This window comes from Variovorax boronicumulans, from assembly GCF_029892485.1.
In the GTDB taxonomy this organism is placed as follows: domain Bacteria; phylum Pseudomonadota; class Gammaproteobacteria; order Burkholderiales; family Burkholderiaceae_C; genus Variovorax; species Variovorax boronicumulans_B.
Genome location: NZ_JARXVG010000013.1, coordinates 1 through 202,388 on the forward strand (window position 1 = coordinate 1; position 202,388 = coordinate 202,388).

The 202,388-nt window shown below is 66.3% G+C and carries 192 protein-coding genes and 3 pseudogenes; 89 read left to right on the forward strand and 106 right to left on the reverse strand.

The window, feature by feature from the left end:
- Positions 1-190: 190 nt before the first annotated feature.
- The 6 genes from M2282_RS25160 to M2282_RS25185 form a co-directional block, all read right to left on the reverse strand.
- Positions 191-967 (reverse strand): alpha/beta hydrolase family protein, encoded by a 777-nt coding sequence (locus M2282_RS25160; RefSeq protein ID WP_280811500.1) that lies wholly within the window; start codon positions 965-967, stop codon positions 191-193.
- Positions 951-2,117, reverse strand: coding sequence for a DUF3182 family protein (locus tag M2282_RS25165; protein WP_280811501.1), 1,167 nt, complete (start codon positions 2,115-2,117; stop codon positions 951-953). The genes M2282_RS25160 and M2282_RS25165 overlap by 17 nt, the downstream gene beginning before the upstream one ends.
- 29 nt (positions 2,118-2,146) lie before the next feature.
- Entirely contained in the window at positions 2,147-2,389 is a 243-nt protein-coding gene (locus M2282_RS25170; RefSeq protein WP_280811502.1) for a hypothetical protein, read from the reverse strand.
- Positions 2,390-2,528: 139 nt separating this feature from the next.
- The gene (locus tag M2282_RS25175) at positions 2,529-3,863 is read right to left on the reverse strand and encodes an NRAMP family divalent metal transporter (RefSeq protein ID WP_280811503.1); all 1,335 of its coding nucleotides are present in this window, start codon (positions 3,861-3,863) and stop codon (positions 2,529-2,531) included.
- A gap of 5 nt (positions 3,864-3,868) precedes the next feature.
- Positions 3,869-6,289 (reverse strand): catalase, encoded by a 2,421-nt coding sequence (locus M2282_RS25180; RefSeq protein WP_280811504.1) that lies wholly within the window; start codon positions 6,287-6,289, stop codon positions 3,869-3,871.
- Between the two features lie 52 nt (positions 6,290-6,341).
- On the reverse strand, positions 6,342-7,301 hold the full coding sequence (locus M2282_RS25185) for a DUF72 domain-containing protein (protein WP_280811505.1): 960 nt from the start codon (positions 7,299-7,301) through the stop codon (positions 6,342-6,344).
- Positions 7,302-7,367: 66 nt separating this feature from the next.
- On the opposite strand from M2282_RS25185, the gene M2282_RS25190 reads away from it, so the two are divergent.
- On the forward strand, positions 7,368-7,598 hold the full coding sequence (locus tag M2282_RS25190; RefSeq protein WP_280811506.1) for a hypothetical protein: 231 nt from the start codon (positions 7,368-7,370) through the stop codon (positions 7,596-7,598).
- Between the two features lie 18 nt (positions 7,599-7,616).
- On the opposite strand, the gene M2282_RS25195 is transcribed toward M2282_RS25190, so the two are convergent.
- Together M2282_RS25195 and M2282_RS25200 are read right to left on the reverse strand one after the other, a co-directional pair.
- Positions 7,617-8,000, reverse strand: a complete 384-nt coding sequence (locus M2282_RS25195) for a hypothetical protein (RefSeq protein ID WP_280811507.1) — start codon at positions 7,998-8,000, stop codon at positions 7,617-7,619.
- A gap of 32 nt (positions 8,001-8,032) precedes the next feature.
- The gene (locus M2282_RS25200; RefSeq protein WP_280811508.1) at positions 8,033-8,302 is read right to left on the reverse strand and encodes a hypothetical protein; all 270 of its coding nucleotides are present in this window, start codon (positions 8,300-8,302) and stop codon (positions 8,033-8,035) included.
- Between the two features lie 262 nt (positions 8,303-8,564).
- Between M2282_RS25200 and M2282_RS25205 the strand changes: the two genes are divergently transcribed.
- Both M2282_RS25205 and M2282_RS25210 read left to right on the forward strand, forming a co-directional pair.
- Complete coding sequence (locus tag M2282_RS25205) at positions 8,565-9,197, forward strand: response regulator transcription factor (protein WP_280811509.1); 633 nt, start codon at positions 8,565-8,567, stop codon at positions 9,195-9,197.
- Positions 9,198-9,225: 28 nt separating this feature from the next.
- A complete protein-coding gene (locus M2282_RS25210) occupies positions 9,226-10,506 on the forward strand; it encodes a phospholipase D-like domain-containing protein (protein ID WP_280811510.1) in 1,281 nt (426 codons plus the stop codon).
- A 67-nt stretch (positions 10,507-10,573) separates the two neighbouring features.
- On the opposite strand, the gene M2282_RS25215 is transcribed toward M2282_RS25210, so the two are convergent.
- Together M2282_RS25215 and M2282_RS25220 are read right to left on the reverse strand one after the other, a co-directional pair.
- On the reverse strand, positions 10,574-11,554 hold the full coding sequence (locus M2282_RS25215) for a ferritin-like domain-containing protein (RefSeq protein WP_280811511.1): 981 nt from the start codon (positions 11,552-11,554) through the stop codon (positions 10,574-10,576).
- Between the two features lie 118 nt (positions 11,555-11,672).
- On the reverse strand, positions 11,673-14,321 hold the full coding sequence (locus M2282_RS25220; RefSeq protein WP_280811512.1) for an excinuclease ABC subunit UvrA: 2,649 nt from the start codon (positions 14,319-14,321) through the stop codon (positions 11,673-11,675).
- Positions 14,322-14,441: 120 nt separating this feature from the next.
- On the opposite strand from M2282_RS25220, the gene M2282_RS25225 reads away from it, so the two are divergent.
- On the forward strand, positions 14,442-15,626 hold the full coding sequence (locus M2282_RS25225; protein WP_280811513.1) for an amylo-alpha-1,6-glucosidase: 1,185 nt from the start codon (positions 14,442-14,444) through the stop codon (positions 15,624-15,626).
- Positions 15,627-15,636: 10 nt separating this feature from the next.
- On the opposite strand, the gene M2282_RS25230 is transcribed toward M2282_RS25225, so the two are convergent.
- A complete protein-coding gene (locus M2282_RS25230; protein ID WP_280811514.1) occupies positions 15,637-16,998 on the reverse strand; it encodes a homoserine dehydrogenase in 1,362 nt (453 codons plus the stop codon).
- Between the two features lie 308 nt (positions 16,999-17,306).
- On the opposite strand from M2282_RS25230, the gene M2282_RS25235 reads away from it, so the two are divergent.
- The 3 genes from M2282_RS25235 to M2282_RS25245 all read left to right on the forward strand — a co-directional run bounded on the left by M2282_RS25235 (position 17,307) and on the right by M2282_RS25245 (position 21,495).
- Positions 17,307-20,006 (forward strand): bifunctional acetate--CoA ligase family protein/GNAT family N-acetyltransferase, encoded by a 2,700-nt coding sequence (locus M2282_RS25235; protein WP_280811515.1) that lies wholly within the window; start codon positions 17,307-17,309, stop codon positions 20,004-20,006.
- Positions 20,007-20,108: 102 nt separating this feature from the next.
- The gene (locus M2282_RS25240) at positions 20,109-21,149 is read left to right on the forward strand and encodes an Lnb N-terminal periplasmic domain-containing protein (protein ID WP_280811516.1); all 1,041 of its coding nucleotides are present in this window, start codon (positions 20,109-20,111) and stop codon (positions 21,147-21,149) included.
- A gap of 100 nt (positions 21,150-21,249) precedes the next feature.
- The gene (locus tag M2282_RS25245; RefSeq protein ID WP_280811517.1) at positions 21,250-21,495 is read left to right on the forward strand and encodes a hypothetical protein; all 246 of its coding nucleotides are present in this window, start codon (positions 21,250-21,252) and stop codon (positions 21,493-21,495) included.
- Between the two features lie 106 nt (positions 21,496-21,601).
- Here the strand turns inward: M2282_RS25245 and M2282_RS25250 are convergent, their stop codons facing one another.
- The 9 genes from M2282_RS25250 to M2282_RS25290 all read right to left on the reverse strand — a co-directional run bounded on the left by M2282_RS25250 (position 21,602) and on the right by M2282_RS25290 (position 30,211).
- A complete protein-coding gene (locus M2282_RS25250; protein ID WP_280811518.1) occupies positions 21,602-22,651 on the reverse strand; it encodes an LLM class flavin-dependent oxidoreductase in 1,050 nt (349 codons plus the stop codon).
- A 17-nt stretch (positions 22,652-22,668) separates the two neighbouring features.
- A complete protein-coding gene (locus tag M2282_RS25255; RefSeq protein ID WP_280811519.1) occupies positions 22,669-23,595 on the reverse strand; it encodes an ABC transporter substrate-binding protein in 927 nt (308 codons plus the stop codon).
- 9 nt (positions 23,596-23,604) lie between these two features.
- On the reverse strand, positions 23,605-24,528 hold the full coding sequence (locus M2282_RS25260) for an ABC transporter substrate-binding protein (protein ID WP_280811520.1): 924 nt from the start codon (positions 24,526-24,528) through the stop codon (positions 23,605-23,607).
- 29 nt (positions 24,529-24,557) lie between these two features.
- Complete coding sequence (locus M2282_RS25265) at positions 24,558-26,396, reverse strand: amino acid ABC transporter permease/ATP-binding protein (protein ID WP_280811521.1); 1,839 nt, start codon at positions 26,394-26,396, stop codon at positions 24,558-24,560.
- Positions 26,393-26,929, reverse strand: a complete 537-nt coding sequence (locus M2282_RS25270) for a GNAT family N-acetyltransferase (protein ID WP_280811522.1) — start codon at positions 26,927-26,929, stop codon at positions 26,393-26,395. Before M2282_RS25270 ends, M2282_RS25265 begins: the two co-directional genes overlap by 4 nt.
- A complete protein-coding gene (locus M2282_RS25275; RefSeq protein WP_280811523.1) occupies positions 26,929-28,266 on the reverse strand; it encodes an LLM class flavin-dependent oxidoreductase in 1,338 nt (445 codons plus the stop codon). The genes M2282_RS25270 and M2282_RS25275 overlap by 1 nt, the downstream gene beginning before the upstream one ends.
- A gap of 46 nt (positions 28,267-28,312) precedes the next feature.
- Positions 28,313-29,317: an LLM class flavin-dependent oxidoreductase gene (locus M2282_RS25280; protein WP_280811689.1), complete on the reverse strand. Its 1,005-nt coding sequence runs from the start codon at positions 29,315-29,317 to the stop codon at positions 28,313-28,315.
- A gap of 101 nt (positions 29,318-29,418) precedes the next feature.
- Positions 29,419-29,919, reverse strand: a complete 501-nt coding sequence (locus tag M2282_RS25285; RefSeq protein WP_280811524.1) for an AAA family ATPase — start codon at positions 29,917-29,919, stop codon at positions 29,419-29,421.
- A 1-nt stretch (position 29,920) separates the two neighbouring features.
- Entirely contained in the window at positions 29,921-30,211 is a 291-nt protein-coding gene (locus M2282_RS25290) for a hypothetical protein (protein WP_280811525.1), read from the reverse strand.
- A 58-nt stretch (positions 30,212-30,269) separates the two neighbouring features.
- On the opposite strand from M2282_RS25290, the gene M2282_RS25295 reads away from it, so the two are divergent.
- A complete protein-coding gene (locus tag M2282_RS25295) occupies positions 30,270-30,476 on the forward strand; it encodes a dodecin (RefSeq protein WP_013541395.1) in 207 nt (68 codons plus the stop codon).
- A 21-nt stretch (positions 30,477-30,497) separates the two neighbouring features.
- Here M2282_RS25295 and mgrA read toward each other — a convergent pair whose 3' ends face one another.
- On the reverse strand, positions 30,498-31,538 hold the full coding sequence (gene mgrA, locus M2282_RS25300; RefSeq protein ID WP_280811526.1) for an L-glyceraldehyde 3-phosphate reductase: 1,041 nt from the start codon (positions 31,536-31,538) through the stop codon (positions 30,498-30,500).
- A 152-nt stretch (positions 31,539-31,690) separates the two neighbouring features.
- On the opposite strand from mgrA, the gene M2282_RS25305 reads away from it, so the two are divergent.
- The 6 genes from M2282_RS25305 to M2282_RS25330 all read left to right on the forward strand — a co-directional run bounded on the left by M2282_RS25305 (position 31,691) and on the right by M2282_RS25330 (position 36,397).
- Complete coding sequence (locus M2282_RS25305; protein ID WP_280811527.1) at positions 31,691-32,746, forward strand: ABC transporter substrate-binding protein; 1,056 nt, start codon at positions 31,691-31,693, stop codon at positions 32,744-32,746.
- 13 nt (positions 32,747-32,759) lie between these two features.
- Entirely contained in the window at positions 32,760-33,569 is an 810-nt protein-coding gene (locus tag M2282_RS25310; protein ID WP_280811528.1) for an ABC transporter ATP-binding protein, read from the forward strand.
- Positions 33,570-33,741: 172 nt separating this feature from the next.
- A complete protein-coding gene (locus M2282_RS25315; protein WP_280811529.1) occupies positions 33,742-34,569 on the forward strand; it encodes an ABC transporter permease in 828 nt (275 codons plus the stop codon).
- Positions 34,562-35,425: a transporter substrate-binding domain-containing protein gene (locus M2282_RS25320; protein ID WP_280811530.1), complete on the forward strand. Its 864-nt coding sequence runs from the start codon at positions 34,562-34,564 to the stop codon at positions 35,423-35,425. The genes M2282_RS25315 and M2282_RS25320 overlap by 8 nt, the downstream gene beginning before the upstream one ends.
- A gap of 48 nt (positions 35,426-35,473) precedes the next feature.
- The gene (locus tag M2282_RS25325; RefSeq protein WP_280811531.1) at positions 35,474-35,947 is read left to right on the forward strand and encodes a hypothetical protein; all 474 of its coding nucleotides are present in this window, start codon (positions 35,474-35,476) and stop codon (positions 35,945-35,947) included.
- Positions 35,948-35,965: 18 nt separating this feature from the next.
- The gene (locus tag M2282_RS25330) at positions 35,966-36,397 is read left to right on the forward strand and encodes a GNAT family N-acetyltransferase (protein WP_280811532.1); all 432 of its coding nucleotides are present in this window, start codon (positions 35,966-35,968) and stop codon (positions 36,395-36,397) included.
- 12 nt (positions 36,398-36,409) lie between these two features.
- Here the strand turns inward: M2282_RS25330 and M2282_RS25335 are convergent, their stop codons facing one another.
- The 4 genes from M2282_RS25335 to M2282_RS25350 all read right to left on the reverse strand — a co-directional run bounded on the left by M2282_RS25335 (position 36,410) and on the right by M2282_RS25350 (position 41,395).
- On the reverse strand, positions 36,410-37,897 hold the full coding sequence (locus M2282_RS25335) for an MFS transporter (protein ID WP_280811533.1): 1,488 nt from the start codon (positions 37,895-37,897) through the stop codon (positions 36,410-36,412).
- Positions 37,898-38,095: 198 nt separating this feature from the next.
- Positions 38,096-39,328, reverse strand: a complete 1,233-nt coding sequence (locus tag M2282_RS25340; protein WP_280811534.1) for a cyclopropane-fatty-acyl-phospholipid synthase family protein — start codon at positions 39,326-39,328, stop codon at positions 38,096-38,098.
- A 124-nt stretch (positions 39,329-39,452) separates the two neighbouring features.
- Positions 39,453-40,394, reverse strand: coding sequence for a cation diffusion facilitator family transporter (locus M2282_RS25345; protein WP_280811535.1), 942 nt, complete (start codon positions 40,392-40,394; stop codon positions 39,453-39,455).
- A gap of 5 nt (positions 40,395-40,399) precedes the next feature.
- Positions 40,400-41,395, reverse strand: a complete 996-nt coding sequence (locus tag M2282_RS25350; RefSeq protein WP_280811536.1) for an AraC family transcriptional regulator — start codon at positions 41,393-41,395, stop codon at positions 40,400-40,402.
- A 214-nt stretch (positions 41,396-41,609) separates the two neighbouring features.
- On the opposite strand from M2282_RS25350, the gene M2282_RS25355 reads away from it, so the two are divergent.
- Positions 41,610-42,644 carry an aldo/keto reductase gene (locus M2282_RS25355; RefSeq protein ID WP_280811537.1) on the forward strand — a complete coding sequence of 345 codons (1,035 nt, stop codon included), beginning with the start codon at positions 41,610-41,612 and terminating at the stop codon, positions 42,642-42,644.
- A gap of 6 nt (positions 42,645-42,650) precedes the next feature.
- Here M2282_RS25355 and bioD read toward each other — a convergent pair whose 3' ends face one another.
- The 18 genes from bioD to M2282_RS25445 all read right to left on the reverse strand — a co-directional run bounded on the left by bioD (position 42,651) and on the right by M2282_RS25445 (position 61,288).
- A complete protein-coding gene (gene bioD / locus M2282_RS25360) occupies positions 42,651-43,379 on the reverse strand; it encodes a dethiobiotin synthase (RefSeq protein WP_280811538.1) in 729 nt (242 codons plus the stop codon).
- Positions 43,376-44,608, reverse strand: coding sequence for an 8-amino-7-oxononanoate synthase (gene bioF / locus M2282_RS25365; protein ID WP_280811539.1), 1,233 nt, complete (start codon positions 44,606-44,608; stop codon positions 43,376-43,378). The genes bioD and bioF overlap by 4 nt, the downstream gene beginning before the upstream one ends.
- Positions 44,592-45,986: an adenosylmethionine--8-amino-7-oxononanoate transaminase gene (bioA, locus tag M2282_RS25370; RefSeq protein WP_280811540.1), complete on the reverse strand. Its 1,395-nt coding sequence runs from the start codon at positions 45,984-45,986 to the stop codon at positions 44,592-44,594. The genes bioF and bioA overlap by 17 nt, the downstream gene beginning before the upstream one ends.
- Before the next feature lie 281 nt (positions 45,987-46,267).
- A complete protein-coding gene (locus M2282_RS25375) occupies positions 46,268-47,128 on the reverse strand; it encodes an NmrA family NAD(P)-binding protein (protein ID WP_280811541.1) in 861 nt (286 codons plus the stop codon).
- Between the two features lie 15 nt (positions 47,129-47,143).
- On the reverse strand, positions 47,144-47,455 hold the full coding sequence (locus M2282_RS25380; protein ID WP_280811542.1) for a plasmid stabilization protein: 312 nt from the start codon (positions 47,453-47,455) through the stop codon (positions 47,144-47,146).
- Positions 47,456-47,599: 144 nt separating this feature from the next.
- Complete coding sequence (locus M2282_RS25385; RefSeq protein WP_280811543.1) at positions 47,600-48,298, reverse strand: glycosyltransferase; 699 nt, start codon at positions 48,296-48,298, stop codon at positions 47,600-47,602.
- Positions 48,295-48,906 (reverse strand): class I SAM-dependent methyltransferase, encoded by a 612-nt coding sequence (locus tag M2282_RS25390; RefSeq protein WP_280811544.1) that lies wholly within the window; start codon positions 48,904-48,906, stop codon positions 48,295-48,297. Before M2282_RS25390 ends, M2282_RS25385 begins: the two co-directional genes overlap by 4 nt.
- Complete coding sequence (locus M2282_RS25395) at positions 48,903-49,661, reverse strand: PIG-L deacetylase family protein (protein WP_280811545.1); 759 nt, start codon at positions 49,659-49,661, stop codon at positions 48,903-48,905. Before M2282_RS25395 ends, M2282_RS25390 begins: the two co-directional genes overlap by 4 nt.
- Complete coding sequence (locus M2282_RS25400) at positions 49,649-50,659, reverse strand: acyl-CoA dehydrogenase (RefSeq protein WP_280811546.1); 1,011 nt, start codon at positions 50,657-50,659, stop codon at positions 49,649-49,651. Before M2282_RS25400 ends, M2282_RS25395 begins: the two co-directional genes overlap by 13 nt.
- Positions 50,660-50,839: 180 nt before the next feature.
- Positions 50,840-51,469: an ANTAR domain-containing response regulator gene (locus M2282_RS25405; protein ID WP_280811547.1), complete on the reverse strand. Its 630-nt coding sequence runs from the start codon at positions 51,467-51,469 to the stop codon at positions 50,840-50,842.
- 4 nt (positions 51,470-51,473) lie between these two features.
- Positions 51,474-52,622, reverse strand: coding sequence for a transporter substrate-binding domain-containing protein (locus M2282_RS25410; RefSeq protein ID WP_280811548.1), 1,149 nt, complete (start codon positions 52,620-52,622; stop codon positions 51,474-51,476).
- 60 nt (positions 52,623-52,682) lie between these two features.
- Positions 52,683-53,399, reverse strand: coding sequence for a branched-chain amino acid ABC transporter ATP-binding protein (locus M2282_RS25415; RefSeq protein WP_280811549.1), 717 nt, complete (start codon positions 53,397-53,399; stop codon positions 52,683-52,685).
- Complete coding sequence (locus M2282_RS25420) at positions 53,396-55,189, reverse strand: branched-chain amino acid ABC transporter ATP-binding protein/permease (RefSeq protein WP_280811690.1); 1,794 nt, start codon at positions 55,187-55,189, stop codon at positions 53,396-53,398. The genes M2282_RS25415 and M2282_RS25420 overlap by 4 nt, the downstream gene beginning before the upstream one ends.
- Before the next feature lie 10 nt (positions 55,190-55,199).
- Positions 55,200-56,033, reverse strand: coding sequence for a branched-chain amino acid ABC transporter permease (locus M2282_RS25425; protein ID WP_280811550.1), 834 nt, complete (start codon positions 56,031-56,033; stop codon positions 55,200-55,202).
- Between the two features lie 36 nt (positions 56,034-56,069).
- Positions 56,070-57,197, reverse strand: a complete 1,128-nt coding sequence (locus M2282_RS25430; protein WP_280811691.1) for a substrate-binding protein — start codon at positions 57,195-57,197, stop codon at positions 56,070-56,072.
- A gap of 99 nt (positions 57,198-57,296) precedes the next feature.
- A complete protein-coding gene (locus M2282_RS25435; protein WP_280811551.1) occupies positions 57,297-58,187 on the reverse strand; it encodes a nitrilase family protein in 891 nt (296 codons plus the stop codon).
- A gap of 154 nt (positions 58,188-58,341) precedes the next feature.
- A complete protein-coding gene (locus M2282_RS25440; RefSeq protein ID WP_280811552.1) occupies positions 58,342-58,971 on the reverse strand; it encodes an alpha-ketoglutarate-dependent dioxygenase AlkB in 630 nt (209 codons plus the stop codon).
- Positions 58,958-61,288, reverse strand: coding sequence for an ATP-dependent DNA helicase (locus M2282_RS25445; protein ID WP_280811553.1), 2,331 nt, complete (start codon positions 61,286-61,288; stop codon positions 58,958-58,960). Before M2282_RS25445 ends, M2282_RS25440 begins: the two co-directional genes overlap by 14 nt.
- Positions 61,289-61,432: 144 nt before the next feature.
- On the opposite strand from M2282_RS25445, the gene M2282_RS25450 reads away from it, so the two are divergent.
- The 6 genes from M2282_RS25450 (at position 61,433) to M2282_RS25475 (ending at position 68,575) form a co-directional block, all read left to right on the forward strand.
- Positions 61,433-64,927: a response regulator gene (locus M2282_RS25450; protein WP_280811554.1), complete on the forward strand. Its 3,495-nt coding sequence runs from the start codon at positions 61,433-61,435 to the stop codon at positions 64,925-64,927.
- A gap of 74 nt (positions 64,928-65,001) precedes the next feature.
- Positions 65,002-65,784 carry a CheR family methyltransferase gene (locus tag M2282_RS25455; RefSeq protein WP_432422941.1) on the forward strand — a complete coding sequence of 261 codons (783 nt, stop codon included), beginning with the start codon at positions 65,002-65,004 and terminating at the stop codon, positions 65,782-65,784.
- Entirely contained in the window at positions 65,781-66,386 is a 606-nt protein-coding gene (locus M2282_RS25460; protein ID WP_280811556.1) for a chemotaxis protein CheB, read from the forward strand. Before M2282_RS25455 ends, M2282_RS25460 begins: the two co-directional genes overlap by 4 nt.
- Positions 66,376-67,593: a hybrid sensor histidine kinase/response regulator gene (locus M2282_RS25465; protein ID WP_280811557.1), complete on the forward strand. Its 1,218-nt coding sequence runs from the start codon at positions 66,376-66,378 to the stop codon at positions 67,591-67,593. The genes M2282_RS25460 and M2282_RS25465 overlap by 11 nt, the downstream gene beginning before the upstream one ends.
- Before the next feature lie 73 nt (positions 67,594-67,666).
- Positions 67,667-68,029: a response regulator gene (locus tag M2282_RS25470; RefSeq protein WP_280811558.1), complete on the forward strand. Its 363-nt coding sequence runs from the start codon at positions 67,667-67,669 to the stop codon at positions 68,027-68,029.
- Between the two features lie 21 nt (positions 68,030-68,050).
- Complete coding sequence (locus M2282_RS25475; RefSeq protein WP_280811559.1) at positions 68,051-68,575, forward strand: hypothetical protein; 525 nt, start codon at positions 68,051-68,053, stop codon at positions 68,573-68,575.
- 18 nt (positions 68,576-68,593) lie between these two features.
- Here M2282_RS25475 and M2282_RS25480 read toward each other — a convergent pair whose 3' ends face one another.
- The 5 genes from M2282_RS25480 to M2282_RS25500 form a co-directional block, all read right to left on the reverse strand.
- The gene (locus M2282_RS25480) at positions 68,594-68,947 is read right to left on the reverse strand and encodes a hypothetical protein (RefSeq protein WP_280811560.1); all 354 of its coding nucleotides are present in this window, start codon (positions 68,945-68,947) and stop codon (positions 68,594-68,596) included.
- Positions 68,944-70,428 (reverse strand): DUF1501 domain-containing protein, encoded by a 1,485-nt coding sequence (locus M2282_RS25485; RefSeq protein ID WP_280811561.1) that lies wholly within the window; start codon positions 70,426-70,428, stop codon positions 68,944-68,946. Before M2282_RS25485 ends, M2282_RS25480 begins: the two co-directional genes overlap by 4 nt.
- A gap of 21 nt (positions 70,429-70,449) precedes the next feature.
- A complete protein-coding gene (locus M2282_RS25490) occupies positions 70,450-72,282 on the reverse strand; it encodes a DUF1800 domain-containing protein (RefSeq protein ID WP_280811562.1) in 1,833 nt (610 codons plus the stop codon).
- A gap of 211 nt (positions 72,283-72,493) precedes the next feature.
- The gene (locus M2282_RS25495; protein ID WP_280811563.1) at positions 72,494-72,847 is read right to left on the reverse strand and encodes a hypothetical protein; all 354 of its coding nucleotides are present in this window, start codon (positions 72,845-72,847) and stop codon (positions 72,494-72,496) included.
- A gap of 80 nt (positions 72,848-72,927) precedes the next feature.
- Complete coding sequence (locus tag M2282_RS25500; RefSeq protein ID WP_280811564.1) at positions 72,928-73,875, reverse strand: adenylate/guanylate cyclase domain-containing protein; 948 nt, start codon at positions 73,873-73,875, stop codon at positions 72,928-72,930.
- 268 nt (positions 73,876-74,143) lie between these two features.
- Between M2282_RS25500 and M2282_RS25505 the strand changes: the two genes are divergently transcribed.
- Positions 74,144-74,482: a hypothetical protein gene (locus tag M2282_RS25505; protein ID WP_280811565.1), complete on the forward strand. Its 339-nt coding sequence runs from the start codon at positions 74,144-74,146 to the stop codon at positions 74,480-74,482.
- A 42-nt stretch (positions 74,483-74,524) separates the two neighbouring features.
- On the opposite strand, the gene M2282_RS25510 is transcribed toward M2282_RS25505, so the two are convergent.
- The 8 genes from M2282_RS25510 to M2282_RS25545 form a co-directional block, all read right to left on the reverse strand.
- Positions 74,525-75,478 (reverse strand): LD-carboxypeptidase, encoded by a 954-nt coding sequence (locus M2282_RS25510; RefSeq protein ID WP_280811566.1) that lies wholly within the window; start codon positions 75,476-75,478, stop codon positions 74,525-74,527.
- Positions 75,475-76,575: a tRNA adenosine(34) deaminase TadA gene (tadA, locus tag M2282_RS25515; protein WP_280811567.1), complete on the reverse strand. Its 1,101-nt coding sequence runs from the start codon at positions 76,573-76,575 to the stop codon at positions 75,475-75,477. Before tadA ends, M2282_RS25510 begins: the two co-directional genes overlap by 4 nt.
- Entirely contained in the window at positions 76,565-76,801 is a 237-nt protein-coding gene (locus M2282_RS25520; RefSeq protein ID WP_280811568.1) for a hypothetical protein, read from the reverse strand. The genes tadA and M2282_RS25520 overlap by 11 nt, the downstream gene beginning before the upstream one ends.
- 1 nt (position 76,802) lies before the next feature.
- Positions 76,803-77,447 (reverse strand): FMN-binding negative transcriptional regulator, encoded by a 645-nt coding sequence (locus M2282_RS25525; protein WP_280811569.1) that lies wholly within the window; start codon positions 77,445-77,447, stop codon positions 76,803-76,805.
- A gap of 44 nt (positions 77,448-77,491) precedes the next feature.
- On the reverse strand, positions 77,492-78,187 hold the full coding sequence (locus M2282_RS25530; RefSeq protein WP_432422940.1) for an ankyrin repeat domain-containing protein: 696 nt from the start codon (positions 78,185-78,187) through the stop codon (positions 77,492-77,494).
- A 4-nt stretch (positions 78,188-78,191) separates the two neighbouring features.
- On the reverse strand, positions 78,192-78,686 hold the full coding sequence (locus M2282_RS25535) for a GlcG/HbpS family heme-binding protein (protein WP_280811571.1): 495 nt from the start codon (positions 78,684-78,686) through the stop codon (positions 78,192-78,194).
- A gap of 144 nt (positions 78,687-78,830) precedes the next feature.
- Positions 78,831-79,469 (reverse strand): response regulator transcription factor, encoded by a 639-nt coding sequence (locus M2282_RS25540; RefSeq protein WP_280811572.1) that lies wholly within the window; start codon positions 79,467-79,469, stop codon positions 78,831-78,833.
- Entirely contained in the window at positions 79,466-80,944 is a 1,479-nt protein-coding gene (locus M2282_RS25545) for a sensor histidine kinase (RefSeq protein WP_280811573.1), read from the reverse strand. The genes M2282_RS25540 and M2282_RS25545 overlap by 4 nt, the downstream gene beginning before the upstream one ends.
- 61 nt (positions 80,945-81,005) lie before the next feature.
- Here M2282_RS25545 and M2282_RS25550 point away from each other — a divergent pair, with 61 nt between their 5' ends.
- Positions 81,006-82,079: a DUF72 domain-containing protein gene (locus M2282_RS25550; protein ID WP_280811574.1), complete on the forward strand. Its 1,074-nt coding sequence runs from the start codon at positions 81,006-81,008 to the stop codon at positions 82,077-82,079.
- Positions 82,080-82,083: 4 nt separating this feature from the next.
- Here M2282_RS25550 and M2282_RS25555 read toward each other — a convergent pair whose 3' ends face one another.
- The 7 genes from M2282_RS25555 to M2282_RS25585 form a co-directional block, all read right to left on the reverse strand.
- Positions 82,084-82,569, reverse strand: a complete 486-nt coding sequence (locus tag M2282_RS25555; protein WP_280811575.1) for a RidA family protein — start codon at positions 82,567-82,569, stop codon at positions 82,084-82,086.
- A gap of 93 nt (positions 82,570-82,662) precedes the next feature.
- Positions 82,663-82,983: a non-heme iron oxygenase ferredoxin subunit gene (locus M2282_RS25560; protein ID WP_280811576.1), complete on the reverse strand. Its 321-nt coding sequence runs from the start codon at positions 82,981-82,983 to the stop codon at positions 82,663-82,665.
- Positions 82,984-82,999: 16 nt separating this feature from the next.
- Positions 83,000-83,959: a Bug family tripartite tricarboxylate transporter substrate binding protein gene (locus M2282_RS25565; RefSeq protein WP_280811577.1), complete on the reverse strand. Its 960-nt coding sequence runs from the start codon at positions 83,957-83,959 to the stop codon at positions 83,000-83,002.
- Positions 83,956-84,324 carry a chorismate mutase gene (locus M2282_RS25570; protein ID WP_280811578.1) on the reverse strand — a complete coding sequence of 123 codons (369 nt, stop codon included), beginning with the start codon at positions 84,322-84,324 and terminating at the stop codon, positions 83,956-83,958. The genes M2282_RS25565 and M2282_RS25570 overlap by 4 nt, the downstream gene beginning before the upstream one ends.
- Before the next feature lie 3 nt (positions 84,325-84,327).
- A complete protein-coding gene (locus tag M2282_RS25575; protein WP_280811579.1) occupies positions 84,328-84,813 on the reverse strand; it encodes an aromatic-ring-hydroxylating dioxygenase subunit beta in 486 nt (161 codons plus the stop codon).
- Entirely contained in the window at positions 84,810-86,069 is a 1,260-nt protein-coding gene (locus tag M2282_RS25580; protein ID WP_280811580.1) for an aromatic ring-hydroxylating dioxygenase subunit alpha, read from the reverse strand. Before M2282_RS25580 ends, M2282_RS25575 begins: the two co-directional genes overlap by 4 nt.
- A gap of 27 nt (positions 86,070-86,096) precedes the next feature.
- A complete protein-coding gene (locus M2282_RS25585; protein ID WP_280811581.1) occupies positions 86,097-87,086 on the reverse strand; it encodes a 2Fe-2S iron-sulfur cluster-binding protein in 990 nt (329 codons plus the stop codon).
- A 128-nt stretch (positions 87,087-87,214) separates the two neighbouring features.
- Between M2282_RS25585 and M2282_RS25590 the strand changes: the two genes are divergently transcribed.
- Positions 87,215-88,129: a LysR family transcriptional regulator gene (locus M2282_RS25590; protein ID WP_280811582.1), complete on the forward strand. Its 915-nt coding sequence runs from the start codon at positions 87,215-87,217 to the stop codon at positions 88,127-88,129.
- A 75-nt stretch (positions 88,130-88,204) separates the two neighbouring features.
- On the opposite strand, the gene M2282_RS25595 is transcribed toward M2282_RS25590, so the two are convergent.
- Positions 88,205-88,810, reverse strand: a complete 606-nt coding sequence (locus M2282_RS25595; RefSeq protein ID WP_280811583.1) for a 2'-5' RNA ligase family protein — start codon at positions 88,808-88,810, stop codon at positions 88,205-88,207.
- A gap of 88 nt (positions 88,811-88,898) precedes the next feature.
- Positions 88,899-89,483 (reverse strand): TetR/AcrR family transcriptional regulator, encoded by a 585-nt coding sequence (locus M2282_RS25600; RefSeq protein WP_280811692.1) that lies wholly within the window; start codon positions 89,481-89,483, stop codon positions 88,899-88,901.
- A 136-nt stretch (positions 89,484-89,619) separates the two neighbouring features.
- Between M2282_RS25600 and M2282_RS25605 the strand changes: the two genes are divergently transcribed.
- From M2282_RS25605 to M2282_RS25635, 7 genes are all read left to right on the forward strand, one after another.
- The gene (locus M2282_RS25605; protein ID WP_280811584.1) at positions 89,620-90,408 is read left to right on the forward strand and encodes an SDR family NAD(P)-dependent oxidoreductase; all 789 of its coding nucleotides are present in this window, start codon (positions 89,620-89,622) and stop codon (positions 90,406-90,408) included.
- Positions 90,409-90,483: 75 nt separating this feature from the next.
- The gene (locus M2282_RS25610; RefSeq protein WP_280811585.1) at positions 90,484-91,314 is read left to right on the forward strand and encodes an alpha/beta fold hydrolase; all 831 of its coding nucleotides are present in this window, start codon (positions 90,484-90,486) and stop codon (positions 91,312-91,314) included.
- A 32-nt stretch (positions 91,315-91,346) separates the two neighbouring features.
- The gene (locus tag M2282_RS25615; protein WP_280811586.1) at positions 91,347-92,348 is read left to right on the forward strand and encodes an NADP-dependent oxidoreductase; all 1,002 of its coding nucleotides are present in this window, start codon (positions 91,347-91,349) and stop codon (positions 92,346-92,348) included.
- Positions 92,349-92,444: 96 nt separating this feature from the next.
- On the forward strand, positions 92,445-93,227 hold the full coding sequence (locus tag M2282_RS25620) for an SDR family NAD(P)-dependent oxidoreductase (RefSeq protein ID WP_280811587.1): 783 nt from the start codon (positions 92,445-92,447) through the stop codon (positions 93,225-93,227).
- Positions 93,228-93,630: 403 nt separating this feature from the next.
- Positions 93,631-94,242, forward strand: coding sequence for a type IV toxin-antitoxin system AbiEi family antitoxin domain-containing protein (locus M2282_RS25625; RefSeq protein WP_280811588.1), 612 nt, complete (start codon positions 93,631-93,633; stop codon positions 94,240-94,242).
- Entirely contained in the window at positions 94,239-95,084 is an 846-nt protein-coding gene (locus M2282_RS25630; RefSeq protein ID WP_280811590.1) for a nucleotidyl transferase AbiEii/AbiGii toxin family protein, read from the forward strand. Before M2282_RS25625 ends, M2282_RS25630 begins: the two co-directional genes overlap by 4 nt.
- A gap of 185 nt (positions 95,085-95,269) precedes the next feature.
- The gene (locus M2282_RS25635; RefSeq protein ID WP_280811591.1) at positions 95,270-96,052 is read left to right on the forward strand and encodes a TatD family hydrolase; all 783 of its coding nucleotides are present in this window, start codon (positions 95,270-95,272) and stop codon (positions 96,050-96,052) included.
- Between the two features lie 1,012 nt (positions 96,053-97,064).
- On the opposite strand, the gene M2282_RS25640 is transcribed toward M2282_RS25635, so the two are convergent.
- Complete coding sequence (locus tag M2282_RS25640) at positions 97,065-97,445, reverse strand: winged helix-turn-helix transcriptional regulator (protein ID WP_280811592.1); 381 nt, start codon at positions 97,443-97,445, stop codon at positions 97,065-97,067.
- Positions 97,446-97,611: 166 nt separating this feature from the next.
- Between M2282_RS25640 and M2282_RS25645 the strand changes: the two genes are divergently transcribed.
- Together M2282_RS25645 and M2282_RS25650 are read left to right on the forward strand one after the other, a co-directional pair.
- Positions 97,612-98,634 carry an NAD(P)/FAD-dependent oxidoreductase gene (locus tag M2282_RS25645; RefSeq protein ID WP_280811593.1) on the forward strand — a complete coding sequence of 341 codons (1,023 nt, stop codon included), beginning with the start codon at positions 97,612-97,614 and terminating at the stop codon, positions 98,632-98,634.
- Position 98,635: 1 nt separating this feature from the next.
- Positions 98,636-99,301 carry a cupin domain-containing protein gene (locus M2282_RS25650; RefSeq protein WP_280811594.1) on the forward strand — a complete coding sequence of 222 codons (666 nt, stop codon included), beginning with the start codon at positions 98,636-98,638 and terminating at the stop codon, positions 99,299-99,301.
- 380 nt (positions 99,302-99,681) lie between these two features.
- On the opposite strand, the gene M2282_RS25655 is transcribed toward M2282_RS25650, so the two are convergent.
- On the reverse strand, positions 99,682-99,879 hold the full coding sequence (locus M2282_RS25655; RefSeq protein WP_280811595.1) for a hypothetical protein: 198 nt from the start codon (positions 99,877-99,879) through the stop codon (positions 99,682-99,684).
- Positions 99,880-100,111: 232 nt separating this feature from the next.
- Complete coding sequence (locus M2282_RS25660; RefSeq protein ID WP_280811596.1) at positions 100,112-101,038, reverse strand: LysR family transcriptional regulator; 927 nt, start codon at positions 101,036-101,038, stop codon at positions 100,112-100,114.
- A 112-nt stretch (positions 101,039-101,150) separates the two neighbouring features.
- Here M2282_RS25660 and M2282_RS25665 point away from each other — a divergent pair, with 112 nt between their 5' ends.
- The 9 genes from M2282_RS25665 to M2282_RS25705 all read left to right on the forward strand — a co-directional run bounded on the left by M2282_RS25665 (position 101,151) and on the right by M2282_RS25705 (position 110,378).
- Positions 101,151-102,176 carry a dipeptidase gene (locus M2282_RS25665; RefSeq protein ID WP_280811597.1) on the forward strand — a complete coding sequence of 342 codons (1,026 nt, stop codon included), beginning with the start codon at positions 101,151-101,153 and terminating at the stop codon, positions 102,174-102,176.
- Between the two features lie 2 nt (positions 102,177-102,178).
- Positions 102,179-102,940, forward strand: a complete 762-nt coding sequence (locus M2282_RS25670; protein WP_280811598.1) for an alpha/beta fold hydrolase — start codon at positions 102,179-102,181, stop codon at positions 102,938-102,940.
- A gap of 10 nt (positions 102,941-102,950) precedes the next feature.
- Complete coding sequence (locus tag M2282_RS25675) at positions 102,951-103,661, forward strand: transporter substrate-binding domain-containing protein (RefSeq protein WP_348541747.1); 711 nt, start codon at positions 102,951-102,953, stop codon at positions 103,659-103,661.
- 33 nt (positions 103,662-103,694) lie between these two features.
- Complete coding sequence (locus M2282_RS25680; protein ID WP_280811600.1) at positions 103,695-104,669, forward strand: Bug family tripartite tricarboxylate transporter substrate binding protein; 975 nt, start codon at positions 103,695-103,697, stop codon at positions 104,667-104,669.
- Positions 104,670-104,708: 39 nt separating this feature from the next.
- Entirely contained in the window at positions 104,709-106,334 is a 1,626-nt protein-coding gene (locus M2282_RS25685) for a GMC family oxidoreductase (RefSeq protein WP_280811601.1), read from the forward strand.
- Positions 106,335-106,382: 48 nt separating this feature from the next.
- Positions 106,383-107,816: an aldehyde dehydrogenase family protein gene (locus tag M2282_RS25690; protein WP_280811602.1), complete on the forward strand. Its 1,434-nt coding sequence runs from the start codon at positions 106,383-106,385 to the stop codon at positions 107,814-107,816.
- Between the two features lie 51 nt (positions 107,817-107,867).
- The gene (locus M2282_RS25695; RefSeq protein ID WP_280811603.1) at positions 107,868-108,677 is read left to right on the forward strand and encodes an alpha/beta fold hydrolase; all 810 of its coding nucleotides are present in this window, start codon (positions 107,868-107,870) and stop codon (positions 108,675-108,677) included.
- A 134-nt stretch (positions 108,678-108,811) separates the two neighbouring features.
- Entirely contained in the window at positions 108,812-109,555 is a 744-nt protein-coding gene (locus M2282_RS25700) for a DUF5623 domain-containing protein (protein ID WP_280811604.1), read from the forward strand.
- Positions 109,556-109,907: 352 nt separating this feature from the next.
- On the forward strand, positions 109,908-110,378 hold the full coding sequence (locus tag M2282_RS25705; RefSeq protein WP_280811605.1) for a thioesterase family protein: 471 nt from the start codon (positions 109,908-109,910) through the stop codon (positions 110,376-110,378).
- Positions 110,379-110,500: 122 nt separating this feature from the next.
- On the opposite strand, the gene M2282_RS25710 is transcribed toward M2282_RS25705, so the two are convergent.
- Positions 110,501-111,064: a TetR/AcrR family transcriptional regulator gene (locus M2282_RS25710; RefSeq protein WP_280811606.1), complete on the reverse strand. Its 564-nt coding sequence runs from the start codon at positions 111,062-111,064 to the stop codon at positions 110,501-110,503.
- A gap of 142 nt (positions 111,065-111,206) precedes the next feature.
- Between M2282_RS25710 and M2282_RS25715 the strand changes: the two genes are divergently transcribed.
- Complete coding sequence (locus M2282_RS25715; protein WP_280811607.1) at positions 111,207-112,277, forward strand: alpha/beta fold hydrolase; 1,071 nt, start codon at positions 111,207-111,209, stop codon at positions 112,275-112,277.
- A 602-nt stretch (positions 112,278-112,879) separates the two neighbouring features.
- On the opposite strand, the gene M2282_RS25720 is transcribed toward M2282_RS25715, so the two are convergent.
- The gene (locus M2282_RS25720; RefSeq protein ID WP_280811608.1) at positions 112,880-113,137 is read right to left on the reverse strand and encodes a helix-turn-helix transcriptional regulator; all 258 of its coding nucleotides are present in this window, start codon (positions 113,135-113,137) and stop codon (positions 112,880-112,882) included.
- A gap of 470 nt (positions 113,138-113,607) precedes the next feature.
- On the opposite strand from M2282_RS25720, the gene pabB reads away from it, so the two are divergent.
- From pabB to M2282_RS25735, 3 genes are all read left to right on the forward strand, one after another.
- Complete coding sequence (gene pabB, locus M2282_RS25725) at positions 113,608-115,791, forward strand: aminodeoxychorismate synthase component I (protein ID WP_280811609.1); 2,184 nt, start codon at positions 113,608-113,610, stop codon at positions 115,789-115,791.
- Positions 115,784-116,647, forward strand: a complete 864-nt coding sequence (locus tag M2282_RS25730; RefSeq protein ID WP_280811610.1) for a DMT family transporter — start codon at positions 115,784-115,786, stop codon at positions 116,645-116,647. The genes pabB and M2282_RS25730 overlap by 8 nt, the downstream gene beginning before the upstream one ends.
- 146 nt (positions 116,648-116,793) lie before the next feature.
- Positions 116,794-117,390 carry an acyl-homoserine-lactone synthase gene (locus M2282_RS25735; protein WP_280811611.1) on the forward strand — a complete coding sequence of 199 codons (597 nt, stop codon included), beginning with the start codon at positions 116,794-116,796 and terminating at the stop codon, positions 117,388-117,390.
- 42 nt (positions 117,391-117,432) lie between these two features.
- On the opposite strand, the gene M2282_RS25740 is transcribed toward M2282_RS25735, so the two are convergent.
- Entirely contained in the window at positions 117,433-118,143 is a 711-nt protein-coding gene (locus M2282_RS25740; protein ID WP_280811612.1) for an autoinducer binding domain-containing protein, read from the reverse strand.
- A gap of 316 nt (positions 118,144-118,459) precedes the next feature.
- Between M2282_RS25740 and M2282_RS25745 the strand changes: the two genes are divergently transcribed.
- Positions 118,460-119,449, forward strand: coding sequence for a GlxA family transcriptional regulator (locus M2282_RS25745; protein WP_280811613.1), 990 nt, complete (start codon positions 118,460-118,462; stop codon positions 119,447-119,449).
- Between the two features lie 98 nt (positions 119,450-119,547).
- On the opposite strand, the gene M2282_RS25750 is transcribed toward M2282_RS25745, so the two are convergent.
- Together M2282_RS25750 and M2282_RS25755 are read right to left on the reverse strand one after the other, a co-directional pair.
- Positions 119,548-120,447, reverse strand: coding sequence for a ParB/RepB/Spo0J family partition protein (locus M2282_RS25750; RefSeq protein ID WP_280811614.1), 900 nt, complete (start codon positions 120,445-120,447; stop codon positions 119,548-119,550).
- A complete protein-coding gene (locus M2282_RS25755) occupies positions 120,444-121,232 on the reverse strand; it encodes a ParA family protein (protein ID WP_280811615.1) in 789 nt (262 codons plus the stop codon). Before M2282_RS25755 ends, M2282_RS25750 begins: the two co-directional genes overlap by 4 nt.
- A 237-nt stretch (positions 121,233-121,469) precedes the next feature.
- Here M2282_RS25755 and M2282_RS25760 point away from each other — a divergent pair, with 237 nt between their 5' ends.
- The 13 genes from M2282_RS25760 (at position 121,470) to M2282_RS25820 (ending at position 135,415) form a co-directional block, all read left to right on the forward strand.
- Complete coding sequence (locus M2282_RS25760; protein ID WP_280811616.1) at positions 121,470-122,036, forward strand: hypothetical protein; 567 nt, start codon at positions 121,470-121,472, stop codon at positions 122,034-122,036.
- Positions 122,033-122,365 carry a TrbC/VirB2 family protein gene (locus M2282_RS25765; protein WP_280811617.1) on the forward strand — a complete coding sequence of 111 codons (333 nt, stop codon included), beginning with the start codon at positions 122,033-122,035 and terminating at the stop codon, positions 122,363-122,365. The genes M2282_RS25760 and M2282_RS25765 overlap by 4 nt, the downstream gene beginning before the upstream one ends.
- 13 nt (positions 122,366-122,378) lie before the next feature.
- Positions 122,379-122,747 (forward strand): type IV secretion system protein VirB3, encoded by a 369-nt coding sequence (locus M2282_RS25770; RefSeq protein WP_280811618.1) that lies wholly within the window; start codon positions 122,379-122,381, stop codon positions 122,745-122,747.
- Entirely contained in the window at positions 122,726-125,266 is a 2,541-nt protein-coding gene (locus M2282_RS25775) for a VirB4 family type IV secretion/conjugal transfer ATPase (protein WP_280811619.1), read from the forward strand. The genes M2282_RS25770 and M2282_RS25775 overlap by 22 nt, the downstream gene beginning before the upstream one ends.
- Positions 125,259-125,990 (forward strand): type IV secretion system protein, encoded by a 732-nt coding sequence (locus M2282_RS25780; RefSeq protein ID WP_280811620.1) that lies wholly within the window; start codon positions 125,259-125,261, stop codon positions 125,988-125,990. Before M2282_RS25775 ends, M2282_RS25780 begins: the two co-directional genes overlap by 8 nt.
- A gap of 234 nt (positions 125,991-126,224) precedes the next feature.
- Positions 126,225-127,274, forward strand: coding sequence for a type IV secretion system protein (locus M2282_RS25785; RefSeq protein ID WP_280811621.1), 1,050 nt, complete (start codon positions 126,225-126,227; stop codon positions 127,272-127,274).
- Positions 127,275-127,427: 153 nt separating this feature from the next.
- Positions 127,428-128,150, forward strand: coding sequence for a virB8 family protein (locus M2282_RS25790; protein ID WP_280811622.1), 723 nt, complete (start codon positions 127,428-127,430; stop codon positions 128,148-128,150).
- The gene (locus M2282_RS25795) at positions 128,147-128,989 is read left to right on the forward strand and encodes a TrbG/VirB9 family P-type conjugative transfer protein (RefSeq protein ID WP_280811623.1); all 843 of its coding nucleotides are present in this window, start codon (positions 128,147-128,149) and stop codon (positions 128,987-128,989) included. Before M2282_RS25790 ends, M2282_RS25795 begins: the two co-directional genes overlap by 4 nt.
- Positions 128,986-130,320 carry a type IV secretion system protein VirB10 gene (gene virB10, locus M2282_RS25800; RefSeq protein WP_280811624.1) on the forward strand — a complete coding sequence of 445 codons (1,335 nt, stop codon included), beginning with the start codon at positions 128,986-128,988 and terminating at the stop codon, positions 130,318-130,320. The genes M2282_RS25795 and virB10 overlap by 4 nt, the downstream gene beginning before the upstream one ends.
- Positions 130,289-131,437: a P-type DNA transfer ATPase VirB11 gene (gene virB11, locus M2282_RS25805; RefSeq protein WP_280811626.1), complete on the forward strand. Its 1,149-nt coding sequence runs from the start codon at positions 130,289-130,291 to the stop codon at positions 131,435-131,437. The genes virB10 and virB11 overlap by 32 nt, the downstream gene beginning before the upstream one ends.
- Positions 131,430-133,358: a type IV secretory system conjugative DNA transfer family protein gene (locus tag M2282_RS25810; protein WP_280811627.1), complete on the forward strand. Its 1,929-nt coding sequence runs from the start codon at positions 131,430-131,432 to the stop codon at positions 133,356-133,358. The genes virB11 and M2282_RS25810 overlap by 8 nt, the downstream gene beginning before the upstream one ends.
- A 62-nt stretch (positions 133,359-133,420) precedes the next feature.
- Positions 133,421-134,632 (forward strand): LPD7 domain-containing protein, encoded by a 1,212-nt coding sequence (locus M2282_RS25815; protein ID WP_280811628.1) that lies wholly within the window; start codon positions 133,421-133,423, stop codon positions 134,630-134,632.
- Positions 134,633-134,722: 90 nt separating this feature from the next.
- On the forward strand, positions 134,723-135,415 hold the full coding sequence (locus M2282_RS25820) for a TraX family protein (protein ID WP_280811630.1): 693 nt from the start codon (positions 134,723-134,725) through the stop codon (positions 135,413-135,415).
- A gap of 169 nt (positions 135,416-135,584) precedes the next feature.
- Here the strand turns inward: M2282_RS25820 and M2282_RS25825 are convergent, their stop codons facing one another.
- The 3 genes from M2282_RS25825 to M2282_RS25835 form a co-directional block, all read right to left on the reverse strand.
- A complete protein-coding gene (locus M2282_RS25825; RefSeq protein WP_280811631.1) occupies positions 135,585-136,007 on the reverse strand; it encodes a PaaI family thioesterase in 423 nt (140 codons plus the stop codon).
- A 154-nt stretch (positions 136,008-136,161) separates the two neighbouring features.
- Positions 136,162-137,493, reverse strand: coding sequence for a HipA domain-containing protein (locus M2282_RS25830; protein ID WP_280811632.1), 1,332 nt, complete (start codon positions 137,491-137,493; stop codon positions 136,162-136,164).
- On the reverse strand, positions 137,493-137,792 hold the full coding sequence (locus M2282_RS25835) for a helix-turn-helix domain-containing protein (RefSeq protein ID WP_280811633.1): 300 nt from the start codon (positions 137,790-137,792) through the stop codon (positions 137,493-137,495). Before M2282_RS25835 ends, M2282_RS25830 begins: the two co-directional genes overlap by 1 nt.
- Before the next feature lie 595 nt (positions 137,793-138,387).
- On the opposite strand from M2282_RS25835, the gene M2282_RS25840 reads away from it, so the two are divergent.
- The 7 genes and pseudogenes from M2282_RS25840 to M2282_RS25870 all read left to right on the forward strand — a co-directional run.
- A complete protein-coding gene (locus M2282_RS25840; protein ID WP_280811634.1) occupies positions 138,388-142,566 on the forward strand; it encodes a WGR and DUF4132 domain-containing protein in 4,179 nt (1,392 codons plus the stop codon).
- An 11-nt stretch (positions 142,567-142,577) separates the two neighbouring features.
- On the forward strand, positions 142,578-143,726 hold the full coding sequence (locus tag M2282_RS25845; RefSeq protein ID WP_280811635.1) for an ATP-binding protein: 1,149 nt from the start codon (positions 142,578-142,580) through the stop codon (positions 143,724-143,726).
- Positions 143,727-143,736: 10 nt separating this feature from the next.
- Positions 143,737-146,190 carry a DUF5682 family protein gene (locus M2282_RS25850; RefSeq protein WP_280811636.1) on the forward strand — a complete coding sequence of 818 codons (2,454 nt, stop codon included), beginning with the start codon at positions 143,737-143,739 and terminating at the stop codon, positions 146,188-146,190.
- Positions 146,187-147,311 carry a VWA domain-containing protein gene (locus tag M2282_RS25855; protein ID WP_280811637.1) on the forward strand — a complete coding sequence of 375 codons (1,125 nt, stop codon included), beginning with the start codon at positions 146,187-146,189 and terminating at the stop codon, positions 147,309-147,311. The genes M2282_RS25850 and M2282_RS25855 overlap by 4 nt, the downstream gene beginning before the upstream one ends.
- On the forward strand, positions 147,308-149,479 hold the full coding sequence (locus M2282_RS25860; RefSeq protein WP_280811638.1) for an SWIM zinc finger family protein: 2,172 nt from the start codon (positions 147,308-147,310) through the stop codon (positions 149,477-149,479). The genes M2282_RS25855 and M2282_RS25860 overlap by 4 nt, the downstream gene beginning before the upstream one ends.
- Complete coding sequence (locus M2282_RS25865) at positions 149,476-149,643, forward strand: hypothetical protein (RefSeq protein WP_280811639.1); 168 nt, start codon at positions 149,476-149,478, stop codon at positions 149,641-149,643. Before M2282_RS25860 ends, M2282_RS25865 begins: the two co-directional genes overlap by 4 nt.
- A gap of 286 nt (positions 149,644-149,929) precedes the next feature.
- Positions 149,930-150,112 (forward strand): annotated as a pseudogene (locus M2282_RS25870) (leucine zipper domain-containing protein); the annotation flags it as partial.
- A gap of 32 nt (positions 150,113-150,144) precedes the next feature.
- Here the strand turns inward: M2282_RS25870 and M2282_RS25875 are convergent.
- A complete protein-coding gene (locus tag M2282_RS25875) occupies positions 150,145-150,543 on the reverse strand; it encodes an autotransporter outer membrane beta-barrel domain-containing protein (RefSeq protein WP_280811640.1) in 399 nt (132 codons plus the stop codon).
- Positions 150,544-150,898: 355 nt separating this feature from the next.
- Between M2282_RS25875 and M2282_RS25880 the strand changes: the two genes are divergently transcribed.
- The 3 genes from M2282_RS25880 (at position 150,899) to M2282_RS25890 (ending at position 151,675) form a co-directional block, all read left to right on the forward strand.
- Positions 150,899-151,030: a DUF3606 domain-containing protein gene (locus tag M2282_RS25880; protein WP_280811641.1), complete on the forward strand. Its 132-nt coding sequence runs from the start codon at positions 150,899-150,901 to the stop codon at positions 151,028-151,030.
- Complete coding sequence (locus tag M2282_RS25885) at positions 151,030-151,293, forward strand: hypothetical protein (protein ID WP_280811642.1); 264 nt, start codon at positions 151,030-151,032, stop codon at positions 151,291-151,293. The genes M2282_RS25880 and M2282_RS25885 overlap by 1 nt, the downstream gene beginning before the upstream one ends.
- 148 nt (positions 151,294-151,441) lie before the next feature.
- Positions 151,442-151,675, forward strand: coding sequence for a hypothetical protein (locus M2282_RS25890; protein WP_280811643.1), 234 nt, complete (start codon positions 151,442-151,444; stop codon positions 151,673-151,675).
- Here the strand turns inward: M2282_RS25890 and M2282_RS25895 are convergent.
- The gene (locus M2282_RS25895) at positions 151,648-151,899 is read right to left on the reverse strand and encodes a hypothetical protein (RefSeq protein WP_280811644.1); all 252 of its coding nucleotides are present in this window, start codon (positions 151,897-151,899) and stop codon (positions 151,648-151,650) included. The two genes, M2282_RS25890 and M2282_RS25895, sit on opposite strands and share 28 nt — an antisense overlap.
- Before the next feature lie 840 nt (positions 151,900-152,739).
- On the opposite strand from M2282_RS25895, the gene M2282_RS25900 reads away from it, so the two are divergent.
- Entirely contained in the window at positions 152,740-153,117 is a 378-nt protein-coding gene (locus M2282_RS25900) for a response regulator transcription factor (protein ID WP_280811645.1), read from the forward strand.
- Here the strand turns inward: M2282_RS25900 and M2282_RS25905 are convergent.
- Positions 153,101-153,346: a hypothetical protein gene (locus tag M2282_RS25905; protein ID WP_280811646.1), complete on the reverse strand. Its 246-nt coding sequence runs from the start codon at positions 153,344-153,346 to the stop codon at positions 153,101-153,103. The two genes, M2282_RS25900 and M2282_RS25905, sit on opposite strands and share 17 nt — an antisense overlap.
- Before the next feature lie 116 nt (positions 153,347-153,462).
- Between M2282_RS25905 and M2282_RS25910 the strand changes: the two genes are divergently transcribed.
- The 3 genes from M2282_RS25910 (at position 153,463) to M2282_RS25920 (ending at position 156,445) form a co-directional block, all read left to right on the forward strand.
- The gene (locus tag M2282_RS25910) at positions 153,463-154,398 is read left to right on the forward strand and encodes a Ku protein (protein WP_280811647.1); all 936 of its coding nucleotides are present in this window, start codon (positions 153,463-153,465) and stop codon (positions 154,396-154,398) included.
- A gap of 38 nt (positions 154,399-154,436) precedes the next feature.
- The gene (locus tag M2282_RS25915; protein ID WP_280811648.1) at positions 154,437-155,237 is read left to right on the forward strand and encodes a tetratricopeptide repeat protein; all 801 of its coding nucleotides are present in this window, start codon (positions 154,437-154,439) and stop codon (positions 155,235-155,237) included.
- A 1,109-nt stretch (positions 155,238-156,346) separates the two neighbouring features.
- Entirely contained in the window at positions 156,347-156,445 is a 99-nt protein-coding gene (locus M2282_RS25920) for a DUF3606 domain-containing protein (RefSeq protein WP_280811649.1), read from the forward strand.
- Positions 156,446-156,846: 401 nt separating this feature from the next.
- On the opposite strand, the gene M2282_RS25925 is transcribed toward M2282_RS25920, so the two are convergent.
- Positions 156,847-157,275, reverse strand: a complete 429-nt coding sequence (locus M2282_RS25925) for a DUF1810 domain-containing protein (protein WP_280811650.1) — start codon at positions 157,273-157,275, stop codon at positions 156,847-156,849.
- Between the two features lie 183 nt (positions 157,276-157,458).
- Between M2282_RS25925 and M2282_RS25930 the strand changes: the two genes are divergently transcribed.
- Positions 157,459-157,827, forward strand: coding sequence for a hypothetical protein (locus tag M2282_RS25930; protein WP_280811651.1), 369 nt, complete (start codon positions 157,459-157,461; stop codon positions 157,825-157,827).
- Positions 157,828-157,972: 145 nt separating this feature from the next.
- Positions 157,973-158,902 carry a Ku protein gene (locus M2282_RS25935; RefSeq protein ID WP_280811652.1) on the forward strand — a complete coding sequence of 310 codons (930 nt, stop codon included), beginning with the start codon at positions 157,973-157,975 and terminating at the stop codon, positions 158,900-158,902.
- A 306-nt stretch (positions 158,903-159,208) separates the two neighbouring features.
- Here M2282_RS25935 and M2282_RS25940 read toward each other — a convergent pair whose 3' ends face one another.
- The 3 genes and pseudogenes from M2282_RS25940 to M2282_RS25950 form a co-directional block, all read right to left on the reverse strand.
- Positions 159,209-160,435 carry a YbdK family carboxylate-amine ligase gene (locus M2282_RS25940; protein WP_280811653.1) on the reverse strand — a complete coding sequence of 409 codons (1,227 nt, stop codon included), beginning with the start codon at positions 160,433-160,435 and terminating at the stop codon, positions 159,209-159,211.
- Between the two features lie 297 nt (positions 160,436-160,732).
- Positions 160,733-161,120, reverse strand: a pseudogene (locus tag M2282_RS25945) (response regulator).
- A 387-nt stretch (positions 161,121-161,507) separates the two neighbouring features.
- Positions 161,508-161,702 (reverse strand): hypothetical protein, encoded by a 195-nt coding sequence (locus M2282_RS25950; RefSeq protein ID WP_280811654.1) that lies wholly within the window; start codon positions 161,700-161,702, stop codon positions 161,508-161,510.
- Positions 161,703-161,890: 188 nt separating this feature from the next.
- Between M2282_RS25950 and gntA the strand changes: the two genes are divergently transcribed.
- From gntA to M2282_RS25965, 3 genes are read left to right on the forward strand one after another with little or no spacing between them, the layout of a single operon-like run.
- A complete protein-coding gene (gntA, locus tag M2282_RS25955) occupies positions 161,891-162,574 on the forward strand; it encodes a guanitoxin biosynthesis heme-dependent pre-guanitoxin N-hydroxylase GntA (protein WP_280811655.1) in 684 nt (227 codons plus the stop codon).
- Positions 162,575-162,579: 5 nt separating this feature from the next.
- Positions 162,580-163,197 (forward strand): urea carboxylase-associated family protein, encoded by a 618-nt coding sequence (locus M2282_RS25960; RefSeq protein ID WP_280811656.1) that lies wholly within the window; start codon positions 162,580-162,582, stop codon positions 163,195-163,197.
- Positions 163,198-163,238: 41 nt separating this feature from the next.
- Complete coding sequence (locus M2282_RS25965; protein ID WP_280811657.1) at positions 163,239-164,084, forward strand: alpha/beta fold hydrolase; 846 nt, start codon at positions 163,239-163,241, stop codon at positions 164,082-164,084.
- Positions 164,085-164,176: 92 nt separating this feature from the next.
- Here the strand turns inward: M2282_RS25965 and M2282_RS25970 are convergent, their stop codons facing one another.
- From M2282_RS25970 to M2282_RS25980, 3 genes are all read right to left on the reverse strand, one after another.
- Complete coding sequence (locus tag M2282_RS25970) at positions 164,177-164,416, reverse strand: hypothetical protein (protein WP_280811658.1); 240 nt, start codon at positions 164,414-164,416, stop codon at positions 164,177-164,179.
- Between the two features lie 70 nt (positions 164,417-164,486).
- Complete coding sequence (locus tag M2282_RS25975; RefSeq protein ID WP_280811659.1) at positions 164,487-164,942, reverse strand: DUF2934 domain-containing protein; 456 nt, start codon at positions 164,940-164,942, stop codon at positions 164,487-164,489.
- Positions 164,943-165,538: 596 nt separating this feature from the next.
- On the reverse strand, positions 165,539-168,358 hold the full coding sequence (locus M2282_RS25980) for a hybrid sensor histidine kinase/response regulator (RefSeq protein ID WP_280811660.1): 2,820 nt from the start codon (positions 168,356-168,358) through the stop codon (positions 165,539-165,541).
- Positions 168,359-169,179: 821 nt separating this feature from the next.
- Between M2282_RS25980 and M2282_RS31115 the strand changes: the two are divergent.
- Positions 169,180-169,529: pseudogene (locus M2282_RS31115) on the forward strand (response regulator).
- 356 nt (positions 169,530-169,885) lie between these two features.
- Here the strand turns inward: M2282_RS31115 and M2282_RS25990 are convergent.
- From M2282_RS25990 to M2282_RS26000, 3 genes are all read right to left on the reverse strand, one after another.
- A complete protein-coding gene (locus tag M2282_RS25990) occupies positions 169,886-172,243 on the reverse strand; it encodes a hybrid sensor histidine kinase/response regulator (RefSeq protein WP_280811661.1) in 2,358 nt (785 codons plus the stop codon).
- 231 nt (positions 172,244-172,474) lie between these two features.
- A complete protein-coding gene (locus tag M2282_RS25995) occupies positions 172,475-172,747 on the reverse strand; it encodes a hypothetical protein (RefSeq protein ID WP_280811662.1) in 273 nt (90 codons plus the stop codon).
- Between the two features lie 157 nt (positions 172,748-172,904).
- The gene (locus M2282_RS26000) at positions 172,905-173,324 is read right to left on the reverse strand and encodes a hypothetical protein (protein WP_280811663.1); all 420 of its coding nucleotides are present in this window, start codon (positions 173,322-173,324) and stop codon (positions 172,905-172,907) included.
- 542 nt (positions 173,325-173,866) lie between these two features.
- Here M2282_RS26000 and M2282_RS26005 point away from each other — a divergent pair.
- Positions 173,867-174,205 carry a PRC-barrel domain-containing protein gene (locus M2282_RS26005; RefSeq protein WP_280811664.1) on the forward strand — a complete coding sequence of 113 codons (339 nt, stop codon included), beginning with the start codon at positions 173,867-173,869 and terminating at the stop codon, positions 174,203-174,205.
- Positions 174,206-174,593: 388 nt separating this feature from the next.
- On the opposite strand, the gene M2282_RS26010 is transcribed toward M2282_RS26005, so the two are convergent.
- The 6 genes from M2282_RS26010 to M2282_RS26035 form a co-directional block, all read right to left on the reverse strand.
- Positions 174,594-174,902, reverse strand: a complete 309-nt coding sequence (locus M2282_RS26010) for a hypothetical protein (protein ID WP_280811665.1) — start codon at positions 174,900-174,902, stop codon at positions 174,594-174,596.
- An 8-nt stretch (positions 174,903-174,910) separates the two neighbouring features.
- Positions 174,911-175,390, reverse strand: coding sequence for a hypothetical protein (locus M2282_RS26015; protein ID WP_280811666.1), 480 nt, complete (start codon positions 175,388-175,390; stop codon positions 174,911-174,913).
- Complete coding sequence (locus M2282_RS26020) at positions 175,387-175,764, reverse strand: hypothetical protein (protein WP_280811667.1); 378 nt, start codon at positions 175,762-175,764, stop codon at positions 175,387-175,389. The genes M2282_RS26015 and M2282_RS26020 overlap by 4 nt, the downstream gene beginning before the upstream one ends.
- Positions 175,765-175,771: 7 nt before the next feature.
- The gene (locus M2282_RS26025) at positions 175,772-176,215 is read right to left on the reverse strand and encodes a hypothetical protein (protein ID WP_280811668.1); all 444 of its coding nucleotides are present in this window, start codon (positions 176,213-176,215) and stop codon (positions 175,772-175,774) included.
- A gap of 428 nt (positions 176,216-176,643) precedes the next feature.
- The gene (locus tag M2282_RS26030) at positions 176,644-177,687 is read right to left on the reverse strand and encodes a relaxase/mobilization nuclease domain-containing protein (RefSeq protein ID WP_280811669.1); all 1,044 of its coding nucleotides are present in this window, start codon (positions 177,685-177,687) and stop codon (positions 176,644-176,646) included.
- Between the two features lie 55 nt (positions 177,688-177,742).
- Positions 177,743-178,324, reverse strand: coding sequence for a hypothetical protein (locus M2282_RS26035; RefSeq protein WP_280811670.1), 582 nt, complete (start codon positions 178,322-178,324; stop codon positions 177,743-177,745).
- Positions 178,325-179,136: 812 nt separating this feature from the next.
- Here M2282_RS26035 and M2282_RS26040 point away from each other — a divergent pair.
- Positions 179,137-179,454: a transcriptional regulator gene (locus M2282_RS26040; protein WP_280811671.1), complete on the forward strand. Its 318-nt coding sequence runs from the start codon at positions 179,137-179,139 to the stop codon at positions 179,452-179,454.
- Positions 179,441-179,830 carry a BrnA antitoxin family protein gene (locus M2282_RS26045; RefSeq protein ID WP_280811672.1) on the forward strand — a complete coding sequence of 130 codons (390 nt, stop codon included), beginning with the start codon at positions 179,441-179,443 and terminating at the stop codon, positions 179,828-179,830. The genes M2282_RS26040 and M2282_RS26045 overlap by 14 nt, the downstream gene beginning before the upstream one ends.
- A gap of 376 nt (positions 179,831-180,206) precedes the next feature.
- Here the strand turns inward: M2282_RS26045 and M2282_RS26050 are convergent, their stop codons facing one another.
- Positions 180,207-182,303 carry a ParB/RepB/Spo0J family partition protein gene (locus M2282_RS26050; RefSeq protein ID WP_280811673.1) on the reverse strand — a complete coding sequence of 699 codons (2,097 nt, stop codon included), beginning with the start codon at positions 182,301-182,303 and terminating at the stop codon, positions 180,207-180,209.
- Positions 182,304-183,636: 1,333 nt separating this feature from the next.
- On the reverse strand, positions 183,637-184,098 hold the full coding sequence (locus tag M2282_RS26055; protein WP_280811674.1) for a hypothetical protein: 462 nt from the start codon (positions 184,096-184,098) through the stop codon (positions 183,637-183,639).
- A 399-nt stretch (positions 184,099-184,497) separates the two neighbouring features.
- Between M2282_RS26055 and M2282_RS26060 the strand changes: the two genes are divergently transcribed.
- The 6 genes from M2282_RS26060 (at position 184,498) to M2282_RS26085 (ending at position 189,529) form a co-directional block, all read left to right on the forward strand.
- Entirely contained in the window at positions 184,498-186,150 is a 1,653-nt protein-coding gene (locus tag M2282_RS26060; RefSeq protein ID WP_280811675.1) for a lactonase family protein, read from the forward strand.
- Between the two features lie 464 nt (positions 186,151-186,614).
- Entirely contained in the window at positions 186,615-186,875 is a 261-nt protein-coding gene (locus M2282_RS26065) for a hypothetical protein (protein ID WP_280811676.1), read from the forward strand.
- A gap of 319 nt (positions 186,876-187,194) precedes the next feature.
- Complete coding sequence (locus tag M2282_RS26070; RefSeq protein ID WP_280811677.1) at positions 187,195-187,776, forward strand: TetR/AcrR family transcriptional regulator; 582 nt, start codon at positions 187,195-187,197, stop codon at positions 187,774-187,776.
- Between the two features lie 41 nt (positions 187,777-187,817).
- Positions 187,818-188,213 carry an NAD(+)--rifampin ADP-ribosyltransferase gene (gene arr / locus M2282_RS26075; RefSeq protein ID WP_280811678.1) on the forward strand — a complete coding sequence of 132 codons (396 nt, stop codon included), beginning with the start codon at positions 187,818-187,820 and terminating at the stop codon, positions 188,211-188,213.
- Positions 188,214-188,425: 212 nt separating this feature from the next.
- Positions 188,426-189,016, forward strand: a complete 591-nt coding sequence (locus M2282_RS26080) for a Crp/Fnr family transcriptional regulator (RefSeq protein ID WP_280811679.1) — start codon at positions 188,426-188,428, stop codon at positions 189,014-189,016.
- Positions 189,017-189,118: 102 nt separating this feature from the next.
- Positions 189,119-189,529 carry a VOC family protein gene (locus M2282_RS26085; protein WP_280811680.1) on the forward strand — a complete coding sequence of 137 codons (411 nt, stop codon included), beginning with the start codon at positions 189,119-189,121 and terminating at the stop codon, positions 189,527-189,529.
- Positions 189,530-189,869: 340 nt separating this feature from the next.
- On the opposite strand, the gene M2282_RS26090 is transcribed toward M2282_RS26085, so the two are convergent.
- From M2282_RS26090 to M2282_RS26130, 9 genes are all read right to left on the reverse strand, one after another.
- Positions 189,870-190,946 (reverse strand): ArdC family protein, encoded by a 1,077-nt coding sequence (locus tag M2282_RS26090; RefSeq protein ID WP_280811681.1) that lies wholly within the window; start codon positions 190,944-190,946, stop codon positions 189,870-189,872.
- Positions 190,947-191,674: 728 nt separating this feature from the next.
- Positions 191,675-192,025, reverse strand: coding sequence for a DUF2958 domain-containing protein (locus M2282_RS26095; protein ID WP_280811693.1), 351 nt, complete (start codon positions 192,023-192,025; stop codon positions 191,675-191,677).
- A 737-nt stretch (positions 192,026-192,762) separates the two neighbouring features.
- Positions 192,763-192,942: a hypothetical protein gene (locus tag M2282_RS26100; protein WP_280811682.1), complete on the reverse strand. Its 180-nt coding sequence runs from the start codon at positions 192,940-192,942 to the stop codon at positions 192,763-192,765.
- A gap of 62 nt (positions 192,943-193,004) precedes the next feature.
- On the reverse strand, positions 193,005-193,466 hold the full coding sequence (locus M2282_RS26105; protein WP_280811683.1) for a hypothetical protein: 462 nt from the start codon (positions 193,464-193,466) through the stop codon (positions 193,005-193,007).
- 11 nt (positions 193,467-193,477) lie between these two features.
- Complete coding sequence (bamE, locus tag M2282_RS26110) at positions 193,478-193,921, reverse strand: outer membrane protein assembly factor BamE domain-containing protein (protein ID WP_280811684.1); 444 nt, start codon at positions 193,919-193,921, stop codon at positions 193,478-193,480.
- 55 nt (positions 193,922-193,976) lie between these two features.
- Positions 193,977-195,209, reverse strand: a complete 1,233-nt coding sequence (locus M2282_RS26115) for an HlyD family efflux transporter periplasmic adaptor subunit (RefSeq protein ID WP_280811685.1) — start codon at positions 195,207-195,209, stop codon at positions 193,977-193,979.
- Positions 195,206-197,398 (reverse strand): type I secretion system permease/ATPase, encoded by a 2,193-nt coding sequence (locus tag M2282_RS26120; protein ID WP_280811686.1) that lies wholly within the window; start codon positions 197,396-197,398, stop codon positions 195,206-195,208. The genes M2282_RS26115 and M2282_RS26120 overlap by 4 nt, the downstream gene beginning before the upstream one ends.
- Positions 197,395-198,729 carry a TolC family outer membrane protein gene (locus M2282_RS26125; protein ID WP_280811687.1) on the reverse strand — a complete coding sequence of 445 codons (1,335 nt, stop codon included), beginning with the start codon at positions 198,727-198,729 and terminating at the stop codon, positions 197,395-197,397. The genes M2282_RS26120 and M2282_RS26125 overlap by 4 nt, the downstream gene beginning before the upstream one ends.
- 74 nt (positions 198,730-198,803) lie before the next feature.
- Positions 198,804-202,388 (reverse strand): tandem-95 repeat protein (locus tag M2282_RS26130; protein WP_280811688.1); only part of this gene is annotated, 3,585 nt, incomplete at its 5' end.

Sequence of the window (202,388 nt, forward strand, 5' to 3'; positions counted from 1 at the left end):
TGATCATCCTGAACGCCATCGCTCGCACCAAGTCGCCTTGGAGCAATGAGCTCGCAGGGATAGTTTGAGTTAGTCATTCAAGATGGTTGCTGTCTGTGTGGCGCAGGGATTGAGCATGCGCAGCCGCCCGGCCGCCGATGGAATTGCGCGCATGTTCTCGTAGGACCCGGCCTACAGACGTGCGGCTTCGCTACGCTGGGCTTTTGGACACCGGCTTCGTGATCGTCGCGTTGGCCTTCGCGCCCAGCGTCATCTCGGTGATCCACGACACCAGCAGCGTGCCGTAGGCCTGGCGCGACTCCAGCTTGGAAAGCGCATGGTCCGCGCCCGACAGCACGCGGTAGGTGACCGAGCGCACGCGCTTGAATGCGGCCAGGTAGTTCTCGAGCACCGGGTGCGGCACCGTCTGGTCGTCTTCCGACTCGACGATCAGCACGTCGCCGGCGAAGGCCGCGCAGGCGGCGAGCGCGCGGTTGTCCTTGGGCCCGACCAGCGAGCGGCGGTAGGCGACGAGGTCGCTGCGGCTGAGCTTGCCCTTGGGGGTGTCCCACTCGCGGTCGCGGTAGAGCGCCGGCGCGCGCAGCGCCAGCCATCGCACCGGCCGCATCGCGGTCACCAGCGCCGCCAGATAGCCGCCGTAGCTGCTGCCGACGATGGCGATGGACGCCGGATCGACCGTCGGATGGCCGACCAGCGCATCGTAGGCGGCGAGCACGTCGCGCAGGTTGTCCTCGCGCGTCACATCCATCCGCTGCGCGGCATGCCGGGCATGGCCGCGCAGGTCGAAGGTCAGGCAGACGCAACCCAGCGCCGCGATCTCCTGCGCCCGCTTCAGGTATTGCTCCTGGCTGCCGTCCCAGCCGTGCACCAGAAGCACGCCGGGCATCATCGTCGAGGCGGCGAAAAGGGTCCCTTCGATGTGCTGCCCGTCCACGGGAATATCGATGGCGCTATGGCGAGTCGGCATGGGTGCTGAGCAAGGTGTATTTGGCGAGCGGCCCGACCTGCGGGTCGACGCCCTGGTAAGAAACGATGGCCTCCGCGGGCACCGGCGCGGGGCCGTACACCTCGAAGGTCGAGGCGCGGACGCGGTCGCGCGCGGGGTCCGCCTGGAACGATTCGAGCGCGGCGATTTCGGCACCGGTGGCACCGCCCACCCGCCACGACTGCTCCAGCACGCCCGAGCGCCATGCGCCGCCGCGGCCGGTACCTTGCGCCACATCGTAGTTCGTGCGCGAGGCGAAGAAGCCCGGGTAGCAGTCGATCACCGCGCGGTGGTAGCGCCGCGCCTGGTCGATGGCCTGGCGCAGCGGCGGCGCGAGGCCGGAACTGGCAAGCAGCGCCTCGAAGTCACCGCGCACCAGCGTGAGGTCGGAGCCGCCGTAGACCTCTTCGCCCGCGTTGTCGCGCGTCAGCCGCTGCTGGCCGTAGTAGCTCACGAGCATGCGCTCCACGATGACCTGCCCGACGCTGTAGGTGACGGGGCGCTCCAGGTTTTCTTCGAGCACGAGGCCGTGGCTGGCGATGTCGGATTCGTCCATCGCATCGATGCAGCGGTCGAGCGCATCGGCGTCGCGCGCGACCACCTGGCCTCGGCCACCGGTCGCGGTCACCGGCTTGATGCGCACCACCCCCGCGCCGAGCATCGTCCGTCCCGCGCTGCGCGCCTCGTCGCGCGAAAAGCACGAGAAGCCCTCGAGCGCCGAACCGGCGATCTCGGTGGCGAAGCGCGGGCACCATCCCGCCGGCCGCGGCGCATCGGGGCCGGCCACCGGATGGGTGATGGCCTTGGTGGCGATGAACGCATGCGGAACCACCCCGCCGAACAGGTCGTGCACGCTGGCGATGCCCATGGCCTGCGCGAGACCGGCGTCGGTCACCGTGTTGCTGGGCACGAAGTACGGCGCCGCGGCGTAAGGCTGCTGCGCGTCGTAGTCGCCGGCGTAGGCGCAACCCGTGAGTGTCGCGAGCCGCCGCGCGAAATTGGCGCGGGTGGCGTGCTCATGCGCGCTGCAGTAGGCCTGCGGGTCGAGGTTCCACGTCACCAGGCTGCGCCCGGGCGGCGGCTGCGGAGGCGCCGTCGATGCGGCGGGCCGGGAACGAAGGGCCGTTTTCATGGCGGTAAGGGTCGGTGGTGCCGCGCCGGTCAACGCCGATGCGGCTCGCCCTCTTTCTTGCCCTCGTCCTTGCCTTTTTCCGCCGAAGGCAGCTTCACCTTGGTGACGGTGACGGACACGGGGTCGCTCGCGGGAAAGGACTCTTCCACCCCGCTGTCCAGCGCCTCCTCGCTGGCAGGCTGCTCCACGGGCTTTTCGTGTTCAGCCGGCTTGCCGTGGTTCTCCGACGTGGGAAAGGGAAATGGCTTCTGCTCTTTCTGTTCCGTGGTCATGGTGCCCTCCTGGCAATGTGGGCCCTTCCTCGAAAGAGGAAGGTGCTCGACCATGGTGGTCCGGTTCGTGATGCGCGCGGTCGGAAGGCGCTGCGCCTGCGCGTGGGAACAGTCCCGCGCGGCGGCCCCGGCGGCACAGCTACGCAGCGAAGCTTGTCACGACGAATGCGACCGACGCCACCGCCATCGCGGCCGTCGCCGCCCAGCCCAACACGCGCCACCGCAGCGGCAACCGCAGGTCGCCCATGAGCCTGCGGCTTCCGGCCGCGAGCATCACACCGACCATGATGGGCACCGACATGAGCGAATTGATCACCGCCGCCCACACCAGTGCTTTCATGGGGTCGATGCCGATCATGCTGATGCCCATGGCGCACACCATGGCCGCGGCCAGGATCGCGTAGAACGCCGGTGCTGCGCCGACGGGTTTCTCCAAGCCCCGGCGCACCTTCAGGAATTCGGCGCACGCGTACGCGGCGGAGCCGGCGAGCACCGGCAGGGCCAGCAGCCCCGTGCCCAGGATGCCGAGTGCGAACAGCATGAAGGCCGCGTCGCCCGCGACCGGCCGCAGCGCCTCGGCCGCCTGCGCGGTCGATTCGACATCCGTCTGGCCGCCCGCATGCAGCGTGGCGGCCGCGGCCACGATCATGAAGAACGCGATGGCGTTGGAAAAGCCCATGCCCAGCCAGGTGTCGAAGCGCAGCCTCCGCAGTTGCGCGGGCGCCTGGCGCGGCGCCTTGTTGAGCGGCTGGTCCTTGTCGACGCGCTCGATCTCCTCGACTTCCTGCGCGGCCTGCCAGAAAAAAAGATACGGGCTGATGGTCGTCCCGAGGATCGCGACAACCATCTTCACTGTCTCGGCATTCCAGGTCACGCGCGGGAGCAGCGCGCCCGAAAGCGCCGCCTTCCAGTCCACGTGCGCGACCATGGCCACGCCGACATAGGCAAGCAGCGAAAGCGTCAGCCACTTCAGGATGCGCACGTAGCGCCGATAAGGCAGCCAGGCCTGCAGCCCGAGCGAGACCGCGCCGAAGCCCAGCGCGTACAGCGCCTCCGGCCCGCCGATCGCCAGCCGCGTGACCTCCGCCATCGCGCCCAGGTCGGCCGCAAGATTGACGATGTTGGCGACCAGCAGCAGCATCACCGCAGCCGCCACCACCGGCCGCGGCCAGAGCGTGGCGAAGGCCGAGGTCAGCCCGCGCCCGGTGGTCCGCCCTATGCGTGCGCTCGCGAGCTGGATGCCGACCATCAGCGGGTAGGTCACCAGCAGCGTCCAGCCCAGCCCGTAGCCGAACTTGGCGCCAGCCTGGGTGTACGTGGCGATGCCGCTGGGGTCGTCGTCGGCCGCGCCAGTGATCAGGCCCGGGCCGAGCTTGCGCCAGAAGCTCTGCCTGTCTTCGGGCGGCGCCGCCGATTGCGCCTCGGCGGGCGGGCCCAGGCCCTCGACACCTCTCACCGCCGGCGGGTTTTCCACGGCGCCTACACCCGCGGCGGATCGGTGTCGCGCGCCGGATGGCGATGCATGCCCACCGCGGCGATGAAGTCGGTCGCGGCGGTGTCGGCATGCGCCGCGTCCGCGAGGATCAGGCCCGGGTCATCCGAACCGTCGGGCAGGCTCATCGGAATGCCGGCCTCGGTCAGCAACGCCTGCGACGCGCCGAGTGCGAGGATCGTCTTGCAGTGGCGGTACTGGTCCTTCACGAATTCCATCGAGTGGCCGTCGGCGGCAAGCGCCTCCACGGCGGCGAGGCCGTCGGGCAGCACCAGCGCATCGAAGAGGAAACCGGGGCTGTTCTCCATGCTGGCGTCGGCCTCGAGCTTCTCGCCGCCCGCCGCGGTGTAGGTGCCCAGGCGCGGGCCGACCAGCCGCGGGACCGCGCCTGCCTGTACCAGCGCCGTGACCAGCTTGCTGATGGACGCGCCCTCCACCCCGTCGGCCACGAGGATCGCGATCTTGCGCGTGCGGATGCCGCCGTCGCCCGGACGGGCCATCAGCGAGAGCGCGGGCGATTGGTCGACCTCGGGCGCGGCCGGCGTTTCCAGCGCCCTGGGCAGCGGTGCGGGCAGTTCCATGCCCAGTCCTTGCGCCACCTTGGCCGCGAGATCCGGTGATGCGTTCAGCAGGCTTGCCACCACGCGCTGCCGCACGGCCGGCACCGTCACCTTCGACAGCTCGAAGCGAAAAGCGGCGGCGATGTGCGCCTGCTCCGCGGGCGTCTGGCTCTCGTAGAAGAGCGTGGCCTGCGTGTAGTGGTCGGCGAATTTCTCGGGCTTGACGCGCACCTTGTCGCTGCTTTCCCTGGCATCGAGCCGCCGCGCGACGCTCGTGAAACCTTGCGCCGCGCCGGCCTGGAATGGGCAGCCGCCACCGAGCGAATTGGGTTCGTAGGCCGCGCGCCCGCGATGGATCGCCTGGCGGTGCATGCCGTCGCGCTGGTTGTTGTGCACCGGCGCAATGGGCGCGTTGATCGGCAGCTCGTGGAAATTCGGCCCGCCCAGGCGCGTGATCTGCGTATCGACGTAGGAGTGGATGCGCCCGGCCAGCAGCGGATCGTTGGTGAAGTCGATGCCCGGCACCACGTGCGCCGTGCAGAACGCGACCTGCTCGGTCTCGGCGAAGAAGTTGTCGGGATTGCGGTTCAGCACCATGCGCCCGACGATGCGAACCGGCACCAGCTCCTCGGGCACGATCTTGGTGGCGTCGAGGATGTCGAAGCTGAACTGCTCGGCCTGCTCTTCCGTGAATATCTGCAGGCCCAGCTCCCACTCGGGGTACTCGCCCGCGTCGATGGCTTCCCAGAGATCGCGGCGGTGGTAGTCGGGGTCGGCGCCGGAGATCTTCACCGCCTCGTCCCACACCAGCGAATGCGTGCCCAGTTTCGGCTGCCAGTGGAACTTGACCAGCACCGATTCGCCCTCCTCGTTCACCAGCCGGAAGGTGTGCACGCCGAAGCCCTGCATCATCCGGTAGCTGCGCGGAATGGCGCGGTCGCTCATCTGCCACATCAGCATGTGGGTGGATTCGGGCATGAGCGAGACGAAGTCCCAGAAGGTGTCGTGCGCCGACGCGGCCTGCGGCATCGCATGGTGCGGCTCGGGCTTCACGGCATGCACGAGGTCGGGGAACTGCATCGCGTCCTGGATGAAGAACACCGGCATGTTGTTGCCGACCAGGTCCCAGTTGCCCTCGTCGGTATAGAACTTCACCGCGAAGCCGCGCACGTCGCGCGCCGTGTCCTTGGAGCCGCGCTCGCCCGCCACCGTCGAGAAGCGCACGAACACCGGCGTCACCTTGCCGGCTTCGCGGAACGGCGCGGCCCGGGTGTATTCGGTGAGCGGCTCGTAGCACTCGAAGAAGCCGTGTGCGCCGGAACCCCGCGCGTGGACGATGCGCTCGGGAATGCGCTCATGGTCGAAGTGCGTGATCTTCTCGCGCAGGATGAAGTCTTCGAGCAGCACCGGGCCGCGCGCGCCTGCCTTCAGCGAGTTCTGGTTGTCGGCAATGGGCACGCCCTGGTTGGTGGTCAGCCGCTGGCCGCCCGAATCCACGCGCACCCGGTCCAGCGTGCCGATGGTGGCATTCGTGCCTTCGGGCGCGACCGAGCCGGTCTTGTCGGAGACATTCGATTCCGAGGGCGTGCTGCCGGTAGGCAGTCGCGAGGCAGGCTTGGCGCTCAGCCCGACCGGGGCCACCGGCGTGTGCTCCAGCGGCTTGTTGGTGTTGGCGGGCATCGCCGCGGCGAGGGCCTGTGTGTCGATCGCCTTCTGCGCGGGAATGTCTCCTTTGCCTGCCGCAGGCGGCGCCGGGTGGGCGGGGCCGCTGTCGGTGTTGCGTGCCGCGGAGCGGGCGGCGTCGAGCGCGGCAGAAGGTGCCGTGCCCGCTCGGGGTGGTTTGGCCATGTCTTTTGTCGTCCGGTTGGGTTGGAAGAAGCCTCCAACCTAGTGCGGCAATTCAGGTGTTCTTGTAGGACGCTGCAGCAAAGCGCGTATCGCCGCCTTCGCCCATGCCGGTGGCCACGCCCAGCCGCGCGGCGAGGTTGGCCGCGTCGTAGGGCGCATGCACCTTGCTGTCGTTGTCGAAGTAGCAGAACACGTCGCGCGCGCCGCGCCGCGCCGGATCGGGCGAAGCCAGTTTCGCGTCGGAAGGCTGCCGGCCGCGGCGCCAGGCCTCGATGCGCGCGGCCCAGCGATCGAGCGCGGCATCGCCGTAGCCGCTGGCATACAGCTCCTTGTCGCCATGCAGGCGCAGGTAGACAAAATCGGCGGTCAGGTCTTCGAGCAGCGGCCAGCGCCCGGCGGTGTCGGCCACCACAAGCGCCACCTCGTGCCGGCGCAGCAAGGCGATGAACTCCGGATCGATGAAGCTGCTGTGGCGCGCCTCCAGCGCGTGGCGAATGCGCAGCCCGCGCGCCGCCTTTACCAAGGCGCGGCCTTCCAGCCGCTCGTCGTGCGCGCGTGCAAGGGCGCCCACCGAGCGCGCGTCGCGCGGCAGCAGCGAGAAAAAGGCATCCAGCCGCTCGGGGTCGTAGCGCATGCGCGGCGGCAGCTGCCAGAGCACCGGCCCCATCTTGTGCCCCAGCGCGAGCACGCCCGATGCGAAGAAATTGGCGAGCGCCTGCCGCACGTCCTTGAGCTGGAGCATGTGCGTGATGTAGCGCGAGCCCTTCACGGCGAACACGAAGTCCTCGGGCGTCTCGTCGTGCCAGTGCCGGTACGACTCGGGCCGTTGCAGGGAATAGAAGGAGCCGTTGATCTCGATGGTCGGCAGCATCCGCGAGGCGAATTCGAGCTCGCGGCGCTGCGCGAGGCCGGCGGGATAGAAGCGCCCGCGCCACGGCGCATAGCGCCAACCCGAAATGCCGATGCGCAAAGTGCGCCCTGCCCTGGCCGCGTTGCTCCGGCTTGAGGTCATTGCCCTCGCCTCGCATGCGGCGCCGTCCCACGCGCGCGCCGCCCGGCCGCGGCAAACATCGGCGCCATGTCATCCAACCCCACACAGATCAGCGCGCGCATCGTCGCGCCCGTCGAGTTCCGCGCCGGCGACGGCCCGTTGCTGGAGATTCGCGAAGGCGAATGCCAGATCATCGTGGAAGGCGACAGCGCGGTGCTCACCTGGACCGAGGAAGGCCAGCCACTCACGGCGGCCATCCCGAAGATCGAGTTCGATCGCTTCATCGCGTCCGGCGCGATCGTTCTCGGCAATTCCTGAGCGGCCACCGCTGCCGGCTTACCTGCCGGGCCTGGCATTCGCATCGCCCGGCGGCGGGGCCGTCGTGGGCACGCTCGGCTGTGCCTGCGACTGAGACTGCTCCTGCGGATTGCGCCGGGTCAGCCCGCCGGTGGCGGAGCCGCCGCCAGGGCGCTGCGTGCGCCCGCGCATCTCGGTCGGCCCCTTCGATTCGTCCAGCGGCTCGGAGCGGCCGGTGTCCACGGTCCTTGCGGGATTGGCGGGCTTCTTCTCGGAATTCCCCTGCATGCTGGGCGCGGCCGAGCCCTTCGGATTGCCGCTGGGCTGCGCATGCACCTGCGGCGCCGCAGCCGCCGCGACCAGGCCGGCCGCGAAGAAGGACCAAAGGAACACGCGGGACGCAAAGGATGCGGGTTTCGTCATCGGAATCTCTCCTTGGGAAGTTCGACGATCTGTCACGGTCGGCCCTTTCCGTCGGAAGGATCGCTCGGTGCGTTGGAGTCCGAGAGCTGTTCGGCCGGGGGCCCGAGCTTTCCGCTGTCGCCGCCTGCGGCGTGCGTGGTGCCGCCGTCGCGCTTCTTGCCGCGGCCCGAATAGATCTCGTCGTCGTCGAAATCCAGCGGCGCGTTGCCGGAGGTGCCGCCGCGTTCGAGCTTGCCGCGCGTTGGCGGGTTGTCGTCGTGGGGGCCGATCGGGTCCATGCCCGAGGGGGTGGTGGTTGCCATGGTTTTTCCTTCGAAGAATGGGAAAAGAAGGCCCATGTTTTTGCGTGCGCCGTGCTGCCTGTGTCGGAACGGCGGGACATGCCCTGTAGGTGCAACGCCACCGATCGCCGCAAGCGCGCATGTTCGTGGCGGACGGTGGAGCGTGGCCGTGCAGGACAAGGGCGCGACATGCATGCGCCGCCCCGGAATCGCTGCGCGCTGTGGCATTGTTCGCGCTGCCGCCAGTGGTGCGGCTCACTACGCCTCAAGGAGCAGCCCCATCATGATCAAGATCGGCATCGTCGACGACCACGCGGTCGTTCGCTCAGGCCTCAAGGCTTTCTTCTCCACCTTCGTGGATTTCCGGGTCGTCGGCGAAGCCGCCAGCGGCCGCGAAGCCATCGACATGGTCCGCACCACCGACATGGACGTGCTGGTCATGGACCTGTCCATGCCCGGCCAGAGCGGCATCGACGCACTCGCCATGGTTCGTGCCAAGGCGCCGCAGCTGGGCGTGCTCATCCTGAGCGGCTATCCGGAGGAGCACTACGCGGTCAACCTGATCCGCCAGGGCGCATCGGGCTACCTGAACAAGGAATGCGCGCCGGAGGAAATCGCCAACGCGATCCGCACCGTGGCGCTGGGGCGCCGCTACATCTCCGCCTCGGTGGCCGAGCTGCTTGCGGGCCAGCTGGAGCGCAAGGACAGCGAGCCGCCGCACAAGCATCTGTCGGAGCGCGAGTTCCAGGTGTTCCTGAAGCTGGCCAAGGGCGAATCGGTGGGCAGCATCGGCGAGGCGCTCTCGCTCTCGGTGAAGACGATCAGCACGTACCGCACCCGGCTCATGGAGAAGATGAATCTCTCCACGAACAGCGACCTCACCTACTACGCGATCAAGACGCAGCTGATCGATTGAGCGCGCGGCGTCTCCAGGGCGGTTGGACGTGAGGCACGGCAGGACGCTCAAGGCGGTCGTCTGGACATTCCTGCTGACCGTCGCGGCCACGCTGCTGGTGGTCAATCTCGGCGGCAGCGAGAAGAAGCTCGACGAGCAGATCCGCCGCGAATATTCGCTGCACGACGCGCAATACCAGCGCGTGCTGGGCGTGATGCTCGGCCCGCCGATTGCCGGCGGCAACCGCTTCGAGGCGCTCTACAACGGCGACCGCATCTTCCCCTCGATGCTCGAGGCGATCCGGGGCGCGAAGCAAAGCATCACCTTCGAGACCTACATCTACTGGTCCGGCGACATCGGCCGGGCCTTTGCCGATGCGCTGTCCGAGCGTGCGCGGGCCGGCGTGCCGGTGCACGTGCTGCTCGACTGGGTAGGCAGTGCCAAGGTGGACGACGACTTCGTCAAGGAGATGGAATCGGCCGGCGTGCGGATCCGGCGCTTCCACAAGCCCAGCTGGTACGACATCGGCCGCATGAACAACCGTACGCACCGGAAGCTCCTGGTGGTGGACGGGCGCATCGGCTTCACCGGCGGCGTCGGCATCGCCCCCGAATGGACCGGCCATGCACAGGACCCGCAGCACTGGCGCGACTCGCACTACAAGGTCGAAGGGCCGGCGGTGGCGCAGATGCAGGCGGTGTTCATGGACAACTGGATCAAGGTGTCGGGCGAGGTGCTGCACGGCGAGCGCTACTTTCCCCACCTTCCGGCCGTGGGCGACGGCCGCGCGCAGGTGTTCAGCAGCTCGCCCTCGGGCGGCAGCGAGAGCATGCACCTGATGTATTTGCTGTCGATTGCCGCGGCCACGAAAACCATCGACCTCTCGAGCGCGTATTTCGTGCCCGACGACCTGACCGTGGGAGCGCTGGTGGCGGCCATGCGGCGCGGCGTGCGGCTGCGCATCATCACGCCGGGCCCGATCATCGATTCGCAGACGGTGCGCGGCGCATCGCGCGCCAGCTGGGGCCCGTTGCTCGAGGCCGGTGCGGAAATCAGCGAATACCAGCCGACGATGTTCCACTGCAAGGTGTTCATGGTCGACGGGCTCTTGGTGTCGGTGGGCTCGACGAATTTCGACAACCGCTCGTTCCGGCTGAATGACGAAGCCAACCTCAATATCTACGACGAGGCGTTCGCGGCCGCGGAGACGGTGCAGTTCGAAGCCGATCTCGCACAGTCGAAACGCATCACATTCGAAGACTGGAAGAACCGCCCCTTGCACGAGAAGGCGATGGAGCACCTGGCTTCGGTGCTCTCGGTTCAACTCTGAAACGAAAAAAACCACGGCCCGAAGGCCGCGGTTTTCTTTGCGAGTCGAGCCTCGCGGCCTTTGCAGGTCAGCTGCGTGCCTTGGCCTCGCGTGCGGCATTGCGCAGGTCGCGGATCTGGTCATGGTTGCGTTGCGCGCCTTGCGCCTGCGTCTGCAGGATCTGGCGCACGCCCGCGGGCAGCGACTGCTTCAGGGCCTTGCGATAGCGCGCCACGGCCGCGTCTTCACCGCGCTCGCATTCCTCGAGGATCGACAGTTCGCTGTTCGCACCCAGGGCACCCTTCACGTGCACCCAGCCACGATGCATCGCACCGGTGGTGGTGCCGCCTTCCGCAGGCTTGCCGCCGTAGGTGAGGACGAGTTCCACCAGCTGGCTCGCGGCCGCCTGGCACTGCGCAGCGCGCGAGGCGAAAACCTCCTTCAGCCGACCAGCTTCCACCTCTTCGGCGCAGGTGCGGAAGCCGTATTCGCCGTCGCGGGTGTTTTCGAGCAGGTCGTTCAGCACATCCACGACTTCTTCGTTCGACAGCGGCTCACCTTCCGGAATGGCCGTGTCTTCCTCGCGGAAATACAGGCGGTCGGCGCGCTCCCATGCGGCATGCGAGGCCGGGCGGGCGCGCTCCCAATCCAGCGACGAGGTGCCGCGGCGCGCTTCCCATTCGCGGGCGAGCGAAGGCTCGACCGAGGCGAATTCGTCGACCGCGGCATTGCGGCTCGACCAGCCCAGCTCGTAGGCCGGCCCATAGTCGTCGTAGGTGCGGCCGGTCTCGTAATAGGGCTCGCGCTCGTAGGCGGTTTCCCAGTAGCTGCGCTCGGCGGTCGGGTTCACGCGCTCGGCCACGGCCTTGCCGCCGAGCCCGCCGATCACCGCGCCGGCGACCAGGCCAGCCGCCGCGCCCACGGGGCCGCCAACGGCACCGACGGCCGCACCTGCCACGGCGCCACCGGTGGCACCCACGCCGGTGCCTACGGGATGGGCGCCGGGCGCGCCGGAGATGGGATCGCGATTGAGATCGTCAGGATGAAGGGGGTTCTGGTCTCTTGCCATGAGGGCTCCTTGAAAAGGGTGGAAATTGAATCGACAGACTTCATCCTGGGGGCCCGGAAACGCACGGCCGTGGGGCTTCGGCGCGGCTGCATGTAGGCGCAGTCGGGCTTGGCGCGGGTCAGTTTCCCGCCTCTGTCCAGCGCGCCAGGTAGGGCGCGGTCCGGCTCCCCGCGGCCTTCGCCACGGCCTGCGGCGTGCCGCTCGCCACGATGCGCCCGCCCTCCTCGCCCGCGCCCGGCCCCATGTCGATCACCCAGTCGCAGGCGGAGACCAGCCGCATCTCGTGCTCGACGACGATCACGGTGTTGCCGGCATCGACCAGGCCGCCCAGCTGCGCCATCAGCTTGTCCACGTCGGACGGATGCAGCCCGGTGGTCGGCTCGTCCAGCACATACAGCGCATCGCCGCGCTGCGAGCGCTGCAGCTCGGTCGCCAGCTTGATGCGCTGCGCCTCCCCGCCCGACAGCTCGGTGGCCGGCTGCCCCAGCCGCAGGTAACCCAGGCCGATGGCCGCGAGCAGCCGCAACGGCCGCTCGATGGCGCGATCGTCCGCGAAGAAGGCATGCGCCTCCTCCACCGTCATGGCCAGCACGTCGGCGATGGTGCGGTCGCGCAGCGTGACCTTCAGCGTCTGCTCGTTGAAGCGCGATCCGTGGCAGGTGGGGCACGGCGCATACACGCTGGGCATGAACAGCAGCTCGACGCTCACGAAGCCCTCGCCCTCGCAGGTCGGGCACCGGCCCTTCGCCACGTTGAACGAGAACCGGCCGGCATCGAAGCGGCGCGCGCGGGCCGCCTTGGTGTCGGCGAACAGCTTGCGCACATGGTCGAAAAGGCCCGTGTAGGTGGCCAGGTTGGAGCGCGGTGTGCGGCCGATGGGCTTCTGGTCCACGCGCACCAGCCGGCGGATGCGGTCCATGCCACCGGCGATGTGCCCGCCGGTGCGGCCCGCGAGACTGGGCTCCGCGTCGGGCTCGTCGTCGGGCGGCGGCGCCTCGTGGCCCAGGTGCGCGGCCACCAGCTCGACCAGCGCCTGGCTCACCAGGGTGGATTTGCCCGAGCCGGAGACACCGGTCACCGCTGTCATCACCCCGAGCGGAAACGCCACCGAGAGGCCTTGCAGGTTGTTCCGCGTCACGTCTTCCAGCTTCAGCCATGCGGCCGGTGCGCGAACGGGCCGCGAAGATGCCGTGTGCGGTGCAAACAGATACCGCGCGGTGTGCGACGCCTTCACGTGGCGCAGTCCCTCTGGCGGGCCGCTGTAGAGAACCAGGCCGCCCTTCTCGCCCGCATCGGGCCCCACGTCCACCAGCCAGTCGGCGCGCCGCATCAGGTCCAGGTCGTGTTCCACCACGAACAGCGAATTGCCCGAGCGCTTGAGCGTGTCGAGCGCCACGACCAGCGCCTCGCCGTCCGCCGGATGCAGCCCCGCCGAGGGCTCGTCGAGCACGTAGACGACGCCAAAGAGGTTCGAGCGGATCTGCGTCGCGAGCCGCAGGCGCTGGAGCTCGCCCGGCGACAACGTCGGCGTGCTGCGGTCGAGCGAGAGATAGCCCAGGCCCAGGTCGTTCAGCACCGTGACGCGCTCCAGCAGGTCGTGCGCAATGCGCTGCGCGGCGATGCGCTTCTCGGCCGATTGATTGGGCGTGCGGCGCACGTCGGGCGCCGCCGCGTGCGCGCCGCCTTTTTCGCGCAAGGCGCTGCGTGTGCTGCCGCCGCCCGATGACGCCGGCGCCTCCCCCGCCGCCACCGGCCGCAGCACCTGCGCGAACTGCGCCAGCGGCATGCGCGAGATCTCGCCGATGTCGTGCCCCGCAAAGCGCACCGACAAGGCCTCGGGCTTGAGCCGCTTGCCCTTGCAGGCCGGGCAGTCGCCGCCCACCATGAAGCGCGCGACGCGGTTCTTCATGAGCGCGCTCTGCGTGGTCGCGAAGGTGTGCAGCACGTACTTGCGCGCGCCGATGAAGGTGCCCTGGTAGCTCGGCTCCATCTTGCTGCGCACCGCCGCGCGCGTTTCGGCGGGCGTGAAGCCGGCGTACACGGGAACCGTGGGCTGCTCTTCGGTGAAGAGGATCCAGTCGCGCGTCTTCTTCGGCAGGTCGCGCCAGGGTTTGTCGACGTCGATGCCCATGGTGACGAGGATGTCGCGCAGGTTCTGGCCGTGCCATGCAGGCGGCCACGAGGCGACGGCGCGCTCGCGGATGCTGAGCGTGTCGTCCGGCACCATGGAGCGCTCGGTCACCTCGAAGATGCGGCCGAGGCCATGGCATGTCGGGCATGCGCCCTGCGGCGTGTTGGGAGAAAAGTCTTCCGCATAGAGCATCGGCTGGCGCGGCGGATAGTCGCCGGCCCGCGAATAGAGCATGCGCAGCAGGCTCGACAGCGTGGTGACGCTGCCCACCGACGAGCGCGTGCTCGGCGTGCCGCGCTGCTGCTGCAGGGCCACGGCGGGCGGCAGGCCGTCGATGGCATCGACCGCAGGCACGCCCACCTGGTCGATCAGCCGGCGCGCATACGGCGCGACCGATTCGAAATAGCGCCGCTGCGCCTCGGCATACAGCGTGCCGAAGGCCAGCGACGACTTCCCTGAGCCGGAGATGCCACTGAACACCACCAGTGCGTCGCGCGGGATGTCGACATCGACGTTGCGAAGGTTGTGTTCGCGTGCGCCGCGAACGCGCACGAAGTGGTCGATGTCGTGGGCGGAAGTGCTGGTGGGCTTGCTGGTGGGCTTGCTGGTGGGTTTGCGGGCAGCTTTGCGCGCCATGGTTTCTTCTTTCTGTGCGTACACGCGGGGAGCCTGCAGATTACGACGAGCCCACGCTGTGAGAACCGGGCCACCCCGGACGTCGGACTCCTGCGCGCGGCATCCCATACGATCCATGCCATGACGACCCCCGACGCCGATTCGCTCGCGCTGATCGACGCCTGCTCGCAGGCCTCGCTCGCGCTCCTGGAAAGCAACCTCACGCCGCACGGCATCCTGGCCGCGAGCCGCACCGAGGCGGCCGTGGCGCGGCGCTACACGCGCATCTTCGGGCGCGACGCCGCGATCTGCGTGATGGCCATGTGCGGCAGCGGCGTGCCCGCGCTGGAGCAAGGGGCCGTCGCGAGCCTCGATGCCCTCGCGGCGCAGCAGGCGGCCAACGGGCAGATCCCCAAGTACGTCGACCCCGAGGGCCAGGATGCGGACTTCTGGTACCTGGGCTGCATCGACGCGACGCTGTGGTGGCTGATCGCGGTGGACCATGTGCGCCGGCATGGCGGCGTGGGCCCGACCCGCTGGGAAGACGGCGTGGCCCGCGCGATCGGCTGGCTGCTCGCGCAGGAGCACCAGCACTTCCGGCTGCTGCAGCAGAACGAGGCGAGCGACTGGGCCGACATCATGCCGCGCTCGGGCTACGTGCTGTACAGCAATGCGCTCTGGTACGACGTCAAGCGCCGCTTCGCGCTGGACCATGCCGAGGAAACGCGACACCACTTCAACCACATGTTCAATCCGTTCCAGCGCGACCTGCCCGAATACCACCGGGCGCGGCTGCTGCGGCACTACGCGCGGCGCGGGCGGCGCGATCCGGCGCTGTACCTGAGCTTCGTCAACTTCGCGTTCGTCGGCAACGAGGGCGACGTATTCGGCAACGTGCTGGCGATACAGGCCGGCCTGACCGAACCCGAGATGGCCGGCCGCATCGTCGACACCATCGCCAGGTCGCATGCGGCCGATCCGTATCCGGTGCGGGTCGTCCTGCATCCGCTGTCGCGCCAGCACGAACTGTGGCGGCCCTACATGGGGCGCCACCAGCAGAACGATGTGCACCAGTACCACAACGGCGGCATCTGGCCTTTCGTGGGCGGCTTCTGGGTGATGGCGCTGGCCAGGGCGGGACAGGACGAACTCGCCCGGGCCGAGCTCGCGCGGCTCGCGCAGGTGAACGCACTCGGCGACTGGCGCTTCACCGAGTGGTTCCACGGCCGCACGCTGGCGCCGATGGGCATGGCCGGCCAGAGCTGGAATGCGGCGACTTTCCTGCTCGCCCGTCGCGCCCTCGAGGGCCGCGCGGACGCCTGGTAGCGCCCAAGGCTCAGCTCGCGAGCGCTTCCACCCGCAGCGTCGTCACCGCACCGGCCACCGCCGGGTTCGCCTGCAGCGCGTGCACGGCCAGGTCGATCGCGCCTTGCGTCGCCGGGCCCGTCAGCACCAGCACCTGCGGTCCCGCTTCCGGCCGCTCCGCTGCCAGCACCAGCTGCCGCACCGGCAGCCGCTGCGCCGCCAGCAAGGCCGCAACCGCTTCGACCTGGCTCGCCGCATGCACAGGCACTCGCAGGTAGTGCGCGGTGCACACCGCGGCGCGCGGAAGCGCCGGCAGTTCGTTCATCGCATGCGCGTGAAAGCCCAGGTGCGGCACGCGTTGCGCGGCCTGGGTGCCGTCGAGCCGAGTCACGTCGACGAGGTCGGCGATCACGGCCGATGCCGTCTGCTCCGACCCGGCGCCCGCGCCGTAATACATCGTCACGCCCGAGGCGTCGCCCTTGACCATGACCGCGTTCATCGACCCGTTCACATGCGCCATCAGATGCGCGGCGGGCACCAGCGCGGGCTGCACGCGCAGTTCGACGCCCTCTTCACGCCGGCGCGCGATGCCCAGCAGCTTGATGCGATAGCCCAGCTGTTCGGCGCAGGCGACGTCCACGCCTTGCAGCGCGGTGATGCCCTCCACCTGCACATCGGCAAAGCGCACCGGCGTGCCGAACGCGTTGGCGGCGAGCAGCGTCAGCTTGTGCGCGGCGTCTATGCCCTCGATGTCGAAGGCCGGGTCGGCCTCGGCGTAGCCCAGGGCCTGCGCCTCCGCCAGCGCGGCGGCGAAGTCCAGGCCTTCGTCGCGCATCTTGCTCAGGATGAAGTTGGTGGTGCCGTTGATGATGCCCGCCACCCATTCGATGCGGTTGGCCACCAGCCCTTCGCGCAGGGCCTTGATGATGGGAATGCTGACCGCCACCGCGCCTTCGTACGCCACGGCCACGCCGTGTTGGCGGGCGGCGGCGAAGATCTCGGCACCGTGCTCCGCCAGCAGCGCCTTGTTGGCCGTGACCACGTGCTTGCCGTGTGCGATGGCCGCCAGCACCCAGTCGCGCGCCGGGCCGGTGCCGCCGGCCACTTCCACCAGCACATCGACATCGGGGTGCGTGGCGACGTGCATCGGGTCATCGGTCAGCGCAACGCGGTCGCCCACGATGCCGGCCGCCCGCGGCAGGTTGCGCGCCGCGACCATCACCACCTCGATACCGCGGCCTGCCCGGCCCACAATCTCGGCCTGGTTGCGGGCCAGCACGCGGAAGGTGCCCGAGCCCACGGTGCCGATGCCGATCATGCCCACGCGCAGCGGGCGCATGGCCACGGGAACACCGTGAAGGGGCTGAAGGGACAGGACTGGATCGCGGTACATGAGGCTTCTCCGAACGAACAAACAAACAAAAAACCCAGCTGCCAGAGCTGGGTTTCATTCGTTCGGGGAGAAGAGCGATTCACCAGGTGGCTGCCGGAACGGCCACCTGCGCGTGCTCAGGTGGCCGCGGTGGTAATGGAGGTAATCATTCGTGCACCCATTGCCTGCGGGAGAGCAGGCGGCATCATCCGGCCCATGCGGGCGGCGGCGGATGCGGTGTGGAGTGGGAGGCACGACATGGAGGCCGGAGTGTACAGGAGCCATGCGGCCACTGGCACAGGCCCCGGCGATAGGTGCAAACTTGGCGCATGGACAAGCACTTCCTGACCCCGCTCTTCGCACCCGCCTCCGCCGTGGCCTTCGTCGGCAACGCCAGCGACCCCGGCGGCCAGACCGCCTCGGGCCGCGTGCTGCGCGAGGCCTTCCGCGCCGACCGCTTCGACGGCACGCTGCGTTTCCTGGACGTGCGCACCAAGGGCACGCTCGAGGAACTCGCGCAGACGCATGCCGACCTCGCCCTCATCGCGCTCGCGCCGCAGGACGTGGCCGCCGCCCTGGAGATCGCCGGCCGCATCGGCTGCAGCGCGGCGGTGGTCATCTCCAGCGGCATCGCCGCCGAACAGGCGGCCCAGTGGCGCAAGATCGCGCGCCGCGAAGGCGTGCACCTGCTCGGGCCGAATTCGCTGGGCTTCCAGCGCCCGCTGCTGCATCTGAATGCCAGCGTCGCAGGGCCCTTGGCGAAGGCCGGGCCGCTCGCGCTGGTGTCGCAATCGGGCGCGCTCACCGCCTCGATGCTCGACTGGGCGCGGCAGAACGGCGTGGGGTTTTCCAGCGTGGTGTCGCTCGGTCCGCACACCTCGGTCGACATTCCGCAGGTGCTCGACTTCCTTGCCAACGACCAGGCCACGCACAGCATCATCGTGTACCTCGAAGGCATCTCGGACGCGCGCCGTTTCATGAGCGCGCTGCGTTCGGCTTCACATGCCAAGCCGGTGGTGGTGCTCAAGGCCGGCCGCAAGCCCGCCGGCAACGCGGCCGCGCAGACGCACAGCGCCGCCATCGTGGGCAGCGACGACGTGTTCGATGCCGCCCTGCGCCGCGCGGGCGCAGTGCGGGTGCGCTCCTTCGTCGAACTGTTCTCGGCTGCCAAGTGCCTGGCCTCGCGCTACCGCCCGGTGGGCAAGCGGCTCGCGGTGGTCACAAACGGCGGCGGGCCCGGTGTGCTAGCGGCCGACTGGATCAACGAGATCGGCTTGGATCTCGGCAAGCTTTCCACGCCCGCGCAGAAGCTGCTGCATCCCGCGCTGCCGCCGCTTGCGACGCTGACGGACCTGATCGATCTTTCCGAAGACGCCACCCCGGCGCACTACCGGGCCGCAATCGACGCCGCGTCGGCCGACAGCCAGATCGATGGCGTGCTGGCCATCTTCTCTCCCAAGGCGGGATCGGATGCCGCCGCCACGGCCCACGCCCTGGCCGACATTCCGCGCCCGATGAACAAGCCGCTGCTCGCCTGCTGGATGGGCGACTCGTCGGTGGGCAATGCGCGCAATGTGCTGGCCGAGGCGACGATTCCGAGCTTTCGCACGCCCGAGGCGGCCGTGGGCGCGTTCGGCAACATCGCGGCCTTCTATCAGAACCAGCAGTTGCTGCAGCAGACGCCGCCGCCGCTCTCGGCGCTCGCCAAGCCCGACATCGAAGGCGCCCGCCTCATCATCGAAAGCGTGCTCGCCGAGCGGCGCAAGGTGCTCACGGAGATGGAGTCGAAGTCGCTGCTGTCGTGCTTCCACATCCCGATCACCCGCACGCTGCTCGCACGCAGCGCCAACGAGGCCATGATGATCGCGACGCAGCTGGGCTTTCCGGTGGCGCTGAAGATCGATTCGCCCGACATCAGCCACAAGTCCGAGGTCGAGGGCGTGGCGCTCAATGTGCTCAACGGCACCGGCGCGCGCGACACCTACGTCGAGATGATGGAGCGCGTGGCACGCCTCGCGCCCGAGGCGCGCATCAACGGCGTGACCGTGCAGAAGATGGTGAAGGCGCGGCGCGGCCGCGAGATCTACGTCGGACTGGTGACCGACGAGCCCTTCGGCCCGGTCATCGTCTTCGGCGCGGGCGGCACCATGATCGAGCTCATGAACGACCGCGCGATGGAGCTGCCGCCGCTCAACCAGTTCCTCGCGCACCGGCTCATCGAGCGCTCGCGCGTGGCCGAAACGCTGGGCGAATGGCGCGGTGCCCATCCGGTGAACATGGAAGCGCTCGAAGACGTGCTGCTGCGCGTGTCGGAGATGGTGTGCGAGTTGCCCGAGCTGCGCGAGATGGACATCAATCCCATCATCGTGGATGAGCACGGCGCGGTGTCGGTCGATGCGCGCATCGTGGTGGACAGCAGCCCGCAGGCGGTGGCGGGCCATGTGGGCAGCGGCTACCAGCACCTGGCCATCATGCCGTACCCCGCGCGCTACCGGCGCGAATGGCCGCTGCCCGGCACGGGCGGCGACATCTACACCGTGCGGCCGGTGCATCCGAACGATGCGCAGATGCTGCAGGCGCTGGTGCAGGGCCTGTCGCCCGAGAGCCGCTGGTTCCGTTTCGTCTCGCGCTTCCACGAGCTGCCGCCTTCGATGCTGTCGCGCTTCACGCTGATCGACTACGACCGCGAGATGGCGCTGGTGGCCGTGGTGATGGAGCGCAGCAATGCGCCCGACGGCACCATTCTCGACAGCGAGCGCATCGTGGGCGTGTCGCGCTACGTCACCAACCCCGACCAGACCAGCTGCGAGTTCTCGCTGGTGGTGGCCGACGAGTTCAGCGGCAAGGGCATCGGCTCGCGCCTGCTCGAAAGCATCATCGACGTGGCGCGCGACCGGGGCCTCGCGGAAGTCGACGGGCTCGTGCTTGCGAACAACCCCGACATGCTGAAGCTGGTGCGGCGACTGGGCTTCAGCGTGAAGTCGTTTCCCGAGGATCCGGATTTCAAGCTGGTGACCTACCAGTTGTAGGCCGGGGTGCTGTCGGGGGACGATCCAGGGCCCTGGCCGTGGGTCCGGACCGGTCTGGGGCAGGCCTATGCTTGGCGCCCTTTGCCGTCCCGTGCCCTCTCCATGATCCGAACGCTCCTGTGTTTCTCGGGCCGCCTCCTGGCCTCGCTGGCGGTGCTGCTCTCGGCTGCATGGGCGTGCGCCGCCCTTTGGTACCAGTTGCCGGCCGCGCCGGCCCTCAAGATCGCGGCGGGCGTGCTCTGGGCCGGCTTCGGCCTCGCGGCGATGGTGCTGCTGTGGCGCGGCCGGTCCGCACGCGCCCTGCTTTCGTATGCCTTGGGCTTCGCCATGGTGCTGGCCTGGTGGGGCACGATCCAGCCTTCGCAGGATCGCGTCTGGGCCGACGACGTGGCGCGGCAACTCGTTGCTCGCGTCGACGGGAACATGGTGACGATGGACAACGTGCGCAACTTCGAATGGCGCAGCGACACCGATTACACGCCGCGCTGGGAAACGCGCCGCTACGACCTGGACCGCCTTCGCTCGGTCGACGTGGCGCTCTCCTACTGGAGCGGCCCGGCCATCGCCCACACGCTCGTGTCCTTCGGCTTCGACGACGGCCAATTCGTCACCTTCTCCATCGAGATCCGCAAGGAGCGCGGCGAGAGCTTCTCGTCCATCGGCGGCTTCTTCAGGCAGTTCGAGATGAGCCTTGTCGCAGCCGACGAGCACGACATATTGCGGGTGCGCACCAATGTGCGCGGTGAAGACGTCTACATGTACCGCGTGCGGCTGCCGCAGTCCGAGATGCGCTCGCTGTTCGTCGGCTACCTCGGCGAAGGCGCTGCGCTGGTGCGCGCGCCGAGCTTCTACAACACGATCACCGCCAACTGCACGACCATCGTCTACGCGCTTGCCAGGCATGTGGTGCCGGGGCTTCCGATGGACTGGCGACTGCTGGCCTCGGGCTACCTGCCCGAGTACCTGCACGACGTCGGCGCGCTGACGCCGCGCCTTGGCATGGAAGAACTGCGATCGGCCGGACGCATCACCGAGCGTGCGCGTGCGTTCGACAGCAACCCCGGCAACGAAAAATTCTCGCAAGCCATCCGGCACGAATTGCCGGGCGTCGAAATGGCGGTCGATGCCGGAGCCAGGCCATGAAGCTTTCGCGCGCCCTCGCGCTGCTGGCCGCAGGTGAGCGATGCGATCGGCCCGTTGCGCGCGCCGCAAACCTGATTCCGGCGTGCGTTAATTGCGCCCCATGGACAACTTGCAAGCATTGCAGTCGCTCGGCATCACGCTGCCGAGCCCGGCCTACATCTTCGGCGCCGTGCTGTTCGGCCTTGCGGGCATCGCGGCGTACAGGTACGGCAAGCGCTCCGGCCGCAAGCGAAGCAAGTGGCTCGGCGTGGCGCTGATGTTCTATCCCTACGCGGTTCCGTGGACTTGGCTGCTCTACGTCGTCGGCATCGCGCTGTGCGCGGGCGTCTTCATCGATCGCGATTGAGCCTGGCGTGGCCAAAAAAAACGAGCCCGAAGGCTCGTCAAAAGTCGTCCGTCGAATTGGGAAGCAACCCGACTCCGACTCACCTCGAACTCATCCGGTCCGCTCTCTACCCCGCCTCTAATGCTTCTTCGGGCGCTGCCGCTGCCGCAACGGGCGCATGCCATCCCAGCGCCGGCGCGATGCGGCGCGCGAGGTCGTCCAGGATCTGTTCGTACTCTTCGCTCGCGAAGTTGTAGGGCAGCTCCACGCGCAGCTCGCTCACCTGCGGCAGCACCGGGTCCTTGCGAAGCCGCTCCAGGATCTCGTCGGAGGTGCCCACCAGATCCGTCGCGAAGAGCGTGCGCCGCTCGCCCTGCGGCGTGAGCGTGCGCTCGACCCGCCCCGCCGCGAACTCGCGGTAGCGCCTTCGCGTGGCCGCATCGGCGCCATCGAGCGGCACTATCACGCGGCCCAGCGCCACCCTGCCCGCGCGCGGCCCGGCCTCGCTCGCGCGATAGCGTTCGATGAGGGCCGACTGCGCCTGCAGGAAATCGTCCGTGTGCTCGCCCGACAGCACGTTGCCCAAGAGCAGGTTGAATCCGTTGCGTCCCGCCCACTCGGCTGAGCGCAGCGAACCCCCGCCGTACCAGAGCCGGTCGATGAGCCCCGGCGCATAGGGCTGCACGCGCGGACGCACGCGCCCGCCGGCCGACTCGACGAAGGTGTCGTCGTCGCCGATCAGCACGTCTTCGAGGTTGGCCCTGAGGCGCGCCACGCGCTTGTGCGTGAAGTCGATAGTGTTCGGCGCCGCATCGTAGAAGCGGCTGCCCAGCAGCGCGCCGTGCGGCGGCACGCCCGCGCTCAGGCCGACCTGAAGCCGGCCGCGCGAGAGCACGTCGACGGTGGCCAGGTCTTCGGCGAGGCGGAACGGGTTCTCGTAGCCCATCTGGATCACCGCGGCGCCCAGCTCGATGCGGCGCGTGCGCTGCGTCGCGGCCGCCAGGATGGTCGTGGCCGAGGACACGCCGCGCTCCAGGTGCCGCTGCCGCACCCAGGCGCTGTCGAAGCCGCGCCGCTCGCCGAACTCGAAGAGCGCCAGCGCCGCTTCAAGGCCGGCCAGCGGATTCGCCTCGGCGTAGTTGCCTGGCGTGAGAAAACCGATGTGATGGATGGCCACGGTGTTGCCCTCCTTCTTCAGAACTTGGGCAGGCCGGGTGGATTGATCTCGGACCTGGGCAGCGCCTCTTCCGTGAGGCTCCAGCGCGCGAGCGCCTTGCCGTAGGTGCCGGTGCGGATGAGATGGTTGGCCGCAACGCTCAGCGCCGTGGCCAGGCCGCTGCCCTTGCGCGTGGCAATCGCCACGTCGGACTTCAGCGGCCAACCGGCATTCACCGTGCCGACCAAACGCAGTTGCCCGTTCTTCGCCGCCTCGTAGGCCTGCGGCGCGTTGGGATTGAAGTTGGCATCGACGCGTTTCGTGGTCACTGCCAGCCAACGGGTCACGTCGTCGTCGAAGTACTGGATCGCGATCGGCTTCAGGCCCGCGGCCACGTTCTGCCGGTCCCATTCGAGCAGGATGCGCTCCTGGTTGGTGCCGGCGCCGGTCGTGAGCTTCAGGCCCGCCACGTCCTTCGGCTCCTTGATGGACTTGATGGCGCTGTCGGTGCGCACGTAGAAGCCGTGCAGGCCGAGGCGGTAGGTGGAGAAGTCGAACTTTTCCTTGCGCTGCTCGGTCACGCCCACATTGGAGATCACCGCGTCGTACTTGCCCGAGGCCAGTCCCAGTGGCCAGTCGGCCCATGCAACGGGCTGCAGTTCGAGCTTCAAGCCCAGCGATTCGGCGATGAGATGGGCGAAGTCGGGGTCGAAGCCGACGACGGTTTTTGCATCGGTGGCGTAGGTGGAAATGGGCGGTGCGAACGGCGAGATCGCGATGGTCAGCACGCCCTCTTTCACGAACTTGAAGCCCGGTGGAATGGCGGCGACCGCCTCGGCGTCCTTGCTCGTGTGCAGGCGGCCCTTCTGTTCGGGGCTGAAGTCGAACTTGTCGGCCGCGTGTGCCGTCGTCATGGCGATCAGACCGAAGGCGACCAATGCGCGAGCTTTGCTTCTGAGAGACATTCGCTCGCCTCAGTTCTTCGGCAAACCGGGTGGGTTGGTGCGTGCCACCTCGATCGCCTCGGAGCTCAGGTTCCAGCGCGACAAGGCTTTCGCGTAGTTGCCGTTCTTGATCTGAGCATTCAGCGCCACCGTGATGGCCTCGGCGATGCCCGAGCCCTTGCGAGAGGTGACTGCGATCTCGGCATTCAGCGGCCAGCCGCCGGAGAACAGGCCCGCGAGCCGGGTCTTGCCGTCGCGCGCTTCATAGGCTGCGATGGCGTTGGGGCCGACGTACGCATCGGCGCGACCCGATTGGATGGCCAGGCGCTGCACCACATCGTCGTCGTAGTACTGGATCTCCACCGGCTTGAGACCCGCTGCGACGTTCTGCTTGTTCCAGCGCAGGATGATCTGTTCCTGGTTGGTGCTGGCCTGCACGATGATGCGCAGCCCCGCGATGTCCTTGGGTTCCTTGATGGGGCCCAGCTTGCTGTCGGACTTCACGTAGATGCCCAACTGGTCATTGCGGTAGGTGGAGAAATCGAACTTCTCCTTGCGCTCCTCGGTCACGGTCACGTTGGACACCACCACGTCGAACTTGCCCGACTGCAGGCCCAGCGGCCAGTCGGCCCAGGCGGTGGACACAAGTTCGAGCTTGCGTCCGAGACTGTCGGCCACCAGTTGTGCGATGTCGGGTGCGTTGCCCACAGGCGTCTTGGTGTCCGTTGCATAGGCCGCGAACGGCAGGCGGCCGGTGGTGGTGCCGACGACGAGAACGCCCTCCTTCTGGAACTTGAAATCCTTGGCGAGCCTGACGGCCTCGTCCAGCTTCTGCGCTCGCGGCCGGCCTGCCTGCTCCGGGCTCAGGTCGGTGGTGGGCTGCGCCGAGGCCGCCAGCGGCAGCAGCATGGCGGCGCCCAGGAGCGCGGAAAGGAGGTTCTTGCGATGGATCATGGGGAGGACTTCAGTCAGGGAAAAGAGAATCAGAGAACCTTGGCCAGGAACTCGGCCGTGCGCGGATGCGAGGGCGCGTTGAACACCTTGTCGGGCGTGCCGGTCTCGAGAATGCGGCCCTGTTCCATGAAGACGATGGTGTCGGCCACCTCGCGGGCAAAGCCGATCTCGTGCGTCACGATGACCAGCGTGGTGCCCGAGCGCGCGAGCTCCTTGATGACGGCCAGCACTTCGCCCACCAATTCGGGGTCGAGCGCGGAAGTGGGCTCGTCGAAAAGCAGCACCTTGGGCTTGAGCGCGAGCGCACGGGCAATGGCCACGCGCTGCTGCTGGCCGCCCGAGAGCTGGCGCGGATAGGCATGCGTCTTGTCGGCGAGGCCCACGCGCACCAGCAGCTCCGAAGCCAGCGCCTCGGCGTCCGCCCGCGCGAGGCCGCGCACCGACACCGGCGCCTCGACGATGTTCTCCAGCACCGTGAGATGCGGGAACAGGTTGAAGTTCTGGAACACCATGCCGACGTCGACACGGCGCCTGAGGATGTCTTTTTCGTGCAGCTCGTACAGCGTGTCTTCGTCGCGCCGGTAGCCGATGAGTTCGCCGTCGATCGCGATGAAGCCTTCGTCCACGCGCTCCAGGTGGTTGATGGAGCGCAGCAGCGTCGACTTGCCCGAGCCTGACTGGCCCAGGATCACCGTCACGCTGCCCTGCGGCACGGCGAGCGTCACGTCGTCGAGCACCTTGAGTGCGCCGAAGCTCTTCGAGACACCATGGATCGTGACCTCGCCGCCCAGCGTGAGCGGATCGGTCCAGCGCGGCACCAGCACCGGTGCGGGCGGCGCAGACACCACCGGCTCTGCAGCTACGGGGGCCTTCGCACGCCACAGCCCGCGCGCCATGCCGGCCAGCCGCGAGCGCGGCGGATTGCGCAGCGCACCGCGCGAGAAATGCCGCTCGATGTAGTGCTGCGCGACCGACAGCACCGTGAGGATCACCAGGTACCACACCGTGGCCACCATCAGCAGAGGAATCACTTCCAGGTTGCGCCGGTAGATGATCTGGATGGTGTAGAACAGCTCGGGCAGCGCGAGGATGTAGAGGTTCGACGTGCCCTTGGCCAGGCCGATGATGTCGTTGAACGCCGTCGGCAAAATGGTTCGCATCGCCTGCGGCAGCACGATGCGAAAGGCCTGGCGCTTGCGCGAAAGGCCCAGCGCCGCAGCCGCTTCCAGCTGCCCCTGCTCCACCGACAGGATGCCGCCGCGCACGATCTCCGAGGCAAAGGCCGCTTGGTTCAGCGTGAGGCCCAGCAGCGCCGCGATGAACGGGCTGATCAGTTGCGTGGTCGGGTACGAGAAGAAGGTGATGTCGGTGCCCGGAATGCCCAGCGCCACCGTCTCGTAGAGGTAGCCGAGGTTGTTGATGATCAACAGCAGCACGATGATCGGCACCGAGCGGAAGAGCCAGGTGAACACCCACGACAACCGCGCCAGCAGCGGCGAGCGCGAGACGCGCGCAAGCGCCAGCCCGGTGCCCAGCACGAAGCCGAAGACCGCGCCCAGCGCCGTCAGGAGCAATGTGCGGCCGAGCCCTGCGAGCACTGGCTCGGAGAAAAACCATTCGGCGAAAACGCCCCACCCCCAGCGCGGATTGGTCAGCACCGAGTGCAGCACGATGCCGATGAGCAGCACTGCGAACACGGTGCCCACCGTGCGGGCCGGGTACTTCGCGGGCACCACGCGGAAGTGCGAGTAGTCGCCCTTCGCAGGTGCGACCTGCAGTGGCGCTGAAGGCTCGGGCCGGGCCGCAGGACGAACCGGTGCCGGATTACGTGGCTCGGGGCCGACGTCCAGGATGGTGGTGGTGTTCATCGCTGCACCGCCTCGCTCAACACCTCGGTGGCTCGGGCCTGATGGCGCAGCGTCACCAGGTATTTCTCGAATGGCAGCTTGCGCGGCGCCTCGGGGTCCGCCACTTCTTCGAACAGTGCGGTGTAGCCATGGCCGCGGTACAGGCCCACAGCCTCGGGCTGACGAAAGCCCGTCGTGAGATAGATGCGCTCGTAGCCCTGGCGCCGCACCTGCGCCTCCAGCTCCAGCAGCACCTTGCTTGCGAGGCCCTGCCGACGCAGATCGGTGCGCGTCCACACGCGCTTGAGCTCGGCGGTGCGCTCGTCATGCCGCATGAAGGCGCCGCCGCCGATGGCGATGCCGTCGCGCAGCAGCAGCACGAAGTTGCCGTGCGGCGGTGCGAACACCTCGGGCGGATAGCGGTCCATCTCGCGCGGCGCGCCGGGCTCGCGCAGCACGTCGCCGTAGCGGCTGTCGTATTCGAAGGTCAGGCCTTCGACCAGCGGCTGGGCGCGCGGGTCGAGCGGCGTGGTGTAGACGAACTGTTCGCTCATCACGCAGCCTTTCGCGCGGCAACCGTGCCGTCTTCCGATGCATGGCGGCTCGCCTTGCGCGGCAGGCCGAGGTGGTCGCGCAAGGTCTGGCCGGGCAGCTCGCGCTGGTAGCGGCCCCGTGCCTCCAGCACGGGAATCACGAACTCGATGAAGTCGTCCAGCCCTTGCCCCAGCACCGGAAAGCCGAGGATGAAGCCGTCGGCCGCGCCCTCATCCACCCAGCGGATGATTTCGTCGGCAATGCGCTCGCCCGTGCCCACGAACTGCGTGCGCGGCGTGGCGACTTCGAGCGCCACTTCGCGCAGCGTCTGGCCGCCGACCTTCGCCTTGGCCTTGATGCGGTCGGTGGTCGAGCGGAAGCTGTTGCGGCCGATCTCGCCCAGTTCGGGGAAAGCCTCGTCCAGCGGGTACTGGCTGAAATCGTGGTGGTCGAAGAAACGGCCCAGGTAGGCCAGGGCTTCCTCGATGGTGAGCAGTTCGCGAATGGCTCGGTACTTGGCCTCGGCCTCTTCCTCGGTGGCCGCGACGACCGGGCCGATGCCGGGAAAGATCTTCACGTCGTCGGCCTGCCGGCCCTGTGCCACCGCGCTGGCCTTGACCTGTTTCAGGAAGGCACGCGTTTCCTCGATCGAGGGCGAATGGGTGAACACCGCATCCGCGTACTTGCCCGCGAGGCCCACGCCCGCATCCGACGAGCCGGCCTGGAAGATCACGGGTTGGCCCTGCGGCGAACGCTGAATGTTTAGCGGCCCCGCCACCTGGAAGAAACGCCCCTTGTGGTCCAGCGTGTGCAGCTTCTCGCGGTCGAAGAACTGGCCGGTCTCGCGGTTGCGGGTGAAGGCGTCTTCGTCCCAGCTGTCCCACAGGCCCTGCGTCACCGCGAGGTATTCGTCCGCGATCTCGTAGCGCAGCGCGTGCTCGGGGTGGTTGCGGCTGTAGTTCTTCGCGCTGCCTTCCAGCGGCGTGGTCACCACGTTCCAGCCCGCGCGCCCGCCGCTGATCAGGTCGAGCGAGGCGAACTGGCGCGCCACGGTGAACGGATCGCTGTACGAGCTGGAGACCGTGCCCGCGAGGCCGATCTTCGAAGCGACGGTCGCGAGCGCCGACAGGATCGAAATCGGCTCGAAGCGGTTGAGGAAATGCGGGATCGACTTCTCGTTGATGTAGAGCCCGTCCGCCACGAAGGCGAAGGCGATGCCGGCGTCCTCGGCCTTCTTCGCGGTGCGCACGTAGAAGTCGAGGTTGACGCTGGCATCGGCCGGACCGCCCGGATGCTTCCACGAATTCATGTGGCTGCCGGCACCTTGCAGCATGACGCCGAACTTGATGTTTCTCATCGCGACTCGTTCTTCTAGAGGTGGAAAAGGGAAACGGTGAAGGCGTTCAGGCCAGCGCGGGTTCGCGCGCCTGGGCCAGCAGCTCGACGGCGGTGGCGCGCTCGGCGAAACCGGCCACGGGGATGTCGATGACGAACTCCTCGATGCCATAGCGCTCGCTCAGCGCATCGAGTTCATCGCGCACTTCGTCGGCGGTGCCTGCGATCACATGCGGGCGCCGCTCCTCGGTGCGGTACTCGGTCACGCCGGCCTGCCGTGCGAACTCGGCGGCGGCTTCGAGGCTCCCGAGGTTCACGCTCTGGCCGCTGGGCAGGTGCACCTTGAAGCTGCGCAGCGCGCCGACGAGTTCCGCGGCCTTCTCATGCGTCTCGGCCGCGAAGGCGAAGAGCGCGAGCAAGGGTGCGCGACCAGTGGCCGAGCGATAAGCCTCGATGGATTGCCCGATGTTCACCGGGTCACCGTTGAAATGACCCGCGTACACGAACTCCCATCCGAGGCGCGCCGCAAGAAGCGCGCTTTCAGGCGTGCCGCCGAGCAGCACGCGTTGCGGCAATTTAGGCGGATTCGGCGTGGCGACCGCGCCGGCCAGTGCGTGGTCTGCAGCAACGCCGTCGTGCAAGAAGGCATCGAGCTCGGCGAGGCGGACCGCGAAGTCTTCTTTTTTCTTCTCCGGATCGTGCAGCCACTGCAGTGCCTTGCTGGTCAGCGGCAGGCCACCGGGCGCCTTGCCGACGCCCAGATCTACGCGGCCCGGTGCCAGCGATGCGAGCACGCGAAAGGTCTCGGCGACCTTGAACGGGCTGTAGTGCTGAAGCATGACGCCGCCGGTGCCGATGCGGATGCGCGAGGTCCTGGCGAGCAGGTGCGAGGCCAGCACCTCGGGCGCCGAGCCCGCATAGCCGCGGTTGCCGTGATGCTCCGCGAGCCAGTAGCGCTTGTAGCCCAGACGCTCGGCGCTCTGCGCCAGTGCGATCGTGTGCTGGAACGCCTGGGCGGCGTCGGCGCCTTCGGGAATCAGGCTCTTGTCGAGCAGGGACAGCGAATAGGGCACGGTGTTCGGCAAAGATGCCTTTGAAAAGAATTGCTGCGAATTCTCTTGGGCATCGTGCGCACCGCTTGCGCTGATTTCCTATATCGATATCTGCATATTGTTCAGCCGCGCGCTGCGGCCAGGATGCGCTGCGCCGCATCGCCCGCGCCGAGGATGGCCGTGTCGATGACCAGGCGATCGGTGGTCCACGGCGCGTAGTCGTGCCGCAGCACCCACGCCCAATCGGGCAGCGCATGGCCTGGAATGTCGGCCTCGCGTGACTCCACACGCCGCCGATGTTCTTCCGCATCCGAGCAGACGATCTCGACCTCCAGCAAGGGCGACGAGGTGCTCGCCGCAACCGCGCGCCACGCCTCGCGCGTCACAGGCAACGGGTTGACGCAGTCGGCCACCACAGTCATGCCGAGCGCGAGATTGGAGCGGGCCAGCGCATAAGCGACGACATAGCCCGCGGGTCCGACCTCCCCGGCCAGCACCTTCGCCGACACCAGCGCCTGCTCGATGGCATCGATGCGCAGACAGACAGCCGAGAGCCGCGCCGCGAGTTCGCGCGCGACCGTGGTCTTGCCCGAACCGGGCAAGCCTGAAAGAACGATCAGCATCTCACCATGAGTGCGGCAGCAAGGCCAGGGCCGTTGCCGCGTGAAAGCGCCGCATGGCGCGGATGGGCACATAGCCGTGCGGTGCACGACGCGACACTTCGTGTGGCGACGACGGCGCGATGCGCCACGCTGCGGTGGTCAGCGCAAGAACATGGCGGGCCTGGGCCGCCGGGGAAACATAAGGACTGCGCTGTGGCATTGAAGGACTTCCGATGAACGCTGCGGCGATTCTGCGCAAGCGCAGCGCTTTCTCAAAGAAGGATTGCGAGTTACATGATGCAGAAAATTCCATCCCGCCACCACGTGCCATGACTACGATGTCCCCACATCCATTCACAAGGAGCCCAGCCATGTCGAACCACGTCTACAAATCCCTCGAGCTGACCGGCTCGTCACCCGTCGGCATCGAGGATGCGGTGCAAACCGCCATCGCCAAGGCGCACGAGACGGTACGCAACATCCAGTGGTTCACCGTCACCGAGACGCGCGGCCATGTGGTGGACGGCAAGGTCGCGCATTGGCAGGTGACGGTGAAGATCGGGTTCACGCTGGAGTAGTCGCTGCAGCGAAGGCCGTCGTCACGCGAAATCGGTCGACGGTTTTTCCCAGAGATTCACGCCGCCTTCCACGGCGTACTTGTCGATCTCCGAGAGCTCTTCCGCACTCAATGGCTCGTGGCGCAGTGCTGCGACGTTGTCGACGATCTGCTCGGGCCGGCTCGCGCCGATCAACGCCGAACTGACGCGTGGATCGCGCAGCGTCCACGTCAGCGCGAGCTGCGCGAGGCTCTGTCCGCGGCGCCTGGCAATCTCGTTGAGCGCGCGTGCGCGTTCCACGTTCTCGTCCGACAGGTGCTCCTGCTTGAGCGAGCCGCCGCCGGGCCGGTTGATGCGCGCATCGGCCGGAATGCCCTGGAGGTACTTGTCGGTGAGCAGCCCTTGCGCCAGCGGCGTGAAGGCGATCACGCCCGCGCCGAGTTCGTCGGTGGCATCGAGCAGGTCTTTCTCGATCCAGCGGTTGAACAGGTTGTAGGCCGGCTGGTGGATGAGCAGCGGCACCTTCCACTCGCGCAGCAGTGCGGCGATCTCGCGCGTCTTGCCGGCCGAGTAAGAAGAAATGCCGATGTAGAGCGCCTTGCCCTGCTGCACGGCCTGCGCCAGCGCGGAGGCAGTTTCTTCCAGCGGCGTGTGCGGATCGAAACGGTGCGAATAGAAGATGTCGACGTAGTCGAGACCCAGGCGCTGGAGGCTCTGGTCGAGACTCGCAAGAACGTATTTACGGGAGCCGCCGCCCTGGCCGTAAGGGCCGGGCCACATGTCCCAGCCGGCCTTGCTGGAGATGATGAGTTCGTCGCGGTAGGCCTTGAAGTCTTCGCGCAGCAGGCGCCCGAAGTTGGTCTCTGCGCTGCCGTACGGCGGGCCGTAGTTGTTGGCCAGGTCGAAGTGGTTGATGCCCAGGTCGAAGGCCGTGCGCAACAGCTTGCGTTGCACATCGATGGGCGTGCTGTCGCCGAAGTTGTGCCACAGGCCGAGCGAGATCGCCGGCAGCACGAGCCCGCTGCGCCCGACGCGGCGGTAAGGGATGGCGTCGTAGCGTTCGGGGGCGGCAAGGTAGGTCATGGAATGCGGAAATTAGTGGAAGGGAAGCGACATGATGCCCGCGCGTTTGCGCATATGCATGCGCGGTTTTCTTCGTTGGCGATGCGCGCAGGGCTTTCTAGCATGGTCGTTTTCCCACCAGCCCCACCGCTCCCGTGCCGGAGCGCGCCGCCATGCCCATCGAGACGCCCTCCTCCATTCCTTCGCGCCGCGTGGCGCTCAAGACCCTCGCCTCGCTGACCGCCATCGGCGGCCTGGCGCTCGCGGGCTGCTCGCGCGAAGACAGCGGCAAGGCCGCCGCGGCCAGCGGCCCGGCCGTGGTGAAGAAGACCGGCGAGAAGGTGGCCTTCAAGTACCCCAACAACCCGTCCTTCGACCTCATCTACCTGGCCGACGAACTGGGGTACTTCGAGGGCACCAACACCCGCCCCGAGTACGTCGGCAAGATTGCCGCGCCGCAGATCATTCCGCTCGTGGGCACGGGCGAGATCGACTTCGGCAGCCGCATGGTGCCGCTGGTGATCTCGGCCATCGCCTCGGGCGCCGACCTCAAGGTGGTCGCCGCGGGCGGCAAGACGCTGCAGGAAGCGCCGCACATGAAATACTTCGTCCGCAAGGACTCGGGCATCCGCAACCCGAAGGACCTCGAAGGCAAGACCATCGGCTTCAACAGCTTCGGCGCCTGCGCCGAGTTCGTGACCAAGAAGTACCTGCGCCAGCACGACGTGGACGTGAACAAGATCAACTTCGTCGTCATCCCCGACGAACAGGCCGAGCAGACGCTGGTCACAGGCAACACCGACCTCGCGATCATCCACGCGCCTTTCTCGGGCCGGGCCGACAACGCCGAGTCGCTGGTGCGCCTGTGGAGCGACTTCGACCTGGACGGAGGCCTCGGCGGCATGGCGCCCTACAGCGCGCACGGCCAGTTCATCCGCCAGCATCCCGAGGCGGTGCGCGATGTGGTCGCGGCGCTCGCCAAGGCCGGCAACTGGGTCAACGCGAACACCGAAGAGGCGCGCAAGCTGGTGGCCAAGCGCATCAACATGGACCTGAAGAACGTCGACCGCTACGCCTATGTCGACGACCTGGTGGTGACCGAGCCGCCGATCCAGTACTACATCGACATCCTGCAGTCCGAGGGCAAGCTCGCCGCGGGCAAGGTGGCGGTGAAGGACATCTACACCAACGAGTTCAACCCCTTCGCGCAGCAGGCCGCGAAGTCCTGACCCGCTGCCCGCCATGAGCATCAAGATCTCGGCCCGCGACGTGCGGATGGACTACGCGGCACGCGGCGCGAGCGAACGCGTGCGGGTGCTCGAAGGCTTCGACCTCGACGTGCGCGACGGAGAATTCCTCTCGGTGCTCGGCCCTTCGGGCTGCGGCAAGTCGACTTTTCTCGGCATCCTGGCCGGGCTCACCGAGCGCACGGGCGGCCGCATCGCCATCAACGGCCAGCCGCTTGCGGGCATCAACCGCAACCAGGGCGTGGTGTTCCAGGGCTACGCGCTCTTTCCGTGGCTCTCGGTGCTCGACAACATCGCGGTGGGCCTGGAGATACGTGGCATCGGCAAGACCGAGCGCCGCCGCATCGCGCACGAATACCTCGAACTCGTCGGCCTGCACGGCTTTGCCGACCGCTATCCGCACGAGATCTCGGGCGGCATGAAGCAGCGCGTGGCCATCGCGCGCTCGCTCGCCTACAAGCCCGACGTGCTGCTGATGGACGAGCCGTTCGCCGCGCTCGATGCGCAGACGCGCGAGATCCTGCAGGGCGAGTTGCTGCGCATCTGGGAGCAGTACCGCAAGACGATTGTGTTCATCACGCACAGCCTCGAAGAGGCGGTGTATCTGTCGGACCGGGTGGCGGTGATGACGCAGCGGCCCGGGCGCATCAAGGACATCATCGACATCCCGCTCGCGCGGCCGCGTTCCGCGGAGATTCGCCACTCGGCCGAGTTCGCGGCGCTGCGACAGCGGGCTTGGGAGGTGTTGAAAGACGAAGTGCAAGTGGGCTTGCGGCCCCGGTCGCTCGAAGGAGTCGTGTCATGAGCATCGCCTCTTGCTCCCTCTCCCCTCGGGGAGAGGGCTGGGGTGAGGGCAACGGCCTTCGCACAAGCACCGCTCGAACCATCGCTGTCGGCCCTCACCCCGCCCCTCTCCCCAAGGGGAGAGGGAGAAACATCCGAGCGGCGAGCGGCTTCCTCAAAACAGAGGTTGTTCGATGAGTGCCGTACTCGACGCCCCTGCGACCCGTTCCCCCAGCCGCTTGCTCAAATTCGCCCGCAGCTTCGCCCGCGTGGCCGAACGCGGCATCGGCATAGTCATCTTCCTGGCCCTGTGGGAAGCCCTGCCCCGCCTGGGCATCGTGAGCGACGCCTACCTGAGCCCGCCCTCCGCCGTGGTCGCGAGCATCGCCCAGCTCATCGACACTGGCCAGCTCTGGAAGCACCTGGCCGCGAGCCTGCAGCGTTCGCTGTGGGGCCTGCTGCTTGCAAGCTTCTTCGGCGTGGTGCTGGGTCTCTTGATCGGCAGTTCGAAGCGTCTCGCGGCCATCGTCGATCCGGTGCTGCAGCTCTTTCGCCAGACCTCGGCCTTCGCGCTGTTCCCGGTGTTCATCCTGTTCCTGGGGATCGGCGAACTCTCGAAGGTGGCGATCATTTTCTGGGCCTCGTTCTGGCCGGTGCTGCTGAGCACGGTGAGCGGCGTGAAGCAGGTCGACCGCCTGCTCGTCAACTCGGCGCTGTCGATGGGCGCTTCGCAGCGCTTCATCTTCTTCAAGGTGGTGCTGCCGGCCTCGCTGCCGTCGATCTTCACGGGCGTGCGGCTCGCGGGTGCGTACAGCATCACCGCGCTCGTGGCGGCCGAGATGATCGGCGCGCATTCGGGCCTGGGCTTTCTCACGCTCAATTCGCAGGAGACCTTCCAGATCCCGACGATGTACGCCGGCATCCTGCTGCTGGCCGTGCTCGGGTTGCTGCTCAACTACCTGCTCGCCTTGCTGGAGCGTCGGCTGCTGCGCTGGCGCAAGGGGCTGAGCCTCGATGACTGAACGCAGGCTCTTGCTGGCTGGCGCTGCACTCGCCGCGGCCATGGCGCTCGCGGGCATCGGCGGCGCTCGGGCCTTTGCAACGCCCTCACTGTCGAGCCTGCCGAAGGGGCCGGTGCTCGCGCACGCCATCGAGCGCGGCAAGCTCATCGTCGGTGTGCGCCGCTATCCGCGCCCTGCCCCGCCCGAGGCGCCGACACCGCCCGAGCCCGATGCCTTCGACGCCACGCTCGCGCGGCAGTTGGCGGCATCGCTCGGCATCCCTTTGGAACTGGTCGGCCTCGATCCCGCCGTGCAAGAAGCGGCGCTGCGCGAAGGCCGCGTGGACCTGCTGGTCGCCGGCGTGCCTGCTTCATCCGCCGCACAGGACATCGCATCTGCACCCGGCAGCTACGACACCGGCCGCGGCCTCGTGGTCGCGCTGCGCCGCGGCAAGGTGCAGGACGAAGCCGCGCTGCGCGGCGCATCGGTCTGCGTGGGCGAAGGCTCGGGCTATGCCGGTGCGGTGTCGCAACGCTACGGCGCGCAGCCGCGCAGCTACCCGTCATCGGTGCATGCGGCATCGGCCTTCATGGCCGGCGAATGCGCGGCGCTGGCCGAGGACGGCGAGGTGCTGGAGCGGCTCATGCAGAACAACAAAGAGTGGCGCTTCTACAAGCCGCTGGCGAGCGACGTGCGCCTGCCATCCGATGCCGCGATTCGCCTGGCCGATGGCGATGCGGCCTCGCGCGACTACCTGGCGGCGGCCCTGCGCCAATGGCGTTCGGACGGCACGCTGGCCAAGGCGAGAGATGCGCGTGCGGGTAATTTGCAGTTCGAGATCACGCTGCTGAAGGATGGGTTCGTCTGCCATTCCTAAGTTGACGACCGTCGGTATGAGCCTCCGCGCGGCGGCAGAATGGCCACCATGGATGAACTCATCGGACTCCTCTTCGCCATCCTGCTCTGGCGCATCGCGCTTGCCGCGTTTTTCGGCTTCGCGGTCGGCATGGCAGCCGCGCAGATCTTCCCCGGGTTCGGCGCAGGCGCCGTCGCGACGGTCACCTTGCTCGCGCTGTTCGGGGGGGTCATGTGGCACGCATCGGCGATTGCGTCGGCCGCGCCGGCGGATGCCCCCAAGGCCGAGCAGCAGCCGATATCGCGTCCCATCGCTTTTCTGGGCATCGCGCTCGTCGGTCTTCTGGTCGGCAGCGTGTATGACTATCTGCTCTCGTCAGGTCCGATCGCGCTCTCGGTCCTGATCGTCTCGTCGATCGTGCTGGTCTGCGTGGGTGGAGCAATCACGAAAACGCCCGTCTACCTCACGGACCTGCTGTTCATGGTGGCCGCCCTCGTCACTGGCTTCGTGACGCCTTGGGCCATTGTCACGCTTCTGAGTTGACCCTTGCCACACCTCCCGATGAACACCATCCACATCGTTCCGCCCACCGACGAAGAACTCCGTTCCGGCGAACTCGGCCGCAAGCTTCGGCACTTCAACTACGGCGTCGTCGGCGAGTACCCCGAGCAAAAATACGTCCGCCTGAACGCCAAGGACGACAGCGGCCGCCTGCTCGGCGGGCTTCGCGGTTTCGTCTTTCTCTACTGGTTCACCGTGGATGTGCTCTTCGTCGAGGAAGACGCACGCGGCGCGGGCCTCGACAGCCGCCTGCTCGCGGAAGGCGAACGCCAGGCCATGGCCCTGGGTGCGAAACACGCGAAGCTGGACACCTTCGAGTGGCAGGCCCGGCCCTTCTACCTGAAGCAGGGGTACGAGGAGTACGGCCGCATCGACGACTACGCAGCCGGCTTCTACCTCGCGCACATGAAGAAAGCCCTGACAGCAGGCTGAACCAGCGCCCGCCTACTTCTGCGTGGGCTTCATGTCCTTGACCGCTTGGCTCTCGAGCCCTTCCCTGGGCAGCAGCAGCGCCAGCGCCACCACGCCCAGGCTCACGACCAGCATCATCAGGAACGTGAGATGCAGCGAGTTGCCAAGGGCAAGGCGAATGGCCGCGTCGCCCGCGATGGAGCCGTGCGTGCCCTGCAGCAGGAGCCGCAGCTGGTCGTCGGTGAATATCATGCTGCCGTCGCCGCGCGTGAGCCCGAAGTTGAAGACCGCGCCGAAGAATGCCGCGCCCAGCGCGCTCCCGAGGTTGCGCGAGAACACGTTCGAGGCCGTGGCAATGCCGCGCTGCGAGAGCTCCACGCCCTCCTGGATCAGGATCAGCGAGCTCAGGCTCATCACCCCCATGCCTAGGCCGATGACGAACGAACCGATGGCGGGCAGCACCGGCGAACTGCCGGCACCGAGCAATGCGAAGGTTGACGTGCCCACCGGAATCAGCGCCGCGCCGACGACCACCATGCGCCACAACCCGATGCGGTGAAAGGTGCGCGAGGTCAGCGTCGCGCCGATGGGCCAGCCCAGCATCACCATCGTGAGCGTAAGGCCGGCCGTGACCGACGAGCGCTCCAGCACCACCTGCACGTACATCGGCAGGAAGGTCGTGATGCCGATCAGCACCATGCCTGCGAGCATCGCCGCGCCGTTGACGGTCGCGATCATCCGCGCGCCCCAGAGCTTGAGCGACACCATCGGGTCGGCCGCGCGGCGCTCCTGCGCGATGAACAACGCGAGCGTGACGACGAAGAGCCCGGCCCATGCCAGCGCAACGCCGGTGTTGCCCACGCCGAATTCGGTCAGCGCGATCATCAGCGCCGCGATGCCGACGGTGAACAGCACCGCGCCCACCATGTCGATGGACGAGCGGCGCACCGTCGGCGCCTCGTGCAGGAAGAACCAGAAGCCCGCCGCGGCGGCCAGCCCGATGGGCACGTTGACCCAGAAGATCCAGGCCCATGACAGCTTCTGCACGATGAGCGCGCCGATCATCGGCCCCACCACCGCCGACACCGCCCACACGCTTGCAAGGTAGCCCTGCACCTTGCCGCGTTCGCGCACCGGATAGAGGTCGCCCACGATGGTGAGCGCCACCGGCTGGATCGCGCCCGCGCCGATGCCCTGGATGAGCCGGAAGCAGATCATGGCCGGCATGGACCACGAGAAGCCGGCCAGCACCGAGCCGACGACGAAGATCGCAATGCCCACGAACATGATCGGCTTGCGCCCGTACAGGTCGGAGAGCTTGCCGAACACCACCGTCATCGCGGTCTGCGCGAGCAGGAACGAGGCGAAGACCCAGCTGTAGAGATGCAGCCCGCCGAGCTCGGAGGCGATCTGCGGCATGACGGTGGAGACGATGGTGGCTTCGATGGCGACCATCGCCATGGAGGCCATGATCGAGGCGATGACCAGGGGGCGGTTTGTTGTTTGGGTACTGACGCTCATGAGGTTCTTCGCGGGCCGGGCGAGCTGCTCCGGGCGAAGTGTCCGGTGAGCGCCGAGGTGGTGTGAGGCCGCGAGCCCGTGATGCTATCGGGCCGAGCGAATCCGTGCTGGCACAGGCTCTCCTCTGTCTTGTTCACCTGCTTGCGCGGCCTGGCGATGTCGCTTTGCCGCCAAGCCGAGGTGGCGGCGCCTGAAGTATCAAGCTGCGTTCAACGCCGAAGTGCCGCCGTAGATGTACCGCCGCGACCACGGCAGCGTCTTCGCCGCCCTGCCCGCCTTGCGCCCCACGATCTGGTAGATCGCCACATCGTCGTTCTCGAACGCATAGGCGCAGCCCGCAAGGTACACGCGCCAGATGCGGAATTTCTCCTCGTCGACCATCGCATGCAGCTTCTCGCTGTTGGCCTCGTAGCTGTCGCTCCAGGAGCGCAGCGTCTGCGCATAGTGGCGGCGCAGGTTTTCCACGTCGAAGGCCTCGAGCCCGCCCTGCTGCATGGCCTGTAGCGCAAGGCTGATGTGCGGCAGTTCGCCGTTGGGGAACACGTAGCGGTCGATGAAGTCGCCGCCGCCGTACGAGACGCCGCCGCCCTCGGGGTCGGACGAGGTGATGCCGTGGTTCATGATCACGCCGTCGTCGGCCAGCAGCTCGCGCACGCGCTTGAAGTACGCGGGCAGGTTCTTGCGGCCCACGTGCTCGAACATGCCCACGCTGGTGATGCGGTCGAACTCGCCGGTCACGTCGCGGTAGTCCTGCAGGCGGATCTCGATGCGGTCTTCGAGGCCCGCGGCCTTCACGCGCTCCGTGGCCAGGTCGAACTGGTTCTGCGAGAGCGTGACGCCCACGCAGCGCGCACCGAACTTCTGCGCCGCGCGAATCACCAAGGCGCCCCAGCCGCAGCCGATGTCCAGCAGCGTCTGGCCCGGCCGAAGGTCGATCTTGGTGAGGATGTGGTCGATCTTCTTCAACTGCGCGGTGGCGAGGTCTTCGTCGCCGTTCTCGAAGTAGGCGCACGAATAGACCATGTTCGGGTCCAGCCACAGTTGGTAGAACGCGTTGGAAACGTCGTAGTGGTACTGGATGGATTTCTTGTCCGACGACTTCGTGTGCGCGAAGTAGCGCGCCATGTTCTGCAGCGCCCCGCCCTGCTTGTCGATCGAGGCCTTGGCGAGGCCGTAGGCGATGTCGATGACGTCGCTGAGCTTGCCCTCGATGTCGATCTTGCTCTTGACGTAGGCCTCGCCCAGGTTGTCGAGCGTGGGCTGCAGCATCAGCGACAGCGCGGCGGGCGACTTGACGTGCAGCGTGACCGAAGGTCCGCTGAAGTTGCCGAAGTCATAGGACTGGCCGTCCCACAGCGTCAGCCGCGCCGGCAGGTTGGCGCGGTCACGAACGGCGGCGCTCCACTGCGCCAGCTTTTTTTCCCAAAGCATGCATCTCTCCGTGTTGTCTGGTTTTCCCGGCGCCTGTGCGCGGGGGGTGCTGCAGCGAGCAAAACAATAACGAAAAAATTTGAAACCTGCATGGCTGCGACGACGCAGGAAATTGCAGAAAGTGCTACAAGGCGGCGCCGTCTTTCGAGGGCACCCTATCGGCCTGCGGTGCCTCGGTTGCCTCGATGAAGATGCGCTTGATCGTCGGGAAACGCGCACGCACCTGCGACTCGATGGCCGCGACGGCATCGGCCGCCTCGCCCGTGGAAATGTCGTCCTTGAAGTTCACATCGACGATCACCAGCGCCTCGTCGGCACCGATGTACATCGACAGCACATGCCCCACCTCCTCGACGCTGGCCTGCGCCATCGCGATCTCGCGGATGGCGCGCGCCGTCTCGGGACGGATGCCCTCGCCGATCAGCAGGCCCCGCGCCTGCGCGATGAGCAGCACCGCCACGCCCGCCAGCAGCACGCCGATCACCACCGAGGCCACACCGTCGAGCACGGGCATGTTCAGCGCATGGCCGAAATAGATGCCCAGCGCGGCCACCAGAAGACCCACGAGCGCGGCGGAATCCTCGGCCAGCACGGTGTAGGTGGTCGGGTCCTTGCTGCGGTCCAGCGCCTGCCAGAACGGCGTGCCCTTGGCCTGTGCGCGGAACTGCTTGAGCGCAACGAGGAAGCTCGCGCCCTCGAACACGAAGGCGGCCGCAAGCACGACGTAGTTCCATGTCGGATCGCGCATCGGCTCGGGCGCGCGGATGTGCTGGATACCCTCGTAGAGCGACACGCCGCCGCCCAGCCCGAAGATCAGCACCCCCACGATCAGGCTCCAGAAATAGAGCTCCTTGCCGTGGCCGAAGGGATGCTCCGGCGTCGCGGGCCGCTTGCTGAGCTTCAGGCCCACGAGCAGCAGCACGCCGTTGAAGGTATCGACCGCCGAGTGGATGCCCTCGGACAGCATCGCCGAGCTGCCGGTGATGCCCGCCACGATGAACTTGGTGACGGCGATCGCGACGTTGGCCGCAATGGCGCCGTAGATAGCGACTTTCGACTCAGCCATTCGGCTCAGGCCGCTTCCATCGACGCCGCCGCCATCGCATCGTTGCCCGCCTCGGAGAGCCAGCGCTGCTTGTCGCGCAGCGGCGGCGCGCCGAACATGCGGCCGTATTCGCGCGCGAACTGCGAGGGGCTTTCGTAGCCCACGCTGTGCGCCGCGCTCGCCACGTCGGTGCCGGTCATGAGCATCTGGCGGCGCGCCTCCTGAAGGCGCAACTGCTTCTGGTATTGCAGCGGGCTCATCGCGGTCACGGCCTTGAAGTGGTGGTGGAACGACGACACGCTCATGTGCACCGCGCGCGCCATGTCTTCCACCCGCAGCGACTGCGCATAGTTCACGCGCAGCGCACTGATGGCCTTGGCGATGCGCTGGGTGTGGCTGTCCTGCAGCGCGATCTGGCGCAGGCGCGCGCCCTCGCCGTTCACCAGCAGGCGGTACATGATCTCGCGCTTGATGAGCGGCGCCATGATCGGCACGTCTTCCGGCGTCTCGAGCAGCCGCAGCAAGCGCAGCACCGGCTCCAGCACCGGCATGGCGATGCGGTTGACGTACATGCCGCGCGAGGAGGCGGGCACGTTGGCCTTGGCGGGCAGCTTCTCGTCGCCGATGAGCTCGCCGATCTCGTCGAGCGCCAGTTCGAGCCGCACGCCGAGGTAGGGCTCGTTGTCGCTCGTCAGGCGCACCTGGCCGCACACCGGCAGGTCGACCGAGGTCACCAGGTAGTGCATAGGGTCGTACACATAGATGTCGTCGCCCATGATGATCCGCTTGGAGCCCTGCGCTATGAGCCCGAGCGCGGGCGTGGCAAAGGCGTGCTTGGGGCCGTCGGGCTTGCTGATGCAGAACACCTGCAGGCCGGCCACCGGTGTGTCCACCGTGCCGTCGCGCCCGCCGGTGATGCGGTTGATGAGCGCCACCAGTTCCTTCCTGGCTTCGTCGAGTTCGGGCTCCAGCGGCATCGGCTGGGCAAGGGCTGCAGCGATTTCGGGTGTTTCGTCGGACATGTTCAGAGCCTTGTCGCGGTGGGGATCACGGTGGCACGCACCGTGGAGGATCGGGTGGGCCGCAGCTTAGCGCCGCTCCCATGAAACTGCACGCCTTCGGAAAGAGGTCTGGAGAAATAGGCAAAGACTTTGCAGAAACGCGCTCGCCGCGCCCGAGGCCCCGGGCGGATACTTTTGGCCGACGCCCCTCCAACGAACGCAAAGGAATCCCTTCATGCAGTACCGCAAATTCGGCCGCACCGGCCTCCTGGTTTCCGAACTCTGCCTCGGCACGATGACCTTCGGCGGCGCCTCGGGCATCTGGAGCCATATCGGCGACCTCCAGCAGAACGAGGCCGAAGGCCTCGTCGGCCGGGCCATCGACGCCGGCATCAACTTCATCGACACGGCCGATGTGTACTCCGAAGGCCTGTCGGAAATCATCACCGGCCAGGCGCTGAAGAACCTGAAGGTGCCGCGCGACAGCGTGGTGGTGGCCACCAAGGTGCTCGGCGAAACCGGCAGCAAGGGCCCGAACTCCAGCGGCGCCTCGCGCTTTCACATCATGGATGGCGTCAAGGCGAGCCTGAAGCGCCTGCAGCTGGACCACATCGACCTCTACCAGATCCACGGCTTCGACCCGCTCACGCCCATCGAGGAAACCGTGCATGCGCTGGACAACCTCGTGCAGCAGGGCCATGTGCGCTACGTGGGCGTGTCGAACTGGGCAGCTTGGCAGATCGCCAAGGCGCTGGGCATCGCAGAGCGCGACCGGCTTGCGCGCTTCGAGTCGCTGCAGGCGTACTACACCATCGCCGGGCGCGACCTCGAACGCGAGCTGGTGCCGATGCTGCGCAGCGAAAACGTCGGCCTGATGGTCTGGAGCCCGTTGGCCGGCGGCCTCCTGAGCGGCAAGTTCGACCGCCACACCGAGGCCGAAAAGGGCACCCGCCGCGCCACTTTCGACTTTCCGCCGGTGAACCGCGACCGCGCCTACGACTGCATCGAGGCGATGCGCGAGGTGGCCGAGGCGCGCAAGGTGTCGGTCGCGCAAATCGCGCTGGCCTGGCTGCTGCATCAGCCGGTGGTGACCAGCGTGATCATCGGCGCCAAGCGCGTCGACCAGCTGGACGACAACATCGCCGCCACCGCCATCGAGCTCTCGGCCGACGAGCTGGCCACGCTCGACAAGGCGAGTACGCTGCCGGCCGAGTACCCGGGCTGGATGCTGGAGCGCCAGCGCGTCAACCGCGACAAGCACCTGGCCTGATCGCGTTCAGGCCAACGCCAGCGCGGCCGAGCGGCGCGCGGCGTGGGCCGCGGTCGCGCGCAACGCGCGCAGATCGAGGTGCTGCGCCGCGCTCGCGGCGTCGGGGCGGTCCAGGTGCGGCACCACGCCGAGCAAGGGCGCGCCAAGGCGGCTGCGCAGCGTCTGCAGATTGGCCTCCGGCGCCAGCATCCCTGGCTCGATGAGGCTCGCGACCCAGCCCGCCAGCACCAGGCCCCGCGCGCGGATGGCCTCTGCGGTCAGGACCGCATGGTTCAGGCAGCCGAGCCGCAGTCCCACCACGAGGATCACCGGCAGGCCCAGCGCCACGGCGAGATCGGCGCTGTCGAGGTCGTCGCAAAACGGCACGCAGAACCCGCCCACGCCTTCGACCACCACCGCGTCGGCGCGCCGCGACAACGCCGCGAAGGCCGAAAGCAGCGGCGGCAGTTCGATGCGCACGCCCTCTTCCCGCGCTGCGAGATGCGGGGACATCGGTGCGCGCAGCAGGTACGGGCAGCGCAAGGCCAGCGGCGCATCGACATTGCCGGCCTGGCGCAACTGCTCGACATCTTCGTTCCGCCACGCACCGTCGACCCGATCCAGGCCCGCGGCCACCGGCTTCATGCCGACCGCGCGCAGCCCCGATGCGGCCAGCAGGCGCAGCATCGCGCTGCTGGCCAGCGTCTTGCCGACGCCCGTGTCCGTGCCCGTGACAAACCAGCGGCGCTGCGTCATGCGGCCTCCTTCCAAGGCTGCGCCAGCGCGTCGCCCAGTGCATCGACCAGACGCGCCACGTCGGCGTCGCTGTGACTGGCCGAGAGCGCGATCCGCAGTCGCGCGGTGCCAGCAGGCACGGTCGGCGGGCGGATCGCCCCGACACGCAGGCCCCGGGCATCGAGCTGCGCCATCGTCTGCATCGCGCGCGCGTTGCCGCCGACGATCAGCGGCTGGATCGCGGTGGGCGAATCGGGCAGCCAGGCGCTGCCATCCGGCGGAAGGATCGCCTCGAGGCCCCGTCGCAGTTGGGCGATGCGCGCCTTCAGCTGCGCACGGCGCTCGTCGCCCTCCTCGCCTTCGATCAGCCGGAGGCTCGCGAGCAATGCATGCGCGATGGCCGGCGGTGCGGCCGTGGTGAAGATGTAGGGCCGCGCCCGCTGCACGAGGTAATCGATGACGGTGCGGTGCGCCGCCACGAACGCGCCCGACACCCCGGCGGCCTTGCCCAGCGTGCCGATGAGCACCAGCCGCTCCGAGCGCAGTGCCATCGCCTGCAGCACGCCCCGGCCCGTGGCGCCCAGCACGCCGAAGCCGTGGGCGTCGTCCAGCACCAGCCATGCATCGTGGCGCTCCGCGAGCGCGAGCAACTCGGCCACCGGTGCGATGTTGCCGTCCATGCTGAAGACCGCATCGCTCACGATCAGCTTGACCGGCGCATCGCAGGCACCGAGCTGCGCATCGAGCGCGGCCACGTCGCAATGCGGATAGCGCTCGACCCGCGCCTTGGCCAGCCGCGCGCCGTCGATCAGCGAGGCGTGGTTGAGCGACTCGGAAAAGATCACCGCCTCCGCACCGCCCAGCGCCGACAGCACAGCGAGGTTGGCCATGTAGCCCGTGCAGAAGAAGAGACTCCGCGCCTCGGGAATGAATGGCGCCATCCAGTCGGCCAGCCGTTCTTCGAGTTCGGCATGCGCGCGCGAATGGCCGAGGATCAGGTGCGAGCCGCCGCTGCCCGTGCCGTAGCGCACCGCGCCTTCGGCCAGCGCGGCCGCCAGCGCGGGATGCGCGGCCAGGCCGAGGTAGTCGTTGCTGCTGAAGCCGAGCATGGTGCGCGGCGCGCTCGCACCGGCCAGCGTCAGCGATTGCACAGGCGCGCAGGCCGTCTCTGCGATCTGCCGGCGGCGGCGCAGCGACTCGGCATCGAGCGCGCCGATCTCGTCCTGCAGGCGTTCAAGCAAGCGCAGCATCGCGGGCTCCTTCGGCGCGGCCGTGAACGGCCACCGCCTGCAGCGTGGCCAGCGTGCCATCGACCAGCAGGTCGATCTCGTCGTCGCCGATCGCATAGGGCGGCATGAGGTAGACGGTCGCGCCGATGGGGCGCATCAGTAGTCCGTTCGCCCTTGCCGCGAGGTGAAAGCGTTCGGCAAAGCGCGCGCCCGGTTCGCGCACGTCGAAGGCCGTGATCATTCCGCGCTGGCGCAGGTGATCGACGGGCGCGCCGCGGAGCCCTTCGCGCAAACTGTCGATCAGCCGCTTGGCGCGGCTGCGGTTCCGCCGCAATGCATCTTCGCGCTCGAACAGGTCGAGCGTTGCCAGTGCGGCGCGGCAGGCCAGCGCATTGCCGGTGTAGGAATGCGAATGCAGGAAGCTGCGCGTCACGTCGTCGTCCACGAAACCTTGGTAGATGGCATCGCGCGTCATCACGAGCGCGAGCGGCAGGTAGCCGCCGCTGATGCCTTTGGAAAGGCACAGGAAATCGGGCCAGATGCCGGCCTGCTCGCACGCGAAGAAACTGCCGGTGCGCCCGCAACCCACCGCAATTTCGTCGGCGATGAGGTGCACCTCGTAGCGGTCGCACAGCGCGCGCACCAGGCGCAGGTAGTCGGTGTCGTGCATTGCCATGCCGGTGGCGCATTGCACCAGCGGCTCGACGATCACGGCGGCGATGGACGCGTGCCGCTCGGCCAGCGAGGCTTCGAGTTCCGCCGCGGCACGCCGCGCCACGCCGAACGCATCTTCGCCAGGCTGTGCGGCCCGGGCGTCGGGCGATGCGACGAGGTGCGCGTTCGCGAGCAGCGGTGCGTAGGCGTCGCGGAACACCGGCACGTCGGTCACATGCAGCGCGCCCAGCGTCTCGCCGTGGTAACCCTGCCGCAGTGCGACGAAGTTCTGCTTGCCGCCGCGGCCCGCGTTGCGCCATGCGTGGAAGCTCATCTTCAGCGCGATCTCCACGGCCGAGGCGCCATCGGAGGCATAGAAGCAATGGCCCAGTGCATACCCCGTGAGCGCAGAAAGCCGCTCGGCCAGTTCCACAGCCGGCGCGTGCGTGCAGCCGGCGAGCATCACATGCGAAAGCCTGTCGAGCTGGTCCTTCAGCGCGGCGTTGATGGCCGGATGCGCATGCCCGAAGAGATTGACCCACCACGAACTCGTCGCATCGAGATAGCGGCGGCCATCATGGTCGTAAAGCCAGACACCTTCGCCCCGCGCGATCGGCAACGGCGGCACCGCTTCAAGCCGGATGCTCTGCGTGCACGGATGCCACACATGGCGGCAGCTGCGCTGCTGCCAGGCTGTGTTTTTCGACGGTGCGAGCGTCGAGGGAGAAGCAATCGTTGGCGGCATCCGCGCGTTCCTTTGAGGGGCAAGGCGCGGGATCGTATCGACGCAAATTCGTTGCGGCAAACCGCAAAGGCGGGTGCGGAATGACCTGCACTTGCGCGACGTTGGCTGGCATAGGCCACCCGTTCAGGCAAAGCTCGCGCAACGTGGCCCCTTCGCGCGCTCGAGGCGCTACACCGGGGCCATGCAAGTTGTCTTGACGACGCCAAAGATAGTTGCGAAATGTCGCGTTCCCGCAGCTGGCGCTCTCATTTCGCTGCAATCGGACAGGCCGATGGCCGATCTCAACTCTTCCTGACCAACGCCGAGATGTAGTCGTTCAGCGAGGTGGCTCCGCGCTGCGGTTTTTCCGGCTCGTCCTTGTTCTTCAGCGTGGCGCGCGTCATGGCGGCATACGACTTTGCGGCGGCCTCGGAGAACCCCAGCGACTGGAAGGCCTGCTCCCACTGCTCGGGCGGGGTCACCACCACTTCCACAGGCTGCCCCAGCGCCTCTGCAAAGGCCCGCGCCACATCGCCCGGCGAGTAGCGCTCGGGCCCCTCGACATAGTGCGGCCCCGAGGCCTCGGCCGCGCCCAGCATCAGCCGCGCGGCAAACTCCCCGAGGTCGTGCGGCGCCACCATCGGCAGCTTGAAATCGGGCGGGTACATGCTGTGCAGCTGGCCGTCCTCGCGTGCAGTCTTCAGCGAGGCATCCCAGTTGCTCATGTAGTAGGCCGCGCGGATGGCGCTCACCGGGCCCGCATCGGTTTCCCGCAGCGCCTGCTCCATGTCGTACAGCACGCCGAGGTCGCCGATGCCGTCGCCGGGCTGGGCGCCGTAGGTCGATTCGCAGACGATCTTCTCGAGCTTGCAGCCCTCGAGCGCGGCGACGATGGCGGCCAGGCTCTTGCGCTCCTGTGCGACCGTGTCGATCGACGGAAGCGCGGGCGGGTTGAGTGCGAAGAGCCGGTGGCCGCCCGCCATCACGCGGTGCAGCTCGGCCACGTCGAACACGTCCACCTCGGCCACATGGGCGCCCTTGGTCTTCAGCGCCTCGGCCTTGCGCGCTTCGCGGGTGACCACGGTAACCGGCTCGTTGCGCGCAAGCAGGGCTTGCGCGAGCGCCGAGCCGACATGGCCCGTCGCCCCCAGGATGATGTGCATGGTGTTGCCTCTTGCCTATCCGCGCTTTTCGGCGTTGCGCTTGCGCGTGGCGGCGGCTTTCTTCGCCGATGCCGAGCGCTCCTCGGCGGTGCGCGATGCCGCGGCCGCCCCGCCCTTGTGTCCGCCCTTGCGCGAAGGCGCATGGCTCTCGGCCTTGCCACGCCCCGAGCCGCTCTTCTTGCCGCCGCCGGTCTCGGCATTCACGGTGGCCCAGGCGCGGCGCTCGGCCTCGCCCTTGCCGACGCCGCGGTGCTCGTAGCCTTCCTCGATGTGCTCGGCCTTGCGTTTCTGCTTGTCCGTGTAGGACGACTTGTCGCCTTTTGGCATGTAGCTGCTCCTTCGGTTGATGAAGATGCCCTTCATGGTGGGCGCGCGATTCGCGCCGCGGGTAAGAGGACGGGCGCGATGCGCGTCAGTCTTGTCTGTCGCGAGTCGGCGCAGGCACTCGGCTGCCAACGCCGCGGCTTGCGGCTACAGCGGGTTGAGCCCCGGTTCGGATGTCTTCGCGAGCGACGCGACCATCGCAAGGATGGTGTCGCCGAAACCGCCGCGTGCGCGGGCGTCGGTGCGGGCGCTGGTCGTCACGCGCGGTCCCGCGCTCCAGGCGATGCGCGCACCGGCGGCCTGCAACGCCTCGACCAGCGCCACGTCTTCGCTGGACGCCAGCGGCTGGAAACCGCCCACGCGGCAGTAGGCCTCGGTCGACACGCCCAGGTTGGCCCCGTGGATGTGGCGGTGGCCGTCGGCATCCACGTAGTGGCGCTCGAAATGCGCCTGCACCGCGCTGCCTTCCAGGCCGTACACGCCCCAGTCTTCCACGCCGATCGAGCCGCAGACGGCATCGGCGTTCTCGGCCAGTTGCTTGACCAGCCACTCGGGCGAGACGAGCGTGTCGGCGTCGGTGAAGGCGAGCCAGCGCGCGCCGGCCTCGATCAACAGCCGGGCGCCGCTGGCTCGCGCAATGCCGACGTTGCGGGCATCGAGCGCAAGCCGGGTCACCGGGTACTGCGCCACGACGGCGTCGGTCGAATCGCTGCAGCTGTCGAGCACCACCGCCACGCCCACCGGCTCACCGAGCAGCGCCGGATGTTCGGCGGCGCGCAGCACCGCCTGGAGCGCGGCGGCGATGCGCTCGCCCTCGTTGTGCGCGGGAATGACGATGCCGATCACCGGATGCCCTCCCGCTCGGCCACCGAACGGCCGTCGCGCGCCCAGACCTGCAGCACGAAGTCGTCCTCCTCGTGCAGGGCCAGGCGTGCCAGGCCGAGCGCGGCCAGTGCGCCGTGCACTTCCTTCGTGGAGAGGCTGCGTTGCGCGAAGTCGGGCCGCCAGTCGCAGGCCACCAGGGTGCCGTCGGCTTCCAGCGTTTCTTCACAGCAGGCGGCCAGGCGCTGCATGTCGTGGCGGTCGAGAAAGTAGCCCACCTCGCTCAGCACGATGAGATCGAAGCGGCCGGCATCGCGCGGCCAGTCGGTTGGGAGCACGTGCTGGACGACGCGCACATTGGCGCGCCCTTGGGTGCGCCTGCGTGCAAGCTCCACGGCATGCGCCGAGAAATCGCTCGCCAGCAGATAGTCGCAGCGGTGCGACAGCGCCAACGTGAGTTCGCCGATTCCGCATCCCGGCTCGTACACCCGCCGGTAGCGCGCCTGCGGCAACGCCGCGAGCAGCAGCGCCCGCTTGCGCGCTTCGTACCAGCGCTGGCGCAGTGCGTACGGGTCTTCGCTCGTCGAATAGAGCGCATCGAAATAAGGCCGATGGTCGTGGGTCTGGCTCACAGGAAGATCACCTCGAAGGGACGCGCCGCGCGCTGGACGGTGGTGGCGCGCAGCACAGGGCCGGAGCCGGTCGATGCATCACGCCGCAATTGACTGGTGAACGCCCTGACGGCCGCGCATTTGCGCTCCAGGGCCTGGTCGCTGAGCGGAAGGCGGAAGGCGTGCTGCCAGGGCATGCGCACGTCGCCGGGGCGCGCCCAGTGCCAGCCCCACACAGGCACTTCCGCGAGCCGCGCCCCGGTGCCCGCGGCGGCCATCGCGCAGGCCTCGCCGGTCGCTTCGTGGTCGGGATGGCCGTCGCGGCGCCAGGTGGTGAACACCACGTCGCCCGGCCGGAGCAGCGACACCAGCCGCGCCGCGAGCACGGCGCGCAACGCCTTCAGGCCACCGTCTGGCAGGCCGAGGCGGATCGGCTCGATGGCCAGGCCCAGGCACTGCAGCGCCTTCAGGCTCTCCCGCGGCCGGGCGCGCGCGAGCCGTTCGACGGGCCATTCGGTCGAACCCCGGTGGCTGGCCGTGCCGTCGGTGACCGCAATCACCTCGACGGGCCGGCCGCACGCGGCCAGTTGCGCGAGCAGGCCACCGACCGAGAGCACCTCGTCGTCCGGATGCGGCGCGACGACGACGGCGCGGGCGTTTTCCGGCACCAGTTCGTGCGGCGCGATCGCGGGCAGCCGGGCGAGGCCCGGCCAGCCGCGCCATTCGGCTTCGGTGGTGCCCTCGCCCCGGATGGCGCGCTGCGCTACAGCGTCCATGACGAGGGCTCCTCTTTCTCGGTCGCGGCGAACTCGCCGAGGGCGGCAAGGTCGCGCTCGGCGTGGCTCTGGCGCAGGAAGACCGGCAGGTCCGCCATCGCACGGGCGAAGCGCGGATCGCGGCACAGCGGGCCGGCACCGACCGCGCGGCCGGCGTGGTGCATCACCTCGACGGCCGCCTGCTCGGCGGCGAGCCGGGCGCGCAAGGCGATGCGCTGTGCGTTGTCCTGCGGATGGCGGTCGATCCAGGCGGCGGCTTCACGCAGCTGGGCGGCTGCCGCAGTCAATGCAACGTCGATGGCACCGAGGTGCGTGAGACGATGGGCGTCCGGTTTGGGCCCCTTGCGCTGCTGCACCGCGCGCGCGATGCCGAGCGCGCCGCCGAACCAGCAGGCCGCGATGCCCGCGCCGCCTTGCCAGAAGCCGGCGCGCTTCACGTAGTCGCCGGGCTCGCCGATCTGCACGGCTATCGCACGGTTGAAGCGGACGTCGACGCTGCCGCTCGCAGCCATGCCAACGGCATGCCAGCCGTTTTCGGTCACCCAGACGGTGGGCTGCGCCATGGCAACGGCGGCGAGGCACGGCTCGCCGGCCGCGTTCCAGCAGCTGACGACGGCGTGGGACACCGTCGCGGCGCCCGAGCACCAGGCCTTGGTGCCGGTCAGGCGGACGTGGCCGCCCTCTTCGGCATCGAGCACGACGCGCGCATCGGGCGGCTCGGCGCACCATGTTCCCCACGATGCGCCTGCCGGGGTGTCGGGTGTGCCGCCGAGTTCAGCCAGGATGGCGAGCGCATCGGTGTGGCCTTCGAACAGCTTCACCAGCGACAGGTCATGCGCCGCCACTTCGGCGAGCACGCGCCAGCGCGCCAGGGTCTGGCCCGCGCCGGGTCGAGGCAACACATCGATGCCAGCATCCACCAGATAGCTCAGTGCCAAGTCGCAGCCATGGCGAAGCTGCAGTTGCCGCAGGGCGTCGTCGGGAGCGGGTTCGAACATGGGCGTGTGGCTGAAGGACGAAGAAAAAGAACTTCGACCCAAGGTAGGCAAGCCACGCAACGCGAATCGTCGGTGGGCAGCTTTCGCCTGTGTAGGAGGACCCGAGCAACGCGGCCGGTGCCCACTGCCGACAGCCCCACCGCCGAGAGCGAACAGCGGTCAACGACGCGTAGGCGCCCCTCAGTTTCCGCTGCCGCCTTCGTGCAAACGCCCCAGGCCCAGCTTCTCCATCGCCTCGTGCGCCTCGACCACCATCAACGCCACTTCCGCCACCGTGACCCGCAGCGTGGTGGCGCGCGTGCGCATGTGCTCATAGGCCTTGGCCTCGGTCAGCGACTGTGTCTCGGCCAGCATGCGAACGGCTTTCTCGATCTGCCGGCGCGACTTGATCGTCTCTTCGAGCTTGCTGACCTTGCTCTGCAGCCGCTCCTGGTAGCCGCGCGACGAACGCGCCAGCACCAGCGTGCTCAGCACGCCCGACGAACGGAACGGCCGGGTCAGCACGCCGTGCGCGCTGGTGTCGAGCAGCAGCTTCAGCGTGGTCGGGCTCTCGTAGTCGGACAGCGCGATCAGCGTCGCCTCCACCGCGCTGGCGCACCAACTGGTGCTGTCCTGCAGTTCCTGCGAGACCTGGAAGAAGATCACGTCGCACCCGGTGGGCGGCGCAGGGGGAAAGGGCCAGATGATCTTGAGCCGGCAGCCGATGCGCTTGAGCTGGTCGAGAAGGATGTCGCGGTCCTCGCCGGGCGGATACACCACCGCGACGCAGATGCTGCGCAGGTCATCGTAGAGGCGACGCAAACTGCTCATTGCGTCAGCTCAGCCAAAACTCGGAAAAACCGAAGGTCGACAAGTAGGGGTCGGGCTTGACCGGGCCCGCCCCTTCCCACAGCAGGTCGAACTGTCCGTCGCTGCGGCACACGCCGATGCGGGGCGTGAGGAAGGTGTGGTTGTTCTCGGCATCGATGGAGAGCGGCCCCTCGGGCGACTCGAAGCGCACCGAGCGTACGGCGTTGACGAGCTTGCGCGTGTCCAGGCTACCGCTGCGCTCCAGCGCCCGGGCGAACAGGTGGACCTGGCTGTAGGCCGCCTCGGACCACATGCTGGTGGGCCTGTCGCCATAGCGCTTGCGCCACAGCGCGCTGAAGCGGTCGTTGCATTCGTTCTTCAGCGAACTGAAGTACGTGGCCGAGGTGATGTGTCCCGCGCAGGCCTCGGCGCCGGTCATGCGGACCTCTTCCTCCACCATCGACAGGCTGGCGATGGGCATGCGCTGCGGATCGAGCCCGTGCTCGCGGTAGATCTGGTACAGGCGCCGGGCCGACTGGCCGACGATGGTGCAGAAGATGACGTCGGGCTGCGCATCGGCAATGTCGCGCATGACGTCCTGCAGTTGCGTCTCGGAAGCCTCCAGCGGCACATAGACCTCGTCGAGGATTTCGCCGCCGTGCTGCTCGACCATCTCGCGCATCACGCGGTTCGACTCGCGCGGAAAGATGTAGTCGGCGCCGATCAGGAAGAAGCGCCGCCCACGGTTCTTCAGCAGGTAGGCCGCAAGCTGCACGCTGTTCTGGTTGGGCACCGCACCGGTGTAGATGACGTTGGCCGAATATTCGAAGCCTTCGTAGAACGAGCAATACCAGAGAAGCGCGTTGTTGCGCTCGATCACCGGCAGCACCGCCTTGCGGCTCGAAGAGCGCGAGCAGCCGAAGATCACGTTGACCTCGTCCTCCAGCAGCAGCCGGGTCGCGAGCCGCCGGTATTCGTCGGCATCGCCCTTGGGGTCGTAGGCCACCGGCAGCAGCGGACGGTCGAGCACGCCGCCGAGGCCGTTGATTTCCTCGATGGCCAGCGCGGTCCCGAAGAAGTGCTCCGACTCGGTCACACCGGTCGCGCCCGAGCGCGAATGCAGCACGCCGATGCGCCAGCCGTCTTCGGCGGGGGCGGGTTTGTCAGTGGTCATCGGCTTTCTCCATCGTCATTCAGGAAGGCACCAGCAGAATCCGTGCCTTCGCGTCCCAAGTCAGACACGCAGGTGGTCGAAAACGGACGCCGCGGCGCCCGGGGCCTTCGCATTTCCCTCGTCTACCAGTTCGCCCTGCTTGAGCACCACGTAGCGGTCGGCCACCTGGAGCGCGAACGGCACGTTCTGCTCCACGATCAGCATCGCAGTGCCGCGCCGGGCGCGTTCGTCTAGCAGCGCGCGGGCCAGCCGGTCGATGACCGAGGGTTGCAGCCCTTCGGTGATCTCGTCCAGCAGGATCATCGCGGGCCGCATCATCAGCGCACGGGCGAGCAGCAGCATTTTCTGCTCGCCGCCCGAGAGCGTGCCGGCGTCCTGCTTCAGCCGGGTCTTGAAGACCGGGAACAGCGGCTCGATGTCCGCAAAACGCTCGTCGAACACCGACTCCTTCGCAAGGCCGAGCCGCAGGTTGTCGCGGATGCTCAGGTCGGCGAACAGCGCCTGCTCCTGCGCCGCATAGGCGATGCCCTGGCGCGCGATGCGGTGCGGCGGCTGCCGCGTGATGTCCTGCCCGTTCAGGTGGACGTGTCCGCCCTTCTTGGGCAGGTAGCCCATCACGGTCTTGAGCAGCGTGCTCTTGCCCATGCCGTTCTTGCCCAGGAGGGCCACGGCCTCGCCGGCCGCAACGTCCAGCGACAGTCCGCGCAGCACCACGGAAGCTCCGTAGCCGCTGCTTAGACCTTCCAGCCGCAATGCCTGGTGGCTCTTCTCGCTCATGCGGCCTCCTGCGGTGCGTGCGTGCTGCCGGCGTAGATGGTCTTCACCAGCGGCGAATTCACCACCTCCTCGAAGCTGCCCTGCATCACGATGGTTCCCTGGTGCAGCACCACGATGCGGGTGGCGATCTGTTCGACGAAATCGAGGTCGTGTTCCACCAGCAGGCAGCACAGGCCATGCCGGTGTGCGAGCGACGCCAGCACTTCGCCGATCTGCGAACGCTCGGTCTTGGTGAGGCCCGCGGTCGGTTCGTCGAGCAGCACGATGCGCGGCTCCAGCGTCAGCACCATCGCGAGCTCGAGCGCCTGCTGTTCGCCGTGCGAGAGGTCGCGTGCGACGGTGCCCAGCTTGGCGTCGAGCCCGGTGGTGCGCACCACGTCGAGCGCATAGGCCGGCAGACGCAGCGCGGCATCCTGCCGCACCAGCGAGGGCTTCTCGAGCAAGGTGCCTGCGATGCGAAGGCACTGCGCCACCGTGAGCGACTCGAAGATGTTGGCGTTCTGGAACTTGCGCCCCAGCCCGAAGCGCACGCAGGCCTCGGGCGGCAGGTCGCGGATGTCGTGGCCGCAGAGCTTCACGGAGCCGGCACTTCGCTCGGCCCCATCGCTCATGCAGCGCATCAGCGTGGTCTTGCCCGCGCCGTTCGGCCCGATCAGCCCGACCAGTTCGCCGGCCCGCGCTTCCAGGTCGATGCCTTGCAGCACCTTGAGCGCGCCGTAATGCTTCGCCACCTGCTGCATGTGCAGGGCCGGCTCGGTTGCCTCTGCCGCCACGCTCCTGGCCTTGCGCACTTCGAGCACCGGCAGGCGCGCGGCGATGCGGCCGAGGCCGAAGGGCTTGAGCAGCAGCGGCACCAGCCCCTGCGGCAGCAGCACGATGACCAACACGAAGGCCACGCCGACGATCAGCTGCCACGCGAACGGCATGCTGCCGCTGAGATACGCCGTGGCCACGTTGATCAGCACCGCACCGATCAGCGGTCCCCAGAGCGTGCCCCGCCCGCCCAGCGCGACCCAGATGATCAGCTCGGTGCCCAGCGCGAACCCGGTGAGTTCGGGCGCCACCACGCCGCTGAACGCGCCGTACCCGAAGCCTGCGATGCCCGCGACCATCGCCATGACGGTCAGCAGCACGATCTTGACCATCGCGGTCGGAATGCCGAGGTAGGTGCAGCGCGATTCGTTGTCGCGAATGGCGGCCAGCACCCGCCCGGCGTCGCTGCGCACCAGCAGCCAGCCCAGGAGGCCGAACAGCACGAGCATGCCGCCGGCCACCCAGTACCAGGCCTCGATCGAGAGGTCGAAGCTCTCGTAGCCGGTCAGGCCCGAGCTGGATCCCGTCCACTGGCCGCCCGACAACAGCAGTTGCGTGAGCACGATGGGCAGCACCAGCGAGATGACCGTCGCGAAGAACGGCGAGGCGCCCCGGTAGAACGACAGCCAGCCCACCAGTGCCCCGACCGCCGCGCTGACGGCGATGGCGGCGCCCAGCGCCAGCAAGGCCGTCGAGACGCTGAAACCGCTGTGCGTGAACACCAGGCCCGCCGCATAAGCGCCGATGCCGAAGAAAGCCGATTGGCCGAAGCTCAGGTAGCCCGTGTAGCCCCACAGCACATCGACCGTGATCGCGGCGATGGCAAAGAAGAAGGCCTTGACAAGGATGTTGAGCAGGTAGGTGTCGAACACCCAGGGGCCGGCCACGATCAGCAGCAGGCCGATGCCGCCCAGCACCGAAAGCCCGCGGCCCGAGCGCAGCGTGGCGCGCAGTGAGGTTGGCGCCGTGGCAGCCATTGCCATGTTCTCAGCCACGGGCGAACCCCTTCGGGCGGATGCGCAGCGTGACCGCCGCGAGCACCGCGATGGTCAAGCCGCCGAGTACGGGGTTGGCATACGTGCTCACCAGCACCTGGCAGGCCCCGAACACCAAGCAGGTCAGCAGCAGGCTCGGCATCGAATGCCCCGACACCATGACCAGCATGAAGGCGCTCACCAGCCAGGGCAGCCCCATGTTCGGATCGACGCTGGACAGCGGCGTGATCATCGCGCCCGCCAGCGTGCCCAGCCCCGCGCCCAGGCTGAAGGTGATGAAGCGCACGCGGCCCGCGTGAATGCCCAAGCCGCTGGCCAGCTCCTCGTTCATGATCACCGCGCGCGTGCGGATGCCGAAGCGCGTGCCGTTCAGCAGCGCGGTGAGCAGCAGGCACAGCGCGGTGGCGATGGGCACCAGCAGCAGGCGGTAGGCCGAGTAGTCCACGCCGCCGAGCGACCAGGTGCCCGCGAGCGGCGCGTCGACGAACTGCACCTCGCGGCCGAACGCCATCACGATCGACTGCCCGATGACGATGCCCAGCCCCCAGGTCGCGAGGATGGCGTCGAGCGGACGCTTGTAGAGCGGCTTCACGATCAGCCATTCCACCGCCATGCCCGCCACGATGCCGACCGCCAGCGCCAGGGGCCAGCTCAGCCACGGATCGAGCTTGAGCTGGGTCACCACGTAGCTCGCATAGCCGCCCAGCGTGAGCAGCGCGCCGTGGGCGAAATTGACGATCTTCATGACCCCGAAGATCATCATCAGCCCGGCGGTGACGATGAAGAGCATCGCGGCGGTCGTGAGCAAATCCAGCAACAGCACCATGTGGAGGCCTTTGTCTGCGACGTTGTTTCTGCGACGTTATTTCAGGTTCGGGCACTGCGCGCCGGGATCGACGCTCGCGAAGGTTTCGAGGATCTTGATCGATCCGTCGGCCTGCACCTGCCCCAGGCGCATCGACAGCGGCGTGTGGCGGCTCTTGTTCATCGACACCGCGCCGCGCGGGCCGGTGAACGACACCTCGCCGAGCGCCTTGACCACCTTGGCCGCATCGGTCGAGCCGGCCTTTTCAACGGCGGCCTTGTAGAGGAAGAAGGCCTCGTATTGCGGCTCCGACAACTCGTTGGGCGTCTTCAGGTCGGCGCCGAACTTCTTCTTCATCGCATCGAGAAACTTCTTGTTCTCGGGGATGTCGATGCCCGTCAGGTAGGAGGCCGACATGTACATGCCGCTGGCCACATCGCCCATGGTCTTTGCGGTGCCCTCGTCGATCGCGAGGTTGCCGTAGGGCAGCGTGAGGCCCGCGCCCTTGAGCTGCTTGGCCAGCGACACGTTGGGCGCGCCGCCCGCGGTGGCGCTGACGAGCGCGTCGGGCTTGGCGGCGCGCAGCTTGGAGATCACCGAGGTCCAGTCGCTGCCGTCGATCGGCAGGTATTCCTCGCCCACCACCTTGCCGCCCTTCTGCTCGATGTACTTGCGGGTGAAGTCGAGCATGCCGCGGCCGAAGGCGTAGTCATTGCCGACCAGGAAGAAGGTCTTGGCGCCCTTGCTCTTGAGGAAGTAGTCGACCACCGGCGCGACCTGCTGCTCGGGCACCCAGCCGTTCACGTACATCCAGTTGTTGCACGAGCGCCCCTCGTAGAACGAGGTGTAGATGTAGGGCACCTTGCCCTTGCTCACCACCGGCAGCGCCGCATTGCGCGCCGCGCTGTTCTCCATTGCGATGATGGCGGCCACCTTCTTCTGGAACACCAGCGTGTCGAAGGCCTTCTGCGCGCCGACGGCGCCGGAGGCGTCGTCCACGATCTCCAGTTCGACCTTGCGGCCGAGGATGCCGCCGGCGGCATTGATCTCGTCGACGGCCAGTTGCGACGACTGCACCGCAGCCGGTGCCACGACGCTGTTGGCGCCCGACAGGCCGACCGCCACGCCGATGCGAAGAGGGTCGGCGGCCTGGGCGTTGGCGGCCAGCAAAGCGGCCGCGGTCATGGCGCCGAGGCGCAGGAGGGATGTGATCTTCATGTTCAAGGTCCTCTCGAAGTTCGATGGAAAAGTGTGTGAGTGGGTGACAGCGAAAAAAACAGGGACTCAGTGCCGCGGAAGCGGCCAGCCGGTGCCCAGCATCGGGTCGTAGATGTCGTCGCGGCGGTCGCGCAGCACGTCGTTGAACGCGTTCAGGTGGCGCGCCTGGCGCGATGCCTTGAGGTTGATGCGGGCATAGAGGATTTCCTCGCGATCGTGCGAGGCGGGCCCCGCCAGCGGCCAGCCCTGCGCGCCCACGATCACGCTCTGCCCGACGAAGGGCTGGCCGCGCTCGGTGCCCGTGCGGTTGGCGCAGACGATGTTCATGCCGTTGCTGTGGGCGCTGGCCATTGCCAGCGTGGTGGCCATGGCCGGACGGTCCGCGGGCTGCTGGGGCATGGGCACCCAGTTGGTCGGCATGCAGACGATGTCGACGCCCTGCATCGCGAGCAGGCGATAGGCCTCGGGGAACCAGCCGTCGTAGCAGATCATCACGCCAAGCCGGCCGAGCTCGGTATGGAACACCGGCAGCCCCTTGTTCCCCGGCTCGAAGAACAGGTGTTCGTCGCCCCAGAGGTGCAGCTTGCGGTAGGTGCCGAGCCAGCCGCGCGGGCCGAGCACCGCGGCCGCGTTGTAGAGACGGTCGTCCTCGCGCTCGGCGATGCCCGCGACCACGTGCACCTTGCAGCGCCGGGCCGCATCGGCCCAGGCCTGCGTGCTCGGACCGTCGGGCACCGGCTCGGCCAGCGCGAAGGCCTCGGCGCGGCTCGCGAACACGTAGCCGCTGTTGGCCAGTTCGGGCAGGACCACGATCGATGCGCCCTGCGCGGCCGCCTCTTCGATCAATTGCACCGACCGCGCCACATTGGCGGCCGTGTGGCCCACGTGCGGCTCCATCTGCACACTGGCCACGACGAGGTCCGGAAAACCCAGGCCATCTTCTTCCTGCACTGTCATTCAAGCTCCAAAAAGCAAAAAGCCCTCGACCCCGCTTGCGCGTTGTTCGAGGGCTTTCATAGCCGGTATGTGAAGCAGCGATGTTGCTGCCCGACATGCACTCAATGGCGAGTGCTGTCGTGGGGTCGGAGATTAGAAGAAGGTATTCGCGGTGTCAATTGGAATTTTTGCGGCGCGTGGACAGCGTCCGCAGCGTGATCGAGTAGCGCAAGGCTTCGGTCGGCGCAATGGCGTGCTGCCAGGCCCAGCGCGCCGGGCCGCGCAAGAGATAGATCGAGCGCGGCTCGATCAGGAACTGCACGTTGCCAGCGTCGGAAGTCGATGCGCCTTGCGGACGGTAGGGCCTGAACTGCATCACCGCATCGCCCTGCAGCGAGATGCCCACGATGTCCTCGAAGTCCGGCACATCGCGGTGCCAGCCGAGCGGCGTGCCGGGCTGGTACTCGGCGATCAGCATGTGGGTGAGCTCCTCCGGCGCGATGCCGAGCCACGCGGCCGCCCTCGCCCGCAGCGGGTGCAGCGCCTCGGGCAGCAGCGCGCCGGGCTTGAGGCGGTTCGTGTCGAAGTCGTAGCTGCCGCCAAAGCCGATGCCGCGGCGGCGCGCGGTGTATTCCTTGTAGCGCATCTCCTTGAGCGGCAGGGCCTGGACGATGCGCAGCAGCCCGGCCTCTTCTTCCGCCGACAGAAACTCGCGCTCGTAACGCAGCCCTTCGATGGCGGACGTGGGTGCTTCGCCGAACAGGTCGTCCTGCCCCGCGTGCTCGAGGCGCCTAGCGGAGCGCATCGCCGCCCCCTGCCACCTGCACATGCCACCAGCGCGGCAGCAGCTCCCGGATCTCGGCGCGCGCGAAGCGGTCGTCCAGCAGATGCAGCACGCCGCGGTCTTCCTCGGTGCGGATCACGCGCCCGGCCGCCTGCACCACCTTCTGCAGGCCCGGATAGAGGTACGTGTACTCGTAGCCCTTGCCGAAGCGCGACTGCATGCGCTCGCGCGTGATCTCGTTGAGCGCGTTGTACTGCGGCAGGCCCAGGCTCGCGACGAAGGCGCCGACGAGGCGGCTGCCGGGGAGGTCGATGCCCTCGCCGAACGCGCCGCCGAGCACCGCGAAGCCGATGCCCCGGCCGCCCTCTTCGAAGCGCGCGATGAAGCCATGGCGATCGGCTTCGAGCATGCCGCGCGTCTGCGTCCACACGGGCACCCCGGGGTGCTGCGCCGCAAAGGCCGCGCGGGCGTTCTCCAGGTACTCGAAGCTGCTGAAGAAGGCCAGGTAGTTGCCGGGCATGCGTTCGAACTGGGCGCCGATGATCTCCGTCACGTTGCCCAGCGATCCGGCGCGGTCGCGAAAGCGCGTGGAGATGTTGGTTGCCACCTCCACGCGCAGTTGCTGGCTGCTGAATGGCGAGGCCACGTCGAGCAGCGCGGTGTCCAGCGGCAGGCCGAGCGCGTCGCGGTAAAACGCGAACGGCGAGAGCGTGCCCGAGAAGCAGGTGACCGAGACCGCATCGGCGAACCGGCCTTCGAGGAACGGCGCGGGCACGAGGTTGCGGATGGCCAGGGTGCGGTCCTGCTGCGTGATGCCGAGCGTGCGCTCGAACACCGAGTGGTCGCCGAACACCTCGGCGAGTCGGGCGAAGTGCAGCGCATCGAAGAAGAAGCGCTGCAGCGGCCCCTGCGCGGCCTCGGGCTTGGCCGCGAAGTACTCGGCCATGGCCGTGTTGGCCGCCTGCAGCGCGCGCACGAAGCGCTCGGGTATCTCGTCGGCGGTTTCGTAGTTCTCGTTCTGCGACTGCTGCACGGTGTCCCACTCGCGAAAGAGCCGTGCGAGCGGGCCGCGCACCGGTGCGGGCGCGATGCGGTGCGCCTCCTCGAGCGCCCCGCCTTCGAGCTGCGCGGTGTACATGCCGCGCGCCCGCTCCAGCAGGTTGTGGGCTTCGTCCACGAGCACCGCGACGCGCCAGCCGGCGTCCTTCATGGTGGCGAAGAGGAAGGCGCTGCCATCGAAGTAATAGTTGTAGTCGCCCACGAGCACGTCGCTCCAGTGCGCCATTTCCTGCGCGAGGAAATAGGGGCACACCGTGTGCTGCAGCGCGACCCGCCGCAGCGCCTGCCGGTCGAGCCAGCCGGCCTCCGTGGCTTCGATGCGGGCGGCGGGCAGGCGGTCGTAGAAGCCCTTGGCGAGCGGGCACGAGTCGCCGTTGCAGGCACGGTCGGGGTATTCGCATACTTTCTCGCGCGCCGCGAGTTCGAGCACGCGCGGCTGGGCGCCGTCCCCCACCCCGGCCGCTTTACAGCCTTTGCCCAGCACCCGCAGCGCATCGAGCGCCACCGGTCGACCCGAGGTCTTGGCGGTGAGGAAGAACACCTTGTCGAGCTTCCCCGCCGCGCGGGCCTTGAGCAGCGGGAAGATGGTCGCCAGCGTCTTGCCAATGCCCGTTGGCGCCTGCGCCATGAGGCAGCGCCCGCCGGCCGCCGCGCGGTAGACGGCTTCGGCCAGTTCGCGCTGGCCGGCGCGGAAGGACTGGTGCGGGAATGCGAGTTTCGCCAGCGTCCGGTCGAGCGCGCCGTGGTGGTCGGCCTCCTGCTGCGCCCATGCGGCGTAGCGGTCGCACAGCGACTCGAAGTGCTCGCGCAGCGCGTCCCAGGTGTGGCGTTCCTCGAGCACGGTTTCTTCGCCGGTGGCGAGGTCGAGGTAGACCAGTGCCACGGTCATCTGCGCATGTCCGTGCTGCTCGCACAGCATCCAGCCGTAGGTGCGGGCCTGCGCCCAGTGCAGCGCGCGATGGTTGGTGCGGATGGCGTCGAAATCGCCGCGGAAGGTCTTGATTTCTTCCACGCGGGGTTCGCCGGGCTCGTAGCCGTCGGCACGTCCGCGAACCTGCAGCGCGCCGTGCCGGGATTCGAGCGACACCTCGCTCTGGTAGCTGGCGCCCCGCCGGCCCTGCACCAGCGCATGGCCGGCCATGCCTTCGAGCGCGCTGGGCGCGGGCACGAAGCGCAGGTCGAGGTCGCCCGCCTTCGCGCCGAACGCGCAAAGCGCCTTGACGGAAACGACATATGCAGCAGGGGCCGAATCTGGCGGGGTGGAGGGAGCCGGGGCCATCTCTCTCGATCACTGGATGAAATCACAGTATACGAGCGATGCAAGTGTTAACGTTCCGCATCAACGAACCTCTCGGGGCCTTCTCCGACAGGACGACCCTCCTTTTTCGGCAAAACTCGACAAGTTTTGCTTACAAATGTGCCGATGAAAACTCCCGCCGCCATTGATCCCGACGACTTCGACCGCCTGCTGAGCCGCAATCTCAAGCTTCCGCTGCTCGGAGGGCTCCTCGGCGCCGTGGTGTTCGTCGGGCTCATCCTGTTCCTGCTCTCGACCATCAGCTGGGTGGAGCACACCGACCGCGTCACCCGTTCGGCCAGCGAGCTGCAGCGCCGCAACATCGACATGGAGACCGGCCTGCGCGGCTTCCTGCTGACCGGCGAGGAGAGCTTTCTCGAGCCCTACCAGAGCGCCCTGCCGCGGCTGAAACCCGACACCGATGCGCTGCGCAAGCTCGTATCGGACAACCAGCAGCAGGTGGAGCGCGTCGACCGCATCGCCGGCCTGCAAGACGCCTGGAACGAATTCGCCCGCGACATGATTGCGGCCCGCCGCGCCGGAGGCGACATCCAGGCCACGGTGCGCCTGGGCCGCGGCAAGCGGCTGACGGACGACATGCGCGCCGAATACACCGCGTTCATGGACACCGAGCAGGCCCTGCGCTTCCAGCGCAACAACGACGCCAACCGCACCAGCTGGTGGACGGTGGGCATCTTCCTGCTGTTCACGCTGACGCTGACCGGGCTCATCACCTATTTCGGCCGCCGCCAGCTGGTGCGGTTGTCGGACAGCTACGACGTGGTGCTCAGCGAGCAGGCCGAGCACGCCGAGCGGCTGGCCGAGGAAGCCTGGCTGCGCACCGCGCAGACCGAGCTGGTGGGCGAACTGGTCGGCGAGCTGAGCGCGCCGGACATGGGCCGCAAGATCCTGGCCTTCTTCTCGCGGCACCTGGGCACCTCCGTCGGCGCGATGTACGTGCGCGAGCGCCACGGCCCGCTGCGCCGGGCCGCGAGCTACGGCTTCTCGGCCGATGCAGAGGCTTCGCCGCAGGTCTTCTCGCCCACCCAGAGCCTGGTGGGCCAGGCCGCCGCCGAGCGGCGCCGGATGCTGATCGACCCGATCGACGCCAGCTACCTCAAGGTGAACTCGGGCCTGGGCGAGATGGCCCCCAAGACCGTGCTGCTGATGCCGGTGATGAGCGACGGCATCGTCAACGGCGTGGTCGAGCTGGGCCTCCCCGGCGCGCCCGACGAGCGCGCGAGCCAGCTGCTCGACGTGGTGTGCGACGACATAGGCACCTCGCTGGCCGCGGCGCGCTACCGCGAGCAGCTGCAGGAAGTGCTGGCCGAAACGCAGCAGCTCAACGAAGAACTGCAGGTGCAGCAGGAAGAGCTGCGCACCGCCAACGAAGAGCTCGAGGAGCAGTCGCGGGCCCTGCGCGCCTCGCAGGCCATGCTGGAGAACCAGCAGGCCGAGCTGGAGCAGACCAACAGCCAGCTCTCCGAGCGCACCGAGGCGCTGGACCAGCGCAACACGGCCCTGCGCCGCGTGCAGCGCGACCTGGAAGACCGCGCCGACGAGCTGCAGCGCGCGAGCCGCTACAAGTCGGAGTTCCTCGCGAACATGTCGCACGAGCTGCGCACGCCGCTCAACAGCGCGCTCATCCTGGCCAAGCTGCTGGGCGACAACCCGCAGGGCAACCTCACGCTGGAGCAGGTGAAGTTCGCCGAGTCGATCTACTCGTCGGGCAACGACCTGCTGGTGCTGATCAACGACATCCTGGACATCGCCAAGGTCGAGGCGGGCAAGCTCGAGGTAGTGCCCGAGGACGTGGCGATCAGCCGGCTCGCGCAGAGCCTGGAGAGCACCTTCAGCCCGCTCGCGATGCAAAAGAGCCTGAGCTTCCGGCTCGAGGTGCAGCCCGGCGCGCCGGCCTCGCTGGTCACCGACCGGCAGCGGGTCGAGCAGATCCTCAAGAACCTGCTGTCGAACGCCCTCAAGTTCACCGACAAGGGCGAGGTGGCGCTGGTGGTCTCTGCCACGGCGGATGGCGGCGCGGCCTTTGCGGTGTCGGACTCGGGCATCGGCATCGACCCGCAACAGCACGAACTGATCTTCGAGGCCTTTCGCCAGGCCGACGGCACCACCAGCCGACGCTACGGCGGCACGGGCCTGGGTCTGTCGATTTCGCGCGACCTCACGCACCTCCTGGGCGGCACGCTCACCGTGCAGAGCGAGCCCGGCAAGGGCAGCACCTTCATCCTGCAGCTGCCGGCCCTGGCACCGCAGGCATCGGCGCAGCAATCGGCGGCGCCCAGGAACCTGCCGACCTATGCGCCGGTCAACCGGAGCCCCGCCGCGGTGTCCGCCCCCATGCCGCAGGCGCCCACGCCGCCGACCGCCGTGCCGGCGCCGCAGTTCGCCGACGACCGCGCGATCCCGCGCGACCAGGTGCGCCGCGTGCTGGTGATCGAGGACGAGCCGCAGTTCGCGCACATCCTCTACGACCTGGCACACGAGCTGGGCTACCGGTGCCTGGTGGCGCACGGCGCGGCCGACGGCTTCGAGCTGGCCACGCAGTTCGTGCCCGACGCGATCCTGCTGGACATGCGCCTGCCCGACAGCACCGGCCTGGACGTGCTGCAGAAGCTCAAGGATTCGCCGCACACGCGCCACATCCCGATCCACGTGGTCTCGGCCGCCGACAACGCACAGGCCGCGGCACTGCACATGGGCGCCATCGGCTTCGCGCTGAAGCCGGCCACCCGCGACGAGCTCATGAAGGTCTTCGGCCGGCTCGAAGACAAGCTCACGCAGAAGGTCAAGGTCGTGCTGCTGGTGGAAGACGACGAACTGCAGCGCGAAGCCGTGATCAAGCTGATCGGCGACGACGACATCGAGATCGTCGCCGTCGGCTCCGGCGAGGAGGCGCTGGAGCTGCTGCGCACCCGCGTGTTCGACTGCATGATCACCGACCTGCGGCTGCCCGACATGCAGGGCAGCGAGCTGCTCAAGGCCATGGCGGCGGAAGAGATCGTGTCGTTCCCGCCGGTCATCGTCTACACCGGGCGCAACCTCACGCGCGACGAGGAGACTGAGCTTCAGCGCTACTCGCGCTCGATCATCATCAAGGGCGCCCGCTCGCCCGAGCGGCTGCTCGACGAGGTGACGCTCTTCCTGCACAAGGTGGAGGCCTCGCTCTCCACCGAACGCCAGGGCATGCTCAAGACGGTGCGCGGGCGCGACCGCATCTTCGAGGGCCGCACCATCCTCCTGGTGGACGACGACGTGCGCAACATCTTCGCGCTGACGAGTGCGCTGGAGCAGCGCGGCGCGGCGGTGGAAATCGGCCGCAACGGCCGCGAGGCGCTCGAGAAACTGGACCAGGTGCGCGAGATCGACCTGGTGCTGATGGACGTGATGATGCCGGAGATGGACGGCCTGGAAGCCACGCGCCGCCTGCGCGCCGACCCGCGCTTCGAGAAGATGCCGGTGATCGCCATCACCGCCAAGGCCATGAAGGACGACCGCGACCAGTGCCTGGCCGCAGGCGCCAACGACTACCTGGCCAAGCCGGTCGACCTGGAGCGGCTGTTCTCGCTGCTGCGGGTGTGGATGCCCAGGATGGAGCGCCTGTGACAGAAAAATCGTCCTCGCCCCCACCCTCGCCGCTTCAGCCGCTCAGCGACACCGAGATCGAGCTGCGCCTCCTGATGGAGGCCATCTATCTCAAGTACAGCTACGACTTCCGCAACTACACCACCGCCTCGCAGAAGCGCCGCGTGCTCTATGCGCTGGAGCAGCTCGGGCTCCCGAGCATTTCGGCGCTGCAGGACAGGGTGCTGCGCGATGCGGGGCTCTTCGGGCGGCTGCTGCAGTTCCTGACGATTCCGGTAAGCGAGATGTTCCGCGACCCGGCCTACTTTCTTGCGCTGCGCGAGCACGTGGTGCCGATCCTGCACACCTACCCGTCGGTGAAGGTGTGGGTGGCGGGCTGCAGCACGGGCGAGGAGGTGTTCTCGCTCGCCATCCTGCTGCGCGAAGAGGGCCTGCTCGACCGCACGCAGATCTACGCCACCGACATCAACCCGGCCTCGCTGGAGAAGGCGCGCCAGGGCATCTTTCCGCTGGAGGCCATTCGCGGCTACACCGCCAACTACCAGCGCGCGGGCGGGCGCAGTTCGTTTTCGGACTACTACACCGCCGCCTACGACGCGGCCCGCTTCGACGCCTCGCTCTGCGCCGACGTGATCTTCGCGGACCACAGCCTGGCGACCGACAGCGTGTTCGCCGAGACGCAGCTGGTGTCGTGCCGCAACGTGCTCATCTACTTCAACCGGCTGCTGCAGGACCGCGCGCTCGGGCTCTTTCACGAGTCGCTGTCGCACCGCGGCTTCCTGGGCCTCGGGTCGAAGGAAAGCATCGATTTCTCGGGCTACGCGGACCGCTTCGCGCCGCACGCCCGCGCCGAGCGCATCTATCGCAAGGCGACATGACGACGCTGCCTCGCCCCTACACCCGCAAGCGCGTGGACGCCATCATGCTCGGCGCCTCGGCCGGCGGCATCGATGCGCTGCTGGTGCTGCTGGGCGGCCTGCCCGCGAGCTGGCGCCTGCCGATGGCGGTGGTGCTGCACCTGCCCGAGAGCCACGACAGCCACCTGGCCGCGATCTTCGCGCAACGCCTGCCCATCCCCGTGCAGGAGGCTGGCGACAAGATGCCGCTGGCGGCCGGCAGCCTCTATTTCGCGCCGCCCGGCTACCACCTGTCGATCGAGCGCGAGCGTTGTTTCTCGCTCAGCTGCGAGCCGCCGGTGCTGTTCTCGCGGCCGTCCATCGACGTGCTGATGGCCTCGGCCGCCGACGCCTACGGCCCCACGGTGGCCGGCTTTCTCCTGACCGGCGCCAACGACGACGGCGCCGAAGGCCTCTACCGCATCCACCTGGCCGGCGGGCTCACCGCCGTGCAGGACCCCAAAGAAGCCCTGATTCCCATCATGCCCAACGCCGCCATCGCGCGACACGCTCCCGACCACGTACTGCCCCTGCGCGAACTTCGCGCTCTGCTCCTGCAACTGGAGGCCGCCCATGCCCATTGACGTCCAAAGCAAGCTGCTGATCGTCGATGACCTGCCGGAGAACCTGCTGGCGCTCGAGGCGCTGATCCGCGCACCGGACCGCATGGTGTATCGCGCCGGTTCGGCCGAGGCGGCGCTCTCGCTGCTGCTGGAGCATGAATTCGCGCTCGCCATCGTCGACGTGCAGATGCCCGGCATGAACGGCTTCGAACTGGCCGAGATGATGCGCGGCACCGAGCGCACCCGGCACATCCCGATCATCTTCGTGAGCGCGGCCGGGCGCGAGCTGAATTACGCCTTCCAGGGCTACGAGAGCGGCGCGGTCGATTTCCTGCACAAGCCGCTGGACCCGCACGCGGTGGTCAGCAAGGTGAACGTGTTCGTCGACCTGTACCAGCACCGGAAGGCGCTGCGCCACGAGATGGAATCTCTCGCCGCCGCGCACCGCAAGCAGGAAGAACTGGTGCAGCAGCTGCAGCACACCCAGCACGAACTGGAGCGCGCGGTGCGCATGCGCGACGACTTCATGTCGATGGTCTCGCACGAGCTGCGCACGCCGCTGAACACGCTGTACCTGGAGGCGCAGTTGCGCCAGCTTCATCTCTCGAAGGGCAACCTGGCCAACTTCTCGCCCGAGCGGCTGCCCGCGATGATCGAGCGCGACCAGCGGCAGATCCGCAACATGGTGCGGCTGATCGACGACATGCTCGACGTGACGCGCATGCGGCGCGATGCGTTGTCGATCCAGAGCAAGCCGGTCGACCTGGCGATGCTCGCCCGCGCTGTGGTCGAGAACCTGCGCCAGCAGGCCGAGGCCGCGGGCTCTGCAATCACGCTCGAAGCGCCGGCCGAACTGCGCGGCGTGTGGGACGAGTTCCGCATCGAGCAGGTGCTGACCAACCTCCTGACCAACGCACTTCGCTACGGCGGCGGCAAGCCGGTCGAGATGGTGGTGCAGCAGGCCGGCAACACCGCCCGCGTGAGCGTGCGCGACCACGGCATCGGCATTGCCCCCGAGGACCAGGCGCGCATCTTCGAGCAGTTCGAGCGCACCGAGCACAGCCGCCAGCATGCGGCCGGCCTCGGCCTCGGCCTCTACATCACGCGCAAAATCGTGGACCTGCACGCTGGGCGGATCGACGTGGAAAGCGCGGCCGGCCAGGGCGCGCGCTTCACCGTCGAGCTGCCGCTGGCGCCCGAAGCCTCGGCGGCCAAGCCGGCCGCGTAGGAACACCCCTACGGCGCTCAAGACACAATCCGTTGATACTGCTTCTTTCGACTTATCAAAGAGACAAACCGCCGTGAACGTGCTGATCGTCGATGACAACGAAGCCGCTGCCGACCTGTTGCAGGAGCTCCTCACGCTGCAGGACCACACGGCCCGCTGCACCTACACCGCCCAGCAGGCCCTGGACGCGGCCGCCGCCGAAAGCTTCGATGCGGCGCTGATCGACCTCACCCTGCCGGACTTTCCGGGCACCGAGGTGGCGCGACGGCTGCGCGCCAGCACCGCCGAAGGCACGCCGCGGCTGCTGGTCGCGATCTCGGGTTTCTCGGCGCAGGATGCGGCCGGCGAATCGGCCAAGGGGCTGTTCGACCATCACCTGCAAAAGCCGATCGACATCGACCAGCTCGATCGCATCCTGGCGCAACCGACGCGCTAGGCCGGGCTCGGGTTCAAGCCGATGCGCCGCCTCGCACCCGCCCTTCTCCTCGCATCGCTCATGCCGCTCGCGGCGGCCGCAGCCTGGCTCGATGGCTCGGGCAAGCCCATTCCCGACACCGAGTCCATGCGCAGCGACGGTGACTTTCATGCGCAGTTGCTCATCACCCCGGACGAGGCCGAGCTGCGCAAGGCCTGGAACACCTCCGGCCGCGCACCGACGCTGCGGGTCGCCGACAGCGTGAAGCGCGGCATCAGTTCGAGCGCGATGCTGTTCCTGCGCGGCTGCGCGCCGAATGCCAGCGGCCAGTGCGATGTGGTGGTCGAGTTCTTTGTGATCACGCCCAGCGGACAGCGCGTGCCGGCCGGGGGCGGGCCGCTCTGGACTTCGGAGCCGCCTCCGGCAACTTTGGTGCTCGGTTCGGCCAGCATGAACTTCAGCTTCGGCCCGGCCAACGAGACCGGGCTCTACAGCGTGCAGGCCAAGGTGGTCGACCGCATCGGCAAGCGCACGCTCGAACTGTGGGGCCGCATCCGGCTGGACTGACGCGCGCGGTCGTGGATGTCAGGCCCGGCGCATCGCCTTGAAGCGATAGCGCCGGAACCCATTCTTCTGCATGAAGCTGATGGGCTCCCAGCCGCGCGCCAGCGCACGGTCGTTGATCTGCGCCATCTGCACGCCGAGGTAGTCCTGCAGCTTGTCGGACACCGACAGCTCGAACTCCCGCAGCCCGCGGTCCAGCGCGTCGATGGCAGCGATGGCGCCCTCGACGCTGGAGAAGGGATGCATCGGCGTCAGGTCCGCACCGCGAGCGGGGGAGGACGTCTTCCGCGACGGAAAGGACACGCGCGTGCCGCCTTCCTCCCCGATCAAGCCCTTCATGCCGTTCATGCCGTTCATGCCGTCCGCGTCATTCATCCCATGAACCCCACGTTGCGCGGATAGGCAATTCCGCTGGGCGCCGTCAGGCCGAAGTTCTTGAGGTTCGGCAGGATGCCGTCGAGCTGGTCGTCCGGCACGCCGAACCAGCGCGCCAGCGTGCCCGCGTACTGGTCGACCGAGGTGGTGGGCAGGAGCCGCCCCTGCCCCACGTGCCACTGGTCGATGTCGGAGACGGTGTTGGTGATGCTCACCGGCGGCGCCGTGCCGTAGATCGCCTTGCCCTTCACCGCGCCGCCGACCACGAAGTGGTGGCCGCCCCAGCCGTGGTCGGAGCCATTGCTGTTGCTCGAGAGCGTGCGGCCGAAGTCCGACGCGGTGAACGCGGTGACCTTGTTGCCGACGCCGAGCGCGTCCATCTGCTTGTGGAAGTCGACCAACGCTTCGGACAGGTTCTTCATGAGCCCCGGCTGGCGCGCAATCAGGTCGTCGTGCAGGTCGAAGCCGCCCATCGAGACGAAGAACACCTGGCGCTTCACGCCCAGCGCGGTGCGCCCGCGGATCAGGCGCGCCACCATCTTGAGCTGGTCGGCCAGGTTGTTGTTCAGCGGGAAGGTGCCGGAGGCGAAGTCGGCCCCGATCGCCTCGGTGATCCTTCCCTCGGCCGTGACCGCGCGCCGGATGACCTTGGTGTATTCGTTTTCCAGCGTGTGGCCGCTCTCGCGCTGGGCAATCTGCTGCATCGCGGCCTTCACCGTGGCCGAGCCGAACAGGTTGCCGCCCGCCCCGCTCACCGCGCCGATGCGCACCGCGCCGCCCGTTCCCACCTGGTACTGCAGCGCCTGGTCGCCCGAGAGGAACACCGCATTGCCCGAAACCGACATGCAGGTGAAAAGCGAACCACCGTTCGGCCCGAGGGCCAGGTCGCCGAGGTTGCCGCCCCATCCAACGGTCGAGCCTTCGGGCGAAGACGATTGCCACACCGACTGCTGGTCGTTGTGCGAGAACAGCTTGGGCGGAATCGGAAAGTCGCGGCGGTTGCCGCTGTTGTATTGCGCGCGCGTCAGAGGCTTGATGAGCGGGCCGACGTTCAGCTGCACCGCCACCTTGATCTTGCCTTCCGGGTCGTTGAAGAGGTCGGCCAGCCCCGTCATCGACGGATGCAGCGCGTACACGCGGCCGCCGGGCAGTGCCTGCGTCGGCTTGAGTTCGGTCCGCGCCAGCGCGGCGCGAGCCAGGGCGATGCCACCGCCCGCCTCGCCATCGCCGCCGCGGATCAGGCTGTATTTGCCGTAGCTGTCGGCGTCGTAGGTGACGACGGTGTTCGCATAGTCGTTGCCGCCGTAGAGAAACACGCACACCAGCGCGCGGTAGTCGTCGCCGGGCGCGGCCTGCGCGGCGGCCTCGCCCATGGCGGCGAGGTTGAGTGCGAACGGCAGCGCGGTGCCGGCCATCGCGAGTTGGCCAGAGCGGCGGAGGAACGCGCGGCGCGTGTGCCGGGCGGGATCGATCAGGTACATGGACGAAAGGCTCCCGCGTATTTATTTCTGGACAAGGTATTCGGGCGAACCCATCACCAGCAGGACGGCGGCACAGATGCGATTGAGCTTCGCGCCGTCGCTGCTCGCTGGAGTGAGGTTGGGCGTGGCGAGCGCAGTGGTGATGAGGGTGACGGTGGCGGGCAACAGCTGGTTGCCGGTCAGCAGCAGGTTGAGCCGGCGCACGAGTGCCGCGGGGTCGAGCACCAGCGCCTTCTCGGCCGCGTAGCTGGCCATCACGTCCCTGTTGTTGAAGCCGTTGGCCAGCACGTTCTGCATGAAGTTGAGATAGCCACCCACGCTGCTTTCGTTGACCAGCTGGAACTCGGGCGCGACGAGCTTGTTGCTCGCGATGGCGGTAGACGGCGGCACGTAGCCGGGGCGGAAGAAGTTGAACACCGAGGGCGAGCGCAGCGGGCTCTGGCCGAGGCCGAAGCTCGCGTTGGCGAGGCTGTCGATCTTCCAGGTGTCGGCGGCCGAGGCGATGCCGCAGGTGCGGCCCCACTGCACGAAGCGAAGCATCGGCTCGCGCAGGCGCCCGAAGTTCGGGTCCGAAAGACCGCCCGGGCCGCGCGCCTCGTCGTCCAGCAGCACGGCGGCGAACACGCTCTTCATGTCGCCGCGCACGCCGGCGCCGTTGTTGGCAAAGACATCGGCCACGCGCTTGACGTAGGCCGGGCTCGGGTTGCTGGTGACCAGCCGCTGGATCAGCTGCTTGCCGATGAAGGGGCCGACGTTCGGATGGTTGAAGAGCGCATCGAGCGCGATCTTCAGCGCCGCCGGGCCGGGCGTGCCGCCGGGCACGGTGGTGCCGAGGAACTTCGCCTCTAGCGTCGAGTGGTTCGCGGCCACGTAGGCCATCGGGCGCGTGGTCCAGTCCTTGGTTTCGATCGCGCCGCCGCCGCCGGGCGGGGTGAAGCCGGTGCGCTCCGCGCCGCGGATGTCCAGGACGTAGCCGGTGAACACGCGCGCGAGGTTGGTCACGTCGTCCTGCGTGTAGGTGTCCAGCGGCTGGCCCTCGGTGCCGGTCTTCACGGTGCCGTCGGCGTTGAGCTGCGACAGGCCGATGGTCATGAGCTGCATGACTTCGCGCGCATAGTTCTCGTCGGGCTGTCGGCCGCGGCCGTCTTCCTTGCGGTTGTCGCGGGTGTTCAGGTAGAAGCCCATCGCCGGGTTGAGCGTGATGTCTTCCAGCAGCGTGCGGAAGTTGCCGGTGACGCCGGCAACCAGCGTGTCGAAATACTGGGCCATCATGGCGTGGGGCCAGCTCGAACCGATCTCGTTGGCCGAGACCACGAAGATCTCGCTGAGCGCCAGCGCCATGCGCTTGCGCACCGGGTCGGCCGAGGTCATCAGCTGGCGCCAGATGGCGGCATCGATCGCGGTGTCGAAGGGCTTGCTGTCGAGCCATTCCCAGGCCGACTGCGTGCGCGGCGCGCCGAACTGCTCGCTGAGCCAGGGCAGGTAGCCCTTGTTGCGCACGTCGGCGATCTCGGCCTCGGAGGCGGAGAACTGGGCCTGCAGCAGGAAGCGCGCGGCTTCGTCGTCGGTCTTGGCCTGGGTGTATCGGTAAGGGCCTGGGTCCGTTCCGCTGCCAGCGCCGGAGCCGGAGCCCGCAGAAGGCAGGTTGCCGATGCCGCCGAACCCGCCGCCACTGCCTCCGCTCCCGCCGCCGCCCCCGCAGGCCGCGAGTGCGGCCGCAATGGAGAACGTCGCCAGCGCCTTCAAGGGGCTGGACGGCGTTTCGGGGCCGGTTGTGTCTGTTGTTGCAGGCGTATCCACGTACGCCAGGTCGTCGGCCACGCTCGCGCAACCGGCTTCGATCCGTTCCACCATGTGTTCCTCGCTCCTGGCGGCGTCACTGCGCCGCTGCGTGGATCAAGGCAAGTGCCGTGCCCTGCGGATTTCTATGGTGCGGAGTGGCAGCGGGGAGGCAGTCAATTCAATATTTGTGACTTTATGTGACTTTTTCGTCACTTAAGAAACAAAATTGGCAATTCCAAAGGCTTACTTTGGCAAGCCTTGCGTTAGCGAGCCCGATGCGGATTCAGTCCTGCTCTTCGTCCCACGCGTCAGCGTTCGGTGGGCGGTACGGGTAGCCGGGCCCGTAGTAGAGGCGACCGGGCGGCGGACTGTAGATGGGCGCCGGTCGGTAGTAAACCGGTGGCGGCGGCTGGTAGTAGACCGGCGGTGCGGGCTGGTAGTAGATCGGTGCCGGGTAGTAGACCGGCGGTGGCGCGTAGTACGGCGCCGGGTAGCCACCGCCGACATAGCCGGGCGTGCCGATCTGTACCGACCACTGGCCGCGCGCACTGGCGGCGCCCGCGGCAAGCAACGCGCCGGCAGCGATGGCCCCGACGGTTGCCCATTTGAGAGCGGAAAAATGTCTTTTGAAGTTCACAGCGGCTCCAGGGCGAAAGGGCCAAAGGGCGAACAGCGCCCGGGTCGACAAGCAACGCCCGACGTGGGCGGCCGGTGCACTCAGCGCCCGACCTCGCGGCGCGACAGCATCACCTCGCCGCCGGTGGTGTTGAAGGCGATGGTCGGCGCGCTGAAATCGCTCAGCGGCGCGCCCAGGCCGATTTCGCCGCGGCCGTGCAGCACGCATTCCTCCCGGCGCAATGCGATCTCGGTGCTGGGCCCGCCGTTGCCGCTGAAGCGCACCCAGGTGCCATAAGTGCTGATGTCTATCAGCACGCAACTGCCCTGCCGCATCTCGATGCGCGCATGCAGCCGCGACACGCGCGGGTCATTAACCACGAACTGCGCGTCGTCCACCCGCCCCAGGTGGATCGGCAGCTGTTCGCTGCTGAACATGGAACGCACGTCCAGCCACGAGAGTTCGATCTGGCCGAACGACGAGTCCGGTATCCGCATGGGCGCCAGCGCAGCCGGCACGGTAAGGAAGGAGGTCACGTCCTCCTGCCAGTCGATGCGGTGCACCACCGACATCTCGCTGCGGCCGCGTATGTTGATGAGCCCGAGGTCGCGGTGCTGCACCGAGCCCTCGCGCAGCTGGGAGATCACCGCATCGGTGACCCAGATCTGCCCCGGGCCGGCAAGGTCGCTCAGCCGCGATGCGAGGTTGACCGCGTCGCCGAAGCAGTCGCCCTCTAGCTCGACCACCTCGCCGCTGGCCACGCCGATCTGCAGCGCCATGCGCAAGGGCGCGGGCCAGACCTGCAGGCGCTTCTGGTGGTAGCGCTGGAGTTCGATCACCGCGTGCGTGGCGGCCGCGCCGCTCGTGAAGATGGCGAACACACCGTCCCCGAGCGACTTCACCACGCGGCCACCGTGCGCCTGGCAGACGCCGCCGATCCACTGGGTCAGGCGCGTCACCGTCTCGGTGGCTCGCGCGTTTCCCATGGCTTCGAAGACCCGGGTGCTCCCCGTCAGGTCCGCGAAAACGACTGTGGCATTGACACCCATACTGTTCCGTATCTCGGTAGCGATCGCTGGTTGATTATGGTCAGGAAGCCTTTCGGATTCCTGCCGGTGTTTTGTTTGGCATACGCCCCAGCCATTGGCATGCCGAAAGACTTAATACTTTTAGATTCAACGCTCAATAAGTACTTAAAGTGATACGTAAAGTTTGTTGTTTACAAACAAGAAACACTGTTTCACATCTTGTGTATTGGCGAACTGGAGCTTAAGGTAGCGGCCGTTCTGGTTCCCGGCAATACGCTGTTCGTCACACATGGTGCTTTTCCGCCGCATTTTTCGTCTGCTGAACTTGCCCGGTTTCGGCTCCCGCAAGGCCGCCGAAAGCCAGTTGGGGCGAATTCGCACGGCCATGCTGTCGGTGCTGCAGGCCCATGGCGGCCATTCGATCCAGCGGGTCAGCCAGCGGGTGCGCTTCGCGATCGACGTCGAAGCCCTCTGGTACCTGCGGCAGGACGTGATGAGCGCGCTGAGCGCCATCGACGGCGAATCCGCCGCCCGCCGCCAGATGAAATCCATCAACAGCATGTTCAAGGGCGGCCTGCCCGGCTCGATGGGTCCGCGTACGCATCAGCGTTTCACCGACCACGGCTGAGGACGAAGCGGCCTTCGATGGCTGCCCCTCCCCAGGCGGCACTCAGTGCGCGTGGCCATGATCGTGCGAATGGGCATGCCGATGCCCCCACACGAGGAACACGTCGCGTCCTTCGGCCGCCATCGCCACCTTTGCACCCACCGGCAGCAGCACCTTCGTCGGCACATGGCCGAACGGCAGGCCGGTGAGCACCGGCACCTTCTTCAATGACGCGCGCAACCGGTCGACCACCGTGTCCAGGCCGAAACCCCGGTCGTAGCCCGGCACCTTGCGAACGCCCGTGAACTGGCCGAACACGATCGCCTTCTGCTTTGCAAGCACGCCGGCCATCTTCAACTGGTCGAGCATGCGTTCGATGCGGTAGGGATGCTCGTTGGTGTCCTCGATGAAGAGGATGCCCTTGTCGACCGCCGGAAAGTACGGCGTGCCGAGCAGGCTGGCCAGCACGCAGAGATTGCCGCCCCAGAGCACGGCGTCTTCCACCGGCTTGACCTTCAGTTCGGCATCGCGCGCCGGCATGCGCCAGCCGGTGCCCTCGCCCTGCCCGCTCAACAGGTCGTCGAAGCAGGCTTCCATGATGTCGTCGGCGCCGGCCTCGGCGCCGAAGTCTTCGCCGACTGCAGGGCCGGACCAGGTGACGCCGCCGGTCTTCGCAAGCAGCGCGTTCTGCAACGCCGTGAAGTCGCTGCAGCCGACGAACTCGGTGCCGTTCTGGATCGCCTTGGCCACGGCCTTGTACGGAATCTGATCGAGGATGCGCGTGAGCCCGTAGCCGCCGCGCGCGATGAGCGCGATGTTGGCGCCGCTCGCAGCGGCCCGCGAGATGGCGGCGAGCCGCGTGGCGTCGTCGCCTGCAAAGCGCTGGTGCACGGAGAGCGCGTCGGGGTCGATCTCGACCTCGTGGCCCAGGGCCTGGAGCCGCTTCACGCCGCGCCGGAAGGCGGCCTTGTCGCGGATCGCGCTGGAGGGAGAGTAGATATAGATGTGTTTGGTCACGAGGTCGAGTATCCCATTGCATTGCGCACGAGCCGGGCGAGCGCGCCGGCCTGCACCGCGGTAGGGCCCGAGGATGAAGCCAGGGGTCCGAGCGCGCGCAGTGCGGCTTCGTAGCCGCGGTCTGGGTAAGGCGCACGCCAGGCATCCTTGATGCGCTCGCCGCCATCGGGCGCGGCGATCACGTCCACGAAGCGGTCGGCCGCCGCGGCTTGCAGCAACGATGCGAGGTCGGCCGCCGCGGCGCTGTGCACCAGCACCACGGGCTGCGGCTGCACGCGGTCCAGCCATTCGAGCAGCACGTCGCGGTGCCATTCGAGCCGGTGCGCGGCTTCGCGCTTGGGCTTGTCGCTCTTGCCGAAGCCGATGAGGTCGGGCACCAGCGTGCGCAGCCCCTGTGCGCCGGTGAGGCGGCGAAAGAAGTAGCCCCATTCGCCCGGGCCGTGCAGGCAGAGGCACGAAGCCAGTTGGCCGTCTTCTCCGGGCGCACCTTCTTCGTCCACAAAGTGCAGACGCCAGCCGTTCAGGCTCGGCAGGTCTTGCACGTAGTGCGGTGCGAAGGCGTAATCACCGAGCGCAGCGAAGCGCTCGGAGGGCGTGCGCAGCGCGTCGTCGCGCAAGGGCTCGGCCTGCTCGCGCGCCACGCTGCGGCGCTGCTGGAAGAAGGCCTGCAGCACCGCACCGCATTCCTCCGCGAGGACGCCGCCCTGCACTTGCGTACGGTGGTTCAGCCGCGGCTCGGCGAAAAGATCGAGCACCGAGCCCGCCGCACCGGTCTTGGCGTCGATCGTGCCGAACACCACCCGCGCCAGCCGCGAATGCAGCATCGCGCCGGCGCACATGGCGCAAGGTTCGAGCGTGACGAACAGCTCGCAGCCGTCGAGCCGGTAGTTGCCCAGCGCGGCGGCACCGGTACGCAGCGCGTTGATCTCGGCGTGGGCGCTCGGGTCGTGCTGCGCGACGGGCGTGTTGCGGCCGGTCGCGATGACCTGGCCGTCCTTGACCAGCACCGCACCCACCGGCACTTCGCCCGCCTCGGCCGCCAGGCGCGCCTCGGCCAGCGCGAGCGCCATCCAGTGCGCGTCGGTCTCAGTTGTCATCCGGCATCTTGCGCGCCTGCGCCGCGGCGTCGAGCGCTTCCTTGACCTGCTTCTGGACCTGCTGGCTCTGCGTGCGCACATCGGCGGGAGCCTGGCCGGGTGCGGGCGCAGCAACGCCGGGCACGGACGGCAACACGGGAGCCGCAGCGGTCGTCAGCTGCTTCTTTGCGATCAACCCGACGATCACCAGTGCCAGCACCAGGCCGAGCAATCCGAAAACACGCATCTCAGCTTCCTTCCGCCACGGGCGTCTCGGCGTTCATGCCGAGCCGGTCCATCCACACCGCCAGGGCCTTCTCGTCCGGCGTGCCGGCGCCGTACATGGCGCGCATGGCCGCATGCGATTCCTTGCGGTGCTGGTTGAGCTTGACCTTGCACTGCAGCGCGGTCACCCGCAGTTCGAAGCCGACGATGCCGTTGAGCATCTTGAGCTGGAACTCTTCGCCCAGGTCGCGCCATTGCTGCGCATAGGCGGGCTCATGGTCGCCGATGAGCTTCTTGAGCAGCACGTCCTTCTCGGCGGGCTCCTCGATCAGCCGCGCTTCGACGGTGCAATCGACCGCGAGGTAGTTCCACGTCGGCACGCGGGCCAGGTCCGGATAGACCTGGGGCGAAAGGTACGAATGCGGTCCGAGGAAGCTCGCGACCGCCTGCGGCCGCGCCTGCAGGTAGCGCCAATGCGGGTTGGGCTTGGCGCAGTGCCCCCACAACACCAGTTGGTCGCCCTCGCCCTGTTCCGCCACCAGCGGCAGGTGCGTGACGAACGGCAGCCCGTCGTCGTCGTTCGAGATCAGGCTCGCGAACGGGTGCGAGCGCATCAACTCCAGCGCGATGGCCGGGTCCTTGGCATTGAACTGCGGGGGCATGTACATGGGGTGTTTTCCTCGTGGCGAGCCCCGATTGTCCCCGAGCCGACCTATCTTGCGCGCGGTGCTTCCAGGAGCTTGACCATCGCCGCGTAGCCGCGCGCCTTCGCAAGCTGCAATGGGGTGTTGCCCTGCCTGTCCGCAAGCTTCAGGCTCGCGCCTGCATCGACCAGCGCGGCCAGCGTGCGCTGGTGGCGCGGGCCGCCGTCGCCGAGCACGATCGATTCGATCACCGCGGTCCAGTGCAGGTTGTTCACGTGGTCGAGCGGCGCGCCGGCAGCGATCAGCCGCCGCACCACTTCGTCGTGCCCCAGGTGCGCTGCGGCGATGAGTGCGGTGCCGTCGTAGCGGCTCGTCGTCTGCCCCGCGTTCGCACCGAGCGACAGCAGCAGCGCGAGCGTGGTGACGTCATCGGCCACCGAGGCGATGGTCACCGCGTCGTAGCGGTCGCCCTCCAGCAGGTCGATGTTCGCGCCCGCCTTGGCGAGCAGCTTGATCGCCTCGCGTTGCCGCGCATAAGTGGCAACGTGCAAGGCCGTGCGGCCCTTCGCATCGCGCGCATCGAGGCTCGCGCCCGAGGCGACCAGCGCCTTGAGCTTCGGCAGGTCGCCATGCCAGGCTGCCTTGTGCAGCCCTTCATAGGCCAGCACCTCGGCCGCGAGCGGCGGCACCTGTGCCGACACGCCGGCCGATGCGCCCAAGCCGAGCGCGCCTGCCAGGATGAGCGTCCAGATACCGCGCTTCATCACATCAGCCCAGCAGGCCCTTGACCTTCTCGATCGCGGCGTTCGCGCACTGCTCGTCCAGGTGACCGCCCGGCGCACCACCCACGCCCACGGCGCCGATCACTTCGTTGCCCGACTTCACCGGCACGCCGCCGCCCAGCAGCAGGAAGCCCGGCAGGTACACGAGGTTCGCGGCGCCGGGGTTCTTTTGCGCGCCTTCCATCATGGCCTGCGTCGCGTTCTTCGCCGACGCCGAGGTCCAGGCCTTGCGCTCGCTCGAGGCCAGCGTGTGTGGGCCGGCGTTGTCGGCGCGCTGCACGGCGCGCACGGTGCCGGCGCGGTCGACCACGGTGGCGGCCACGTTGTAGCCATTGGCGGCACAGGCGGCCACGGCTTCGGCGGCGATCTGGTTGGCCAGCGCGAGCGAGATGTTCTTTTCGGTGCGCACGGCGGGCGCGGGCGTCTGGGCTTGTGCAGCCGATGCGGCGAGCAGGACGGCGAGGCAAAGGGTGGAACGCATTTCTTGTTTCTCCAGTGGATGCAGGGTGATTGCGCCGGCCAGCAACTGTTGTTGCCGACGGCTGCGCCACTGTAGAAAAGACCGGCCTCCGGGGCCATTCGTACGGCTACGCCTGGCGCTCCGTAGAACTACGGAGCACGCAGCTCACTCGCCATCGCTCACCAGCACCGCATACCGACGGATCAGCTGCGCGAGCGAATCGCAATCCAGTTTGGCGAACAGGTTGGCCCGGTGCGTCTCGACCGTGCGCGGCGACAGCGCCAGCGTGCGCGCGATCTCCTTGTTGGTGAGCCCCTGCACGATGAAGGCCAGCACCTCGCGTTCGCGCTCCGAGAGCTGCGCCACCTGCTCGCGCGCGGCGTTGTCGGCCTGCGAGCGTTCGCGCGTGCGCACATGCTGGCGCACCGCCTGCTGCAGCGCTTCGAGCAGTTGCTCGTCGTCCACCGGCTTCTCAAGGAACTCGGCCGCGCCGGCCTTGAAGGCGCGGCGGCACATCTCGACCGTGCCGTGGCCGGTCAGCATGATCACCGGCTGGTCCACGCCCTGCGCCACCAGCCGGTCGAGCACCGTGAGCCCGCTGATGCCGGGCATGCGCACGTCGAGCACGATGGCGCCCACGCCCGCGCGGTCGAAGCCGTCGATGAAGGCCTGCGGATCGGCCCAGCCCTGCACGCGCAGGCCGACCGTGCCGATGAGCAGCGAGAGGCTGTCGCGCACCGCCTGGTCGTCGTCGATCAGGTGGATCAGCGGGGACTGCGGCTGATGCGTGGCCGAGGTGTTCATGTCGCCTGCACCACCAGCGGCAGCAGCAAGGTGAAGCGCGCGCCGCGCGGCGCTGCGTTGGCGGCCGTCAGGCTGCCGCCCATGCCACTCGCCAGCGTTTCGCTGAGGCTCAGGCCGAGGCCAAGGCCACCTTCGCGCGTGCTGAAGAAAGGTTCGAAGAGCCGCGGCATCGCCTCGGGCGAAATGCCGCGTCCGTTGTCGGTCACGGTCAGCACGCCTTCCTGCCCATTGCGCCCGACCGACACCATGAGCCGGAGCTCGGCGGCGGGAACGAGGTCCAGCGCCTGCAAGGCGTTCATCAGCAGGTTGTGCACGATCTGCTCCAGCGCCACCGCCTCGGCCTGCACGCGCACCGGCGCCTGCGCGCCCGCATCGAACTGGGCCGCCACGCCGCGTTGCGCGAACTCGGGCGCGAGCAGGTGCATCGCGCTGCGCACCACCTCCTGCAGCACCAGCGGCTTCACGTCGCCGCCGGCCTCGGGCCGTTCGATCACCCGGCGCAAGCGGCCAACCACGCCGGCCGCGCGGCGGGCCTGCTCCACGGCCTGCCCCATCGCGTCGCGCGCGGTGGCGAGGTCGGGCGGATCGTCGTCGAGCAATCGGCGCGCCGCCTGGGCGTTGGCCAGCACTGCCGTGAGCGGCTGGTTCAGTTCATGTGCCAGGCCTGCGGACAGCTCGCCCAATGCGTTGAGGCGCGCAACCTGTCCGAGGCGCAGCAGCTCTTCGGCCCGGCGACGTGCGACGCGCTGGCGCTGCGCCATCCAGAGGCCGGCCAGCAACAGCGCCATTGCCACGGCCCAGCCGGCGATGCTGCGCCACGGCAACTCGCTCCAGCCGACCTGCCGCTCGGCCACCAGCTCGAACGGCTGGCTCGGCGAGGCGAGCGCCTTGGTGAGACCGAAGCGCCAACCACCCTCGCCCAGACGACCGGGCTGCAGCACGAGCTGCTGGCCATCGCGCTGCAGGCTCACGCGCACCGGGCTGCGTTGCGGATTCATCGGCCAGTCGCGCCACGGCATGGAGCCAGCCAGGTCGATTTCGAGCGCGTAGCTGAAGGGCGTGGCGCCCATCACGAGCTGGTAGCGGCCCTCTGCGAGATTGAGCGATGCGAGCTCGGCGCGCTGCTGGCTGCGCGAACGCGCTTCAGCGGCGGCCAATGCGCCCGCCGGTTTTTCATCGGGCCACGGCTCGTCGCGCGCACGGCGCTGCACCTTCAGGATCGACGAGTACACCGATGGCAAACGCTGCTCCGGCTGCCCCGCATCGGCGCCAGGCTCCAGCAGCGCCAGGGTGGCCAGCACCGCGTCGTACTGCACCACCTGCTGGCTCATGAGCCGGTGCGCGATGCGCGCGTCGGTCTCGAAGTCCTGCTGCAACTGCGTGAGCTCGGCACGCGCCAGCCACACCGCGCCCGCGGCCGTGAGGGCCAGCCATGCCAGCCACCAACCACCCTGCGAGCGCAACCACTGTTTCATGGCGCGGATTGTGCCCGCCGCTGCGAGGCGACCCGATGTGGGCCGAGAATGCGTCCCCAGCATGAGCGAAGTACAGGACTCTCTTTTTCCCGATCTTCCGCGCCCGCAAGAGGCGCCTGTGGCGGCGCCTCCTCCCGAGGCCGAGCCGCCCGCAAAGAAGAAATCGCGCGGCGCCGCTGTGGCGCCGATGCCTGCCGATCCGGCGCTTGTAGCGCTCGCTTCACAGCTCTCGCCCAACCTGCGGCTCGGCACCTCGTCGTGGAGCTACCCCGGCTGGGCCAACCTCGTGTGGGACGGCGAATACGCCGAGACCGTGCTCTCGAAGAGCGGCCTCTCTGCCCTCGCGCAGCACCCGCTCTTTCGCACCGTGAGCCTGGACCGCAACTTCTACCGCGCCCTCACCGCGAGCCAGTACGCCCGCTATGCAGCGATGGTGCCCGCCGACTTCCGCTTCGTGGTGAAGGCGCCCAGCCTCGTGACCGATGCCACCGTGCGCGACGAAAGCGGCCGCGGCACGCAGGTCAACCCGGTGTTCCTCAACAGCGAGATCGCGATCCAGGAGTTCGTGCAGCCCGCCCTCGAAGGCCTGGGCGACCGCATCGGCGCGCTGGTGTTCCAGCTGAGCCCGATCCCCTCGCAGCTGCTCGCCGCCCAGCCCGCGCTGATCGCGCGCATCGGCGAAATGCTCGAAGCACTGCCCGGCCTGAAGCAGGGGGCGCCCGACGCCGTCATCGCCGTCGAGGTGCGCGACCCGCAACTGCTCTGCCCCGCCTTCGCCGACATGCTGCGCAGCGTGGGCGCGACCTTCTGCATGGGCCTGCACGCGAAGATGCCGCCGATCGAAGACCAGTTGCCGATGCTTCGCGCGCTGTGGCCCGGCCCGCTGGTGTGCCGCTGGAACCTGCATCGCCGGCACGGTCGCTTTGGGTACGAAGATGCGGAGAAGCTCTACGGCCCATTCGACAAGATCGTCGACCCCGACCCCGAAACGCGTGCGGCGCTCGCCAAGGTGATTGCCGGCACCACGCGTGCGGGTCAGAACGCCTTCGTCACCGTGAGCAACAACGCCGAGGGCTGCGCGCCGCTGACGATCGCCTCGCTCGCGCGGGACATCGTCGCACTGCAATCGCGCTAGGCAATCAGTCCTTGGCAGCGACCGTCATCTCCAGTTCGACGCTCGCATTCTTCGGCAGCTGATAGACGCCGACCGCCGTGCGCACATGCACGCCGGCATCGCCGAAAACGCGGTGCAGCAGATCGGACGCCGCATCGGCCACTTCGCTTTGCTGCGTGAACTCGGCGGTGCACTGGATGAACACGCCCACGCGCAGCACTTTCTCGACACCGTCGAGCGAACCGAGCTCGCGGCGCAGCAGCGTGAGACAGCGCAGTGCGCAGATCTGCGCGCCCTCGCGGGCCTTCTCGAGCGACACCGCGTCGCCCACGCGGCCCGTAACCACCACCGTGGTGCCCACGCGCGGCACCTGCCCGCTGGTGTAGATCGTTCGGCCGTCGCGCACGATGGGCACGTAGTGCCCGCCCGCAAGCATCTCGCCGGCGAAGCTGTGGCCCAGCTCGGCGGCGATCTGATCGGCAATCTGGTCTCGGCTTTGCGCTGTCGTCATATGTGTTTCATGAAACGGAGCGCAATTTTCGCCAACGGCGCGCGGGAAAAACAGATACAGATCGCCTCGCGCGGATGCGGAACAGATCGCCGGCTACACCTCGAACGCCAGGAACACCCGACCGCCTTCGATCTTCACCGGATAGCTGCGCAGGTCTTCAGTGAGCGGCGCGCACATCGCCTTGCCGGTGCGCACGTCGAAGCGGCCCTGGTGCAGCGGGCATTCGATCTCGTGGCCTTCGAGGAATCCGTCGCACAGCCGCGCATGCCCGTGCGTGCAGATGTTGTCGGTCGCGTGGATGCCGTCCTCGGTGCCGTAGAGGGCGATATCGCGGCCCTGCACCTCGATGCCCACCACGTCGTCGGCGGGAACGTCGTCGACCGCCGCGGCGTCGATCCATGTCATCGTGCTCATGTGTTTTTTCCTTCGCTCAGTTGTCGGGCTTGAGGCCGGCGCGCTGGATCACCGGCTTCCAGCGGACGAGTTCCTCGCCCATGAACTTCGCCAGCGCCTCGGGCGTGCTGCCCACGGGGTCGAAGTACGCGGTCTGCAGGCGCTTGAGCGTCTCGGGGTCTTTCAGCACCGCGGCGATCTCGCGGCTCATGCGCTGCACCACCTCGGGCGGCGTGCCCTTGGGCGCCATGTACGCGAACCACGGCACGGCCTGGATGTCGGGCAGGCCCGATTCGCGCAGCGTCGGCAGTTCGGGCAACAGCGCCGAGCGTTCGGCCGACGTCACGGCCAGTGCCTTGAGCCGGCCGGCCTTGGCCTGCGGCATCACGGTGACGGGCGGCAGGCAGGCGTACTGCACGTCGCCCTGGATGATCGCGGTGACCGCCTGCCCCGACGACGCATACGGAATGTGCACCGCGAACGACTGGGTCTTGAGCTTGATGAGCTCCACACCCAGGTGCGAGATCGATCCGTTGCCCGTCGAGGCGAAGTTGAACTTGCCCGGGTTCTGCTTCATCGCCGCGAGCCAGCCCTTGACCGAATCGACGTTCATCGAATTCGAGACCGCGCACACGTTGGGAGTGGTCGCCGCGAGCGACACCGGCACGAGGTCCTTGAACGGGTCGTACGGCAGGTTCTTGTAGAGCACCGTGTTGTAGACCAGCGGCGCATTCACCGAGAGCAGGAAGGTGTAGCCATCGGGCTGCGACTTGCTCGCCTGGTCGGTCCCGGTGTTGCCGCCCGCGCCCGGCTTGTTGTCGACGATGAGCGGCTGGCCGATGCGCGCCGCGAGCTTGTCGTTGACGATGCGCGCGAGGATGTCGGGCGACGAGCCGGCCGCGAAGGGCACGACGATGCGCACGGGGCGCTGCGGCCAGTCCTGCGCATGCGCGCCGGCCGCCAATGCCAGGGTGGCGAGGACGATGGCGCGCTTCATGGCTTCGCCTCCACATCGGCCATGCCCAGATGGTCCTGCTGCTCGCGCGCAATGAAGCCCGCGATGAGCGCGCGGTAGGCCGCCTCGACCACTTCGGGATAGGCGCCCTCCTTCTCGGCCAGTGCCCTCACCTTGTCGATCACCTCCTGCTGGCGCTGCGGCGCCGACACCTGGAAGGCATCGCGCTTGAAGCGCGCCGCGTCCTTCACGTAGCGGCCGCGCTCGGCCAGCAGCGCGACGATCTGGCGGTCGAGCCGGTCGATGTTCTCGCGCACCTCGGCGAGGTTGTTGCACAGCGGCCGGTAGGCCGGATCGGTGAAGCGGCGCAGCGGCGCGCCGTGTGTCTCGGGTTCTTTTTGTTGCATGGCTCAGATGGGGTAGATGATGGAGTTCGGGATCATTTCGCTGTCGAAGACGCACAGGCGCGAAGCGAACTTCAGGCCTTCGGGCGTGGGCACGACCTTGTCGATGTAGCGACCGACGTTGAACACGGTCGAGGGTCCGTCCAGCTTCGTGCGGAACACCGCGTAGTTCGCTTCGCTGTGGATCGCGCCGTCGTCATCGACCTTGTGCACCACCGGCAATCCGACCACATGCCGCTGGTAGTACGGGTCATGGAACAGCGTCTCCTGGATGCCGTACACGCGGTCTTCCAGCATGCCCCGACTCTCGAACGACAGCGTGGCCAGCGGCAGGTTGCGCTCGTGGTTCTCGCGCGGCTGCAGGCGATAGCTGCATTCCTCGATGAAGAACGCGGGCCACAAATCCCACTGACCCGAATCGACCGCGTGCGCATAGGCTGCATAGAGCCCGGCGAGTTCGAGATAGGCATTGGCGTCGAGCTTCTTCGTCATGCGGCCTCCATCACTTCGCGCCAGTAGCGGTACATGCCGCGAATCAGCGTCTCGGTCACCATGTGGTCGGTGTTCTCCACTTCGCGGCCGCCCAGCTCGGCGAGCGTGCGGTGATAGGGCTTCTGCTCGAAGCCTTCTTGCGAGAACTCGATCACCTCGCCGTCGTCGGCCGAGACGAAGCCCGCCGGGCCGAACAGATTGGCCTGGCGCAGGCGGCGCTGCGTCATCTCTTCGGTGTCGTCCTCGAAACCGAAATGCGTCCACACGAAATCGAAAGCGTCGTGCCCCACGGGCTGGATGTGCCGCGTCGACACGCTGTTGACCTGCTGCTGCAGGATCAGGCTCGGAAACAGCGTCATCATCACCGCCGTGGGCCCGCCCCACCAGGGCTCGGGCACGATGTCCAGGAAGCGCGGGTCTTTCAGCTGCATGCTTTCTTTGAAGCTCGAAACCTGCGTCACCTGCGCGGCCTTGCCCGCATTGCCGCGCGTGGAAATCATCGCGGCGTGGCGGCTGCGCGCATCCATCTTCAGTTCCGATTTGTTGTCGGCGCGCCAGAGCCCGAAGGTCACGAACCAGGTGTGCAGGAGGCCCGGGTGGTACGGGTCCTTGATGTTCTCCTGCATCAGCTTCCAGTTGCCCGGAATGCGCTGGCGGCTGTAGCCGAGGATGGTGAGCTTGCGGCCGTCGAAGAGGCGATCGAAGTAGTGAAGGATGTCGGGGCCGAGGAAGTCTTCGAACGATTCGACGCCGTGGTCGAACGACGCGAACACCACGCCGCCGCGCGAGGCCACCTTGAGCTTGTTGAGTCCATGGTCCTCGGTCTTGAAGTCGGACGGCATGCCACCGTGGACCTTGCCGTCCTGCTTCACGCCGCGGCGGAACGGCACGCCCTGCAGGTCGCCCTTGAGCGTGTAGTTCCACTGGTGGTAGGGGCAGACGAATTCCTTTTTGTTGCCGTGGCGCTCGCGGCAGAACTGCATGCCGCGGTGCGCGCAGACGTTCTCGAAGACGTGGATCGCGCCCTCTTCGTCGCGCGACATGACGACCGAGCGTTCACCGATGGCCGTGCGCTTGAAATCGCCCGGATTCGGAATTTCGGCTTCGAGGCCGACATAGCACCAGTGCTTCTCGTAGAAGAAGCGCTGCAGTTCTTTCTTATGCAGCGCCTCGTCGGTGTAGGCCATGAAGGGAATGCGGCTGGTCTTCTCGCTCTCCCAGTGCAGTTCGATGGGGAACACGGGTTGCGTGGTCATCGCGGGTCTCCTTGTCTTATGGATTCTTCAGGTGCCTTGCAGGTAGAAGGCATCGGCGTGGGTCTGTTCGGGCGCAAGGCCGCGGGCGCGCACCAGCTGCGTCACGGCTTCGACCATCGGCGGCGAGCCGCAGAGGTAAGCACGCCAGCCGTCGAGGCTGCCGGGCCAGTCGGCGCGGATGGCATCGGTGATGAGGCCCAGGCGCTGGCCGTCGCGCGCGGGGCCGGTGACGACGACCACATGGACCTTCAGGCCCGGGTGCTGCGCCTGCAGTTCGCGCAGTTCGTTCAGGCCGTACACGTCCGCATCGGAGCGCACGCCCAGGTAGAGATGGATCGGCTGCATCAGCCCACCCACGATGGCGCCGCGCACGATGGAAAGAATCGGCGCGAGCCCGGTGCCGCCCGCCGCGCAGAGCATCGGTCCGCGGTGCTTCGTGCGCAGGTAGGCCGTACCAAGCGGCCCGCTCACGCGCACCGAATCGCCGATGCCCAATTGCTCGAAGATGTGCGCAGTCACGCGTCCGCCGGGCACCCTGCGCACATGGAATTCGAGCTCCGCATCGCGGCTCAACCCCGCCATCGAATACGGCCGCGCGAGATCCGGCGCGAACTGCAGCTGCGCGTACTGCCCCGGCGAAAACTCCAGTGGCTTGTTCGGCTTGAGTCGCAGGCGCCGGATGTCGTGCGTGAGCACGTCGATGCCGGTCACGGTCGCCTTCAGGATGCGCGCCGGATGCACCACCACCTCGTCCGGCTCGGGGATCTCGATGGTGCAGCTTTCGGTCAGCGTGCTCTGGCAGGCCAGCACGTAGCGCTCGCCCTGCCCGTCGGGCCGGATCGCGTCCTGCCCCGCGTCGAGCACCTGGCCCGACACCACCTTGCAGCGGCAGGTGCCGCAACGGCCCGACATGCAGCTGTAAGACACCGGCACATGGTGCTCGCGCAGCACTTCCAGCAGGTTCGCGCCGGGGCGGACCTCGAGGGTGCGGGCAAGGGGCTGAATGTGCAGGTCCATCGTGGGGTTCTCTGTGCGCCGGCGTTGGGACCGGCTTGTCTCTTGGAGCGGATGATGCGCGGCCGCTGCAGATTGACCAATAGAATCCGGTGAATCGACTCCATCACGGATATGAATAAAGGTCCGGCATGCAACTCAAGGACATCGACCTCAACCTGCTGCTGGTGTTCGACCGCATGCTGGCCGAGAAGCGCGTCTCGGCGGTGGCCGAATCGCTGGGGCTTTCGCAGCCCGCCATCAGCAATGCGCTGGCCCGCTTGCGCAAGCTGCTGGGCGACGAGCTGTTCCTGCGCACCGCGCGCGGCATGGAGCCCACGCCCTTCGCGCTGCAGCTGGCGGAACCGGTCGCCTACGCGATGGGCGCGCTGCACACCGCGCTCAACCAGCAGGTGGTGTTCGACCCCGCCACGAGCACGCGCAGCTTCACGCTCGCGATGACCGACATCGGCGAGATCTACTTCACGCCCCGGCTGATGGAAGCGCTCTCGGTCGCCGCGCCGGGCGTGACGATCAGCACGCTGCGCAACAACACCGCGACCAACCTGCGCGACGAGCTGGAGGCCGGGCATGTGGACATCGCCATCGGCCTCCTGCCGCAACTGAAGGCGGGCGTGTTCCAGCGCCGGCTGTTCCTGCAGCGCTACGTGTGCCTGTTCTCAGGCACGCATCCGCTCGCGCGCAAGCGCAGCGTGTCGCTCAAGGATTTCAGCGCCGCCGACCACGTGCTGGTGCAGGCCGCGGGCACGGGCCATGGCAAGGCCGACGACGTGATGGCCGCGCAGGGCATTCACCGGCGCATTCGCCTGAAGGTGCCGCACTTCGTGGCGATCGGGCACATCCTGCGTTCGAGCGGAATGATCGCGACGGTGCCCGAGCGGCTCGCACAGAGCATCGCCGAGCCTTTCGGGCTGGTGTGGCGCCCTCACCCGGTGGCGCTGCCGCAGATCGCGATCAACCTTTTCTGGCACGCGAAGGTGCACCGCGATCCGGGGAATCAGTGGCTGCGGGGGTTGCTGTTCGACGGCTTTGCGGACAAGGACTGACTGCCCGGCATTTCCGAGCGGCGCGCGAGCCGGTCGACCGCGCGCAGACGTCGACGCAGGCGATGAACGGCTCGGTCATGCAGGCCAGCGTCCCAGCACTTCGTGGATGCCTTCGCCTACGTGGCTGTCGATCAGGGCAAAGGACCCCGCGGTCCAGCGCACCGGGTCGATGGCGTGCTTCTCGATCTTGCGCCGCGTGTACGCGACGGTCATGTGCGGCGTGAAGCTGCGATCGGGCTTGAGCCCCGCGTCGGCCAGCGCTTCGCCCAGGCGCTGCCTGAAGTCCGCGAGCGCCGTGGTGCCCTCTTCGCCGCACAGCACGAAAGCCTTGCCGTTCGCATAGGTCATGGCGTGGTCGAAGACGACATCGAACGCAGGCGGCGCCACTGCAGCGGCCGCTTCGAGCGCTGCCTGCACCTTCTTTCGCGGCACCGTGTCGTAGCCGCCAAGATCGTGCAGCGTGATGTGCAGGCGGGGCGCATCGACCGGCGTTCCTTTCAGTGAATGCAGGTCGTTGAATTGCGCGCCGAGCGCGGCGATGGATTCAGCGTCTTCGGCACCCGGAAAGATCGCGAGGAAGAGCGTGTGCGGCAGCCGCTCCTTGCGGCGTGCCTTGGTTCGGGGTCGCGGCAGGGGCCGCGGCGGAGAGTCGATTCCGGGAAGAAGAAACTGTTCTGGCATGCGTCGATCATCCCGCATCGGATGTTGCGGACACGGCATCGAAAACCGTGTCGACTGCCGGGAGCGGCGGATGCTCGGAATGCGTCAGCTACGCATCAAGGGGAGCCGACAGCCTCGACAGGGCCGCCGCACGGCAGACATCCAGAATTTCATCGGCCAGGGGCGAGTCGTCGGGACACGCCCGTGACAGCATCAATGCGCCGATCACCTGCGCAAACACTTCGATGCGCCTGACGCGCAGGGCGCCTTCCCGTTTGCCGTCCTCTGGCGCACCGGGCTGGTTTGCCAGGGTTGCCAGCAGGCCTTCAACGCCGGTCGCAAAAGCCGTCTTGATCGCCGCCGGCTGACGCGCAGCGTCTCCGCACAGCGCGGCCATCGTGCAGCCTTCGCCACGAGCGTCGCGATGCTCCCGGGACAGGTATTGCCTGACGACGGCCACCGCATCGGCCCCTTCGGCCTTGGCGACCGACTGCGCAAAACCACAGGCCGCCGCTTCCGCCAGCAGGTCGGCCTTGGAGCCGAAGTGCTTGTAGAACCCGCCGTGGGTGAAGCCTGCGACCGCCATCAGGTCCGCAATCCCCACCCCGTCGTAGCCCCGCTCGCGAAACAGCGTGGAGGCCGTCTCGATGATGTGCGCCCGGTTCGCCTGCGCCTGCGCTTTGGTGACCTTCATGTCCAGGATCTCTCTAGATGTGCCGTCGGTGAAGTCATGAATATACATTGATGTCAATCATCATCAAAGCCCTTGACATCAAAGATGATGAGCGACATCATTGCTTCCTCACCTACTCCAATCAAGAGAAAAACACATGACTTCCCATTCCACAGTTCTCATCACGGGCGCCTCGACCGGCATTGGCGCCATCTATGCCGACCGCTTCGCACGCCGCGGCCACGGCCTTGTGCTGGTGGCGCGCGACAAGGCGCGGCTGGAAACGCTCGCCGCGCGCCTGCGCGAGGAAACCGGCGCGGCCGTCGAGATCCTTGCGGCCGACCTGACCCAGCCCGGCGATCTGGCCACCGTCGAGGCGCGCCTGCGCGAGGACGCCGGGATCGAAACCCTGATCAACAACGCCGGGGCCGCACTGTCCGGTCAGTTCATCGACCAATCGACAGACGATGTCGCCCGCCTGGTCAGCCTCAACACCACCGCACTCGTCAGGTTGGCGAGCGCCATCGCCCCGCGCCTGGCGCAAGCCGGCAAAGGCGCGATCGTCAACATCGGCTCGGTGGTCGGCCTGGCGCCCGAGTTCGGCATGTCGGTCTACGGTGCGACCAAGGCCTTCGTGCTGTTCCTGTCCCAGGGGCTGAGCCTGGAACTCACGCCCAAGGGCGTCTACGTGCAGGCGGTATTGCCCGCCGGCACGCGTACCGAGATCTGGGGGCGCGCCGGCATCGACAGCAGCGCGATGCCTGATTTGATGGATGCGGACGAGTTGGTGAATGCCGCGCTGGTGGGATTCGACCGCCGTGAGCTCGTCACCATCCCGCCGCTGCACGATGGCGCGCGCTGGGAGGTGCTGAACGGGGCGCGTCAGGCCCTGATCGGGGACATCCGGCAGGCGCAGGTGGCCGAGCGCTATCGCACCACCGCCTGAGCGGCAAAGCCGCCCCGCCACACCAAGCGCCTTGAAGAGACGATGACCCCTACCGACAAGCACCCAGGATCGCGCATGCCCTACATCGACGCCCCCACCCGGTCGATCGATGTCGACGGCACTGCATTCGCGTACCGCGACCTCGGGCCGCGCGGCGGCGTACCGCTGGTCCTGCTCAACCACTGGGGCGCGGTCCTCGACAATTTCGACCCGCGTATCGTCGATGGGCTTGCCCGCAGGCATCGCATCATCGCCATCGACCACCGGGGGATCGGCGCTTCGGGTGGAGCGGCGCCGTTGACCATCGATGCGATGGCGCAGGATGCGATCGCACTGATCCACGCGCTGGGTTTCGAGAGGGTCGATCTGCTCGGCTTTTCGCTCGGAGGGTTCGTGGCACAGGACATCGTGCTGAAAGCCCCCGGCCTGGTGCGCCGGCTCATCCTGACCGGCACGGGGCCGGCAGGCGGCAAAGGCATCGACCAGGTAGGAGCGATCTCCTGGCCGCTGATAGCCAAAGGCTTGCTGACGCTGCGCGATCCAAAGACCTACCTGTTCTTCACCTCCACGGCCAATGGCCGCCAAGCCGCGAAAGCCTTCCTGGAACGACTGAAGGAGCGCAAGGCGGATCGGGACAAGGGCCCGACGCCCCGTGCCTTCCTGCGGCAGCTGAAGGCCATCAAGGCCTGGGGCCGGCAGGCGCCCCAGGATCTGGGCGGCATCCGCATCCCCGTGCTGATCGCCAATGGCGACGACGACATCATGGTGCCCACCGTGAACAGCCATGACATGGCGCGTCGCATTCCCGGCTCGCAACTGGTCATCTACAAGGACGCCGGGCATGGCGGGATCTTCCAATACCACAACCAGTTCGTGCCCCAGGCGCTGGGCTTCCTCAACGACTGAACAATCAAAAAAACCCTGGAAAAAAGCTCCCCATGAAAGCTTTCATCATCGATCGATACGGAAAGAAAGAAGTCGGCCGCATCGGCGAAATGCCCGACCCCGAGGTCCGGGACGATGACGTCCTGATCCAGATCCACGCGGCGAGCATCAACCCCCTGGACTCGAAGATCAGGAGCGGCGAATTCAAGCTGATTCTTCCCTACCGCCTCCCCCTGATCCTGGGCAACGACCTGGCCGGAACGGTCGTGCGGGTCGGCGCCCGCGTTCGCGACTTCAAGCCCGGTGAAGAGGTCTATGCGCGCCCTGACGACGATCGCATCGGCACCTTCGCCGAGTTCATCGCCGTCAAGGAATCGTTGGTGGCGCCGAAGCCTGCGAATCTCAGCATGGTCGAGGCCGCATCCCTCCCGCTGGTGGCCCTGACGGCCTGGCAAACACTGATCGAAACCGCCAGGCTGAAAAAGGGGCAGAAGGTGCTGATCCATGCTGGCTCCGGCGGCGTAGGCACCATCGCCATACAACTCGCCAAGCATCTCGGCGCGTTCGTGGCCACGACCACGAGCACGGCCAACGTCGCCTGGATGAAGGCTTTGGGCGCGGACGTCGTCGTCGACTACAAGCAGCAGGACTTCGCCACGGTGCTTCGTGGCTACGACGTGGTGCTGAACAGCCTCGGCACCAATGAGCTGAACAAATCCCTCCAGGTTCTCAAGCCGGGCGGACATCTCATCTCCATCTCGGGTCCGCCTACTCCGGCGTTCGCCGCCGCGCGAGGACTGGCCTGGCCGCTCCGGCAGGTGCTGCGCCTGCTGAGTTTCGGCATCAGGAAGAAGGCAAAAAAGATCGGGGGCGAATACTCGTTCGTCTTCATGCGGGCCGACGGGGCGCAGTTGCGCGAGATCACTTCGCTCGTCGAATCAGGTGCAATCCGCCCGGTCGTCGACAAGGTATTTCCGTTTCAGGACACCCACAAAGCTCTGGCCTACGTCGACAGTGGGCGCGCCAAGGGCAAGGTCGTCGTGCGAATGATGTAACGGCTGCGCAGGTCCTTGAGTTCCTTGGCCCCTATAGACGACACGGAGAACGATTTGAATGCACATGCAACCGCCAACGTTGGCAAACGCGCCCTGGTGACCGGCGCATCCAGCGGCATTGGCGCGGCCATCGCGCGTGAGCTTGCGGCGCTCGGCGTCGATCTCGTGCTGACGGCGCGGCGCCGCGACGCACTCGACGCGGTCGCCGCGAGTTGCAAGGGCGTGAAGGTCGAGATCGTCACCGCAGATCTCGGCAAGCCCGATGCCGCACGCGCGCTGTGGGACGCCGCGATCGCCAGCGGCCCGATCGACATCCTGATCAACAACGCCGGGTTCGGTTATTTCCGCCGGTTCGACGAGGTCGACTGGGCGCGCGACGCAGAACTCATTCAACTCAACATGACCTCGCTGGTCGCGCTCGCGCGTTGCTTCGTCGACGCGCACAAGGCAGGCACAGGACCCGCGCACATGGTGAACATCGCGTCGACCGGCGCGTACCAGTCCGTGCCGAACATGGCGCTGTACGCCGCGTCGAAGGCGTTCGTCCGCAACTTCAGCGAGGGTCTCCATGACGAGCACCGCGGCACGCCGCTGTCGGTGACCTGCATCTGCCCCGGCGGCACCGAAACCGGGTTCCACGCCGCGTCAGGCGGGGGCGACTACTCGTGGATCGCGAATGCGTCGACGAAGAGCGCGGAGTTCGTGGCGCACGCCGCGATCCGCGCGATGCTGCGCGGCAAGCGCACGGTGGTGCCCGGGCTGTTCAACAAGCTGTCGTGCTTCGGCGTGCGTTTCCTGACAAGGCGGTTCGCGTCGCGGGTGGCAACTCAAGTGCTCGGCAAGCCGCGGTTGGCACTGCCGGCGCGAAGAGGGACTTGAGGCCGCGCCCTTATTCCCACTCAATGGTTTCCGAGGGCCGGAAACCCGCATGGATGCTTGCTTTGAGGGGTTGGGGCATTGTGCTTTACCGTCACTTCTACCGTCAAAAAACAATCGCTTTTGCTGGCGCGGGAGATGGACTCGGTTTGCGGGGAAGCTACTCCTGTCTATCAAACGTCAACGATCGCCAGCAACCGGTGCTCTATTTTGCCCGCGTTAAACGCGCTGGCTGCAAGACGGCGCAGGCAGGGTGGCCTACCCGGCTTCCGGGATGGGTTCGCATTACTCGGTGGGAGCGCTGCTCCGAAACTCACGCCTTCGGCATTTCCAGGTAGCCTTCGATAGCATTGCGTTAGCTAGTCGTTTATTGACAAATGACTAATTATTGCAACATACTTCAGGGATGGGCTCGGACTCCACGCTCGAACAAGCCGTCCTCGCGTTCGCCGGACGTCGGCCACTGCTGCGCGCGCGCGATCTGGCTGAGCAGGGCCTTCCGACCGTGGTGCTCAGCCGGCTGGTTGCCGCCGGCAAGCTTGAGCGCATCGCCCGCGGCGTCTACAGCCTGCCAGGGCGCGCGCACAGCGAGCACCGGTCTCTGGCCGAGGTAGCCCTGCGCGTGCCGCGTGGCGTGGTGTGCCTGCTGTCGGCGCTGCGCGTCCATGGCATCGGCACGCAAGCGCCCTTCGAGGTCTGGATGGCAATTCCCCATCACTCGCCCACACCCCGACTGGACCAGCCTGCCCTGCGCGTGGTGCGCATGTCGGGCGCCGCTATGACCGAGGGCATCGAGCCGGTCGAGATCGACGGCGTGAAGGTGCCGGTGTTCAACGCGGCCAAGACGGTGGCCGACTGTTTCAAGTACCGCAACAAGATCGGCCTGGACGTGGCGCTGGAAGCGCTGCGCGATGGCTGGACACAACGCAAGCTGACTATGGATGCGCTCTGGCACTACGCCACGGTGGATCGCGTTGCCAATGTCATGCGGCCCTATCTGGAAAGCGCCACCGCATGAGTCGCAACCTGGCCGCTTCCATCCGCGCCCGCCTGAAGCAGCGCGCCGATGCCACGAAGCAGGACTTCAACCTGACGCTGACTCACTATGGGTTGGAGCGGCTCCTGTACCGGCTGTCGGTATCGCCGCATGCCGCCAACTACCTGCTCAAGGGCGCACTGTTGTTTTCGCTGTGGTACGACCAACCACATCGGCCGACGCGGGATGCGGACCTGCTGGGCTTCGGTCCAGACGATCTCGACACCGCCGTGGCGGCCTTCCGCGAGATCTGCCAGATCAAGGTGGAGGATGGGATCGCATTCGATCCTGCCTCGGTCAAAGGCTCGGTGATCCGCAAGGAGGCGGGCTACGGCGGTGTGCGGATCGACCTGCGGGCGAAGCTGGATGGTGCACGCATCGCGCTGCAGGTGGACATCGGTTTTGGCGACGCGGTCACGCCGGCGCCGGAGACGGTCAGCTACCCGGTGCTGCTCGAAGACCTGCCCGCTCCGCAACTGCGCTCCTATCCGAAATACACGGTGGTGGCCGAGAAGTTTCACGCGGTGTGCCTGCTCGGCATGGCCAATACCCGCATGAAGGACTACTTCGATCTCTGGGTACTGCTTGCCGAGGATGCCTTGGAAGCCGCCGAACTGCGCCGCGCAGTCGAGGCCACGTTTGATCGCCGGAAACTCGCGATGCCCAGCACCCTCCCCTCGGGCTTGAGCGATGCATTCGTGCAGGATGCGGCAAAGCAACGACAGTGGGCCGCCTTCCTGAAAAAGAACCGACTCGAGGCCCTGGACCTCGCCCAGGTCGTCGCGCTGTTGCGCGGCGAGTTCCAGAAACTCGGGGCCTTCTGACTTGCACTGCCTTCGCGAACGCTGGTAGTGGAACGATCCTGTACGGGATTGCCGATGAAGACGTCGAGGGTGTGCCTGCTGCGGCGGCACTCAAGCACAGTCCCGCACCTGAGCGCAGATGGACGATCAGCAGCACCTCATACCATCGGCGCATGAGCACAGGATCAAGATTCGAACGAGCGCAATTGGTCGACATCGGCGTCAACTTCCACTCGGCGCAGTTGGTGTCGCTGACTGATCAATTGTTGATGCGTGCACGGGCGGCCAACGTGAGCCAGATCCTCGCGACAGGCACATCGGTGGCTTCCAGTCGTCTGGCCCTTGAGCTTGCAAGGGCCAACCCGGGCACCGTCTTCGCGACTGCGGGAGTGCACCCCCACGGCGCAAAGTCGTACGACCCAAGCACCTTCCGCGAGCTGACCGAACTCTGGGCATGCCCGGAGGTCGTGGCGGTTGGAGAGTGTGGCCTTGACTACAACCGCAACTTTTCGACTCCCCAGGCGCAGCGCATGGCCTTCGAGCAGCAGTTATCAGTGGCTGTAGAGACTGGCAAGCCGCTTTTTCTTCATTGCCGCGACGCCTTCACCGATTTCCACGACATGCTTGCCCCTGTGATTGCCGACGGAGCGCGCGGCGTCGTGCATTGTTTCACCGGCAACCGCGCGGAAGCAGAAGCCTTTCTCGCGATGGGGCTCGACATCGGCATCACGGGCTGGGTCACAGATCTCCAACGCGGCCAGGCGCTTCGAGAGGCCCTGCCGGCCATACCGCTGGATCGACTGCACCTTGAGACGGATGCGCCCTATCTGTTTCCCAAGAATGCCGAAAAACGTCGTGGACACAACGAGCCGGCCAATCTTCCTTGGGTCGCCGCCAGCGTAGCAGAGCTGGTTGGGCGCGACGTCGACGAGGTCATTCGAGCCTGCAGTTCCAATAGCCGACGAATGTTCGACCTTCCAGGCAATTGATCCTAACTACAGCCGTTACCCCCGGTGCCGCAAGTGTCCGCGGCAGGATCGGCAGCCCGATTTGACCGGCGATGCGCTGTTTACACCGACGCAGAATTTTGCCGCATGCCGGAATGCCAGTGAGAGCCGCAATGTTTACGCAAAACGTCGAGCACGAAGCGGCAGGCATCTCGCAGGCACTGGTTCATCCATCGGTTGGTATGTGGCTCAGATCGGCGTTGGGGCCAACAGGTTGCCGTCAAAAATACCGTAAAAAAAAGCGCTGCCTGCTTCGCTGATTGCTGTGGGAATAGGTCTTTGCTGCGAAAAAATGCCCATATCTTTCAACAACTTAGAGCTCTCGAGAGACACCATTTAATGTCGTGCTCACGGACATCGTGAATTAATCTAAGCCATTGATTTATATAGATATTATCCGCCCCCTCACTCCCACTCATCATCAGTAGCCCTTCCTGACCCGCGTCGCCAAAGGGCTCTGCCCCGATCGAATGGGCTCTATACCGTCGGTTTTGCCGTCACTCACGACTTACCAATGAATACTACGTGACAGCGCGTTCAGCTACTACTGAGCCCTCGCCGGCAGACAGGCTTCGGCCCAACGCGTTTATTCAACACCGCAGCTGCTCAGATGGCAGCTGGAACCCACGCCTGCGCGCCGCTCTCCAGAACCTGGCTACTTTGCAAGGGGCAGCATGCCTTGGCTCGTCATGTTCTTCCTCACGAAGATGTGGTCGGCCAGAATTCCGCCGGCGCTTTACGGCCGAACTCAGCGACGCCGAAGCGATCCCCGCTCCCACGGATACCGGCTGACTCAGATGGCATCGGCAACGCACACGCGGGCCAGGCGCGACACTTAGACGCTCGACTACCGACACAGCGCCTCTGACTTCGCCGCCTCGCCGTACAGGCCGCGCCCGTCGCTCCTGTGCCCCATGAATGCCCGGCATCAGAGATCTCGACTACTCCTGACAGGCGCAAACGCGTTGTGGGCAAGTCTCGCAAAATCGGCCGCTCAGGCGACAGCTGGATGGCTCTCGTCAAACGCCTGCCGCGCGTTCCGCACCACGTCCCGGCGATCAATGGCCCAGTTCGCAAGGGCTTCGAGCGGCACCAGCACCTCATGGCCGAGGGTCGTCAGTTCGTAGTCCACACGCACGGGCACCGTCGGCGTCACGGTCCGGCTGATGAACCCGTCACGCTCCAGGTTACGCAATGTGGCAGTCAGCATCTTCTTCGACACGTTCTCGATCGACCGCTGCAACTCGCTGAAGCGCTGGCTGCCCTCGGAAAGTCCGACGATGACAAAGATGGCCCATTTGTCACCCACTCGGCTGAGCATGTCCAGCACTTCGACGCAGGCACCAGGGGGGAGGTTGAGGTAACGAGGTTTCATCGGCGTGCCTTCTTGCGGTGTACTTGGTCTCCCTTATAGACTAAGTCACCATAAGGCAGACCCAATTGAAATCATGATAAATGAGCCCTCTACCCCTCAACGTCTCCGCATCGCCGTCGTGGGCGGCGGCTATGCCGGAACACGCCTGGCTAGAAGCCTGGACAGCGTGGCCGACGTGACCGTGATCGAGCAGCGCGACCGGTTCCTTCACAACATCGCGGCCATCCGGGCTGTCACGGACCCCTCGTGGCTCGACCGGATACTCCTGCCATACGATACCCTCCTACCCAAGGGGAAAGTCGTTCGCGCAGAGGTCACGGGGGTCGAGCCAGGGTCGGTTACCCTAGCCAGCGGCCAGAAGCTGGAAGCTGACTACGTGGTGCTGGCCCCGGGTTCGTCTTACGCCCTGCCATTCAAACCCGCCAAGGACGAAGGTCACGTGGCCTACCGCCGGCGCGTTCACGCCGCCCACGACCGGCTGCGCGTGGCGCGCGCTGTCACGATCATCGGTGCCGGGCCGGTCGGCATCGAGCTGGCCGGAGAGATCAAGCATGCCTTCCCGCACACCGAGGTCACGCTGCTGTCGGCCCACGACCGGCTTCTGCCCGGCTACAGCCCGCGCCTCGATCGACGGCTGAGAAAGGCACTCGCCGGCAAAGGCGTCCACCTCAAGCTCGGTCACCGTGCGCTCGATGGCGTCGACGCCCTCGAGCCGTTCGGTCCGGCCACCGTCCACCTGGAGGGCGGCGGCACGGTCGCCGCCGACCTGGTCTTTGCCGTGGGGGGCGCCACACCGAACACCGGGTTCCTTGCCGGCACGCCCGGTGTGGAGCTCGGCAAGGGCCGCATCCGGGTCGATGAACATCTGCAACTGCCGGGCATGTCCCATGTTTACGCGATCGGCGATGCCGCGCTCACCGCTGACACGTTGACGATCGGCGGAATCGAGCGGCAGGTGCCCTATCTAGAACAGCATCTCAAGGGTCTGATCGCGGGCACCGGCGGCCAGACCCAGCCCTACCAGGCATGGAAGTCTCCCGTCATCGTGGTGCCGGTGGGACCGGACGGCGGCGCGTCCCAGCTGCCGGCGTCGCTGGTGATGGGACGCTGGGTGACCCGCCTGCTCAAGGGCCGGACGCTGATGGTGGGCAAGGCCCGCAGGAATCTTGGCCTGGGCGCGGAGGTCTGACATGGCACCGACACCGACCGCCACCGCCACCGCCGCTGCCGCTGCCGCTGCTTCTCTACACACCCATCGTGGCCTCTCGCGGCTGGTGCGCAACCCGGCGATGGGCGCCGAGGCGATGTTCCTGCGATCGAGCGAAGAAACATCAGATGGTTCGGTTACCTGCATCTGTACCGAGCCAGGCCGTGCGAGTGGACCACCGATGCACTATCACCTGGAGTTCGAAGAGACCTTCACGTGCCTGGAAGGCACGCTCTATCTGGACGTCGGCAAACGCCGCCGTGTCGAGCTGAGACCGGGCGAGTCCGTGCATGTGCCGCTGGGATTGCCGCACCGGTACTTCAACGACACCGATGAGCGCTGCGTTTTTTCGGTCGTTGCCACGCCGGGCCGCATGTACGAAGACTCGATCCGCGTCGCCTACGGGCTGGCAGCCGACGGCCGGACCACCACAGGCGGCATCCCTAAGCATCCGCTGGATCTCGCATTCGTGTTCGCGCTGTCCGGCAGCTACATGACGGGCGTCCCACTCTGGCTGCAGAAAGGCGCAGCCCGCTTGGGCAAGGCCGTGGCCCGGCAAATTGGCTACGATCCAAACTTCGACAGGTATCTCAAGCCCACGGCCGATACTTCGGCTCAAAAGTCGGGAAACGAACGGAGTCCAGGATGACGCGGGGACGCGGACCTTCGGTGGGAATCCCGCTTCAGCGCCAGGGGTAGGCGGCGAGAGGCCTGCCGACATCCTCACAATCCCCTGCCAGTTCTTGAGCGGACGACCCACCAATCCGAGATCCGACCCGAGCCTCGTAGTGGCAGGTGCTCGAACATGAATCGACTCGTGTTTACCAGCTCAGCGTCCGAGCGCACGCCGATCGACCACTTATGACCCGAGTAGCGAAGCAGTCGACGATGGGTGTTGGCCTGTTGCTCCTGGGCCTGCGAGTGCTTCTGTTCTCCAGCATGATCGGCGTAGCCTGCTCGCGCAGCAGTTGGCGCACGTAGTCGCTCAGGTCTCGGCGCCCGGATGAGCAGCGCGATGCCCGAACTCCTTCAGATCCGCCCCGACGCAGAAACCACGGCCGTTGCGGTCAACAGCCGAGCGCGCATGCTCGTGTCTTCGCGCACGCGGCGCAACCCGTCGAGCACACCGTTCCGGGCGGGCTGGGTTATTGGGTTCAGCCGTACGCACTCGTTCAGGAGCAAGGTGGCGACGCCGTCCCGGACATCAAAAAGCACAGCGTCGTTCATGGCGAGGATGATTTCTGGAACCGAGGGAAAGGGGTACGGACGACATCGCTGGCTGCACTGCGCAGTCTCGCGCAGTCTCGCGCAGTCTCGCGATGCGTTCTCGCAGAGGCTGGTCAGAGATCGCGCTGCATGGGATCCGGTTGCAAAGGAACTGGCGGTCTCCCTGATTGAACTTCGGCCTCGATGAGCGGAGTCGGACCTCTGCAGGCCTGAGTAAGGTCACCTTCTATTGCTATATACCCTCCACATCACTCCGTCGCTGCAGCGCAAGTACTTTTGCAATGTCTTCGGATCTTTTGCGTACGAAATCGGCAAACAACTGGGCGGCGGGAGACGTAGGGATGCCCGCTAGAGTGATCAATCCAAGACGAAGCGGACGTATCGGGTCTTCGATCCGTAGTGCTTGCACCGAGGAGCTCAGCAGGGAGAAAAGCGGCACCGGCAAAAGTCCCAGAAGGTCTGCTTGGACGATGCTCGCCTGCACAAGCGAAATCGAATCGGAATGCAAAGCAATCTGAGGCGGCGGCAGTTGCTGTGCTGCGTACAGCTCCTCCACGGTCGACCGATGCGTGCTCGTGGCGGCTCCCACAACCCAGGAAGCACCACAGAGATCGACAAGTCTTCTGCAGCCAGCAAGGGGGTGTCCGGCGCGGGCTACCACGTGCATTGGGTAGGTCACCAGTTCTTCAAACTGAAATACTTTTGTGTCTCTATGCCCCGGCGGTATCGGCGCAATGATCATCTCTAAGCCGCCTTCACGCATATCCGGCGCCAAGTCATGAAACTGCCCTTCGGTGACATTGAAGTGGGCGATTCCTTGGACCTCGTTTAGAAGCGGCGCAATCAATTCGCCCGCCGCGAGCGGGGAGGCCCCGAGCGAGACGGTCGGAGAACTGCTTTGCGATAGCCGCGCCATTTCGGCCTGCGCGCGGTCCACTTGATTGCAGATTGTCCTGGCATGCGCAAGGAGGGCGTGACCGGCACTGGTTAGCGTTGTTCCCCGTGCAGTGCGATGCACCAGGTGCGCACCGACGTCTCGCTCCAGTTCGGCGATCCGCGTACTCAGCGCCGGCTGTGTAACACCCAACTCGCGAGCCGCGCCTCGCATGCTCCCGGCTTCGACCAGTGCAACAAGCGCCGACAGTTGCGAAAGCTTCATTGAAACAGCCGGGAGTTGAAACCAAAGCTTATCGCTATAGAAAAGATTTGTCTACCGCACAGCGCGAGCGCGCCGTAGCCTTACGCCCTCCCATTCAGTCAGAAAGCTGTTCATGTCTAGCATTCTTGCAACCTCCATTGCGGTCAATCCGGTCGGTGCTTCCTGGTTCGAAGATCTGACCTCCGAGTTCCTGGACGAGTGCATCGGCAACGGCACCGGCCTCGTCGGCTGCACCGCGAACGACACCTGGGACGACACCTTGGAGACGATGGAGAATCTTCAGACCGTCAAGCGCATCGTCGAAGGCCACCCCAACGCATTCATCGTCAGGAACCGCTCAGACCTTGGCGAATGCGGCAACGGCCGAGTGGGTGTATTTCTCGGCTTGCAGAACCCGAAGTCTTTCAGCGACAGCCTCAATTTCCTCGAGGCGTTCATCGACATGGGCCTTCGCTGCTGTTCCCTGGCGTTCCGGGACAACAGTTACTACGGCTGCGGATTCTCGTCACCCAACGACTCTGGCCTCAGCCACATTGGCGCGATGGCGGTGCGGACCCTGAATCGGCGCGGCGTCGTAATCGATCTGTCGCACTCTGGCGACCGCACCGCGGCAGATGCCATCGAGACGTCGGAGGACCCCGTCATCTTTTCCCATTCGATGTCACGCGAATTGATGACCCAGGGGCCGAAGGTGGAGTGGGCCGGCATCAAGAACAATGCCGTGCTGCGTGCCGCACCGAACGACCTCATCATTGCGGCCGCTTCCAAGGGTGGCGTGGTGTGCCCCGACGCGCGAATCGCGGGCAGCGTTGAAGTGCTGCTCAAACATATCGAGCACATGGTCAAGCTGGTCGGGATCGACCACGTGGCAGTGTGCGCGCAGGACGACTGGCATCGGTCCAGCAAGGACGTCCGTCGCATCCAGCCCTACCTTCCAGGCTACGACTCGGTCACAGGCAAGGGAGCCCGGGTGACGGGAAGCGACTATCGAATCTATCGAATGGAAGATCAGTTGGGCCCCAAAATCCTGGCGGCCGACAAGCTGGGCGTTCAACTGCGCGAAATCTTCTCCGAAACGGACGCGCAGAAAATTCTTGGCGGAAATCTCGAGCGCGTTTTCGCTACCGTGCTGCAGTGAGGATGAACGTGACGAAGCGCTTCATTCTGCCGGATTGCACGATTGAGTACGAGCGCCGCGGTGATGGGGTACCCATGGTTGTGCTGCATCCGTCGAGCGGCGTGCGGGTGACCCGGGCAATACAGGCACTGTCCGGACAGTTCAGTGTCTACCAGCCCATCTTTCCGGGGTTCGATGGCACTGTGGCTCCTGCAGGGCCAGTCAGCGTCAAGGCGCTGGCGACCTGGGTGGCCGCGTTCCTGTCGACGATCTTGGACATCCCGGCGATCCTTGTCGGGCACTCCTTCGGAGGATGGGTTGCCGCGTGGGTCGCGTTGACCCGACCGGAACTGGTGGGAACGTTGATCCTTCAAAGCCCTTTGGGCTTCGGAGATCTCGCCCCCGCGCCGGCAACAGCCTCGCCCGCGGAGGTGCTTGCCCGGACCTATTCCCACCCTGAGAAGCGTGTAGACGACGCTCGGCCGGAAGAGATGCTGACGCAAAACAGAACGCTGGCCCGCAGCTACGGACAGGGCCTGACCAAGGATGAGGAACTGATCGAGCAGTGGCCCGCCCTGCAGGTTCCAACGCTCGTGCTCTATGGGGAAAACGACGGTCTGGTCCAGCGATCCGGGCTCGAAGCCGCGGTGTCGCGCAGCTCGACCTCGGTGCTGAAGATCGTGCAGGACGCGGCGCACCACATTGAGTCCGACCAACCCAAGCAGTACGTCGACCTCATCGCCCAGTTCGTAGCCCGAAAAACCAGGAACACCTTTGTCGCTTGATCTGGCCATTGTGAGATCTCAGCTTGCCCCTGAGGGCGTCCTGCGGGTCGGGTTGAACATGAGCAATTCCCTCCTCAACAAGGGATGTGACTCCGATGGGGTCTGGCAAGGCGTTGCGCCTGACCTGTCGCGCCAACTGGCCGAAGCATTGAACGTGGGCATCGCATTCGTGCCCTACGCGACGCCGTCGCTGGTGGCCAGGGGCATCGACGGGGACGAGTGGACCGTAGCCATGATCGCTGCCGACCCTGCCCGGCGCGGCGCTATCGATTTCACCCGACCCTACGCCCAGATCGAGGCCGGCTACTTGGTGCCTCCTGGCTCACCGGTCCTGCATCCTGAGCAGGTCGATGCCCCGGGACGGAGCGTCATCGCATACGCAGGCAGCGCATACGGGCTGTGGCTGGAGCGGCATCTGGTGCATGCCCGCCTCATTCCGGCGACCTCGTTTGAAGATGCCTTCAAGCGCTTCAATGCGGGAGAAGCCGAGGTCCTCGCCAGCCTGCTGCCCAAACTGCAGGAAGACTGCCGGTCATGGACGGGATGCCGGATCCTGGACGGTGGCTTCATGACTGTGCAACAGGCCATCGGCTGTCGAAGTGACTGCAACGAAGCGCTGAGCTACCTGGACGATTTCGTCAGGTCGGCACTTCAGCAGTTTCGAGTCGAAGAACTGATCCGAAAACACGGCGCACTGGGCCTCCGACAGGTCAGCCACTGAATCGCCAAAGCCCATAACTCAATGAGACATCCCATGAAAAACAAGACCTACCACTTATTCGCCACCGGCCTGATCGTCATCGCGAGCGTCGCAGCCGCCACCTGCGCCGCGGCGCAGGTATTTCCTTCCCAGCCCATCAAGGTCGTCGTGACATTTCCTCCGGGCGTGACCCCGGACACCACGGCGCGCCTGCTGGCCACGAAGCTCGGCGAGGTGATGGGGCAGCCCGTGGTCGTCGACAACCGCCCCGGCGCGGGCGGCACGATCGGGGCAGGCGTCGTCGCGAAATCGGTGGCGGACGGCTACACCGTCCTGTATGCGCCGAACTCGGTGTTCACGATGGCGCCGCACATGTACCGCAAGCTCCCCTACACATCGGCCGAGCTGGAGCCCGTCTCGATCGTCGGGGAGCTCGGCTACGTTCTGCTCGCGAACAAGGACCTGCGAGTCTCCAATCTGAAGGAAGCCGTGGATTACATCCGGGCCAGGCCCGGCAAGGTCAATTTCGCCTCCTATGGGGTCGGCACCGGCACCCATCTGACGATGGAACTGCTGCAAAAGGAACTGGGCCTGAAGATGGAGCACATCGCGTACAAGAGCAGCCCAATTCCCGATCTGATCAGCGGTCAGGTCCAGTTCCTTTTCGAGCCCTACGGGGGACAGGGGCTGGAGTCCGCCAAGGCCGGTCAGCTCAAAGCGCTTGGCGTGAGCCTCAGAAAGCGCTCGCCCGAGCTGCCTACGGTGCCCTCTATCTCGGAAGTCGCGCCGAGCTACGAGTCGCCGGGCTGGCTTGGCTTCTGGTTGCCGGCAAAAACGCCGGCTGCCGTCCAGAAGAAGTACCAGGAGGCGCTCACGCAAGTCATGGCAATGCCCGAGGTAAAGGCGAAGTTCCGAGGGTTGAGCATCGATGCGACGAACAGCGGGCCCCGTGTGATGGCGAACACGATCCAGACGCAAAGCGCGCTTTGGGGCACCCTGCTGAAGGACCTTTCCATCTCGCTGGAGTGAGGGTGGATCGAAGACCGCAAGACCGGGTCGCGCTGACCAATGGCTGATCAGGAATATGACTACGTGATTGTGGGCGCGGGGTCGGCGGGTTGCACGGTAGCAGCTCGGCTGGCAGAGCATACCGACGACTCGGTGCTGGTCATGGAAGCGGGAGGCTCGGATCGATCCCCCATGCTTTCGATCCCGCTTGCCTGGGGGCTGGTTTTCCGTCATCGACTGTTCGATTGGGGTTACGACACCGAGCCCGAGCGCGAACTCAACGGCCGACGAATCGAGTGCGCAAGAGGGCGGGTAGTTGGCGGTTCCTCCTCGGTCAATGGCATGGTGTACGCGAGAGGCATTCCGGCCGACTACGACGCATGGGCCGAACAGTTCGGGCTCACCGGGTGGGCCTTTCAGGACGTGCTGCCCTATTTCATCAAATCCGAACACTGGCCGGTCGCCAACGCGCCATGGCGGGGAAACGCCGGGCCGCTGAGCCTGACGCAGCTTCACGACCCCGACCCGTTGGTCCAATCCTTTGTCGAGGCGTGCGCCCAAGCCGGCTTCGGACAAACGGATGACTACAACGGCCCGCAGTCCGAAGGTTTCGGTCCGATCCAGGCCACGATCCACAAGGGCCGACGCTCGAGCGCAGCCCGTGCGTACCTGAGGAACGCGCCGCGCGCCGGTGGTGTCGCGCTCAGGACGGGCGTCGTCGTAACCCGGATCGTGCTGGAGGCCGGGCGGGCGACAGGCATTGAATTTCTGGACAAGAACCGGCTGCGGAGGGTGCACGCACGCAAGGAGGTGATTCTGAGCGCAGGCGTCTTCAACTCACCCAAGCTCCTCATGCTCTCCGGCATCGGCCCCGCTGACGAGTTGCGGCGTCATCGCATCGACGTGAACGTCGACCTGCCGGGTGTCGGCGACAACTTGCAGGACCATCTCGCCTGCGAGGTCAGGTGGCGACGCCGTGACCAGGGGGTGCTGCATCGGGCGATGCGGATCGATCGTGCAGCGATGTCGATGGCGCGCGCGTTCTTCTGCGGGAAAGGAGTCGCCAGTTCGATGCCGCTCGGCGCGATCGGTTTGCTGCGCACGGTGCCCGGCCTACCCCATCCGGACGCGCAGCTGCTGCTGGGCACGGCGCCGTTGAGCGCGGCGCCGTACCTGAATCCGTTTGTGAGACCGTACCTGGATGCGTTCACGATCAAGGGAATGGTGGTCCAGCCCGAAAGCCGGGGACGCGTGGGGCTACGCAGCGCCGATCCCCTGGCTTCACCGCAGATCGAGCAGCGGCTGATGAGCGCGCCGCGCGACATCGAAGTCGCCCGATCGGTGATCAGGGTCATCCGGGAGATTGCCAACCAGCCGGGCATGCAGCGGCACATTGCCGAAGAAGTCGCTCCCGGTCCGTCGGTCGATACCGACTCGGCCGTGCTCGCTTACCTCCGGTCGACGGCCTCCACGCTTCACCATCCCGTCGGCACGTGTCGCATGGGCCGAAGCGAAGAAAGAAATGCCGTGCTGGACTCGGACATGCGCGTGTTCGGTGTCCAGCAACTGCGCGTGATCGATGCGTCGAGCATGCCGAGGATCGTGCGTGGTCCGGTGAATGCGCCCGTGATCATGATGGCCGAGAAGATCGCCCACGAAATGCTCATCCGTAGCAGGCAGCGTTAGCCCAAGTGCATTCCAAAGAATTGTTTTCGATTGAGTAAAAGGATCCAGATGAAAGACTGTCTTCGTTTCTACATCGACGGGTCATGGGTGGACCCGATCAGCGGGCGCACGATGCCCCGCGTCAACCCTGCGTCGGAGGAGGTGGTGGGACGCGTCGCGATCGGCTCGGCGGGCGATGTCGACCGGGCTGTCAAGGCTGCAGCTGCGGCGTTTGAGCACTTTCAATACAGCTCCAGGCAAGAGCGGATGGCTCTGTTTGAACGCATCATCCGTGCGGCGGACGCACGGCGGGCGGATCTCGGCGCAGCCATCACCAACGACATTGGCGTTCCTGCCTGGTTCGCCAATGGCTATCAGACGGACATGGCGCTGGACCATTTCGCCGAGGCTCGAAGGCTGTTGGAAACATACCCGTTTGAATACCGCCTCGGTGACAACACAATTCGGCGCGAAGCATTCGGCGTGTGCGGCCTGATCACGGCCTGGAACTGGCCTGCGCAACTTGTCACCTCCAAGGTCGCCGGGGCGCTCGCCGCCGGCTGCACTGTCGTCCTGAAGCCCAGTGAATACTCGCCTTGCACGGCCGTTGTCCTCGCAGAGATCATGCATGCCGCAGAGGTGCCCAAAGGCGTCTTCAACCTGGTGCTGGGTGACGGGCCGGGAGTTGGCGCGGCGATCTCCAACCACGAAGGCATCGAGCTTATTTCTTTCACCGGCTCCAAAGCCGCCGGGGTTGCAATCACGAAAGCCGCGGCCGAAACCGTCAAGGCCGTTCACCTTGAACTCGGCGGGAAGTCGGCGAACATCATCCTGCCCGACGCCGACCTCCAGGTCGCAGTGGCCGATGGTGTCCGGCGCGCGTTTATCAACTCGGGCCAGAGCTGCATTGCGCCGACCCGGATGCTGATCCACGAGGACCAGATGGCGCGGGCCCTCTCCATAGCCCGGGACACTGCCGAAGGCATGGTCGTGGGCCCCCCCCTGGATGCCCAGACCAAACTCGGGCCGGTCGCCAATGCTGCTCAATTCGATCGCGTTCAGGATCTGATCCGGGCTGGCATCGATGGCGGTGCCACCCTCGTCTGCGGCGGCCTCGGACGTCCGGAGGGACTGACGCACGGCTTCTTCGTAAAGCCGACCGTCTTTGCAGATGTCAGGCCCGACATGCGCATCGCCCAGGAAGAGATCTTCGGGCCGGTTCTTTCGATCCTGAGCTATCGGGACGAGGAGCACGCGATTCAGATTGCCAACGGCACCACTTACGGCCTGGCGGGCTATGTCTTCTCATCCGATTTGCGCCGAGCAGCGCGCGTCGGCAGCAAGCTCAAGGCGGGTCGCATCTTCCTCAACGGCGCACCCACCAATGCGATGGCGCCGTTCGGCGGCTACAAGCAATCCGGCAATGGTCGCGAGTGGGGTGTCTTCGGTCTGGAGACCTTTCTGGAGGTGAAAGCCGTCCTGGGTGACTTGGTGGACGTCTGATTGCGTGCTCATTCGGCGCAGCCACCCCGCTTTCAACTCAACGGATTCCTCATGCCCATCGCCGAAGCCACACTATCGCCACGGATTCACTACGTCCGCACCGGCCCAAGAGGCGTTCCTCCACTGGTCTTCCTGCATGCAGTCGGGCTGGACCTCACATGGTGGGGGGAACAGATCGAGACGTTCTCGCAGAACTTCGATGTCATCGCTTTCGACATGCCGGGGCACGGACTGTCCGGCAAAGCCACTGGCGCACCAAGCTTCGACCTGCTGGCCGACGCCCTGCATGCCGTGCTCGCACATGCAGGCGTTGGCGCTGCGCACCTTGTAGGCATATCGGTGGGCGGAATGATCGCGCAGCGCTTCGCCCTCAGACATCCTGGGCTTGTACGCTCTCTCACGCTGGTGGCCACCCTCTGTACGTTCGCAGACCCGGTGCGCGAAGCGCTGCGCGAGAGGGCACGTGTGGCTCGCACGCAGGGCATGGAGACCATTGCCAAGTTGTCCAATGCGCGTTGGTTTCCTCCCGCATTCCGCGAGCGACGGCCCGATGTGCTCGACCGTGCTACGGCATCCCTGTTGTCGCAGGACCCTGAGTTCCACGCGTCGATGTGGGACATGATCTCAGCCCTCGACTTCGAAAGCGAGATCTCCGCCATCACGTGCCCCACCCTGGTGGTTGTCGGCGCTGAAGACCCCAACGCCCCGCTGGCGGCCGGACAGAGAATCGCGGCCTTGATCGGCGGCGCGGCGCTGCAGAAGATGGAAGCGCTTGGCCACTTTCCTCCGATTGAATCACCTCGGGCGTTCAACGCCTTGCTGCACCGTTTTCTGAACGGCCAGGAAGAACACCCCCGGTAAGCGCCGCACGATGCATCAGCAAAGCCTATGCGCTGCATCAACACATGTCATGTACAACGCGATGCGGGGACCACTACAGCGTCTGGTACGACCGGGAGACCAAGCGCTACCTATTCGCCGACGAGCCTTACGAGATGGCCGTCGAGGGCAAGGCTGCCGAGCGTGCAGCCTGGTCTGAGCGTCATGGGTTCACCATTGCCAAGCCGTCGTGGCCCGGCATGTACAACCCGGACGGCGGCTCGCGGCTGTACCTCATCGCCGATTCGGGGAAGGGTGTTCCTTTGGCGCCCATCGTCGCGGCACTGGCCCGTCTGCCGGCGCCGATCGTCGAAGCGGCTTGGGATGGTGAATCGGAGCCGTCCACGCCGATCTTCTTTAGCCCCGGGACCATCGCTCGCAATGAGGCGGCCGCCGCCAAGCCGCCAGCGACGGAGACCCGCAAGGTCACGAGGGGTCCGCGCAGCACGGTCGGCTATGTGCAAACTGTCGTAGGCCCTCAGCGCCGCCCGAAAGGCAGGATGTCGATCGAGGCCCACGCGCAGGTGGGCGCCCTGCTCAAGTCGGTGCTCGTGGCTTCGCACCACCGCAACGGCGTCTACAACCGTGTGAACGGGATTCGCAGCGAGCTCGATGAGTGGACGCAACGGGAATACAACTATGCCGAGCTGCCCAGCGAGCAATTCTTCGACCTCTACTACCACGAGTCCGGATCGTCGCTCGCGCGCACCCTTTCGCCGGACGAGCGCGCTCTTCACGTCGGCAGTCTGGAACAGGTCAAGCAGATCCTGGCCCAGCACTATCCGGACAGCCCGCCTCTGCGCGCGCTGATGAAGAAGCTGGATGCTTCCATCGGTTCGATGCAGACCTGGGCAAGCTGACGCTGTCAGAGCTGCATCCGTACTTGTGCGTCCCCCGGCATTGCCAGGTCGCGCTGTCGTGCTGCGCATCGAGCCGCTGATGCCGTCTCGCCCCTTCGGCATCCATCGCTGACGCCTTCGCGCGTGTCCCCGGTGCGCGCTTCGCTTGCCAATCCGGCAACGGGGTCGGGGATCGAGAAATCGACGCGACGCGCGCGGCAGGTCTGCCGCGCGCGTTTTGACTTCCGTAACGCGCAAGCCCAACGCTCCCTGCGTGCCGCCCTACGCCAGCGCTTGCTGGCGTGGGAACAGCGCCGATCGCCCGCAATCCAGCGCGTTGATCGAGCCTTCGACAACCCCATCCGGATACCCCATGAACCACCAAGGCGTCAGCGAGATATTCTTTGAAGAGTCCTACACCGTGCCAGCGGACCAGACGGCGAAGTCGCTTTTTGCGCGGCTTCCTCACGGAAGCGGGTATGCGGGGCGACTGATCGAATGCCTGGCCACGGGATACTTGGTGGCAGTGGTCGAATCCATTTGCATTCGCGAGATGCAGCAGCACGTCGATGCCACCACAGAAGTGGTGGTCGGTCGAACCATTCGCATCGACCATCGAGGCCCAATCCCGCCTGGGTCGCCGCTGCGGCTGCGCGGGTGGCTCGAACGTCTGGGAGACCGAAGCGCGACGTTCCGCGTTCATGCCCACGATGCGCACGAAGTCGTATGCGAAGGGACGGTCACGCTAGTGGCCGTAAAGCGGGCACCAATGGAGTCGCGCATCGCGACAAAAGTCCTGGCGCTCCAAGGCACTGCGAGCCAACCGGTGCGCGCGCAGTTTTAGAACTTGACGTTATGAGCGTACTCAGACGTCTAGGAGGCTGGACGGTGAGAGGTTGCACGGGACAAATGATTGAACCGCAGGTTCACTATGCGGTGACGTTCACCCGGGTGTCGGCGCCTCGCTCATTCCGCAAGCATCCGATCGAGCATTCGCCTGAACCGAGCAATGGCCCGGTCGTCGCGTTCCACCTTTGTGCGCAACAGCGTGCCGTGCCACGCGGCCATGATGAAGGCGGCGTAGTCCTCGGCTGCGTCCGCGCCGACAATGTCCCGGAGGACCTGAGCGAATAGCTCGGTCTGATGTAGGAACTGCTCGGCGAGCCGCACTCGCAGCACTTCGCTGTGAGCTGGAATTTCGCCCGCGAGATCGGGTACCAGGCAGCCGACCGCCCAATCTTGCTCCTCAAGCGACCGGGTGATGGCATCGAAGTACGCCGCGACTCGGTCAGCCGGCAGGCCGGACGCGCCGAGCAACGTTTCGTTCATGATCTGGTCGAGCAGGCCCGCATAGTGGTCCAAAACCTCAGAACCGAACTGCTCCTTGGACCTAAAGTGGTTCGTGAAAGAACCCTGCGCCACCCCTGCTGCCGAAGTCACTTCGCGCACGCCGGTTGCGGTGTAGCCGCGTTGGTGGAACATACGGGCGCCAGTTTCAACGAGCCGCTCGCGCTGTGACCTTGTGTTCATAGAGTTCCCATAATACACTCGTATTGCCAAGCGTCGCGACGGACTACATTGCTCGCACGCGGTAGGCAGTAGTCAATTCACCGCCAACTACCGGGCTAAGTGCCGGCAATCGTTGAGGCTGTATTTTATGGAGCGCAGGACAATGCTGAAGGCAGTTGGGGCAGGACTTCTATCAGACCGCGCTACGGGCTCTCCGGGTGCAAATGACGCCGAGCCAGGCTCGCAGCACGAGGGCGGCGGCGCTGGCGCTCCCTCCGCCGTCCGTCATCATCGACTCAAGGTCAATGGCATCGGCCTCCATGTCGCCGAGCAGGGAAGCGGGCCGGCCGTGGTGTTCTGCCACGGCTTTCCCGCGATATGGTCGAGTTGGAGGGCACAGATGGCCGCGGTCGCCGCAGCCGGCTGGCGGGCGATCGCGCTCGATATGCGCGGCTACGGAGAGAGTGACGCACCCCCCGAAGCGGAGGCTTATACGGCGTTCCACACCGTGGGCGACCTCGTCGGTGTACTCAACCAACTCGACATCCCGACGGCGGTCGTAGTAGGGCACGACTTCGGCGCGAACATCGCTTGGAACGCGGCGATGATGCGGCCGGACCGTTTCACCGCAGTGTTCGGGATCAGCGTGCCGTTCAGCCCCCCCGCAGCGAACTTCCTCGACCAACTCCGCACGGCGGGCAAGCACGACTTCTACATGTTCGACCAGATGCGCCCCGAGGCCGACGCCTTGTGGGCCGACGCGGCGACGACGATTCCTGGCGTCTACTATTGGACGTCCGGGCAGGCGCCTGACAACGAGCGCTGGGATCCGTTCAACCCGGCGCGTGGCCTATTACGGCCGGCGCCGGAGCCCGTCCGGGTGATCGACCATGCCTACCTGCAAGAAGCAGTCGCGAGCTTCACACGGACCGGTTTTCACGGCGGCCTTAATTACTATCGCGCGATCGACAGGTACTTCTCGCTCGCCTCGGGCCCTTTTGCAGGCGCGACCATCCATCAACCTTCTTTCTTCCTGACGGGTGCGCAGGACGGCCTCAACAAGCTGCGCGATCTGAGCGAGAAGACGTTACGCCCGGGCATGCCTGGGTTGCGCGGGTTTCTGTTGGTGGAGGGGGCGGGACATTGGCCGCAGTTCGAGGCTATGGGGCAGGTCAACGAGGCGCTCCTATCTTTTCTCGCTGGGCTTCGTGACACTGCCACTGCCACCCGGTAGAAGCAGCGACCTTCCCCGAGGCTATCTTCTGTCTCGCGGTTGGGGCGGCGGATCAAGAAATTTTATCGCGCGGCGCGAGCCTTGATGGCGAGGGGTCGACACTGGACGCACCCTGTTTTGTGTTGACTACTTCGTGGCCCATTTGTCGCTTTAATGTGGCCCTGCTGAAACGTCGACGAGCTCGTGTGGACCGGAAGTCCGCGATGGTCGTACGAACGGCTGCCGAACAACTTGTCTTCGAAGCGCGGATCTGGACGCGAAGCGCGTTGTGCTGCGCGCAGGAACGGCTTCGTTGCCGATCAAAGCATCGGCTCATGGCGGAACAACTGCATTGCATTTAGCCAGATGTGATCGAGGCGCAACTTGCACACGGCGAGAGCGCCTCCCTGGGAGCCGCCTACGGTCGGGCGGACTATCTGGACCAGCCTGTAGCCGGTGCACAGGTCCTGGCACTCAAGGCAGCCTAAGCAAGAGACTCCCTGTCAACCCACAGCAGCGAGTCCTGGCACATCGCCGCTCTCGAGGACGAGGGCCATCAAAGCGGTCCGCATTGAGATCGTGCGGCAACTCTTGCATCGACCGGAGCGGCGCATGCGCCTGGCTCAAGGCTTCTGCGATAGAGGTGCATTCGAATAGCTCTCCGGATCCTCGATCCACTGTTGAAGTGCCGCGCGCGGCCAGCGACAGGTGCGCACTCCTATATGTATCGGCGGCGGGAACTTGCCTTCAGCAATTCTTCGATACACGGTGGCACGACTCAATGCAGTGATGCGAATCACGTCAGACATGCGAAAGAACGCGGGAGCGCCGACAGTCTGTGGAACAAGCTCGCGAGCGTTAACGTGGTGTTCGAGTTGCATGACAGATCCTTCATAGGTGCCGTGCTTTCAAGCCGCGCATTGTTTGAGATGAAGTGCCTCGCTTGAAGAGCCGAATGGAAGCAGAACCAGCGCCCAGGTCAGAGTGAAAGTGCACTGCGCAGGGCTCGAAAAATCGCTCTTCGACCCAGCGGCAGCCTCTTTCCAAAATCGTCTTCCGCATGGATCTGCTTCTAGCGTGCGACGAGGTGCCACCTTAGACAACTACGACTTTTGAGAGGCCTCTGCACCGGCCATGAGACAAGAAGCGTCGTGCAGCGAGACCGTGGGCGACGCTCCTGTCCACTGCGATCGGGTTCAGGGCAAAGGATGAGTGAACCCTGATCCACCAGGGATCTGCAGCGCCGCCTTCAGCAAGCGGCCCACGCCGGGCAACTAGCACATTGCGCAGTTGCGACGCGGACACGGATCTTCAACGATGCACAGCTCCGCTTACCGCCAAGGAGCATCCCATGCGCACGCTGCTGATCGACAACTACGACTCGTTCACCTACAACCTCTACCAGTACCTGGCGGCCTGCAACGGCGAACCGCCGATCGTGCTGCGCAACAACGAGATGCACTGGGACGAGGTCGAGCGCATGCACTTCGACAACATCGTGATCTCGCCGGGGCCCGGGCGTCCGCAGCGACGCGCCGACCTCGGCATCTCGGCCGACGCGCTGCAGCGTTCCCGCAAACCCGTGCTCGGCGTCTGCCTCGGCCACCAGGCCATCGCCCACCACTGCGGCGCCCGGGTCGATCTGGCGGTGCGGCCGATGCACGGGCGTCTCGATCGCGTGTCGCACGCGCAGCGCGATCTCTTCGCCGGCATTCCAGACCGCTTCGAGGCGGTCCGCTACCACTCGCTGGCGGTCACGCAGCTTCCCTCATCCCTGGAGCCGCTCGCCTGGACGTCCGACGGCACATTGATGGGATTGCGCCACGTCTCGCTGCCCTGGTGGGGGGTGCAGTTCCATCCGGAGTCGATCTGCACCGAATTCGGCGCGCGGCTGCTGCGCAACTTCAGAGACTTGACGCTGGAATGGCTTGCGCAGGCGCCGCGACGCGAGGCACGGGATCGCTTCGGACCTGCATTGCACCTTGAGGGTCCGCAGGCGCTGTCGCTGCACGCGGAGTGCATCGACACCGCGGCCGATGCCGAGGCTGTGTTCATGAGCACGTTCGCTCACAGCGATTGCGCTTTCTGGCTGGACAGCAGCCTCGCCGAAGCCGGGCGGGCGCGCTTTTCCTTCATGGGCGATGCGAGCGGTCCGCGCACCCAGGTACTGAACTACCGTACCGCGCCCCGCGAACTGATGGTGCGCCGGGGCGACGTCGTTCAGGTGCGCGACGAGAGTATCTTCGACTACCTGCGCGACCACCTCCCGGGCCAATCGCCAACGGGCCCGAAGCTTCCCTTCGACTTCACCTGTGGCTTCGTGGGCTACTTCGGCTACGAGCTCAAGCGCGAGCTCGACGGTGCACGCGCCCACGACGCCGACACGCCGGACGCGATGTGGATCCTCGCCGACCGCTTCCTCGCCTTCGACCATCTCGAGCAGCAGGTATGGATCGTCTGCCTCGATGAGGATGCCCCATGCAATGAGAATCGCCGCTGGATGAAGGCCATGCGCGAGCGGCTGGAAGCCGCACAGGTGGCGGGTCCGGAAGACGGCGCGGACGCGGCCCGCGAGCTGAATTCATTGGCCTGGCGGGTGGACTTGGCGACCTACCGGGATCTCATCCTGCGCTGCCAGCACGAAATCCTGCAGGGCGAGACCTACGAGGTCTGCCTTACGAACCAACTGGTCGGCGAAGGACGCATCCGACCGCTGGAGGTTTATCGGGTCCTGCGCAAGCACAATCCGGCGCCCTATGCGGCCTACCTGCGCATCGGCGGCTATGCCGTGCTGTGCGCCTCGCCCGAACTCTTCCTGCGAATCTCCGGCGAACGGGAGGTGGAATCGAAGCCCATCAAGGGGACGGCGGCGCGCGGCGCGACACCGGCCGAAGACGAGGCGATCGCGGACGCCATGGTCGCCGACGAGAAGACCCGCGCGGAGAACCTGATGATCGTCGACCTGCTGCGCAACGACCTCAACCGAGTCTGCGAAGTCGGCAGCGTTCACGTGCCGAGCCTCTTCGCGGTCGAGACCTATGCCACCGTGCACCAGTTGGTCAGCACCATCCGCGGGAGGCTGCGAGCGGAACTGGGGACGATGGACTGTGTGCGCTCCGCGTTCCCCGGCGGTTCCATGACCGGCGCCCCCAAGGTGCGCACGATGAGGATCCTGGACGAACTCGAAGATGCTGCGCGCGGCATCTACTCTGGCAGCATCGGCTATCTGTCGCTCGACGGCGCGGCCCAGCTCAACATCGTGATCCGCACGCTGGTATCGGCCAACGGCCGGATCTCTATCGGTGCGGGCGGTGCCATCGTCGCCATGTCCGATCCCGATGCCGAAGTCGAGGAGATCGTGCTGAAGGCACAGGCGCTGTGGGATGTTCTCAGACGCTGCGGTGCGCCGCTCGGCGCGCGGCCAGGGACGGGCGTGGAGGCAAGTGCCGCAAGCGCTTCGGTGCTCCCGGAGCCGTCACCCGCACCTATGGCTCCGGACGTCACCCCGACGCCGCCACCGTCCGCCAATGGCTAGCGCACAGGCCAATCGCCGGGGGATCCTGCTCATGCTGGTGGCCATGGGCTGCTACGTCTTCAACGATGTCTTCGTGAAGCTGGCCGCGCAAAGCCTGCCGCCCGGACAGGTGCTTGCCGTGCGCGGTGCGTTCGCGACCATCTTCGTTGTGGCGATCGCGCGGGGCACGCGCGGTAGCTGGCGAATGGCACTGCGCCCGATCGTGGGGGTGCGCTGCGGACTCGAGGTCACGACGGCCCTCGCCTCCGTGGTGGCCCTGTCGCTGGCGCCGCTTGCCACTGTGAGCACGCTCATGATGACCGCGCCACTGATGATCGCCGCCACGGCGATGGCGCTGCGGTGGGAGCCCTGGCGTGGTGGGCGTCTGTTGGCTGCTGCCGCGGGATTTGGTGGCGTCCTGCTGGTCATGCATCCTGCCGGGCAACCAGATGTCCCCGCGGCCGGTCTTGCCTGTGCGCTGTTGTGCGCCGCCTCGTTGGCTGCGCGCGACCTGGTGACACGGCGCATCCCCGCCACGATCCCTTCGTCGACCATCGCGATCGCGACCACGCTCGCCGTGTGCCTGGCGGGCCTGCTGCTGGGTCTCGCGGAACGCTGGACGGCGCTCACGCGGTACGAGCTCGGCACGCTCGCGGCGGCTGCGGGTTGCGCGGCGCTCGGCAACTTCGCGCTCATCGTCGCCTGCCGCGGCGTCGATCTCTCGGTCGTCACACCTTTTCGCTACAGCCTGATCGTCTGGGCCTTGCTGCTGGGATACGCGATCTGGGGCGACATGCCTCGGCGCCAGGCCGCGGTCGGCGTGCTGCTGATCGTCGCGGCCGGTGCCTTCACCGTCTGGACCGCGCGGCGGCGGTAGGTAAAAAGACCGAACCGTCCGCCCGCCATGGTTCGCAGGCGCTCGATGGAGCGCTCGTCACGACGTTCGCAGCCCTATCAACTCTGACAGTGTTCTCGCGCCTGTCATCACGCTGTAATGCGGGCCTCATTCAACGAGGTGACCTCATGGAGATCATTGCGGGAACGATCGACTCTTTTACGGCAGACGTGCTGTTCGACATGGCGCGCTACCGGCACGAGGTGTTCGTCGAGAAGCTGGGCTGGAAGCTCGATACGCGCGGTCGGCTCGAGCTGGACGAATTTGACCGGAAGGACACCATCTATCTGATCGCGCGCAATACGGACGGGGAGATTGTCGGCACGAGCCGCCTCTTGCCCACGCACAAGCCCTATCTGCTCGCCAGTGTCTTTCCTCAACTGCTCGGCGACACGCCCGCGCCGTGCTCGCCTGACGTCTGGGAACTGTCGCGATTTGCCGCTGCCGATTGGATGCGGCTCAGCGCGGGCGAGAGTCCACATGGCTGGTCGCTCGCGCTGGACATGCTGCGCGTTGCGATGCGGACCGTCGCCAGGCATGGAGGACGGCGGCTCATCAGCGCGTCGCCACTGGGCATCGAGCGCATCCTGCGTCGCGCGGGCCTGTCCGTGCACCGCGCGGCGCCTCCGGTGCTGATCGAGGGCCAGCATCTCTTTGCCTGTTTCATCGACGTGGACACGAGCTGGTGTCCGCGCCAAGACCGGCGCGCCGACGCGGTCGGTTGAGTCCCCCGCAGCCGGGCTGGCGCGCCCCCTGCGGCCCTCCAATCAGTTCAGGAGCCCGAGCCGTGAAGCGATTGCCGCGGCCGAACTCTTGGTGGGCGCGCCCAATCTGGCCATGGCCTTCTGCAGATGAAATTCGACCGTGGGTTTCGAGATGCCAAGGATGGATGCGATCACGTCGCTTGTCTTGCCATCCCCCGTCCAGCGCAGCACCTCGACCTGTCGTCTGCTCAGCGGCTCGATCCCCTCGAGCGGGCTGCCTCCCAGAAGGCGGCAGAACGCGCGGTGGGCGGTATGCACCAGCCACTGCAGCAAGAGGTCCTTGGCGAGCATCTCCGCGGCCGTCAGCGGTTCGCCCGACCTCGCAAGCGTTAGCATGCCGACCCGCGCATCGGGCTCGAAGACCGATTGCGCCCAGCCAACGCGCAGGCCGAACGAGCGCGCCTCGTCCCACATCTGGGGGGCGTTCCGGAAGACTTCGTTGTTCCAGACCACGGGCGTGCCGCTGTGTACGCCGTGAGCGACCGTGGGATCGACCTGGAGGTATCCGGCATCGATGTAACGGCGATTCCACCGCTCGTCGTACGTGCTGAACATCAAGGTCTTCTGTCGGGTGAAGGGCACGAGCGTGCGCAGCCCGTAGGCGCAGTGCTCGAAGCCGAGGTGCCTGCTTGCCACGCTGATCTGCGCGAGCACCTCCGAAGGCTCGCTTGCCTGGCTCAACCGACCGAGAACATCCTGGGTCCAATCGTTCATAGGTGCGCTTCCTGCGTCGTCGGCACCCCCACCCGTATCGCGAGCACAGTCGAGGCTCGCGGAGTCGAGTCCGCCAGGCCAGAAGGCCAGCGGCTCCAGCCTTTGAACCGATCCGCGCGGGTCGACCGGCTGCTTGCACCCGGCGGCCACTCAGCATGCGATGGAGGCAAGGGTGCGACAGTCTAGAAGCGCCCCGTCGAGTCCGGAGGCAAAATTCACCACCATTTCTGCCAATCTCGCGAGCCCCGCTACGCGCACTGGCGCGGTGCGGCAGCGTTGTGAAATTCCGGATTGATCCTACCTACGGTGGCTCCTCATGATGCACAAGGTCTGGTTCCTGCTGCTTCCCGGATTCCTTCTTCTCGACATCATCCGCATGCTCGCGGTCTTCAAGGTCGCCAATGCCGCGTTGCGCAGGACACGCGGCAAGCTCGCCGGCTACGACGTTCGATTGACCTCGGCAACGGGCGGCCAGGCCCTGAGTTCAAGTGGTGTGGCACTCTCGACGCGTGCATTGCCGCACCGGCTCGTCGGTCGGGCGAGCACGCTCTTCATCAGTGGCGAGCCCGATCCGGGCTCGGCTGGCCCGGCGAGCGTGCGGCGTTTGCGCGAATGGCTCTCCTGGAACCGGAGGCAGCTGAGCCGCTGCGCCGTCCTGGGTGCCCGAGCTTTGCTGCCGCGTGCGCCAGACGTCCACGCGGTGCGGCGACAAGGCAGCGCCGCGCCGGCGGCACCGCGCCGTGGGCAGGGCGCAGGCCTGTCCGCGGCTTGCACCAAAGCGCATAGCTGGCGGGTCATCGAACCGAACCAGGGGGAAGACCTGGCGCTGTCGTGGATCGCTGAGGACCGAGGTGCCGCATTTGCGGACATGCTCGCCGCGCGCCTTGCCGGACCACGCCGCCGTCGCTACGGCATGCCGCGCCATCGACGGGTGTCAACCGAGCCGCCAGTGATCGACGCGCGGATCGGCACGCTGCATCTGTGGATCGCGTCGCATCTGCAGGAGAACCTCAGCGTCGCCCGTTTGGCGCAGAAGGTTCACATGTCCACGCGCTCCTTCGCACGCTTCTACGAACGCGCGACGGGTCTCTCGCCCGGACGGGGCGTACAGCAGATGCGCCTCGACGCCGCCTGCCGCCTGCTCGAGACGAGCCCACTTCCCCTCAAGGCCATCGCTCGGCAGTGCGGCTACGGGTCTCAGGAGGTGATGCGCAGAGCCTTCGTTCGCGACCTGCAGATGACGCCGCGCGAGTACCGGCGGCGCCACGCCGCAATGAAGAGTGCGGGCGCTGCCTCGCGGGCGTAGGTCTTTCCCGGCGCAACAGCGACTGCCCGTTGCCAGACCGCCCGCCGCGACGCGCCCGCATGTCGAGCGCCAATGACTCGTCGACCAATGCCGCATCGCTAGTCTTCTGTGGCCCAGCACACCAGCCGCAGGTCTGCCAACGGCAGCAAGGCACGCGTGCCGTCGCCGAAGCGGACCTCCCCGACGTCGCCGTCCTTCGCCTTGATGCGCAGCGACCCGCGCCGTCCGCCATGCTCCACCACAAGCACCGTGCGGCCGGCGCTGTTGACCCTGGTGTGCTCGCTCCCGGACCCCGCTGGCGCCGAGCCCCCGAGGGCGTGGGGCGACGGCGCGCGATGTCTTGCCTGCCCCCGCCCGATCGGGCCGTCCCGCGCCAGCAGTTCCTCAAGTTCATGCGGGCGATCTCTCGCGATGGCCACCAGCTCGTAGAGCAATCGCACGTCCCCGCCGACCCGCCCCTCCTCGACCGCCTGCCGCAATTGCGGCGGTGCGTCGCTGAGCCGAGCGGCCTCGGTGATGAAGGAACGCGGTTTGCCCAACCGCCGCGCGATCTCGGCACGGGAATGGCCTTCCCCTTCCCGCTCGGCGATGAAGGAGGCCAGATCGAATGGCGACATGTCCTCGCGGTGCAGGTTTTCCGCGGCCTGGGCGAAGGGATCGATCCGCTCGTCCACGAATGCCGGGACTGTAGCGAGGCCTGTCCGGCGCGCGGCGCGCACCCTGCGTTCGCCGCGGTTGACGATGTACCGGTCCGGATGTTCGGGATGGCAACGCAACGATACCGGCTCCAGCACGCCATGCTCTCGGATCGATGCGGCAAGGTCCTCGATGCATTCGCTACGGATGCGACGGCGTGGCTGGCGTGGGTCGAAGTCGATGCGGTCGATCGCTACCTGCATTGGTTTGCCCACGCCCGCAGAGGTCGCTTCACCCGTGAGCAGATCGGCCGCCCTGAACTGCGACAGCACGCTCAGGTCCAGCCCGTCGGGCGCATTCATGGCTGCGCGTCCGCGGGCACTGGCATGCTCGAGGCGTCGATGCGTTGCTGCAGCAACTCGAACATCCGCATCACCTCGAGACTCGCCTCGCGGGCCGCGCTCTTGGGCAATCGCCACACCGGCACGCCCGCGGCCAGCGCCTCGGGAATGGCCGAGCGGGTCGAGATCCGTGCCGGTATCACGAACTCCCGGAAGTTCAAGGCCAGATCCTGCATCGCAGCCTTCTGCCGCGACGAATGCGGATTGAACCGGTTCAAAACGATGGCCGCCAGCCGCAGTTGCGGGTTGTAGCGCTGTCTGACCCCGAAGATGGTTCTGAGCATGTCGGCGACGCCATCGATGCTGTACTCCTCCAACTCGATCGGGCAGGCCACGGCGTGGCCAGCGATCAGCGCCGCGCTCATGCGCAAGCCCAGTGCTGGCGGCGTGTCGATCACGACTGCGTCGAACTCCTGCGCCAAGCGAATCACGTTCCTGCGAAATGTAGGGATCACGACATCCGCCCTCGCGAGTTCGACATCGGCCAGTTTCTTGCTGCCCGGCACCAGGGCAATGTTCTGCGCGCGGGACTGGACGATCGGGCCCATATCGCCTCCGAAAAGTTCCACCACCTCGGTGATCGCCGAGGCACTGCGCAGCGATTTGGAGCTGTTCGCCTGAGCGTCCAGATCGATCAGACACACCGACTGGCGTCGCATCTCGGCCAGCCAGCATGCGTACAGCACCGCCAGGGTCGACTTGCCGACGCCACCTTTCTGGTTGCCGAAGATGACCACGTTGCCCATGACTTGCTCCTCAGGCCCCGACGCGAGCTGTGCCGGGCCTCGATACCCGCACGGCGCGCTGTGCGGAATGCCACTGACATGCGGACAGAGCTGTCCCGACGCACCGGAGGCCTTGCCTCGTTGGTCCGATGGATCGCCATGCCGCGTCGCTCACGAATATCGCCGCCCGCGCTTTGCAATGCCACTGTCAAAAGCAATAGTCGACACATGCATGCGCCGAGGCGGACATTGCGCCCCATGCAAGCACCCGATGTTCAACGCAGGCACGCGACCGACAAGGGCCGATACGCGGCCTGGCTTCCCGTGCTTGTTGTCCTTGGCTTGATGGCGCACGCCCGCACCCTGTGGGCGCAGGTGGAGCCCGGCGCATCGCAGGTCGTCAGTCGCCAGCAGCAGGCGGCGCGCGACCGCGACCGCATCGCGATCCTTCGCGAGGAGCTCGGGAGGTCGCAAGCGCAATTGGAGGATCTCGAACGCCGTAAGGCTGAGCGGCTCGCCGCGTCCGATATGCAGGCAGCGACCGAAGCCGAGGCGCAGCGCGTTCGCACGCTCGGCGATATCGCGGCCATCCAGCGAGAGATCGCGTCCACCTCGCGTACCTCCGCCCAGACCATGGCGGTCAAACCCATGGCCGCTGAGGCCACCAGGGCCCCTGCCGCCGCCGGCAAGCGCGCGGCATCGACGCCCTGGTGGGACGTCTATGACGGCAGCCGGCGCATTGACCCATCGGTTTCAGTTTCTCTCGCGCCCCCGTCCGGGCAAGCGCCCGCGGGATCTTCCTCGGCCACTGGAGTCTCGCCATGACCGCATGCTCGATCCACCACATCCGGCCCGCAGTGCGATTTGGCGTCCGAACCCGATGGATCGGATGCCTGCTCATCGCCCTGCTTGCGGCCGCACCTGCCGACATCGTCTGGGCCGGAAGCCCGTTCGCGACGGGCGCCAACGCGACCCAGCAGCAACTCGTTGCCATCCTGACGCCGCTGGCGGCAGTCGCCGTGATGGTCTCCGGCGCCATGGCCTGGTTCGGCCGCCTGAGCTGGTGGTGGATGGTGGCCGTCGTGATCGGCACCGTGCTGGTCTTCGGCGGCCCCCAGATCGTCTCCTGGATACGGGGCCTGTTCGGGGTGTGAGGGAGAGCGAATCGTGAGTCGCAACCAGGGCATCGCCGCGGATCCTCTGTTCGTCGGCATGACACGGCCGTCGATGGTCTGGGGCGTCACCTACTCGGCCATGATGTTCAACATCGTGGTCACGACCGAGTCGTTCATCGTGACCAAGAGCCTCGCCTGGCTGCTGGCCTTCGTGCCGATCCACGGGGTGCTCTACCTGGTCTGCCTGTACGAGCCGCGCTTCTTCGACCTGCTGCAGCTGTGGGGCCGCACGCGCCTGCTCGCCATGCTCGGCGGCAACCTGCGGTTCTGGCGTGCGAACTCGTACAGCCCCCTGGCGCTGGACATGCCCAACTGGCGAGGGCGCCGCCGCATGCGGACTTGGCCCGTGGCGGTGGTCTGACAGGGCTCGCCATGAAGCTGCTGTCACGCTCCGAGCACACGCTTCGCCGCGAAGCCGGCGCCGCAACCATGATCCCGTTGTCGTCGCATGTGGACGACCATGTGGCCCGAACGCGCGCGGGCGACTATGTGCAGACGCTGCGCCTGGCCGGCACGAGCTTCGAAAGCGCGGACGACGATGACATCAACAGCTGGCACGAGCGCCTCAATGTCCTGCTGCGCAACATCGCCTCGCCCAACCTGGCCCTGTGGAGCCATGTGATCCGGCGTCGAGAGACAGGCTATCCGGCCGGGCGGACGGTTCCCGGGTTCGCCGATGAAATCGAGCAGCGGTACCGCCGCAAGATGGCCGGCGAGCGGCTGATGGTCAACGAGCTGTACCTGTCGGTCGTCTTCCGGCCGCAGCCGACCCGCATCGGCAACGCCGCATTGCGGCTCTTCAGGCGCGCGGACCCGGAGGGTGCGCAGGCGGAACTGCGCGATGCCCTCGATGCCTGCGGCAAGCTGCGCCAGGAGTTGCTCGCGGCCCTGGAGCGCTACGACCCCGAAGCGCTTGGCATCTATCGGCTGCACGAAGAGGATGTGCTGTTTTCCTCCCTGATGGAATTCCACGGCCTGCTGGTTAACGGGGAATGGCAGCGCATGCCGCTGCCGCGCTCACCCCTCAACGAGGTTCTGGCCACCACCCGGCCCTTCTTCGGCAACGAAGCCATGGAATACCGCACAGGCACCCAGACGCGGATCGGCGCCTTCCTCGGCATCAAGGAGTACCCCACGCCCACGGCGCCGGGCATGTTCAGCGCGCTGCTGACCGCCCCCTTCCCCTTCGTGCTCACGCAAAGCTTCACCTTTCTGGCTAAAGGCACGGCGACCGACATGATGAGCCGTCAGCATCACAGGATGGCGGCCGCCGGGGACCTGGCCGTCTCGCAGGCCGAAGAGCTCAAGGACGCGCTGGACGACCTGATGAGCAACCGCTTCGTGATGGGAGACCACCACTTCAGCCTGCACGTGCTGGCCGACACCTACGACGGCGTCGGCGAGGCCGAAGGCCGGCCCCGCCTGAAGCAGCTCAATGACAACGTGGCTCGTGCCCGCTACCTGCTGGGCGACACCGGCATGGTGGTGGCGCGCGAGGATCTCGCACTGGAGGCTGCTTTCTGGGCGCAACTGCCGGGAAACTTCGGCTACCGCAGCCGCAAGGCGCCCGTGACCAGTCGCAACTTCGCCGCGATGTCGCCCTTCCACAATTTCCCGACCGGCCGCGCCACGGGCAACTACTGGGGCGATGCGCTGGCCATGTTCATGACGCGCGCCGGCTCGCCCTACTATTTCTCGCTGCATGCGAGCGAGCCGCGCAGCGCAGACGGGGGCAGCCGCCGGGACGTCGGACACATCACCGGAGTCGGGCCGGTCGGTACCGGCAAGACCACGCTGCTGGGCTTCTGCATGGTGGCGATCTGCAATCGACTCGATGCCACGCAGGTCATCTTCGACAAGGACGAAGGCCTGCACATCCTGGTGCGAGCGCTGGGCGGCCAGTACCTCCCGCTAAAAAACGGCGTGCCTACCGGCTGCAATCCACTGCAGCTCGACGATGCGGTCACCGACAACGTCGAGTTCATGCGGCACTGGCTCAGGCGCCTCGTCATGCGCACGCCGACCGATACCTTGAGCGTCCGTCAGGAGGACGACCTTGACCAGGCGTTGCATGGCACCCTGAAGCTCGAACGCTCGTTCAGGCGCCTGTCCCGTCTGGTCGCCTTCCTCGACATCACGGACCCCGAGGGGATGCACGCGCGCCTTCGCAGATGGTGCGCCTCGGAGCGCGGCGACTATGCCTGGGTATTCGACAACGATCGCGACGACGTGGCTCCGCTGCTCGCCCGGCACGCCTTGGTCGGCTTCGACGTGACCGACTTCCTCGACAACGAAGTCGTGCGCGCGCCGCTGACCATGTACCTCTTTTATCTGGTCAACCGGATGGTGGATGGCCGCCCGCTGGTGTGCTGGATGGACGAATTCGCCAAGCTCCTGAGCGACCCGGCGCTCGCGAGGTTCGCCAAGAACGGCCTGGAGACCTGGCGCAAGAAGAACGCGAACATTGCTACGTTCACCCAGAGCACCAGCCATGTGCTCGATTCCGGCATCGCGCGCGCGATCGTCGAGCAGACGCCGACGAAGATCCTGTTCCCCAATCCGGAGGCGGAATACGACGAGTACACCCAGGGCTTCAACCTGACGGACAGGGAGTTCGCGCTCATCAAGCAGGAACTCGAGCCCGGCTCCCGGCAGTTCCTCATCAAGCAGAACCATGTCAGCGTGGTCGCGCAGCTTGATCTCCACGGCTTCGATGACGCGCTGCACGTCATTTCCGGGCGCACCAACAACGTCCGCCTCATGCGCGAATGCATCGCGACCTTCGGACCGGATCCCGACCAATGGCTGCCGCCTTTCCGCAAGGCGCTGGCCAGCCGCCCTCCCCGTTCGCTCTCACACCAGGAGAACTCCCATGCGTAGGTTCCTTGTTGCCCTCGTCCTCGCGGCGGCTTCGCTGGCCCCGCTGCACGCGAAAGCCGGTATCCCGGTGATCGATGTCACCGCCGTTGCCAACCTGATTCAGCAGGTCATGTACTGGCAGCAGCAGATCTCCGGAATGCAGAAGCAATACGACCAACTGAAGGAATCCAAGGACCAGCTGACCCAGACCCACAACGCGATGACTGGGAGCCGGGGCATGGAGCAGTTGCTGCCCACCTCGGAGCTCGCGCGCAACTACCTGCCGCCCAGCTATGGTGAGCTGATGAATACGCTCAACGGCACGTCGGCCGGCTATGCGGGGCTGGCCAGCCAAGTGCAGTCGATCATGAAGGCCAACAGCATCCTCTCAGGAACGCAGATGGAGACGCTCAGTCCGGAGTTGCGGCAGATCGTCGAGCAGGGGCGGCAATCGGCAGCGCTGCTCAACGGCATGACACAGAGCGCATACCAGAACACCAGCCAGCGTTTCGCGGCGCTGCAACTGCTGATCAGTCGCATCGCTTCTGCACATGACCCCAAGGCGATCCAGGACCTGCAGGCAAGAATCCAGGCCGAGCAGAACATGCTCACCAATGAGCAGACAAAGCTGCAGAGCCTCTATCAGATTGCAAGGGCCGAGGAAGCGGCCCAGCAGCAGCGTACTCGGGAGCAAGTCATCTCAGGCCATGGCGGATTCAACGCACGGTTTGTTCCCAACCCGTGAATCGTCATGTCCAAACCAACGACCGTCATCCTTGTGATTGCTGTACTTGCCATGGGCGGCGTTTATGGCGTTCTGAGACAGGACTGGTCTCCAACCGCGTCCCCCGGAGGCGTACCGTCCGAGACGACCAATCCGGCAGCATCAAGGGCCGAGCATGGGGACTTCCAGAATCGATTTCAGCCGACGATGCGCCCTGCTAGCGGCTCCAAAAAATGAAGTTCGAAGGGACGCGCAATGTTCTTTCAACAATTCTGGACGTGGCTCAACGACCAATTGACCGAATACCTCGCGGCCAAAACGGCGACCGTGGCCGGTGCCATTGAGCCTGCAGTGGTAACGCTCGCGACGATCTACGTAATGATTTGGGGATTCCTTAGCCTGACCGGAAGAATTCAAGAACCGATATGGGAGGGGGTCAAGCGCGTCTTCTTCATCGCGATCGTACTGGGCGTCGGTCTGAGACTTTGGCTTTACAACGGAGTCATCGTGGACACCTTTTTCAACGCACCAGTCCAGCTTGCGGCCAAGATCACAGGTGCATCGAACCCGGTGTCCGTGATTGACACGATATGGGACAAAGGCGGGACCGTTGCTTCAAACCTTTGGAACAAAGGCGGTGTATTGAACGGCGACTTTGGCTTCTATTTGGCTGGAGCCATCGTCTACTTCATCATCGGAGGCGTGGCCGTCTACGCGCTCTTCCTGCTTGTTTTGTCCAGGCTCGCGTTGGCATTGATCCTCGCCTTGGGCCCCGTTTTCATTTGTTTGCTTTTCTTCGAGGCCACACGCCGATTCTTTGAGGCGTGGATTGCGCAGTTGGCCAACTATGCAGTGGTCGCCGTCCTAAGCTCGCTGGTGGCAAGCCTCATGCTTCAGATCGTTTCTTCCTACGCCGCACAGACGGCCGCACGCGGCGCGGCCATCGTGACCGTGGATGCACTGAACTTGGTTCTGTGTGCTTCTCTGGTGCTGCTGGTTATGCGCCAGATCATGTCTATCGCGGCCGGGCTTGCGAGCGGCGTCGCACTCAGTTCATTCGGCCTCGTCAGCGGATTGGCGCGGTGGGCAATGGGCGGAGCCAAGCGCACAAATTACGAGTTCGGTCGCGGCGTGCTGGACGGCCTTCGGCGGGAACCGCGTAGCCGCTGGGATTCGTTCCGCCGCTTGGCAGGCAATCGCTTTGGTACCGGCGTGGCTTCGATGGCAGGTTTCGGCGCTGCGCGTCGCGGCGGCACCGTGCTTCCAAGAGAGCAGGTCATGCCGGGCCTGTCGCGCAATCGCTAATGGAGGGCGGGCAGATGAAGCCTTCGACGATCCTTTCCTTGTTCGCCGTTCTGCTGGCTGCATGCGGCACTCGCCCGCCTACGCCGCCGGACTGCGAAGGTCCGCTCACGCCGATCAACATCCCGAACGGCGTTTCCGAATCAGGAGCGGTCCATGCGCCGGAACGCCGCCCTTGAAAACTACCTGAGCGAAGCCCAGAGCTGGGAACTCGACCGCGCGCGCCGCGCAGAGCGATCAAACAAGATCGCCTGGACCGTGGCCGCAGCGGCGACACTGGTCGCAGTGCTCTCGGTCGCGGCCGTCAGCGCACTCACGCCGCTGAAGCAGCCTGTTCCCGTTCTCATCCGCGTCGACAGCAGCAGCGGGATCGTCGACGTCGTTCCCACCTACGAGGGCACGACCGACATCGAGCATCTGGTGACCCGCAACCTGCTGCAGAACTACGTGATCGCGCGCGAGCGCTACTTCTACGGTACCGCAGAGGCGGACTACGAACTGGTCGCCTCGCAGAACTCGCCTCGGTTGAACCAGGAGTGGGCCGCTTCGTGGGCCGCCGACAACCCGACCTCACCTCTGAACGCCTACAAGGATGGCACGTCCATCCGCGCGCAGGTGCGATCGGTCACCTTCCTCAAGCTGGAGAGCGGGAAGGACAAGCTGGCACAGGTCCGCTTCGCCCGCTTGACGCGCGCAGGCGGCACCGGCGAGGAGCAGACCAGCCACTGGGTGGCCACGATCGAGTTCGCCTATGTCCCGCCATCGACGGACAACAAGATGCGATCGCTCAATCCACTGGGCTTTCGCGTCGTCGAATATCGCCGCGAACCCGAGGTCGCCCCGGCCAGCGCTGCACCGAGCAGGCAGGAGGCGCGATGAAGCCGTGGCGCATGCACCGCAGGTTTGCCTTCGCGATCGGATTGGCGGCAAGTCTTGCGTTTGCCGCGCCGCACGGCCGAACCGCGACCGTGCCGCCGGCGGGCAAGGTCGATGCCCGGGTGCGTATGGTTGCCTACAACCCCGAGGACGTCGTCACGCTTCAAGGCTATGTGGGCTACCAGATCCATCTGCAGTTTGCCGAAGGCGAGGAGTTCGTGAACCTTGGCGCTGGCGACAACGGTGCTTTCGATGTCGGCGCCGAGCGCAACCACTTCTTCATCAAGCCCAAGGAAGCGCGCGCCTCGACCAACTTCACCCTCCTCACGAATCGGCGGGCCTACCATTTCGACTTCATCGTGTCTTCCGTCGCGCCCGCGGGCGGTGCGACCAAGCGCATGGTGTATTCGATTCGTTTCACCTACCCGGAGGACGAGGCCCGCGCCGCAGCGGCGGATCAGGAGCGACGCCGGACCGAGGCGCGCATGAACGAGGAGGCCTCGAATCGCCCTCGCAACGCCGACTACTGGTTCTGCGGCAGCGATTCGCTCAAGCCCGTGAGTGCCCACGACGACGGCGTGCAAACGCGACTCCGCTTTCAGGCGCAGTCAGACTTTCCGGCCATGTTCGTGCGCAACGACGACGGATCCGAGTCGCTGCTGAACTTCAGCATCGAAGCGGATGAGGTGGTGATCCACCGGGTGGCGCGTCGCTTCGTGCTGCGGCGCGGCGGCCTGGTCGGCTGCGTGGTCAACCGGTCGTTCGTCGGCGGCGGCGCGCGCACCCCGACCCACACGAGCGCAGAAGATGTGCGGCGCACGACGACAGGAGAGCGGCCGTGACCTGGATCGACCAGCCTCGCCGTGGCGCCCGAATCGATCCGCCGACGCATTCCGACGCGTCCGAGATCGACCCCGAAACCGGAGAGATCCTGCCTGGACAGACCGAGGCGGTCACCGGAAACGCCGCATCCCGCATCGCCGACGAGCGCGCCACGGTCCGAGGCGAACGCGCCATGCCATCGGTCAATCGCGAGCGCTCTGTCCAGTCGCGCATCAGCGGGTTCCTGGCGCTGGCTGTGATCATTCTCCTCGGCGGCGGCTTCCTGTTCTGGTACTACAACACGCAGTACGCCAAGACCCGCGAGGCCGAAGAGGCCGCGAGAAAGGCGGCCTCGGCACGTGCCGGCGGCGAGATGAAGGTGCCACCGCTCGGCCGCATCGATCCCCCGCAAACACCGCCGCAGGCGCCGCCCATCGCCGGCACTCCCGCTGCCCCGTCGACCGCGGCTGTCAACACGAGCCCTTCCCAGAAGACGCCCGCGCAGATCGCACTGGAACGGCAGTTAGGCACCCCGGTGCTTCGGCGCGCGCAGTCCGCCCAGCCCTCGGGCATTTCAGCACCGCACGGGTTCGCAGATCCGGCAGCGCTGCCCGCCGGCGGCATGCCTGGCATGTCCCAGTTGTTCGGCGCGCTGCAGCCGCTTGGCGCCGGCTCGGCCGCATCCGGCGGCGGCGGGCAACTTGCCGCGAACCTCCGGCCGACGCCGACCCCGGCGGTCCTCGCCCAGACCCTGCCCACACGGCGCATGCTTCTGCCCAAGGGCGCATTCATCGACTGCACGCTGGAGACCGCCATCGACTCCACCTACGAGGGCATGACCACCTGCATCGGCGCCAGCGACATCTACGGGGCGGACGGCAAGGTCGTGCTGCTGGAGCGCGGCACCAAGTACGTGGGCGAGCAGCGCGGAACGCCGCGGCAGGGACAGGGCCGCGTCTTCATCGTGTGGAACGAAGCGCGCACCCCGACAGGCGTCGTGGTCCAGCTTGCCTCACCCGGAACCGACGAACTGGGGCGCAGCGGGTTGCCCGGTTTCGTCGACACCCATTTCTGGGATCGCTTCGGTGCCGCGGTCCTGATCTCGGTGATCGACGGCACGATGCAGGCGATCGCCGCCCAGCAGCAAAGCGGCACCCGGGTCGGCAGCGGCGGCGGCTTGGTGCTCGGTCCGCAGGGCAGCCGCGACGTCATGACGGAGGTGCTGCGCAGCACCGTGTCGATTCCGCCGACAGTCATCAAGAACCAGGGCGAGCGAATCCAGATCCTGGTCGCACGCGATGTGGATTTCAGGAGCGTCTATGCGCTTCGAAGCGACCCAGCCCATCCCTGAACGCGAGCCCTGCGCCGCCACCGGCGACCTGCCATTGGCGACCAGCGCCGTGACCGCCGCGGCACCCGCGGAGCCGCCCTCGTCCCTTGTCCTTTTCCTCGGTCCGCTCGGCCGTCTCTTGGACGATCCCGAGGTCACCGAGATCTGCATCAACGAGCCCGGCGCGGCTTTCGTGGAACGGCAGTCGGGCTGGCTGCGCGAAGAGTTGCCGTTCGCGAGCTTCGACTGGTGCATGGCCATCGCCAAGCTCGTGGCCAATTTCACGCACCAGCGCATCTCGGCCAACGAGCCGCTCCTGTCCGCCACCCTCCCGGGCGGCGAACGAATCCAGATCGTGCTGCCGCCCGCGACGCTGGAGCGGACCGTCTCGATCACGATCCGGCGTCCGTCCCACACGCTCTGGAGCCTCGAAGAGCTGGCTGATCTGCGCGTCTTCGAGCCGACATGCAGCGTCCCCGCCTGCCCGCTGCGGCCGACCGATCTGGACAACCTGGCACCGGAGGATCGGGAACTGGCCGGGCTTCTCGCATGTCGCGAGTTCGTGCCGTTCCTGCGCCGTGCGGTGCAGTGGCGCAAGAACATCCTGTTGTCCGGTGCCACCGGCTCCGGCAAGACCACGGTCGGCAAGGCGCTGATCCTCGAGGTGCCACCGGAGGACCGTTTGATCACGATCGAGGACGTGAAGGAACTGTCGCTGCGCAACCAGCCCAACCACGTGAGGCTTTTCTACTCGCAAGGCGCCCAGGGGCAAGCCGAGGTCACGCCCGGTCAGCTGCTGGCCGGTGCCAAGCGGCAGCGGCCCGACCGCGTGTTCGTGTCGGAATTGCGGACCGGCGAAGAGGTCTACGACTACCTGGTGTCTGTGAACACCGGCCACCCCGGCTCGATCACCAGCGTGCATGCGGACAGCGCGGCGATGGCCTTCGTGGCGCTGGCGCAGTTGATGAAGCGCAGCCAGGCGGGCCAGGGCATGAGCACGCGCGACGGCGTGGAATTGGCGCAGATGAGCGTGGACATCGTCGTGCAGTGCGCGCGCGAACGCCGGGACGGCCGTCCGCGGCGCATCGTGCGGGAGATCTGGTATGACCCAGGCACCAAGAACCGACGGCTTGCCTAGCCCTTTCAGGATTGCGGTCGCATTGCTGGTGGCCGTGATCGTCGGCGTCTACGTCGCAGGCCACGCATTCCTGATGGCGATGAAACTGCCACCGCAGCAAGTCACGCTGCTCACGCTCCATGCCTACTGGCAGGCCTACGGCGATCAGCCGGAGGTGCGCCGCGCCCTCATGACATCGCTGGCGGGTTCCCAGGGCCTCGTGCTGGGCCTGGTGGGCGTCGCCATGCTGCCGCGTCGCCGGCCGCTGCACGGCGAGGCCCGGTTCGCGAGTCGGCGCGAAATTGCGCGGGCGGGGCTGCTGCAGGAGCACGGCATCATCCTCGGGCGCCTGGGCAACCGCTATCTGGTGCTGCCCGGCCAGCAAGGTGTCGAGCTCGAAGCCCCGCCGCGCAGCGGCAAGGGCGTGGGCGTGGTCATCCCCAATCTGCTGAACTGGCCCGGCTCGGCCATCGTCAGCGACATCAAGGGCGAGAACTTCACACGCACGGCGGGCTTTCGTGCGACCCATGGGCAGGAGGTGCACCTGTTCGATCCGCTGTCCGAACGCGAGTGCTCGGCACGCTGGAATCCGCTGGGCTACGTGTCCGAGCAGCCCTACCGCTGCATCGACGACCTGCAGCGCATTGGCACGATGCTCTTTCCCGATCCGCAGGCGGGCGACCCCTTCTGGAGCTCGTCGGCCCGGTCGCTGTTCCTGGGCATCGCTCTGTACCTCTTCGAGACCCCGGGCGCCACGCGCACCCTGGGCGAGGTGCTGCGCCAGGGCATGGCCAGCGACGCGGAAGGCTTCCAGAAACACTGGAAGCGCGTGATCGACGCCTGCGAGCGCGCCGGCTATCCGCTGTCGCAGGAAGCGGTGCAGAGCCTCTATGACGTGATCGACCTGGCGCCGACCACGGCCTCGAGCATCCGCAAGACCTTCACCAGCCGCCTGGACCTGTGGCTCAACCCGATGATCGATGCGGCCACCTCGGCCAACGACTTCGACCTGCGGGACCTGCGCAAGCGTCCGATCTCGATCTATGTGCAGATCAATCCCGACAACATCGCCCGGCTGCAGCCGCTGCTGAACCTGTTCTTCCAGCAGGCGATCGGGCTTCAGACGCGCGAGCTTCCCGAGAGCAACCCGCAGCTTCGCCACCAACTGCTGCTGATGCTCGACGAGTTCGCGGCGCTCGGGCGCATCCCGGTCATCGCCGATTCCACGGCCTTCCTCCCGGGCTACAACGTGCGCACCGTCGTCATCGTGCAGTCCCACTCGCAGCTGATCGAGAAGTACGGCATCGAGGGCGCCAAGTCGATCCGCAAGATGCTGGCCGCACGCATCGTGTTCCCGCCCAAGGAGTACGAGGACGCCGAAGCTATCTCGCGCGAGCTGGGGACCTACACCGTCCGGCAGAAGAACGTCAGCCGCCCGATGTGGGGTGGCGCAGGCAAGGCATCGACGGTGAGCATCAGCGAGCAGCCGCGGCGCCTGCTGCTGCCCCAGGAGGTCAAGGAGCTCGGGACGGACCGGATGCTTCTCTTCCACGAAGGCCTTCGGCCAGTGCTGGCGCATCGCGTCCTTTACTTCCGCGACCGGTTCTTCGCCCCGCGCGAACGGCCACCGCCGCCGGTGCCCAAGCTCGGCGTGGCCAGGCGCGGTGACATCCTCGCGCCAGTTCCGCTGGCCGTGACCGATGACGAGCAAGACACCCCTGGCATGAGTTCCGGTTTCACCACAGGCGCCGCGCCCAAGGGCGGTGGGCTGGCACCAGCGAACCCAAGCGCCGCGACCGCGCGCGGCGACGCGGTCGCCGACGACCTGCAGCTGGACGATTTCTCGTTCGACTTCGATGACGTGGAGATTCCCACAGAGAAGCTCAGCGAGGAGGACTTGAAGCGCCATGCCGACGAGTTCATGGCGCACATCCTGGACTGACGCCCTCAGCTCAAGTCTGAAATCAGGGCGCCCCGAACAGCACGCATGCGAAAGGAGCCGCGATGTCCACAGACCAACCTTCCGACAGCCCGCCGCCTTCCGGCGCCTCGGGTTCCACTACGCACGAAGAGACCGGCTTCGTCCAGGGCAGTGCTCCTCGTGCGGGACGCGGCCATCCCCGCGTGCCCGATGCCGTCGAACGCCGCTACCTGCGCGTCGACAACCGGTACTTCTTTCCGGACCGCACCCTCGCCTTCATCGACGACGGCGCCCGCATTCGCGTGGGGACCGAGAACCGCGAGGTGCTGCACGGCGTGGTGGCGATCGCCGAGGCGCGGGGCTGGCGGGCGCTCACCGTCAGGGGCACCGAGAGCTTCCGGCAGGGCATGTGGCGCGAAGCCGCGTTGCGCGGCATCGAGGTCCAAGGCTACGAACCGACGGAGGTGGAAATCCTTCAGATGCGGCGCGCCTCAAAGCCCTCTCAGCCATCCCATGAAAAGGGCGCCGCTCAGGCGCCGGCAACCCGGACAGCACCGGAGGAACGCGGGGCAGCGATGGCGCGCGATGGGTCACGCGGCCGGGGCGCGGCTCACGATGCCGCGCCAGATCCGGCGGAGCTGCCGCAAGACCATCGGCCGCGCACGGCCCCCAGGTCGACCGTTCGAGGAATGCTGGTTGCAGCGGCCGCCGCACCCTACCAATTCGATCCGGCGCAGCGCATGTCCTTCTACGTAAGGGTCCGCACCGAGACTGGCGATCGCACGGTGTGGGGTGCGGACCTCGAACGCGCGCTCGCGGAATCCGCTTCGCGACCGCGCATCGGCGACCAGGTGGTCCTCACACGGCACGGCGCGCATCCGGTGAAAGTCCTCGTGGCGCAGCGCAATGCGCAGGGCGAGCCAACCGGAGACAAAAGAATCGTCACGCAGCGTGCCGTATGGCGCATCGAGACTCCGGACTACCTTCGCGCCATGGAGGAGCGCGCGATGCGCATACGAAGCGGCGAAACGGTGTCCCCCGAGATCCGTCGACAGCATCCGCAACTGTCCGCCGCGGCTGCCGGCCTGGCATTGGCCGAGCAGTACGCGACGCGCGTGACCAGCGATCGGGACTCCCAGCAGCGGCTGCTCCAACTGATCCGCGAACGCATCGCCGACGCGCTGGCACAAGGCCATTCGATCCATCTCCCGGATCGCCGCCCCTGTCCCACCCCCGTGCATGTGCGCCGGCGCACGGCCAGAGACCGAGGAGCGCCCAGCCCTGAGCGCGTCTAGGCGGCGCCGGCCACACCATCGAACGACGGCCGCCAAGTGAAGGCGCGAAGAAGTTCCAAAAAAACCACCCACGTGTGCGAGGGCTTGTCGATGCACTCCCTGGCGAAGCCCGCAGCGCCCGCGACGGCCTGGTCGATCTCGGACGGCTCCCTGGAGGCGCTCAAATGGGTCGGTCTGGTGCTCATGACCGGCGATCACGTCAACAAGTACCTGCTGCAGGAGGCGAGTCCCACGCTCTACGCACTGGGGCGCATGGTGATGCCGCTTTTTGGCTTCGTCCTCATGGCCAACCTGGCGCGGCCCGGCGCGTTTCGAGCCGGCATGCATCTGCGCATCATGAGGCGGTTGGCGGCCTTCGCGCTGCTGGCGACACCCGCTTTCGTTCTCCTTGTCGGCTGGTGGCCGTTGAACATACTCGTGACGCTTTGGTTGGCGACCTTGATCGTATGGCTGCTCGAACGCGGCGGCGCGGTGGCGCGCGTCGCGGCATCGATCACCTTCCTCATAGGAGGTGCGCTGGTGGAGTTCTGGTGGTCCGCACTGCTCTGCTGCCTCGGCGCCTGGGGGTTCGCGCGCCGTCCCAATGGGGTCAGGATGCTCTTGTGGGCCCTGGCGACAGCCTCGCTCGCAATCGTCAACGGCAACTTTTCCGCGCTGGCCGCCCTGCCCTTGATCTTGGCGGCCCGGCAGGTCGACATTCCGTTGCGCCGCTGTCGATGGGTCTTCTACGCCTACTACCCTGCGCATCTGTCACTGATTGCCATGGTGCCGAGACCCGCATGACGGGAAAGAACCAGTGGCAAGCGTTCGCAAGCGACTGCCGAGCTTTCGAGCGATGTTGCATGTCGGCGCGGCAAGTCAAGCGCGCTTCCGTCGCCATGATCGAACTGTGCGACCTGAGCGAGCGACGCCCATGCAGGCCCGAGCCGTCCCACGCAACTCGCTGTCGGCGTCAACGCACTAGAGTGCTTGCCAGTATTCCGGTTGACGATGCCTCGGCCGCCAACTTGCCCTCCGGGTTGTAGAGCGCAGCTTCGAGAAACGCGACGCGCTTGCCGCGCTTGATCACCCGCCCTTCGACCCGCCCCTCACCCGGGCCGACCTTTTCATAGAAGCTCACCTTGATTTCGAGGCTGAAGACAGTCTGAAGGTGCTCTGAGTCGTGCATCACGGCATGGGCCATGGCGGCATCGAGCCAGGCGGTGATGAATCCACCTTGGGCGATGGTGCCGTTCGTATGGCAATACTCGCGTCTTACCGTGAAGGCGGCCTGGAGCGTCTTGCGCTCGGGCGACCATCCCGTCACGTGGAAGTTGCCCATCGATTCGGCCAATGCCTGGCCGGAGCGAATTCGTGCTTCTAGATCGTCGTTCATTGAAATCGTGCGCTGATGAAATCAGCGGTCATTCTCATCTGGAGCGGGGCAGTCTGTCGTCCGTAGTTTTTGCGGTTCATCCCGCCCCGGGGACTGCCGCTGCCCAATGGCATTGCTGCAAGGAGCGGCTGCTCTGGTCTTGCGACGTCGACAACTAGAAGTTGTCCGCAGTGAATTTAGGGATGTCGCGCGCCATGGCCAACAGGGCCTGCGCTCTGGTGGCCACGAACTGAGCAAGGCCCTTCACGAAAGCGACTTCCTCTCCCTTGTACGCCGGGTCCGCCGCCTGCGTCGGCGCCTCTCGAAGTGCGAGCTCACAGAGTCGCGTCAGCTCACGTGCGAAGTACCTGCGTTCGATGCCCATGCGAATGCAGAAGTCTGCAAGCGCGAACGAGCGCACTGCTTCAAGCTCGAACTCATCCCCGAATGCCATGGCCAGGTCGTGATGGAACCCCGCGTACTGCACGACGCTCACCAGGTCATACAGCGGCGTCGGCGTGAGCCCGGTGCGGTTGACGAAGAACGAGACGTTCTTGCCGTGCGAATCGCTGTTGCCGAAGAGCAGAGTCGTGACCGCCCAAAGGACCAGGCGCTGCATCCCCAGCGCCGGTTCGACGAACCCCGGCCTGAGCGTGCCGAGCTTTTCGAAACTGGCGCCATCGCGAATGTGCCGCACCTCAGGTTGATCCCCCACGTTGCGCTCGTACTTTGCACTCACCGAAAGATCCAGCGCCTGGCACCCATCAATGATGTGCAACCGCTCGACACCGTCCGGTGTCCTGCGGCGGTCGAACCGCTCGATGCTCAAGACGGGCGACGGTACCCGCAGGATGCTCACCTGCGCGGCACAGGGCGCCTTCCAGCGTCGCATGCTGATGCGATTGGCCAGTTGCATGCAGAAATGCTCGTTGGCCACCATGAACCTCGTGTGCTCGCGCGCAGGCTCGGGCTTGAGAATGTGCGTAGACGACAGCACCCCGTCAACAAGGAACAGTTGATCTTCTTCGATGGCCACCAGAAGCTTGTCCTGGTGCCCCGCAATGGACATGCGCACTTTGCCGTCCCACCGGTTGAAGGGTTCGTTCGCGCGGTTGTCGATCCGTGCCTGCAGCTCTTCGAACGCCAGGTGCCGGCGCAGTGGCTCCTGCTCGGCCGGCACTTGGCCGGCGGCGATAAAGCTCAGCGCGCCAGCAGTCTCATGTCCGAGGTGGCGAAGAAGGCCGAAGACGTTGTTGCGCGCCACGCGAGCATCGTTGGCCGCCACAACCAGTGCCTCGCCTTCAGGGAGCAGGTTCTCCAGGAACCGGCGGATGGCCTGCGGCGCTGCGCCACCCTCCAAGGGCAGGTGTGGCGAGAGCGGGTACCGGCTTGGCCAGGCCAGCCAGGCAGCGTCGTAGTCGAACTGGAAGGCATCCTGAACCTGGTCGTAGCCGAGCGTGCCGACGCGCACGGCTCCCGCGTACACGTCCAGGATGTACCCTTCCATCAGCGACCTTCGCTCGCCAAGGGGGCAAGCACTGCTTCGAGGGCAGGAATGTCGGTCTTGGGCACGACGAGCATGCGAAGGCCCAGACTCTCCAGCACCAGCATGAGCTTGTCAGCGGTCACCGGCTTGCCGTTCTCCAAGCGAGAAAGCACGTCACTGGAGACTCCGCTGAGGGAAGCAGCGTCGTCGATGCGCATGCGCGACTGGGCGCGTCGATTTCGCACGAGTTTGCCGAGTTGCTCGAGGGATGCAGCGGCTGGACTCAGGTTCTGCTGGAATTCAGGAAGTGTGCGGGCCATATTGTTTCGCTTGTCCGAAACTATAAACCAAAAGCCAGGAAGGCAGTATTAATTTCGGCATAACGAAACAAAGCGCCGTTTACCCTAGCGTAACGCTTTATTTCGACATAACGAAACATTGCACGAAGCAGGCGTTTCATGGGGAGGCAAATCGCGCAACTCATGTCGCCGGAACATCGGATTTGTTCGCACCGGCAGGCGGTAGCTGAGGAGCTCAAAGTGCGTCCCGGCTGTCGAGCGACAGCAGGAGCACCGCCCCTTATCGGGGTCACCTTACCTCTTGGCCGTCCTATGCATTCGCCGGGAAAAGCCGGGCAGCGCAGCACACACCGGATAGGCAACGGGGGCCAGACGCGCGAGACGCGTCTGTACTTCAAACCTTCTTCTTACCTCGCGCCCCGCGAGCCACAGTGCATGATTCGAGCATGAGATTCCATGCTTTTGCGCCGCCTGTTTTTTCAGCGCCACCGGCGGTACCGCCTTTGCGTGGCTGACGGCCGCAGCCCGCCAGGGCCGTCTCATTCATCCGCCCCACATCCAGCGCTCCACGCATCGCGCGCGGGCGCGCCATGCATTCACAGGAGGACGTTTTTCCATGCGCCGTTTTGAACTGATCGAAGGAACCGCCAGCAAATTCTGGGAAGTGGAGCAGTCGGACACCGACCTCAACATCCGCTGGGGCCGCATCGGCACCGCGGGACAGAGCCAGACCAAATCTTTCGCCGACGCCGCCAAGGCCGCCACCGCGCTGACCAAGCTGGCGGCCGAGAAGACGGGCAAGGGTTACAGCGAAGTTGGCGTGGCGGCCGATGCAGCCATCGGCAAGACCGAGGCGAAGGCCGAGACGAAAGTGAAGGCCGAGGCAGCGCCGGAAATGGCCACGGCCGCATCGGCAGCGAAGGCCGCGCCCGCAAACCATACCGCCGCGGCGGACGCGCCCGCCGAAGGCATCGACAGCCAGGCCGATCGCGCGTTCGAAGTGGTGCGCGCCCAGATCGAAAACGGCACGCTCACCCGCAAGGACACGCTGTCGCCCTCCAGCCTCAGGCGCCAGCACGGCGTGAGCGAACAAGGCGCCGCGCTCGCCTTCAAGCGGCTGCAGTCCGCGGGCCTGCTGGAGGGCTGGGGCACCAGTTGCTCGCCGCCCAAAGACGCGCAGGCCATCGCGAAGGAACTGGGCACCTCGGCCTCGACCACGCAGGTAGCGGCTTCGTCCGCATCGGCCTCTGATCTCGCCATCAGCGCCGACACACCGCCCTGGCTCGCCGCCGGCACGCCCATCCGGCTGTCCCCCGACATACTGCGCGAAGCCTTCCCCTCGCGCCGTTTCCCGCCCAAGCCGATCGAGCCGCCGGTGAGCGTGGGCGCGGCCTGGCTGCCGGTGCGCCGCAAGCTCGACATCCACGTGAACATGACCGGCACCGACGCGGCGCTGCGCGACGCCACGCAGCGCATGATCGATCGCAGCACGCAGCCCATTCCCGCGGCTGATGCCGAGGCCGACACCGTGCTGTTGGCGTTTGCGCTGAGCAGCGGCAACCACGGCAACAGTCAGATAGGCACGCAACTGGTGCCCTACTTGGCGGCGCAGTACGGCCTGCCAGGCGCGGTCGACATCCTGCTGGCCGCGCAGCAGATCGAGGTGCAGTCCGACTACGACCGGGCGGCGAAGAAGCACCAGTACAGCTTCAGCGCCAGCGTCTCCAAGCAAATGGGCAGCGCCTACTACGGCCCCTTGGACGACGGCGAGCAAGCCTTCCGCGCGCACTTGGCACTGGCCGCCCCCGAGGTCTGGCAGGACTGCCGCGACCGCATCGAGGCCGGCCTGCCCCGCGTGTACCCGAGCCGCCAGCCGGCGCTGGCGATGCTGTTGCCCGATGCGCCCGAAATTTCCAACGCGCTGGTGCACGCGCTTGCGGCCGTGAAGCCCGCGCCCGAGACGATGCACTGGCTGCAGCTGACGGCCACCGACCCCGACGCCGTCGCGCTGGCTGCCAAGGTGCGGCTGAGCTATTCGAGCGGCTTCTGGGGCAACGGCCCCATGACCAGCACGCTGGTGCAAGAGCGCGGTGTCGACGCCGTGCCCGTGCTGGAGCGCGGTGCGGCCACCGACGACGCGGGCGACGCGCTCGCCTGCATCGGCACGCCCGACGCGGTGCATGCGCTGGCCCGCGTGGCGAGCACGTCGAAGGGCGCGCTGGCACGCCTGGCGCTGGCCGTCGACCGCTGGCCGTTGGCGGCGATTCCCGCGCTGTCGCGGCTGGTCGCGGCAGGCGGCAAGGACGCCAACCTCGTCAAGCCCAGCCTCACCCGGCTGCTGCGCGCGCACGGCGCGGCCCTGCCCGCGTTGCGGCCCTGGCTCGACGCGGGCGCGCAGACTGTCATCGACCAACAACTGGCGCTGCTCGCCGGCCCCACCGAGGTGGCCGATGCGAGCGAGCTGCCCGGCGTGCTGGCCGCGCCGCCGTGGCTGGCCAAGACGCAGAAGAAGACTGCCGCGGCGCTGGTGCTCGAACCGCTGGCGCTGGCCCCGGTCGAGCAATGGGGCAAAGGCCTGCGCGAGAGCGCGCTGCGGCTCGCCTCCTGGCAAAAGAGCCGCCAGGACCTGGCCAGGAAAGACATTGCGGTGCTGCTCGACCAGCTGGGCTTCGACCGCAAGGACAAGAAAGAGCACGGGCCGCTCGGCAAGGCCGCGGAAGCCGCCATCAAGGCCGGCGACACCGCCGCGCTGATCGCGAACTGGCGCGCCATGCTCGGCGAACGCAAGGAGGGTCGCTACTACTGGTTCCGTTTCGACTCGTTCGTGGCGGCGCTGCTTCCGGCCGCGGTGGGCGTGCCGTTCTGGAACGCGATTGCGGGCGAATCGGAAAGCGACGACATCGGCGTGATGCTGGCCACCCACGGCCTGGCTGTGCTGCCGGGGCTGGTCGCCATGGTGCGCACCAAGCCGACCGAGAACCTCTCGTATGCGCAGAACTACGGCGCGGCCGAACTCGCCATGCCGGCTGCACGTGCCTTCGCCAAGCTGAAGACGCTGCGCGCCGAAGGCCGCGCCTGGCTGCTGAAGTACCCCGAGCACACCGCCTGCGGCCTGATTGCGCCCGCGCTCGGCAAAGCCGGCGAGGCGCGCGACTGCGCGGGCTCCGCGCTGCGCCTGCTGCAGGCCAACGGCCACGAGGCGCTGCTGCTCGACGTGGCCGGCCGCTACGGCAAGCCCGAGGTGGTGGAGGCATTGCGCGCGGTGCTCGACGAAAGCCCGCTCGACCGCTTCCCCACCAAGCGCGCCAAGCTGCCCGAGTTCTGGCAGCCGCGCAGCTGGCGCCGGCCGACGCTGAAGAACGGCAAGGCCCTGCCCGACGATGCGCTCGACAACCTCGGCCAGATGCTGACCTTCCCGACCAACGAGGAAATCTACGGCGGCATCGCCGTGGTCAGGGAGGCCTGCGACGCCGGCTCGCTGGCCGAGTTCGCCTGGGACGCCTTCACCGCCTGGCTCGAGGCCAGCGGCCCGAGCAAGGAAGGCTGGGCACTCACCGTGCTGGGCCAGTTCGGCAACGACGACACCGCGCGCAAGCTCACGCCCTTCATTCGCGCGTGGCCCGGCGAGGCGGCGCATGCGCGCGCCGTCGCCGGGTTGGACGTGCTGGCCACCATCGGAAGCGACGTCGCGCTGATGCTGCTCAACGGCATTGCGCAGAAGGTCAAGTTCAAGGGCCTGCAGGACAAGGCGCGCGAGAAGATCGACGCCATTGCCGAAGCGCGCGGCCTGAGCACCGAAGAACTCGAAGACCGGCTCGCGCCCGACCTCGGCCTGGACGAGCAGGGCACGATGCGGCTGGACTTCGGCCCGCGCGCGTTCAAGGTGGGCTTCGACGAAACGCTCAAGCCCTATGTGCGCGAAACCATCGACGGCGTGGACGGCGCGCGCCTGCCCGACCTGCCCAAGTCCAAGAAGACCGACGACGCCGAGCTGAGCAAGGAGGCCGTCGAGCGCTTCAAGCTGCTGAAAAAGGACGCGCGCACCATCGCCAGCCAGCAGCTGCTGCGCCTGGAGGTGGCGATGTGCGCGCGCCGCCGCTGGGCGCCCGAGGTGTTTCGCATGTTCCTGGTCGAGCATCCGCTGGTGCGCCACATCGTGCAGCGGCTGATCTGGGGCGTGTATGCGGTGGAAGGCGCGGCCGAGGGCAGCAGCTACGGCGGCACGCTGCAGGCGTGCTTCCGCGTGGCGGAGGACGGCAGCTCCACCACGGCGGAGGACGATCCGTTCGAGCTGCCAGAACCAGGCCACGGCGCGAACATCCGCATCGGCGTGCCGCATGCGCTGGACCTGCCAGCAGCCGATGCCGCGGCCTTCGGCCAGGTGTTCGCCGACTACGAACTGCTGCAGCCCTTCGCGCAGATCGGCCGCGACGTCTACACGCTGACCGACGACGAGAAGAAGAGCGTGAAGCTCGAACGCTGGAAGGACGTGAAGGTGCCCACGGGTCGCGTGCTGGGGCTGGCCAACAAGGGCTGGCGCCGCGGCCAGGCGCAGGATGCGGGCTGCATCTGGTACTTCAGCAAGCCGCTGGGCACCAACCGCGTCATCGAGCTGAGCCTCGACCCCGGCATCATCGTCGGCATGGTGGACGAGTACCCCGAGCAGACGCTGGGCCAGGTGCAGGTCGGCAAGCCTTCGGGCTGGGGCGACATGCAGGATGCGGACACGCTGAACCAGCTCGACCCGATTTCCGCGAGTGAACTGATCCGCGACATGGAAGGCTTGCGAGCCTGAACGACACACACATGGCCACATCGAACAAGACCAAAGACGCCTCCGGTACGGCAGCGCAGCAACTGCAGCGCCCGCCGGCCGAGATCCAGTACGGCGCACAGCTCGCGCGCCTTCAGGCGCAGGACACCGACCCGCGCCCGCCCGGCTGGGCACTGGGCCTGAAAGCCGCGCGCTCGTTCATCCTCGGCGACGCGGCGCTCGGCATCGCGCCGAAGATCGTCGCGCCCGTGGCCAGCATCGAGCGCATGCTCGTCACGCTGGCCACCGGCCGCGGGCTGATGCTGGTGGGCGAGCCGGGCACGGCGAAGTCGATGCTGTCGGAGCTGCTGGCCACGGCCATCTCGGGCATCTCCACGCTCACCATCCAGGGCGGCGCGTCGATCACCGAAGACCAGATCAAGTACGGCTGGAACTACGCGCTGCTCATCAACGAAGGCCCGAGCCCGCGCGCCATGGTGCCCGCGCCGCTGTACCTGGGCATGCAGCGCGGCCAGGTGGTGCGCTTCGAGGAAATCACGCGTGCGCCGCTGGAGGTGCAGGACTGCCTGCTGGGCATGCTGTCGGACCGCGTGATGGCGGTGCCCGAGCTCGCGGGCGAGCACGGCATGCTCTACGCGCGCGAGGGCTTCAACATCATCGCCACCGCCAACACGCGCGACCGCGGCGTGAACGAGATGAGCGCGGCGCTGAAGCGGCGCTTCGACTTCGAGACGGTCTTCCCCATCCTCGACTTCGACCGCGAACTGGCGCTGGTGCAGGAATCGTCCGCGCGGCTGCTCGCACAGAGCGGCATTCCGAAGACCGTGCCCGCGCCGGTGCTCGAGCTGCTGGTGTCCACCTTCCGCGACCTGCGCGGCGCGCCGGGCAAGGCTGAAAAAGGCAACGCCAACGGGGGCAACGACGGCGCGATGGACAAGCTCACCGCCGTGATGTCGACCGCCGAAGCCGTGAACGTGGCTCATGCGGTGGGCGTGCGCGCCTGGTTCCTCGAACAGCGCGAAGGCTCGCCGGCCGACCTGGTCGACTGCATCGCCGGCACGGTGGTGAAAGACAATGCGGACGACCGCGCCAAGCTGCGGCGCTACTTCGAGCAGAAGGCGGCCAAGCGCAACGGGGCGCACTGGCGCGCGTACTACGAGGCGCGGCATCGCCTCCCCTGACCGCGCCGCGATGACACAGCCCCACATCGTCGGTGTGCGCCATCACAGCCCGGCCTGCGCGCGGCTGGTGGCCGAGCGCATCCGCACGCTGCGCCCGGCTTTCGTGCTGATCGAAGGCCCCGCCGATTTCAACGAACGGCTCGACGAGCTGTACTTGCCGCACCGCTTGCCGGTGGCGATCTACAGCTACTTGTCGGGCGACGACCGGCACCACGGGTCGTGGTCGCCCTTTGCCGAGCATTCGCCCGAGTGGCAGGCGCTGGTGGTGGCGCGCGAGGTGGGCGCGGCCGTGCGCTTCATCGACCTGCCCGCGTGGCACGCCGCCTTCTCGCACATGGAGAACCGCTATGCCGACGTGGCCGACCATGCGCACGAGGAACGCGCCGAGGCCTACGAGCGCGCGCTGACCGAGAAACTTTCCGTGCAGGGCCGCGACGCGCTGTGGGACCACCTGTTCGAGGACGGCTGCGACGTGGCCGAACTGGCGCAGCGCCTTCGCACCTACTTCGATCATCTGCGCGGCGACGATGCCGGCTCGCAGGGCAACCAGGCACGCGAACAGATGATGGCGCGCTGGATCGCCTGGGCGATGGCACAGCCGACGCAGCCCGGCCGCGCGCAGGCGCTGGTGGTGTGCGGCGGCTACCACGCGCCCGCGCTCGCGCGGCTGTGGCCGGGCATGCCCGCCGACCTGCCCGCCACGCCAGAACCTTCGCACGAATCCACCGAGCCAGACGAAGAAGACGCCGGCACGCGCGATGCGCAAGCCCCGCTGCGCTTTGGCTCCTACCTGGTGCCCTACACCTTCAAGCGCCTGGACGCCTTCGCCGGCTACGCCTCGGGCATGCCGTCGCCGGCCTACTACCAGTGGGTGTGGGAGCTGGGCCCCGAAGGCGCGGCGCACCGCGCGCTGCAATACGTGATGCAGCGCCTGCGCGAGAAGAAACTCCCCGCCTCCACTGCCGACCTGATGGCCGTGCATCTGCGCGCGCAAGGGCTCGCGCGGCTGCGCGGTCACGAGAAGCCGCTGCGCTCAGACTGGCTCGACGCGCTGGCCGGCGCACTGGTGAAAGACGCGCTCGACGCCCCGTTGCCCTGGACCTACCGCGGCGCCATGCGCCCCGGCACCGACCCCGTGCTCGTGCAGGCGATGGACGTGCTGGCCGGCGACACCGTCGGGCGCCTCGCGCCCGGCACGCCGCAGCCGCCGCTCGTGGCCGCGGTGCAGGCCGAACTGGCGGCGCACGGCATCGTGCTGCGCGCGCAGCTCAAGCTCGATTTGCTGGGCGACGCCGACCGCGCCAAGAGTCGCGTGCTGCACCGGCTGTTGATCCTGCGGCTGCCCGGCGTGCGGCGCACGCAGGGGCCGAAGCTCGCGATGTCGGGCGAGCGCACCGAACTCTGGTCGCTCGGCGAACCGCTGGAACAGCAGGCCGCGCTGATCGAGGCCGGCGCCTGGGGCGCGAGCCTGCACGACGCGGCGCGCGCCCGGCTGGAAGATGACCTGCGGCAGGCGCAAGGCCAGATCGCCCCGCTGGCCGAGGGGCTCAACCAGGCCGCATGGGCGGGCCTGCCGGCGCTCAGCGATGCGTTGCTGCGCGAGCTGCAGGGCGCCATTGCCAACGAAGCGCGCTTCGAGGCGCTGGGGCCCGCCCTGTCGGTGCTGCACACGCTGCTGCGCCACGGCCAAACGCTGGACATGGCCGACGCGCCGGTGCTGCGCGTGGTGATCGGCGCGGGCTTCGACCGCGCGCTGTGGCTGCTGGAGCCGCCCGCCGCCGTGGCGCCAGCCGACATGCAGCCGCACCTGGAAGGCCATCTGGCGCTTCGGCAGATCGTGGCCGATGTGCTGGCCCATGCGCAGGACAGCGCCCACGGCGCCCACGACATGCACGCGCCGTCGCTGCTCGACGTGGAGCCCGCCCGCGCGCTCGCCGTGTGGCAACGCAAGGCGGCCGACGCCGGCGCCGCGCCCGTGAGCCGCGGCGCGGCGCTGGGTGCCACGCTGAGCCTGGCCGGTCGCTTGCCGCATCCACAGGCGCATGAAGACGGCGTGGGCGAGGCGATGCGGCTGCTGCACTCGCTGCCCGCCCCCGTGCTCGGCGATGCGCTCACCGGCCTGCTGGCGCTGGCGCGCGAAACGCTGGCGTCCGAGCCCGCCTTCATCGCCGGCATGGACCGCACCGTGCAGGCACTGGACAACGCCGACTTCGTGCGTGCCATGCCCAGCCTGCGCGGCGCCTTCGCCTGGCTGCCGCCGCAGGAACGCGGGCTGCTGGCGGACCAGGTGCTGGCGCTGCACGACGCCGCGCACCTCTCGCGCCGCGCGCTCACGACGCACCACGCCGGCGAGGCCACGCCTGCGCAGCTGGCCGAAGCGCGCCGCGTGGAAGACGCCGTGCTCGCGCGCCTGGCCGCCTGGGGCGTGACGCTCGACGGTACGCAAGGAACGCTTCACCCATGAGCCTGGACATTCCCGATCCCCTGCAACGCTGGCGCCTCCTGCTGGGCGACCCCGCCGAGGCGGCGTGCGGCGGCCTGAGCGCCGAAGCCAAGGCGGCCGACGCCGCGCTCGACTGGCTCTACGGCCGCGACAGCGATCGCGCGAGCCGCGGCGAACGCAGCGCCGGCCTCGGCCCCTCGGCGCTCAGCACGCCGGACTGGATCAATACCATCCACACGCTCTTTCCGAAGGAAGTGATCGAGCGGCTGGAGCAGGACGCGGTGGAGCGCTACGGCATCGACGAGGTGGTGACCAACCTCGAGGTGCTGGAGCGCATCGAGCCGTCGGAGTCGCTGCTGCGCGCCGTGCTGCACACCAAGCATCTGATGAACCCCGAGGTGCTGGCGGCCGCGCGCAGGCTGGTGGCCGAGGTGGTGCGCCGCATCATGGAAAAGCTCGCCACCGAAGTGCGCCAGGCCTTCAGCGGCAGCCGCGACCGGCGCCGCCGCTCGCGCATGAAGGTGGCGCGCAACTTCGACTTCAAGCAGACGCTGGCCGCCAACCTGCACCGCTACGACCCCGAGCGCCGCAAGCTCTACGTGGAGCGCCCGGTGTTCATCAGCCGCACCCGACGGCATGCCGAGCCATGGGACATCATCTTGCTGATCGACCAGAGCGGTTCGATGGTCGACTCGGTGATCCACAGCGCGGTGATGGCCGCATGCCTGTGGCAGTTGCCCGGCATGCGCACGCGGCTGGTGGCCTTCGACACGGCGGTGGTCGACCTGACGGCCGACGTGTCCGACCCGGTCGAGTTGCTCATGAAGGTGCAGCTGGGCGGCGGCACCGACATCGCGAAGGCGGTGGGCTATGCGCAATCGCTCGTCGCCAATCCGGCACGGAGCATCGTGGTGCTGGTGAGCGACTTCTACGAAGGCGGCAGTCCGCACGAACTGGTGCGGCGCGTGAAGGCGCTGGTGGAGTCCGGCGCCAAGGTGCTGGGCCTGGCCGCGCTCGACGCGACGGCTGAACCCAACTACGACCACGAGATGGCCGCTCGGCTGGTGCGCGAAGGCGCGCAGATCGGTGCCATGACGCCGGGGCAGCTGGCCGGCTGGCTGGCCGAGAAGGTACAGGGATGAGCGGCGACATCGCATGGCGCTCCGACCTGCTGGAGCTGACGCCCGAGGCGCTCACGGCACTGGCCAACGCGGGCTTCGTGAAGCGCGCGCAGAAGGACGTGGCCGCCGGGCTGCTGCCGCGGATGGAGGCCGGCGCGGACGGTGTGGTGCAGGCGCATTTCGACGACGGCGTGCGCACCAGCCTGCCGCCGGGGCGCACGCTGCGCGATGCGCAGTGCAGTTGCCCGGCCAGCGGCATGTGCAGGCACCGCGTGATGCTGGTGCTGGCGTACCAGGCACTGGCGGCGTCTTCGAAGGCTGACGCACCTGCGGCCGCGGACGATACGCCTGCCGATTCGGACGACGCCTGGAACCCCGCGCAGTTCGACGACGCTGCGCTGGCCGCGAGCTTTGCGCCGTCCGTGCTGGAACAGGCGAACAAGCTCGCCGTCGCGCGGCCGGTGGTCGCCGTTCAGGCCTGGCGCAGCGCCGGCGCGCCGCCGGTGGCGCGGCTGCCGATGTGCAGCGTGCGCTTTTTCTCGCGCAGCTCGCTCGTGCATGCGCGCTGCGATTGCAAGCAAGGCAGCGGCTGCGCGCACGTGGTGGTCGCGGTGTGGGCGTTCCGTCAGGCCGGCGCGCTGCCGCCGGGCGCCGCGGAAGCGATGGTCGAAGTCCGCCCGCCCGCTTCGGCGGACGCGGACACGGCGAGCGGCGCACAGCAGCCGCTGATGCAGGGCGATGCGGCGCGCGTGCTGCGCGCCCACATCGACGCCCTGCTGCTCTCGCTCTGGCTCGACGGCTCGAGCCAGCCGCTGATGGCGCTGGCCGCGCGCTTCAAGGCCGTGCGCGAACAGGCGCTCGCGCTGGGCTGGAACTGGATCGACGACGCGCTCGACGAGCTGTGGCAGCTGCTGCAGGCGCAGCAGGCACGCAGCAGCCGCTTCGAGCCGCTGCGCCTGGTGCGCGTACTGGCCGAGCTGTGGGCGCGGCTGCAGGCGGCGGCGCACGCGGAGCAGCCGAACACCCGACGGCCGGCCCTGCTGGCGAGCCAGATCCTGGGCGTCGGCGTGAAGGGCGAGGTGGCGCTGGACCACCTGCGCCTCGTGTCGCTCGGCGCCGAGCTCTGGTCTGACGACACGGCTGAAGGGGCGAGCATTCTCTTCGCCGACCCCGACACGCAGAACGTGACGGTGCTGGAGCGCCAATGGACGCGCGAGGCCGACGCGGCGGCCGGCGGCACCGCGCAGGCGCTGATGAACCGGCGCGTGGCGGGCTTCCCGCTGCGGCAACTCGCGAGCGGCCAGATCATCACCAAGACCGCGACGCGACGCGCCAACGGGCTGGTCGACATCACGGCCGGCGCGCGGCAGACGGGCGTGCTGCCGCTGTCGCCCACGTCGTGGAACGACCTCGTCGCGCCTTTGCGGCAAGGCAGCGTGGCCGCGCTGGTGGCGCACCTGCGCGAGGCGCCGCCCGATTTCGTCCGACCCAGGCAAGCGGCGAGCGGCGCGTCCACCGGGGCCTCGGGGCAGCTGCACGTGGTGGCCCTCGATCGCATGGAAGTGGTGTCGTGCCACTGGGATGCGGCCGCGCAGGTGTTGCATGCGGCGCTGGCACAGGCGGGGGCCGGCGACACGGGCGAGGCAGGCGTCCCTGCGGCAGCGCCCGCCAAAGAACAGCTGCGCCTGGCGCTGCCGCATCGCGCGGTGGCGCCGGGCGCGGTCGATGCGCTGGCCCGCACCCTGGCCGGTGGCCATGGCGCGCTGCGCGCCGTGGCGGGCACGGTGCACCTGCAAGGCGGCGTGGCGGTGATACAGCCGCTGAGCCTGCTCACAGCGCAGCGCGCCGTGGTGCTGCAGGTCGAGGCGGTCTCGCCGCAGCCGCTGGGCTTGCACAGCGACGTCGACGAGGTGCCTGCGCTGAATTCGCTGGCGAACGACACGCTCGCGCTGCTGGCGCTTTGGCTGCGGCAGGGCCTGCGGCATCAGGGCGGCAATGCTCTGTCGCGCGCCGAGGCGCAGGTGCTTCACCTGAAGCAGGCCGGGCTCTACCGAGGTGCGGCGCTGCTGGGCGCGGTGCTGGAGAACCTGCGCTCGGCTCAGCGGCCGGCGTTGGTGGCGCAACTGGGGATGTTGGGGCTGCTGATGCAGGGCGTGGCGCAGTCGGCATCGATGGAGGCATCGGCATGACCCCCTCCCAAGCCATTGGTGACTTGGGGGTTCTTTGCGTGGTGCGCTTGTCTGACTCGAACTTCGGCGCGCCCGTGATTCTCAGTGCTGAGGAAATATCGGTGGTGCGGGAGCGCTATCGCGGCTATGGCAAGGCCAGATTGACCGCGAACATCGGGACTTGAGTTTCAGCATGCCCGATGGCCAGATTCGCCACATTCAGCGCGGGTGCCTTCGGTTCGACCGAAGCAGTGCATGGGCTCGATCCATGCAGCGAAATTTCTCAGGCCTCGAACGTTCGCGGTTTACCCACGATCAAAGTTCGCAAACAGCCCCCCAACCCGTGAGAACCAGCCCCCCTGCAGCTGCCTAGCTGTGAAGCTCCAATAGGTTGTATCCGGTGTTCATCGGGATTGGGTTTGAGAGACCGGAAGTCGCCAAACACCCAATCCACTCAGGAGGCCCGACCGGATGAACACCCATAAGCATGCCCGACTTACCTTCCTGCGCCGACTCGAGATGGTCAAACAGATGACTTTGGAAGGCCTCGATGTCGTGCGAGCCGCAGCCGCACACTGCGTCACCGCCCCCACGGCCGGGAAGTGGCTCGGTCTCTATCTGGCCGGCGGCGAAGCCGCCTTGGCCGATGCGTCCTGCGGCCGGCGTGACTTAGCCCCTCAGAACTTCTAGTTCAGGCTCGCCTTGAAGCCGTGGTCCTGGAGTCCGCTGCCGAACTGCCCCGAGCAGGAGGCTCCCAGCGTCAGGTTCGGGTGCAGCTCCACGTCCACGCCCGCCTCCACCACCGCAACGTTCTTGACCAGCGGTACGCCTGCGAGCGTGAACGGGATGCTGTCCGCGAACGCATGCGTGCTGGTGGGCGTCGTGTCGCCGAAGGCGTGGCGCCAGCCGAGCATGCCGCGCAGCCGCGTGGTGGTGCCGAGCTGGGTGCTGGCGCGCAGGCCCAGCGTCGTGAAAGTCGCATCGACGCTGCCGCCCTCGCCGCAGAGCGCCGCCAGCCCGCCGCGCTCGACGTAGGCATCGCTGCGCAGCCGCGCGTAGGCCAGGCCGAAGGGCCCCAGCGCCACGCCTCCCGCGTCGATTCGGTGGCCGCTTCGCCGAAGAGCTGCGTGGTGGTGCAGTCGTAGTCTGCCGAGAGGTTGTCGGCGATACCTGCAAAGCGGACCGAGTGGCTGGTCTCGGTCTTGTTCCAGCTCTGGCTGGCACCCCTCTCGTCGGCAAGCGTGGGTCATAGGGCACGAGAACACTCCCCGAAAGTGAGCCGCGCGTAGGAGAGCCACTGTCAGGAAGAGGCGGCAAACAGGCATGGCTTCGTACCTGCGGTAATGTCACCTTAGGCTCGCACGGGTTGTCCGCGCGCAGACTGGAGATCGACATGACAGACGACACGAAAAAACCGGACTGGACCGGAAGCTGATCGCGATGCATGAGCCGCACGAGGTGCGTTCGTGGACCGAGTCGCTCAAATGCTCGGAAACTCAGCTGCGCGATGCGGTGAAGGCCGTGGGCAACTCGGCGGAAGCCGTGCGCGAGTACCTGGCCGGGAAGCGCTGATGAACAAGATCCGGCGCATTTCGGTGCACGTCGACGAGCCGGACCCAGGGCGCTTCTACTGGGTGCTCATGGAAGAAGGCGGCGATGCGAGCCAATGGGCGGAGCTCCAATCTGCCGACGAAGGCTATGACATGTGGCTCGACGCACTGCAGGCAGGCATGCGGGCATTGGAGCGCCTCGCGTCAGACGAGCGGATCGGGCCTCGCATCGCGGGCGACGATGAAGATTCATCCCCGGTTGGTGAAACGCAGTTTCTCAGCTGAACGTCATGGTCGTCTATCTTGCTCTGTTGTTTTGGAAGAAACTGAGTTGGTATATGCGACGCGGCCCTCTCGCATAGGGCCGTGGTCTGCACTGCGGACGGCGCTTGCCATGACCTCAACAGATCGCTCTTCGAAGGAGGAATCTGACATGCCGGTATACAGCGATGCCTATGTCGCATGGATCGAAGCCGAGGCCAGGGCCGTATCCGCACATTGGGCTTTGTGCCGAAGAACCGGCAGCGCTGCCGAGTTCCAAGCCGAACTAGCCAATGTTTCCGCGTTACGTGACGAGTCGAACGCGCGCTTCGGGGCGATGATGAGCGAACACGACGAAAGAGTGGCCGCTTTGTGTCCCTATTGGGAGTCGTCTTTCGGCGCGTAAAGCCGCTCTTTCTGCCTCAACCGGTTCAACTCGGCGCGTCCCATGAAGGTAATCCTGACGATCACCGCGACACGGTCGTCTATGTCCTCTCTGCCGGGAGGCGGCAATACAGCCTCGATCAGTTCGGCAGCAGCAAGAACTGCGGCGCAGTCGATCTCGCTTTCAGATCTGACGGTCAAGGGAAATGCGGCGTCTTCAATTCGACGGAGGAAATCCATGGGCATGCGCGGTCCTTGTCTTCGCCCGCACAGTGTCAGAGGGGTTTGGGCTGAGATTAGCAATTTAACACCTTGATGACGAGTTTCAGACAACGGGGTGTGCCTTCGACGTCGCATGTTTCTTCATGTGGAAACCAGCCAAGCCCATTGTGTCCTTTGCATTCCGCGGAGGTCACTTCCCAACAAGGAAGTGAAGCACCGCGGCGACGATGCCGACATCCCTTGCACGGGGCGCCGTCCTGTCGGTGGACCCTGGAGATCACGCCTTCGTCGCGGCGGCGGCGATCTCGTCAACGTCAACAGTTCCGGTGTCGATCTGATCCGAATGTTTATGTCCGAGGCGACGGAGATCACCTTGTCACTGGCCGGGTACGCTTTTTCGTCGAGCTTGTCGTTCCACTCAAGGATGTAGGTGTTCGGTACGAACTGGAACTCGGCGCGCACCATGCGGTCGATGTCGTACAGAATGGTCTTGATGTTCGGGTCTTCGGCCCTGTAACCTAGGCTGCACTGCCAACGCGACGCATCGTAAAACACGGCTTCTGCGCAGGCTGCCAGCGGCGGGAGCACGCCAAAACATCGGTGAACTCCTGACCAGCGCCCCCTCATGCTCAACCTTTTGAAGCACATATGGACGATGCCTCGTGCCACATTGATTCTGTTGTCACACAGAATGACCAGAGAGGAAGGCCTCGACGCAACGCCAATTTAGCCGGGCCGCATCGGCTGCCTGCCAGACCATGCCGCTCGTCTCACTCGTTGGCTCTGTGCGTTCCTACAAGACCCGGTCGATAGGTCGGTAGCCTTTTGGACAAAGACCCACAGGGGGTCGACAGATTGTTTGCCATGCCTGTAACCGCATTCCTCGTCGAAGACAACAAGGTCATCAGAGACAACCTCATTCCTGCCATTGAGAGTTTGTCGGCCGCACGCGTGGAAGGCGTTGCGGAAACCGCGGACGATGCCGTCGCCTGGCTGATCTCCCATGATGGCCATTGGGACGTGGCTGTGGTGGATCTCTTCCTTCGGAAAGGATCTGGGCTCAACGTGGTCGAGCGCTGCCGAGACAGGGAGCCACACCAGCGTGTGGTGGTCCTTTCCAACTACGCGACGCCTGAAATGCGGCGTCAGGCGCTGCTGCTCGGCGCAGATGCAGTGTTCGACAAGTCCACGGAGATCGATGCCTTGATCGACTTTCTGGAGACGCTCAATGGCCCGCACTAGGAGGGCCGCAGTCTTTTTTGCGTTCTAGCGCGACACGTCCTACGGGGGTGATCCGGATCACGATGGCGGCTTCCGGTCGCCCGCCGGCATCACCGGGCTGTGGAGTCAGCATCTCGGCGTCGACCAAGCCTGCTGCTTTCAATACCAGCACGTTGTTGATGTCGTCGAATGAATCGACCTTGAGCGGGAATTCAGCTTTCTCGATCTTCATTAAAAAGTCCATCGGCATGGCTTCTCCTGGCCGCCCCCTGGGATAGATCTACACGTTACCCTGACTTAGCGCTTTTCTCCTCTTTTCCGCGTGCGAAAAAAATGGCATGTTGATTTCCTCGCAAAGGAGCAGCCATGGCCACCCCGCGCTCGATCGCATCCCTGTCCCTGGGTTTCGGCCTCGTGTCGATCCCGGTTCGCCTCTACACCGCCACAGAGAGTTCGGCCGCGGTGAGCTTCAACCTCCTGTCCCAGGAAGGGCACAGGGTCAAGCAACAGTACGTCTCCGCAGTCAACCCGAAGAAGATCGTTCCCCGATCGGAAATGGTCAAAGGTTACGAGTTCGACACGGACCGCTACGTCATCTTCAAGCCGAACGAGCTCAAGGCGCTGGAGGAAGGTGCGAGCCACTTGATCGATATCGTCGCCTTCATCCCTGCCGATGGGGTCGACCCGATCTACTACGACAAGCCCTACTTCCTGGCACCGGACAAACGCGGCGGCAAGCCGTACAACCTGCTGAAGAAGGCCATGCTCGAGAGCGGCCGCTGCGCGCTGGCCAAATGGGCGTGGAAGTCCAAGCAGTACGTCGTTCAGGTCCGCGCGCAGGACGAAGGCTTGGTCCTGCAGCAGTTGCTCTACGCGGAGGAAGTCCGCTCAATCAAGGACCTGGGCATCGAGCAGTTGGAGCCTTCGGCCGCCGAACTGAAGCTGGCGCTGCAGCTCATCCAGCAGATCTCCCGCGACAACTACGACCCGACGATGTTCGAGGACGAGGAGAAAAAACGCATCCTCGCCGCGATCGACGCGAAGATCGCAGGCGAGGAAATCATTGCGGCCGAGCATCCCGAGGACGGTACGGGCGCGTCGGGCCAGGTCATCGACCTGACCCAGATGCTCATGGCCAGCCTGGAGCGGCAGAACGCCGGCAAGCGAAAGGCACAGGCGGCGCCGTCCAAGAGTGGCCAAGTCGTCACGCCGCTGCGAAAACCAGAGAACAAAGCCATGCGTGCTCCAAGGGCGGCCGCCAAACCCGCAGCGCCGGCACCGCGCGCCAAAACGAGAAAGTGACTACGCAAGACAATCCGAGCCGATCGCTGCGCAACGTCGTGCAGTTGCTCGGCCTGTCCCGGCACGCCGTGCTCAAGCTGATCGAGCTGGGCTTTGTCACGCCCGTGAAAGAGGAAGGCAAGGCCTGGAGGTTTTCATTCCAGGACGTCGTTCTTCTGCGCTCGGCGAATGAGCTGCGCGCGGCGCGCATTCCCACGCGGCAGATCCTCAAGGCGCTGCGCCAGCTCAAGGCAACGCTTCCTGCGGAGCAGCCGTTGCAGGGCATGCGCATCACGGCACAGGGCGACCAGGTGACCGTGCGATTCGGAGACGCGCACTGGGAACCCCAAACCGGTCAGTTCGTCCTGGACCTTCAAATCGCAGCGGGTGGCGGGTCCGTGAGTTTCTTCCCGCAGCAGTGGGCCGAGGCGCCGCCGACCGCCGAGCTCGACGCCCGATTCGCCAAGGCCGAGGCACTTGAAGAATCCGACCCTGAGGCCGCAGAGGCGACATACCGCCACGTGCTGGTCGACGATCCGGCCTATGCCCATGCCTATCTCAACCTGGGCTTCCTCATGTGCGAAGCCGGGCGGTGCGAAGAGGCGGCCGCGCTGTACGAGGATGGGCTGCATTTCTGCCCCGACGACCCGCTCATGCACTTCAATCGGGCTGCAGCCCTCGAAGGCGTGGGCGACGTCGACGGGGCGCTGGCCAGCTACGAGGAGGCGTTGCGCTTGCAACCCGACCTGCCCGATGCGCACCGCAATGCCGCGCTGCTCTATGCGGATGCCGGGAATCAGCAAATGGCCATCCGTCACTTCAGCGCATTCCGGCGCCTCCAGACAGCGGGGCTGAAATAGCTGGGCGACCCACCACATCCGGCAGGAATTCGGCTGCACGCAATGCCGGACGATGGCGGGCGGGGACGGACCGCCCGAGCCTGGCGGCAGGCTCGCAGCGGTGGGCTGCGCAAACGGAGAGCGGTCGTCAACCCGTGATTTGGCGGTCGCCTTTCGCCTTCGGTTGCCCCCGTTTTCCCGATCTGGTGACCGACAGCGGGCTGCGCCGCCTCATCACGCGTGTACGCGCCAAGCTGGCTTTGACCCGCGCCGACCGCCAGCTTGACATGCTGGAGCCTCCGCCCGAACGGTGCGCGGCACGGCGGCCGTAACATTTGCCGTTCTTTTTCCGGCCATGTTTGCCATTTGGGCACCATAGCGCCGTCAGCGCAGGCATCCGGATTGCCGGACTGCAAGAATGCACGACCGTTTTTTGCACCTGGCAGAGCTGAGACAGCATGCGAACCAAGCTCGCGCTGTGGCACTCGACTTCCAGCGCCTGATTGCTTCGAAGCCAATCCATGGAGAAGGGCGAAGCGCTGCATCTGAGACAGAGTTTCAAGCGTCCGTAGCACTGATGGATCTCGCCCTTGCGGCGCAGCGCCTCTACCTTCGTGAGGTCAAACGGTGCAATGTGGCGGCGCTCGACCGGGCGGCCTGTGCAAACGGGACCGGAATTCAACGGCGACCGGCCGGGGATCCAAGTAGCAATCGCTCCAAATGAGCGTTACGCAGCACCTAACGGCGTTACATCACAGCCCAGCCCATCCAGCTGGGTCCCGGCAAATCCCGATTTATCGCGCCGTTTTGGGTTGTCGTTTCTCAACACCATTCAATCTGCAAGCAATTCCCACTGAGGTCAGCGCCGCGCCGACCTAGCCACCCGAGCTCATGGACGTAACAAAAACGCCGCTGACAAAAATCCCGCTTTCGCGCAATACTGTTGTTTTATACAGTATTCATATCATGGCTGCGCTGCTGGACTGGGTTGACAAAGACGAGGCTGAGCCACCGCCGCAGCCCGTAGGAGACCGGCCGTAAATCGAAGGCGAAAATGCCTCAGGGTTTGGACTGTGGAATGTGAGAGTTTGAGGCAGCCGGCCTCGGGGCCACTCACTAGGAGATTCCCAATGGCAGACAACCCGAAGAAGACCTCCCTCGACCAGAAGCTGATCGCGCTCAATGAGCCACACGAGGTGCGATCTTGGACCGAGTCGCTCAAATGCTAGGAGACCCAATTGCGCGATGCGGTGAAAACTGTCGGCAACTCGGCCGTGCGCGAGTATCTAGCCGGGAATTAGTGGTGAGCGGCATTCGGCGAATAGCCATCCATGTTGACGAACCGAGTCCCGGACACTACTTCTGACCTCGGCCGGTCCGTCGAGTTCAAACGCTGCGGAACGTGTGACAACTGCCCACGGATCGAAGCGCATGAAGCTGCAATGTCCCGCCCGCTCGTTCTGAGCGGCGGGCCTATGGTACCGGCGACCGATTCGCCGGCCCTCGCCGCTGGCGATCCGGTGCGGCCCTGGGGTTGTCATCGCTTCGGATGGCGGGTCGGTCACGGTCGGCTTTGCCAATGCAACCGAACGCTGCTTTCACCCGGACTATGTGACCCGCGTGCGTCGAGCTACGGCCTTTGCGACTTGAGTAAGGTGAGGGTGGTGTTGTCCGGGATGCCCTCGTAGTAGCGTTCCAGGATTTCCTTCATGGCAGTGTCCTGCGGCGCCGCCTCGGAAAACAGCGTCGCGCATGAACACAGCTTCATGTCGTCCGGGGATCCGAGAATTTGATGGATGGTGCGTCCACGAACTTCAAGGACCAGGCGTGCGCATTGCAACAGCCTGCTGCGCAGCAAAGGATGGGCCCAATACGCCCTCGCCTCCTCGATGCCCTCGATGCCGAAAAACTTGGCCGTCGGGCTTCGCCCGAGGGCCTTCAATTGCGGAAAGATGAACCAGATCCAGTGCGTGGTCTTCCGCCCTGCCGCGAGCTCTTCACACACGGTTTTGTAGACGGACTCCTGCGCTAGAACGAAGCGGTTGAGATCAAAGGCCATGGCGGTTCCGTGAGCTTTCCTTTTTCGATGTGGCAGACGCAAATCTGAACGACGCTTCGATCCAAGGCGGTAGGAAAGAGACGACCAGCGCGTAGGCCGGAACACCGTCAGTCGATGGGCCTATACGACGATGGTCACCGGTCCGATGGCGGCGGAACGTTGCACCGCAACCAAGGAACGACCATGAGCACCTCAGTGCAAGATTCGCTGCGGCGGATCGCCATCCATGTCGAAGAGGCCAAGACGGGGGGATTCGAATGGGTGCTCAGCGAAGCCGATGCTAATGCCGGCGACGATCGGTGGACTGTGCTCAAGCGCGCCCGCAAGGCCGTGAAGAGCTACAAGGCGTCGATGGCGGACGGCCTCGTCGCGCTTCAATCGCTCATCAACAACCTGGACATCGGGCCTCGGACCGCCAAACCCGAAGGCGAGCCCGAAGCCGCATCCCCGCGCAAGCGCCCTTCCCGTCCTGCACCGGCCAAGCATCGCGACGAAAAGCCGCCCGCAAAGACGAGCGGCAGGACCGTCTTCGGCTTCGGCCTGATGAAGTAGCCACGGGCGGGTGCCGCTTGCGCTGTGCGGCCTGTCCTCCCAGCGGCACCGGCCGTGTCCGACAACCCGCCGCATCGACCGAACTGATGCTCGATCGCCGGTCGTTGCCGGCTCCCCCTATTTCCAGTCCATCGAAGGAACGATCATGGCCACGAGCAGCAGAACCCTCTGGAAAGGCGCGATCACTTTCGGGCTGGTCCACATCCCCGTGGGCCTTCACACGGCCAGCACCGAGTCGGGCGTGGATTTCGACTGGCTTGACAAGCGCAGCATGGATCCGGTGGGCTACAAGCGCATCAACAAGAAGACGGGCAAGGAGATCGACAAGGACAACATCGTCAAGGGTTTCGAGTACGAGGACGGCAAGTACGTGGTGATCTCCCCCGACGAAATCGAGGCCGTGTATCCCCGCACCACCCAGACCATCGAGATCCAGTGCTTCATCGACGCCAACGACATTCCCTTCGTTTACCTGGAGCGCCCCTACTACGTCGCACCGATCAACAAGGGCCAGAAGGTCTATGCGCTGCTTCGCGAGGTGCTGATCAAGACCGGCAAGGTCGGACTTGCGAAGGTGGTGATCGCCACCAAGCAGCACCTCGCGGTGCTCGTGCCTTCGGGAAAGGCGCTGGTGCTCAACCTGCTGCGCTGGGGCGACGAGGTGAAGACGCTCGAAGGCCTTGACCTACCCGCGGCGGGGGTCAAGGGCGCCAACGTGAGCGCGGCGGAAATGAAGATGGCCGAGCAGCTCGTGGGAGACATGTCGGGCAAGTGGGATCCCGAAGACTTCAAGGACGAGTTCAAGCATGCGGTGATGAAGATCGTCCAGAAGAAGGTCAAGGCGGGCGACACCGAAACGGTGATCCAGCCGGAGGAAGAAGCACCGGAGGAAAGCTCCAATGTGATCGACCTGACCGAGCTGCTGCAGCGCAGCCTCAAGGGCGGGAGCAAGACTGCCAAGGCGAACGCACCGGCGAGCAAGAAGGCAAGTGCCAAGACGACGGCCAAGTCCGGCGGAGCCGCCCGCAAACCGGCTGCGAAGAAGACGGCGGCCAAGGCCCGAAAGGCTGCGTAGCGCGCGTCTCCCTGAAACAGCGTCTGGGGCGTGAGCCCTCCCATGACCAAGGGCGACGGGCTCTCGATAGACAAGACCAAGCGCAACGTCGCGTCACGGCCAAGCCCACGCGATCACGTTCGACCCAATGCGTCGATCAAACGCTCAGCAAAAATATCAACTCAGGAATCGGATAAGCGCCCGCCACCATGCGATCCAACGGGCGCGGCGAGGACTTTGATCCTTGCGAAGGCGGCGCTGGCGAGTACCTAAACTGTCCATGGGCATGGAATGTCCTGGTTGGGCAGCAGCGACGCACGTAGGCTGTCAAGAGCCGTTGAGCCGAGTCGCAGAGCTTGGCGGCGGTGATATCGGATCTACGGTCACAGAGGTTGCGAGGGGTCCCGCGCGTGTGACATCGGTGCTCGCAAGTTTGGTTGCATTGAGAAGTGCGACCTCTTTCAGACAACCCAGACGCCGATACAAGCCGCGCAACTCGGATGCGCCGTTCTGTTTGCTTCGCACGAGTTCTCGCAACTCGGCCAGGAGTTCCTCATCCTCTGACGTGATCGTGTACCTACAGAGCGTGTGCAGCAGGCCCGTGAGGTGATCGGACAAGCTCAGCCGCTTTCTGGAAACGGGGTCGATGTACGTCGCGCCCAGCCCGAATCTTGTTGCTTGGAACTTGTTGTACGTATACACCACATAGTCTTCTTGGCAAGGCACAAACGGGTTTTCGATAAGCAGCCAATTTCCGAGAAGCTGCGCGAAACCGGCCAGGGACGCCGCTCGTCTGAGGGTCAGGGGACTGTCCAGGACGCGGATTTCAACCGTGCCAAACTCAGGCTTGGGTCGGATGTCCCAATGAAGATCCTTGATCGAGTCGATGACGCCGCACGAGAGCCACTTCGCGAGGTGATCGGTCAATTCGTCCCATGAGAGCGTGAAAGGGGCACCTGGACTTGTGGGAAAGGGATCCGGACAATTGAGGCGCGTCGAATCAAAGCCAGTGTCGTAGCCCTCCATGAACGGACTGGAAGCGGACATTGCGATGAGGTGCGGTACGAACCTAGACAACTGGTGCATCAGGAGCGGCACTCGTCGTACGTCGGCGCAGCCCATATGAATGTGCTGCCCGAATACGGTCGTTTGCTTCAGCACCTGCCCATATAACGCGGAGAGCACCTCGTAGCGACTAGAGCTGGAGATCTGTTGTTCCGGCCACCGTGCGAAAGGATGCATGCCGCCGCCAGCGATCTGTGCGTTGTGCTCGCCCGCAGCACCTGCTACGCGATCATGAAGCGATGTGAGATCGGCCAAGACTGCGGATGCACCCGTGCATATCCCCGTGGAGATTTCGATCATCCCGGCCGTGACTTCCGGGACGACTGCGCCGCGAAAAATGGGCGGGCCCCTGCCTACTGAGGTCAGAAGCTGCCTACTTAGCTGAGCGAGATCACCGGTGCCTACGTCGATGATTTGCAGTTCGAGTTCGACACCGAGGCTAAGTTCTGCGGACGGGGCGAAGTCGAAATGCAGACGATTCTTGGACATGAGGGAACTCGCTTCGCATGAGTCAGTGGCACGCATCTGGAATGTAGCCCCGCAAGCGCGGGTCGCAACAATACTCCACGTCCCTGCTCTACAGCACGGTTCGACAGAGCCGGGTTGTCGTTCGTCGCGAGCGTATTCGTGCGACAAACGGCGTGGCCGTCGGACAGCAGCGCGGCTGGCTGCCAGCGTGTTTCGCCGCAGCCAGCCTGCACTTCGGGAAACGACCTTGACGGCTACAACGGCAGCCGTCGGCCTTTGTCTGGGTCCGCGACCCGGTCGGCGAAGCTGCCCCTCCGGCTAGCAAGCGGCACGATGCCGGTTTGCGTTCTGGCAGAAGTCGAAGAATTCGTCGAGCTCGGTCGACTTGTCGAACACAGCGTCCGCTCCGCTCGCGCGACAACTCGCGCATTGCCGGCGTTGCATAGTTGGAAAGCACCACCACGCGCTGTTTTGGTCGACGCCGCGTCCGAACCCAATGCAGGACGCCAAGGCCGGAACCCTCCTTGAGAAAGAGATCTACCACTGCGATATCCCACGCATGTTCGTGCTGCGATAGCCAATGAGTGGCTTCGGATTCAGATTCAGCGACCCCGACGACTTCGGCCAGGCCAAGGTCTGTCAGCGCCGGGATCAAGTTGTCTCGAATTTGACGGTTGTCTTCGACGAGAAAAATGCAAAGTTCCATGATGCTTGCTCCTGTTCGGGAAGATAAGTGCTCGGGAGTCGGCATCCGTACGTGCAGGCGGATGGATCGCGTAGGAAGTCGCCTAGCGACATCGATTGGCCCGAGACCGGGGTATGGAACTGCCGGCGCCTTGCCCAAGGCGCTGGATACCCCTTTTCTGCTCGAGGTGGAGACATCGTCCGCGCTGTCTTTCATTGCCCAAACCCGCGGCGGCGGCATACGCACACGCAAGGTGGCGCCCTGATCGACCATGGCTTCGAGGGCGCTTCTTTGCAGAAGCTGGTGCCATCACTCGTGGGGATCGGCGCTGTTGCGCGTCTTGTTGCTGCCCGGCCGGGAACCTACGTCAGCGCTGACGGTGAGAAGTTCAGGCGGACGCGACCATGGTCAATGCAGCGGCTGGATGTTGAACGCGACACGTAGCTGGTCCAGCCGGGCCTGGGCATTCCAATAGCACTCCGCGAGTTGCTCAGGGGTGGATTCAGGGTAGCCCTCTGGCGGGCGCAGCGCGTTGCCGAGCCGCTCGAACGCGGCTTCCCAGGCAAGCTTTGCAATCGCGCGAGTTTCGGGAGAGGTGGGCATCCGTGATCCTGGGAAATTTGCGCAAATATAGCCTGAGCACGATGCCTTCAAGGACGCGAACGTTCACTGACGAGAGGCTCGTGGGCGTCCTCGTAGGAGAAAGGCGGACGGTCGAAGGCCGGCGACCTACCTGCACGATGAAGATCGTCTCACGACCGAGCCTTGGCCAACGAACTTACGGTGGACTCATGTCCCATGAAAGCACTTCCCCGCATACCGTGCGTACCTCCGCCCGGACCAACCTCGATGAATTCATCGATCACAAGACCTTTCCTTGTGTCGGCGCCAAGTCCGCGCTCAACAAGGGCCGTATCCGCTCCAGTCAGTTTGGTCATCTTGGCGATCCCGCCCAATGCCCAGCGCTGTTCGATGCCCTGAGGGTATATGCCGCCGAATTCCCGAACCCCGGCGCTACGCCGGTGAGTTTCATCGCCATGTTCAACGACACCGGCATGGACGAAAAAGAATTCGAGGAGGCGCTGTGGGAGCAACTGCAGATGCTCCATGAATACGACGAGAGGCAGGGATTTGCGTGGAATCACGACGTCAGTCAGGACCCCGCACAAAACGACTTTTCGTTCAGCGTCGGCGGCCGAGCGTACTTCGTCGTCGGCATGCACCCACGCGCCTCAAGGCTCGCGCGGCGGTCTCCCGTTCCGTGCCTGGTATTCAATTTTCACGAGCAGTTCGAAACGTTGAAAGCTTCCGGCAAGTACCAGTCGATGCAGAAGGCCATCCGGGCACGGGACGTGGCACTGCAGGGCTCTATCAATCCCGTCCTCTCCCGCTTCGGCGAAGCGTCTGAGGCACGTCAGTACTCGGGCCGATACGTCGAAGACGCCTGGAAGTGCCCTTTTCACCCTCAAGCTTAAATCTCATGTCTGAAACTCATCCAACCGGCTGCTGTCGGATCCCTCCGCAATCTGGTGTCGCCTTTCGACTCCGGGCGAGCGAAGTGCTTCGCATCAAGGATCCATTCGGCGAACAGGTGGCCGACCTCTTTGCCTTCGCGGAAAACGACCATGGGTGCAGTCTGTCTTCCGGGCGCACCATCGACTATGCCTCGAAAATATATCTGACGACAGGTGATGTCCTCTACGCCAATGACAGCCGCCCCATGTTTCGGATCCTTGAAGATTCCGTGGGCAGGCACGATTTCCTTTTGACACCATGCAGTCAGGAGATGTTCGAGATCCTCTACCAACACAAGGGTCACCATCCGAGTTGCTTTGAAAACCTCTACCGGGCGTTCGAGGAATATGGCATCAAACCCGGTCAGATCGGGACCACCTTCAACGTCTTCATGAACGTGGTGGTCGGTGAGGACGGCACGGTAAAAGTCAAACCGCCCCTGTCGCGGGCTGGTGGTTTTATCGAGTTGCGCGCAGAGATGAATCTCATCTGTGGGCTGACTGCTTGCTCGGCAGAAAATTCAAACAATGGTACGTTCAAGCCGATTGATTACGAGATTCTGCGCCGCCCCTGCAACGAATAGACGCTGCTCGAGTTCATGGGCCACTCAGCGGAGACACTGCCATGGAGTCCAAGAAAATTGACGTGAACGGGCTCAAGCTGCGTGTGGTAACGGCAGGGGCAGACGAAGAGCCGCTGGTCATCCTGCTCCACGGTTTTCCCGAGACCTCTCGAGCTTGGGAGCGTTACATCGATCCGCTGGTAGCGACTGGCTGGCGCGTTGCCGTTCCAGACCAGCGAGGGTATGGGCAATCGGATAAGCCCAGCGCAGTCAGCGATTACGTGCTGGACGTGCTGGCCGACGACGTGTGTGCGCTGGCGGCGGCGCTGGGCGCTGACAAATTTGCGCTGGTCGGCCATGACTGGGGCGGCATGGTGGCTTGGCACGTGGCGGCGCGGCACCCGGACCTGATCGATCGTTTGGCTATCCTCAACGCGCCGCACCCGACAAGCTTTCTGGGCTACGCGTTGACGCACCCATTCCAGTTGGCGCGCAGTGCGTACATCGGTTTTTTTCAGCTGCCTCTGGTGCCGGAAGCATTGCTGAGTGCGCATGGCTTCTCGCTCCTTCGCGCAAGCCTGACCAGGACCAGCAAGCCCAACACCTTCGACGATGGCCTGCTGGCAGCTTATCAAGCGGCATGGCAGGAGCCTCGGGCCATCGGTAGCATGCTCAACTGGTACCGCGCCCTGGCGTTTGCCCGTCCGCTGTCGACGCCCATCACATCGCCCACGAAAATTCTTTGGGGCGGACAGGACTCGGCGCTGGAAGCCGGCTTGGCCGACGAGGCGCTCAAATACTGCACCAATGCAAGTCTCGTACGTCTCGAGGACGCAACCCACTGGCTTCACCATGAGCAACCGGTCCGGGTCGGCAAACTGCTCTGCGACTTTTTTGCCTTACCTTAGATTGATCGCCCGCAGCGTTTAATCGGCCTCGCCGCTGCTGGTCGATGCGTGTCGCGCGACACGACGTGGCGCTCAGAATGCGAGAGCTCGCCCTACTCTTCGCGTTGCGGCTTGTCTTTCCGCGAGCGGTCAGCGTAAGGCGAACTGCCTTGGTTGTCGGTGGTGCCCACGGGGGCGTCACCCTTTCTGACGTTTTTCGGAGGCGCTTCTTCCAAGGGATCGCTCCCGACTTCGGCTTCTTCCCCTCGTTCACTGGCGGTCTTTGACGTCTGCTTCATCGCTTTCTGAGCGGGCGGTTCATGTGCGTTCTGCGGATTCTTTGGGCCGTTCATGGCACCTCCAATGGTTGGGGATTGATCGTTGCGGCTCGAAAGCCGCCGAGATCGGACAACGGTTTTGAGGCTACTCGCGGGGCTGCTTTCCCTCCAGCTGCCGCTCGGCCTCCAGCCAGTCGTCAGTATCGCGGCCATGCATGCCGCCTCGGCGCTGGTAGGCCTCATAGGCTGCGTGCCGGATTGCGTCTTCTCGAGTGGCAGGACTCATCGCATCGGACGAGGTAGTCACTGGCCCTGCCGCAATGTCTGCAAGCGACGATGCGCCTGACTCCTTCGATGCTTCATGGCTTTGCTGCGCGCCACCTTCGGACGCGGTCTCGACTTCCCCTGGGTAGCCAGTCTCTTTGTTGGCTTCTCGGCCCATGCGGCTCCCTTCTTCCGGCCCATCAAGACCCACTGCGCGGTTCTGATCAATGTTGACGGGCGACATGGTTGGCGCAGCTTGGGTTGGCTGACCCTTATCTGAAGGAGGGATGACCCTTCGGGCTTGGGATGACGGCGATTGGGATGCGTGGGATTTCATGAGTGGCTCCTTGTCGATGCACAAGGTCGCACCTTGGAAGGGGGAACGGTGTCGGACGCCGACTTGCAACATATTGGGATTCAGGCGCACGGGATCACTGGCCGCATCCCAATGAAGCGGCCGATTCGGGCTGCTAGCGTCACGGCTCACTGCTTCGCCGTCCTTGCACGATTCCGACCTATGACCCCGCCGATTCGAATCGCCATCGTCGCCGATCATCCGAAGGTCAGACGCAGCTTGGCAGAGTTTCTCTCCGACTTCTCGGACTACGTCTTGGTTGGAGAGGCTTGGGACGTCGAGGGGGCACTGCATTGACGGCAGAAGAACCCGTTGACGTGCTGATCCTTGACCTCGCGCTCATAGAGCGCAGCGGCATCGACGCGCTGGCCAGAGTCCGTCTCCGATCGCCCCGAGTTCAAACGTTGATCTACAGCGAGTTACCCGAGGAGGCATACGGGCCCGCACTGATACGGCAAGGCTGCTGAACTGAACCCTTGAAGGCTGGCGTGCCGATAGAGAACACTGTTTGGAAGACCGTACCGGTCGATGGTAGTGGGTTGCTTGCTGAGAAAGCGCCCCGCGGCGTTCCTTGAAACTCAGCGGCCAGTCGGTGCGCCGGCTCGGTTGGGTCCGAGAAGCTGCTGCAACGTCACCAGCAACTTCGAAAGGTCGGCCGGCTTCGCGAAGTGGCCGTCGAATCCTGCCTCGAGGGCCTTTTGCCTGTCAGATTCCTGACCGTAGCCACTGAGCGCCAGCAGCGCAATCTTGCTCAGGCGATCGTCGGCGCGCACCCGCCGCGCAAGGTCATAGCCGCTCATGCCTGGAAGGCCGAGATCGAAAATGCCGCCGTCCACGCTTTCGCGCTCCAGCAACGCCAGCGCATCCTCCGCGTTGCCGGCCGTCAGCACCTGATGACCTTCGAGAAGGCACCACTCCGCCAGCGATTCCAGGGCGTCAGCGTTGTCGTCCACAAGCAGCAGGCGCAGCGTCCTGGCGAATGGCTCGTGAGCAGGGGCGGCCGCGTCCACGCGGGCCGATGCGGTGGACAACGGGAGTTTCACGGTGAAGGTGCTGCCCTGGTCCGGGCCGGCGCTGCTTGCCTCGATGCTTCCACCGTGCAGCTGCGTCAGGCTTCGCGCGATCGCCAGCCCGAGACCCAGCCCGCCGCCGGCGCGCTGGAGCTGCTGTTCGGCCTGGACGAAACGCTCGAAGACGCGGGGAAGCAACTCGGGCGGAATACCGACGCCTTCGTCCGCCACGACCAGTTCCGCTTCGGTGGCGGTCGCGCGAAGGGTCAGCGCGATGCGCTGCGCGGGCGAGGTGAACTTCGCGGCGTTGTTCAGGAGATTGCACACGATTTGCGCAAGCCGCAGTGGATCGCCGGTGACGGGAACGGGCTCGGCCGGCAATGAAATCGACGGCATCTCGGCCTTCGTCTGCAGGGCGGGCAGCGTGAGCTCGATGGCCTTGGCGACGATGTCGCGCAGATCGAGCGGTTCTGGCCGAAGCACGATCTTGCCCGACACGATGCGGGAGATGTCGAGCAAATCGTCCACGAGCCGCGACAGATGCCTGACCTGCCGCTCGATGATCTGGCGTTCCCGCGGAAAGGCTTTGTCGTCCTTGCGCTCGATCAGGCTCAGCGCCAGCGAGATCGGCGCCAGCGGATTGCGAAGCTCGTGACCCAGCATCGCGAGAAATTCGTCCTTGGCTCTGCTCGCGACTTCGGCGCGGTTCTGCGCGTTCCGGGCCTCCGCGAGCAGGCGCACGTTGTCGAGTGCCAGTGCGGCGCGTTGCGCGAGCTCGCCGATGAGCGCGCCGTCCGCAGGGGTGAGCCGGCGCCTGGACTCGTCCTGCAAAACCGCCATGGCGCCGATGGTTCGGCCGCGTGCCACCAGAGGCACGACACATCCGGCGGTGATACCGAACGCCTGCGCGAATTCCCGCAGCTGCGGATCAAGGTCCTGAATGGCGCTCGGCTCATCGAGACTGCGCAGGAACGTCCGGCCGGTGGCGATCGCCCAGGGAAACGAGCCCTGCGCGTCGGGCGATGCCGTACGGGTGCTCACCACGCTGGCGATCTGCGCACTGCGCGCCGGATCGAAGTGATGCGTGAGCTTTCGCTCGAGCACGCCGTCCTCGTTGAGCAGATCGATGCGGCAAAGGTCGCCCACGACCGGCACGATGATGGCCGCAATCGCCTCGAGCGTGGATGCTTCCTCCAGCGAACGCGAAAGCACGGCGCTCGCGCCGGCGAGCCGTTCGAGCCGCTCCTGTGCCGACTGCGCGGTGGTCAGCGCCTTGCGTTCAGCTGCCAACAACGCTTCGCGCTCAAGCTCGTGCTGCGCCCGGTGCTCGGCCGAGAAGACGAGCGCGGTCGCCACTGCGTCCACCTCGGGGATTCCGGAGGCCTGTGCCGTCACGGGGCGCCCGAGACCCAAGGCATCCGCGCTCTGTTGCAGTCGAGCGATCGGGCGCGTGATGGACCGCGACATCCGCCAGGACGCCAGCCCGCCTACCAGCAGCGAGACGAGCAGGCCGAGTCCGTACACGATGACCGTGCGCTGCAGCGCGTCGTCCGCTACTGCGCGCGGGGCGCCGAGCGCCGCCGTCCAGGCGGAGAACTCGAGTTTCGCGACGGCCGTCTGCATCAAGATGCCGTCCACGTTGCGGCTCACGCCCACGTACTCGTGACGATCCTGCATCGAGCGAAGCATCTGCAGCAAAGACTCGCTCGGGGGCACCCCCCGGAATCGCTCGTCCTCGCGAGAGCGCGCGACTCGGGAATTGCCCGCATCGAATATCGAAACCGACCAGCCCTCCGGGATGCTTTGCCGGGCCAGCACGTCCCCGATGGCCTCCGGGCGGACGACCGCTGTGAGAACGTAGCGCACCGCGCCGTCGCGGATGACGGGTACTCGCACGGGGAAGGCAAGCTTGCCGCTCGGGCCCTTCACCATGAGGCCGACGACGGGCATTTGCGTTCGCACGACCGCCGCCAGGCTCCCCGGCTCCATGGCTTGCGCTCCCGAGCCCGTGACAGCGCCTTCGGTGCTGAACAAGACCTTGCCATCCGGTGCCAGCAGGAGGACGCCGAGCCAGTCGGCGTGCGAGGCACGCAGTGCCTTGGCGAGCAACATGGCGTCGACCAATCCGGCTTCTTCGGTCGCGCCCAAAGGCTCTGTGAGCGCCAGCGCTTCGAGCGCCGCGACGGTCAATCGGAGTTCGCCGTCCACAGCGGTGGCCAGCGCCCTGGCAACACCCAGCGTGGTGGTCTGGATCTGGTCCCGCTGCGCTTTCAGCAATCCGTCCAACGCGAAACCGCAAACGACTGCCAAAGGAAGCAGCGCCGCGGAAGCGACGAGCAGCAGGCGGGCCGAGAGGTTGGGAGCGCGCATGAATGCGGGTTCGGTCAAAAAGGTCGGCTATTGTTGCTCAGGCCGATGGCCGGGCGACGCATGGCTCTTCGAGTGCCATTCATTGCACCCATATAGGTCACATGCAGCTGTGGCCGGGCGACTTCGTTGCGGCTGCTGCGTGCAGCAATGCGCCGGCAAATCGGCAGGCGTCCGGGCGCCGGTGCGTGCGCTGGTCGCGACCTCGGCAGTCGTCACGCTACAGAGGCAGTCGGACGACAGAGGACGTACCGTCCTTGCTGAGGACGCCACTGTGATCTTGCCCGCATGGCCCTTCCCAATTTCACTCGCGATGAACAAGCTCAGGCATCGAGTCCGCCGGAATGGGCGCGCCGCGGTTCTTGACAACCCGTGCCGCTTCTTGCCCGTCGGCGTGAACCGCCAAGATCACCGGGAAGGGTCCCCGTGTTGCACGGCGTTGTTCTGGAGAGTGGAGAGCACCTGTGAGGCAACGTCGAAAATGCGAATGAACCCAAATCCGTTGCCACCGAATGCAAATCTGCCGTGGGGCTATTGGGTCGAGCATCTCGGTGCCGGCAACTTGGACATCGCTTCGTAGGTCCTTGTACGCCGCGGCCTCAGCGGGACTGCAATATGACCGCGATGAGCGGCGTCTGGTCACCCAGGTGAGCGTTCGCATCCCCCTAGGGTCAGAGATCGGCGGAATTCAACAGCGGCATCCATCGGAATAAGTGGATTGCGCAGCGCGTCCTACGTGATCCGTCGGAGCTGCACTTACGACACGCCTAATAGCCCGTAGCTTGGTCATGAGGACTAGCAATCATGGAACTTTGCATATTTCTTGTCTAGGATAACCAGCAATTCAAGACAATCTGATCCCGGCCCTTGCCGATCTTGGCTTGGCTGAAGTCATCGGAATCGCTGAATCAGAGAAAGAAGCTACCCAGTGGTTGGCTCAGCACCAATACGATTGGGATATCGCGGTCGTGGATCTCTTTCTGAAGGAAGGCTCCGGCCTTGGCATTCTGCATTGGGTGCAGCTCGCCGAGGGCCAAAGCAGCGGGTCGTGGTTCTCTCGAACTATGCGACATCCACTATGCGTGCGACCTGTCGTGAATCGGGGGCAGACGCGGTGTTTGACAAGTCAACCGAGCTCGACGAATTTTTCGAATATTGCCAAACAGCCGATCGGCATCGCCTCGCGTGTTGAAGCGCGGCACCCAGGTCGATAGCGGTTACTGTACCCTGCTGTTCCGACGAAACGAAGTCCGTGTGCCGCAGCCTTTTCGCGCTGACGCTTCAATAGCACGCAGCCAGGCTAACTCGGCGCTGCTGGCGGCGCCGCCACGGCGCGGAGAATTCAGACGGTGAACTTCGTCTCGCCTTCATCGGTCGATGACACGCGGATGGATCTGCCATGCGCCAGGGTGGTTTGGAAGGAGTAGCTATTAGGAGCAATTGATATGAGCCGGACCAACAGGGGCGGTGGCCGCGTCTTGCTCAGTGGATGACCGAGCCGAACCTGATATCGATGGTGTTGCCGCGGACAACAAGTTGGCCCCCGCGTCACAGGGAAAAGCGCAGCGCATCGATGATTGCCTGCCGGTCGTATGGCTTCACAAGCACGCAAGCGCGGTCCATGGTAATGGCGATGTTCTGACCCGTGGCAAATACAACGCCCAGTGTGGGGTGCTTCGCGCGCGCCGCTTCGGCCACCTCCGTCCCTGAAATGTCCGGCAGACCAATGTCTACGATCATCAGGTCGACGTCGCCCGCGTCTAGGATTGCCAAGGCCTGCGCGCCGCCGAGGGCCTGCGTCACGGCATGACCGAGATCCTGGAGTATCTCTGCGGTTGTTGCGCGGATGACCTCATCGTCTTCAACGAGAAGAATACGCAGCCGGGGTCCGCTCAACGATGCGGTCACGCTCGCATTTTGGGCCGGAGCCGACGGCATCACGCCGCGTTGAGATTGGTTGGCAAACGCGTGCCGAATCCTTCGCGCCAAGTCTTCGCGCGAGTAGGGCTTGCTGAGCAATTCCACACCTGCGTCAAGCCTGCCGCCGTGGACGATGGCGTTGCGGGTGTAGCCGGACGTGAAGAGAACAGCAAGGCCCGGGAGACGCTCGCGCGCTTTGCGCGCCAAGTCTGGGGTGCTCAGCCGCCCCGGCATGACCACGTCAGTGAACAACATGTCGATCTTCATGCCGCTCTGCACAACCGCCAATGCTGCTTCGGCGTCGCTCGCCACCAGCACCTGATAGCCCAGTTCACGAAGCGTTTCGACCACAGTGATGCGCACCTGCTCGTCGTCTTCGGCAACAAGGATGGTTTCGCTCCCCCCAACGGCAGGCCGCTGGTCGACGTCGGCGATTAAATCTTCGGGTTGCTGTGAGCGCGGAAGGTACAGCTTGATCGTCGTGCCTTCGCCCACCTCGCTGTAGATCTTGACATGCCCACCGGACTGCTTCACGAAGCCGTAGACCATCGACAGGCCGAGGCCAGTGCCCTTGCCCTCGGGCTTGGTTGAGAAAAATGGATCGAAAGCCTGAGCGATCACTTCGGGCGACATGCCTGCGCCCGTATCCGACACTGCCACCATGACGTACTGGCCTGCCTCGACTTCCACATGAGCGAGTGAATAGGCTTCGTCAAGATGGGCGTTCGCTACCTCAATCGTTAGCTTGCCAGCCCCGTCCATTGCGTCGCGCGCGTTGATGGCGAGGTTCAGGAGTGCGTTTTCCACCTGCCCCAGATCCACCAAGCAGTTCCACACGTCGTGGCCGACGCTGGTCTGCACCTCCACCGTTTCGCCTAGCGCGCGTTGAAGCATGTCCTCCATCGTGAAAATTAAGCGTCCAAGGTTCGCCACCTTGGGTTCCAGCGCCTGCCGCCGGCCAAATGCCAAGAGGTGACTCGCGAGCTTTGCGCCTCGGCTGACGCCCGCCAATGCGTTATTCAGCCGGCGCTCGGCGCGCTCGTTGCCGACGATGTCTCGTGAGAGCAGTTGCAGGTTGCCAGCGATGACCTGCAGCAAGTTGTTGAAGTCATGTGCCACTCCGCCGGTGAGCTTGCCAATGGTCTCCATCTTCTGGGACTGGACCAGCGCCTTTTCGGTACGCTTGAGCGCTTCTGCGGCCGCATGCTGCTCGGTGATATCGCGCGTGATCTTTGCGAAGCCGATGAACGTGCCCTCGGTATCGTGCAAGGCGTCGATCACCACATGCGCGCGAAAGCGCGAGCCGTCTTTTCGCACGCGCCAGCCCTCGCGCTCGAAGCGGCCTTCGTCCTTGGCGATCGACAGAGCTGTCTGCGGGACGCCAGCAGCTCGATCCTCCGTCGTATAAAAGCGTGAAAAATGGGTGCCCAGCGCCTCTGCTTCGGTGTAGCCCTTGATGCGCTGCGCACCAGCGTTCCAGTTCGTGATCAGACCGCTCGGGTCGAGCATATAGATTGCGTAGTCGGTCACGCCCTGAACCAGGAGACGGAACTGCTGCTCGCTGCGGCGCAGCGCCTCTTCGGCCGCCTTGCGGTCCCCGATATCGCGCGTAATCTTGGCAAAGCCCAGCAGGCGACCGTCGGCGCCAACGATTGGGTCAACAATGACATTCGCCCAGAACCGGGTGCCGTCCTTGCGCACGCGCCATCCCTCGGCCTGAAAACTGCCCTCTGCGGCGGCCGTCTTCAATGCCTGCGACGGCAACCCTGTCGCCTGATCTTCGGGTGTGTAGAAACGAGAAAAGTGCTGGCCAACGATTTCGTTGGTCGTATAGCCTTTAAAGCGCTGAGCGCCGGCGTTCCAGTTCACCACGTAGCCGTCTACGTCCAGCATGTAAATGGCATAGTCGTGGATAGCCGAGACCAACAACTCAAAACGTTGCAGCTCTAGGAGCCTTTTATCTTCTGGAATGTTGCTGCTGGACATCAGTTTGGAGGGATGAGGAGCGACGTTGGAATTCTAGAGTCAGCAAATCGAACCGCTGAACGCGTGAAAGATCGCGGCGTTAAGGCGCAGACAACTTGCGTCGATGTACTCGTAACCGGGTTGCGGCAAGGTGAGCGCTGGTTGCGCCAATAACTCAATGATGAAATCGAATAGGCGAAGTCTTGTGGATGCGTCACGCGGCATGGGGCAACGCTGCGCTTCGCCTGAAAGCTACGGTTCAATTGTGAAATTCAGGGAAAACACGGCGTTCCTGTCCCCGTCTGTGACGAGTCCATCGAGGACGGTGAGCGGCCCGGTCGGGCTCATCATGGGGTTCAAGGCAAGAAAGCGCAGATCCTGGACGGACAAACCGGCCTTTTGCTGCGCGCCCGGAGAAAGAAAGTACTGCTGGCCAGCTTCCGTGTAGCCAGCAGCCAGAAGCAGCGCCAGCTTCGTGCGGAAGCCGTCGAGTAAGTCGGGTGAGGAGACGCTGATCGTGGGCATGACCTGAGGCTCGTGGACTTGCGGTTTTGCGCGTGTAGGACGTTGCCGCTGGGCGCGGAAGAAAGAGGCGACATGGATCTTGCTCTCACGACCTTGATGTCTTAGATGCTTTAGATCTCTTTGAGCAGATCGACCAACGTGCGGAGATCTACTGGTTTTAGACGCTGCGGAATGGGGCGCAACACTTGGCTTGCTCATGCAGCAGGGGCGGCTCATTCCAATGGACGCGCTTGCTGACTTGCGCTGCCCAACACCGGTGCTGGTCGGCATTGAAGACCCGATCGTCCCCTTTCCGTAATGCCCGAAGTGGCGGAACGCATAAGCGAAAGCGAGCTTGCCGTGGTTGCGCAGGCGGGACCGGGTTCCCCATCCTCAGCCGGCCCGACACGTCGAGCAGCGCGCCCGGCAGGTCGTTCACACCCTTGTCGAGGAAGTCAGCGATTCCCTTCAGCAGCATGGCTTCGAGCGCTTCTTGCCGCGCTTTCTTCGCCGAGAAGTTGTCGCCCAGCAACTGCGCGAGCCCGTCGATCACATCCTCAAGATCTTCGGCGAAGAGCAACCCGCCCGAACCGCCCATCGTTAATCAGCGTGCCCAACGCCAGAAGCGCGGCGCTTCCCTTCGGGGCCGCCCTGGGTGCACATGCGGTGCAGAAGCTCAAGACAGGCGATGGAGTAGGTCTTGAAGGTCACCAGCGTGTCACCCACGGCACCGCGTCCCCGTTGCATCTTCGATGCCTTCGAGTAGACGAACTGCGTTTCCTTCACGGCCCGTCTGGCGAACGCCGCCGGGTCTGTCTCTCCGCGATCACGCGCCACACGAACTGTCGTTAACAATGGATTCCATGCTCACACCTTTTCTTCCCCGGGCAGCGCGCTTCTGCTGGACGGCTACCCTGACGCGCGAGGATGCGCCAAGCTCCTTGGCTTCAGCCTGCCAGGCCGAGCCAATTGCGATGTGTCTCAACTTTCTCTGAACACAGGGTGGATTACCCGGGGAATTTTCCTACAGTGCAAACCAAGCATGGCCGATGAGCTGCAGTCGCCCGATGACGGACACCCGTGGCCTGGGCCTTGCAGTATGCGCCGGTGTCCTCCCAGATCCGCCGGCAGGAGACAGCCATGACCATTTCGTCCAACGTCATCTCGTCGGACCGCGTCGAAGGAACGACCGTCTACAACCCTGCTGGCGACAAGCTCGGCAGCATTGATGACCTCATGATCGATAAGTTGTCGGGCCAGGTGCGCTATGCCGTCCTGGAATTCGGTGGCTTTCTCGGCATGGGCACCGACCGCTACCCGATACCTTGGAGCATGCTGAAGTACGACACCTCGCAGGACGGTTACGTGGTTCCTTTGGACAAGGCGACCTTGGAAGGCGCACCCCGTTACGCCGACACCAGCGTGCCCGACTACGACGATAACTACACTTCAACAGTCAACAAATACTACGGCTTCTAACGCCACATTGTTCGCCGACATCGAGCCGGGGAGAGGTCCGCACGAACCGGTTCGTGTGCGGTTTCAGAGCGCCGGCAAATTTCGCCCCCGCTGGCTGGTGGGCGATGCAATGCACCTCCGGCAGCGGCCGTTCTCCGCGCTCGTAGCGTCGAATTCACAACACGCCTCGGGTATGCGCAAGGTGGATCTGCGACGCCCCGAGTGGGTAGTCAGTCGACTTGCACGTTCGCAGGCTGACTCAGCGCTGTTCAGCCTCTTGTACCTATGCGTGGGGCGGCAACAGACGGAGGTTGTACTTCTTTGCCGTGCCGTTGCTTGAAGTGCCTCAAAAGCACATGGCTGCCGTGCGGAAAGCCGGCTCGGCAAAGGCGCCGCAGGCTCGGCTTCGCTAGCTGATCTCCTTGAGCGTGGCGAGATGGACCGGACCGTCCTGGCTCGCGAACGTGGGTGCCCCACCTTCTGCATTTTGCTGTTGCTGACTCACTCCGGAGATCCGATGATTCCCGGAGTCGTACTGCCTGACCTTGCTGTTCTGCTCCACAACGAGTCGGCGCTGTTCAGGAAAAAAAGCGTATCGAACCCCGTTCTGACCACCCGCGCTAGACGGGTTTGACAATTCACTGGGCCACCAACCATCCGCCGGCGCGGCCATTGCTTCCGTGGGTTTCATATTCTTCATGGGCTTCATGGGCTTCATGGGCTGCATCACGGCTCCTTCTTTGGCGGTCGGTCCAGAAAGTCGTCGCGGGGGTTATCGGTATCGCCCAGTTCAGGTACCAGATGGTCCGAAAGCAAGCCAGATACATCCGTGCTTCGCAATAGCAAACCCACCATCATCCCGAGCGACAGAAGGCGCCAGGGCTTGACTAGGACGATCAGCGCCCCTGTCCCCGCGGCATAGGTCACCAGTTTGGCCGGGTACCTCGAGGCGTAGTCCTGGAGCAGCGGCTTGCCGAGCTCGGCGACAGTGCTCAGATGGCTTCGTCGCCACCAGCGGCCTACCACGCTTCGTCCGACGCCTTTTCGCGCCCGGTCACTTCCTGCGGCGCCCTGACGGCCATCTTCGCTCGCAATGGCCACGATCCGCGGACCCGCGTTCGTATCGGTGGCCGCGTAACCCATCGCGGCGAGCAACGAGGCGCGGGACGACGCGAGCCTTTGCTTCGGTGAGAGATCGCCAGTCATCTGTTGTGCTCCCGTATGAAATCCATGGCACGCCGGTCGGCTTCCAACTCGACGGCCACATCCTGGATTTCCTTCCGCACTACCGGACGCATGGCGACCAACGACAGAATGAGTGCCAGCAGGAAGGCGACCACAGGCACTGCAACGAGAACCCAGTAGAACCGGCCGTAGAGAACGCCCAGCATCGCCGCAGTTCCGGCCAACGCAATGCCCAGAAGCGCGCATACGCCGACTCCCGCCCAAGCCACCGCCTTGGCTGCGGTGCCGCGTACGACATCCGCGGTGCTTTCGCGCAGCAGCGCGACATAGTTGGCGAGATGCTTCGCGAAGAGGTCCGGCCGCTGCAGCGCGGCCATGTAGATGGGGTGGACCATGGCCGCGTCAGTTTTGGTACCGATTTCCGGACCGGTCGAAGGCCAGAAGCAAGCCCGCGAGCAGTGCGCCACCCGCTGCGGCGAGCAGCACCGACTTCACCGGTTCGGCTGCTATCTGTTTCGAGCAAGATGCCTCCCACAACGCGGCCCGTTCTCTGAAGCTCACGATCTTCTTGCCGGCTTCGTTGACCGCATTCTGGGCATATGCGCGACCAGTGCCCATGGCGTCCGCGGCAGCGTCCCTCGCATCGGCAGCCACGCCGCGCACCGTATCGAGGGTCTCGCCCGCAGTGGTCTTCGCATCCGCGGCGCTTGCTCGCAAGGCTTGCGCCGTATCGCTGGCAATTGACTTCGCCTCGTCGGCGATGCCGCTGGCTGCTTCCGATGCGTCTCGTCCGATTTGGCGCGCTTCGTCGGCAAGTTGAGAGGGGGTCTTTGCGTCGTCTGCCATGGTAGTCCTTCAAATTAAAACAATGGTCGCGGGATAGACATTCGGGACGACGAGCGCGTCGCGGTGTCGGGCTGGACATCGATCTGTTGTAGGCAAAAACAAACCCCACACCGTAAAGCCTTCAGGCTCACAAAGCGGGTGGGTCGGTATTCAATGGAAATTCAGGGTGAGAGGTCGGGGGAATTCAACAGACAGACCGCGTATGGCACCGCACCCAACGACCGGCGGCAGTTCACGACGCCGCGCAGTCGCATCACCAAGGCCGACACCGTTATTTCGAGTGAGCCAGACAGGCTACGGCGCCTGTGGAATGAAGGATCGCCGCTGCCCGCCCTCCCGAAAGATCGCCCGCAGCATCCATGAGGGTGCCCGTGAGGTGGCACGGTCAGACATTTGGGCCGCCGCGACTGTCACAGTCGTGCGGTACCTCAGCGGAACTTCGGCTCCGGTGACTTGATATCTCTGGGTCTCAACGTTTGGTGTTTCACCTGCTCTCTCCAGCCATTCGCCAACCGCTGATCATCGGTCTGCACCGCCGGCATGCGCTCCGTGAAGCGATCCGCCTGTGCAGCCAATCTCGTTTCGCCCTGTCTCCTCAACATGCCCACCGTTGCGTGCCAGTCCGCCAACACCTCTTGCCGGGTGCTGCGCATCTTCATCTCGCCCGCATCGGAAGCACTTGGTCCCGCTGTAAGGCGCCGCAGCACGCCTGCCAACTTCTGGCGCATCATCGTCGAAGGCTTTGGTGCCCGGCGTCCCTCGCGCTCTGCGACAGGCAACTGCGCGAAGGCCCGGAGCGCCCGCAGCCGATGATGGATCGGGTCCCGATAAGGCTTGCGAACCTGCCCTCGCAGCTGGCGCGGGGTCGCATTGGCAGCGACGCCTTGCTCGCGCATCAGCGCGGCGAACTGCTCGCGCCACTGCCGTAGCGTGTCCTTTCGGATGTAGAGGCGCTTTCCGGGCTCAAACTCGTGCTCGCACTTGACCACCAGATGCACATGCGGGTGCGGCTGGTCCGTGTGCAGCACCATGGCATAGCGATACTGCAGCGCGAAGTTCTCGCGCGCGAAGACCCGCGCGGCCGCCAACACCTTCTCCGGCGGCGTGCCGGCCGGCATGGACAGGACGATGTTGTGGACCAGCTTTGCGCGCGTGTCCCTCTGCCCCTGAGCCGGTTTCGGCTTGTACTGGTTTCTGCACAGCTCCAGTTGCCAGTCGGTCACGATTTCCCTGGCCGCCCCTCGGCCCTGCTGCACCAGACCTTCGTCGGTTTCGAGCGGCAGCTTGCCGTGCCGGCTGATGTAGCGCAGATGAGCCTTCGCGCCGCCGATGTCCCGTGCTCCGCCGGACACTTTCACCATCACTTCGGGTGTACGGCCCACAGTACGCTGGACTTGCGCGATCTCATCGGGCCCGAGGTGCAGCCGGCCGCCGGGGCCGCGCCGGCCGTAGCTCACGATGTCCAGCGCCATGTCGCGCGCTTCGCCGACTGGCTCGCCACTGCTTCGTCCCAAACGCACAACCTGCTTAGGCATCGCCCATCCCGCTGCCGGACTCCCAGCTGATGAGGTTGCGCCGCACGACGGCCACGGTGGCTTCACGTGCCGACTCGACCTCGCGACGAACCAGCGTGACCGCCTCGCCCAAATCCAATGCGACGACGCCTGCAGGATTGTTCGTCATGCCGAACATGAGAAGCTGGCGACCAAGCGCCGCCAAATGGGCGCCCACGGCCTTGATCTGAGCCAGTTCGCTCGGTGGCAGCACCGCCGACGCGTGGACATGGTTGTGGATGAGCAGGGCCAAGTAGCTGCCGGTCCTCATCCCACGCGCACGAGCCCGTCTTGCCACAGCCAGTCGATCCCCGGGGCGAAGTCGCAGCGTGATTCGGTCCGCCGCGCCCACGCCACCATCCAAATCATGGGCGGCTCGCTGCGGGTTCGATGTCAGCGCGATCGGGCCGTTGGACTGGATCACTTCGTGGGCCATCTTGGCAAGCAGGCCCGACTCGCTCAGCCGATGGCGCGCAGCCAGCGCAGCGAAGCTCGCCTTCGTATCGGACGAAACGCGGGCGCTGATCACGGTGCTTGATCGGGGGGCCTTGGTCATTGCAACGCCGTTGCGGTAAACAATGTCTGACGTCAGTCTATCCTGCCCTCATTGCCGCACAAGGACTTTGCTCCCTAGATCCACGCATCTCTTCCCTCCCCTCTCTCATGCGCGATGCCGCGCAGCGCGTGCGCCCCCGCACACGATCATTGTTCGGCATGCCGAACGTTCAGGATTGCATGCGCCACGCTTCGGAGCGCATGCGAAGGCCAGTAGGCTTGCAACATCGGTGCTGTCGCGCAAACGGTGGGCACGCGCCTCCTTGCTCCGCTTCGGCAAGTTTTTTGGCGCCTCTCGAACAGCAGCAAGCTCCCAGTGGCCGCGAAGGGGTGCCGGCTGACAGCTTGCGTGAGTGCTGGACGAAGCGGAGGCAAGCCGGATCGCCGCCATGCACGCCCGCTAGCGGTCCGGTGCCCGAATGCCACGACGTTTCGCCTCGCATGCTGCGTCAACGAACTGCAGGCGTCGCACGACTTCGCGGCCACGGCATCGCGCGCAAATTCGAGGCACCGTAGAACCGTAGTGGCTCACGCGCTCTGCCCAACAGCTACTCAAGTTTCGCGTGGCAGGAGTGCCGCACACGCGGCGTAGTGCGGGATACCGACGGCGCCCCAGTCGAAGACTTCGCGCTGCCGCTGAACCTCATGCGCGCCTGTTTGGCCGCCCCTAGTGCAGACCTCAAGGCCGCCAAGGCGCTGACGGTGCCGCTGCGTTGGTCGGCCGTCGCTAAGTCTTCCAGAAGGCATCGATCATTTCTTGTAGTGACAAATAAATCTTGCATTACATATTTATCGTTACTACAATAAATATAAATGTTCACGGTGATCGAAACGCCAACCTTCCAGCGCCTCGCGACCGAAATCTGGTCCGAAGAGGAGCGCTTGGAATTCGTGTCGTGGATCGCTGCGAACGCCGAAGCCGGCGATGTGATCAAGGGCACCGGCGGGCTGCGCAAGGTTCGTTGGGCTCGCGCCGGCATGGGCAAGCGGGGCGGCGCCCGCGTGATCTATTTCAACCGCAACGAACAGGGCGATCTGGTGCTGCTGCTGGTCTACGTGAAGGCCAAGTTCGACAACATACCCGCCGCCACCCTGGTGAAACTGAAGGAGGCCCTTGATGCCAAAGATTGACAAGGAAATGGTGCAGTTCGAGAAGGATCTGCTGCAGTCCATCGGAGAGATGAAGCGCGGCGAACATGCCGCCGTGCACACGGCCGAGCAGATCGTGGCACGAAAGCGCGGTCGGCCGGTTGGCACTGTCAAGGAGACACCGAAGGTGTCGACCACGATCCGGTTTGATGCCGATCTTCTGGAGGCGCTGAAGTCCGGCGGTCGCGGCTGGCAAACCAGAGTGAACGACGTGATCAGGTCCGTGTTCATTCCGGACACGCGCGAAGAAGCCGTCGCGCTCGCCCGCGATCTGGTCAAGGCTCCGGCGCGAAAGGGCAAAGGCGTGATCCGTGCGCAAGTCGTCGGCGAGAAGCGCGAGGCGATCCGTCGCAGATAAGCCCGCTGAGCATCTCGGACAAAGACTGCGGCTCGCACCTGGACCGGACAGACGAACAGGCCAATCGCATGCCGAGCAAGCCACAGCGGCGCCCGGTCAGCGCGTTGCCGACGCGGATCGAACGGGTCACTCCCGCAGGAAGGGCGGGGAACCGCGTGTCGGCGCCATCAAGGTAAAGAGGCGATTTGAAAGAGAGCCGGCCCACGGCACGGCTCTGCAGCGGTGCCTCATCGGCACATCAGTACTGCGACGCCATGGTCCGCCAACGATTCGCCCCCATGGCCTTGAAAACCTTGAGGGACGATCGCATCGCAATCTTGAGACATGCGCCCCGATGTTCGGCATGCCGAACGTCAGGGGTGCACGGCCCCGACGACTACGCTTCGATCTCCCCCGAGCGCTGCGGCGCCGCGAGCGGGCGCAGCGGAGACGGGAGCCAACGCGTGCCCTCCAGTCTGCGGGTGCAATGCGCCGCGGCCTCGGCCTTCTTCATCGCGGCCACAGCCGGCGTAGCCTGCTCGCCGGTCGCCTCGTGCACCGCTTCGTGCGCCTTCGCCTTGCTGACATGGCCGAGGTAGTTCGCGGAGGTCGGCACCCACCAGTCTGCCATGTCGAGCCCCAGCACCTCGGCGATGCCGTCGCTCTGGTCGGCCGTGCGTTCGCGCGCAACGACCGCATCGATGCTGCGGGCGGTGCAGTACGCCAGCAGGTCGAGCAGCAGGTCGCGCGGCTGCGCGAGCAGCCAGCGGAACAGGGCCTGCGGTTCGCCAGGCAGCCGCTCCTCCCAGTCGCTCGCGGCCCGCATGAGCAGCGCACCGGCCGGTGATTCCTCGTAGCCGGTCGCCGACTGCGCGAGCGTGTAGTCGCCGGTCACATGCAGATGAACCTTCACCACATCGTTGCCGCGCCCGTATTGGCCGAACACCGTCTCCGCCATGCGGTGGACCAAGGTCGCGAGCGCCACATGCGGATCCTGCATCAACGCAGCCTGCAGGGCGGCGGTGCGGTGCGCCGTCAGGTCGCGCATGAGCTTCTCGCTGAACGCGGGGCGCGTTCTCGCCACGCCGGCACCGGTGCCGCCCTCGTCGCCTTCGCCCCCGCCCTCCCCCGCCGGGTCGTCCGCGTCGGACGTGGAGTGGCGATCCTCCGGCCGCGTCAGGCCCCGGCTCGCCACCACCTCGCCGCGGTGGTCGATGCGCAGCAGGACCCCGGTGTGCGCCATCTGATCGGGCATCCACGCCCGCAGCGCGGCATGCGCCGCATCAATCCGGTCGTCCAGCGCGTCGAGGGCGCTCGAGAGACGTTGCATTTCGGCCTCAGCCTCGTCATCGGTCGCATCACCGGACTCCGCGTCGGCCGCACCGGCCTCGTCGCCCTGCGCTTCCAGCAACTCGAGTGCTTCGGCCAGCCGGTCCCGCCCGGCGTCCATCGCCGTGAGCGCTGCGTCCTCCTCGGGCGTGGTGGACCGCCGCTCCTGCGAGGCCTGCCCGTAGCGGCGCAGCGCGAGCGCGTCGCCCTCGGTCACACACTCCACCCATGCCCAGCCCTCGGCGCGCACATCCTCGGCCAGCGTATGCAGTTTTTCCATGGCGAGAACCTGCAGCAGCACCGGATCGTCCAGGTACACGCCGTCGTCATCATCATCCTCGGCGAAGAGATCGCGCCGCACCGCGCCGCCACGCGCCTCGTAGGCCGCCAGACCCACGAAGCGCGCGAGCCGGCTGCCGCCCGCGCAGGACGCTTCGGTGAGCTTGCGGCGCAACGCCCACGCACTGCGTTCGTAGATCGGCAGGCCGTCCCAGACCGCCTCCTGCGCCGCGTGGTCGTCGGTCAGCGCCAGCGCCTGCAACTGGTCCGGCTCGATCTCGTCGGCGCGGTACATCGCCAGAAAGCGGGGCGCGAGTCGCGCGAGCCGGAGCCTGCGCTCCACCGTCAGCGGCGCCACCCCGAAGCGGCTTGCCACTTGCGCCACCGTGAGCCCGCCGTCGACCAGCGCGCGGAAGGCCTCCATCTCGTCGGCCGGGTGCATCGCCTCGCGCCCCGAGTTTTCCGCGAGGGAGATTTCCGCCGCACGCGCATCGGCGAAGCACCGGCATTCCACCGCCTGCGCGGCCTCCATCCGACCCTCGGCCGCAAGCCGCTGCATCGAGCGCAGACGCCGCCCGCCCGCCACCACCGCATACCATCCGTCCGGCAGCGCCACCACCGCGAGCCGCTGCAGCAGCCCCTGGGATTCGATCAGCGCCGCCAGCTCGGCAATGCCCTCGTCGCGCTGCACCCGGCGCACGTTCGCCTCGCCGAGGACCAACCGGTCCAGCGGCACCAGCAGGTCGCGCGGCACCGGGTCCGGAGCCTGCGCAACTGTCGGTTCGCCGCCTCGTCCCTTGGAGGAAGCCCGGCCCCGGCGAGGAACCCCCGCCTTGCCCGCCGCACGGGACACGTCTTTCGCATGAGTCGTCGTTGTCGCAGTCATTTGCTGTCCTTTGTCGTGAAGTTGAAGAAAGGACAAAGAGCCCTGCCGGATTCCTAGATTCGGAGCCCCTCGGAAAAGGGGTCCGGATCGCACCGGCCGCGCATCAGCCGCCGGCCGCCGTCTTCCTGAGTTCTTCGCCCGGTGAACAAAGGCGCGCGCGGGGAGGCGGGAGCAAGGGGGAAGCCTTCGTAACGCGCATGCGTTATGAACACCCCCTTGCAGGCGCAGCCGGTCCCGCGGCGCCGCGCGCGCAACGTCACCGACAAAGGCGAAGAACCCGGGAAGACGGCCCCCGCCTGCGCGTCTCCGGGGCGCACCGGAGCCGCCGCGCGGCGAGCGCCCTCACCTGCCGAAGGCAGGTCTGATCAGCGGAAGTCCGGGAAAGGAGCGCAGCGCCTGCGCCAGGGATGCGCAAGGTGGCCGCAGGCCGTCCCCGCAGGGGATGAGCGCGAAGGCGCGAACCTGGAGCAGCCCGACACCGGCCACGCCGGTGGGGCGCCCGACCGGTCCATGCAGCCATGCCGCCGGCCAGCCAGCCCCCTGCATGCCCTGCCCGTCCCGGCCTCCAGCCACGGCCACCCCGGACGATGGTGGCGGGCAGCCAGACCGCGGGCTTGGCTCCCCATCGCGCCGGCCTGCGCCCAACCCCGAAACCGGATCGGGAAGTTGCAGAAACAGGCGCAGGCGGATGCACTGCGCCAGCAGGACAGCCATCAGGTCCGCACGCAGGCGCAGCCACGGCGCACCCGCCGCAGCGGCCACAGCCGGAGCCGGAACCGCGATGTCCCGCCGCCGCAGCGCCCTTTCGGCCATTGACAAGAAGACCTGCCCAGACCGGCCGCCAGGACTTCGAGCTTTCCTTCCTCAATGCCTTGGCAGGGCACACCGGGCAGATCACCTGAGCGGAAGCCGGTCAGCATGTGGGCCAGGCTTCCGCGCTGCAGGCCGAAGAACACGAACTGCCCCGCCTCTGGCGCCTTCACCCGCCCTGCCCCTTCCAGATCTTCAGAGGCCTGGAAAGCGAGGCCTTGGCGATCGCCTGCGACAACAGCGCCGCCCGGTCCGCGATGCGGACGTCTGCGCCGCGCGCGGCAGGCTGCCGCGACCGCGTGGAATGGTTCAGGTGCTGCTGGATCGGCCGCAGTTGCGGCCCGATGCTTCAGCCGCTGCCCGGCGCAAAAGCCTGGCCCACCTGGATGGAAGTCAGCAGACCCTTGCGCTTGCCCTGCCCTTGCCCTCGACGCCCCGCCGAGCGTGACTGGCCATCCCGCTCAGGCCTCTGCCGGCCATCAGTCCGATGCAGCCGCGGCTCCAACGGAGCGCTCGGATGGGCTCAGGTCTTGCGCGGTGGCTGTACGTCCTCGCGGGCAGGTTCGCTGCCATCGTCGCCGGGATAGCGCAACTGGCTGCCGACTCGGCTCGGGTACTTCAGCGCATCCATCGATCCCGCGCGTCCGGTGAAGGGGCGCAACTCGCTGCCGGTGTAGGTTTCGCGGCGCAGTGGAGGCCTGGGTCCGAGGGTTGGCACGGGCGCGGACGGGCTCTGCTCGTCCTGCCTTTGCAGCGCCTCGCGCCCTTGCACCGTGATCGTGTGCAGGTGCCCCGGCGTCCCGTCGTGCCGGGGGCTGGAAACTTCCCGGACGTAGCCCCGCGCGCGCAGTTCCGCCAGATCCTCGGCAACGGGTCGGCCCAGGCTTTGGCTGATGGCGATGCCGAGAGACAGATCCATGCGGGCCACCGCGCGCAGAACGGCGAGAGGGTCCGGGGCAAGAGGAGCAAAGATTGGGGAAGTCATGTCGCATTCTCCACGCGTCGCGCCACAAAGCGAACTCGCCCCCCGCCGAAAGGACGCCGGAGGATCGGATCGCGATCGCGATCACGAGCGCGGCAGCATGGCCGGAGATCGAAGTGTTGCAGCGACGGGCCGCGTTCCCGCTGCCGCTTTTTCGGCAAGCGGATCGCTGGCGGTTCAACACCGAACTGATGGCCCTGGATTGGGAGATCGGACGCTGCATCAGTACCAGACTCGAGGCGGCGGTCTGGGGGGAAGGCGTCGTTGTCCGCCTGGCCGAGTGTGCATCGGCATCTGAACAACACGCGGTAGGCCCGCCGACCGGCGGGAGTGCAAAGGGAACGGCGTACCGCTAACATCGCCCCCGCCCGTTTGTTGCCGGAGGTAAGAAAAATGCCCGCGATGCCGCTCGTTTCCCGTCTTCGTCTTGCCCTGTTCGTCCTGCTGCCGCTCGCGCTCGCTTCGTGCGGCGGCGGCGGTGGGGGTGGCTTCTCCTTCTTTCCCTTGCCTCCCGGCGGCAACAATCCGCCGCCCGCGGCCGACGCAAAGTACACGGTGGGCGGCAGCGTCAGCGGCCTGCTCGGCAGCGGGCTCGTGCTGCAACTGGCCGGCTCGGCCGACGTGGCCGTGGCCGCCGACGGCGCCTTTGTCTTCAGCGAGAAACTCGCCAAGGGCACGAGCTACGCGGTGAGCGTCAAGCAGCAGCCCTCGACGCCTTCGCAGACCTGCACGGTGAACAACGCGTCCGGCACCATCAGCGATGCCGACGTCGCCAACGTGGCGGTGATCTGCGCCACCACCGGCCAGAAGGTGAGCGTTGCGGTCACGGGCCTCGATGCGGCCGGCGGCCTGGTGCTGCAGAACAACGCGGGTGACGATCTCGCCGTGAGCGCCGACGGCACCTTCGACTTCGCGACGCCGGTGGCGGTCGGCGCCGACTACGGCGTGACGGTGAAGACGCAGCCCACTGCATTGCAGGTGTGCATCGCGAAGCAGGCCTTCGGCACGGTGACCACAGCGCCCATTGCCGCGGTGACGATCGCCTGCACGACGCCCGGTGCCGATCGATTCGCCTTCACCGCCGACGAGGGGACGAGAACTGTGTCGATGTACACCGTTGGCTCCGATGGCAGCCTCACGAATGTCGGAAGCTTCCCCACGGACGGGACGCCGCAGCATGTGACCACGCACCCTTCGAAACCGTACATCTACGCCAGCAACATCTCGGGCACCACCAGGGGCGTCATCCAGTACACCATCGACACCACCACCGTTCCCACGGGCACACTGACACAGAAGCGCGACATCACCGCCGGTGTCGGAGCGACCCCTTATTTCACCGGCATCGCGCCCAACGGCCAGCACGCCTACGTGATCGGGGACGGGATGCTGCACCGGCTGGACGTCGATGCCAACACCGGCGACCTCACCGGCGGCACAGCCGTCGCCGGTGGCACCAGCCGCAAGATCGGCCTGGACCCCCAAGGCCGCTTCGCGTTCGTGGTGATCAACGGCACCTCCTTGGCTACGTTCCGCCTGGACCCGGCCACAGGCGAGCCGATCTCTCCGCCCGCGTCGGTCGTGCTGCCCTCCAACAGCGGACTCACCGACATTGCCATCGAGCCCACGGGCCGTTTCGCCTATGCCAACGTCGGCAACAACCCCGGCACGTTGCTCGCCTACTCGATCGACGCGACCACTGGCGCGCTGACCCCGATCGGCTCGGTCCCCGCTGGCGACACGCCCTTTGGCATGGCCATCGATCCAAGCGGCCGCTTCCTGTACGCGGCAAACAGAAACTCCAACAACGTCTCGGCGTACAGCATCGATCCGCGCACGGGCGCGCTCACGGCGGTGCCGGGCCAGCCTTTCGCTGCGGGTAGCGTGCCCAACTCCGTGACCGTGGACCGCACGGGCCGCTTCGCCTACACGGCCAACCAGTTCAGCAACACGATCACCCTCTTCACGATCGACAGGACGACCGGCTCGCTCGGTACAGGAGTCAGCCTCCCGTCCACGGGCGGCGGGCCGCAATTCCTCGTGCTCGCCAAATAGAGGGCGCCCGCAGCCTGTACAGGGAAAGGATCGCGCTTGACGGGAATGACCCTCCAAGCGACTTCCCCTCAGCGCGCTCTCTCGTCCAAGGCTGGTCAGTTCCGGTCTTTAATGCTGGTGCATCGCGCACACGAACTGTTTTCTAGACCGCGTCCCAGACTTCAAGGCGCTGCCTCAGTCGGACGGATGCACGGGCGAGCGCGAGCCTGTTTCGGCCATTAATGGCAAGGAACAGTTGCCGAGGTGCATCGAGCTGGTCACGCCCGCAGCAACGGCACGAACCGCCTGCCACCGCCATTCAGTAGAGCCGGCACACGACGCACCACGGCGCGTACCCGTGGCGGCTGCTCTGCAGCGGTGCGTCATCGGAACATCCGTACTGCGGGGCGGCCTGCCCTCGCCAACGAACTGCCCCCACGGCTTGAAGCCCCCGGGGATGATCCGGTCCCATTCCTGAAACAACCATGGCGCGCGATTCGGCGGTGAAGGCACATGCGGCTGCGATGTTCGGCGTGCCGAACGTCAGAGGCGCACGACCCGATGGCAATGGCCGCGCCATGATGCTGGTGCACACCGAGCTGTGCCGCCGTGCCAGGATCCTGGTCGACCGGCCATTGACGAACAAGGCGGCGTACCTTGCGGCCTTGACCGCCGAGCTGAAGCACCCCGGGCCCAACCACCTGGACTTCCACCTCGCGCCATTCGTACGCTCGGTCTGCATTTGAGTTTTTCATGACGGTTGACGTCATCAATCGGAGGAATATACTCCGCTTCTTATCATCTCATGACGAGCTCAAACCTGGGACAGCCTCCTTGCTGGCCGTCGGGCGGGACCGCGCAGTGAGCTTGTCGAGCGACATTGCGCGTCGGGCTTCCACGGAATGCCAAACCCATCCACTCGGCCCGACCTGCTGATGAATTCAACAAGCAAGCGGAGATCCGGGGTTCGTTCCACATGCTCGACCGACAGTCCACGTTCGTGGAGATGGATCATCGAAGCGGTGCCCCTGATGTTCCTCGCCCACGAAAGAAACCGAGAACACCATGCGTGCCGATGCACAAAGGAATCGCCAGCGTCTCCTGGACGTCGCGGTCGAACTCGTCCTTCAAGCGGGCGGCGAGCCTTCGCGCGATGCCATTGCAGAGCGCGCCGGCGTGGGCATCGGAACGCTCTACCGGCATTTTCCGGATCGGCAGGCGCTTCTTCACGCCGTGGCCCGCCATGCGCTGGAAAACACCATCGGCGCCGGCGAGACCATTGTCCAGAGCGGGTCCAGCCGGGCGGACGCGCTGCGTCAATACATGCACGCGGCGCTGGACAACGGGATCGGGGTCGTCAACATGATTCATCCGCTTCTCGAAAAGCGCGATTGGCCCGACCTCCGCGCCCGGGCTGCGGCACTCCTGAAAACGCTCCTCGCACGCGCTGTGAAAGACGAGAAGCTGGTCGGCGATGTCTCGGAGAGAGACATCGTCTTCGCCACGATCCGCTTCGCCAGGCCGCTCGCCATCGGCCTTTCTGCCAGCCAGGAACGCGCGATCGCTCACCGGCACTTGGACATCTACATCGATGGTCTGTTCAGCCGGACCGGCGCCCAGCCGCGCAGCGGCGCCACGAAAACCTGATCACTCTCCCCTTCGACCCCTAGCGACCCTCTCCAATTTCTATGACAGTCCTGGATTCCGGCCCCTTCTTTCACGGCACCAAGGCGGATCTGCGCGTGGGCGACCTGCTAACCGCGGGATTCACGTCCAACTACAAGGACGGCCTGGTGATGAACCACATCTACTTCACGGCCCTGAGCAAGGGAGCCGGCCTGGCCGCCGAGATCGCCAAAGGTGCCGGCAAGCCGCGGGTCTACGTCGTCGAGCCGACGGGAGACTTCGAGAACGATCCCAACGTGACAGACAAGAAATTCCCTGGAAACCCGACACGCTCGTACAGAAGCCGGCACCCCTTGAAGGTCACCGGTGAGCTCCCGTGCTGGGAGCCGTTCGATGCCGAGTTTGTTCGGGAACTCAGGCGCCGCGTCCAGGAGGGCATGGGCGAGATCATCAACTAGATGCCTGTCCGCATGCGGCATCCGCTTCAACGCGGGCGGTCTGGGCCTGCCCCGCCCCGTCCGCGGGGTCGACTACGGTGACTGGCATGCCCATCGATCGGCATGTTGCGTGGCGCCATGGGACACGACAGGGTGGCAGCCGGTGGCGTTCATCACTAGGCAGCTTTTCCGGCGCGAGTCCGACGCCAGACACGTCTTCAAAAGGTGGATCAATGAGCGCCGATATCTTTTTCAAGAAAGTTCGCACCTACGCGGACCTCTCCGAAGAGGCAGAGCATGCTTGGGCATCGCTCCTGCGGCCGCGGCAGTACCGCAAGGAAGAGTCGTTCATCGTCGCAGGCGATGTACCGACCACATTTGCGTTCGTCGTGAAGGGCCTGTTTGCGCAACACCATGTCGGCCCGGACGGCGACATGGTCATCAAGTACTTCTTTCCGGAGTGCCGCATTGCCGCGTCCGTCAGCGCGACCTTGCTGAGCCAGTCCAGCCTCTTCACGATCACGGCGATCGAGGACAGCACTGTTCTGGAATACGAGTTTGCTGCGTTCAAGGCGCTCGTGAGCAAGTTCCCCGACGTCGCAGCCTTTTACATCGGGTACCTGGAGCGTCACTGGATCATCGAAAAGGAACCGGGCGAGATTGCCTTCCGCCACGACGCCGCGATGCACCGCTATCGCGACTTCATCCGCAGGGAACCGGATCTGCACAGGCGCCTGAAGCAGCACCATATCGCCGCATGGCTAGGCATCACCCCCGAGAGCCTGAGCCGTCTGCGCAAGGCCATTGCGCTGGGGGCCGGGTAGGCCAGAAGCCGTCCTATCAAACATCAATGCTTGATCGATGGCCGATCCGTATGGTTGAGCCGGGCAAGCGCAAGGGCCTTGCCCCAACCTACGGAGAACCTCATGACCCGATCGATTTTTGTGAACCTGCCAGTGGCCGATCTGCCGCGATCCAGAGCCTTCTACGAGGCGCTGGGCTTCACCCACAATCCCCAGTTCAGCGACGACACCGCCGCATGCATGGTCTGGAGCGAAAGCATCAGCGTGATGCTGCTCACCCATGCGAAGTGGCGCAGCTTCACCAGCCGCCCGCTTCCCGCCCCTGGCTCGAGCGAGGTGATGCTGGCGATCAATTGCGACAGCAAACACGCGGTAGACATGATGAACGACGCCGCGGCAACATGGGGTGGCACGGCCGACATCAATCCCAAGCAGGATCTGGGGTTCATGTACAACCGCAACCTCGCCGATCCTGACGGCCATGTCTGGGAAGCCCTGTGGATGGATCCGGCGGCGATTCCTTCGTCGCAATGAGCTGCGCCTGACGGGCCCGTCCTTCGGACGAGCGCGCGGCGAAGACTCACGGGCAATCGCAGGCCGGCGAAGGGCCGGGGACGCCGTCGTGCCGGCCATGCCCGGCAGCCGGGCTGACGGACAGCGGACGTACCAGCCACGACGGGCAGCACCACATCGAACGGATGCAGCGCAAGCCGGGCGCCTTGCGCAACGGCAGGCGGTTCCCGGGCCTGCCGGCGCCGTTGCTGCGCTTGCGACAGCCGCCGCTCAGGCCTTGGAGAAGCCCGGGTCATGGCACAGCTGCTCGCCGTGGTGCCCCAGGCTAGGCCGGAGGCATGCTGGTGGCAACTTGATCGATCTACGGCATCTCCCGCGCCACGATGAACGCGCAGGCCTCCTCCGCAAGACGCGCCGCCGTGAAGATCGCCGTGCGATCGCCGCGTAGCACCTGCAGCCAGGCGTCGATGTAGGCCGCATGCCCCTCGACCATGGCATCGACCAGCCCGCAGTGCCCCATCACGAACGCACTGCCCAGTTCGGCCACCAGTTCCTCGAACGCATAGGCCGCATCGCCGAAGCGTTGTCCGAAGCGCCGGTTCAACCGGTCGGGATGCCCGGTCCAGTGCACCAGCTCGTGCAGCGCCGTCGCGCACTGCGCCTCGGGACTCGTGAACTCCCGCGGCCACGGCAGCCGGATCTCGTCGAGCGCCGGCAGGTACGCCGCCCGGTCGAAGCCGTGGCGGATCGTCGCATTGCAGCCGCCCAGCAGCCGCATCGCCCGTTCCACCGGCACCCGCAAGTTCTCCGCTGGCGCCACCACACCGAGGTCCACCACGTCGAGCGGCAGCCCGTCGATCTGCGCCGCGTTGAACAGCCAGAACGGCAGGCACAGCAGCACGCCCGCGCGCGCACCGGCGTCCGCAGCCATTGCCTCCTCGTCCGTCCCGCCTTGCGAGAGGACGTCGTCGGCATCGCCGCGACGCTCGCGCGCCTTGCGCTCGAAGTGTGCGCACAGCACACCGCGCTCGCCCTTGCGCACCTGGGCACCGAGGCTCTGCGCCTGTCGGTAGGTCAGCCAGACGTTGGACGCATAGCCCGCCTCGATCGCCGCCTCCCAGAGCAGCAGCACGTTCGCACCGCGGTACGGCGCGCCGGTCTTGCCGTTGCGCGGCACCCCGCGCGCCGCCGCCCGCGCCCAGCGTTCGCGGAACACCGAACCACCCTTCTCCAGCATCGCGATGATCCGGTCCGTCACGACCTGCCGCACATCCATGCGGTCCCGCCCCCGCGCAGCGGTGCCTGCGGATTCGCCCAGGCTCCCACCTGCTTTGGGTGAGTCCTCGGGGGGTACGGGGGGAACGCCCGTGGCGGTCGGATGGCCGGGGTTGTGCGGGCTGCCCGCATCGCGCGGGCTGGAAGTCGAATTGGCGTGCATGGCTGGGCCTTTCTGCGGCATGTGCCGCGGTGGTTGAACATCTGCTTTCGGAGCCGCCTCGACGCATGAAGCGCGCGCGACAAGGGCCGATGTCCAGGGACCGCCCGCAAGCCGCAGCCGAGCACCGCGAGGACCGGGTGAGGACGGTGGCAAAGCCCGCAGCCCTGGACAGCGGCACGAGCGCGCTATGCGTCGGCCAAGAGGCGGCTTCGAACGCAGAGGCAACGCACACAGGCCGCAGGCACCTGCACGCATCGCCCGCGCCGCCCGCCGAAGGCGGCACGCCATCGAGTGCCTGCGAAGCATGCGTCGCCATCGCAAAGTCAGAAGTCGCCGGACGCCCAGGCGGACGGCCTGACCGGTGACCGCCGTGCACGCACGGCCACGAGATACACCCGTCGTTTCCCGCCGTCAGCGGTCTTCACCCACCGCAGAGCGCGCTGCGATCCAGGCACATGGTGTTCACGCGCCGCGCGTGGATCTCGCAGGGGCAACGCGCCCGAAGCGGCGCGACGGCCGTGAACCTGTGAAGGTTGGACCGATCCGGCCGTCGAGGCCACTGTTCGAAATCAGAGTCGACAACAGCCTCGAAGCTCGCCCCGCGTGTGCGCACGGCTGGACCGAGGCAAAGCGAAGAGGCAGCCAGAGGGATAGAGAGAGAAGAACGGGAAGGACGGCGACAGGAAGAAACAGAAAGAAGGCCGCCGGCCAAGCCGGCGGCCGTGACCTCAGGCCTGGATGCGTCCCGCCATGCGCGCCTCCTTCGCGAAGGCGCTCAGGCGCTTGCCCGTCCGGAAGTGCGAATCCTGTGCAATCGGCAGGCCCAGCATGCCGCGCACCTCGGCCAGTTCGGCGAGGCTCACGCATCCCAGCTCGGGAAACCCGAGTCCGGGATCGCAGAGCCCGAAGGCGATGCCGTGATCTTCGGGATCGATCTCGCTCAGCAGCCAGGTCGCGCCGGCGTCGGGCGTGAACAGCTTGACCACGGGAACCGGATCGAAATCCGCCTGCCTCCGGGACTGCGCGCCGTTGGCCAGCAGCAGTTCGAACTGCGCATCGGTGATGAAGGGAAAGCTCATAGCAGCCATGTCGTTCTCCTTGAACGGTTGCGGGCGGGATTGCCCGGGACCGTCCCCGGCACGCCGCAGCGCAGCAGTCAGGGTTCGAAGACGGCCGCAGGCCGCCAGCGCGCCAAAGAGGCGCGCGCAGACCTTGACGGTGAGAACGGTGTGCCACGCTCCAGGTCGCAGCAAGTCAGCCCAACCACAGGCCTTCCCCGCTTTCCCGCGCCCTTTCCTCTCCGCCGTCGAGTGGACGCCGGCACACTTCGATGGATTGCGGGCTGAGATCGCCCACGTGGAGGCAGCAGGCATATTCGCGACGAAGGTTTCCGCTGAGCGCAAGACCGAGGCTGCACCCGCGAAGGCTGTGAGGAAGAAAGCGATTTGAGCGCGAAGGGCATCGGCGATTCCTTGTTCGCCCTCGTGCCGGTGCGCAGATCACCAGCCGCAATTGAGTACAACGCGCTCACCATGCAGGCACGCAGCGCCGACAAGGGCTTCTTGGATGAACTGCAGAGGGCCTACGAACCCATCAAGCAAAATCCCGATGCGGGCTCGAGGCGTCTTGAGTCAGAGTTGGGCGTGCCCGGCCTGCGTTCATGGAACCTGCCAAGGTACCCTTACCTGCTCATGAGGGTTCATCTGCAGAACGGCGGAGTCGCAGATCCGCGGAGTTCAACACGTCCATGTCGCTGATCGAGCTTGGCGCGAACTCGGCAACCGCCTGTCGGGCGGTGTCGCACGGCATCAGTTTTCTACCAAGCAGGAGGGTTGCTGATGGCCTTGATGGCGCTCTCGGCTTTGCCCACTGGCTGCGTTGCCCAGCCAAGAAGCCCCTCAATCGCGAGGGCGACGAGGAGGCCGGCGTACAACCACAGCGCGATGTTGCTCAGTCGGTGAAAGTTTCTTCGAAAGCGCTTGGTGCGACGGATCACGGTGCATCTCCCGGGAAAGCATGCGAACAATCAGCGGCAGCGCACAGATGCAACGTGCCATGTCAGCCAGTTCGATCATCTGGCATCGGGTGAACCAAGTCACCTGGCAAGAAGGCGGGCACGGCGCGCATTGGTGCGGCGGTGAGTCTGGACGTGAGCCGCACGACCAGATGAAGGTCTTCCACCACTTGAAGGTCACCACAACCGGTGGATCGCAGCTTCACAGCCAGCAGACCTTGCAGCTTGGCGCGGTGCCATTCGGCAGCGTCGGCGATTTCTGCGCGCGTCATGGCCGCGATTCCGATGCCATGTTCCAGTTCGGCGGCGCGCAAGCAGGCTGCGACGCGTTCGACGCTCTTGAGCGTGCTCTCGATCACCTCCAAGCAACGCTCGGCCAACCTGTCCGGCTCATCCGCAGAGTTGCCGTACACGAAGGCCTCGTAGGGACGCACGACAGGTTTTTTATCGGACGGCACAAGCTGCGGCCACTGTTGACGCAGTCGAAGATTCGACGGCTCGATCACCGCCTGGCAGTTCAGTGCGGGACCAGATCCAGGCATTGCCGACGGCGCCACACGGCGCTGCGCACGGTTTGGCTGTCGTCGAACACGACCTTGTACTGGCATACGAGGTAGTTGGCCGATTGCGGCATCTGGAACTTGAACTGGTAGTCCCACTCAGTGCCGAGCGCGCCGCGCTGTTGCCTCAGCGCCTGCCCGAGCACGGCGAGCACCTGGGCCTGATTGACCCCGGGCTTGATCTCGCCAAAGCGCTCGGGCCGCGACACGATGCCGTCGCGCAGAAAGGGCTCCTTGAAGTCAGGCCGGCGCGCCTCGACGTCGCGATAGTCCAGCTTGTCGGGGTTGCTCACGGGGTCCACGGGGTTGTCGCGGGCCGCCACATGGGTGGCGGCGCCGAGCAACGCGGCGGCGAGCACGAAGGCGGCAACGGTGGGTGATGCGTTCGGGGTCTTTTTCATGGCTAGCGTCCTCTTGGGTCAGATGGGTTTCTTGGGAGAGATGAGCACGCGCGCGTCAGCGCTCGCGCATGGCTTCGCGCGCCTTGTTCAGCGGCTTGGTCAGGTAGTCCCACACGGTCTTGCGACCGGTGCGGATGTCGGCGGTGGTCACCATGCCGGGCACGATGGGCATGCGGCGGCCGGCCTTGTCGGTGAGTGCGTCGGAGTCGGTGCGCACGAGCACGGGGTAGTACACGATCTCGGGCTTGACCTCGTCGCGCTGGGTGTCCGGTGCGATGGTCACCACGCGCCCCTTGAGGCCGCCGTACACGGCGTAGTCATAGGCGGTGATCTTGATCTGCGCCTCCTGATCGGGCCGCATGAAGGCGATGTCGCGAGGCGAGATACGCGCCTCGATCAGCAGCTGGTCGTCCAGCGGCACCAGGGTCAGGAGCGAGCCGTTGGGCGGCACGACACCGCCGATGGTGGTGACCTGCAAGCTCTTGACGATGCCGCGCACGGGCGAGTTCAAGGTGAGCCGCTCGAGCGAGTCCGCACGCCCGCGCACCACCGAAGACAAGGACTTCACCTCGGCATCGGCCTTGGCGAGTTCTTCGCGGCTGCGCACCATGTAGTTCGATCGCGCCTCGGAGATCTTCAGCTCCAGGTCGGCGGCCTGGCGTTGCAGGCGGATGAGCTCGACGTTGCTGGCTGCGCCACTCACCTGCAGCGAGCGGGTGATGTCGAGCTCCTTGCGCACGAGCGCAAGCGCCTGGCCCAGGCCTGAAACGGTGTCGCGCATGCTGCCCTGCCGCGAGCGGAAGAGCGCGCTTTCGGAGTCGACCAGTTGCGCGTGCGCCTTCAGCTCGGCGGGGAACTGAAGGGTGCTGCGCCCTTCCACCTCGGCGCGCAGGCGCACACTGCTGGCCAGTGCGGCGCGGTAGCGGGCGGCGGTTTCTTCCACGCTCGATTCGCCGCGGGTCGGGTCGAGCTGCGCGAGCACCTGGCCCTTCTCGACGATCTGGCCTTCGTGCACGCGCAGCTCGGCAAGGATGCCGCCTTCGAGCGACTGGATGCGCTGCTCGCGCGAGCTGGGAATCACCTTGCCCATGCCGCTGGACACTTCGTCGATCTCGAAGCACCAGGCCCACACGAAGAACGCGAGCAGAAAGAGCGCGATGAACCACACGACGCGCGCGGAGCCACTGGCGCGCGCCTCGTCGAAGTCGTCGGCGCCGCCGGGGCCCCACACGGTGGCGGTGGATACCTGCGCGGGCACCGGTGCCTTGGTCGATGTCACGGCGTTCATGCCTGTGCCTCCTTGCCACGGCCCGCGGGGGCCGCTGTCCCGCGCGCTGCCGCCGCGCCCTGGCGCAGCCGCGCCATCACCTGGTCGCGCGGCCCGTCGAGCACGACGGCGCCGCCGTCCACCACGAGGACACGGTCCACCGCATCGAGCACCGCCGGGCGGTGCGTGGCCAGCACCAGTGTGCGGCCTGCGGACAGCGCGCGCAGTTGTGCGATCACTTCGCGCTCGGCCACTTCGTCGAGCGAGGCGGTGGGCTCGTCGAGCAGCAGCACGCTGGGGCGGCGGAGCATGAGCCGCGCGAGCAGCAGGCTCTGGCGCTGTCCGCCCGAAAGGCCGCGCCCGCCTTCCAGCAGCGGATGGTCCAGCCCCGTGGGCAGACGGTGCACGAACGCCCAGGCGCCGGTGGCCTGCAGCGCGCCGATCAGTTCGGCATCGGTGGCATGGGGCGTGCCCATCAGCAGGTTCTCGCGCAGGGTGCCGTGGAACAGGCGCGCGTCTTGCGCGAGCAACCCGACGTCGCGGCGCACGTCGGCCGGGTCGATGTGGGCCATCGACACGCCGTCGAGCACCACACTGCCCGCGCGCGGTTCGATGAGACCCGACAGCGCCTGCAGCAGCGTCGACTTGCCCGCACCGTTGCACCCGAGCACGGCAATGCGCTCGCCAGGGCCGATGTGCAGCGCCTTCACGTGCAGCGCGGTGGTCTGGCCGTCGTGGCTGAAGACGGCGTCACGCAGCGTGTAGTCGCCCTGCACGGCGGGCCGGTGCACGCGCGTCTCCTGGGGCGGATGATCGACCGGGAGCTTCATGAGCTGGTCGAGCGATTCGCCGGCCACCTTGGCCTGCTGCCAGCGGTTGAGCACCTGCGTCACGCCGGCCAGCGGCGCGAGCATCCGGGTCGACAGGATCGATGCGGCCACGAGCACGCCGGTGCTCATGTGGCCGTCCATCACCAGCGGCGCACCGAAGAACACGACAAAGGCAAAGGCGCCGCCCTGCACGGTCTGCGTCCAGTTGCTCAGGGTGTTGAGCAGCGCGCGCAGTTGCAGGCCCGAGTCGGCGTTGACGGCGTTGTAGTGGTTCCACTGGTTCTGGAAGCGCGGCTCGGCCTGCAGCACCTTGATGTCGTCGATGCCCTGCACGGCCTCCACCAGCATGGCGTTGCGCAGCGACGATTCGCGCATGCCCGCCTGGGCCAGCGCGCGCAGGCGCGGCTGCGCCAGCAGACTGGGCACGAGCAGCAGCACGCACGCGGCCAGCGGCACGAGCACGAGCCAGTCGGCAATGAACCAGAAGAGCACGCAGAACACGAAGAAGAACGGCAGGTCGGCCACGGCCGCCACGGTGGTCGACGTGAGCATTTCGCGCACGGGCTCCAGCTCGCGCAGCTGCGAGATGAAGGTGCCGGTGGCGCGCGGGCGCGCCGAGCCGCGCACGCGCAGCGCGTGGCCGAACACGCGGTCTGAAATGCGCAGGTCGGCCCGCTTGCCCACCACGTCGGTGATGCGCATGCGCGCGCCGCGCATGACCCAGCTGAACGCAATGGACAGCAGCACGCCGCCGAACAGCACATGCAGCGTGGGCAGCGACTGCGCGGGCACCACGCGGTCGTACACCTGCATCGAAAACAGCGTGCCGGCCAGCGCCATCAGGTTGTAGGCGAGTGACGCGACGAGGATGTGGGCGTAGGGCCGCCAGTCGGCCAGCACGATCTGGCGCAACCAGTGCGGCTCGACGGGGCGGATGTAGGCGTCCACGCGCGAGTCGGGTGCGGACTGCGCGGGCCGCAGCACGGCCATGCCTTCGAGCGCGGGCTGCAGCTCGTCGACCGTGCAGACGGTTTCTGCGCCCTGATCGCCGCCGAGCAGCAGCCGCAGGCCTTGCGCCGAAATGGCGGTGACCACGGCCACCTGCCCGTCGCGCAGCTGCAGCACCACAGGCAGGCGCCAGGGGCTCAGGGTGTCCAGGCGTGGCGCCACCTGGCGCACGGTGAGCCCGGCCTGACGGGCCATCTGGCGCACGCGCTCGCGGATGTCTTCGCGGTCGCTCCACGCGGCGGTACCACGGATGCGCTCGCGCGAGGTGTCCAGATGGTAGTGGGCGGCCACGGCCAGCAGGGCCTCGACCCAGCCGGCGAGCAGCTCGGGGCCCCGCGCGGCAGAAAGCTCGGGCATCGTGGTGGCGGTCATGGCTGGCCTCCGGCCACGAGGTCGCGCGCATCGACCAGCCCGAAGGCCTCGCGCAGGCGGCCCGCCTGATACAGGCACTCGACTGCGAGCCGCTGCACTTCGTGCGTGCTCTCGGCCTGTTCGAAGCGCGCGCCGTGGAACTCCTGCTCGGCGTTGAGCAGATCGAGCAGCGAGCGCGTGCCCAACTGCAGGTATTGCTCGCGGTACAGATCGCGCGTGCGCTGCGTGCTGTGCACGCGCGCAGCGAGCACGGGCAGGCGCAGCGCGTGGCCTTGCGATTGCACGCGCGCGTCTTCGAGCCGCTGCCGCACGCTCAGCTGTGCATAGCCCAGCGCGGCCTCTGCCGCTTCGACGGCGTGCACCGCGGCGCGCTGGCGGGCCTGGCTGCGCCCGCCTTCGTACAGAGGCGCGGAGAAGTTGACGGTGAGCGTGCTTTCGTTGGCGGACTGGCCGGCGAGGCGCGCGCCCGATTCGAGTCCCCGGTTGACGCCGGCGTTGAGCGACAGCGTGGGCAGCAACTGGGCATCGGCACCGCGCAGCGCGGCCTTTGCCATGTCGTGCTCGGCCTGCGCCATCTGCACGGTCGGTGCCGGCAGAGCCGTCTGCGGCTGCGCGGCGCAGGCGCTCGCGAGCGGCGCAGGCGTTTCGCCGGCAATGTCGACCGGCATGCGGCCCTGGGTCAGGTGCATGAGGCTGAGGCGCCAGCGCTCGGCCTGCGACGCGGTGTTGAGTTGCTGGGCACGCGCGGCCTCCAGGCGCGATTGCGCCTGCGCCACGTCGGACTGGCTGGTCGCGCCCTTGGCCTGGCGCTCGCCCACCAGGCCGGCCAGCGACTGCACGCCCTTCACCTGGGCCTGCGCGATCTCGCCGAGCGCCTGCTGGCGATGCACTTCGATCCATGCCTGCGCGGTCTCGCGCACCACGTCGTCGACCGCCACGAGCAGCTTGGCGCGCGCGGCCGCGGCCGAGGCCTCGGCCTCATTCACGGCGCTCGACACCTTGCCGAAGTCGTACAGCATCTGGGTCACCGACAGCGAGGCCTGGTGCATCTGGCGGCGACCGTCGGTCTGCAGCTGCCGGTTGCCCGTGCGCGCACTGAGGCCGGCGCTGACCTGCGGGTAGTAGCCCGAGCGCGCGGCGGCAATGCCCTCGCCCGCCTGCAGCGCCTGCCCGACGGCGTTGCGCACGGTCGGGTGCGAGGTCGCGGCCAGGCGCACCGCTTCGGTCATGCCCAGCGGGGTGGCGGCGCTCGCTTGCGCAAGCGCCCCCGTTGCGGCGAGCAGGAGGAAAAGGCCCGCGGCGGCGGACGGAAGAAGACGGGAAGCAGACATGCGTAAGTACGTGCGGACAGCGTGTGGACCCCAAGGCGTCGACGCCGCACAAGCGGCGCCGGCGCCCCGGTCGGTCAGTGGTGAAGCGCGAGGCCCATGTGAAGCTCGTCGTCGAGCGAAGGGGCCACGGGCGGCGCGTAGGCCGTGAGCGAGTCGGCCGACGACGCCAGGGCCAGCACGGTGGGCGACGCCTGCGGGCTCGCAAAGGCCGGCGGGAACGCGGCCTGCAGCAGCGCATGCAGCGACTCGGCCGCGTTGTAGGCCTGCAGCATGTCGGACAGCTGCGTGCCTCCCCACGGGCTGTCGCCGAATGGCAAATGCGGCGCATCGTGCTGCTGCTCGAGCGACACCGTCACATCGTCGACACCGGCCAGACCCAGCGAATCGGCCGAGGTGTACAGTGCTGCCGCCCCCGCCGCACCAGCTGCGGGCGTGTAGTTGACGTGCAGCGTCTGCGTGGCCGCGTTGCTCGCATCGCCGTCGCGGTCGACCACCTGGTAGCTGAGGGTCTCGTCGTAGTTTTGCGACGAAGCGGTCCTCGGTGCCACCTGATAGCTGAACTCGCCCGAGTCGAAGTCCACCACCAGCTTGCCGCCCTGCGCGGTGGCAATGGTGACCTGGTGCGTCGCCGCGTCGTAGCTGTAGTCGCTGCTGGTCGCGGGGCCGGTCTTCGTCATCAGGCCCGTGCTGCTGTCGAAGGCGTAGGTGGTGCCATTGATGCTCAACTCGGACACATGGCCGCCGTCGGCGCCGAAGCCCGACGAGCCGCCGAGGCCTCCCGTCAGCAGGTTGCTCACCGTGGGCGGCACGCTGATCGTTCCCTGCAGCACATTGTTCAGCTGGCTCGTGTCGGTGATGATCTGGCCGTTGGTGTTCGTGCCGGTGTTGCCGTTGTAAGCGATGGGGTCGATGTAGCCCTGCGCTGCGGGCAAGAGGTCGGACCCCAGGCCCAGTGCGAACGAATTGATGTGGTTGTTGGTGAGGAAGGTCTTCCAGATCGCTTCTTCCGCCGCCTGGATGCCGAAGTCGGCCGAGCTGTTGCTGCTGTTGTTCGTCAGCTGGCCCGTGTTGCCGTCCCCCCGCGTCGGCTCGCCGTCTGTGAGGAAGTAGGACACGTTCTGTGCCCCGTCCAGCTTGCCGGTGGCCGAGAAGCCGTTCATCGCCGCAGCCAGGGCCGCGTCGTAGTTGGTGTTGCCGGAAGCCTGCAGGTTCTGCACCAGCGCCTTGGCCTCTGCCGCCGTCATCCAGGCCTGCTGCGCCTGCCCGGTCGTGCTGAAGGTGACGAGCTGCACCCGCACCTCGCCGTACATGTCGTAGCCGTCGATCAGGTTCTGGACCGCCGTCTTCGCACGGGAGAGCCGTGTCGGCGTCTCCTCGCCCATGCTCCCTGAGAGGTCCAGGACCACCATCAGGTTGGTGTTGATCGGCGCGACATCGACGGCCTGTTCGCCGCTCACGAGCACTGGCGCGTCGTCCTTGACGGGCACATCGAAGCCCACCGGCGCGGCAGCCGCCTGGCCGTCGGTCACATGCGCCTCGAAGTGCAGGTTCGACACGCCCTCGCCGTTGCCCGGCAGGTGGTCGATCGGCCCCTTCAGCGTGACGGTGTAGCCCGCCTCGAATAGGCCCGTGCCCGCGGCAGTGACATTGCCCACCGCCACGGTCATCACCTCGGTGGTGACGCCGCCGACGGTGACGCTGCCCGTGAGGGTGTGCGTGCCTGCGTCCCAGGTCCACGACACCGGCTGGCCGCCGGAGGTCACGCCGGTCGGGCCGCTGAGCGACACCGAAAGGTCGCCGGCCGCGCTGTCGGGGTCCGCGATGGAGATCTTGCCGGTCGATTGCAGCGGCGGCTCTCCCGCAGCGGGAATGCCGCCGGGCAGGCTGCCTTCGGAGACGGCATCTGGAGGGGTCACCGTGACCGATGGCACGTCGTTCACCGGGTTGACGGCCACGTTCACCGTGCTGATGGTCGTGCCGCCGTGGCCGTCGCTCACCGTGACGGTGAAGCTGTCGGTGCCGTTGAAGTTCGGGCCGGGAACATAGGTGTAGGTGCCGTCGGCGTTGACCGTCACCGTGCCGTGGGCTGGATCGCTGCCCTTGACGTAGGTGAGCGTGTCGCCGTCGACGTCGGTGCCGACCACCTGTCCGCTGACAGGCGTGTCTTCGTCGGTCGTCTCTGTGTAGTTGGGCGCCGTCGGCGCGTCGTTGAGGTTCTGCTCGTTGAGCGTGACGGGGATGTTCGTCGTGACCGTGCCGTCGCTCGCGCCGACCACCAGCGAGTGGGCGTTGGCCCCCGCTTCGAAGTCGTTGACGAACGCCGCAGCGCCTGCCGCCGTGAGGCTGATCTCGCCCGTGACCGGGTCGATGGCGAAGTAGCCGTCGTCGTTGCCCGAGAGGATGCTGTAGCTGATGGACGCGCTGTCGACGTCGGTGGCGCGGACCGTGCCGAGCACGGTGCCTGCGGTGCGGTTTTCGTCGTAGCCGAAGACGTAGCCGGTGGCTGTGTCGACCGGCGTGCCGCCGCCGCCGCCTTCGACGAACACGGGGGCGTCGTTGACGGGATCGATGGTCACGGTCACGGTGCTCGTCGTCGTGCCGCCATGGCCGTCGCTGACCGTCACGGTGAAGCTGTCGGTGCCGTTGAAGTTCGCGCCGGGGGTGTACGTGTAGGTGCCGTCGGCGTTGACCGTCACCGTGCCGTGGGCTGGATCGCTGCCCTTGACGTAGGTGAGCGCGTCGCCATCGGCGTCGGTGCCGACCACTTGGCCGCTGACAGGCGTGTCTTCGTCGGTCGTCTCTGTGTAGTTGGGCACCGTCGGTACGTCGTTCACCGGATCGATCGTGACCGTCACAGTGCTCGTCGTCGTGCCGCCGTGGCCGTCGCTCACCGTCACGGTGAAGCTGTCGGTGCCATTGAAGTTGGGAGCCGGAACATAGGTGTAGGTGCCGTCGGCATTCACCGTCACCGCGCCGTGCGACGGATTGCTGCCCTTGACGTAGGTGAGCGTGTCGCCGTCGACGTCGCTGCCGACCACGCTGCCGCTGACGGGCGTGTTTTCGTCCGTGGTCTTGTTGTAGTTGGGCGCCGTCGGCGCTTCGTTGAGGTTCTGCTCGTTGAGCGTGACGGGGATGTTCGTCGTGATCGTGCCGTCGCTCGCGCCGACCACCAGCGAGTGGGCGTTGGGCCCTGCTTCGAAGTCGTTGACGAACGCCGCAGCACCTGCCGCCGTGAGGCTGATCTCGCCCGTGACCGGGTCGATGGCGAAGTAGCCGTCGTCGTTGCCCGAGAGGATGCTGTAGCTGATGGTTGCGCTGTCGACGTCGGTGGCGCGGACCGTGCCGAGCACGGTGCCTGCGGTGCGGTTTTCGTCGTAGCCGAAGACGTAGCCGGTGGCTGTGTCGACCGGCGTGCCGCCGCCGCTTCCTTCGACGAACACGGGGGCGTCGTTGACGGGATCGATGGTCACGGTCACGGTGCTCGTCGTCGTGCCGCCATGGCCGTCGCTGACCGTCACGGTGAACGTGTCGGTGCCGTTGAAGCTGGGGGCCGGAACATAGGTGTAGGTGCCGTCGGCGTTGACCGTCACCGTGCCGTGGGCTGGATCGCTGCCCTTGACGTAGGTGAGCGCGTCGCCATCGGCGTCGGTGCCGACCAC

What these genes read in the sequence shown, in the direction of transcription:
- M2282_RS25160 (WP_280811500.1), bottom strand. Translation starts at nt 967, where the DNA reads ATGCCGACTCGCCATAGCGCCATCGATATTCCCGTGGACGGGCAGCAC.
- M2282_RS25165 (WP_280811501.1), bottom strand. Translation starts at nt 2,117, where the DNA reads ATGAAAACGGCCCTTCGTTCCCGGCCCGCCGCATCGACGGCGCCTCCG.
- M2282_RS25170 (WP_280811502.1), bottom strand. Translation starts at nt 2,389, where the DNA reads ATGACCACGGAACAGAAAGAGCAGAAGCCATTTCCCTTTCCCACGTCG.
- M2282_RS25180 (WP_280811504.1), bottom strand. Translation starts at nt 6,289, where the DNA reads ATGGCCAAACCACCCCGAGCGGGCACGGCACCTTCTGCCGCGCTCGAC.
- M2282_RS25185 (WP_280811505.1), bottom strand. Translation starts at nt 7,301, where the DNA reads ATGACCTCAAGCCGGAGCAACGCGGCCAGGGCAGGGCGCACTTTGCGC.
- M2282_RS25190 (WP_280811506.1), top strand. Translation starts at nt 7,368, where the DNA reads ATGTCATCCAACCCCACACAGATCAGCGCGCGCATCGTCGCGCCCGTC.
- M2282_RS25195 (WP_280811507.1), bottom strand. Translation starts at nt 8,000, where the DNA reads ATGACGAAACCCGCATCCTTTGCGTCCCGCGTGTTCCTTTGGTCCTTC.
- M2282_RS25200 (WP_280811508.1), bottom strand. Translation starts at nt 8,302, where the DNA reads ATGGCAACCACCACCCCCTCGGGCATGGACCCGATCGGCCCCCACGAC.
- M2282_RS25205 (WP_280811509.1), top strand. Translation starts at nt 8,565, where the DNA reads ATGATCAAGATCGGCATCGTCGACGACCACGCGGTCGTTCGCTCAGGC.
- M2282_RS25215 (WP_280811511.1), bottom strand. Translation starts at nt 11,554, where the DNA reads ATGGCAAGAGACCAGAACCCCCTTCATCCTGACGATCTCAATCGCGAT.
- M2282_RS25220 (WP_280811512.1), bottom strand. Translation starts at nt 14,321, where the DNA reads ATGGCGCGCAAAGCTGCCCGCAAACCCACCAGCAAGCCCACCAGCAAG.
- M2282_RS25225 (WP_280811513.1), top strand. Translation starts at nt 14,442, where the DNA reads ATGACGACCCCCGACGCCGATTCGCTCGCGCTGATCGACGCCTGCTCG.
- M2282_RS25230 (WP_280811514.1), bottom strand. Translation starts at nt 16,998, where the DNA reads ATGTACCGCGATCCAGTCCTGTCCCTTCAGCCCCTTCACGGTGTTCCC.
- M2282_RS25235 (WP_280811515.1), top strand. Translation starts at nt 17,307, where the DNA reads ATGGACAAGCACTTCCTGACCCCGCTCTTCGCACCCGCCTCCGCCGTG.
- M2282_RS25240 (WP_280811516.1), top strand. Translation starts at nt 20,109, where the DNA reads ATGATCCGAACGCTCCTGTGTTTCTCGGGCCGCCTCCTGGCCTCGCTG.
- M2282_RS25245 (WP_280811517.1), top strand. Translation starts at nt 21,250, where the DNA reads ATGGACAACTTGCAAGCATTGCAGTCGCTCGGCATCACGCTGCCGAGC.
- M2282_RS25255 (WP_280811519.1), bottom strand. Translation starts at nt 23,595, where the DNA reads ATGTCTCTCAGAAGCAAAGCTCGCGCATTGGTCGCCTTCGGTCTGATC.
- M2282_RS25260 (WP_280811520.1), bottom strand. Translation starts at nt 24,528, where the DNA reads ATGATCCATCGCAAGAACCTCCTTTCCGCGCTCCTGGGCGCCGCCATG.
- M2282_RS25265 (WP_280811521.1), bottom strand. Translation starts at nt 26,396, where the DNA reads ATGAACACCACCACCATCCTGGACGTCGGCCCCGAGCCACGTAATCCG.
- M2282_RS25270 (WP_280811522.1), bottom strand. Translation starts at nt 26,929, where the DNA reads ATGAGCGAACAGTTCGTCTACACCACGCCGCTCGACCCGCGCGCCCAG.
- M2282_RS25275 (WP_280811523.1), bottom strand. Translation starts at nt 28,266, where the DNA reads ATGAGAAACATCAAGTTCGGCGTCATGCTGCAAGGTGCCGGCAGCCAC.
- M2282_RS25285 (WP_280811524.1), bottom strand. Translation starts at nt 29,919, where the DNA reads ATGCTGATCGTTCTTTCAGGCTTGCCCGGTTCGGGCAAGACCACGGTC.
- M2282_RS25290 (WP_280811525.1), bottom strand. Translation starts at nt 30,211, where the DNA reads ATGGAATTTTCTGCATCATGTAACTCGCAATCCTTCTTTGAGAAAGCG.
- M2282_RS25295 (WP_013541395.1), top strand. Translation starts at nt 30,270, where the DNA reads ATGTCGAACCACGTCTACAAATCCCTCGAGCTGACCGGCTCGTCACCC.
- mgrA (WP_280811526.1), bottom strand. Translation starts at nt 31,538, where the DNA reads ATGACCTACCTTGCCGCCCCCGAACGCTACGACGCCATCCCTTACCGC.
- M2282_RS25305 (WP_280811527.1), top strand. Translation starts at nt 31,691, where the DNA reads ATGCCCATCGAGACGCCCTCCTCCATTCCTTCGCGCCGCGTGGCGCTC.
- M2282_RS25310 (WP_280811528.1), top strand. Translation starts at nt 32,760, where the DNA reads ATGAGCATCAAGATCTCGGCCCGCGACGTGCGGATGGACTACGCGGCA.
- M2282_RS25315 (WP_280811529.1), top strand. Translation starts at nt 33,742, where the DNA reads ATGAGTGCCGTACTCGACGCCCCTGCGACCCGTTCCCCCAGCCGCTTG.
- M2282_RS25320 (WP_280811530.1), top strand. Translation starts at nt 34,562, where the DNA reads ATGACTGAACGCAGGCTCTTGCTGGCTGGCGCTGCACTCGCCGCGGCC.
- M2282_RS25325 (WP_280811531.1), top strand. Translation starts at nt 35,474, where the DNA reads ATGGATGAACTCATCGGACTCCTCTTCGCCATCCTGCTCTGGCGCATC.
- M2282_RS25330 (WP_280811532.1), top strand. Translation starts at nt 35,966, where the DNA reads ATGAACACCATCCACATCGTTCCGCCCACCGACGAAGAACTCCGTTCC.
- M2282_RS25335 (WP_280811533.1), bottom strand. Translation starts at nt 37,897, where the DNA reads ATGAGCGTCAGTACCCAAACAACAAACCGCCCCCTGGTCATCGCCTCG.
- M2282_RS25340 (WP_280811534.1), bottom strand. Translation starts at nt 39,328, where the DNA reads ATGCTTTGGGAAAAAAAGCTGGCGCAGTGGAGCGCCGCCGTTCGTGAC.
- M2282_RS25345 (WP_280811535.1), bottom strand. Translation starts at nt 40,394, where the DNA reads ATGGCTGAGTCGAAAGTCGCTATCTACGGCGCCATTGCGGCCAACGTC.
- M2282_RS25350 (WP_280811536.1), bottom strand. Translation starts at nt 41,395, where the DNA reads ATGTCCGACGAAACACCCGAAATCGCTGCAGCCCTTGCCCAGCCGATG.
- M2282_RS25355 (WP_280811537.1), top strand. Translation starts at nt 41,610, where the DNA reads ATGCAGTACCGCAAATTCGGCCGCACCGGCCTCCTGGTTTCCGAACTC.
- bioD (WP_280811538.1), bottom strand. Translation starts at nt 43,379, where the DNA reads ATGACGCAGCGCCGCTGGTTTGTCACGGGCACGGACACGGGCGTCGGC.
- bioF (WP_280811539.1), bottom strand. Translation starts at nt 44,608, where the DNA reads ATGCTGCGCTTGCTTGAACGCCTGCAGGACGAGATCGGCGCGCTCGAT.
- bioA (WP_280811540.1), bottom strand. Translation starts at nt 45,986, where the DNA reads ATGCCGCCAACGATTGCTTCTCCCTCGACGCTCGCACCGTCGAAAAAC.
- M2282_RS25375 (WP_280811541.1), bottom strand. Translation starts at nt 47,128, where the DNA reads ATGCACATCATCCTGGGGGCGACGGGCCATGTCGGCTCGGCGCTCGCG.
- M2282_RS25380 (WP_280811542.1), bottom strand. Translation starts at nt 47,455, where the DNA reads ATGCCAAAAGGCGACAAGTCGTCCTACACGGACAAGCAGAAACGCAAG.
- M2282_RS25395 (WP_280811545.1), bottom strand. Translation starts at nt 49,661, where the DNA reads ATGGACGCTGTAGCGCAGCGCGCCATCCGGGGCGAGGGCACCACCGAA.
- M2282_RS25400 (WP_280811546.1), bottom strand. Translation starts at nt 50,659, where the DNA reads ATGTTCGAACCCGCTCCCGACGACGCCCTGCGGCAACTGCAGCTTCGC.
- M2282_RS25405 (WP_280811547.1), bottom strand. Translation starts at nt 51,469, where the DNA reads ATGAGCAGTTTGCGTCGCCTCTACGATGACCTGCGCAGCATCTGCGTC.
- M2282_RS25410 (WP_280811548.1), bottom strand. Translation starts at nt 52,622, where the DNA reads ATGACCACTGACAAACCCGCCCCCGCCGAAGACGGCTGGCGCATCGGC.
- M2282_RS25415 (WP_280811549.1), bottom strand. Translation starts at nt 53,399, where the DNA reads ATGAGCGAGAAGAGCCACCAGGCATTGCGGCTGGAAGGTCTAAGCAGC.
- M2282_RS25420 (WP_280811690.1), bottom strand. Translation starts at nt 55,189, where the DNA reads ATGGCTGCCACGGCGCCAACCTCACTGCGCGCCACGCTGCGCTCGGGC.
- M2282_RS25425 (WP_280811550.1), bottom strand. Translation starts at nt 56,033, where the DNA reads ATGGTGCTGTTGCTGGATTTGCTCACGACCGCCGCGATGCTCTTCATC.
- M2282_RS25430 (WP_280811691.1), bottom strand. Translation starts at nt 57,197, where the DNA reads ATGACCGCGGCCGCTTTGCTGGCCGCCAACGCCCAGGCCGCCGACCCT.
- M2282_RS25435 (WP_280811551.1), bottom strand. Translation starts at nt 58,187, where the DNA reads ATGACAGTGCAGGAAGAAGATGGCCTGGGTTTTCCGGACCTCGTCGTG.
- M2282_RS25440 (WP_280811552.1), bottom strand. Translation starts at nt 58,971, where the DNA reads ATGCGCTCCGCTAGGCGCCTCGAGCACGCGGGGCAGGACGACCTGTTC.
- M2282_RS25445 (WP_280811553.1), bottom strand. Translation starts at nt 61,288, where the DNA reads ATGGCCCCGGCTCCCTCCACCCCGCCAGATTCGGCCCCTGCTGCATAT.
- M2282_RS25450 (WP_280811554.1), top strand. Translation starts at nt 61,433, where the DNA reads ATGAAAACTCCCGCCGCCATTGATCCCGACGACTTCGACCGCCTGCTG.
- M2282_RS25455 (WP_432422941.1), top strand. Translation starts at nt 65,002, where the DNA reads ATGGAGGCCATCTATCTCAAGTACAGCTACGACTTCCGCAACTACACC.
- M2282_RS25460 (WP_280811556.1), top strand. Translation starts at nt 65,781, where the DNA reads ATGACGACGCTGCCTCGCCCCTACACCCGCAAGCGCGTGGACGCCATC.
- M2282_RS25465 (WP_280811557.1), top strand. Translation starts at nt 66,376, where the DNA reads ATGCCCATTGACGTCCAAAGCAAGCTGCTGATCGTCGATGACCTGCCG.
- M2282_RS25475 (WP_280811559.1), top strand. Translation starts at nt 68,051, where the DNA reads ATGCGCCGCCTCGCACCCGCCCTTCTCCTCGCATCGCTCATGCCGCTC.
- M2282_RS25480 (WP_280811560.1), bottom strand. Translation starts at nt 68,947, where the DNA reads ATGAATGACGCGGACGGCATGAACGGCATGAACGGCATGAAGGGCTTG.
- M2282_RS25485 (WP_280811561.1), bottom strand. Translation starts at nt 70,428, where the DNA reads ATGTACCTGATCGATCCCGCCCGGCACACGCGCCGCGCGTTCCTCCGC.
- M2282_RS25490 (WP_280811562.1), bottom strand. Translation starts at nt 72,282, where the DNA reads ATGGTGGAACGGATCGAAGCCGGTTGCGCGAGCGTGGCCGACGACCTG.
- M2282_RS25500 (WP_280811564.1), bottom strand. Translation starts at nt 73,875, where the DNA reads ATGGGTGTCAATGCCACAGTCGTTTTCGCGGACCTGACGGGGAGCACC.
- M2282_RS25505 (WP_280811565.1), top strand. Translation starts at nt 74,144, where the DNA reads ATGGTGCTTTTCCGCCGCATTTTTCGTCTGCTGAACTTGCCCGGTTTC.
- tadA (WP_280811567.1), bottom strand. Translation starts at nt 76,575, where the DNA reads ATGACAACTGAGACCGACGCGCACTGGATGGCGCTCGCGCTGGCCGAG.
- M2282_RS25520 (WP_280811568.1), bottom strand. Translation starts at nt 76,801, where the DNA reads ATGCGTGTTTTCGGATTGCTCGGCCTGGTGCTGGCACTGGTGATCGTC.
- M2282_RS25525 (WP_280811569.1), bottom strand. Translation starts at nt 77,447, where the DNA reads ATGTACATGCCCCCGCAGTTCAATGCCAAGGACCCGGCCATCGCGCTG.
- M2282_RS25530 (WP_432422940.1), bottom strand. Translation starts at nt 78,187, where the DNA reads ATGAAGCGCGGTATCTGGACGCTCATCCTGGCAGGCGCGCTCGGCTTG.
- M2282_RS25535 (WP_280811571.1), bottom strand. Translation starts at nt 78,686, where the DNA reads ATGCGTTCCACCCTTTGCCTCGCCGTCCTGCTCGCCGCATCGGCTGCA.
- M2282_RS25540 (WP_280811572.1), bottom strand. Translation starts at nt 79,469, where the DNA reads ATGAACACCTCGGCCACGCATCAGCCGCAGTCCCCGCTGATCCACCTG.
- M2282_RS25545 (WP_280811573.1), bottom strand. Translation starts at nt 80,944, where the DNA reads ATGAAACAGTGGTTGCGCTCGCAGGGTGGTTGGTGGCTGGCATGGCTG.
- M2282_RS25550 (WP_280811574.1), top strand. Translation starts at nt 81,006, where the DNA reads ATGAGCGAAGTACAGGACTCTCTTTTTCCCGATCTTCCGCGCCCGCAA.
- M2282_RS25555 (WP_280811575.1), bottom strand. Translation starts at nt 82,569, where the DNA reads ATGACGACAGCGCAAAGCCGAGACCAGATTGCCGATCAGATCGCCGCC.
- M2282_RS25560 (WP_280811576.1), bottom strand. Translation starts at nt 82,983, where the DNA reads ATGAGCACGATGACATGGATCGACGCCGCGGCGGTCGACGACGTTCCC.
- M2282_RS25565 (WP_280811577.1), bottom strand. Translation starts at nt 83,959, where the DNA reads ATGAAGCGCGCCATCGTCCTCGCCACCCTGGCATTGGCGGCCGGCGCG.
- M2282_RS25570 (WP_280811578.1), bottom strand. Translation starts at nt 84,324, where the DNA reads ATGCAACAAAAAGAACCCGAGACACACGGCGCGCCGCTGCGCCGCTTC.
- M2282_RS25575 (WP_280811579.1), bottom strand. Translation starts at nt 84,813, where the DNA reads ATGACGAAGAAGCTCGACGCCAATGCCTATCTCGAACTCGCCGGGCTC.
- M2282_RS25580 (WP_280811580.1), bottom strand. Translation starts at nt 86,069, where the DNA reads ATGACCACGCAACCCGTGTTCCCCATCGAACTGCACTGGGAGAGCGAG.
- M2282_RS25585 (WP_280811581.1), bottom strand. Translation starts at nt 87,086, where the DNA reads ATGGACCTGCACATTCAGCCCCTTGCCCGCACCCTCGAGGTCCGCCCC.
- M2282_RS25590 (WP_280811582.1), top strand. Translation starts at nt 87,215, where the DNA reads ATGCAACTCAAGGACATCGACCTCAACCTGCTGCTGGTGTTCGACCGC.
- M2282_RS25595 (WP_280811583.1), bottom strand. Translation starts at nt 88,810, where the DNA reads ATGCCAGAACAGTTTCTTCTTCCCGGAATCGACTCTCCGCCGCGGCCC.
- M2282_RS25600 (WP_280811692.1), bottom strand. Translation starts at nt 89,483, where the DNA reads ATGAAGGTCACCAAAGCGCAGGCGCAGGCGAACCGGGCGCACATCATC.
- M2282_RS25605 (WP_280811584.1), top strand. Translation starts at nt 89,620, where the DNA reads ATGACTTCCCATTCCACAGTTCTCATCACGGGCGCCTCGACCGGCATT.
- M2282_RS25610 (WP_280811585.1), top strand. Translation starts at nt 90,484, where the DNA reads ATGCCCTACATCGACGCCCCCACCCGGTCGATCGATGTCGACGGCACT.
- M2282_RS25615 (WP_280811586.1), top strand. Translation starts at nt 91,347, where the DNA reads ATGAAAGCTTTCATCATCGATCGATACGGAAAGAAAGAAGTCGGCCGC.
- M2282_RS25625 (WP_280811588.1), top strand. Translation starts at nt 93,631, where the DNA reads ATGGGCTCGGACTCCACGCTCGAACAAGCCGTCCTCGCGTTCGCCGGA.
- M2282_RS25630 (WP_280811590.1), top strand. Translation starts at nt 94,239, where the DNA reads ATGAGTCGCAACCTGGCCGCTTCCATCCGCGCCCGCCTGAAGCAGCGC.
- M2282_RS25640 (WP_280811592.1), bottom strand. Translation starts at nt 97,445, where the DNA reads ATGAAACCTCGTTACCTCAACCTCCCCCCTGGTGCCTGCGTCGAAGTG.
- M2282_RS25650 (WP_280811594.1), top strand. Translation starts at nt 98,636, where the DNA reads ATGGCACCGACACCGACCGCCACCGCCACCGCCGCTGCCGCTGCCGCT.
- M2282_RS25655 (WP_280811595.1), bottom strand. Translation starts at nt 99,879, where the DNA reads ATGAACGACGCTGTGCTTTTTGATGTCCGGGACGGCGTCGCCACCTTG.
- M2282_RS25660 (WP_280811596.1), bottom strand. Translation starts at nt 101,038, where the DNA reads ATGAAGCTTTCGCAACTGTCGGCGCTTGTTGCACTGGTCGAAGCCGGG.
- M2282_RS25665 (WP_280811597.1), top strand. Translation starts at nt 101,151, where the DNA reads ATGTCTAGCATTCTTGCAACCTCCATTGCGGTCAATCCGGTCGGTGCT.
- M2282_RS25670 (WP_280811598.1), top strand. Translation starts at nt 102,179, where the DNA reads ATGAACGTGACGAAGCGCTTCATTCTGCCGGATTGCACGATTGAGTAC.
- M2282_RS25680 (WP_280811600.1), top strand. Translation starts at nt 103,695, where the DNA reads ATGAAAAACAAGACCTACCACTTATTCGCCACCGGCCTGATCGTCATC.
- M2282_RS25685 (WP_280811601.1), top strand. Translation starts at nt 104,709, where the DNA reads ATGGCTGATCAGGAATATGACTACGTGATTGTGGGCGCGGGGTCGGCG.
- M2282_RS25690 (WP_280811602.1), top strand. Translation starts at nt 106,383, where the DNA reads ATGAAAGACTGTCTTCGTTTCTACATCGACGGGTCATGGGTGGACCCG.
- M2282_RS25695 (WP_280811603.1), top strand. Translation starts at nt 107,868, where the DNA reads ATGCCCATCGCCGAAGCCACACTATCGCCACGGATTCACTACGTCCGC.
- M2282_RS25700 (WP_280811604.1), top strand. Translation starts at nt 108,812, where the DNA reads ATGGCCGTCGAGGGCAAGGCTGCCGAGCGTGCAGCCTGGTCTGAGCGT.
- M2282_RS25705 (WP_280811605.1), top strand. Translation starts at nt 109,908, where the DNA reads ATGAACCACCAAGGCGTCAGCGAGATATTCTTTGAAGAGTCCTACACC.
- M2282_RS25710 (WP_280811606.1), bottom strand. Translation starts at nt 111,064, where the DNA reads ATGAACACAAGGTCACAGCGCGAGCGGCTCGTTGAAACTGGCGCCCGT.
- M2282_RS25715 (WP_280811607.1), top strand. Translation starts at nt 111,207, where the DNA reads ATGCTGAAGGCAGTTGGGGCAGGACTTCTATCAGACCGCGCTACGGGC.
- M2282_RS25720 (WP_280811608.1), bottom strand. Translation starts at nt 113,137, where the DNA reads ATGCAACTCGAACACCACGTTAACGCTCGCGAGCTTGTTCCACAGACT.
- pabB (WP_280811609.1), top strand. Translation starts at nt 113,608, where the DNA reads ATGCGCACGCTGCTGATCGACAACTACGACTCGTTCACCTACAACCTC.
- M2282_RS25730 (WP_280811610.1), top strand. Translation starts at nt 115,784, where the DNA reads ATGGCTAGCGCACAGGCCAATCGCCGGGGGATCCTGCTCATGCTGGTG.
- M2282_RS25735 (WP_280811611.1), top strand. Translation starts at nt 116,794, where the DNA reads ATGGAGATCATTGCGGGAACGATCGACTCTTTTACGGCAGACGTGCTG.
- M2282_RS25740 (WP_280811612.1), bottom strand. Translation starts at nt 118,143, where the DNA reads ATGAACGATTGGACCCAGGATGTTCTCGGTCGGTTGAGCCAGGCAAGC.
- M2282_RS25745 (WP_280811613.1), top strand. Translation starts at nt 118,460, where the DNA reads ATGATGCACAAGGTCTGGTTCCTGCTGCTTCCCGGATTCCTTCTTCTC.
- M2282_RS25750 (WP_280811614.1), bottom strand. Translation starts at nt 120,447, where the DNA reads ATGAATGCGCCCGACGGGCTGGACCTGAGCGTGCTGTCGCAGTTCAGG.
- M2282_RS25755 (WP_280811615.1), bottom strand. Translation starts at nt 121,232, where the DNA reads ATGGGCAACGTGGTCATCTTCGGCAACCAGAAAGGTGGCGTCGGCAAG.
- M2282_RS25760 (WP_280811616.1), top strand. Translation starts at nt 121,470, where the DNA reads ATGCAAGCACCCGATGTTCAACGCAGGCACGCGACCGACAAGGGCCGA.
- M2282_RS25765 (WP_280811617.1), top strand. Translation starts at nt 122,033, where the DNA reads ATGACCGCATGCTCGATCCACCACATCCGGCCCGCAGTGCGATTTGGC.
- M2282_RS25780 (WP_280811620.1), top strand. Translation starts at nt 125,259, where the DNA reads ATGCGTAGGTTCCTTGTTGCCCTCGTCCTCGCGGCGGCTTCGCTGGCC.
- M2282_RS25785 (WP_280811621.1), top strand. Translation starts at nt 126,225, where the DNA reads ATGTTCTTTCAACAATTCTGGACGTGGCTCAACGACCAATTGACCGAA.
- M2282_RS25790 (WP_280811622.1), top strand. Translation starts at nt 127,428, where the DNA reads ATGCGCCGGAACGCCGCCCTTGAAAACTACCTGAGCGAAGCCCAGAGC.
- M2282_RS25795 (WP_280811623.1), top strand. Translation starts at nt 128,147, where the DNA reads ATGAAGCCGTGGCGCATGCACCGCAGGTTTGCCTTCGCGATCGGATTG.
- virB11 (WP_280811626.1), top strand. Translation starts at nt 130,289, where the DNA reads ATGCGCTTCGAAGCGACCCAGCCCATCCCTGAACGCGAGCCCTGCGCC.
- M2282_RS25815 (WP_280811628.1), top strand. Translation starts at nt 133,421, where the DNA reads ATGTCCACAGACCAACCTTCCGACAGCCCGCCGCCTTCCGGCGCCTCG.
- M2282_RS25820 (WP_280811630.1), top strand. Translation starts at nt 134,723, where the DNA reads ATGCACTCCCTGGCGAAGCCCGCAGCGCCCGCGACGGCCTGGTCGATC.
- M2282_RS25825 (WP_280811631.1), bottom strand. Translation starts at nt 136,007, where the DNA reads ATGAACGACGATCTAGAAGCACGAATTCGCTCCGGCCAGGCATTGGCC.
- M2282_RS25830 (WP_280811632.1), bottom strand. Translation starts at nt 137,493, where the DNA reads ATGGAAGGGTACATCCTGGACGTGTACGCGGGAGCCGTGCGCGTCGGC.
- M2282_RS25835 (WP_280811633.1), bottom strand. Translation starts at nt 137,792, where the DNA reads ATGGCCCGCACACTTCCTGAATTCCAGCAGAACCTGAGTCCAGCCGCT.
- M2282_RS25840 (WP_280811634.1), top strand. Translation starts at nt 138,388, where the DNA reads ATGCGCCGTTTTGAACTGATCGAAGGAACCGCCAGCAAATTCTGGGAA.
- M2282_RS25845 (WP_280811635.1), top strand. Translation starts at nt 142,578, where the DNA reads ATGGCCACATCGAACAAGACCAAAGACGCCTCCGGTACGGCAGCGCAG.
- M2282_RS25850 (WP_280811636.1), top strand. Translation starts at nt 143,737, where the DNA reads ATGACACAGCCCCACATCGTCGGTGTGCGCCATCACAGCCCGGCCTGC.
- M2282_RS25855 (WP_280811637.1), top strand. Translation starts at nt 146,187, where the DNA reads ATGAGCCTGGACATTCCCGATCCCCTGCAACGCTGGCGCCTCCTGCTG.
- M2282_RS25860 (WP_280811638.1), top strand. Translation starts at nt 147,308, where the DNA reads ATGAGCGGCGACATCGCATGGCGCTCCGACCTGCTGGAGCTGACGCCC.
- M2282_RS25865 (WP_280811639.1), top strand. Translation starts at nt 149,476, where the DNA reads ATGACCCCCTCCCAAGCCATTGGTGACTTGGGGGTTCTTTGCGTGGTG.
- M2282_RS25880 (WP_280811641.1), top strand. Translation starts at nt 150,899, where the DNA reads ATGCATGAGCCGCACGAGGTGCGTTCGTGGACCGAGTCGCTCAAATGC.
- M2282_RS25885 (WP_280811642.1), top strand. Translation starts at nt 151,030, where the DNA reads ATGAACAAGATCCGGCGCATTTCGGTGCACGTCGACGAGCCGGACCCA.
- M2282_RS25890 (WP_280811643.1), top strand. Translation starts at nt 151,442, where the DNA reads ATGCCGGTATACAGCGATGCCTATGTCGCATGGATCGAAGCCGAGGCC.
- M2282_RS25895 (WP_280811644.1), bottom strand. Translation starts at nt 151,899, where the DNA reads ATGCCCATGGATTTCCTCCGTCGAATTGAAGACGCCGCATTTCCCTTG.
- M2282_RS25900 (WP_280811645.1), top strand. Translation starts at nt 152,740, where the DNA reads ATGCCTGTAACCGCATTCCTCGTCGAAGACAACAAGGTCATCAGAGAC.
- M2282_RS25905 (WP_280811646.1), bottom strand. Translation starts at nt 153,346, where the DNA reads ATGCCGATGGACTTTTTAATGAAGATCGAGAAAGCTGAATTCCCGCTC.
- M2282_RS25910 (WP_280811647.1), top strand. Translation starts at nt 153,463, where the DNA reads ATGGCCACCCCGCGCTCGATCGCATCCCTGTCCCTGGGTTTCGGCCTC.
- M2282_RS25920 (WP_280811649.1), top strand. Translation starts at nt 156,347, where the DNA reads ATGGCAGACAACCCGAAGAAGACCTCCCTCGACCAGAAGCTGATCGCG.
- M2282_RS25925 (WP_280811650.1), bottom strand. Translation starts at nt 157,275, where the DNA reads ATGGCCTTTGATCTCAACCGCTTCGTTCTAGCGCAGGAGTCCGTCTAC.
- M2282_RS25930 (WP_280811651.1), top strand. Translation starts at nt 157,459, where the DNA reads ATGAGCACCTCAGTGCAAGATTCGCTGCGGCGGATCGCCATCCATGTC.
- M2282_RS25935 (WP_280811652.1), top strand. Translation starts at nt 157,973, where the DNA reads ATGGCCACGAGCAGCAGAACCCTCTGGAAAGGCGCGATCACTTTCGGG.
- M2282_RS25940 (WP_280811653.1), bottom strand. Translation starts at nt 160,435, where the DNA reads ATGTCCAAGAATCGTCTGCATTTCGACTTCGCCCCGTCCGCAGAACTT.
- M2282_RS25950 (WP_280811654.1), bottom strand. Translation starts at nt 161,702, where the DNA reads ATGCCCACCTCTCCCGAAACTCGCGCGATTGCAAAGCTTGCCTGGGAA.
- gntA (WP_280811655.1), top strand. Translation starts at nt 161,891, where the DNA reads ATGTCCCATGAAAGCACTTCCCCGCATACCGTGCGTACCTCCGCCCGG.
- M2282_RS25960 (WP_280811656.1), top strand. Translation starts at nt 162,580, where the DNA reads ATGTCTGAAACTCATCCAACCGGCTGCTGTCGGATCCCTCCGCAATCT.
- M2282_RS25965 (WP_280811657.1), top strand. Translation starts at nt 163,239, where the DNA reads ATGGAGTCCAAGAAAATTGACGTGAACGGGCTCAAGCTGCGTGTGGTA.
- M2282_RS25970 (WP_280811658.1), bottom strand. Translation starts at nt 164,416, where the DNA reads ATGAACGGCCCAAAGAATCCGCAGAACGCACATGAACCGCCCGCTCAG.
- M2282_RS25975 (WP_280811659.1), bottom strand. Translation starts at nt 164,942, where the DNA reads ATGAAATCCCACGCATCCCAATCGCCGTCATCCCAAGCCCGAAGGGTC.
- M2282_RS25990 (WP_280811661.1), bottom strand. Translation starts at nt 172,243, where the DNA reads ATGTCCAGCAGCAACATTCCAGAAGATAAAAGGCTCCTAGAGCTGCAA.
- M2282_RS25995 (WP_280811662.1), bottom strand. Translation starts at nt 172,747, where the DNA reads ATGCCCACGATCAGCGTCTCCTCACCCGACTTACTCGACGGCTTCCGC.
- M2282_RS26000 (WP_280811663.1), bottom strand. Translation starts at nt 173,324, where the DNA reads ATGGGCGGTTCGGGCGGGTTGCTCTTCGCCGAAGATCTTGAGGATGTG.
- M2282_RS26005 (WP_280811664.1), top strand. Translation starts at nt 173,867, where the DNA reads ATGACCATTTCGTCCAACGTCATCTCGTCGGACCGCGTCGAAGGAACG.
- M2282_RS26010 (WP_280811665.1), bottom strand. Translation starts at nt 174,902, where the DNA reads ATGAAGCCCATGAAGCCCATGAAGAATATGAAACCCACGGAAGCAATG.
- M2282_RS26015 (WP_280811666.1), bottom strand. Translation starts at nt 175,390, where the DNA reads ATGACTGGCGATCTCTCACCGAAGCAAAGGCTCGCGTCGTCCCGCGCC.
- M2282_RS26020 (WP_280811667.1), bottom strand. Translation starts at nt 175,764, where the DNA reads ATGGTCCACCCCATCTACATGGCCGCGCTGCAGCGGCCGGACCTCTTC.
- M2282_RS26025 (WP_280811668.1), bottom strand. Translation starts at nt 176,215, where the DNA reads ATGGCAGACGACGCAAAGACCCCCTCTCAACTTGCCGACGAAGCGCGC.
- M2282_RS26030 (WP_280811669.1), bottom strand. Translation starts at nt 177,687, where the DNA reads ATGGCGCTGGACATCGTGAGCTACGGCCGGCGCGGCCCCGGCGGCCGG.
- M2282_RS26035 (WP_280811670.1), bottom strand. Translation starts at nt 178,324, where the DNA reads ATGACCAAGGCCCCCCGATCAAGCACCGTGATCAGCGCCCGCGTTTCG.
- M2282_RS26040 (WP_280811671.1), top strand. Translation starts at nt 179,137, where the DNA reads ATGTTCACGGTGATCGAAACGCCAACCTTCCAGCGCCTCGCGACCGAA.
- M2282_RS26045 (WP_280811672.1), top strand. Translation starts at nt 179,441, where the DNA reads ATGCCAAAGATTGACAAGGAAATGGTGCAGTTCGAGAAGGATCTGCTG.
- M2282_RS26050 (WP_280811673.1), bottom strand. Translation starts at nt 182,303, where the DNA reads ATGACTGCGACAACGACGACTCATGCGAAAGACGTGTCCCGTGCGGCG.
- M2282_RS26055 (WP_280811674.1), bottom strand. Translation starts at nt 184,098, where the DNA reads ATGACTTCCCCAATCTTTGCTCCTCTTGCCCCGGACCCTCTCGCCGTT.
- M2282_RS26060 (WP_280811675.1), top strand. Translation starts at nt 184,498, where the DNA reads ATGCCGCTCGTTTCCCGTCTTCGTCTTGCCCTGTTCGTCCTGCTGCCG.
- M2282_RS26065 (WP_280811676.1), top strand. Translation starts at nt 186,615, where the DNA reads ATGGCGCGCGATTCGGCGGTGAAGGCACATGCGGCTGCGATGTTCGGC.
- M2282_RS26070 (WP_280811677.1), top strand. Translation starts at nt 187,195, where the DNA reads ATGCGTGCCGATGCACAAAGGAATCGCCAGCGTCTCCTGGACGTCGCG.
- arr (WP_280811678.1), top strand. Translation starts at nt 187,818, where the DNA reads ATGACAGTCCTGGATTCCGGCCCCTTCTTTCACGGCACCAAGGCGGAT.
- M2282_RS26080 (WP_280811679.1), top strand. Translation starts at nt 188,426, where the DNA reads ATGAGCGCCGATATCTTTTTCAAGAAAGTTCGCACCTACGCGGACCTC.
- M2282_RS26085 (WP_280811680.1), top strand. Translation starts at nt 189,119, where the DNA reads ATGACCCGATCGATTTTTGTGAACCTGCCAGTGGCCGATCTGCCGCGA.
- M2282_RS26090 (WP_280811681.1), bottom strand. Translation starts at nt 190,946, where the DNA reads ATGCACGCCAATTCGACTTCCAGCCCGCGCGATGCGGGCAGCCCGCAC.
- M2282_RS26095 (WP_280811693.1), bottom strand. Translation starts at nt 192,025, where the DNA reads ATGAGCTTTCCCTTCATCACCGATGCGCAGTTCGAACTGCTGCTGGCC.
- bamE (WP_280811684.1), bottom strand. Translation starts at nt 193,921, where the DNA reads ATGAAAAAGACCCCGAACGCATCACCCACCGTTGCCGCCTTCGTGCTC.
- M2282_RS26115 (WP_280811685.1), bottom strand. Translation starts at nt 195,209, where the DNA reads ATGAACGCCGTGACATCGACCAAGGCACCGGTGCCCGCGCAGGTATCC.
- M2282_RS26120 (WP_280811686.1), bottom strand. Translation starts at nt 197,398, where the DNA reads ATGACCGCCACCACGATGCCCGAGCTTTCTGCCGCGCGGGGCCCCGAG.
- M2282_RS26125 (WP_280811687.1), bottom strand. Translation starts at nt 198,729, where the DNA reads ATGTCTGCTTCCCGTCTTCTTCCGTCCGCCGCCGCGGGCCTTTTCCTC.